The sequence below is a fragment of the Winogradskyella sp. MH6 genome, assembly GCF_022810765.1.
Taxonomy (GTDB): domain Bacteria; phylum Bacteroidota; class Bacteroidia; order Flavobacteriales; family Flavobacteriaceae; genus Winogradskyella.
In genome coordinates this window covers 1,441,786-1,672,471 of record NZ_CP094494.1, presented here as the reverse complement: position 1 = coordinate 1,672,471, position 230,686 = coordinate 1,441,786, and the positions used below count along the sequence as shown (strand labels likewise).

The 230,686-nt window shown below is 33.9% G+C and carries 217 protein-coding genes and 3 tRNA genes (2 of these 220 running past the window's edge); 105 read left to right on the top strand and 115 right to left on the bottom strand.

Annotated elements, in window-relative coordinates:
- The 3 genes from MST30_RS07530 to MST30_RS07520 all read right to left on the bottom strand — a co-directional run.
- A protein-coding gene (locus MST30_RS07530; protein ID WP_243473772.1) for a hypothetical protein crosses the window boundary here: on the bottom strand, positions 1–439 show its 5' portion. 38 nt of this gene lie to the left of the window's left edge; only the first 439 of its 477 coding nucleotides appear in the window; its start codon is at positions 437–439; the stop codon falls past the left edge of the window.
- Positions 440–532: 93 nt separating this feature from the next.
- Positions 533–2,332, bottom strand: coding sequence for a M56 family metallopeptidase (locus tag MST30_RS07525; RefSeq protein WP_243473771.1), 1,800 nt, complete (start codon positions 2,330–2,332; stop codon positions 533–535).
- A 2-nt stretch (positions 2,333–2,334) separates the two neighbouring features.
- Positions 2,335–2,694, bottom strand: a complete 360-nt coding sequence (locus MST30_RS07520) for a BlaI/MecI/CopY family transcriptional regulator (protein WP_243473770.1) — start codon at positions 2,692–2,694, stop codon at positions 2,335–2,337.
- Positions 2,695–2,819: 125 nt separating this feature from the next.
- Here MST30_RS07520 and MST30_RS07515 point away from each other — a divergent pair, with 125 nt between their 5' ends.
- Complete coding sequence (locus MST30_RS07515; protein WP_243473769.1) at positions 2,820–3,317, top strand: DUF456 domain-containing protein; 498 nt, start codon at positions 2,820–2,822, stop codon at positions 3,315–3,317.
- Positions 3,318–3,564: 247 nt separating this feature from the next.
- Here MST30_RS07515 and MST30_RS07510 read toward each other — a convergent pair whose 3' ends face one another.
- From MST30_RS07510 to MST30_RS07470, 9 genes are all read right to left on the bottom strand, one after another.
- Positions 3,565–4,233, bottom strand: coding sequence for a response regulator (locus MST30_RS07510; RefSeq protein WP_243473768.1), 669 nt, complete (start codon positions 4,231–4,233; stop codon positions 3,565–3,567).
- Between the two features lie 98 nt (positions 4,234–4,331).
- Positions 4,332–6,356 carry a tetratricopeptide repeat-containing sensor histidine kinase gene (locus MST30_RS07505; protein WP_243473767.1) on the bottom strand — a complete coding sequence of 675 codons (2,025 nt, stop codon included), beginning with the start codon at positions 6,354–6,356 and terminating at the stop codon, positions 4,332–4,334.
- A gap of 139 nt (positions 6,357–6,495) precedes the next feature.
- Positions 6,496–6,666 (bottom strand): hypothetical protein, encoded by a 171-nt coding sequence (locus tag MST30_RS07500; protein WP_243473766.1) that lies wholly within the window; start codon positions 6,664–6,666, stop codon positions 6,496–6,498.
- Positions 6,667–7,155: 489 nt separating this feature from the next.
- Positions 7,156–7,229 (bottom strand) — tRNA-Asp (locus MST30_RS07495).
- A 76-nt stretch (positions 7,230–7,305) separates the two neighbouring features.
- The gene (locus tag MST30_RS07490) at positions 7,306–8,235 is read right to left on the bottom strand and encodes a DUF58 domain-containing protein (RefSeq protein WP_243473765.1); all 930 of its coding nucleotides are present in this window, start codon (positions 8,233–8,235) and stop codon (positions 7,306–7,308) included.
- Between the two features lie 68 nt (positions 8,236–8,303).
- A complete protein-coding gene (trxA, locus tag MST30_RS07485; RefSeq protein ID WP_185787894.1) occupies positions 8,304–8,621 on the bottom strand; it encodes a thioredoxin in 318 nt (105 codons plus the stop codon).
- 114 nt (positions 8,622–8,735) lie between these two features.
- Entirely contained in the window at positions 8,736–13,121 is a 4,386-nt protein-coding gene (gene dnaE, locus MST30_RS07480) for a DNA polymerase III subunit alpha (RefSeq protein ID WP_243473764.1), read from the bottom strand.
- 164 nt (positions 13,122–13,285) lie between these two features.
- Positions 13,286–13,735, bottom strand: coding sequence for a ferritin-like domain-containing protein (locus tag MST30_RS07475; protein WP_243473763.1), 450 nt, complete (start codon positions 13,733–13,735; stop codon positions 13,286–13,288).
- Between the two features lie 195 nt (positions 13,736–13,930).
- Positions 13,931–15,187: a DUF6252 domain-containing protein gene (locus tag MST30_RS07470; RefSeq protein WP_243473762.1), complete on the bottom strand. Its 1,257-nt coding sequence runs from the start codon at positions 15,185–15,187 to the stop codon at positions 13,931–13,933.
- 214 nt (positions 15,188–15,401) lie between these two features.
- On the opposite strand from MST30_RS07470, the gene MST30_RS07465 reads away from it, so the two are divergent.
- The 6 genes from MST30_RS07465 (at position 15,402) to MST30_RS07440 (ending at position 20,362) form a co-directional block, all read left to right on the top strand.
- Positions 15,402–15,902 carry a 30S ribosomal protein S16 gene (locus MST30_RS07465; protein WP_243473761.1) on the top strand — a complete coding sequence of 167 codons (501 nt, stop codon included), beginning with the start codon at positions 15,402–15,404 and terminating at the stop codon, positions 15,900–15,902.
- A gap of 65 nt (positions 15,903–15,967) precedes the next feature.
- Positions 15,968–16,498, top strand: coding sequence for a ribosome maturation factor RimM (rimM, locus tag MST30_RS07460; protein WP_243473760.1), 531 nt, complete (start codon positions 15,968–15,970; stop codon positions 16,496–16,498).
- A gap of 77 nt (positions 16,499–16,575) precedes the next feature.
- Entirely contained in the window at positions 16,576–17,289 is a 714-nt protein-coding gene (locus MST30_RS07455; RefSeq protein WP_243473759.1) for a tRNA1(Val) (adenine(37)-N6)-methyltransferase, read from the top strand.
- Between the two features lie 111 nt (positions 17,290–17,400).
- Positions 17,401–18,579, top strand: coding sequence for an acyl-CoA dehydrogenase family protein (locus tag MST30_RS07450; RefSeq protein WP_243473758.1), 1,179 nt, complete (start codon positions 17,401–17,403; stop codon positions 18,577–18,579).
- A 109-nt stretch (positions 18,580–18,688) separates the two neighbouring features.
- On the top strand, positions 18,689–19,414 hold the full coding sequence (locus MST30_RS07445; protein ID WP_243473757.1) for an SGNH/GDSL hydrolase family protein: 726 nt from the start codon (positions 18,689–18,691) through the stop codon (positions 19,412–19,414).
- A gap of 51 nt (positions 19,415–19,465) precedes the next feature.
- Positions 19,466–20,362, top strand: coding sequence for a metallophosphoesterase family protein (locus MST30_RS07440; protein WP_243473756.1), 897 nt, complete (start codon positions 19,466–19,468; stop codon positions 20,360–20,362).
- A 2-nt stretch (positions 20,363–20,364) separates the two neighbouring features.
- Here the strand turns inward: MST30_RS07440 and MST30_RS07435 are convergent, their stop codons facing one another.
- The 7 genes from MST30_RS07435 to trmB form a co-directional block, all read right to left on the bottom strand.
- A complete protein-coding gene (locus MST30_RS07435; protein ID WP_243473755.1) occupies positions 20,365–20,700 on the bottom strand; it encodes a 2Fe-2S iron-sulfur cluster-binding family protein in 336 nt (111 codons plus the stop codon).
- Between the two features lie 8 nt (positions 20,701–20,708).
- Positions 20,709–21,761: an NAD(P)/FAD-dependent oxidoreductase gene (locus MST30_RS07430; RefSeq protein WP_243473754.1), complete on the bottom strand. Its 1,053-nt coding sequence runs from the start codon at positions 21,759–21,761 to the stop codon at positions 20,709–20,711.
- A 67-nt stretch (positions 21,762–21,828) separates the two neighbouring features.
- Positions 21,829–22,068, bottom strand: coding sequence for a NifU family protein (locus MST30_RS07425; protein WP_243473753.1), 240 nt, complete (start codon positions 22,066–22,068; stop codon positions 21,829–21,831).
- Positions 22,069–22,071: 3 nt separating this feature from the next.
- Complete coding sequence (locus MST30_RS07420; RefSeq protein ID WP_243473752.1) at positions 22,072–23,208, bottom strand: Mrp/NBP35 family ATP-binding protein; 1,137 nt, start codon at positions 23,206–23,208, stop codon at positions 22,072–22,074.
- Positions 23,209–23,400: 192 nt separating this feature from the next.
- Positions 23,401–23,730, bottom strand: coding sequence for an MGMT family protein (locus MST30_RS07415; protein ID WP_243473751.1), 330 nt, complete (start codon positions 23,728–23,730; stop codon positions 23,401–23,403).
- Positions 23,730–24,362 (bottom strand): LysE family transporter, encoded by a 633-nt coding sequence (locus tag MST30_RS07410; protein ID WP_243473750.1) that lies wholly within the window; start codon positions 24,360–24,362, stop codon positions 23,730–23,732. Before MST30_RS07410 ends, MST30_RS07415 begins: the two co-directional genes overlap by 1 nt.
- Before the next feature lie 3 nt (positions 24,363–24,365).
- On the bottom strand, positions 24,366–25,040 hold the full coding sequence (gene trmB, locus MST30_RS07405; RefSeq protein WP_243473749.1) for a tRNA (guanosine(46)-N7)-methyltransferase TrmB: 675 nt from the start codon (positions 25,038–25,040) through the stop codon (positions 24,366–24,368).
- A gap of 65 nt (positions 25,041–25,105) precedes the next feature.
- Between trmB and MST30_RS07400 the strand changes: the two genes are divergently transcribed.
- Positions 25,106–26,149 carry a glycosyltransferase gene (locus tag MST30_RS07400; protein WP_346346985.1) on the top strand — a complete coding sequence of 348 codons (1,044 nt, stop codon included), beginning with the start codon at positions 25,106–25,108 and terminating at the stop codon, positions 26,147–26,149.
- Here the strand turns inward: MST30_RS07400 and MST30_RS07395 are convergent.
- Complete coding sequence (locus MST30_RS07395) at positions 26,132–27,175, bottom strand: sensor histidine kinase (protein WP_243473747.1); 1,044 nt, start codon at positions 27,173–27,175, stop codon at positions 26,132–26,134. The two genes, MST30_RS07400 and MST30_RS07395, sit on opposite strands and share 18 nt — an antisense overlap.
- Positions 27,175–27,858: a response regulator transcription factor gene (locus MST30_RS07390; protein WP_243473746.1), complete on the bottom strand. Its 684-nt coding sequence runs from the start codon at positions 27,856–27,858 to the stop codon at positions 27,175–27,177. Before MST30_RS07390 ends, MST30_RS07395 begins: the two co-directional genes overlap by 1 nt.
- 230 nt (positions 27,859–28,088) lie before the next feature.
- Here MST30_RS07390 and MST30_RS07385 point away from each other — a divergent pair, with 230 nt between their 5' ends.
- Complete coding sequence (locus MST30_RS07385) at positions 28,089–30,521, top strand: T9SS type A sorting domain-containing protein (RefSeq protein WP_243473745.1); 2,433 nt, start codon at positions 28,089–28,091, stop codon at positions 30,519–30,521.
- Positions 30,522–30,593: 72 nt separating this feature from the next.
- On the top strand, positions 30,594–31,574 hold the full coding sequence (locus MST30_RS07380) for a LuxE/PaaK family acyltransferase (protein WP_243473744.1): 981 nt from the start codon (positions 30,594–30,596) through the stop codon (positions 31,572–31,574).
- Between the two features lie 105 nt (positions 31,575–31,679).
- Here the strand turns inward: MST30_RS07380 and tyrS are convergent, their stop codons facing one another.
- The gene (gene tyrS, locus MST30_RS07375) at positions 31,680–32,972 is read right to left on the bottom strand and encodes a tyrosine--tRNA ligase (RefSeq protein WP_243473743.1); all 1,293 of its coding nucleotides are present in this window, start codon (positions 32,970–32,972) and stop codon (positions 31,680–31,682) included.
- Between the two features lie 83 nt (positions 32,973–33,055).
- Here tyrS and MST30_RS07370 point away from each other — a divergent pair, with 83 nt between their 5' ends.
- Positions 33,056–34,078, top strand: coding sequence for an NAD-dependent epimerase/dehydratase family protein (locus tag MST30_RS07370; RefSeq protein ID WP_243473742.1), 1,023 nt, complete (start codon positions 33,056–33,058; stop codon positions 34,076–34,078).
- A gap of 1 nt (position 34,079) precedes the next feature.
- Here MST30_RS07370 and MST30_RS07365 read toward each other — a convergent pair whose 3' ends face one another.
- The 3 genes from MST30_RS07365 to MST30_RS07355 are packed head-to-tail and all read right to left on the bottom strand — an operon-like array spanning position 34,080 to position 36,600.
- Entirely contained in the window at positions 34,080–34,529 is a 450-nt protein-coding gene (locus tag MST30_RS07365) for a DUF4296 domain-containing protein (protein ID WP_243473741.1), read from the bottom strand.
- Complete coding sequence (locus MST30_RS07360) at positions 34,526–35,869, bottom strand: dihydroorotase (RefSeq protein WP_243473740.1); 1,344 nt, start codon at positions 35,867–35,869, stop codon at positions 34,526–34,528. Before MST30_RS07360 ends, MST30_RS07365 begins: the two co-directional genes overlap by 4 nt.
- A gap of 5 nt (positions 35,870–35,874) precedes the next feature.
- On the bottom strand, positions 35,875–36,600 hold the full coding sequence (locus tag MST30_RS07355; RefSeq protein ID WP_243473739.1) for a polyprenol monophosphomannose synthase: 726 nt from the start codon (positions 36,598–36,600) through the stop codon (positions 35,875–35,877).
- A gap of 139 nt (positions 36,601–36,739) precedes the next feature.
- On the opposite strand from MST30_RS07355, the gene MST30_RS07350 reads away from it, so the two are divergent.
- Entirely contained in the window at positions 36,740–37,390 is a 651-nt protein-coding gene (locus MST30_RS07350) for a DUF4271 domain-containing protein (RefSeq protein ID WP_243473738.1), read from the top strand.
- A gap of 17 nt (positions 37,391–37,407) precedes the next feature.
- On the top strand, positions 37,408–38,157 hold the full coding sequence (locus MST30_RS07345; RefSeq protein WP_243473737.1) for a uroporphyrinogen-III synthase: 750 nt from the start codon (positions 37,408–37,410) through the stop codon (positions 38,155–38,157).
- Between the two features lie 74 nt (positions 38,158–38,231).
- Here the strand turns inward: MST30_RS07345 and pckA are convergent, their stop codons facing one another.
- The gene (gene pckA / locus MST30_RS07340) at positions 38,232–39,848 is read right to left on the bottom strand and encodes a phosphoenolpyruvate carboxykinase (ATP) (protein WP_243473736.1); all 1,617 of its coding nucleotides are present in this window, start codon (positions 39,846–39,848) and stop codon (positions 38,232–38,234) included.
- A 64-nt stretch (positions 39,849–39,912) separates the two neighbouring features.
- A complete protein-coding gene (locus tag MST30_RS07335) occupies positions 39,913–40,302 on the bottom strand; it encodes a DUF423 domain-containing protein (RefSeq protein WP_243473735.1) in 390 nt (129 codons plus the stop codon).
- An 81-nt stretch (positions 40,303–40,383) separates the two neighbouring features.
- Here MST30_RS07335 and MST30_RS07330 point away from each other — a divergent pair, with 81 nt between their 5' ends.
- Positions 40,384–41,748 (top strand): saccharopine dehydrogenase family protein, encoded by a 1,365-nt coding sequence (locus MST30_RS07330; protein ID WP_243473734.1) that lies wholly within the window; start codon positions 40,384–40,386, stop codon positions 41,746–41,748.
- 50 nt (positions 41,749–41,798) lie between these two features.
- Entirely contained in the window at positions 41,799–42,269 is a 471-nt protein-coding gene (locus MST30_RS07325) for an Lrp/AsnC ligand binding domain-containing protein (RefSeq protein ID WP_243473733.1), read from the top strand.
- Between the two features lie 140 nt (positions 42,270–42,409).
- Here MST30_RS07325 and MST30_RS07320 read toward each other — a convergent pair whose 3' ends face one another.
- The 5 genes from MST30_RS07320 to MST30_RS07300 form a co-directional block, all read right to left on the bottom strand.
- A complete protein-coding gene (locus MST30_RS07320; RefSeq protein WP_243473732.1) occupies positions 42,410–43,126 on the bottom strand; it encodes a Bax inhibitor-1/YccA family protein in 717 nt (238 codons plus the stop codon).
- A 106-nt stretch (positions 43,127–43,232) separates the two neighbouring features.
- Positions 43,233–43,928 (bottom strand): zinc metallopeptidase, encoded by a 696-nt coding sequence (locus MST30_RS07315; RefSeq protein ID WP_243473731.1) that lies wholly within the window; start codon positions 43,926–43,928, stop codon positions 43,233–43,235.
- A 99-nt stretch (positions 43,929–44,027) separates the two neighbouring features.
- Complete coding sequence (gene ald, locus MST30_RS07310) at positions 44,028–45,128, bottom strand: alanine dehydrogenase (RefSeq protein WP_243473730.1); 1,101 nt, start codon at positions 45,126–45,128, stop codon at positions 44,028–44,030.
- Between the two features lie 334 nt (positions 45,129–45,462).
- Positions 45,463–45,822, bottom strand: a complete 360-nt coding sequence (locus tag MST30_RS07305; RefSeq protein ID WP_243473729.1) for a hypothetical protein — start codon at positions 45,820–45,822, stop codon at positions 45,463–45,465.
- A gap of 120 nt (positions 45,823–45,942) precedes the next feature.
- The gene (locus tag MST30_RS07300; protein WP_243473728.1) at positions 45,943–49,011 is read right to left on the bottom strand and encodes a leucine--tRNA ligase; all 3,069 of its coding nucleotides are present in this window, start codon (positions 49,009–49,011) and stop codon (positions 45,943–45,945) included.
- A gap of 121 nt (positions 49,012–49,132) precedes the next feature.
- On the opposite strand from MST30_RS07300, the gene MST30_RS07295 reads away from it, so the two are divergent.
- The 7 genes from MST30_RS07295 (at position 49,133) to MST30_RS07265 (ending at position 54,076) form a co-directional block, all read left to right on the top strand.
- Positions 49,133–50,011 (top strand): cell division protein FtsX, encoded by an 879-nt coding sequence (locus tag MST30_RS07295; protein WP_243473727.1) that lies wholly within the window; start codon positions 49,133–49,135, stop codon positions 50,009–50,011.
- Positions 50,012–50,024: 13 nt separating this feature from the next.
- Positions 50,025–51,038 (top strand): TlpA family protein disulfide reductase, encoded by a 1,014-nt coding sequence (locus MST30_RS07290; RefSeq protein ID WP_243473726.1) that lies wholly within the window; start codon positions 50,025–50,027, stop codon positions 51,036–51,038.
- A gap of 49 nt (positions 51,039–51,087) precedes the next feature.
- Positions 51,088–51,447 (top strand): hypothetical protein, encoded by a 360-nt coding sequence (locus MST30_RS07285; protein WP_243473725.1) that lies wholly within the window; start codon positions 51,088–51,090, stop codon positions 51,445–51,447.
- Complete coding sequence (locus MST30_RS07280; protein WP_243473724.1) at positions 51,447–51,710, top strand: DUF3098 domain-containing protein; 264 nt, start codon at positions 51,447–51,449, stop codon at positions 51,708–51,710. Before MST30_RS07285 ends, MST30_RS07280 begins: the two co-directional genes overlap by 1 nt.
- Before the next feature lie 52 nt (positions 51,711–51,762).
- The gene (locus MST30_RS07275) at positions 51,763–52,557 is read left to right on the top strand and encodes an undecaprenyl-diphosphate phosphatase (RefSeq protein WP_243473723.1); all 795 of its coding nucleotides are present in this window, start codon (positions 51,763–51,765) and stop codon (positions 52,555–52,557) included.
- Complete coding sequence (gene truB, locus MST30_RS07270) at positions 52,554–53,261, top strand: tRNA pseudouridine(55) synthase TruB (RefSeq protein ID WP_243473722.1); 708 nt, start codon at positions 52,554–52,556, stop codon at positions 53,259–53,261. The genes MST30_RS07275 and truB overlap by 4 nt, the downstream gene beginning before the upstream one ends.
- Before the next feature lie 83 nt (positions 53,262–53,344).
- Entirely contained in the window at positions 53,345–54,076 is a 732-nt protein-coding gene (locus MST30_RS07265; RefSeq protein WP_243473721.1) for an energy transducer TonB family protein, read from the top strand.
- A gap of 7 nt (positions 54,077–54,083) precedes the next feature.
- On the opposite strand, the gene MST30_RS07260 is transcribed toward MST30_RS07265, so the two are convergent.
- Positions 54,084–54,701, bottom strand: coding sequence for a thioredoxin family protein (locus MST30_RS07260; protein WP_243473720.1), 618 nt, complete (start codon positions 54,699–54,701; stop codon positions 54,084–54,086).
- Between the two features lie 142 nt (positions 54,702–54,843).
- Here MST30_RS07260 and MST30_RS07255 point away from each other — a divergent pair, with 142 nt between their 5' ends.
- From MST30_RS07255 to MST30_RS07245, 3 genes are read left to right on the top strand one after another with little or no spacing between them, the layout of a single operon-like run.
- Complete coding sequence (locus tag MST30_RS07255) at positions 54,844–55,407, top strand: DNA-3-methyladenine glycosylase I (protein ID WP_243473719.1); 564 nt, start codon at positions 54,844–54,846, stop codon at positions 55,405–55,407.
- Position 55,408: 1 nt separating this feature from the next.
- Positions 55,409–55,987, top strand: coding sequence for a hypothetical protein (locus MST30_RS07250; RefSeq protein ID WP_243473718.1), 579 nt, complete (start codon positions 55,409–55,411; stop codon positions 55,985–55,987).
- Positions 55,974–56,657, top strand: coding sequence for a DUF2490 domain-containing protein (locus MST30_RS07245; protein WP_243473717.1), 684 nt, complete (start codon positions 55,974–55,976; stop codon positions 56,655–56,657). The genes MST30_RS07250 and MST30_RS07245 overlap by 14 nt, the downstream gene beginning before the upstream one ends.
- Here the strand turns inward: MST30_RS07245 and aat are convergent.
- The 3 genes from aat to MST30_RS07230 form a co-directional block, all read right to left on the bottom strand.
- Positions 56,654–57,277, bottom strand: a complete 624-nt coding sequence (gene aat / locus MST30_RS07240) for a leucyl/phenylalanyl-tRNA--protein transferase (protein WP_243473716.1) — start codon at positions 57,275–57,277, stop codon at positions 56,654–56,656. The genes MST30_RS07245 and aat overlap by 4 nt on opposite strands.
- A gap of 262 nt (positions 57,278–57,539) precedes the next feature.
- Positions 57,540–57,917: a DUF3127 domain-containing protein gene (locus MST30_RS07235; protein ID WP_243473715.1), complete on the bottom strand. Its 378-nt coding sequence runs from the start codon at positions 57,915–57,917 to the stop codon at positions 57,540–57,542.
- Between the two features lie 43 nt (positions 57,918–57,960).
- Complete coding sequence (locus MST30_RS07230) at positions 57,961–58,830, bottom strand: flavin reductase family protein (protein WP_243473714.1); 870 nt, start codon at positions 58,828–58,830, stop codon at positions 57,961–57,963.
- A 123-nt stretch (positions 58,831–58,953) separates the two neighbouring features.
- Between MST30_RS07230 and MST30_RS07225 the strand changes: the two genes are divergently transcribed.
- Together MST30_RS07225 and MST30_RS07220 are read left to right on the top strand one after the other, a co-directional pair.
- A complete protein-coding gene (locus tag MST30_RS07225) occupies positions 58,954–60,114 on the top strand; it encodes a sensor histidine kinase (protein ID WP_243473713.1) in 1,161 nt (386 codons plus the stop codon).
- A gap of 81 nt (positions 60,115–60,195) precedes the next feature.
- A complete protein-coding gene (locus tag MST30_RS07220; RefSeq protein WP_243473712.1) occupies positions 60,196–60,552 on the top strand; it encodes a hypothetical protein in 357 nt (118 codons plus the stop codon).
- Here MST30_RS07220 and MST30_RS07215 read toward each other — a convergent pair whose 3' ends face one another.
- Both MST30_RS07215 and greA read right to left on the bottom strand, forming a co-directional pair.
- Positions 60,553–60,942: an HIT family protein gene (locus MST30_RS07215; protein ID WP_243473711.1), complete on the bottom strand. Its 390-nt coding sequence runs from the start codon at positions 60,940–60,942 to the stop codon at positions 60,553–60,555.
- Positions 60,943–61,045: 103 nt separating this feature from the next.
- Entirely contained in the window at positions 61,046–61,519 is a 474-nt protein-coding gene (greA, locus tag MST30_RS07210) for a transcription elongation factor GreA (RefSeq protein WP_243473710.1), read from the bottom strand.
- Positions 61,520–61,656: 137 nt separating this feature from the next.
- On the opposite strand from greA, the gene MST30_RS07205 reads away from it, so the two are divergent.
- Positions 61,657–62,094: a hypothetical protein gene (locus tag MST30_RS07205; protein ID WP_243473709.1), complete on the top strand. Its 438-nt coding sequence runs from the start codon at positions 61,657–61,659 to the stop codon at positions 62,092–62,094.
- Between the two features lie 71 nt (positions 62,095–62,165).
- Here the strand turns inward: MST30_RS07205 and MST30_RS07200 are convergent, their stop codons facing one another.
- The 8 genes from MST30_RS07200 to MST30_RS07165 all read right to left on the bottom strand — a co-directional run bounded on the left by MST30_RS07200 (position 62,166) and on the right by MST30_RS07165 (position 69,439).
- Complete coding sequence (locus tag MST30_RS07200) at positions 62,166–64,400, bottom strand: TonB-dependent receptor (protein ID WP_243473708.1); 2,235 nt, start codon at positions 64,398–64,400, stop codon at positions 62,166–62,168.
- 317 nt (positions 64,401–64,717) lie between these two features.
- Positions 64,718–65,122 (bottom strand): alternative ribosome rescue aminoacyl-tRNA hydrolase ArfB, encoded by a 405-nt coding sequence (gene arfB / locus MST30_RS07195; protein WP_243473707.1) that lies wholly within the window; start codon positions 65,120–65,122, stop codon positions 64,718–64,720.
- Between the two features lie 2 nt (positions 65,123–65,124).
- Positions 65,125–66,681 carry a DUF4301 family protein gene (locus MST30_RS07190; RefSeq protein WP_243473706.1) on the bottom strand — a complete coding sequence of 519 codons (1,557 nt, stop codon included), beginning with the start codon at positions 66,679–66,681 and terminating at the stop codon, positions 65,125–65,127.
- Positions 66,678–67,247, bottom strand: coding sequence for an ATP/GTP-binding protein (locus tag MST30_RS07185; RefSeq protein WP_243473705.1), 570 nt, complete (start codon positions 67,245–67,247; stop codon positions 66,678–66,680). Before MST30_RS07185 ends, MST30_RS07190 begins: the two co-directional genes overlap by 4 nt.
- On the bottom strand, positions 67,208–67,840 hold the full coding sequence (gene pnuC, locus MST30_RS07180; RefSeq protein WP_243473704.1) for a nicotinamide riboside transporter PnuC: 633 nt from the start codon (positions 67,838–67,840) through the stop codon (positions 67,208–67,210). The genes MST30_RS07185 and pnuC overlap by 40 nt, the downstream gene beginning before the upstream one ends.
- Positions 67,824–68,084 carry a thiamine-binding protein gene (locus MST30_RS07175; RefSeq protein ID WP_243473703.1) on the bottom strand — a complete coding sequence of 87 codons (261 nt, stop codon included), beginning with the start codon at positions 68,082–68,084 and terminating at the stop codon, positions 67,824–67,826. Before MST30_RS07175 ends, pnuC begins: the two co-directional genes overlap by 17 nt.
- A 2-nt stretch (positions 68,085–68,086) precedes the next feature.
- Positions 68,087–68,809: a phosphoglycerol geranylgeranyltransferase gene (locus tag MST30_RS07170; RefSeq protein ID WP_243473702.1), complete on the bottom strand. Its 723-nt coding sequence runs from the start codon at positions 68,807–68,809 to the stop codon at positions 68,087–68,089.
- Between the two features lie 3 nt (positions 68,810–68,812).
- Positions 68,813–69,439 carry a 4'-phosphopantetheinyl transferase family protein gene (locus tag MST30_RS07165; protein ID WP_243473701.1) on the bottom strand — a complete coding sequence of 209 codons (627 nt, stop codon included), beginning with the start codon at positions 69,437–69,439 and terminating at the stop codon, positions 68,813–68,815.
- Between the two features lie 127 nt (positions 69,440–69,566).
- Here MST30_RS07165 and ahcY point away from each other — a divergent pair, with 127 nt between their 5' ends.
- Positions 69,567–70,883 (top strand): adenosylhomocysteinase, encoded by a 1,317-nt coding sequence (ahcY, locus tag MST30_RS07160; protein ID WP_243473700.1) that lies wholly within the window; start codon positions 69,567–69,569, stop codon positions 70,881–70,883.
- A gap of 127 nt (positions 70,884–71,010) precedes the next feature.
- On the opposite strand, the gene MST30_RS07155 is transcribed toward ahcY, so the two are convergent.
- From MST30_RS07155 to MST30_RS07145, 3 genes are all read right to left on the bottom strand, one after another.
- Positions 71,011–71,781, bottom strand: a complete 771-nt coding sequence (locus MST30_RS07155; protein ID WP_243473699.1) for a hypothetical protein — start codon at positions 71,779–71,781, stop codon at positions 71,011–71,013.
- Between the two features lie 93 nt (positions 71,782–71,874).
- A complete protein-coding gene (locus tag MST30_RS07150; RefSeq protein WP_243473698.1) occupies positions 71,875–73,962 on the bottom strand; it encodes a S46 family peptidase in 2,088 nt (695 codons plus the stop codon).
- A 56-nt stretch (positions 73,963–74,018) separates the two neighbouring features.
- The gene (locus tag MST30_RS07145) at positions 74,019–74,798 is read right to left on the bottom strand and encodes a hypothetical protein (RefSeq protein WP_243473697.1); all 780 of its coding nucleotides are present in this window, start codon (positions 74,796–74,798) and stop codon (positions 74,019–74,021) included.
- Between the two features lie 43 nt (positions 74,799–74,841).
- On the opposite strand from MST30_RS07145, the gene MST30_RS07140 reads away from it, so the two are divergent.
- The 4 genes from MST30_RS07140 (at position 74,842) to MST30_RS07125 (ending at position 77,869) form a co-directional block, all read left to right on the top strand.
- Positions 74,842–75,990 carry a methionine aminotransferase gene (locus tag MST30_RS07140; protein WP_243473696.1) on the top strand — a complete coding sequence of 383 codons (1,149 nt, stop codon included), beginning with the start codon at positions 74,842–74,844 and terminating at the stop codon, positions 75,988–75,990.
- 73 nt (positions 75,991–76,063) lie between these two features.
- Positions 76,064–76,588 (top strand): hypothetical protein, encoded by a 525-nt coding sequence (locus MST30_RS07135; RefSeq protein WP_243473695.1) that lies wholly within the window; start codon positions 76,064–76,066, stop codon positions 76,586–76,588.
- Positions 76,589–76,600: 12 nt separating this feature from the next.
- A complete protein-coding gene (locus tag MST30_RS07130; RefSeq protein ID WP_243473694.1) occupies positions 76,601–77,089 on the top strand; it encodes a hypothetical protein in 489 nt (162 codons plus the stop codon).
- Positions 77,090–77,869 carry an amidohydrolase gene (locus MST30_RS07125; RefSeq protein WP_243473693.1) on the top strand — a complete coding sequence of 260 codons (780 nt, stop codon included), beginning with the start codon at positions 77,090–77,092 and terminating at the stop codon, positions 77,867–77,869.
- On the opposite strand, the gene MST30_RS07120 is transcribed toward MST30_RS07125, so the two are convergent.
- Positions 77,853–79,469, bottom strand: a complete 1,617-nt coding sequence (locus MST30_RS07120; RefSeq protein ID WP_243473692.1) for an Ig-like domain-containing domain — start codon at positions 79,467–79,469, stop codon at positions 77,853–77,855. The genes MST30_RS07125 and MST30_RS07120 overlap by 17 nt on opposite strands.
- Before the next feature lie 56 nt (positions 79,470–79,525).
- Positions 79,526–80,206, bottom strand: coding sequence for a ComF family protein (locus MST30_RS07115; RefSeq protein WP_243473691.1), 681 nt, complete (start codon positions 80,204–80,206; stop codon positions 79,526–79,528).
- A 62-nt stretch (positions 80,207–80,268) separates the two neighbouring features.
- Between MST30_RS07115 and MST30_RS07110 the strand changes: the two genes are divergently transcribed.
- Positions 80,269–81,156 (top strand): DUF8428 domain-containing protein, encoded by an 888-nt coding sequence (locus MST30_RS07110; protein WP_243473690.1) that lies wholly within the window; start codon positions 80,269–80,271, stop codon positions 81,154–81,156.
- 62 nt (positions 81,157–81,218) lie between these two features.
- Positions 81,219–82,763, top strand: coding sequence for a glycine--tRNA ligase (locus tag MST30_RS07105; protein ID WP_243473689.1), 1,545 nt, complete (start codon positions 81,219–81,221; stop codon positions 82,761–82,763).
- 58 nt (positions 82,764–82,821) lie between these two features.
- Here MST30_RS07105 and MST30_RS07100 read toward each other — a convergent pair whose 3' ends face one another.
- Positions 82,822–83,856 carry a flavin-containing monooxygenase gene (locus MST30_RS07100; RefSeq protein ID WP_243473688.1) on the bottom strand — a complete coding sequence of 345 codons (1,035 nt, stop codon included), beginning with the start codon at positions 83,854–83,856 and terminating at the stop codon, positions 82,822–82,824.
- A gap of 60 nt (positions 83,857–83,916) precedes the next feature.
- Positions 83,917–87,345 carry a DUF8818 domain-containing protein gene (locus MST30_RS07095; RefSeq protein ID WP_243473687.1) on the bottom strand — a complete coding sequence of 1,143 codons (3,429 nt, stop codon included), beginning with the start codon at positions 87,343–87,345 and terminating at the stop codon, positions 83,917–83,919.
- 134 nt (positions 87,346–87,479) lie between these two features.
- On the opposite strand from MST30_RS07095, the gene MST30_RS07090 reads away from it, so the two are divergent.
- The 8 genes from MST30_RS07090 to MST30_RS07055 all read left to right on the top strand — a co-directional run bounded on the left by MST30_RS07090 (position 87,480) and on the right by MST30_RS07055 (position 97,034).
- On the top strand, positions 87,480–88,241 hold the full coding sequence (locus tag MST30_RS07090; protein WP_243473686.1) for an exodeoxyribonuclease III: 762 nt from the start codon (positions 87,480–87,482) through the stop codon (positions 88,239–88,241).
- A gap of 23 nt (positions 88,242–88,264) precedes the next feature.
- Positions 88,265–89,224, top strand: coding sequence for an OmpA family protein (locus MST30_RS07085; protein WP_243473685.1), 960 nt, complete (start codon positions 88,265–88,267; stop codon positions 89,222–89,224).
- Positions 89,225–89,251: 27 nt separating this feature from the next.
- The gene (locus MST30_RS07080; RefSeq protein ID WP_243473684.1) at positions 89,252–89,635 is read left to right on the top strand and encodes a hypothetical protein; all 384 of its coding nucleotides are present in this window, start codon (positions 89,252–89,254) and stop codon (positions 89,633–89,635) included.
- A 145-nt stretch (positions 89,636–89,780) separates the two neighbouring features.
- A complete protein-coding gene (locus MST30_RS07075) occupies positions 89,781–90,818 on the top strand; it encodes an aldo/keto reductase (RefSeq protein WP_243473683.1) in 1,038 nt (345 codons plus the stop codon).
- A 182-nt stretch (positions 90,819–91,000) separates the two neighbouring features.
- A complete protein-coding gene (locus MST30_RS07070; RefSeq protein ID WP_243473682.1) occupies positions 91,001–93,406 on the top strand; it encodes an efflux RND transporter permease subunit in 2,406 nt (801 codons plus the stop codon).
- Positions 93,407–93,440: 34 nt separating this feature from the next.
- Positions 93,441–94,874, top strand: coding sequence for an asparagine--tRNA ligase (gene asnS / locus MST30_RS07065; RefSeq protein WP_243473681.1), 1,434 nt, complete (start codon positions 93,441–93,443; stop codon positions 94,872–94,874).
- Between the two features lie 75 nt (positions 94,875–94,949).
- Positions 94,950–96,413, top strand: coding sequence for an RNA polymerase factor sigma-54 (gene rpoN / locus MST30_RS07060; protein WP_243473680.1), 1,464 nt, complete (start codon positions 94,950–94,952; stop codon positions 96,411–96,413).
- A gap of 12 nt (positions 96,414–96,425) precedes the next feature.
- Complete coding sequence (locus tag MST30_RS07055; protein ID WP_243473679.1) at positions 96,426–97,034, top strand: hypothetical protein; 609 nt, start codon at positions 96,426–96,428, stop codon at positions 97,032–97,034.
- On the opposite strand, the gene MST30_RS07050 is transcribed toward MST30_RS07055, so the two are convergent.
- The 8 genes from MST30_RS07050 to MST30_RS07015 all read right to left on the bottom strand — a co-directional run bounded on the left by MST30_RS07050 (position 97,029) and on the right by MST30_RS07015 (position 102,213).
- Positions 97,029–97,727 (bottom strand): porin family protein, encoded by a 699-nt coding sequence (locus MST30_RS07050; protein ID WP_243473678.1) that lies wholly within the window; start codon positions 97,725–97,727, stop codon positions 97,029–97,031. The genes MST30_RS07055 and MST30_RS07050 overlap by 6 nt on opposite strands.
- Before the next feature lie 89 nt (positions 97,728–97,816).
- Complete coding sequence (locus MST30_RS07045) at positions 97,817–98,278, bottom strand: ExbD/TolR family protein (RefSeq protein ID WP_243473677.1); 462 nt, start codon at positions 98,276–98,278, stop codon at positions 97,817–97,819.
- A 12-nt stretch (positions 98,279–98,290) separates the two neighbouring features.
- Positions 98,291–98,932, bottom strand: a complete 642-nt coding sequence (locus MST30_RS07040; RefSeq protein WP_243473676.1) for an ExbD/TolR family protein — start codon at positions 98,930–98,932, stop codon at positions 98,291–98,293.
- 6 nt (positions 98,933–98,938) lie between these two features.
- A complete protein-coding gene (locus MST30_RS07035; protein ID WP_243473675.1) occupies positions 98,939–99,394 on the bottom strand; it encodes a hypothetical protein in 456 nt (151 codons plus the stop codon).
- A 15-nt stretch (positions 99,395–99,409) separates the two neighbouring features.
- Positions 99,410–100,180, bottom strand: coding sequence for a MotA/TolQ/ExbB proton channel family protein (locus tag MST30_RS07030; RefSeq protein ID WP_243473674.1), 771 nt, complete (start codon positions 100,178–100,180; stop codon positions 99,410–99,412).
- A 75-nt stretch (positions 100,181–100,255) separates the two neighbouring features.
- Positions 100,256–100,343: transfer RNA gene (locus tag MST30_RS07025), tRNA-Ser, on the bottom strand.
- 75 nt (positions 100,344–100,418) lie between these two features.
- Entirely contained in the window at positions 100,419–101,444 is a 1,026-nt protein-coding gene (locus tag MST30_RS07020; protein WP_243473673.1) for an asparaginase, read from the bottom strand.
- Between the two features lies 1 nt (position 101,445).
- Positions 101,446–102,213 carry a TatD family hydrolase gene (locus MST30_RS07015; protein WP_243473672.1) on the bottom strand — a complete coding sequence of 256 codons (768 nt, stop codon included), beginning with the start codon at positions 102,211–102,213 and terminating at the stop codon, positions 101,446–101,448.
- A gap of 48 nt (positions 102,214–102,261) precedes the next feature.
- On the opposite strand from MST30_RS07015, the gene MST30_RS07010 reads away from it, so the two are divergent.
- Positions 102,262–102,714, top strand: coding sequence for a retropepsin-like aspartic protease (locus MST30_RS07010; RefSeq protein ID WP_243473671.1), 453 nt, complete (start codon positions 102,262–102,264; stop codon positions 102,712–102,714).
- 48 nt (positions 102,715–102,762) lie between these two features.
- Positions 102,763–103,386, top strand: a complete 624-nt coding sequence (locus tag MST30_RS07005) for a response regulator transcription factor (RefSeq protein ID WP_243473670.1) — start codon at positions 102,763–102,765, stop codon at positions 103,384–103,386.
- 512 nt (positions 103,387–103,898) lie between these two features.
- Here the strand turns inward: MST30_RS07005 and odhB are convergent.
- Together odhB and MST30_RS06995 are read right to left on the bottom strand one after the other, a co-directional pair.
- Complete coding sequence (gene odhB / locus MST30_RS07000; RefSeq protein WP_243473669.1) at positions 103,899–105,116, bottom strand: 2-oxoglutarate dehydrogenase complex dihydrolipoyllysine-residue succinyltransferase; 1,218 nt, start codon at positions 105,114–105,116, stop codon at positions 103,899–103,901.
- 32 nt (positions 105,117–105,148) lie between these two features.
- A complete protein-coding gene (locus tag MST30_RS06995; protein ID WP_243473668.1) occupies positions 105,149–107,917 on the bottom strand; it encodes a 2-oxoglutarate dehydrogenase E1 component in 2,769 nt (922 codons plus the stop codon).
- Between the two features lie 180 nt (positions 107,918–108,097).
- Between MST30_RS06995 and MST30_RS06990 the strand changes: the two genes are divergently transcribed.
- Positions 108,098–108,574, top strand: coding sequence for an alpha-ketoglutarate decarboxylase (locus MST30_RS06990; RefSeq protein WP_243473667.1), 477 nt, complete (start codon positions 108,098–108,100; stop codon positions 108,572–108,574).
- Positions 108,575–108,611: 37 nt separating this feature from the next.
- Here the strand turns inward: MST30_RS06990 and MST30_RS06985 are convergent, their stop codons facing one another.
- Complete coding sequence (locus tag MST30_RS06985; RefSeq protein WP_243473666.1) at positions 108,612–108,965, bottom strand: hypothetical protein; 354 nt, start codon at positions 108,963–108,965, stop codon at positions 108,612–108,614.
- Entirely contained in the window at positions 108,965–109,939 is a 975-nt protein-coding gene (locus MST30_RS06980; RefSeq protein ID WP_243473665.1) for a polyprenyl synthetase family protein, read from the bottom strand. The genes MST30_RS06985 and MST30_RS06980 overlap by 1 nt, the downstream gene beginning before the upstream one ends.
- A gap of 120 nt (positions 109,940–110,059) precedes the next feature.
- On the opposite strand from MST30_RS06980, the gene MST30_RS06975 reads away from it, so the two are divergent.
- The 8 genes from MST30_RS06975 (at position 110,060) to MST30_RS06940 (ending at position 121,062) form a co-directional block, all read left to right on the top strand.
- Complete coding sequence (locus tag MST30_RS06975; RefSeq protein ID WP_243473664.1) at positions 110,060–110,668, top strand: TetR/AcrR family transcriptional regulator; 609 nt, start codon at positions 110,060–110,062, stop codon at positions 110,666–110,668.
- A 6-nt stretch (positions 110,669–110,674) separates the two neighbouring features.
- Positions 110,675–112,021 (top strand): TolC family protein, encoded by a 1,347-nt coding sequence (locus tag MST30_RS06970; protein ID WP_243473663.1) that lies wholly within the window; start codon positions 110,675–110,677, stop codon positions 112,019–112,021.
- Positions 112,022–112,041: 20 nt separating this feature from the next.
- A complete protein-coding gene (locus MST30_RS06965) occupies positions 112,042–113,232 on the top strand; it encodes an efflux RND transporter periplasmic adaptor subunit (protein WP_243473662.1) in 1,191 nt (396 codons plus the stop codon).
- Positions 113,222–116,758 (top strand): efflux RND transporter permease subunit, encoded by a 3,537-nt coding sequence (locus MST30_RS06960; protein WP_243473661.1) that lies wholly within the window; start codon positions 113,222–113,224, stop codon positions 116,756–116,758. The genes MST30_RS06965 and MST30_RS06960 overlap by 11 nt, the downstream gene beginning before the upstream one ends.
- A 173-nt stretch (positions 116,759–116,931) precedes the next feature.
- Positions 116,932–118,686, top strand: a complete 1,755-nt coding sequence (gene aspS / locus MST30_RS06955; RefSeq protein ID WP_243473660.1) for an aspartate--tRNA ligase — start codon at positions 116,932–116,934, stop codon at positions 118,684–118,686.
- A 45-nt stretch (positions 118,687–118,731) separates the two neighbouring features.
- The gene (locus MST30_RS06950) at positions 118,732–120,513 is read left to right on the top strand and encodes a chloride channel protein (RefSeq protein WP_243473659.1); all 1,782 of its coding nucleotides are present in this window, start codon (positions 118,732–118,734) and stop codon (positions 120,511–120,513) included.
- Positions 120,514–120,523: 10 nt separating this feature from the next.
- Positions 120,524–120,769, top strand: coding sequence for a hypothetical protein (locus MST30_RS06945; RefSeq protein ID WP_243473658.1), 246 nt, complete (start codon positions 120,524–120,526; stop codon positions 120,767–120,769).
- A 101-nt stretch (positions 120,770–120,870) separates the two neighbouring features.
- Entirely contained in the window at positions 120,871–121,062 is a 192-nt protein-coding gene (locus MST30_RS06940; RefSeq protein WP_275949857.1) for a cold-shock protein, read from the top strand.
- A gap of 57 nt (positions 121,063–121,119) precedes the next feature.
- Here MST30_RS06940 and MST30_RS06935 read toward each other — a convergent pair whose 3' ends face one another.
- The gene (locus tag MST30_RS06935) at positions 121,120–121,572 is read right to left on the bottom strand and encodes a protease complex subunit PrcB family protein (protein ID WP_243473657.1); all 453 of its coding nucleotides are present in this window, start codon (positions 121,570–121,572) and stop codon (positions 121,120–121,122) included.
- 12 nt (positions 121,573–121,584) lie between these two features.
- Positions 121,585–122,034: a nucleoside deaminase gene (locus MST30_RS06930; RefSeq protein WP_243473656.1), complete on the bottom strand. Its 450-nt coding sequence runs from the start codon at positions 122,032–122,034 to the stop codon at positions 121,585–121,587.
- A gap of 40 nt (positions 122,035–122,074) precedes the next feature.
- On the opposite strand from MST30_RS06930, the gene MST30_RS06925 reads away from it, so the two are divergent.
- On the top strand, positions 122,075–123,844 hold the full coding sequence (locus MST30_RS06925) for a 1-deoxy-D-xylulose-5-phosphate synthase (protein ID WP_243473655.1): 1,770 nt from the start codon (positions 122,075–122,077) through the stop codon (positions 123,842–123,844).
- Here MST30_RS06925 and MST30_RS06920 read toward each other — a convergent pair.
- Entirely contained in the window at positions 123,818–123,988 is a 171-nt protein-coding gene (locus MST30_RS06920; protein ID WP_243473654.1) for a hypothetical protein, read from the bottom strand. The genes MST30_RS06925 and MST30_RS06920 overlap by 27 nt on opposite strands.
- Positions 123,989–124,069: 81 nt before the next feature.
- The gene (locus MST30_RS06915; protein ID WP_243473653.1) at positions 124,070–125,410 is read right to left on the bottom strand and encodes a deoxyguanosinetriphosphate triphosphohydrolase; all 1,341 of its coding nucleotides are present in this window, start codon (positions 125,408–125,410) and stop codon (positions 124,070–124,072) included.
- Between the two features lie 247 nt (positions 125,411–125,657).
- Between MST30_RS06915 and MST30_RS06910 the strand changes: the two genes are divergently transcribed.
- Both MST30_RS06910 and MST30_RS06905 read left to right on the top strand, forming a co-directional pair.
- Positions 125,658–126,935 carry a beta-helix domain-containing protein gene (locus tag MST30_RS06910; protein ID WP_243473652.1) on the top strand — a complete coding sequence of 426 codons (1,278 nt, stop codon included), beginning with the start codon at positions 125,658–125,660 and terminating at the stop codon, positions 126,933–126,935.
- 69 nt (positions 126,936–127,004) lie between these two features.
- The gene (locus MST30_RS06905) at positions 127,005–129,848 is read left to right on the top strand and encodes a TonB-dependent receptor (protein ID WP_243473651.1); all 2,844 of its coding nucleotides are present in this window, start codon (positions 127,005–127,007) and stop codon (positions 129,846–129,848) included.
- A gap of 78 nt (positions 129,849–129,926) precedes the next feature.
- On the opposite strand, the gene MST30_RS06900 is transcribed toward MST30_RS06905, so the two are convergent.
- Positions 129,927–130,283 carry a toxin-antitoxin system YwqK family antitoxin gene (locus MST30_RS06900; protein ID WP_243473650.1) on the bottom strand — a complete coding sequence of 119 codons (357 nt, stop codon included), beginning with the start codon at positions 130,281–130,283 and terminating at the stop codon, positions 129,927–129,929.
- 287 nt (positions 130,284–130,570) lie between these two features.
- On the opposite strand from MST30_RS06900, the gene MST30_RS06895 reads away from it, so the two are divergent.
- Both MST30_RS06895 and MST30_RS06890 read left to right on the top strand, forming a co-directional pair.
- Positions 130,571–132,844, top strand: a complete 2,274-nt coding sequence (locus MST30_RS06895; protein WP_243473649.1) for an inorganic phosphate transporter — start codon at positions 130,571–130,573, stop codon at positions 132,842–132,844.
- Between the two features lie 145 nt (positions 132,845–132,989).
- Positions 132,990–133,841, top strand: a complete 852-nt coding sequence (locus MST30_RS06890; RefSeq protein WP_243473648.1) for an OmpA/MotB family protein — start codon at positions 132,990–132,992, stop codon at positions 133,839–133,841.
- Positions 133,842–133,929: 88 nt separating this feature from the next.
- Here MST30_RS06890 and MST30_RS06885 read toward each other — a convergent pair whose 3' ends face one another.
- Positions 133,930–134,499: a DUF3109 family protein gene (locus MST30_RS06885; RefSeq protein ID WP_243473647.1), complete on the bottom strand. Its 570-nt coding sequence runs from the start codon at positions 134,497–134,499 to the stop codon at positions 133,930–133,932.
- A gap of 89 nt (positions 134,500–134,588) precedes the next feature.
- Here MST30_RS06885 and MST30_RS06880 point away from each other — a divergent pair, with 89 nt between their 5' ends.
- From MST30_RS06880 to MST30_RS06870, 3 genes are read left to right on the top strand one after another with little or no spacing between them, the layout of a single operon-like run.
- Entirely contained in the window at positions 134,589–135,170 is a 582-nt protein-coding gene (locus tag MST30_RS06880) for a MarC family protein (RefSeq protein ID WP_243473646.1), read from the top strand.
- A gap of 11 nt (positions 135,171–135,181) precedes the next feature.
- Positions 135,182–135,385, top strand: coding sequence for a hypothetical protein (locus MST30_RS06875; protein WP_243473645.1), 204 nt, complete (start codon positions 135,182–135,184; stop codon positions 135,383–135,385).
- A complete protein-coding gene (locus MST30_RS06870) occupies positions 135,382–135,993 on the top strand; it encodes an FAD-dependent oxidoreductase (protein ID WP_243473644.1) in 612 nt (203 codons plus the stop codon). Before MST30_RS06875 ends, MST30_RS06870 begins: the two co-directional genes overlap by 4 nt.
- Here MST30_RS06870 and MST30_RS06865 read toward each other — a convergent pair.
- The 6 genes from MST30_RS06865 to MST30_RS06840 form a co-directional block, all read right to left on the bottom strand.
- Positions 135,983–137,590: a S41 family peptidase gene (locus MST30_RS06865; RefSeq protein ID WP_243473643.1), complete on the bottom strand. Its 1,608-nt coding sequence runs from the start codon at positions 137,588–137,590 to the stop codon at positions 135,983–135,985. The genes MST30_RS06870 and MST30_RS06865 overlap by 11 nt on opposite strands.
- Before the next feature lie 23 nt (positions 137,591–137,613).
- Positions 137,614–138,042, bottom strand: coding sequence for a deoxycytidylate deaminase (locus MST30_RS06860; RefSeq protein ID WP_243473642.1), 429 nt, complete (start codon positions 138,040–138,042; stop codon positions 137,614–137,616).
- A 91-nt stretch (positions 138,043–138,133) separates the two neighbouring features.
- Positions 138,134–138,724 carry a HupE/UreJ family protein gene (locus tag MST30_RS06855; protein ID WP_243473641.1) on the bottom strand — a complete coding sequence of 197 codons (591 nt, stop codon included), beginning with the start codon at positions 138,722–138,724 and terminating at the stop codon, positions 138,134–138,136.
- A 111-nt stretch (positions 138,725–138,835) separates the two neighbouring features.
- Complete coding sequence (locus MST30_RS06850; protein WP_243473640.1) at positions 138,836–140,224, bottom strand: tetratricopeptide repeat protein; 1,389 nt, start codon at positions 140,222–140,224, stop codon at positions 138,836–138,838.
- A 105-nt stretch (positions 140,225–140,329) separates the two neighbouring features.
- Positions 140,330–141,451, bottom strand: a complete 1,122-nt coding sequence (locus tag MST30_RS06845; protein ID WP_243473639.1) for an aspartyl protease family protein — start codon at positions 141,449–141,451, stop codon at positions 140,330–140,332.
- A 101-nt stretch (positions 141,452–141,552) separates the two neighbouring features.
- A tRNA-Leu gene (locus MST30_RS06840) sits at positions 141,553–141,634 on the bottom strand.
- A 158-nt stretch (positions 141,635–141,792) separates the two neighbouring features.
- Here MST30_RS06840 and MST30_RS06835 point away from each other — a divergent pair.
- The 18 genes from MST30_RS06835 to MST30_RS06750 all read left to right on the top strand — a co-directional run bounded on the left by MST30_RS06835 (position 141,793) and on the right by MST30_RS06750 (position 156,706).
- Positions 141,793–142,734, top strand: a complete 942-nt coding sequence (locus MST30_RS06835; RefSeq protein WP_243473638.1) for a ribose-phosphate pyrophosphokinase — start codon at positions 141,793–141,795, stop codon at positions 142,732–142,734.
- A gap of 178 nt (positions 142,735–142,912) precedes the next feature.
- Positions 142,913–143,557, top strand: coding sequence for a 50S ribosomal protein L25/general stress protein Ctc (locus MST30_RS06830; protein WP_243473637.1), 645 nt, complete (start codon positions 142,913–142,915; stop codon positions 143,555–143,557).
- A gap of 74 nt (positions 143,558–143,631) precedes the next feature.
- Entirely contained in the window at positions 143,632–144,264 is a 633-nt protein-coding gene (pth, locus tag MST30_RS06825) for an aminoacyl-tRNA hydrolase (RefSeq protein ID WP_243473636.1), read from the top strand.
- 50 nt (positions 144,265–144,314) lie between these two features.
- The gene (locus MST30_RS06820; protein ID WP_346346984.1) at positions 144,315–145,217 is read left to right on the top strand and encodes a bifunctional riboflavin kinase/FAD synthetase; all 903 of its coding nucleotides are present in this window, start codon (positions 144,315–144,317) and stop codon (positions 145,215–145,217) included.
- The gene (locus MST30_RS06815; RefSeq protein ID WP_243473635.1) at positions 145,210–146,517 is read left to right on the top strand and encodes an HTTM domain-containing protein; all 1,308 of its coding nucleotides are present in this window, start codon (positions 145,210–145,212) and stop codon (positions 146,515–146,517) included. The genes MST30_RS06820 and MST30_RS06815 overlap by 8 nt, the downstream gene beginning before the upstream one ends.
- Before the next feature lie 79 nt (positions 146,518–146,596).
- Positions 146,597–147,868, top strand: coding sequence for a serine--tRNA ligase (gene serS / locus MST30_RS06810; RefSeq protein WP_243473634.1), 1,272 nt, complete (start codon positions 146,597–146,599; stop codon positions 147,866–147,868).
- Between the two features lie 376 nt (positions 147,869–148,244).
- A complete protein-coding gene (locus MST30_RS06805) occupies positions 148,245–150,032 on the top strand; it encodes a tetratricopeptide repeat protein (protein ID WP_243473633.1) in 1,788 nt (595 codons plus the stop codon).
- Positions 150,033–150,108: 76 nt separating this feature from the next.
- Entirely contained in the window at positions 150,109–150,432 is a 324-nt protein-coding gene (locus tag MST30_RS06800; RefSeq protein ID WP_243473632.1) for a DUF4286 family protein, read from the top strand.
- Between the two features lie 7 nt (positions 150,433–150,439).
- Positions 150,440–150,640, top strand: coding sequence for a hypothetical protein (locus MST30_RS06795; RefSeq protein WP_243473631.1), 201 nt, complete (start codon positions 150,440–150,442; stop codon positions 150,638–150,640).
- Between the two features lie 3 nt (positions 150,641–150,643).
- Positions 150,644–151,432: a 16S rRNA (adenine(1518)-N(6)/adenine(1519)-N(6))-dimethyltransferase RsmA gene (gene rsmA / locus MST30_RS06790; RefSeq protein WP_243473630.1), complete on the top strand. Its 789-nt coding sequence runs from the start codon at positions 150,644–150,646 to the stop codon at positions 151,430–151,432.
- Between the two features lie 56 nt (positions 151,433–151,488).
- Positions 151,489–152,862 carry a magnesium transporter gene (mgtE, locus tag MST30_RS06785; RefSeq protein ID WP_243473629.1) on the top strand — a complete coding sequence of 458 codons (1,374 nt, stop codon included), beginning with the start codon at positions 151,489–151,491 and terminating at the stop codon, positions 152,860–152,862.
- 27 nt (positions 152,863–152,889) lie between these two features.
- Positions 152,890–153,255: a cupin domain-containing protein gene (locus MST30_RS06780; protein WP_243473628.1), complete on the top strand. Its 366-nt coding sequence runs from the start codon at positions 152,890–152,892 to the stop codon at positions 153,253–153,255.
- Between the two features lie 82 nt (positions 153,256–153,337).
- Positions 153,338–154,276 carry a 2-hydroxyacid dehydrogenase gene (locus MST30_RS06775; protein ID WP_243473627.1) on the top strand — a complete coding sequence of 313 codons (939 nt, stop codon included), beginning with the start codon at positions 153,338–153,340 and terminating at the stop codon, positions 154,274–154,276.
- Positions 154,277–154,285: 9 nt separating this feature from the next.
- Complete coding sequence (locus MST30_RS06770) at positions 154,286–154,696, top strand: response regulator transcription factor (protein WP_243473626.1); 411 nt, start codon at positions 154,286–154,288, stop codon at positions 154,694–154,696.
- Positions 154,697–154,798: 102 nt separating this feature from the next.
- Positions 154,799–155,305: a DUF4199 domain-containing protein gene (locus MST30_RS06765; RefSeq protein WP_243473625.1), complete on the top strand. Its 507-nt coding sequence runs from the start codon at positions 154,799–154,801 to the stop codon at positions 155,303–155,305.
- A 20-nt stretch (positions 155,306–155,325) separates the two neighbouring features.
- The gene (locus MST30_RS06760; RefSeq protein ID WP_243473624.1) at positions 155,326–155,784 is read left to right on the top strand and encodes a DUF1801 domain-containing protein; all 459 of its coding nucleotides are present in this window, start codon (positions 155,326–155,328) and stop codon (positions 155,782–155,784) included.
- A 1-nt stretch (position 155,785) separates the two neighbouring features.
- Positions 155,786–156,172 (top strand): VOC family protein, encoded by a 387-nt coding sequence (locus MST30_RS06755; protein ID WP_243473623.1) that lies wholly within the window; start codon positions 155,786–155,788, stop codon positions 156,170–156,172.
- A 57-nt stretch (positions 156,173–156,229) separates the two neighbouring features.
- A complete protein-coding gene (locus MST30_RS06750; RefSeq protein ID WP_243473622.1) occupies positions 156,230–156,706 on the top strand; it encodes a hypothetical protein in 477 nt (158 codons plus the stop codon).
- Between the two features lie 37 nt (positions 156,707–156,743).
- On the opposite strand, the gene MST30_RS06745 is transcribed toward MST30_RS06750, so the two are convergent.
- From MST30_RS06745 to MST30_RS06730, 4 genes are read right to left on the bottom strand one after another with little or no spacing between them, the layout of a single operon-like run.
- Positions 156,744–157,769: a carboxypeptidase-like regulatory domain-containing protein gene (locus MST30_RS06745; protein WP_243473621.1), complete on the bottom strand. Its 1,026-nt coding sequence runs from the start codon at positions 157,767–157,769 to the stop codon at positions 156,744–156,746.
- Positions 157,759–159,588, bottom strand: coding sequence for a lysophospholipid acyltransferase family protein (locus tag MST30_RS06740; RefSeq protein ID WP_243473620.1), 1,830 nt, complete (start codon positions 159,586–159,588; stop codon positions 157,759–157,761). The genes MST30_RS06745 and MST30_RS06740 overlap by 11 nt, the downstream gene beginning before the upstream one ends.
- 19 nt (positions 159,589–159,607) lie before the next feature.
- Positions 159,608–160,858, bottom strand: coding sequence for an aspartate kinase (locus MST30_RS06735; RefSeq protein WP_243473619.1), 1,251 nt, complete (start codon positions 160,856–160,858; stop codon positions 159,608–159,610).
- Entirely contained in the window at positions 160,845–161,333 is a 489-nt protein-coding gene (locus tag MST30_RS06730) for a GNAT family N-acetyltransferase (RefSeq protein WP_243473618.1), read from the bottom strand. The genes MST30_RS06735 and MST30_RS06730 overlap by 14 nt, the downstream gene beginning before the upstream one ends.
- Before the next feature lie 130 nt (positions 161,334–161,463).
- On the opposite strand from MST30_RS06730, the gene fbp reads away from it, so the two are divergent.
- Positions 161,464–162,471 carry a class 1 fructose-bisphosphatase gene (gene fbp, locus MST30_RS06725; protein WP_243473617.1) on the top strand — a complete coding sequence of 336 codons (1,008 nt, stop codon included), beginning with the start codon at positions 161,464–161,466 and terminating at the stop codon, positions 162,469–162,471.
- Positions 162,472–162,523: 52 nt separating this feature from the next.
- Here the strand turns inward: fbp and MST30_RS06720 are convergent, their stop codons facing one another.
- Positions 162,524–162,955 carry a tellurite resistance TerB family protein gene (locus MST30_RS06720; protein ID WP_243473616.1) on the bottom strand — a complete coding sequence of 144 codons (432 nt, stop codon included), beginning with the start codon at positions 162,953–162,955 and terminating at the stop codon, positions 162,524–162,526.
- Between the two features lie 183 nt (positions 162,956–163,138).
- On the opposite strand from MST30_RS06720, the gene MST30_RS06715 reads away from it, so the two are divergent.
- The 5 genes from MST30_RS06715 to MST30_RS06695 all read left to right on the top strand — a co-directional run bounded on the left by MST30_RS06715 (position 163,139) and on the right by MST30_RS06695 (position 170,336).
- Positions 163,139–163,777, top strand: coding sequence for a transglutaminase-like domain-containing protein (locus MST30_RS06715; protein WP_243473615.1), 639 nt, complete (start codon positions 163,139–163,141; stop codon positions 163,775–163,777).
- Between the two features lie 56 nt (positions 163,778–163,833).
- The gene (gene mfd / locus MST30_RS06710) at positions 163,834–167,172 is read left to right on the top strand and encodes a transcription-repair coupling factor (protein WP_243473614.1); all 3,339 of its coding nucleotides are present in this window, start codon (positions 163,834–163,836) and stop codon (positions 167,170–167,172) included.
- Between the two features lie 41 nt (positions 167,173–167,213).
- Entirely contained in the window at positions 167,214–168,515 is a 1,302-nt protein-coding gene (locus MST30_RS06705; protein ID WP_243473613.1) for a TlpA family protein disulfide reductase, read from the top strand.
- Between the two features lie 121 nt (positions 168,516–168,636).
- Positions 168,637–169,314, top strand: a complete 678-nt coding sequence (locus tag MST30_RS06700) for a carboxypeptidase-like regulatory domain-containing protein (protein ID WP_243473612.1) — start codon at positions 168,637–168,639, stop codon at positions 169,312–169,314.
- Positions 169,315–169,316: 2 nt separating this feature from the next.
- Complete coding sequence (locus MST30_RS06695; RefSeq protein WP_243473611.1) at positions 169,317–170,336, top strand: transglutaminase domain-containing protein; 1,020 nt, start codon at positions 169,317–169,319, stop codon at positions 170,334–170,336.
- 49 nt (positions 170,337–170,385) lie between these two features.
- On the opposite strand, the gene MST30_RS06690 is transcribed toward MST30_RS06695, so the two are convergent.
- On the bottom strand, positions 170,386–171,336 hold the full coding sequence (locus tag MST30_RS06690) for a nicotinic acid mononucleotide adenyltransferase (RefSeq protein WP_243473610.1): 951 nt from the start codon (positions 171,334–171,336) through the stop codon (positions 170,386–170,388).
- Positions 171,337–171,548: 212 nt separating this feature from the next.
- On the opposite strand from MST30_RS06690, the gene MST30_RS06685 reads away from it, so the two are divergent.
- Entirely contained in the window at positions 171,549–172,550 is a 1,002-nt protein-coding gene (locus MST30_RS06685; protein WP_243473609.1) for an NAD(P)H-dependent glycerol-3-phosphate dehydrogenase, read from the top strand.
- Positions 172,551–172,677: 127 nt separating this feature from the next.
- Here the strand turns inward: MST30_RS06685 and MST30_RS06680 are convergent, their stop codons facing one another.
- The 10 genes from MST30_RS06680 to MST30_RS06635 all read right to left on the bottom strand — a co-directional run bounded on the left by MST30_RS06680 (position 172,678) and on the right by MST30_RS06635 (position 182,643).
- Positions 172,678–173,073, bottom strand: a complete 396-nt coding sequence (locus tag MST30_RS06680) for a hypothetical protein (protein WP_243473608.1) — start codon at positions 173,071–173,073, stop codon at positions 172,678–172,680.
- Positions 173,074–173,090: 17 nt separating this feature from the next.
- Positions 173,091–173,681 (bottom strand): TetR/AcrR family transcriptional regulator, encoded by a 591-nt coding sequence (locus MST30_RS06675; RefSeq protein ID WP_243473607.1) that lies wholly within the window; start codon positions 173,679–173,681, stop codon positions 173,091–173,093.
- A gap of 18 nt (positions 173,682–173,699) precedes the next feature.
- The gene (locus MST30_RS06670; RefSeq protein ID WP_243473606.1) at positions 173,700–174,515 is read right to left on the bottom strand and encodes a universal stress protein; all 816 of its coding nucleotides are present in this window, start codon (positions 174,513–174,515) and stop codon (positions 173,700–173,702) included.
- Positions 174,516–174,570: 55 nt separating this feature from the next.
- A complete protein-coding gene (locus tag MST30_RS06665) occupies positions 174,571–174,855 on the bottom strand; it encodes a DUF3861 domain-containing protein (protein ID WP_243473605.1) in 285 nt (94 codons plus the stop codon).
- A gap of 9 nt (positions 174,856–174,864) precedes the next feature.
- Positions 174,865–176,277 carry an efflux transporter outer membrane subunit gene (locus MST30_RS06660; RefSeq protein WP_243473604.1) on the bottom strand — a complete coding sequence of 471 codons (1,413 nt, stop codon included), beginning with the start codon at positions 176,275–176,277 and terminating at the stop codon, positions 174,865–174,867.
- A gap of 4 nt (positions 176,278–176,281) precedes the next feature.
- Entirely contained in the window at positions 176,282–179,419 is a 3,138-nt protein-coding gene (locus MST30_RS06655) for an efflux RND transporter permease subunit (RefSeq protein WP_243473603.1), read from the bottom strand.
- 16 nt (positions 179,420–179,435) lie between these two features.
- Positions 179,436–180,566, bottom strand: a complete 1,131-nt coding sequence (locus MST30_RS06650; protein ID WP_243473602.1) for an efflux RND transporter periplasmic adaptor subunit — start codon at positions 180,564–180,566, stop codon at positions 179,436–179,438.
- A 16-nt stretch (positions 180,567–180,582) separates the two neighbouring features.
- The gene (locus MST30_RS06645; RefSeq protein ID WP_243473601.1) at positions 180,583–181,071 is read right to left on the bottom strand and encodes a GbsR/MarR family transcriptional regulator; all 489 of its coding nucleotides are present in this window, start codon (positions 181,069–181,071) and stop codon (positions 180,583–180,585) included.
- Between the two features lie 139 nt (positions 181,072–181,210).
- On the bottom strand, positions 181,211–182,230 hold the full coding sequence (gene pheS, locus MST30_RS06640; RefSeq protein ID WP_243473600.1) for a phenylalanine--tRNA ligase subunit alpha: 1,020 nt from the start codon (positions 182,228–182,230) through the stop codon (positions 181,211–181,213).
- 56 nt (positions 182,231–182,286) lie between these two features.
- Entirely contained in the window at positions 182,287–182,643 is a 357-nt protein-coding gene (locus MST30_RS06635) for a hypothetical protein (protein WP_243473599.1), read from the bottom strand.
- 112 nt (positions 182,644–182,755) lie between these two features.
- On the opposite strand from MST30_RS06635, the gene MST30_RS06630 reads away from it, so the two are divergent.
- The gene (locus MST30_RS06630) at positions 182,756–183,274 is read left to right on the top strand and encodes a CvpA family protein (RefSeq protein ID WP_243473598.1); all 519 of its coding nucleotides are present in this window, start codon (positions 182,756–182,758) and stop codon (positions 183,272–183,274) included.
- Positions 183,275–183,320: 46 nt separating this feature from the next.
- Here the strand turns inward: MST30_RS06630 and MST30_RS06625 are convergent, their stop codons facing one another.
- The 13 genes from MST30_RS06625 to MST30_RS06565 form a co-directional block, all read right to left on the bottom strand.
- The gene (locus tag MST30_RS06625; RefSeq protein WP_243473597.1) at positions 183,321–183,950 is read right to left on the bottom strand and encodes a carbonic anhydrase family protein; all 630 of its coding nucleotides are present in this window, start codon (positions 183,948–183,950) and stop codon (positions 183,321–183,323) included.
- Positions 183,951–183,989: 39 nt separating this feature from the next.
- The gene (locus MST30_RS06620; protein ID WP_243473596.1) at positions 183,990–185,567 is read right to left on the bottom strand and encodes a SulP family inorganic anion transporter; all 1,578 of its coding nucleotides are present in this window, start codon (positions 185,565–185,567) and stop codon (positions 183,990–183,992) included.
- 78 nt (positions 185,568–185,645) lie between these two features.
- Entirely contained in the window at positions 185,646–185,939 is a 294-nt protein-coding gene (locus tag MST30_RS06615; protein ID WP_243473595.1) for a hypothetical protein, read from the bottom strand.
- Between the two features lie 55 nt (positions 185,940–185,994).
- Positions 185,995–186,756, bottom strand: coding sequence for a tetratricopeptide repeat protein (locus MST30_RS06610; RefSeq protein ID WP_243473594.1), 762 nt, complete (start codon positions 186,754–186,756; stop codon positions 185,995–185,997).
- Between the two features lie 2 nt (positions 186,757–186,758).
- Positions 186,759–188,534 carry an aerotolerance protein BatD gene (locus MST30_RS06605; RefSeq protein ID WP_243473593.1) on the bottom strand — a complete coding sequence of 592 codons (1,776 nt, stop codon included), beginning with the start codon at positions 188,532–188,534 and terminating at the stop codon, positions 186,759–186,761.
- A 36-nt stretch (positions 188,535–188,570) separates the two neighbouring features.
- Positions 188,571–189,410 carry a TPR repeat aerotolerance protein BatC gene (locus tag MST30_RS06600; RefSeq protein WP_346346983.1) on the bottom strand — a complete coding sequence of 280 codons (840 nt, stop codon included), beginning with the start codon at positions 189,408–189,410 and terminating at the stop codon, positions 188,571–188,573.
- A gap of 59 nt (positions 189,411–189,469) precedes the next feature.
- On the bottom strand, positions 189,470–190,507 hold the full coding sequence (locus MST30_RS06595) for a vWA domain-containing protein (protein ID WP_243473592.1): 1,038 nt from the start codon (positions 190,505–190,507) through the stop codon (positions 189,470–189,472).
- Positions 190,500–191,504 carry a vWA domain-containing protein gene (locus tag MST30_RS06590; RefSeq protein WP_243473591.1) on the bottom strand — a complete coding sequence of 335 codons (1,005 nt, stop codon included), beginning with the start codon at positions 191,502–191,504 and terminating at the stop codon, positions 190,500–190,502. The genes MST30_RS06595 and MST30_RS06590 overlap by 8 nt, the downstream gene beginning before the upstream one ends.
- A complete protein-coding gene (locus MST30_RS06585) occupies positions 191,504–193,141 on the bottom strand; it encodes a hypothetical protein (RefSeq protein ID WP_243473590.1) in 1,638 nt (545 codons plus the stop codon). Before MST30_RS06585 ends, MST30_RS06590 begins: the two co-directional genes overlap by 1 nt.
- Before the next feature lie 64 nt (positions 193,142–193,205).
- Positions 193,206–194,072 (bottom strand): DUF58 domain-containing protein, encoded by an 867-nt coding sequence (locus MST30_RS06580; protein ID WP_243473589.1) that lies wholly within the window; start codon positions 194,070–194,072, stop codon positions 193,206–193,208.
- Positions 194,073–194,147: 75 nt separating this feature from the next.
- The gene (locus MST30_RS06575; RefSeq protein WP_243473588.1) at positions 194,148–195,149 is read right to left on the bottom strand and encodes an AAA family ATPase; all 1,002 of its coding nucleotides are present in this window, start codon (positions 195,147–195,149) and stop codon (positions 194,148–194,150) included.
- 148 nt (positions 195,150–195,297) lie between these two features.
- Positions 195,298–196,113: a DUF4382 domain-containing protein gene (locus MST30_RS06570; RefSeq protein WP_243473587.1), complete on the bottom strand. Its 816-nt coding sequence runs from the start codon at positions 196,111–196,113 to the stop codon at positions 195,298–195,300.
- Between the two features lie 108 nt (positions 196,114–196,221).
- Positions 196,222–196,782 carry a DUF4382 domain-containing protein gene (locus MST30_RS06565; protein ID WP_243473586.1) on the bottom strand — a complete coding sequence of 187 codons (561 nt, stop codon included), beginning with the start codon at positions 196,780–196,782 and terminating at the stop codon, positions 196,222–196,224.
- A 104-nt stretch (positions 196,783–196,886) separates the two neighbouring features.
- Here MST30_RS06565 and MST30_RS06560 point away from each other — a divergent pair, with 104 nt between their 5' ends.
- Genes MST30_RS06560 through MST30_RS06545 form a run of 4 tightly spaced genes read left to right on the top strand, consistent with a single transcriptional unit; the run spans position 196,887 to position 200,297 of the window.
- On the top strand, positions 196,887–197,750 hold the full coding sequence (locus tag MST30_RS06560) for an aldo/keto reductase (protein WP_243473585.1): 864 nt from the start codon (positions 196,887–196,889) through the stop codon (positions 197,748–197,750).
- 2 nt (positions 197,751–197,752) lie between these two features.
- A complete protein-coding gene (locus tag MST30_RS06555) occupies positions 197,753–198,502 on the top strand; it encodes an SDR family NAD(P)-dependent oxidoreductase (RefSeq protein WP_243473584.1) in 750 nt (249 codons plus the stop codon).
- A complete protein-coding gene (locus tag MST30_RS06550; protein WP_243473583.1) occupies positions 198,502–199,131 on the top strand; it encodes an HD domain-containing protein in 630 nt (209 codons plus the stop codon). Before MST30_RS06555 ends, MST30_RS06550 begins: the two co-directional genes overlap by 1 nt.
- Before the next feature lie 32 nt (positions 199,132–199,163).
- Positions 199,164–200,297: an ATP-binding protein gene (locus tag MST30_RS06545; RefSeq protein ID WP_243473582.1), complete on the top strand. Its 1,134-nt coding sequence runs from the start codon at positions 199,164–199,166 to the stop codon at positions 200,295–200,297.
- A 213-nt stretch (positions 200,298–200,510) separates the two neighbouring features.
- Here the strand turns inward: MST30_RS06545 and MST30_RS06540 are convergent, their stop codons facing one another.
- From MST30_RS06540 to amaB, 4 genes are all read right to left on the bottom strand, one after another.
- On the bottom strand, positions 200,511–200,885 hold the full coding sequence (locus tag MST30_RS06540) for a hypothetical protein (protein ID WP_243473581.1): 375 nt from the start codon (positions 200,883–200,885) through the stop codon (positions 200,511–200,513).
- 45 nt (positions 200,886–200,930) lie between these two features.
- On the bottom strand, positions 200,931–202,118 hold the full coding sequence (locus MST30_RS06535; RefSeq protein ID WP_243473580.1) for a DUF1501 domain-containing protein: 1,188 nt from the start codon (positions 202,116–202,118) through the stop codon (positions 200,931–200,933).
- A gap of 2 nt (positions 202,119–202,120) precedes the next feature.
- Positions 202,121–203,494, bottom strand: a complete 1,374-nt coding sequence (locus MST30_RS06530) for a DUF1800 domain-containing protein (RefSeq protein ID WP_243473579.1) — start codon at positions 203,492–203,494, stop codon at positions 202,121–202,123.
- A 132-nt stretch (positions 203,495–203,626) separates the two neighbouring features.
- A complete protein-coding gene (amaB, locus tag MST30_RS06525) occupies positions 203,627–205,180 on the bottom strand; it encodes an L-piperidine-6-carboxylate dehydrogenase (protein WP_243473578.1) in 1,554 nt (517 codons plus the stop codon).
- Between the two features lie 121 nt (positions 205,181–205,301).
- Here amaB and MST30_RS06520 point away from each other — a divergent pair, with 121 nt between their 5' ends.
- The 6 genes from MST30_RS06520 (at position 205,302) to MST30_RS06495 (ending at position 216,587) form a co-directional block, all read left to right on the top strand.
- Positions 205,302–206,381 carry an isoaspartyl peptidase/L-asparaginase family protein gene (locus tag MST30_RS06520; RefSeq protein WP_243473577.1) on the top strand — a complete coding sequence of 360 codons (1,080 nt, stop codon included), beginning with the start codon at positions 205,302–205,304 and terminating at the stop codon, positions 206,379–206,381.
- Positions 206,382–206,504: 123 nt separating this feature from the next.
- Positions 206,505–212,093 (top strand): alpha-2-macroglobulin family protein, encoded by a 5,589-nt coding sequence (locus tag MST30_RS06515; RefSeq protein ID WP_243473576.1) that lies wholly within the window; start codon positions 206,505–206,507, stop codon positions 212,091–212,093.
- Positions 212,094–212,422: 329 nt separating this feature from the next.
- Complete coding sequence (locus MST30_RS06510) at positions 212,423–213,274, top strand: SH3 domain-containing protein (protein WP_243473575.1); 852 nt, start codon at positions 212,423–212,425, stop codon at positions 213,272–213,274.
- Positions 213,275–213,363: 89 nt separating this feature from the next.
- Positions 213,364–213,678, top strand: coding sequence for an antibiotic biosynthesis monooxygenase family protein (locus tag MST30_RS06505; RefSeq protein WP_243473574.1), 315 nt, complete (start codon positions 213,364–213,366; stop codon positions 213,676–213,678).
- A gap of 80 nt (positions 213,679–213,758) precedes the next feature.
- Positions 213,759–216,107: a penicillin-binding protein 1C gene (gene pbpC, locus MST30_RS06500; RefSeq protein WP_243473573.1), complete on the top strand. Its 2,349-nt coding sequence runs from the start codon at positions 213,759–213,761 to the stop codon at positions 216,105–216,107.
- A 51-nt stretch (positions 216,108–216,158) separates the two neighbouring features.
- Positions 216,159–216,587, top strand: coding sequence for a hypothetical protein (locus MST30_RS06495; RefSeq protein ID WP_243473572.1), 429 nt, complete (start codon positions 216,159–216,161; stop codon positions 216,585–216,587).
- Positions 216,588–216,620: 33 nt separating this feature from the next.
- Here the strand turns inward: MST30_RS06495 and MST30_RS06490 are convergent, their stop codons facing one another.
- Entirely contained in the window at positions 216,621–217,457 is an 837-nt protein-coding gene (locus tag MST30_RS06490) for a T9SS type A sorting domain-containing protein (RefSeq protein ID WP_243473571.1), read from the bottom strand.
- Positions 217,458–217,519: 62 nt separating this feature from the next.
- Positions 217,520–218,602 carry an endonuclease/exonuclease/phosphatase family protein gene (locus tag MST30_RS06485; protein ID WP_243473570.1) on the bottom strand — a complete coding sequence of 361 codons (1,083 nt, stop codon included), beginning with the start codon at positions 218,600–218,602 and terminating at the stop codon, positions 217,520–217,522.
- Positions 218,603–218,809: 207 nt separating this feature from the next.
- Between MST30_RS06485 and MST30_RS06480 the strand changes: the two genes are divergently transcribed.
- The 3 genes from MST30_RS06480 to MST30_RS06470 all read left to right on the top strand — a co-directional run bounded on the left by MST30_RS06480 (position 218,810) and on the right by MST30_RS06470 (position 223,392).
- On the top strand, positions 218,810–221,530 hold the full coding sequence (locus MST30_RS06480; RefSeq protein ID WP_441372799.1) for a carboxypeptidase regulatory-like domain-containing protein: 2,721 nt from the start codon (positions 218,810–218,812) through the stop codon (positions 221,528–221,530).
- 28 nt (positions 221,531–221,558) lie between these two features.
- A complete protein-coding gene (locus MST30_RS06475) occupies positions 221,559–222,962 on the top strand; it encodes a DUF5689 domain-containing protein (RefSeq protein WP_243473568.1) in 1,404 nt (467 codons plus the stop codon).
- A 64-nt stretch (positions 222,963–223,026) separates the two neighbouring features.
- The gene (locus MST30_RS06470; protein WP_243473567.1) at positions 223,027–223,392 is read left to right on the top strand and encodes a hypothetical protein; all 366 of its coding nucleotides are present in this window, start codon (positions 223,027–223,029) and stop codon (positions 223,390–223,392) included.
- 55 nt (positions 223,393–223,447) lie between these two features.
- Here MST30_RS06470 and MST30_RS06465 read toward each other — a convergent pair whose 3' ends face one another.
- Positions 223,448–223,966, bottom strand: coding sequence for a cation transporter (locus tag MST30_RS06465; RefSeq protein WP_243473566.1), 519 nt, complete (start codon positions 223,964–223,966; stop codon positions 223,448–223,450).
- A gap of 95 nt (positions 223,967–224,061) precedes the next feature.
- On the opposite strand from MST30_RS06465, the gene MST30_RS06460 reads away from it, so the two are divergent.
- A complete protein-coding gene (locus MST30_RS06460) occupies positions 224,062–224,940 on the top strand; it encodes a DMT family transporter (protein ID WP_243473565.1) in 879 nt (292 codons plus the stop codon).
- A gap of 52 nt (positions 224,941–224,992) precedes the next feature.
- On the opposite strand, the gene MST30_RS06455 is transcribed toward MST30_RS06460, so the two are convergent.
- Complete coding sequence (locus MST30_RS06455) at positions 224,993–227,074, bottom strand: M16 family metallopeptidase (protein WP_243473564.1); 2,082 nt, start codon at positions 227,072–227,074, stop codon at positions 224,993–224,995.
- A 19-nt stretch (positions 227,075–227,093) separates the two neighbouring features.
- On the bottom strand, positions 227,094–228,413 hold the full coding sequence (locus MST30_RS06450) for a M16 family metallopeptidase (RefSeq protein ID WP_243473563.1): 1,320 nt from the start codon (positions 228,411–228,413) through the stop codon (positions 227,094–227,096).
- Between the two features lie 290 nt (positions 228,414–228,703).
- On the opposite strand from MST30_RS06450, the gene rplU reads away from it, so the two are divergent.
- From rplU to MST30_RS06435, 3 genes are all read left to right on the top strand, one after another.
- Positions 228,704–229,342, top strand: a complete 639-nt coding sequence (gene rplU, locus MST30_RS06445; RefSeq protein WP_243473562.1) for a 50S ribosomal protein L21 — start codon at positions 228,704–228,706, stop codon at positions 229,340–229,342.
- Positions 229,343–229,384: 42 nt separating this feature from the next.
- Positions 229,385–229,645, top strand: a complete 261-nt coding sequence (gene rpmA / locus MST30_RS06440) for a 50S ribosomal protein L27 (RefSeq protein ID WP_243473561.1) — start codon at positions 229,385–229,387, stop codon at positions 229,643–229,645.
- A 140-nt stretch (positions 229,646–229,785) separates the two neighbouring features.
- Positions 229,786–230,686: the 5' portion of a tetratricopeptide repeat protein gene (locus tag MST30_RS06435; protein ID WP_243473560.1), read on the top strand. The gene runs 674 nt beyond the window's last position; the window shows 901 of its 1,575 coding nt (coding positions 1–901); it begins with the start codon at positions 229,786–229,788; the stop codon falls past the right edge of the window.

Here is a 230,686-nt window from a genome sequence, read left to right as displayed (position 1 = left end):
TCGTAACCTGTTGTCCTCTTTTTATAGCAGGAAATATTTTGGGCACACCTTTTATACTCTGACGCAACAAACTATCAATATCTGGAATTTGAGATTCGGTTTCTGGTTTTAAGGTGATATCTTCTATTTGTAAAAGTCCTTTGTTGTCTATGATTAATTTTAACCTTATGGTATCATAAACATCTTCTGTAACCACAATATTCTGTCTTGCTAAATAATCATTTACATACTGTAATAATGTATTTTGGAAACAAACTCTACTATCTTCTTTAGTTGTCATAGCCTCACAACTATTGAAGGTTGGATACGTGTCTACATCGTTCCAATTGAAGGTTTGTAATTCTTCTTCTAGTAAATCTTCTGAATTTACTTTTTTCTTCTCAAAATAGTCGCAAGCGGTTAACAGAAAAATCAATAAAAAACAAGCTAGTCGGTTCATTAGCACATTTCTAATAGCGAAATGTACAATAATTTTAGGATTTACACTTCTAACTATTAAATATGAGGTTAATTATAGCTTAAGTAAGTGCTTTTATTCATTCAAAGTTATTGGTAATGAAAATGCTACAGCGATAGCTTTCCCTTTTTGACGACCTGGTATAAATTGTGGCAATAAGCTTAAAACACGAATTGCTTCTTCTTCTAAAACTTTACTAGCTGCTCTAGCTTGAATTCTAGTTACATTGCCATCTGTGTCTATTAAGAAGCGAGTATAAATGCGTTTATTATATAGTCCTGTATTCTTTTCTACATCTTTATTGAAATGTTTTTTAACATGAGCATTTACAAACTCAGAGAAACATTGCTTTTTTTCTTCTTTTGAAATTAAATTTTCACACTCTTTGTGTGAAGGAGTTATGTCTACAACACTAAAAGGTACCTCAACTAATTCAGTTTCACTTTCTGTTTTATGTAATGGTGAATCAATGACAGATGTAGACTTACCGTCAGTAACAATTAATTTATAGTACGACTTATCTTTATTTAATCTATTCATTAAATCATCAAAACGTTTTTGTTCTTTTTTGGTTTTGTTTGACATATCCTCAACAAATAATTTCAATGTTCCATTTCCTGTATAAGATTCCCATTTCCTTTTGGCTTCATCAGTTTTTTTCCATTCTAAATAGCCCTGATAACTTTTATGTGGTAAATCATACATTTTTTTATACAGTTCTCTACTTTCATCTGACAACTCATTACTTTCCGATTTTTTGTCTTTCATTATTTTAACCATGTATCGCATAAATGCACTCATCTTTAAGTAATCTTCTCTAGACTCTATATAGTCATTTGATTTTCCGTCACCAAAACCTACGTATTTTGAAATTTCATAGAACTTTATTCCTTTCTTTTCCATTTCAAGAATCTTATTATAATAGATTTTCAGAAGCTCTTTATCTGTTAATTCTTGAATCATTTCTGTTTCAGCATCAGATTTTTCTTGTGCTTTAACCTCAGTTGAGGTATAAACCAACATTGCAAATATTACAGGAAGTAAAAGCGCATACTTAAACAAACTCTTTTGACTGGATTTTGATTTTTGTAACATAATAATTCGTTTTTTGATTAATGATTTTTTGAAAAATGTATTGGTAAAAGACAGCGTATTAGTGTCTAATATTTGATGTAACAAACTTTGGTAATAATTGGACTTACCTTGATGTTTCACAGCTTTAGCATCTGCAATAAATTCGTGCAATTCTTTGACTCTATTTTGGTATATGTATACCAATGGACTAAACCAGAAGAGAATTCTTAAAACTTCAAAAAACAACAGATCTAAACTATGCTTTTCTCTCACATGTACTAACTCATGCTCGTATATGGTATCTCTTTCGGAATTTGGAATATTAGCTCCTAAAAAAACAGTATTAAAAAATGAGAATGCCGCTGAACTTTTAAGAAGATTAACAATGAGTATGTTGCCTTTCCAACGTTTAGGATTATTGTTTTTTATAAGATAGAGTTTTACAATTTTGATTGCAAAAACTAGTGTTGCTAATGCCATACCTATATATAAAACAATTTGCCATACAGGTAATTGTGAGCTAGTAATAGCTACATCGTTTATATGCTCTATGACTTGATGGTTTGACGTAGTGTTTGAAGCATCTCCAATAAAGACTTCCGGTAATCTTATTACGGTTTCTTGGGTTGTAACTTTCCTTAATTCTGGAAGTTTTACAAACGGTAATACTATAGAGGAAACCGATGTAAGCAATAGATATATTCTGTTATAATTAAAAAAAGTTTCACGTCTTAAAAACAGATCATACACTAACAGAAATAGTGTTTGAAACAATACTATTTGTAGGATGGTGTATAACATAACTACTTGTCTTTGTTAATTTCGTTTAGTAAACTCTCTATGTCATTAATATCTACATCATTCTTTTTTACGAAAAAAGACACCATACTCTTAAAAGAGCCTTGAAAATAGTTGTCTAGCAACTTATTTATAGACTGATTACTGTAAGCTTCTTTTGCAACTATTGGAAAGTAGGTATGCCCTTTTCCTTCCTTTTCATAATCTACAAAACCTTTAGACTCTAGAATCCTAACAATTGTAGACACTGTATTATAGGCTGGTTTTGGCTCTGGCAGTATCTCAATTACCGACTTTACATTGGCTTTTTTTAATTGCCAGAGGGCTTGCATTATTTCTTCTTCTGCTTTAGTTAACTGTTTCATTTAACTAAGTTTTTAGTTGAACATTGAAGCAAATATAACTAAATATTTAGTTTAAACTAATTTTTTAGTTAAAATGTAACTAAACCTAATATTTTACGTCCTATAACCGAACACAACTATTTAACATGGAAATTTTTCTAATTATACTTGGTATTCTATTGATGATTTTAGGTATATTGGGTAGCTTTTTGCCAATATTACCTGGCCCTCTTACAAGTTGGGTTGGACTGTTAGTACTTCATTTTACTGAAGGTGTACAGCTAAGCAATACATTTTTAATTGTTACACTAGTCGTGGCTATTATAATTTATGTTCTAGACTATATAATTCCTGCAATAGGTACAAAACGTTTTGGAGGTAGTAAAGAAGGTATGATTGGTACGACACTAGGTTTAGTCATTGGACTTATAACACCAATTCCTTTTGGCATTATCATTGGGCCATTTATTGGTGCTTTGGTTGGCGAAATGATTCATCGTAACGACATCAACAAAGCAATGAAAGCAGCATTTGGTTCTTTCTTAGGATTTATAGCTTCAACGTTCTTAAAGTTTATTGTTGCTATAATATACTTAGGCCTTTTTATAACCAAACTATTAGAACATAATGCGAGCTGGTTTTAAAAAAAGCAAGAAAAAAACCTAGTCGTTAGAAGTACAACTAGGTTTAATTTTCTTGCTATTAACTCAACAATTACTTAATGAGGGATTAATTAATTCTTGTTGACCTGTGGTAAATGTAAAATAACATATTTGTTTTTTGATGTGGTAAAACCATAGACTTATTACGGAAAAACCGTAATACCTAACAATAACAAGGGTTACAGGCTTATTTTATAACTGAGGAATACACCAATTATTTTAAAATTTCTTACAAATACCCCTTTTCTCTGGCTTCAGAAAGTAATGTTTCGTCCTTACCATCATCAACTGAAAACAATAATTTGAGTTGTTTTTTTCGTTTTTCTATAGCGCTAGTAGACAGCGGAATATATTCGCTCAGACTTTTGGTTTTTATACCTTGAGATAAAAGATGTAAAATTTTTCTATTAATATCATCTACATAAATTTCGCTGGTAATTGTCTTTTTCACATAGTTACTTACAGTACTGCTATAATAAGGCGGATATTTAAGAATTTGCTGAAAAGCATCTGCCAATTCCATAGAAGTTAAATCACTTTTTATGAGAAAACCGTCTGGATTTATTTCTTTGATAATATTATGAATTCTAAACGATTCATTAAACATGGTAAGAATAATAATTTTAGCATCCGGAAGCACTCTTTTAGCTAATAAAGCCAAATCTTCACCCGATGCATATCTACCGTCCTCAGAAGGTGGTAAACTAATATCAAAAAAGCATACATCATATGGTGTACCTTTAGCCGCTCGGTTTATCATTAATTGCGCCGTATCACAATTATTGGCTGTATCAATAAGTAGGGTTTGGTCTTCTTCCTTTGTGGCCATTAACACATTTTGGTAACCCTCAATAATTATTGGGTGATCATCTACCATTAAGATGTTAATATGTTTCATCTGGTTGTCTCTAGTTTTTAATAAGACAGATGCAATTCATTAGTATAAAGTTTATCTAACTTCAAACTTTTATACTAATTCATGTTCATGTCGATTGGTTATTCATAGGGAATCTTAACATTAACTGTTGTACCATTTCCAGATTGAGAGGTAAAGGTGATTTTTCCGTTAATGTCCTCAACACGAGACATCATGTTCTTTAAACCAATACCTTTTTTGCTTTTCGATGTATCGAAGCCCTCTCCATCATCAATGATGTCTAGGCAAATTACATCTTTTTCTAAAGAAATACTAATTTTTATAGCTTTAGCATTGGCATGCTTGTAAATGTTTTGCATGGATTCCTGAATGATTCTGTAGATATTAATTTTTGTTTTATTAGATACAGAATCCCAACTGATATCATCGGTATAATTAAATTCGTATGTTAGTCCATAAGCCTTAGTTTGATTTTCAATAAGCTCTGAAACAATATCCATAAATCCAGAACCTGAAACAAAATCTGTATTTAACTCATGTGAAATCTTGCGTATATCTTCTTCTATAATTTTTAGCTGACCAATGTAGTTAGCTCTGGTCATCATAGCGTCTTTACCATCTTTAAAGTTAATACTATCTAGGCTAAGACGTGTCCCAAACAAACGCCCCAGCACACCATCATGTAACTCTTCTGATATTCGCTTTTTCTCTAGTGTCCTAGCTTCATCAACTTTATCTTGCTGACTTAACATTAAGTTATAAATGTCCTCATTGGCCTTTTGCTGAACTTGAATGAGTTTGAGTTTTCTGTTTTTAGCTCTTTGTGATATGAATAAATAAACTAAAATTGCTGTAAGCAATAATCCAGCAGATAAAATAAGCAGATAAAGATTTTCTCTTGAGATTTGTTTGTTTTCAGCTTCGAGTTGGTCGGTTTCGTATTCTATTCTTGCGAATTTATTTCTAACAGCTCTTTCTACTTTTAAAAGACTATCACTTAACTTAATATGCTCTTTCAGATAATTTTTACTTTCTTCTCCCTTAGTAAGATCTGACAATAAAAACATTGATTCTAAGTACAGTTCGTTTATAGGAATATCTTTAGATATCTTATAACTCTGTTTTGCATAGTTTAAAGCTGAATTAAACTCATTATTAGCTTTATAAAATTTTGCAAGATCAATAGATGCGGCAAGTTTTGTATAAGAATCATCTATACTATCGGCAATTTTTAATGCTTTATGAAAATCTTTTTCTAGTGATTTATAATCGTAATTCCCTTTTAAAAATTTTGTAAAAGTGTAATTATTCAATATTAGAGCATAGAATGTAATGTCATTTTCTTTTAATTCTTTATTTTGAAGTAATTCACCAAAAATCTCTAACGACCTATCTAATTCCCCTTTTTCACGATAGGCAAAAGCTAAATTATTTAACGTTTGTAAAGCTTTTGACTCACCATCATCAATAGTTTTAGTTACATCAAATGCTTGGTTATGATAATCAATAGATTGTTCATAATTTTCGAGCTTTAAAGAGACAAGTCCCAATAGATTATACGCATAGTATTTATCTAAATTTTGAGATTCATATTCTTCTAAACTATTAATTATTTTAAGTGCCTCTATTGCATTTTGCTCACTCCCCAAGTAATCTTTTTCATCATCTTGGATTGTTGCTAAAGCTGTCAATACTGCGGCTTTCTCATTTAAAACATTTAATGCATCATAATATTTTAAAGCCTGCAAATAATAGCTATAAGATTCTGAAGTATTATCTGCTATCTGATAATAATAAAAGCCTAAATTACTACTAGATCTGGCTATTGCAGATGAGTCATTAAGTTTTTGGGCAAATGACAAGTTTTTTAAAGTAGAGTCTCTAAACAAATCATACTCACCAGTCATTAAGTATATGAAAGAGAGGTTTCTCTCACTCTTTAAAAGTGTTGAATCAATTTTTGTTTTTAAGGAAAGTTCAACTGCCCTTTTTGCAAAATTTATTCGTTTTTCTTTTGATAAGGATGATTTTGTTGAATTTTCTCTGAGAAGAATAATAGAGTCTAATAATTCATGCTTCTCTTGACTATAAACTGCCGAAGAGATTAAAATGATAAATAGTAAACAAAATATTTTAACTTTCAAAAGCGCTATTTTATACGCTCAAAGTTATGATTTTTTTGAGAAGTATTTATCTATAATTTAATTATCAAAATCTTACAACAAGTTTAGCCTACAACTTGTTAGATGTTGTAGGCTAAACTAATTTTGTATCATATAATATCTATCCTTGAGAAGGTAGTTTTAATTCTTTTTTACCGTGAGCCAATAAATCAATTTTTGTTGGTTGGCTAATATTACTATTTTCATCAGTTTCAACCTTGTCAGATTGTACACCAGACACAGTTAGTAAAGCAATGGCAACTAAAGCTAAAGTAATTTTTAGGGTTTTCATAAGTATCAATTTAGGGTTAAATAGTCAATATTAAATTTTGTAACAACTATTGTTACGTTGAGGGAGGGGAATGGATAATTAACTATTAAAGGTTAAAACCTTAAATTGTACTAAAAATAAAACGAGGGACGTTTTAGTAAATGTCTAATGGATTATTAAATTTCTTGAAAGTTTGATTTGAGGGCTTGCAAGAGCTAACAAATATACAAGGATTTACTTCATAAACAAAAAAATTACCGATAAAGTGATTAAAAATGTCGTTTAAAAACATGTTTTTGTTCAAAACGTGTTAAAAAACTCATTTAACTAGGATAAGAATATATGTGCTAAAACAAAAAAGCATCCCGATTTTCTATTAAGAAAAAAGGAAAGCCTTTCATTGGTAAATATCCAAATAAACTTGGATTTCTACTACGTCTCAGAAATTAATCTGAGCACAACACAACGTCTTTTATACTAAAAAAGCTTCCTATTACCAGAAGCTTTTTGCGGTCTGGACGGGACTCGAACCCGCGACCCCCTGCGTGACAGGCAGATATTCTAACCAACTGAACTACCAGACCGTTGCATAATTGCGAGGGCAAATATACACTGTCTTTTTAATTCCGCAAACAAAAAATAAAAAAATATTTATTCCTTTTAAACAAATTTTTGACGCTCAATCATATAAGTGGTTAATATCTGATCAAAACCTTTCCTTATATCAGCCTCTACATACTTAATTCTGTATTGACCACATTTTAATTTCAAAGATTTGAAATAAGTATTTACGGCCTTTTTGTAATTATCTTTAATGTTGTCTGGGTATAAATTGATATACTCTCCTGTTTCAACATCAATAAACCGTTTAGGTCTATTATCAAATTCAAACGTTAATTCTTTCTCCTTATCAAATACATGAAACAATACGACTTCATGTTTGTTATGCTTAAGGTGACGAAGCGCTTCAAACAACTTTTCGTCGTCTTCTGAAGTTTGAAACATATCTGTAAACACAAAAATTAATGATCGTCTGTGAATTTTTTCTGCAATTTGATGTAAATACGTGTATGTCTCCGTGCTTTTTGAATCTGGTTTTGATACTACAGCTTCACTGAGTTTACTTAGCAACATTTGATGATGTCGCTCACTTCCTTTTTCTGGAGCATAAAAATCGTAAGTATCACTATAGATACTTAACCCGACAGCATCGCGCTGTTTTTTTAATATGTGCATTAAAGACGCGCAAGCTAAAGCCGAAAAAGCAGATTTGTTAAGGTTATCTATTGTTGTACTAGCAGATTCTGGATAATGCATAGAGGTACTGTTATCCAAGATGAGATGACATCTTAAATTGGTTTCTTCATCGTAGCGTTTAGTGTACAATCGGTCTGTTTTAGCATACAGTTTCCAGTCGATGTGCTTGGTGCTTTCGCCTTGATTGTAAATCTTATGTTCTGCAAACTCTGCCGAAAAGCCATGAAAAGGGCTTTTGTGCATCCCAGCAATAAAGCCTTCAACAACTTGCTTTGCTAAAAGTTCTAGGTTTTTAAAACCACCTGCTTTATTAAGTTCTAACTGTAAATCCATCAATTACCGAAACTAAAAAAGGTTTGCCGTATAGACAAACCTTTTATCATTTCTTTTAGAAGTCTATTTTATAAAAGTGCGTCGATTGCTTCTGCATAAGCATTTTTAGGAGCTACACCTACTTGACGACCTACTACTTCACCATTTTGAAATACTAAAACCGTAGGTATGTTTCTTACACCATACTTAGCCGCAAACTCTTGGTTAGCGTCTACATCAACCTTACCAACTACAGCTTTACCTTCGTACTCAGAAGAGATTTCGTCAATGATTGGCCCAACCATACGACATGGTCCACACCAAGCTGCCCAAAAATCTACCATTACTGGTTTATCACTTTTTAATACTGTTTCTTCAAACGTTGCATCTGTTATTTCTAATGCCATAATATCTATTATTAATTAAGTTCTACTTTGTTTACGCAAAATTAGTCAAAAATTCTGCCAAACCTTACAATGGGTGTATTTGTTTTGGTTATGACTTTATTGTTTTGGATTATGCTAATTCAATTTATACTTTACATCTAAACCTTTTAACTCATTGAGTAACTCTTGAGAAATTTTCACTTTCTGCTTTCTGCTTGGCATACTTAGCTTTAATTTTTCGGAATTATCATAGACCAAAAAATTTAAGTTTTTATTCCCTTCATGCATTCGTATTAAATCTTGCAATTGCGTAATAGTGTCTTTTTCTAAATCGTGAATATTAAGCTGAATAGATAATTTCTTAGCATAAGTATCCATTACATCGTGTAACAATTGGAAATTATTAAATTGAATTCTAGGATCTCCTTTTTGACCTGTTTCTCTATTCATCCAACCTTCCCGAACAAAAGCACGTACGTACACAAAGGAATTTACCACAAAAAAGTGCCTGAACTTTAAGTAATCTTCTCCAAAAATCCTAAACTCGTAACTGTCTGTATAATCTTCAATTGTAAATAACGCCCAGCCTTTTCCTTGTTTACTAACACGATGTTGCACATCTGTTACAACTCCACCAAAAGTAATTTCTCTATTAACAACTGAGTGCAAATCATTAAACACTGAAATGGTTCCATTACAAAAATTCTTCATTTCTATTTTGAAATCATCTAGTGGATGACCAGAAATATAAATACCAACCACTTCCTTTTCTCTGGAAAGTTTCTCCATCGTTCCCCAATCTTCACAAGGTGGTACTTGAGGTTCTGCAATTTCAACACCACTGGCTTCACCAAACAAACTTACTTGGGCAGAATTTTCATTCTCCTGATGTTTTGCACCATATTTCATTGCCTTTTCTAAAAAGGTAATACCATCACCATCGTGCGCGAAATATTGAGCGCGATGGGTATCTTCAAAACAATCAAACCCTCCAGCATAAGCTAAACCTTCAAATGATTTTTTGTTGGCTGCTCTTAAATCTACACGCTTTGCCAAATCGAAAATTGACTTGTAATTACCACCTTCTTTTCTGTTTTCTACAATGGTTTTCACGGCTCCATGACCAACACCTTTTATAGCTCCCATTCCGAAACGAACCGCATTATCCTGATTTACAGAAAACTTGTAATAACTTTCGTTTACACTAGGTCCCAAAACAGGAAGTCGCATACGCTTACACTCTTCCATAAAGAAGGTTACCGACTTAATATCGTTCATATTATTGGACAGTACAGCTGCCATATATTCTGCTGGATAATGTGCTTTTAAATAAGCCGTTTGATAAGCAATCCACGCATAACAAGTGGAATGCGATTTATTGAAAGCATAACTCGCAAAAGCTTCCCAATCTTTCCAGATTTTTTCAAGCTTGGTTTTATCCATACCTTTTGCAGCTGCTTGCTCAATAAATTTTGGCTTCATTTTATCCAATACTGCCTTTTGCTTTTTACCCATGGCCTTACGTAAGACATCAGCTTCACCTTTGGTAAAATCAGCCAATTTTTGCGACAATAACATTACTTGCTCTTGATAAACCGTAATTCCGTATGTTTCGGCTAAGTATTCTTCTGTTTCAGGTAAATCATACACAATTTCTTCATCTCCATGCTTACGACGAATAAAACTCGGAATATATTCCATTGGACCTGGACGATACAAAGCATTCATAGCAATAAGGTCATCAAAAACCGTTGGTTTTAAATGCTTCATGTGCTTCTGCATTCCTGGTGATTCATATTGAAAAATCCCAACAGTTTCACCTCTTTGGAATAATGCATAGGTTTCTTCGTCATCTAATGGAAAATTCTCTGGATCGAGCTCAATACCGTGCTTTGCCTTTACAATCTTAACCGTATCTTTAATTAAGGTTAAGGTCTTCAAACCCAAGAAATCCATCTTGAGTAACCCAGCACTTTCTACAACCGAGTTGTCAAACTGCGTGACATATAAATCTGAATCTTTTGCTACCGAAACCGGAACATAATTGGTAATGTCACCTGGCGTAATGATTACGCCACAAGCATGAATACCAGTATTTCTTACAGAGCCCTCCAAGATTCTTGCTTGGTTTACCGTTTCTGCTTGTAAATCTGAACCATCTGAAATATTAAGTAGTTGATTTACTTTCTCTAATTCTTCAGCTCTAAACTTGCTTGCTAATTCTTTTTCGCTCTTACCAAATATCTTTCCGAGTTTGGACATATTCGGAATTAACTTCGCAATATGGTCTGCTTCATTTAATGGCAAATCTAACACTCTAGCTGTGTCTCTAATTGAAGATTTAGCAGCCATTGTACCGTAAGTGATAATCTGCGCCACCTGATTGGCACCATATTTATCAATAACATACTGCATTACACGACCACGACCTTCATCATCAAAATCGATATCGATATCTGGCATACTCACACGGTCAGGATTTAAGAAACGCTCAAAAAGTAAATCGTACTTTATTGGATCTATATTGGTAATCCATAAACAGTACGCTACTACCGAACCTGCTGCCGAACCACGACCAGGACCAACGGATACATCCATTTTTCTAGCTTCTCGAATAAAATCCTCTACAATAAGGAAGTAACCAGGATAACCTGTATTTTCGATAACACTCAACTCAAAATCGAGACGTTCTTCAATTTCTGGTGTAATCTCTCCGTAGCGCTTTTTGGCACCTTCGTATGTTAAGTGTCTTAAATAGGCATTTTCTCCTCGCTTACCATTATCTACTTCATCCTCTTCATGTTTAAACTCATCTGGAATATCAAAAGCAGGTAATAATACATCACGAGCCAATTCAAACGGTTCAATTTTATCAACTACCTCTTGAATATTTACTATTGCTTCAGGAATATCTCTAAAGAGCGCTTTCATCTCTTCAGTTGACTTGAAGTAGTATTCCTGATTTGGTAATCCGTAACGATAACCACGACCACGACCTATTGGTGTGGCTTGTTTTTCACCATCTTTTACACACAACAAAATATCGTGTGCATTCGCATTTTCTTGCTCAACATAATAGGTATTATTTGTAGCAATTAGCTTTACGTCGTGCTTTTGAGCAAATTGAACAAGTACTTGATTGACACGATTCTCATCTTCCTGATTGTGACGCATCAATTCGATGTACAAATTATCACCAAAGGTGTCTTTCCACCAGATTAATGCTTCTTCGGCTTGATTTTCACCAATATTCAACACCTTACTTGGTACTTCGCCATAAAGGTTTCCTGTTAAACAAATTAGGTCCTCTTTGTATTGCTCTATTAGTTTTTTGTCAATTCTTGGCACATAGTAAAAGCCATCTGTAAATGCAGCAGAAGATAGCTTTGCCAAATTATGATAGCCATTTTTGTTTTTAGCCAAAAGCACAATTTGATATCCGTTATCTTTTCGGGTTTTATCGGTATGATCTTCACAAACAAAAAACTCACAACCAATAATAGGTTTTATTAGTTTTCCTTTCTTTTCTTCACCATTCTCTTCGGCTTCTTTATGCTTAGCTTTCACACCCTTATTGTGTGCTGATACTGCACTTACAAAGTGAAACGCTCCCATCATATTACCATGATCTGTTAAGGCAACGGCTGGCATATCTTCTTTAGCAGCTGCTGCAACCAAATCTCCAATACTGATGGTAGATTGTAAAATTGAAAACTGAGAGTGGTTATGCAAATGCACAAACTCTGCATCAGCCAATTTTGCAATAGCCTCTTTGTTAGTTTGTGTGGGTGTGTCTTGAGATTGCTCTTTTTGAAGCCTTGCATTTATCTTAGCACTCTCGCGTTTAAGATTAAGATGTTTTAGTCCAATTAACTGAATTGGTTGCGGATTGGCTTCAGAAAATTTCTCAAAATAATCTGGTTGAACATCTAACTGTTCTTTTGTATATTCTTTTCTTCTGACTAATTCTAAAAAACAACGTGTTGTAGCTTCAACATCGGCAGTTGCGTTATGGGCTTCGGCAAATGGCTGGTTAAATAAAAACTCGTGTAATTCTGTTAATGTTGGAAGCTTAAACTTTCCTCCTCTACCACCAGGAATTTTACATAACTCGGCCGTATGCTCTGTACAGGTATCTAATACTGGTAATTCTTGTAATTGGTTTGCGACATTCCCTCTTACAAATTCGGCACCCATAATGTTAAGATCGAACCCAACATTCTGACCAACCACAAATTTAGTTTTCTCTAAAACAGCATTAAATTTTTCTAAAACTTCGGCAAGAGAGATACCTTGTTCTGCCGCTAATTCTGTAGAAATACCATGAATTTTCTCAGCATCGTAAGGTATATTAAAACCATCTGGCTTAACCAAATAATCTTGATGATCTATACAATTACCCATCGCATCATGCAACTGCCATGCTATCTGAATACACCTTGGCCAGTTATCTGTATCTGTGATTGGTGCATCCCAACGCTTTGGTAAACCTGTGGTTTCAGTATCGAAGATTAAGTACATAAATTACCTGTTTTAGACCTTGAAAAAGAGTATGAATTTGTCGTAAAAATAGCCCTTAAAATTACATAGAATTTCGACTTATTTGAAGGTAAGTTGTTAAGAGTTTTAAACATAAAAAAAGCCACGCAAAAGCGTGGCTTCATCTTAACCTAACCTAGAAGTAATTATGACAACACTTCTTCATATAATTTCACAGAACTAATTGCTGCTTCAATCGAATTTCTTTGCTCTCGCAACAATTCAATTAACCTTGATGGAAAATTATTATTACTTAATAATTCATTATACTCATCTAAACTAGCTTTCTCTCCTCTTAAAGCCTCTTCTAGAATCGTTTCTTCGCTGTTTGAAGAGAAGGTTGCTCTTAAACTCATCCAATTTCTATGCATTGTTCCTTTAAAACTTCCTGAATCTTCTGGGATTTCGCCATAAGTGATGATTTCTGTTCTCAATTGGCGCGCAAATTTTGAACGTTGCTCTGCCATGTTTTTAAAGAAGTTTTTCACACTCACATTATCCACTTCTGAAATTGCGTTGATGTAGCCTTTCTCTGCATCGTAATTTTTTACTAAAAGTTCATTTAACTTGTCTGAAATTTCTTTGTCGTACTTCATAATATCTTTATTCATTTTTTAATTTCAATAAGTTCTTTATAGATGTGTATTGTTTCACATCTGCCTTTATAGTATAACATTCATATACCTTGAAGTCAAGTAATTTAACACCATTTAATAGTCTTTAACAGCCTTTAACAAAAAAGCGCTATTTGAAAATTTCAAATAGCGCTTTTGTATAATTCAGTGCTTTTATTAAACCTGAAGATAATCTGGCACTCCATCACCATCAGCATCATCATTAGTTGGGTCTCCATCCATATTAGCATCTTCGTTAATGGTTAATATACCATCACCATCATCGTCAGTATCTAAATAATCTGCGTCACCATCTCCATCTGTATCTGTTGGGTTACCATCAACATCTAATTGCAATTCAACCGAGGTTGGAACATTATCACCATCATCATCAGCATCTAAATAATTTGCAATACCATCACCATCTGTGTCGTCATTTGTCAAATCACCATCTCCATTGAAATCTTCAAATACATTTGGCACTCCATCACCATCATCATCACCACAATCTAAACTATCTATTTCAGCTTGTATTGACCCATCTTCATCACCACAAAAATCAATCTGTTCTTGGAGATATACTTGATATTGCGCACATTTCTCGTCAAAATTACCAATAGTCGCAGTGTTGTATTGCACTTCTGCCTCATTTCTGTTATTAGTAGCAATTTCACAACTTATTTGACAGCTACCTAAATCATCTATCATTTGCTGAATTGAACCATCTATGTCACCGCAATAATTGCGTTGAGTCATTAAAGCTTGTGTGTAAGCATTACATGCCGCCTCAAAACCTGAACTACTTACAAACCCATCACCTCCAACTTGCTGAGCTTCAGTATACGCTGCTTCTGCTGTAGCAACATCCATTTCTGTATCTACACATGTAATTGGATCTGCAGGAATTGAACCTGAAATTAATGGCACTCTATAAAACACACCTCCGTAGATAGGACCTGTTTGCCCTGTAACAGGATCAACACCTTCTTCACCAGTTAACCCAGTAAAATTAACCGACTGAAGTCCAGATGAGTTAAAAGCAGTAAACCTAAATGTACCTGTGAATCTATTATTTTCTATCTCATTTAAACGCATTTCGCCATATTCAGGATAAACAGAAACACTTGGATCTGGTCTGTTGTTGGTTGAAAAAACCGTGCCATCAGCTGTTGTAAAACGTGCCTCAATTGTATTAACATCCCCAAAAACATAAACACCTACAGCAACTGTAGGTATTATTAATTCTAAGGTTTCAATATTGTTGGTACCATAAAGTGTTAAAAAACCATTTTCATCAATACTTGCAGAATAGGCTTTTGCTCGCCAAGACGCTCCATCTAAAGAACCTTGAAAAGCAGGAGAGTTAAATTCAACTTCATCACCACAGCTAAATACTGATATTAAGATAAGGGATAAGACTATTAATTTTTTCATTATTAAGCGGAAATTAATCGTTGTTTCAAATATAACGAAACAAGAATCCCAAAAGTATAATATTTTTTTATACTAGACTTACTCCTAGACTGCACTTTTGTTTAAAGTAGCAATCTTTTAGTTAAAATGGCTAAAAGGCTTTAAAATCAAAAAAATGTATTATCTTTGCGCCCTCATTAATAACAGAGGTCGAGAACCTCATTAATTAATTATTATGCCTGTAAAAATTAGATTACAAAGACACGGTAAAAAAGGAAAGCCTTTTTACTGGATCGTAGCAGCGGATTCTCGCGCTAAAAGAGATGGTAAATACTTAGAAAAATTAGGTGCTTACAATCCAAACACAAACCCTGCAACTATTGAGCTTGACGTAGATGGAGCTGTAAAGTGGTTAGAAAATGGTGCACAACCAACTGACACTGCTAAAGCAATTTTATCTTACAAAGGTGCTTTATTAAAGAAGCATTTAGCAGGTGGTGTAAAAAAAGGTGCTTTAACTGAAGAGCAAGCAGAAGCTAAATTCAACGCTTGGTTAGAAGAAAAAGCAGCAAAAGTACAAGCTAAAGCTGATGGCTTATCTAAAGCAGATGCCGATGCTAAAGCAAAAGCTCTTGAAGCAGAAAAAGCTGTAAACGAAGCTCGTATCGCAGCAAATGCTCCTGTAGTTGAAGAAGAAGTTGCTGAAGAAACAACCGCTTCTAACGAAGAAGAATAAAAAATTTATTTTTATACTTTTAAACCCTGACATTTATCGTCAGGGTTTTTTATTTGATATAGCTCATGAAAAAAGAAGATTGTTTTTACCTAGGGAAAATTGTAAAAAAGTACAGCTATAAAGGCGAACTTTTAGTCAAATTAGACACGGACGAACCAGAACTTTATGAAAATATAGATGCTGTTTTTATGGATCTTAGAGGCAATTTAGTTCCATTTTTTATTGAATCTTCTCAGCTACATAAATCTGATTTACTTAGACTAAAATTTGAAGACGTAGATACCGAAGCAGATGCTGATGCTTTAATAAAATCTGAACTATACTTACCCTTAGATTTACTACCAAAATTAGAAGGCGACAAATTTTATTATCATGAGGTTATTGGCTTCACCATTAAAGACAAAAACTTTGGAGAAGTTGGAGTCATCAAAGCCATTAACGACAGCACAGCCCAAGCACTCTTTGAAATCGATAGAAATGGTGTTGAAATTTTAATACCTATGAATGATGAGTTTATCGTTAAAGTTGATAAACCCAACAAAACGATTGAGGTTGAAACTCCTGAAGGACTAATAGAACTTTATCTTGAAGAATAAATTATCGTTCTGAGCAAAGCGAAAAATCTTATACTAAGATTGCCACGTCCTTCGTCCTCGCAATGACACTTGACTATATGGAAAAGCCTTTTAAATTCAAACAGTTTACGGTAAAACAAGATTGTTGTGCTATGAAAATTGGCACAGATGGCGTTTTACTTGGTGCTTGGACGTCTGTAAAAAACAATCCTTTCAGCATTTTAGATGTTGGTGCTGGCACAGGAATTTTGAGTCTTATGATGGCTCAAAGAAGTTATGCTGAACAAATTGAAGCTATCGAAATAGATGATGATGCCTACGAGCAATGTGCTGAGAATTTTGAAAGCTCACCATGGAACGACCGTTTGTTTTGCTATCACGCTTCACTTTTGGAGTTTGTTGAGGAAGTTGAAGATGCCTTCGATTTAATTATTTGTAATCCTCCGTTCTATTCTGAAGATTATAAAACAGACAATAAGTCTAGAGACTTAGCGCGTTTTAATGATGCTATGCCTTTTAAGCACATTATTTATGGTGTGGCACATTTGCTTGCTGAAGATGGGATTTTTTCAATCATTATTCCTAAAAAAGAAGAAAGCGAGTTTATTGAATTAGCTTCTACAATTGGACTTCATCCACAACGTATTCTTCATGTTAAAGGAAACCCAGATTCTGATATAAAGCGAAGCTTAATCGAATTTAGCTATTCTAAAAAAGACGTTGAAATTTCAGAGTTAATTATAGAAACTAGCCGTCATAATTATACTGAAGACTACATTAATCTCACCAAAGATTTTTATTTGAAAATGTAACGCTTCTATTGGGCAATGATATCGATTTCGTTACTTTTGTGAAACTTTTAAAATAACAGCTTCTATTTTGATAAATCTTCAAAATTAGAAGTTATAAATACCATAATCAGAATGAAACCAGATTTATTTGAAGCTCCTGACTATTACAACTTAGACGAATTACTTTCAGAAGAACATAAACTTGTACGTGATGCAGCCAGAGAATGGGTAAAACGTGATGTTTCCCCAATTATTGAAGAAGCAGCTCAAAAAGCAGAATTTCCAACCTCAATTATTGGTGGTTTGGCTGAAATTGGCGCTTTTGGACCATACATTCCTGAAGAATATGGTGGTGCTGGTTTAGACCAAATTTCTTATGGTCTTATCATGCAAGAAATAGAACGTGGAGATTCTGGAGTACGTAGTACAGCATCTGTACAATCGTCTTTAGTAATGTATCCTATCTGGAAATATGGTAATGAAGAGCAACGTCAAAAATACTTACCAAAATTAGCCTCTGGTGAATGGATGGGTTGTTTTGGTCTTACTGAACCAGACCATGGTAGTAATCCTGGTGGAATGGTTACGAATTTTAAGGATATGGGAGACCATTATCTTTTAAATGGTGCTAAAATGTGGATTTCAAATGCACCTTTTGCACAAGTTGCAGTTGTGTGGGCAAAGAATGAAGAAGGTCGTATCCATGGACTAATTGTAGAACGTGGTATGGAAGGTTTCTCTACACCAGAAACGCATAACAAATGGTCGCTTAGAGCCTCTGCTACCGGAGAATTAATTTTTGACAACGTTAAAGTTCCGAAAGAAAATCTATTACCTAACAAATCTGGGTTAGGCGCACCACTTGGTTGTTTAGATTCTGCTCGTTATGGTATTGCTTGGGGAGCGATTGGAGCAGCAATGGACTGCTACGATACTGCTTTAAGATATAGTAAGGAACGTATTCAGTTTGGAAAGCCAATCGGACAGTTTCAATTACAACAGAAGAAATTAGCCGAAATGATTACTGAAATCACTAAAGCACAATTATTAACTTGGAGACTTGGTGTTTTACGTAATGATGGTAAAGCAACCTCAGCACAGATTTCTATGGCTAAACGTAATAATGTGGACATGGCAATAAACATCGCTCGTGAAGCTAGACAAATGCTTGGCGGCATGGGAATTACTGGCGAGTACAGCATTATGCGCCACTCAATGAACTTAGAAAGTGTGATTACTTACGAGGGCACACATGACATTCACTTATTAATTACAGGTTTAGATATTACAGGCTTAAATGCTTTTAAGTAAAAATGTTATTCATTATATAATAAAAAAATGCTTCTCAAAATTTGGGAGGCATTTTTGTTTTAAACACAATCTAAAACCTGAGTGTATTTAATTCCGTATATTAAATACCATGAAGCAACTAACAACAACACTCATTATTTTCATTTTGCTCTCTTGTGCAAAAAACGATGATTACGAATACATTTTCAACACTTCCGATGATAATCCGATAGGTGAAATTAATGATAGTATCATTTCAATTCTAAGTTTAGGAGATAGCTATACCATTGGACAAAGTGTTTGTGAAACTTGTCGGTTTCCTGAACAATTAAAAGATAGTCTCATTATTTCAGTTGACTCTCAAGATTTTGATTTAAAAGTTATAGCTCAGACAGGTTGGACAACCACTAATCTTGTAAATGCTATAAATAGTGAAAACATAGACAGTAATTACGACTTGGTTACGTTACTTATTGGTGTGAACAATCAATATCAACATAAGGAATTTTCATTATACGAATCAGAATTTCCTCAGTTAGTCCAGATGGCAATTAATGCCGTAAATGGGGACAAAGATAAACTTATAGTAATCTCTATTCCAGATTATGCCTATACTCCTTTCGGTCAACAAGACTTTTATTTTGATACTATTTCTGCCGAAATAGACCAGTATAATACTTATGCCGAAAATTATTGCAATTCCCAAGATATAACCTATGTCTATATTACCGATATTACAAGACTTGGTGTAGAACAACCTGAGCTAGTTGCATCAGATGGCTTGCATCCTTCCGAATTGGCCTACTCAAAATTTGTTGAGCGTATATTGCCACATGCCTTAGAAAAAATTGATTGAGTTTATCCTCATTATTTGATTTCTGCTTATTTTAGTTGAAAATGTTTCTGAATGTCTTCAAAAACCAGATTAGATAGGGCTTATAAGAATGCTCCAATCATTTCGTTTGATGATACGAGTAAGTTTATCCTCTTTAGCGATTGTCATAGAGGTGACAATAGTTTTGCAGACGATTTTGCTAATAATAGAAACATTTACTTTCATGCTCTAAAGCATTATTACAATGAAGGTTTTAGCTATTGCGAACTTGGTGATGGTGACGAATTATGGGAAAACTTATCTTTTGATTCTATCCTAAATGCTCACAAGAATGTCTATATGCTCATGAAGCAATTTCATGAAGAAAACAGACTGCATATGATTTGGGGAAATCACGATATGGTTTATCGCGACCCTAAATATGTAGAAAAAACGCTTTCTACTTATTTTGATCCCAAAGTGGGTGAAGATGTTGAACTGTTTTGCGATATTAAATATCATGAAGGTATTATTCTAAAACATGAAGAAACCAATCAGGAACTATTTTTAACTCATGGCCATCAAGCGGATTGGTGGAATTACTTATTTTGGAGATGGAGTCGTTTTATGGTTCGTATTTTATGGAAACCCTTAAATGTTATGGGTATTGCAGACCCAACAAGTCCTGCCAAAAACTATAAAGAACTCATTAAAGTAGAACGTAGAACTAAAAAATGGATTACTGAAAACAATAATTTAATTACAATAGTAGGTCACACGCACAGACCACGTTTTCCAGAGCCTGGCGAAATTGCTTTTTTTAATGACGGTAGTTGTGTTCACCCAAGAAGTATTACAGGTATTGAAATTGAAGATGGAAAAATCTCACTTATCAAGTGGCAAATTGTGACTACCGAAGATGGCACTCTAAAAATAGATCGCTTTTTACTTGAAGGACCTACTCCTTTAATTGAATATAAAACCGAATAAATTTAGCTCTCAGGTGCCAACTCTATTTCTAAACCTTCCAATTCTGGAGTAATAGGAATTTGACAACCTAATCGAGAATTATCTTTTACATAAAACGCTTCAGACAACATCGCTTCTTCATCATCTTGCATTTCTGGCAATTCTGTATCACTTAACACATAGCATTGGCACGATGCGCACATGGCCATCCCACCACAAACACCAATAGTCCCTTCTGGAGCAAGTTCATAAGAACGAACCACTTCCATAAGATTCATAGCCATATCAGTTGGTGCTTCAATCTTATGGGTTACACCATCACGATCAATGATTGTTATATTAACGTCTTGATTTTCCAAATGATTTTTTATTCTATTGCTTTAACAACTGCTTTTGGTGCTTCCTTTCGCGTACCATCAAAACCATCTACACCTGCTACCGTTGTATATTTTAACACATAACGTTTGCCTGGATTTATGATTTGATATGCTGCCTGGCACATCAAGGTAGCTTCATGAAAACCACAAAGAATTAATTTTAGTTTACCAGGATAGGTATTAACATCTCCTATGGCAAAAATTCCAGGAATATTTGTTTGATAATCTAACGCGTTATTCACTTTTATGGCGTTTTTTTCAATCTCTAATCCCCAATTAGCAATAGGCCCTAATTTAGGAGATAAACCAAATAACGGTACAAAATGGTCACATTCTTTTTTGAAAACTTTAGCTTCTTGCTTTACCGTAACGCTTTCTATTTTTCCTTCACCTTCAAGTCCAACAACTTCAGCAGGAGTAATTAAATTAATCTTACCTGCAGATTTTAATTCTTGTACTTTTTCAACAGAGTCTAAATGTCCTCTAAACTCATTTCTTCTATGAATTAATGTTACTTCGGAAGCTACATCACTTAAAAATATACTCCAATCTAATGCAGAATCTCCACCACCAGCTATGACCACTCTTTTATTACGGTACATTTCTGGCTCTTTAATCATATATTCCACACCTTTATCTTCGTAGTCAGAAATATTATCTATTAGTGGTTTTCTAGGCTCAAAACTACCTAAACCACCTGCAATAGCTACTACTGGTGCTTTATGTTTTGTTCCTTTATTTGTCGTTACAATAAAAGAACCATCTTCTTGCTTCTCAATGGTATCAGCGCGCTCACCCAATGTAAACCCAGGTTCAAATTGCTTGCATTGTTCCATTAATTTATTGGTTAAATCACCTGCTAATATCTCTGGATAAGCCGGAATATCGTAAATGGGTTTTTTGGGATAAATTTCTGAACATTGACCACCAGGCTGTGGAAGCGCATCAATAAGATGACATTTTAATTTTAATAAACCTGCTTCAAAAACTGTAAAAAGGCCTGTTGGTCCAGCACCAATAATGAGTATATCTGTTGTAATCATGTTGTTAAGAATTGGAGACAAATGTAATAAGGTAGTATGACCTAAAATGTGACAAATGTCACACTAATTATTCTACATTAATAACGCGTTCTATTTGTGGAGCATATTTTTTTATGGTCATCTCAACACCTGATTTTAAGGTCATTTGATTAACGCTACAAGATGTACAGGCACCTGTTAATTGAACTTTTACCAACTTATCATCATCTATAGATAATAAATTGATATCACCACCATCACTTTGTAGAAAAGGGCGAATTTCATCCAATGCCTTTTCTACATTTAATTTTAGTTCTTCTGAGCTCATCTACTATTTCTTTACTGCAGAACATCCTGCCATTGTTGTTATTTTTATTGCCTCAGTTGCTGGTAGATTTTCGTTTCTATTAACAACTTCTTGCACTACATTTCTTGTTATCTCTTCAAAAGCCTCTTCAATTTGTGTTGCTGTCTGTAGAGCTGCTGGTCTGCCAATATCACCTGCTTCACGAATACTTTGAACCAAAGGCACTTCACCTAAAAACGGAACTTCTAAATCTTCTGCCAAATTCTTAGCTCCTTCTTGTCCAAAAATATAGTATTTATTTTCTGGTAACTCAGCAGGTGTAAAATACGCCATATTCTCTATAATACCCAATACTGGCACATTGATACTGTCTTGCTGAAACATAGCGACACCTTTTTTAGCATCTGCCAGAGCAACATTTTGAGGTGTACTTACCACTACAGACCCTGTAATTGGCATTGCTTGCATAAGACTAAGATGAATATCTCCTGTCCCTGGAGGCAGGTCTAATAACAAGAAGTCTAATTCGCCCCAAGCTGCATCAAATATCATTTGATTTAATGCTTTTGAAGCCATAGGACCTCTCCAAATCACGGCTTGGTCTGGTTTTGTAAAGAATCCTATAGACAATACTTTAACTCCATAATTTTCTATAGGTTTCATTTTAGATTTACCATCTACATTAACTGATAATGGTCTTTCGTTAGCCACGTCGAACATAATTGGGATTGAAGGCCCATAAATATCAGCGTCTAAAATACCCACTTTAAAACCCATTTTAGCTAACGTAACAGCTAAGTTTGCTGTTACTGTAGATTTACCTACACCTCCTTTACCAGAGGCTACTGCCACAATATTTTGAATTCCAGGAATCGGTTTCCCTTTAATTTCATTAACGACTGGTTTAGAAGGAGCCTCAACCTTAACGTTTACTTTTATTTTTGCTTTTTCGTAAACTTTCTTGTGAATTGTTTGTAGAATATCTACTTCTGTTTTCTTCTTCGCTTGAAGACTTGGATTTTTAATCGTTATATCTACTATAACCTCATCAGCAAATGTTACAACGTTAGTTACTGCACCACTATCTACCATATTTTCTCCTTCACCAGGAGCTGTTATGGTTTTTAAGGCTTCTAATATATCTTTCTTATTAAGTTTCACGTTTTTATCTAGATTTAATCTAAATGCAAAGATATACATTAATAAAGGAAGAATAAAGCAAGTCGTTAGAAGTTATTTATGCTTTGATTGATAGAATAAATAGACTGATTTTTACTAAAAACAATCAGATAAGGTATTTTGAAATAGCTAACAAAAACTGTTGTTTGTAAGTTTGGAATAACCAAAAATAAACTACAATTCCTTTGAAGGATCCCAAAACAAAGCTTCAAAATTTTGAATTTGATTATCTACAACCTCAACACCTTCGTTTTCGAGCAATTGTTGCATAAGGTTTGTACCTTCAAAATGATGCTTACCGGTTAATAGTCCTTTTCTATTAACCACGCGATGTGCTGGCACATCTTTCTCGCTTGAATTATTCATAGCATAACCAACAATACGAGCGCTTTTTGTTGCACCTAAATACTTAGCGATTGCGCCATAGCTCGTAACTCTTCCTGATGGAATTAGCCTTGCCACTTCATAAACCTTTTCAAAAAAACCAAGAGTTTCTGGTTTCATTACAACTCTTTTAAGATATTGATTAGCGTAACCAAAGCAACCAATCCTGTAATGATTCCTATACTGTAGTTCATACTTTTTTGAGAAGTAAACTTCTTGTCTTTTATCTTATCAAAAAAGAAAATATAGAAATACAACATTACAAATGTTCCCATAGCAGCGCCTGTTACGTAGGTTACTATGCTTGTTTTTTCAAAATTCATCCAACCAAAAGACGACAAGGTAATTGTCATATAGGCTTGATATGGAATTGGAAACACATTGAGGGCAGACAAAAGCATACCATGAAAAAAGCGGCTTTGCTTACTCATAACATCTGCTTCTTCTACATTGGTTTCTTTCTGATTTCTTGCTATAACCAAAAAGTAAATGGTTATCAGTACAAAAATCACAAAAGCAACACGCTGAAGTATTTCTACAATGTCTGGTCTGTTTGATAAATAACGTGCAAAAATAGCGGCCAAATACGTCTGAATAAATACTACTAAACAAACGCCTGATGAGAAGGTAATACCACGACCTGGACCTTCTTTTAAACTAATTTTAGCGGCTGTCATATTAAGCAAACCTGGTGGAATTACACCTACCAATGCTACAAAAAGTCCGAGAAAGAAAACAACTGTAATGCTCAAATTTTAGTTGATTTTGAATCTAATATACGTAATTGCTTTGTCTTTTTCTAAATACTGATTTTCATAGAAGGTTTGTATTTGGGTAACTTCCTCTGGGCTTCCTTCTAATTTATAGACATTATGGTTGGCATATAACACCTCGTAACCCAAGCCATGCAATAATCCAAGCGTATAACCATGCATAAACTCACTATCGGTTTTAAGATGCATTAATCCTTCTGGCTTTAGAATCTTTTTATAACGCTCTAGAAACTGAAAATTGGTTAATCTATGCTTGGTCCTTTTATACTTTATTTGCGGATCTGGGAATGTAATCCAAATTTCATCGACTTCATTGGCATCAAATACGTACTCTATGAGTTCTATTTGTGTTCTTACAAAGGCTGCATTATCTATGTCTTCTTCAATTGCAGTTTTTGCTCCTCTCCAAAATCTGGCACCTTTTATATCTATTCCTACAAAATTTTTATTTGGGTAGCGCTTCGCCAACCCAACGGTGTATTCACCTTTACCACAACCTAGTTCTAATACTAAAGGATTTTCGTTTTTAAAAACTTTTTCTCTCCATTTGCCTTTTAGACTATAATTACCACTTGTAAGTTCGTCTCTGGTTGGCTGAAACACATTATCAAAGGTTTCGTTTTCTTTAAATCTTTTGAGTTTATTTTTACTTCCCACGTTTTACTGCTTATTAATAATTTGGTAAAATTAAGGAAACATTTTAAGGTTTATCTTTGCTTTTGATGAAAAGGATTTTAGTTGCTCCATTAAATTGGGGTTTAGGACATGCCACACGAAGCATTCCTATTATAAATGCTTTAATAGCAAATAATTTTGAACCTGTCATTGCGAGTGATGGCGAGGCTCTTAAACTATTAAAAAAAGAGTTTCCTCAGCTTCAAGCGCTTGAGCTACCTTCGTACAACATTACATATTCTAAAAAAGCCAATAGTTTTAAACTAAAGCTTATTAAAGATTCCCCAAGTCTATTAAAAACAATAAATAGAGAAAAAAAGGTTACTGAAAGCCTTATAAAGTCTGAAAATATTTCAGGAATTATTTCTGATAATAGATTTGGAGTTAGAGATAAAAACATTCCTTCTGCATTTGTTACGCATCAATTGCGTGTGCTGAGCGGAAGTACAACTTGGTTGAGCTCTAAATTTCATCAAAAAATCATTAATAAATTTGATGAATGTTGGGTACCAGACCATAGAGATGCTAAGAACTTAAGCGGTGATTTAGGGCATATTGAAGGGTATGAATCTTCTATTAAATATTTGGGTCCGCTGAGTAGGTTTGAAAAACAAGATCTGAATAAAAAGTACGACCTTCTAGTTGTTCTATCTGGCCCTGAACCTCAACGTTCATTTTTAGAAGTAAAATTACTTGATGAACTACAATCCTATGATGGTAAAATTTGTTTTGTAAAAGGCCTTATTGAAAACGAACAACGCAAAACACAGATTAACCATATTACAACCTATAACTTTATGGCAAGCAAAGAGCTTGAAAAGGCTCTTAATGAAAGTGATCTTATCTTAAGCAGATCTGGCTATACCTCTATAATGGATTATGCAAAGCTTGAAAAAAAAGCCTTTTTAATACCTACACCAGGACAATTTGAACAAGAATATTTGGCAAAGAAATTTGAGGAAGAACTTGTAGCGCCTAGTTGCAAACAAAAAGACTTTAAAATTGAAATGCTAAATGAGATTGAAAATTATTCAGGATTTGAGGACTTGCAATACGACCTTAACTACAAGAAATTATTCAACCTTTTCTAACGTAAACGAAAACTCACTACCCACACCCAATTCACTTTCTACATACATTTTTTCCTCGTGAGCTTCTATGATATGTTTTACTATAGATAGCCCAAGACCTGAGCCACCTTCTTTTCTTGAGCCACTTTTATCAACTCTGTAGAATCGCTCAAATAAACGAGGCAAGTTCTCCTTTTTTATACCTTCACCATTATCAGTTACTCTTATAATGGCTTTATTCTTTATGAGATTTTCTATACTTACTTCTGTCGTTCCTTTCTCCCTACCATATTTTATAGAATTAACTATCAAATTAGTGAGTACTTGCTGTATTCTTTCAACATCTGCATACACCATAATAGGCTCTGGATATTCCATATCAAAAGTAAGTGTAATTCGCTTTTTTGCAGCCTTCATTTCAAAAAGCTCAAATACATTCTGAACAAGCTTTACAATATCAAACTTCTCTTTGTTTAGACTAAGATCACCTACTTCGAGCTTGGTAATCATGTCTAAATCCTTAATGATATAGGTTAAACGTTCTACACCTTTACTAGCTCTTTGTAGATATTTTTTTCTAATTTTTTCGTCTTCAATTCCACCATCCAAAAGTGTATCTATATATCCTTGAACCGTAAACAAAGGTGTTTTTAGCTCGTGCGAAACATTGCCTATAAATTCCTTTCTGTACTCTTCTCTGACTTTAAGGGTTTCTATTTCTATTTTCTTATCTCTGGCGTATTTATCAATCTCTTTGGTTAATGTACCCATATCTGTTGTTATAGGTTGCTGCCTAAGACTTGTTGACTCTAAAAGCGTTAAATCATCATATATTTTCTTAACTCTTTTATAGATAAAACGTTCAACCCTATATTGGATAATTACAAAACATAATGAAAAGCAAATGAGAGGAAAAAAAACAACCTGCCAATTAAATGTGTGATAGTAATACAAAAAAACACTCACTAGGAGTGTTGTAAAAATTGTAACATACAACGATGTTCTAAAAGCGAACTTATATGTTTTTTTTATGTTTTTTTTCTGCATTAGTCTACAAACTTGTACCCAACGCCTTTTACGGTTTTAAAAGATTTGTCACCTATCTTTTCGCGAAGTTTTCTAATATGTACATCTATCGTTCTCCCTCCAACAACAACTTCATTACCCCAAACTTTGTCTAAAATTTCTTCGCGTTTAAAAACTTTACCAGGCTTAGTTGCCAACAAAGATAATAATTCAAACTCTTTTCTTGGCAGAATAATTTCTTCACCGTTCTTGGTAATTTTATATTCTTCTCTATTAATTACTAAATCACCAATCTTTAGAGATTCGTTTGGATTATCTGTATCCTTTAGTCTTCTTAGTAACGCTTTTACCTTACTAACTAATACCTTTGGCTTTATAGGTTTTGTGATATAGTCATCAGCTCCTGCATCAAAACCTGCAACCTGCGAATAATCTTCACCTCTAGCAGTTAAAAAGGTAATAATGGTATTGTTGAGTTTTGAGTCTTGACGTATACGCTCACAAGCTTCTATACCATCCATCTCGGGCATCATAACATCTAGTATGATTAGATGTGGCTTGTGTTTCTTAGCTTTTTCAATAGCTTCTACACCGTTTTCTCCTGTTATAACTTGATAACCTTCTGCAGATAAGTTATAACCAACTATTTCTAAGATATCTGGCTCGTCATCAACCAATAGTATCTTAATGTCCTTTTTTTTCACTGTTAAGATAATTTTAAGCTTGCGTAAAGATAAAACATATCTCATTAAGTAACCCTTCTATGAAAATTGATAACAATTCTCTAACATTGAAAATCAACACCGTGATTACAAAACAATTACTAAAACCTAGATGTTAACTTATTGTAAAAAAGCATGTTGTTGATAAAAACATCCTCCAAAACTCAGTATTTGTTAGTATATTTACAATCTAATTTTTTTAAAAATCAATTATGAAAAAACTTTACTTTTTATTCTTTACCTTAATTGGGTTGATGTCTTATGCTCAGACACCAATAATTACAGCAATTGTTGATGGCGATTGTTCTGGCGGTAATCCAAAATTACTAGAGATATATGCTAGCGGAACTGTTGACTTTTCTCTTTACAGCTTAGAAAACCAAACTAACGCTAATACAACTTGGGGAAATGCTCAAGATTTGAGTGCATTAGGTACTGTAACAAATAGCTTTGTATATATTACCACATCAGGAAGTGAGACTGCTATAGGTACTGATTTCCCTTCTATCACATTTACAAACCCTAATGTATTAGCTTCTAACACTATGAATGTTAATGGCGATGATCGCGTAAGAATTATATTAACAGCTGACAGTACAGTAATTGACCAATTTGGTGTTGAAGCTACTGATGGTACAGGTACTACATGGGAGTATGCGGATTCTTACGCAAAAAGAAATAACAATACAGGTCCTGATGGCGGTTTTAATGAAGCTAACTGGACATTTGGTGGAGTTTCTTCTCTTGACACATTAGGTGTTTGCCAAAGTGGACTTGATACTTTTGAAACATTAATTGGAGGTATTGGCACTTATACATCTACTGGTGGTTCATGTGGTGTATCATTATCTTCTGCGGTTTACAACTGTATGACAAATACTGCTGGTGATAACAATGATGGTGTTACTATTGACATTCCTTACACTGGATCAGACGCAGGTATTACATCTGTAACTTCAAACACTGCTACCGTAAGTGGTAATAATCCATCTACTACAGCAGATGGTACTATAACACTTTCTGGTTTATCAGAAGGTGATGCTTGGGATGTAACATTAAATGGTGGTGATTGTGATGGTACAACTATTTCTGGAACTGTTCCTGCCGCTCAATGTGACCCAACACCTAACACTTGTTTTGATTTAAGTGCTGGTCCTGATTTATTTGAGTTAGTTACAGTTCAAACAAACTCTGATATGGATGAATGGACAGAAACTAGTGGAACATATTCTATGAATGGTTACTGTGGTGGTGGCTGTACTGAACAAGTTGAGACTTGGTTAATTTTTGGTCCTTTAGATATGACTGGAGTTACAGATTTAGTTCTAGAATTTGATGCTTCTGAAAGTTTTGGTACAACAGATTTAAACATCAACTACACTAGCGCTTATTCTGGATGTCCTTCAGGCACTAGTTGGTCTACTGCTCAAACATTAACTGATGCAGGATTCTACAGTGTAGACATGTCTGCGGCATCAGGCACAGATGTTTACATCGGAATTGAATATAATGATGATGGTGTTGACGGCTATTCTAGCTGGTCAATTTCTAATGTTACATTAGGAGCTTTTGGTTCTTGCCCTACGCTTGGTACTGTAGTTCCTTCTGATTGTGCTGTTTGTGATGTTACATTACAATCTGAATCTTTTGTATGTGCTACAAACACAGCTGGAAACGATAATGATGCTGTAACAATAAATATTCCTTACACAGGTTCTGATGCTACTATTACTTCTGTAACAACAACTTCTGCAGGAACTGTTGGTGGTGATAATCCTGCGTTAACAGCTGATGGAACTATTACAATTACAGGTCTAAGTGAAGGTGATGCTTGGGACTTAACTATCAATGGTGGTGATTGTGATGCAACAACAATTTCAGGAACAGTTGCTTCAGCAGCTTGTGACCCTGTATTTTTACTAATAAATGAAATAAATGCTGATCCTGATTCTACAAATGGTGATGCTAATGGTGATGGCACAGTAAATACCTCTGAAGATGAATTTGTTGAAATTTATAATAGTGGTACTACTAGTATAGATTTATCGGACTATACAATTTCAGATGCAGTGAGCGTTAGACATACATTCCCTAGCGGAACAGTATTAGCTCCTAACAGCTTTATAACTGTATTCGGTGGTGGTACACCAACAGGAATTGATGGCATAGTCCAAACGGCTTCTTCTGGAGGTTTAGGTCTTAACAATGGTGGTGATTCTGTAATCATTGCAAATAATAGTGCTTTGGTTCTTGTACAAGAAGATTATGGTGCAGCAGGAAACAATCAATCAATTGCTCGTAGTCCTGATTTTACAGGTGCATTTGTAGATCACAGTACTATTGTTTCTAATCCAGTTTTATACTCACCTGGTGCAAGAAATGATGGACAACCACTTTCTACTGACAATTTTGAAACAGTTGAATTCTCTATCTACCCTAACCCAACAAATACTGGTAAGGTAACAATTACATCATCTAATAGTGATGTTATGAATGTACAAGTATTTGATATTCTTGGTAAGCAGGTTAAAAATGAAACTTTAACTAATAACACACTTAATGTATCTAACTTAAATACTGGTGTGTATATCTTAAAGATCACTCAAAACAATGCAACAACAACTAAGAAATTAGTTATTAAATAATCATTGTTTTTTACATAAAGAAAGCGCAGCTAAGATTTAGCTGCGCTTTTTTATTTTCAATACTTTTGCAAAATGATTTCAAAAGACGACATTTTTAATATTAAAACCCATGCCGAGTTTGAGGCACTAGCACTTGATGTCTTTAGATTTCAGTTTGAAAACAACCGCGTTTATAGATCTTTTTGCGACTTGCTTTATAAGCATCCATCTGATATAAAATGTCTAACAGAAATTCCTTTTTTACCAATTCAGTTTTTTAAAACACGAGAAGTTTTAAGTTCTCTAAATAAAGTTGAAAAAATCTTTACCAGCTCTGGTACAACAGGAAGTACAACAAGCAAACATTTTGTAACAGACCTAAGCATTTATGAAGAAAGTTACTTAAAAGGCTTTCAACATTTTTATGGTAATATTGAAGATTATGCGGTATTGGCTTTATTGCCTTCTTATTTAGAGCGAGAGGGCTCTTCACTTATTTATATGGTAGATGATTTAATACAAAAATCTGATCATCCTGAAAGTGGGTTTTACCTCAACAATCTTCAAGACCTTACTGAAACTCTAAAAAGCCTTGAAGCTCAAAATCAAAAAACACTTTTAATTGGTGTTTCTTTTGCATTATTAGATTTAGTAGAGCAATTTCAATTTAGCTTAAAACATACCATAGTTATGGAAACTGGTGGCATGAAAGGCAGAAGAAAAGAAATTATACGACAAGAACTTCACGATAGGCTCAAAAAAGGATTTGGTGTTAACCAAATACATAGTGAGTATGGCATGACAGAACTTCTGAGTCAGGCATATTCTAAAGGTAGTGGCATTTTTGAATGTCCTCCTTGGATGAAAATTATTACTAGGGATACAGAAGATGCTTTAACATTATTACAGCAAAACAAGACAGGAGGCATTAATATTATTGACTTAACCAATATGAATTCTTGTGCATTTATTGCCACTCAAGATTTGGGCAAAACTTCTGAAAATGGGCAATTTGAAATTATAGGAAGATTCGACAACTCCGATATTAGAGGTTGTAATTTAATGGCCTTGTAAGGTTTCTGCAACTATTACGACTAAACAATTGCTATCGAAAAGAGAGATTTTCAATAGTTGATTGATTGGTTAGAAGTGCCCAAAAGAAATTTTGGGCACTTTTTGTTATTCAACCTTTATGATATAGGTGTTTTTCTTTCCTTTATTAAGTATAATGTAGGTGTCGTTTATTAAGTCTTCAGAAGACAACTGGTAATCTTCTTTTACTTTTTCTTTGTTAACTGAAATAGAATTTTCTTTTAAAGCGCGTCTTGCTTCACCATTAGAATTCAAGAAATTAGTTTTTGCTGCCAAAGCACCAATCATATCTATACCTTCATTAAACTCTGCTCTTGAAACAAAAGCTTGTGGTACTCCTTCAAAAACATCTAAAAATGTAGCTTCATCTAAAGTTTTAATATCTTCTTTAAATGTCTTACTGAATAGAATATTTGAGGCTTTTGCAGCATTTTCAAAATCCTCTTTAGAATGTACCATAATGGTAATTTCTTCTGCTAATTTCTTTTGTAACGCTCTTAAATGTGGTGCTTCTGCATGTGTTTTTACTAAATCAGAGATTTCTTCTTCTGTTAAAAACGTAAAGATTTTAATATACTTTTCTGCATCATCATCGCTAGAATTTAACCAATATTGGTAAAATTTGTATGGAGACGTTCTTTTAGCATCTAACCAAATATTACCACCTTCGGTTTTACCAAATTTAGTACCATCTGCCTTGGTAATTAACGGACAGGTTAAAGCATAACCTTTACCACCACCAATACGACGAATTAATTCTGTACCTGTGGTAATATTTCCCCATTGATCACTTCCTCCCATTTGTATAGAACAGTTATTTTCTCTATATAAATGCAAAAAGTCATACCCTTGTACTAATTGATATGTAAACTCCGTAAACGACATTCCTTCTTTAGCCTCTGAGCTTAAACGCTTTTTTACAGAATCTTTAGCCATCATGTAGTTAACCGTAATGTGCTTACCTACATCTCGTATAAACTCTAAAAATGAAAACTCTTTCATCCAGTCGTAGTTGTTTACTAAAACGGCTGAATTAGCTTCATCACTATCAAAATCTAAAAATCTTGACAATTGATTTTTTATAGCTTCTTGATTATGGCGTAGTGTTTTTTCGTCTAACAAATTTCGTTCTGCTGATTTTCCTGAAGGATCGCCAATCATTCCTGTTGCACCACCTACCAAAGCATAAGGTTTGTGACCTGCCAACTGAAAATGACGTAACATCATAACACCAACTAAATGACCAATATGCAGAGAATCTGCCGTAGGATCTATACCTACATAAGCACTTTGCATACCTTCTAACAAATGTTCTTCTACTCCTGGCATGCTTTGGTGCAACATACCTCTCCATGTTAATTCTTCAACAAAATTCTTCATTCTTAAACTTGTGTAATTTAATGTTAGCAAAGATATGTTTCCACATTAAAAGACAAAAGACAATTTTAACGTAATTTAGCCTTATGATTTTAGTTACAGGAGGAACAGGATTAGTAGGCTCACATTTACTTTATAAGTTGGTTTCTAACGGAGAAAATGTACGTGCTATTTACAGACGAGAAAAAACCTTGAGACGTGTTACACACGTATTTAGCTATTTTTCTAATAATGCTGAAAACCTTTTTAACAAAATAGATTGGGTAGAAGCAAATCTTAATGATATCCCAAAACTACAAACGGCTTTTGATGGAGTAACTCATGTTTATCATTGTGCTGCTTTTGTCTCTTTTGAACCCGACAAATATCATCTATTGCGTAGAGTTAACATTAAAGGCAGTGCAAATATTGTTAATCTATGTATTAGCCACTCAGTAAAAAAACTATGTTACGTAAGTTCTATAGCTGCTATTGGGCATCATGCAGATTCTTCTAAACTCATTACCGAACAAACTGAATGGAATCCTGAAGATGACAATAGTGTTTATGCTATTACCAAATATGGTGCAGAACTTGAGATTTGGCGTGGCACACAAGAAGGTCTTGATGCTGTTATTGTAAATCCTGGAATCATTCTTGGAGCTGGCTATTGGAAAGGTGGAAGTAGCGGTAATTTATTCAGAAAAATATATGAAGGTATGAAATACTACGTGAATGGAGTTGTTGGATATGTTGATGTATTTGACGTGGTTGATACGATGATTTCTTTGATGAAAAGTAGCATTACAAACGAAAATTACATTCTAGTTTCTGAAAATCTAAGCTTTAAGGACTTTCAAAACAAAGTGGCAAACGCATTAAAAGTAAATCCTCCCAAAAAAGAAGCCAAACCATGGCTTCTTAATATCGCTTGGCGTGCTGATTGGTTGAAGCATAAATTAACAGGTTCTCGAAGAAGTTTTACAAAGCATACAGCAAAATCTGCTACTAGTATTACTATGTACGACAATTCTAAAATAAAAAATGCAATAGACTTTGAGTTTAAACCTATAAATCAATCAATAGATGAAATTTGTGAATTGTATTTAAAAGATTTGAAGCAGAGATAAATTAATTACTCACTTCTTTTTTTAGAGCTTTTTTAATAGAGTCTCTTCTTTTTTCGTTTATTCTACTTATAGAGTCTCGTCTTCGTTTGGCCTCTTTACCAGCCTTTTTCTCTAAATCCTCAAAAGTTTTCTTATCTATCTCTAACCTAGCCTTTACCTTCTCTACCATCGTTTTATATAAGTCTGGGTCAAAGGCATAATAAGCATTGCTCTGGGCAAATTGGGCACTATCTATTTGGTGCTTGTTTAAAATATAAGACTCTGGTACAATACCTTTGTCTTCTAATAGTTTTCTGTTAACGCCTTTAGCTGCGTTAATTATGTACATATCATAAAGGACACTCTCCATCTTATCTTTAGAAATAAGATTATCTGGCTTAGGCGGCCTATCTTTCTTTTCACAAGAAAATACCAAAACAAACAAAGCTAATATGCAAAAGAGCTGTTTCATCTATTAAAAGTTAGTCGTTTTGCAGCTTTAACGTTTAATACTTTAAAATTGTTGTAAACCAACTGACCATTTAAAATCGTATGTGTTACTCTACTTTTAAAGGTGTTGCCTTCAAAAGGTGACCAACCACATTTGTATAAAATATTTCCTTTATTAACCGTCCAAGGACTATTGACATCTACTATAACTAGATCTGCATAGTAGCCTTCTCTAATATAGCCTCGCTTCTCAACATCAAAAAGAATAGCAGGATTATGACATGCTTTTTCTACGATTTTTTCGATAGAAATTTTTCCTTGATGATGCATTTCTAACAATGCCACTAAAGCATGTTGCACCAATGGCCCACCTGATGGAGCACTTGTGTAAGGATTACTTTTTTCTTCGAGAGTATGTGGTGCGTGGTCTGTTGCTATAACATCAATTCTGTCGTCAAGTAATGCTTTAAGCAACTGTTCTCTATCTTTAGCTGTTTTTACAGCAGGATTCCATTTAATATGGCTTCCTTTTTTAGCATAATCTTCATCTGAAAACCATAAGTGGTGTATACAAACCTCTGCTGTAATCTTCTTATCTTTTAATGGAATTTTGTTTGAGAACAGACTCGTTTCTTTTCCTGTTGATAAATGAAACACATGTAATCTTGCTCCTGTCTTTTTTGCCAGCTCAATAGCTCTAGACGACGATAGGTAACAAGCTTCTTCACTTCTTATAATTGGATGCTTTTCCATTGGAATATCATCTCCATACTCCGCTTTATATTTTGCCAGATTTTCTCGTATCGTAGCTTCATCTTCACAATGCACTGAGATAACCATATCTGTACTAGAAAATATTTTCTCTATAACTTTTGGGTCATCTACCAACATGTTTCCGGTAGAAGAACCTAGAAATAGTTTCAATCCTGCAACTGTTTTAGGGTCTACTTTTAATATTTCGTCTAGATTATCATTAGTACCTCCAAACATAAACGAATAATTAGCATACGAAGTCTCTGCTGCGATAGCAAATTTTTCTTCCAACTTTTCTACTGTTGTAGTTTGAGGATTGGTATTTGGCATTTCTATAAATGATGTAATACCACCTGCCAAAGCTGCTTTAGATTCTGTTTCTATATTGGCCTTGTGTGTTAAGCCTGGTTCTCTAAAATGCACCTGATCATCGATCATACCTGGTAACACGTAATTGCCTTCTGCATCAATAACAGTGATATCTGCCGACTTAACACTGATAGAGTCGTCTATTTCTTTTATAAAATCGTCTTCTATAAGTATATCTCCTTCAACGATTTTTCCTTCGTTGACAATTTTAGCATTTTTTATGAGGGTTTGTCTTTTCATCTTTTCTAAGACTTGATAAATAAGCTTTTCAATTTCATACTAATAACTCCAAAAATAGCTTCAGAAATAATACTTCCGCTCATTTTTGATTTGCCTTTAATTCTATCTTTAAAAATAACAGGAATTTCAACAATTTTAAAGCCTTTTTTATAGGCTTTAAATTTCATTTCAATCTGAAAAGCATATCCCACAAATTTCACTTTGTTTAAATTAATGGATTCTAAAACTTTTCTTTTGTAACAAATAAATCCTGCGGTAGAATCCTTTACTCTCATTCCTGTTATCAATCTCACGTAGCGAGAGGCTCCATAAGAAAGCAATATTCTAGATAGTGGCCAGTTTACTACCGTAATTCCTTTAACGTACCTAGAGCCAACTGCCACATCTGCATCATTTACCGAGCAAGCATTATACAACTTTATTAAGTCATTTGGATTATGTGAGAAATCGGCATCCATTTCAAAAATAAAGTCGTAAGAATTACCCAAAGCCCATGTAAAACCTGCTATATAAGCTGCTCCTAAACCATTTTTTTTGTCGCGTTGCAACAAATGTAGCTGATTAGAATACTCGTTTTGCAACAATTTTACCTTATCTGCAGTACCATCTGGTGAATTATCATCTACCACTAATACATGAAACAACTTGTCTTGCGAAAATACAGCTCTAAGAATAGTTTCTATATTTTCAGTCTCATTATATGTCGGGATTATAACAAGTGCGTCAGACATGCAAATACTTTTAAAAAACTAGATTTTTTCTTTTTGATAGAATTTTGACAAATGTAAAGTTTTTAGGGGATTAAAAACTGTTATAGCTTTATTAAGATTTTAATTATGTTAAGCCTTATTTTCTTTATAATTTAGCAATATGAGGGATTATATTACTCACGAGTGGTTTACAGTGCTTACTGTTTTTGGGATTTTTGCTATAACAATGGCCAAATACCTAAACACACTGCGCTTTGGTGATTTTATATCTATAATAGGAAATTCTAAATACCTTAAAATCTATAGTAAAGACCAAAAGTTTATTGATCCTTTTGATGGTCTTTTATTTCTTAACTTGGTGTTTTCTGGAAGTATCTTTTTATTTTTCTGTTATTCCACGTTTGTTTCTCCACTAGCTTTTGAGTTAATTTCATTTCTAAAATTATTACTTGCAGTTGCAACAGTAGTAATCATTAAAACATTACTAGAACGCCTCATTGCAAGTCTTTTTGAAATTGACAGTATTATTGATGCATATTTGTTTCAAAAGATGACGTTTCTTAATTATTCTGGTTTGGTGTTAGTCTTTTCTAACTTGTTGCTACTGTACACAGGCACAAACCCTAAAATTATAATAATTACATCTTTTATTGTGATTTTTTTAATAAATCTCATTGGGTTTGCGACTTCATTCAGAAACTATCAAAAAATAATAAATCCCAATTTTTTCTATTTTTTATTGTATCTTTGCGCTCTCGAAATTGCGCCTTATGTGCTTTTATATAAGGTGATTAGCGAGTATAACATTTAAAATAAAGGAGTTTACATATGAAAGTGAAGACGATTTTAGTATCGCAACCAGAACCTAAAATAGAGAATTCTCCGTACTTTGACTTACAGGAAAAGCAAAAAGTTAAAGTTGACTTCAGACCTTTTATACATGTAGAAGGTGTTTCAGCAAAAGAAATCAGACAACAAAAAATAGATCTTAGCAAGTTTACTGCTATTATACTTACTAGTAGAAATTCTGTAGATCACTTCTTTAGAGTTGCAGATGAAATGCGCTTTAAAGTGCCTGATACTATGAAATACTTTTGCCAGTCTGAAGCTGTTGCCTATTATTTGCAAAAATATGTGGTTTACAGAAAACGTAAAATCTATGTTGGTAAACGTACATTTGAAGACTTAACACCTTTAATTAAAAAGTATAAGGACGAAGCATTTTTATTGCCTACTACAGATAAGGTAAAACCTATTATTCCTGATACTTTAGATAGCCTTGGAGTGAATTGGAAACAAGCTACATTTTACAAAACTGTAATTAGTGATTTATCTGATTTAGCTAACGTGTACTATGATATCTTAGTATTCTTTAGCCCTTCAGGTATTGAATCTTTATTCCATAATTTCCCTGATTTTAAACAAAATGACACGCGTATTGCTGTGTTTGGTAATACAACAATAAAAGCTGTAAAGGAAAAAGGACTACGTGTAGATATCGCTGCACCAACTCCTGAGACACCATCTATGACAATGGCATTACAGAAATATATTGACAGTGTTAATAAAGGAAAATAATCTTATTTAAAACTTTAATATAAAAAAAGCGATTCTAAATTTAGGATCGCTTTTTTATTTATTTATGGTTCATCTTAAAGTGCATAGCGCTGTGGACCACCTCTTCTAATTTCTTCAGAAGCATACGATTCAAACTTCTTAAAGTTATCCCTAAAGGCATTAGCTAATTTAAATGCCATTTTGTAATAAGCTTCATCATCGTTCCATGTTGTTCTAGGACTTAACACCTCTGTTGGAACTCCAGGACATTGTCTTGGCTGAGCTACTCCAAATACAGAATGAATATGGTAATGGTCATAATCATAAAGTCCTAAATCTCCATTTAATGCTGCGTTAATCATAGCACGTGTATACTTTAATTTCATACGTGTACCTACTCCGTAAGGGCCTCCTGTCCAACCTGTATTTACCAACCAAACATTAACACCTGCTTCTTTCATTTTCTTGCTAAGCATATCCGCATATTCTGTTGGATGTAATGGCATAAATGGTGCCCCAAAACAAGCAGAAAACGAAGGCTGTGGTTCTACTACACCAGCTTCAGTACCTGCTACTTTTGCCGTATAACCAGAGATGAAATGGTAAGCAGCCTGCGCAGGAGTTAACTTTGAAATTGGAGGCAATACACCAAAGGCATCTGCTGTTAAAAAGAAAATATTTTTAGGGTTTTCACCAATTGACGGTGTTTTAATGTTTTCAATATGATAAATAGGGTAACTTACTCTAGTATTTTGGGTAATTGATGTATCAGCAAAATCTACATTGCCTTTTTCATCCATAATTACGTTTTCTAGAATAGCGCCTTTTTTGATGGCTCCATATATTTCTGGTTCTTGCTCTTGAGAAAGATTGATAACTTTTGCATAGCAACCACCTTCAAAATTAAAAACAGTATTTTCACTAGTCCAACCATGCTCGTCATCACCAATTAAACTACGGTTAGCATCTGTAGATAATGTTGTCTTGCCTGTACCAGATAATCCAAAGAAAATTGCTGTATCACCATCTTTCCCAACATTAGCACTACAGTGCATTGGTAATGTATTTTTGAAAACAGGTAATTCAAAATTTAAAGCAGAAAAAATACCTTTTTTAATTTCTCCTGTATAACCAGTTCCGCCAACTATAGCAGTCTTTTTTGTGAAATTTAAAATCGCAAAGTTATGCTGACGTGTACCATCTACCTCAGCATCTGCCATAAAACCAGGAGCGTTGATTACAGTCCACTCAGGTGAAAAGTCTTTTAACTCCTCTTCTGTTGGACGTAAAAACATATTGTATGCAAACAAATTACTCCATGGATATTCGTTTATAACACGAATATTGGTTTTGTAATTTGGGTCTGCACACGCATAGCTATCTCTAACATAAATCTCTTTGTTAGATAGGTAATTTGTGATTTTGTCGTAAAGTTTATCAAACTTATCACTATCAAAAGGAATGTTGATATTTCCCCACCAAACTTTGTCTTTTGTAATATCGTCTTTAACGATAAATCTATCCATAGGAGAACGTCCTGTAAACTCACCTGTATTAACAGCAAGTGCACCTGACGATGCTTCAACTCCTTGACCTTTGTTTATGGTCTCATCATGTAGTTGATCTGGAGTCATTTGATAGTGGATTTTGGCATCTTTAATGCCATAGTTTTCTAACGAAATCGTTTTCGTTGAAGGAGTATGGTTTACCATAATTTTTGTGTTGTTTAGGCTGCAAAATTATAACTTTATTTTAAAAAGACATACCTAAACTACATTAATCGACCTTATTTCTCATAATACCGATTAATACCATGACCCAAGACAAGATTAACAATAAACCTCCTATTGGTGTAATCATTGCAATAGTCTTAAAATCAAAACTTGAGAGTTCATTTGTTGCCAAACCATATATAGAGCCAGAAAAGAATAAAACACCAACTATTACAAGATAAAAAACAATCTTCTTTGTCTTTAAATTCACAAAATTGGTTCCTCCTAAAATGAGAAGAAAAAAGGCATGATAAATTTGATAGCGCACTCCTGTTTCAAACGTATTTACGGCATCAGCATCAACCAGTTTTTCTAAGCCATGCGCTCCAAAAGCACCTAAAACTATTCCTAAGATTCCTAAAATTGTTCCTGCTACTAATATTCTTTTGTTCATAAGTAAAGTGTGTTTTTGGTTTCTTTTGCTTAGTGTATTTATTACTTTCGTGCATTACAAAATTAGTCATATAAAGCCATTATGCGAAAGATTTTAATTATTGGTGCAGGAAAATCTTCATCATACCTTATAAAATATTTATTAGACAAATCTCAGTCTGAGAACCTTCAGATTACTATAGGAGATCTTAATGTTGAAAATGCCAAAAAGCTAGTCAGCGACCATAATGATGTAAACATCATCCACTTAGATGTTTTTGATTCAAACTCAAGAAGTGAAGCAGTTAAAAATGCAGACATTGTTATTTCTATGTTGCCTGCTCGTTTTCATATCGAAGTCGCTAGAGATTGTGTTACTTATAAAAAACACATGGTAACTGCATCTTATGTAAGTAAAGAAATGGAAGCCTTGGATGAGGATGCAAAAGCCAATAATCTCGTTTTTATGAACGAAATAGGTGTGGATCCTGGTATAGACCATATGAGTGCCATGCAAGTTATTGATCGTATTAGAGATAATGGTGGTAAAATGATCTTGTTTGAGTCATTTACTGGTGGTTTAGTTGCTCCTGAAAGTGATGACAACCTTTGGAACTATAAATTTACATGGAACCCAAGAAATGTGGTTGTTGCGGGACAAGGCGGAGCCGCTAAATTTTTACAGGAAAAGCAGTTTAAATATATTCCTTATGACAGATTATTTAGACGCACAGAGTTTTTAGACATAGATGATTATGGTCGTTTTGAAGCTTATGCCAACAGAGATTCTTTAAAATATCAACATGTTTATGGCTTAGACCATGTACGTACCTTATATCGTGGCACTATGAGACGTGTTGGTTTTAGTAGAGCTTGGAATGTTTTTGTGCAATTAGGAATGACAGACGATAGCTATACTATAGATGATAGTATAAATATGAGTTACCGCGATTTTGTAAATGCTTTTTTACCATACAGTCCAACGGATTCGGTTGAACTTAAATTTAGACACGCACTTAAAATTGACCAAGATGATATTGTTTGGGATAAGTTTTTAGAGCTTGATATTTTTAACCCTAAGAAAATGGTAGAATTAGATAAGGCTACTCCTGCTCAAATTCTACAGAAAATCCTAATGGATAGCTGGACACTAGACCATGAAGATAAAGACATGATAGTCATGTATCACAAGTTTGGATATGAAATCAATGGAGAAAAGCGTCAAATTGATTCTACAATGGTTGTGGTTGGTGAAGACCAAACTTACACTGCCATGTCTAAAACAGTTGGTCTGCCGGTTGCAATGGCAACTTTAGATATCTTAAACGGTAAGATAAAAACACCTGGTGTACAAATTCCGATTTCTAAAGAAGTTTACACTCCTATTTTAGAAGGATTAAAATCTTATGGCATTGAATTTAAAGAAAAGAAAGTGCCATATTTAGGGTATAATCCTCTTAATCTATAAAATTTATAATCCTTTTCTTATTTTTAACTTTCGATTTAAAAGAAGAAATCATGAAAGTTAACGATAAAGGTATTTATATAGATGGTATTGACAAGAAGATTCTAAGAGCTTTAATGGAAGATGCCAGAACACCTGTTTTAGAAATTGCCAGAAATGTTGGTATTTCTGGTGCAGCCATACATCAGCGTCTTAAAAAACTTGAAAAATCTGGGTTATTAGCAGGTTCTAAGTTTATTATCAATCCAAAAGTTTTAGGCTATACCACAATGGCTTTTGTTGGTGTGTATTTAGATAAAGCCGTAAGTAATCCTGAGGCTGTAAAACAACTTCAACGCGTACCAGAAGTAATCGAATGCCATTACACTACAGGCGAATGGAGTATCTTCATAAAAATCCTATCTAAAGACAACGAACATTTAATGCACTTACTTAATACAGAAATACAAGGTATTAAAGGTGTCTCCAGAACCGAAACATTTATTTCGTTACAACAGCAGATTAACAGACAGATTAAGATTTAAAAAAACACCTTTTATCATTCCTGCAAAGACTGGAATCTAATTTTACCTCAGATGCTGAAACAAGTTCAGCATGACAAAGATTGATACCAAACAAAAAAGCCCTGATTTCTCAGGGCTTTCTTCTTTTATTAAATTTGAAATTAATCTCTAGACATAAAAATTCTTAAAATATACCAGAACAATAACATTAACGCTGCAAATAAGCCTAAAGCTGCTGGCACGTACTGATCTACAGAATACTTGTTAACCATATTTGATGTTTGATATAAAATAGAGCCTCCTGCTAATAAACACATTCCTACAGAGAACCATAAACCAAGGTTAAAACCAAAGATTGTTCCAGCAATGATTAAACCTATAGCTATAAAAAAGCCTATGGTTAAGCCTGTTTTCAAAAATGAAAAATCCGTTTTTGTTAGCAATACCGCAGCAGAAAGGCCTGTAAACAATGCTAACGTAACTATAGCTGCCTGATTAAGAATCTCTGACCCAGAATCCATATAATATGCAGCGATGTAAATCATTGGCACGAAGATTAAAGCTTCAAAAAAGATATAGATACCGTAAGCCAGATACTGCATATTCCGGTCTGTAGTTTTAAGCGCCATACCTTCAGCATAATTAGTTGCTAACATAAAGCCACCTAACAACAATAACCATTTATAACCTTGAGTCATTGACATCATAAACTCAACTATTGCATCACTTTGTAACAACAAGTATTCAAAAAGAATAAAAGCTAAGACTCCACCTGCTACATGAGCATAAGTCTTTTTATAAAAAGCTGCACGTTCTACTTCAGACAAGCTACTTACCATTACACGTTCTGGTAATTGATTTGGCATTTGGTTTTCCATAATTGATTGGTATTTGTTTATCGCAATGTAAGTATTTATTTACTAAGACTATAGAAAAAAAGCCCTGATTTCTCAGAGCTTTTCATTGATCTATTGTTTGATTTTTTTAATCTCTACCTCCAAACACCTGTAGTGCCCAATATAATAATGAGGCTAAAGCACCAATGGCAGCTACCAAATAGGTTCTTGCTGCCCATTTTAGAGCATCCTCAGAACCTTTGTATTCTTCTGGTGTCACTATATTCTTAGCTTTTAACCAAGCTAATGCTCTATTACTGGCATCATACTCAACTGGTAATGTGATAAAGCTAAACAAGGTTGCAAAGCCCATAAATACCAAACCTGCAACAGCAATCCAATACCCTAATCCAACACCTGCCGCTGCACCTAAGATTAAACCACCGATAACTAACCATTGAGACATACCAGAGGTTACACTAACTATTGGCACTAAAGCAGAACGCATACCTAACGCACTATAAGCTTGTGCGTGTTGTACCGCGTGACCACACTCGTGAGCTGCTACTGCTGCAGCTGCAGCATTTCGCTGATTATAGACTGCCTCACTTAGATTTACCGTTTTATTTTTTGGATTATAGTGGTCTGTTAATTGACCTGGTGTAGAAATTACCTCAACATCATAAATGCCATTATCTGCCAACATCTTCTCAGCTATCTCACGCCCACTCATTCCATTGCGCAATTGCACTTTGGAATACTTAGCAAATTTACGTTTAAGTTGATTACTAACTAACCAGCTTACCAAAGCAATGGCACCAATTAGCACATAATATCCCATCATTCCATTCATAGTTTTTAATTTTAGTTTATGTAAATGTACTAAATGGAATGCAAAAAATAAGCCAAATTTGAGTTAAGAAATTTTGTCAGTTTTTCAGTTTTACATCGCGTCAACAGACCAATTGAAAGCTTCTGCAATCTCTTCGTAAATAATTTTGCCGTTGGCTATATTGATTCCTTTTCTCAGCGATTGATCCTTGGCACAAGCTACTTCCCAACCTTGATTAGCCAATCTAAGCACATAAGGCAAAGTCACATTAGTTAGTGCTAAAGTCGATGTGTAAGGTACAGCACCTGGCATATTTGCTACACAGTAATGTACAACGTCGTCTATGATATAAGTAGGATCCTCGTGAGTTGTTGGTTTTGTAGTCTCCACACAACCTCCTTGATCTACAGCAACATCCACTATTACGGTTCCTGGTCGCATTTCTTTAAGCATATCTCTGGTGATTAAGTTTGGTGCTTTTGCTCCTTTTAATAATACACCACCAACTATTAAATCGTGATCCTTAATTCTTTTCCTAATGTTGAATTCGCTAGAAAATTCCGTTACCACATGGTTTGGCATTACATCATTAACATATCGTAATTGCTTCATATTAATATCCATAATAGTAACATGAGCACCTAAACCTGCAGCCATTTTAGCAGCTTGTATACCAACAGTACCAGCACCAAGTACTAATACTCGTCCTGGTGGCACACCTGGCACTCCACCTAATAAGACTCCACGTCCTTTAATTGGTTTTTCTAAATATTTTGCACCTTGTTGAATAGCCATACGACCTGCCACTTCAGACATTGGTGTCAATAATGGTAATGACCCATCTTCCTCTTCAACTGTTTCATAAGCAATACAAACCGCTTGACTTTTTAACATTGCTTTTGTTAAAGGCTCACTAGATGCAAAATGGAAATAGGTAAACACCACGTGATGTGGTTTAATTAAATCATATTCAACGGCAATGGGTTCCTTTACCTTTACAATCATTTCGGCTGAATCATAAACTTCAGCTATGGTGTCGAGAATGATAGCACCAACTTCCTTGTAGTCTTCATCAAAAAAGCCGCTGCCTAATCCAGCACTTTTTTGCACATAAACCGTGTGGTTGTTTTTTGTAAGTTCATAAACTCCTGCAGGTGTCACACCAACACGGTTTTCATTGTTCTTGATTTCTTTTGGGACTCCGATTTTCATATGTTGCTGTATTATGGTTAATAGCACCATGAAATACATTCAAAAAATCCATGTGACCAAATATTATAGTGAAATGGAACATATTTTTACGGAATTATGATTTTGAAGATTTTATTTTGAAATATTCGAAATAAACTGCTGTTTTTCAGAACAATACTACAATAGATGAAGTTATGTTTTTTTCGATGAAGGGGAAATCACAATGTCACATCGAGTGTTTTATGAGGAATGAGCAAAATGTATCGAGATGTTTTAAAAATAGTTCTCGATAGTTCTGCTGAGCTTGTCGAAGTGCAAAATCGCTTATGGCGATTTCACTCGAACTGACAACAACTTAATCAACGGCTAGAGTCACCTTTTCAACTTTTTGATTATTAAAAACAATCAGTAGATATTCTTTTTGTGAAGAAAAGAAGCTTGGTGGATCACCAATATTGTAAATAAAAGCATCTTTTGATGAATTGGATTTCGAATCTGGTTGACCTAAAATTTCGAAAACTTCGCTTTTAGGTTTACCTATTAAGAATTGAGATTCAATAAGATCATCCACCATTTTGTAGCGTGTTGTATAATTGGACTTCCAGTTCTCTATTGTGAAACGTTCTTCAAATTGAAAAATAAGAGACGTACTTATAATAAAGGCTAAAAAGAAAATCAAACCAATGGTATTTTTTCTATCTAGCCTTAATTTCATAGTAATATTATTAAATTGAGAACTGTGTTTTCCACATTGTTCCGGATAAATCCCTAAGCTATTTGTCAGAACACATGAGCTGACAACTAATTATGAGATTCCTGCTTTCGCAGGAATTTGTTACCCAACAATATTCACAATCTTACCTGGCACCACAATCACTTTTTTGGGAGTGCGACCTTGTAACTGTTCTTGTGTTTTTTCGTTTGCTAGTACTGTTTTTTCAATCTCATCCTTGCTCATATCTAATGGTAATTCTAATGTGAAACGCATTTTTCCATTAAACGAAATCGGATAATTTTTAGAACTCTCTACTAAATGCTTTTCTTCAAATTTTGGGAAAGGTGCTGTTGAAATAGACTCATTATGTCCTAATTGTTCCCATAATTCTTCAGCAATGTGTGGCGCATAAGGTGAAATTAAAACCAATAATGGTTCTAAGATTTCTTTACTTGTACACTTTTGTGCTGTTAACTCGTTTACAGCAATCATAAAGGTAGATACAGACGTATTAAACGAAAAATTCTCGATGTCTTCCTCAACCTTTTTAATGGTTTTATGAAGTGTTTTTAAGTTATCCTTTGTTGGCTCAGCATTAGTCACTTTAGACCCATTGTCGTCGTTATACAACTTCCAAAGTTTTTTAAGGAAACCGTGTACACCTGTAATACCTGCTGTATTCCAAGGTTTGTATTGTTCTAATGGCCCAAGGAACATTTCGTAAAGACGTAAACTATCTGCACCATAATCTTCTACAATATCATCTGGATTAACGACATTGAATTTTGATTTTGACATTTTTTCGACATCTCGAAAAACCTTAAAATTATCTTTATTTAATATTACTTCTGCATTATTGTACTCACTTCTCCAATCTCTAAATTCCTCAACATTCAATTCATCTGTATATTTATAAGATGTTCCTTCTTTAATGATTTTCAACAACTGTATATCAACATGATATGGATTGATAGTTAAAGTTATGTCTCCATCAAATCCTAACTCTTCAAACTTATTAAGTAATGGTTCAATTTTATTAGCTTTAATAAAAATTGGAAATTTCTTAAATTGTTTATTAAATATTTCTTCTAAATATTCAAATGATACAAATGTGTTTGAAAATGTATCCTGAAGCTTATTAATTATTTCATTTCTCTCTTCTAAATCCTTAATATTTAATATAATCTCATCTGAAATTTCACTATTATTCTCCTCTCCATATGATAAAATAAAATCAGTAATTTTACAAACAAAAGCACTCGTCCCCAAAATCATCCCTTGGTTAATCAGCTTTTTAAATGGTTCATCAACACCAACAAACCCTCTGTCGTACAAAAACTTTACCCAAAAACGTGAGTATAATAAGTGACCTGTAGCGTGCTCGCTACCACCAATGTATAAATCTACATTCTCCCAGTACTTAAGCGCATCTTCAGTAGCAAAGGCTTCGCCTCTTTTTGCTTGCTCTTCCATATAACGGAAGAAATACCAAGAGCTCCCTGCCCAACCTGGCATGGTGTTGAGTTCTAGTGGGTAAATGCCTTTAGATTCTGAAACAAGTTCAGAATGACAAACTGTATTTGTATTGGTGTCCCAAGCCCAAACGTCTGCACGACCTAATGGTGGTTCGCCTTCTTCGGTTGGTAAGTATTTTTCAACTTCTGGTAAGGTTAATGGCAAATGCTTTTCGTCTATCATTTGCGGCATACCATCCTTGTAATACACTGGGAATGGTTCGCCCCAATAACGTTGACGAGAAAAAACTGCATCACGCAAACGGTAATTGGTTTTTCCTTCGCCTTGACCGATTTGTTCTAATTCGTAAATAGCGCGTTTGGTAGCTTTCTTATAGTTCATTCCATCAAGGAAATCGCTATTGGCAATTTTAACGTTATCCTTAGACGCAAAGGCTTCTTCAGAAATATCAACTCCTTCAAAAATATTTGGAATCGGAATATTAAAGTGCTTCGCAAAGTCATAATCACGTTGGTCTCCACAAGGCACAGCCATAACTGCTCCTGTGCCGTAGCTTGCCAATACGTAATCTCCTATCCAAATCGGAATTGGTTCTTTGGTAAATGGATGCTCGGCATAAGCACCTGTAAACACACCCGAAATAGTTTTTACATCAGCCATTCGGTCGCGCTCACTACGCTTTGCAGTGGCTTCTATGTAGGCTTCCACCTCAGCTTTTTGTTCTGCTGTGGTGATTTGCGACACAAGCTCATGCTCTGGTGCTAACGTCATAAATGACACACCGAAAATGGTATCTGGTCTTGTTGTGAAGACTTCAATAGTTGCATCATAATCTTTTACATTGAAAGTTACTGAAGCACCAACCGATTTACCAATCCAGTTTTTTTGGATGTCTTTAAGTGCATCTGTCCAATCAATCGTATCTAAACCTTGAAGCAAACGTTCTGCATAAGCCGAAATACGCATACTCCATTGAGTCATTTTTTTACGAATTACAGGATGACCTCCTCGTTCTGAAACTCCATTTACAATTTCGTCATTGGCTAGAACGGTTCCTAAAGCAGGGCACCAATTCACTTCGGTTTCTGCTAAATAGGTCAATCTGTATTTTAAAAGAATATCTTGTTTTTCAGTCTCTGAAAAAGCATTCCATTCTTCAGCAGTAAACGGATTAATATCATCATCGCAAGCTGCATTTACATTGGTATTTCCTTCAGAAGCAAACATTTTGATTAAAGTATCAATATGTTCTGCTTTGTTGCTATCGTAATTGTACCACGATTCAAATAACTGAATGAAAATCCACTGTGTCCATTTGTAATATTCTGGATTACTTGTGCGTACTTCTCTACTCCAATCGAACGAAAAACCAATTTGGTCTAACTGACGACGATAGGTTTTAATATTCGCCTCTGTTGTTACCGCAGGATGCTGACCTGTTTGTATTGCATACTGTTCTGCTGGTAATCCAAACGAATCGTAGCCTTGTGGATGCAACACATTAAAACCTTTATGACGCTTGTAACGTGCATAAATATCACTAGCGATGTAGCCTAGCGGATGTCCAACATGCAAACCAGCTCCACTTGGGTAAGGGAACATATCTAATACGTAGTATTTTGGTTTGTCGCTGTTGTTAGACGCTTTAAAGGTTTCGTTTTTTGCCCAGTAGTCTTGCCACTTTTTCTCTATGTCGTTGAAGTTGTATTTCATCTTCCTGTTTTCCTTGAAATAAGGTGCAAATTTAGTGGTATTACAACACAATTAAAAACTAAACGTTGTATTACTCTACATAAGTTTTCTTTTTTATTTTTACATCATTAATCCGCACTATATGGCATCATCTTTTGACAAGTATCAAAAACGAAAATTAATTTCCTCATATATCTCTGTAGTTATCAGTATTGCATTGGTTTTGTTTCTATTAGGCTGTCTTGGTCTTTTGGTTATTAATTCTAAAAAAGTGGCTGATCATTTTAAGGAGCAAGTGGTAATGACAATTTATTTGAACGATACCGCAAAAGAGGTTGAAGTCAATCAGTTAAAGAAAAGTTTAGCTATGGCAGAATATTCTAAAGAAGCTACCTATGTATCCAAGGAAGAAGCTGCCGAAATGATGAAAGCTGAAACAGGTGAAGATTTTATGGATTTTGTAGGTTATAATCCGTTGAAAAATTCGATTGATGTATACTTAAAAGCTGATTTTGTGACGACAGAAAAGCTAAGTGAAATTTCTGAAACCCTTTCAACAAAATCGTTTATTGAAGAAATAAGATACGATAATGATCTCGTAGAACTGATGAACGATAACGTTAAGAAGATTAGTTTTTGGGTACTTATTATTAGTGGGTTATTTACGCTTATTGCTGTATTATTAATCAATAGCTCTATCCGATTGGCTGTATACTCAAAGCGATTTATTATTAAAACTATGCAAATGGTTGGTGCAACAAAAAGCTTTATCCGCAGACCGTTTGTTTGGAAAAGCGTTCAACTTGGCATCGTTGGTGCTATAGTGGCTTTAGCAGGTATGGCTGTTGTTTTATATTATTTAGACCAATATTTCCCAGAGTTAGAATTGCTTAGAAATACTGTTATGATTGCAGGTCTTTTTGTTGGTGTTTTTGTGTTGGGTGTAATCATCACTTGGATTAGTACCTTTATTGCCACACAACGCTTCTTAAATTTAAAAACGGACCAGTTGTATTATTAACAAAGCGCACTTTATGAAGTTTAATTTTCTTCATTTTATTGTCTTACTCTTGTTAATTCAGTCTTGTAGCTACCAAAAAAACACCAATAGTATTTCTATAGATGTTTTAGGCGAAGTTCGACCAGACAGCATTCAACTTTTAAACTATAACCACTCCGAAGCTATTACCTTAAAGGGAAGTGATACTCCTTTTCAGTTTAAGCAAACGCAACCTGTAAATGATGCGTTTAAGATTAACATATATAAAGATGGAAATGTACTGTCTAAAAAAGTTTTTCTTGATGGTAATGACATTAGTATAACAGGTAAATTAACTTCAGATGAGTTTATAATTGATACGGTTTTAAATTCTGATGTGTACTATAAGCAGATCGCGTTTTATTCAACCATAGATAGCCTGAAAGCTTCAACAATAAATGACAGTATCATCAACTCCATTTTACTAAAACAAATTGAAGCCAATATTAATCATCCGCTTTCTTTTGAAATTAGCGAGTATTACATTGAAAAGAACAAAAACCACAAATCTAAACTTCAGCCTTTGAAATTGATATTAGACCAACAGTCTAAGGATTTAAAAACTCATGCGCTTAGTGTGCATAGAGCTTTAAACGATTTACTGAAAGAAGAACATTTAGATTTGTCGCAGTTTCAATTTTATGATAAAAAAGGCTCCATTTCTAAAGTAGATTTAAGTCATAATGGAGATTATTTGGTGGATTTTTGGTTTGTGCAATGTCCTCCTTGTGTGAGAGATCATAAAAAAATTGCCAAGCACCTAGACACCTTAAAAGATAATAACACAACATTGGTTGGTATTTCTATTGACACTGTAGAAGAAAAATGGTTAGATTACTTAGACACCAACAATTACAACTGGCAAAATTACAGAGAGCTTAGAGAGGATAACGATTTGGTAGACGCTATGAACGTTTGGGAATTTCCCACTTATATTCTTATCGATAATAAAGGAACGGTTAAAACCAAATTCTACTCGTTTGAAGAGATCGCAAACTATTTTAAATAGATAATATTTTTTTGTAATCTTTCGTTATAGAACACAAAACCACCTTACCATGAATGCGTCTGCAAGAAGTACCATTATTAGTCTTTTCTTAATTATTTCTATTCTTTTTTTGTTTTTTAAATCTTGCGTTATTCATAATCCTAAACCTGATGAGTGTGAGGTTGTAAGTGCCAAAGTTGTTTCAATACGAGAAGGATCTACTTTTGATATTCAATTCAAAACCGATACCGATAACGTCTATTACATCAATCGTGGATTAGAGCAAGGTTTAAATTTAGATAGTCTTAACGCTAAAGTTTTAAATAAAACCGTTACTTTGCATCTACCAATATTAACATTTGGTCCATCTACACATATAGCACAGCTGGCTGTAGACAATAATATTATATTTACAGAATTTGAAAACTGATGGGAGAAAAGAAACGCAAAGAACAATCTAAAGCAGAGTTTATTTTTGGAAAAAAGAACTACAAGTTTATGCTAATCGGCTTGGCATGTATTGTTGTTGGGTTTATCCTTATGTCTGGCGGAGGTAGCGATGATCCTAATGTTTGGAATCCTGATGTGTTTAGTTGGAGACGTATTCGTTTGGCACCAACTTTAGTTCTTATTGGTTTTGGGTTTCAGGTATATGCCATTCTTTTGAATCCTAACAAGGACTTTAAAAAATAAAATTCTACTTTAATTTTAACAATCAGCATATCAATTTTGATACATTTGCCGTATGGAAATTATTGATGCTATTATCTTAGGGATTGTACAAGGGCTTACAGAGTTTTTACCTGTATCCTCCAGTGGTCATTTAGAATTAGGAAAAGCCATTCTTGGCGATAATTCTTTACCAAAAGAAAGTCTATTATTTACAGTTGTACTTCACTTTGCTACAGCATTAAGTACCATTGTTATTTTTAGAAAAGATATCCTTGATATTATAAAAGGTATTTTAAAGTTTGAATGGAATGAAGACTTACAATTTCTAAGCAAAATTGTAATCTCTATGATACCTGCCGTAATTGTCGGTTTGCTTTTTGAAGAACAACTTGAAGCGCTTTTTAATGGTAATATCTTACTTGTTGGTATTATGCTTATTATTACGGCAATTCTTTTATTCCTTGCAGACAGAGCCAAAGACACTAACAAAAGTGTAACTTTTAGTAATGCCTTTGTTATTGGTATTTCTCAAGCTATTGCTATGCTACCTGGTATTTCTCGATCTGGAGCTACGATTTCTACATCGGTACTTTTGGGTAATGACAAAACCAAGGCTGCTCGTTTTTCATTTTTAATGGTAGTGCCTTTAATTTTTGGGAAAATTGCTAAGGATATTTTAGGAGGAGAAATAACTTATGACAGTGCCAATTTCACAACACTAGGAATTGGTTTTATTGCTGCTTTTGTAGCAGGATTATTTGCTTGCAAATGGATGATTGCTTTGGTAAAACAAAGTAAACTCACCTATTTTTCTATCTACTGCATCATCGTTGGTCTTATTGCTATAATCTGGTCATTTGCATCATGAAAACTTTAGAAGACTACAAAGAAGGTCAGGTTTTATTGATTGACAAACCACTAACCTGGACCTCGTTTCAAGCCGTAAACAAACTACGTTGGGCAATTAGAAAAGCGTATTCGATTAAGAAAATAAAGGTTGGACACGCTGGTACTTTAGATCCGCTTGCCACAGGTCTATTAGTGATTTGCACTGGTAAAATGACCAAACAGATTAACACCTTTCAAGGTCAGGAAAAAGAATATACAGGTACTTTTGTTGTTGGTAGCACAACTCCATCCTACGATTTAGAAACCGAAATTGATGCTACCTTTCCGATAGATCATATTTCGGAAGACTTAATTCACCGAACAACCAAACAATTTATTGGTAAAATAGAGCAATTTCCACCTGTGTTTTCAGCGATAAAAAAAGATGGTAAACGCTTGTACGAATTTGCCAGAGCAGGTGAAGCTGTAGAAATTAAGTCGAGAAAAATTGAAATTTCTGAATTTGAGATTACTGAAATAAATGCACTTGAAAATTCAATAGAGCTCAATTTTAGAGTCGTGTGTAGTAAAGGAACTTACATTCGTTCGCTTGCTCACGACTTTGGAAACGCCTTGAATTCTGGAGCACATTTATCGGTTTTAAGACGCACACGTATTGGTGATTTTGAGGTTAAAAATGCACTCAGCCCAGAAGATTTTATTGCCTCACTTCCTTTAAAATAAGGATTTAACAAGGGTTTAGTATTGTGATTTAAACTTTTTCGTAGTTATATTCGTATATCTAAACACTAGATTAATCTTATTTTTTGAAGTATTTAGAACAATATAAAGCAGGTATTATCACATTTCTTCTCACAGGAACTGTGGTGTTAGCTATGTTCAGTTTTCAACTAAAACAGAACAGCAAACTCATAACTGAAAACTTTTACGAGCTTGAACCTGAACCAGAAATTATAAAAGAAGAGCAAGAACTCCTTGATGTTCTCGACGGTAAATCCACCAATAAAGCGTTTAACGAAGACCAGGAGTACAAAGAAATGATGCGCAATTTTAAAACCATAAGCGCTAATGATTTTGAACGCACAACCAAAGCTTTAGAGGAAGCTAAAACGAGTGATATTGTAGAAGAAAGTAATATCACAAAATCGTATGCCAACAGTAATGCTTATGCTTTAAATTCTGAGGAAACAGAATCTTACAAAAAACTTCAGGAAGAATTAAACAAACGTCTAGAAAATAAAAAAATAGCAGACGAACACGCTAAAACTAAAAGCACACTCACCTATTCTCTTGTGGGCAGAATCATGCAAGACTACGACATTCCACGCTATTTGTGCGAAACAGGTGGAAAGATAATTGTAAATATTGTCGTAAATGGGAACGGCAAAGTAACTGATGCCACTATAAATGGCTCTTCAAACTCTAACAATGAATGTTTAATCAATCGTGCGTTAGAATATGCTAAAGACGTTCAGTTTGATGCCTCCAATAAAACCAAACAAATTGGTACAATTACATTTTCTTTCAGAGGAAAGTAAAAAAGTATTAATACAATAGATTCACCAAATCCTCAACTGTAGATTGTCCTTTATCCTTATTATACCAAAGTTGTAAATCTTCTTTAAACTCTGGTGTTAATTTACCGTGAAGCGTTTTATAAACATCAACCATTTCTGTCGCAACAGATGGTCTAGGCCCAAAAGTATCTACAACTTCATCTGTTTCATTATCAATCATAATGAGCTTTGGTATTGCCTTACCTCCATTGGTTAAAAACTGATTCATTAAACTTTCATTCTCATCTCTCAGAACAACCTTCAATTCAATAGTGTCATTTTGCTCTGCAACTTTATTAATAACAGGTACTATATGCGCAGCATCTCCACACCAACTTTCTGTTATAACTAGCCAAGTCACTTTTTTAGAATATACCGATATCTTTTCTAAAGCATCATCAGACAGTTTTACCGTTTTATCCCAACGCTTCATACGTCTGTCATTCATTTTTGTATACTCTACCAATGCTTCAGTTTTTTCATTACCTGTTGTTGACTGTTGCTCAACAAGAGATGTAACTAAAGTTCGGTATTCATCGTAGCTCATTGCTTTATTTAAACTTTCTTTGATGATATCTGTAGTCATTATGTTTTCTAAAATTTCCATCGTGGTAAAACTAATTGGTTTGTAAGAATGTGATGTTATTATTTTAATTTTTTTGGTTTTCAGTTTACAAAAATAGTACGGATTGCATATTAATTATGTGACACTTGTTACCTTAGTAGCATAAAACTCTAAACCTTACAAAATGACAAAGCACAGATGCGGTTGGTGTGTTGGAGATCCTCTTTACGAAGCCTACCATGACCAAGAATGGGGAGTTCCTGTATATGATGATGACACACTTTTTGAATTCTTAATTCTTGAAACCTTTCAGGCTGGATTGAGTTGGATTACAGTTCTGCGCAAGCGCGAAAACTTTAGAGAAGCTTTTGATAATTTTGACTACCAAAAGATTGCAAAGTATAAGCAAGCTAAGATTGAAACTCTACTAAAAAATGAAGGCATCATTAGAAATAAATTAAAAGTAAACGCAACAGTTACCAACGCTCAAGCTTTTATGAAAATACAGGATGAGTTTGGTAGTTTTTCAAAATATATTTGGGATTTTGTAGATGGTAAACCTATAAAAAATAGTATACAAAATTATAAAGAAGCACCTGGCAATACAGAACTTAGCGACCAAATAAGTAAGGATCTCAAAAAACGAGGATTTAAATTTGTTGGTACCACGGTAATCTATGCACACATGCAAGCTACAGGCATGGTAAACGACCATGAAGTATCTTGTTTTAGATATAACGAAGTTTAAAATGAAAACAAAAATACTCCTCGTTTTAATATTTATATGTCAATTCGTTTTTAGCCAAATCAAAAATGAAAAGGAGGAACGTATAACTGAATCAGAATTTCCAGAAGCCGCTATTGCAGTTGTAAATAACCTACCAGATGATTGTAAACGTTTGAAATTCTACAAAGAAACTGATGGTGAAAAACAAAGTTTCGAAGTGAAATTTAAATATAATAGAAAACGCTATAGTCTAGAGTTTTCTGAAGATGGAGTTATTGAAGATTTGGAAGTCCTCACCAAATTCAAAACTATAAATGAAGAAAAAAAATCTAAAATTGAAGATTATTTTAAGTCTCGCTTCAACAAATACAAACTTATAAAAGTGCAAAAACAATTTGTCTATCATGAAAAATTAGACGCTTTGAGTTTTGCTAACGACATATTAAATAACACCTCAACTGAAGCACCAAACTTTGAAATTATCGCCGAAGTTAAAACGAACAAAAAACGAGATATTAGAGAGTTTACCTTTGATGAATCTGGCACATTTGTAAACTTCAGAATTTTAAACCCAACCTCTTACGAGCATGTCTTATACTAAAACCCTCTTAGTTTTATTGGCATGTTTCGCAAGCCTAAACACCTTGTTTTCTCAATCTGATTTTGAAGGTTTAGGTGAAACGAGTTTTGCTGTAAACACAAATATCAACAGTAATTACAAGGTTAATTTTGCTGTTCGCTCTCGTTATTATTTATATCAAAAAGACGATTTTAATTTTGAAAATAGACAACTCGATTTTGTTCATTTTTCAACCTTAAACCTAGATTACAATCATTCCGTTAGTTTAGGTGTACAATACAGAATAAGAGAGTCTATCGACGGTGGTAGCAACGAGCTACGTTTAACCCAACAATTTAACTACACAAAAAAACGGGAAGCGATACGCTTTGGACATCGCGTACGTTTTGAACAACGGATTTTAGAAGATTTAACCATATTAAGATCACGATATCGTTTTGCTTTGGATTTTCCTCTTAATGGTGAAAAATTAGATATTGGCGAGACTTATATTGTTGGCTCAATAGAAGCTCTTTTAAGCAATAGCAAAAATGAAAAACCAGAAATAGATCATAGAACAACAGCTCATATAGGCTGGTTAGTATCAAAATCGCTTAAGCTTCAATTAGGTATGGAATATAGGTTTGAAGCCTATAACCTTAATACTGAACAAAAGCTATTTCTCCTAACTTCTGGTATTCTAAAGATTTAGAGGAATTTTAAAAATTCAGTTCTAGGTATGTGCTTAGCACCAAGACTTTCGAGATGTTTGGTATGCACTTGGCAGTCTATTACATTGTAATTAGAATTTTTCACAAATGTTATAAACCCAACTTTACTGGCATTGCTAACTTTGGTAAACATACTCTCACCACAAAACACCTTGTTGCCCAAACCTACTCCATAGAGCCCACCAACGAGCTCATTATCCTGCCATACTTCAACAGATTTTGCATAACCTAATTGGTATAATTTTATGTATGCTTCTTCCATTAGGCTCGTAATCCAAGTACCATCTTGCCCATCACGTTTTGCCTTGGCACATTGCTCAATAACCGATTTAAAATCTTTATTGACAGTCACCTTAAAATCATTTTTCCTTAAAATCTGTTTCATACTCTTTGAAACCTTTAAATCTTTTGGAAATAAAACAAACCTTGGATCTGGTGACCACCAAAGTAAAGGTTCATCATCTTCGAACCATGGAAAAATTCCGTTAGAATAAGCATGAATTAAGCGTTCTGAAGACAAGTCTCCACCAATGGCCAACAAACCATCAAACGAAGCTTCAGACACATCTGGAAACGCTATTTTATCCGTTAAAAAGTGCATTATTTAAGCTTTTAAGCGATTTTTACTGTTAAATAAAGGGCTTGGTTTTGATAGTATAAGAATTTTATTGATATTTGACCTTGATCTTTATTAAATAAATTTTTTGTTCATCATTGCTTTTTTTTAAGTTTGTTTGTGAAGATCAAAACCTAAAACCACAATACTAAGTCCCAATTAACCATTGGGACTTTTTTATTAAAAATAAAAAAGACTTGTTTAAAATCTAAACAAGTCTCTTCAATTTTATAGAATCTTTCTTTAACTAGAAAGGTAAATCGTCGTGATCGTCTTCGTTTAAATCACTCACAGGCTCAAAAGCCTCTGTAGGTGGTACTGGTGGCATATCTCCACTTGGCGCGCCAGCCTGTAAAGTTTCAATTCTCCATCCTTGGATAGAGTTAAAATATTTAGTTTCCCCTTGTGGATTTACCCACTCACGTCCTCTTAAGTTGATATTAACTTTAACCTGCTGACCTACCTGATAGTTATTTAATAAATCCGTTTTGTCTTGAACAAACTCAATCATAATATGTTGCGGATATTGCTCTTCTGTTGTTACTACAACTTCTCTTTTTCTAAACCCATTACTTCCAAAAGTTTGAGTCTCTCCAATCACCTTAATACGTCCTTGTACTTCCATTTTTGTTTAATCTAATTTTATTTTCCTTCTATATTAATTGAATTTACGAAAGTAATAACTTCCATGCACTTTCTACATCTCCGTAGCTTAAATAATTTCTCGCCAGCTTATGTTTTTCTCTATGAGTTGCGGTTTTTAAGTTAGGGTAGCGCTCACTAATATCATTTAGAAATTGTTCAACCTCATCTTTAGTTGGCAACTTATCAACGTTAGCCAGCATTCCTAAATTATTCCCAGTTAATATCATACTATCCCTAACTTGTTCCGGCAAATTATCAACACCAATTCCCATTGTTTGTAGCGGCTTCGGGATTTCAAAGAAACCACTTTTAGCTCTGCTGTAATAACTACCTCCTGCTCTGGCTACTAAATCTAACGCTTCTTGATTTATGGTATTATCGTCGTTCATCACTTCTTCAGAAATATGAAGTTTTACAACCTCGCAAATCACCAAATTTCCTGCTCCTCCTTCTGTTCCTAATTTTACAACCTCATTAACCTTACATTCCATTTGAATTGGAGATTCTGCAACTCTAAATGGTTTAACTTCATCTGAAGGCAACATGGTTAAACCCGCTTTTTCAAACTCATTAACACCTTTAGGATACTCTGTACTACTTAATGACATTTGGTGCACAATATCGTAATTCACCACATTAATCACTACTTCGTTAACCGCTTCAACATTTTCTAAGGTATGCTTAGTTGTATTATCTCTAACACGTCTTGCAGGAGAAAAAATTAAAATTGGAGGATTAGCACTAAACACATTAAAGAAACTAAATGGCGACAAATTAGGGTTGCCATCTTTATCTATAGTACTCGCAAAAGCTATAGGTCTTGGTGCCACTGCACTTAGCAAATAACCATGTAATCTCCCTGTTGAAAGGTCTTTTGGATTGTATGAAATCATGTAGCTTACTGATTTTCAACAAAGATAATTATATTGCTGTGTCAATGAAAATGTTTTACCGTTGTATCTAAACAATATTATTAACAGTTTTACATTATATTTAAAAAGAAATTGCAATAACTAATGACCTTTAGCTCAAACCGAAATCTTATCCGTTGGATTATTATTTTCTCTTCTTTCATTATTGTATCTCTCATTCTTTGGAATACGTATTCCTTCTTTCAAAAATTTAAGGCTGAAGAACGTGTAAAAATTAAAACCTGGTCTGTTGCACAAAACAATTTTTTGAGAAGTATAGATGATTTAACTGCTGATGTGGACCCTGTAACTACACACGTACTTACAGAAACAACAACCAGTACTCCAATGCTGATTATAGACAAAAGAGGAGATGTAAATAATCATATAAATCTTGATGAAGAAAAACTTAAAGACACAACCTATATTAACTATCTTATAAAGAAATTTTCAAGTGAAAATGAACCTATAGAAGTCGTATATAAAGGAGAAGTTTTTCAAACTATTTATTATGGTAATTCACCGCTTCTCAAAAAAATAGGATACTATCCTTTGGCTTTACTTCTAATTATTCTGCTATTTGCAGCCGTTGTTTACTTCTTTTACCGAAGCACCAAAACAGCCGAACAGAATAAACTATGGACAGGTATGGCCAAAGAAACAGCACATCAAATAGGTACTCCATTGTCTTCTTTAGTAGGTTGGACCGAAATTTTGAAAACCGAAAATGTAAATCCAGAATATATTGCCGAAATTGAAAAGGACATAGACCGTCTGCAAACAATCACAGATCGTTTCAGTAAAATTGGTTCTGCCCCAACTTTAGAAACTTTAGATCTAGTTGAAGTTACAAAATCGTCTTACGAGTATTTAAAATCGAGATCTTCAAAACTTATCAATTTTGAGATTGAACATCCTGATACCGAAATCCCTGTAAAAATTAATGCGCAATTATACAGTTGGACGATTGAAAATCTAGTAAAAAATGCCATTGATGCCATGAAAGGCAAAGGGGATTTAAAACTCAATATCTCTCAAACCGAAAAACAGGTATTTGTAAATATTACAGATACTGGTAAAGGCATACCCAAACAAGTATTCTCTAAAATTTTTGAACCTGGTTACACCACTAAAAAAAGGGGGTGGGGACTTGGCTTATCTTTAGCCAAACGTATCATTGAAGATTATCATAACGGAAAAATAAAAGTCGTTGAGTCTGAAATCGATAAAGGCACAACCATACAAATTACCTTAAAAACCATTTAAGCCAAAAAAGAATAATTGAACAATACCTTTCACTTAAACAACTCATAATAAAGAATTTAAAAAAATATTATACATTTGAGTATGGGTTCATCAAAATACTTTACGTTAAAAGAAGCCAGACTGAGCAATAATTGCCCAGAATGTTACTCTAATGATGGTTTGGAAATTACCTTTAAGCAAAAGTTGACCGAAAATGTCTTTTACAAAGCCATAACTTCGGAAACTTCCCATCATATGCACTGTTACAATTGTAATACTACAATTTTTCCGGTGCGTTGGACAGATAACATAGAACGTGTTGTGAAATATCAGCAACGTGCTGTAAAACCCAGACCAAAATCTATAAAGCTAAAGCCATTAGCCTGGATATTCATCGTTTTTGATGTACTTCTTGTAACTGTGATAATCTTATTTGTAACCGGAGTAATTTCCTTTTAATTATAAATGCGAAGCTATTTTTTGAGCTATCGCTTCAAACTCTTCTGAAGTCAATTTTTCTTTATGCGTAAAACGTGCGTTTTCCATAGTGTGAAGCGGTATTAAATGCACATGTACGTGAGGTACTTCTAAGCCAATTACAGACATGCCAACACGTTGGCAGGGAATTACCTTTTCTATGGCTAAAGCTACACGTCTCGAAAACTGCATTAATCCCATGTATGTTTCCTCATCTAGGTCAAAAATTTTATCAACCTCCTTTTTAGGTATGCAAAGCGTATGGCCTTTAGAATTAGGATTAATATCTAAAAACGCAAAAAACTCGTCGGTTTCTGCAACTTTGTATGACGGAATCTCACCATTAATAATTTTTGTAAAAAGTGTAGCCATTGGTAGGGTTTTTCAATACTCTATAAATATAAAAAGATTCCTTGATTAAGGAATCTTTTATATGTCTTAATAATTGTAGGATTTCTGCTTTCGCAGAAATTTGTTATCTAGATATCTCTAAAATATCAAACTTCAATATACCATTTGGCACCTGAATTTCTGCTATATCACCAACAGACTTACCCAACAAGCCTTTACCTATTGGTGAGTTTACAGAAATTTTACCTGAAGTCAAATCTGCTTCACTCTCAGCTACCAAAGTATAGGTCATCTCCATACCGTTGGTTTGGTTTTTTATCTTCACTTTAGATAAAGCTAACACTTTAGAAGTATCTAGTTGAGACTCATCAATAACACGAGCATTGGCTAAAGTTTCTTCCATCTTAGAAATTTTCATCTCAAGCATGCCTTGCGCTTCTTTAGCTGCATCGTACTCAGCATTTTCACTTAAATCACCTTTATCTCTTGCTTCTGCAATGGCCTGAGACGCCTTTGGACGCTCAATGTCTTTAAGTTGATTTAACTCTTCTCTTAACTTTTTTAATCCTTCTGCTGTATAATAAGATACTTTACTCATAATTCATTCGTTTTAATAAAAGATGCTGAAGTAAATTCAGCATAAAAAAAATCTCGCGTCAACGAGATTACTTTGCAAATATATAAAATATTTAGCGTAAAGCTTAAATAATTGTAAATTGAGCCTCAAAAATTAAGATGAAAAAACTGATTATAATCCTCTCATTCATAGCTATATCGTGCGGTAGCGACGATAACATTAACAGCAATTGTAACTTCTTATTTGATGCAGGTGTAAATCTGACGGTTAATACAAACTTGCCGCAGTTTAATCAACTTCAATTTAATACTAATGCAGTATATGTTGCTAACCAAGGGAATAACGGTATTTGGTTATATCGCTTAAACTCTTCTACGCTTTATGCATGGGATGCTGCAGATCCAAGTCATGCACCTGGCGCCTGCTCTACCTTAACAGACTCTGGTACTGGAGATGTTGTTGTATGTGGTTGCGATGATGCCAACCAATATAGTTTATCTACAGGTATTGGATTGAATGGAAATACACAATCTTGCACCTTGCAACCCTATAGAGTTGATGATTTGGGTAATGGTCAATATTTGGTTTCTAATTAATAAGAATTTCTTCACATAAAAAACCCTGTAAACATTAGCTTACAGGGTTTTATTTTATTGTTTAGAATTGTTTAAAAATTCAAAGTCATACCAACCAAGAAGTTGGTTGTAGCTTGTGGATAAAAACCAGCGCCTTCAATAGTTGTTACTACACTAGGATCTGACCACGTATCATCATAAGTGTAATAGTAACCATTAGAAATATACTTTACATTAAATATATTGTTTACCAATCCTGTGAACACGATAGAATCAAAAATAGGTTGAGAATCCTCAGTGCCTCGGAATGATAATTTATAACTAACATTAAAATCGTTAATAAAGTAGCTATCTAGCTTAGAAGCATCAGCTTCAGTATTACTCATGTATTGGTCACCGACATATTTGCTTAATAAAGCCATTTGTAAATCTTGTACTGGCTGAAACACAATTGCATTTGCTGCTACAAGTTCTGGTGAAAACGAGATATCAGTTTTTCCCAAGTTTTGTAATTCACCATCAAAATCTATGATAGTTTCTTTGTTCTTGTTAGAGCTCAGCGTTACATTAGGTTGTAAGGTTAATTTTGGTGTTACCGGAATTATAGCTTCTAACTCTAAACCTAAACGATAACTCTCACCACTATTGGTACGTATTGGGTTACCAACATCATCTAACTGACCAGACAACACCAACTGCTCATTATACAACATGTAGTAAGCATTGGCATTTAACGTAAAGTTTCCGTTTTTGTGTCTCCAACCTAACTCAAAATCGTTAAGCTGCTCTGGCTCAATATCGTTATTACTTTCAAAATCGGTACGGTTTGGTTCTCTGTTCGCTCTCGCATAAGAGAAATAAAGGCTGTTACCTGCATTTAAATCATAGGTTATACCTGCTTTTGGATTAAAGAATGTGAAATCTTTATTAACTTCAAAATCTACTAAATCAGATGTGTTTCCGAAGGTTTTATAGGTTACGTTTCTAACCTGTAAATCTCCGTAAAGGCTTACTTTATCATTTAGCTTATAGTTAGCTTTAGAGAAAACGGATAAATCATTTTTTAAACTATTTCCATCGTAATAACGGTCTCTAATTTCACTTTGGCTCGCAAATTCTGCCCAAATAATTTCACCAAAATGATCTCCATCGTAATGACTAAAAGAACCACCAAAAATTAAATCGATATTAGCGTCTTTATAGTTTGCAGTGGCATTTACAACATAAAAATCGTTATCTAACCAACGACGACGAATAAGGTCCGTAGTGTTGACCACTTCACCATTAAAGTCTAATTCTTCTAAACCATAATCTGCGAAATCTTCATCTTCTTTGTACTGCTCAAAATACCCACGACCATTGGTATAGTTTAAGCCAATAGTTGTAGACCAGTTATTGTTATAACGTTGATTCCAGTGTAATTGATAATGATCTTGACTGTAATTATCTACCTCGTTATCATAAAATTTGATATTTCCTTCATCGTCTCCGTACATTCCTGCTGTGTTGTAGGTTCTGTCATTCTCTAGCAAGTCTAGATCTTCTAAACCATTCCAAGATTGGTATGTTACTTCTTTACCACCAAATACAACCGCTTTTATTAAAGTATTGTCATCTACGTAAGCTCCTTGTAAGAAATAAGATTTTAAGTCTGCCGAAGCTCGGTCGATGTAACCATCTGAAACAATATTAGACAAACGACCAGCAATTTCAATATGATCGTTTAACAATCCTGTGCTAAATTTTACTGTATGCTTTCTGGTATTATAACTACCAAAAGAATTTGAAATTTCGCCATAAGCATCCTTTGCAACAGCATCTGTAAGCACATTGATACTTGCACCAAAAGCACCAGAACCATTGGTAGATGTACCAACACCACGTTGTAGCTGTAAACTTTCTACAGAAGATGCTATATCTCCTAAATTAACCCAAAATGTTCCTAAAGATTCTGCATCATTATAAGGTATACCATTAATAGTTACATTAGTAGATTGCGGACTTACACCTCTTACCCTAATACCTGTATAACCTACACCTGCACCTGCATCTGTTGTGGTAACTACAGATGGCAAAAAGTTCAATAATATTGGAATATCTTGCCCTAAATTACGTTTTGCAATCTCTTCTTTAGTGACATTAGAATGTGTAATCGGCGCTTTTTCCTTTACACGAACTGCTTTTACTAAAACTTCATCTAGTTTTTCTGTTTTAGTACTGTCTTGCTGTTTTTCTTGTCCATAAGCTGAACAAAGGCTTAAAATAAAAATGAAAAGTGATAATCTCTGTCGTTTTGTTTTTAAGAGATTGTTGAATAAGTTTTTCATTACGACTATAAATTTATAATCGAATAAAAAGAGGTAATTATTCTTTGTTAATAATTGATTTTGTGATGATACCATACTGAAACAAGTTCAGTATGACAAGTCATCTTAAATTCCTAAACAGCATTACCTGTTCTAGGTTCAATGGGTATGATCTCAGCCACTTATTGGCACCCCTTTTTTGAGAACGCTGCAAAGATATGTCACATTTAAAGATTAGCAAATGAAAAACTGCAATAATTAAACTTCTCGATACTATTCTTCATACTTCAGAATCACTCGAAATACTTCAGAATCACTCGAAGTGACGCACTATTCAGTTAGTCGATTTTTGGAGGTTTTCTGTTTGCCTTTTTTTCAGCGTTTTTGCGTTTGGTATCGAGGCGCTTTCGTTTTACCGTTTTAGGTACTTTGGTGGGTTTACGCTCCTTTTCTTCTTTTAATCCTTCAACAATAAGATCTAAAAACTTTTGAGTAACTAAAGCTTTGTTTCTAAACTGGCTTCGGGTTTCGCTAGAATCTAAGATTAAAACACCTTGTTTGTTCAACCTATTCTGAAAATACTCAGCCAAGCGTGTTTTTTCGTCGTCTGTAAATTGTTCTGAAGCTTCGAGATTAAAGTAGAGCACTACTTTTGAAGCTACTTTGTTGACATTCTGTCCACCACTACCTGAGCTTCTGACAGCTTTATAAGTTAATTCAGATTTTAAGGCTTCAACATCCACAACTAGTCTATTTGGTGTGGTGCTTTTAGTAAGTCATTTACTGTTTTTACTGGGTTGAATGTAATGATTGGCACCTCAACAAAAATAGTGTTCCAATGTGCCATACTACCATTCCAAAGTCCAGGTAATTCTAATGCTTTCAGATCTTTTCCTAGTTTGGTTTTTGCTGTAATAAATGCTGCATTATGGTCCACAAAATCTTCTAAATCAAACTTTTCTCCTTTGTAGTTTTTTACACCACAAACCAAATCAACAGGATTAAAGTGTGTTGCATTGGTTAGAATGTCCTTCTGACCTTTATTCTTTAGATTTATTTGCGCAGACTCTACAATTTGCAAAGACAGATTACCATAGATATCTCTTACCCAAAAAGGACCACCTCCTGGTTCACCTTCATTTTTTACCATACCGCAAATTCGGATAGGTCTATTCAATTTTTCTTTCAGGTATTCAATCTTGTATTTATCTAAATATTTTTTGTATTCACCAGAAATTTTAACACACATTTCATTGGTTAAAAAGGTTTCAACCATTTCAAACTCTTTATCTGAAATACTTTCTTGATCCAACACTCTAAGACATTCAAATGACTTGGTTTGAAGTTTCAATAAAATTCCTGCAAGCACCTTTTTATACTTTGCAACTTCTTCTTTGTATTGTTTTACAACCACATTATCTATATTCTTTATGAATATAACGTCAGAATCTAATGTGTTTAAGTTTTTTAATAATGCACCATGGCCAGATGGTCTAAAGAGCAACGTGTCATCATCGTTTCTAAAAGGTATGTCCTTTGGAGTAACTGCTATAGTATCTGTGGATTCTTGTTGGTAAGAAAATGAAATATTGAATGATACTCCTGTGTTTTCCTCAACATATTCTTCAATACGTCTAAACTCTTCTGTGAATTTATCTCTGTAATTCTCTGAAATTGTAAAATGAAGCTCCGCTTTCTTATCATTTGAAGCATACAATGCTGCTTCGTACAAATGCTCTTCAAACGCTGTTGAAATATAGCCGTTTTTGTACTTGTGGAATGGAAGTAACCCTTTTGGGGAATTACCAAAATTAAGTTCGTCTTCACCAAGCATAATTTGCACAAAGTGGACTGCCTTGTCTTGTGTAGATAAAGTTTTGAAATCAATTCCTTTTTCATGTAAGCGTTCTAAAACTTGCTCATAAAATGGAAATTTCTCTAAACCAACCAGAAAAAAAGCTAAATCCTTTGAATCATTCTTATTGATAAAAGAGTTTAATGATTCTTTTTGAGGGTTGTAGTCCTTTAAAAACTTAAATAAAAACTTAAACATTCTAGTTGCTGCACCAGAAGCAGGAACAAATTTTAGAAGTGATAAGCCTTTTTTATTACTATCAAAATGTGTAATGGCTTCTTCTTTCTGTTGTTCAGATAAATCTAGAATACCATCACCAATCGTAGCAGCTGCCGCAATATTTGTAAATGGAATTCCGGTTTTAAATAATTCTATTTGAGACTCTACTTGGTTTACGGTTAATCCTTTAGCCTCTATTTGTTTAATGTCGTTTTTTGTAAAACTCATTTTTTATTTTTAAGTAGGTTATCAATATGTTCAACTGCTTTTTTTAAGCGCTCTTCTTTATTTCCTTTTAACAGAACATATGGTCTGTCGTATTTAATTAAAGCGTTTTCAAATGCTTTAAACATTCGTTCTCTTTCATTGGGTTTATCTCTTAAATCGTCTTTTTCCCAAGGCGTGTCAATATAGGTCAAAAAATAGAGGTCATACGAATTTTTTAGAGCATGTGCTTCTAAAATCGGGTCACATGTACCAGAGTAGTATGCTTCGCTATACACCTTAGTTTCAAGTATATCTGTATCGCAAATGAGCACTGAATCTGTTTTTTTAGCCAAGTCATTTTCTAATTTCATTTGGCCAATGGCTATTGGCAATAAATCGTGAGGCTCACAGGTTTTTCTTTCGTTATTCCATTTATTTTGAAGATACTCTCGTGCATATTCTGGCACCCAAACCGAATTGTAATGTCTGGCCAATTGTCTAGAAAGTGTTGTTTTTCCTGTAGATTCTGGACCAAATAACACAACTTTTATGCAGTTGCTTGGTTGCTGTTTAAGCTTTTCTTCCATGCAATATATCCTTGAATTGCTAATACTGTAAAGATAAGATATTGCAATGATAACATCCCTAAACCTCTATATGCATAAAGCGGAATTGTTATAATGTCTCCTATTATCCACAATGTCCAATTCTCTAATTTTTTATTAGCCATATACCACATGGCCGTAAAAAATATACCAGAGGTGACAACATCTATATAATTTGGAACTTGCATATCGTAATCATAAGCCTTATAAACAGCATAAGTGACAATCATAGTCACTAAGAAGAAAATTACACCTATAATTTTTTCTTTGGAATTAGTACGAGAAATCGGCACAACAGGTTTGTCTTCTCTTTTTCTAGCCCAATTCCACCATCCATAAATACTCATAATTGAATAGTAAAAGTTCATCATCATATCTCCGTAATATTCATTTACATTAAGAATATATACGGTAATAACTGTACAGATTAGACCTGTTGGATATACCAGTATATTAGCTTTTTTTGCATAGTATACACTAAGAACACCAAAAACAAAAGCTACAGCTTCTAATACTATTTGATTGGTTGGTGTGTTTTGATAAGCATCAAGAAAAAAATCAAAAATGTGGTTCATAATTGCTTCTATTAGTTTTTACAACTTTCATGGTGAGTACACTAATATCCGTATTTTCAAAAGATGTTTCAATAGCTTCAGTCAGAAAAGACATTAGTTCATTAATCTCACCAAAAATCTGAGTACTTAAAGGGTTTTCCAAAACTTTGAATTTTGAAGCTCTTAACACCTTGATAAAATCTATGATATGAGCTTCATAATCGTCTTGTAATGGTGATAAGGTTAAGTCTACTGATATTTGCATGATTATGATTTTAGTTGTTCAAAAAAATGTTGATTATTCTCAAAGGCAGTGCCAATGACCACAAGATTGGCTCCTGCTTCATACGCTGCTTCTAATTGTGCTTTAGATCTAATACCACCTCCAACAATAAGAGGTATGTTTAATTCCTGTTTTACTGCAGAAATAATTTCAGGCTCTATAGGATGCGTTGCTCCGCTGCCAGCTTCAAGGTAGATTAATTGCATACCTAAAAATGCTCCTGCTTTAGCTGTATCAGCAATATGTTGCTTATTCGTTCTACTTAAGGGTTTGGTATTGCTTACACGTTCTACGGCAGTTTGCTTTCCGTTTTCAATAAGAATATATCCTGTTGGAAGTACTTCCAGTTGCGTTTTGACTAATTTAGAAACCGCTTCAACATGTTTACCAATGAGGTAATCCGGATTTCGACCTGAGATTAATGACAAAAACAGAATACCATCAGCCTTATCCGTAATTTGAGTTACATCTCCTGGAAACAAAATTATAGGTAACTCTGTATGATGTTTGATAGCTTTTACCAAAACTTCTGTAACACCTTCATCCACTTCACTGCCTCCAACAAAAATGTGAGTTGCTATAGATTGATTGATTTTTGCTACAATACCTTCAATAGTGTCAAGTTGTGTTTTATCTGGATCGATTAAAACCGCCAGTAACCTTTTAGCTTCTGCTATAGAAGTTTTTATGTGAGAATAGATGGTCATAGATTAAGGAACAACGTATGCACATGTAAAGCCTTCAAACTCTAAAAACGCAGTATTGTATCTGTATTTTCTGCCTTTATAATCTATCCAAGCAATGGTTTCGCCATCATCGAACGTGAATGGAATCACTAAAAAATGTTCTTTAAATAACATGCCAGGTGTTGCAAAAAGCTTATACAACGATTCTTTAATTCCCCAAATTACAGTAAGTTTATTGATGTAGTCGTCAGCAGATTTGTCGAGATAATTAAACTCATAGTCCACGAACTTATGCGCAATAACTGCAATTTTATCGCGCTGCATTTCAATATCTATACCGACTTCCTTATCACTAACAATAACACCAGAGAACGTAAAACTGTGTGTTATAGAAATATGGTTACCATCTTTAAGGTGCGGTTTTCCGTTATCATCATAAAATAAATCCTGGTCTGTGTAACCAAACTCACGAAGCAAATGTCTGACGCTTAAAAATCCACGTTGGTGCAATTCACTTTTCATGCCTAAAACACGATCCAAGCTTTGAGGTTTTAAGTCTAAAGATTCAAATAGCTCATCATAAGATTCTTCAATCTTCCAGATTTTAACAGTAGTTTGTGAATTTACACTAATGGATTTATAGAGTGGCATTTAATATTCTAAAAGCTATTGATTATCTTTGCATCGCCTAAGGCCGATTTAGCATTTGTTTGTGGACGAATTTAACCAATTCAAGGCTAAACCCAAAGGCAAACAATTTAAAAAAGAAAGAAAAGAAATGAGTACAAAAACAGTTGCTTACGTACCAAATAAGGTAAAAGACATGTCGCTTGCGGCTTGGGGAAGAAAAGAAATTGAATTAGCCGAAGCAGAAATGCCAGGTTTAATGAGCTTACGTGAAGAATATAAAAACGAACAACCTTTAAAAGGTGCACGTATTGCTGGTTGTTTACACATGACCATTCAAACTGCAGTTTTAATTGAAACATTACAAGCTTTAGGTGCAGAAGTAACTTGGAGTAGCTGTAACATTTTCTCTACGCAAGATCAAGCTGCTGCTGCAATTGCTGAAGCTGGAACAGCTGTTTATGCTTGGAAAGATATGACTGAAGAAGAGTTTGACTGGTGTATCGAGCAAACTTTATTTTTCGGAGAAGATCGTAAGCCATTAAACATGATTCTTGATGATGGTGGAGATTTAACGAATATGGTTTTGGATAAATACCCAGAATTAGCTTCTGGCATTAAAGGTTTATCTGAAGAAACTACAACTGGTGTACACCGTTTATACGAGCGTGTTAAAAACGGTACATTACCAATGCCTGCTATTAACGTAAACGACTCGGTAACAAAATCTAAATTTGATAACAAATACGGTTGTCGCGAAAGTGCTGTAGATGCTATACGTCGTGCAACAGATGTGATGTTAGCTGGTAAGCGCGTTGTAGTTTGTGGTTACGGAGATGTTGGTAAAGGTACAGCTGCCTCTTTTAAAGGTGCTGGAAGTATCGTAACAGTAACAGAGATTGATCCAATTTGTGCGCTACAAGCTGCAATGGACGGTTTTGAAGTTAAAAAATTAGAAACTGTAGTTGGTAATGCAGATATCGTAATTACTACAACTGGAAACAAAGACATTGTACGTGCAGAGCACTTTAAAGCAATGAAAGATAAAACCATAGTATGTAACATTGGTCATTTTGATAACGAAATACAAATGGCTTGGTTAAATGAAAACTACGGTAATACTAAAAACACGATCAAACCACAAGTAGATAAATATACTATAGATGGTAATGATATTATTGTTTTAGCAGAAGGACGTTTAGTAAACTTAGGTTGTGCAACTGGTCACCCAAGTTTTGTAATGAGTAACTCTTTTACAAACCAAACCTTAGCACAAATAGAGCTTTGGAATCATTCTGATAAGTATGAAAACGAAGTATATATGCTACCAAAACATTTAGATGAAAAAGTAGCTGCATTACACTTAGAAAAAATTGGTGTTGAGCTTACTGAGTTAAAACCAGATCAAGCTAAATATATTGGTGTAGAAGTTGAAGGTCCTTTTAAACCTGAGCATTATAGATATTAATATCGGCTTGTCATGCTGAACTTGTTTCAGCATCTCATATAAAACCAAATCCCAAACAGAAATGTTTGGGATTTTTTATTCGTCACTTCGAGTGATTTCTGAGGCACGAGCAAATTGTATCGAGAAGTTAAAAACCAGTAACCAGCAATCTTCTTGCGCCTTTAATGCCACACTTTTGATATTTATGATAAGCTTGCGCAGCTCCTTCAGCTATTTGAGCATCTGACTCACCTAAAATCCATCCATCAATAGAAGCTTTAAGTGTATAAGCCTCTGGTGCCATCAATCCTGTCGTCCACACCAATGGATTCACTTTGGTTTTTTCGAAATAGGTTTTATAATAAGATTTGCTAGCACATGCTAATACTATAGCGTCACGTTTAGCTTTGTTGATAGGTGAAAAATTGCCTTCAACATTAAAATCCATCAGTCCATCATGACCAACATAAGCCAATAGTTCTGAGCCTCCACCAAAATTAAGTTTGCTTGAGTTATAGGTTATTGAAAAGCTGTTTCTGCCAGCAGTTGCTTCAATATAATCTATTGTGGTTTGCTTAATGTGTTTTCCATCATAAGCATCTGCTAGTAAGAAAGTATTGGATGATTTATGTTTGAATAATAATCGTTCTAAAATTTTTGAATTATCGCTTTTTATAGATTTAACAAAAGTCCAATCTTTAGAGTTTTTAAAATAAGTTTTAACTCCGTAAAGCGCTCCCCAATACAAATTATTTTTTGGGCCTTGACCATTTCCTAATTTGCTTGGTACCGGAACAATACCTTGGTTATCATTATCACACAAGGCTACAAATACATGAATTGTCTTTACAGAATCTTCATCAGATTTTGAAAAAGCAAGACATATAATTACTGATAAAAGAAGTAGTAGTTTTTTCATTTATGTATAACGTCTTTTTATTTAGAAATATTTCATAAAAAAACCTCACAAACATTGGTGATTGTGAGGTTCAATTTTATAAATAATATATTACTACTTCTTAGGATGCACCAAAGTCATCTCATCAATTAAGTGTTTTGCACCAGCATATTTATCGACTATGAAAAGTACATAGCGTAAATCTACCATTATGTTTCGGCAGATTTCTGGATCGTAGTTCATATCGCTCATTGTCCCTTCCCAAACACGGTCAAAATTTAAACCTACCAAGTTTCCTTCAGCATCAATAGCTGGACTACCAGAGTTTCCACCAGTTGTGTGGTTTGTTCCTAAAAAGCACACTGGCACTTTTCCGTTTTTATCAGCATAAGGACCATAATCCTTTGTATTATATAGGTCTAAAAGTTTCTGTGGCACATCAAACTCATAATCACCTGGTACATACTTTTCCACCACACCTTCTAAATAAGTTACAGGACTGTAGTACACAGCATCTCTTGGTGAATACCCTCTAACCTGACCATAAGTAACACGCAACGTACTATTTGCATCAGGGAAATAACGCTCGTTTGGTAAGGCTTTCATTAAGGCTGTCATATACTCAGTTTGTAACGCTGAAATGGCTTCATTTTTTTGTTGAAATTCTGCATCAATCGTATTAAAAAACTCATCAATAATAGGTTTCGCATAAGCATAAGCCGCATCATCATTTAAGTTTTTAATCACAGTTTCAGCATCACCTTCTAATAATTTTAAAGCTGAATCTAAATCCGTAAATGCCGTTTTATTATAGATTGAAGCATCAACTGGTTTTCCATATAATGGCATTACATTTAAGTACACACCCTTATCTACATTGGCATCAAAGTTTTTCAGAATACCTTCAATACGGCCTTTTAAACTTGCTTTGGCACGTTCTAAACTTTCAGGATTTGCTAACAGCGCTTGTTCAACCTGATACGCTCTGAAGGTCATTTGCATCAATTCACTTGTTACTAAAAAGACTTCAACAAAATTTCTTCGTTTAATATTTATTGGACCAAATTCTTTGTAAAGCTTATCAAACTCAGGTAAAATATGACCATACTTTGCTTCTAGTCCCTTTTCCTTTAATGCTTTTTTAAAAGTTGCTTCAAATTCACGACGTTTTGCAACAGCATCACTTTTTTCGATTCCTAAGTTTTCTCCAATCCATTTTTTCCAGGCATTCGCAATTCTCGCTTGTTTAGACGCATACTTAATACGCACCTCATCGCTGGCTTTCATATTGGCATCAATCACTTTTAAAGCCGCTTCTCTAATTTCGATATTTGTTGGATTGAATTCCTTAGTGATATGCTCAATGGCTACAGCTGGTAAATACTCATTGGTACGACCAGGAAAGCCGAAAACCATTGTAAAATCACCTTCTTCAACACCATCTAACGACACAGGTAAATAATGCTTTGGCTTGTAAGGCACATTGTCTTTGCTGTATTTTGCTGGTCTGTTATTCTTATCAGCATAAATTCTGAACATAGAAAAATCGCCTGTATGTCTTGGAAACACCCAGTTATCTGTATCGCTACCAAACTTACCTATGCTGCTTGGTGGCGCACCAACCAATCTTATGTCTTCAAAACGTTCAGTTACAAATAAGAAATATTGATTGCCTTCGTAAAACGACTTTGTTTTAACGTCTTGCCAATTTTCTTTTGACCAAGATGCCATTGCAGCATTGCTGTTTCTGGTGATTAAGGATTGCTTTTCCTTTTCGGACATAGTATCGTTTACACCATTTAAAACCGTATCTGTAACATCGTGAATGCTTACTATAAACTCAATAAACAAACCTTCATTTGGCAGTTCCTCTTCGAGCGACATTGCCCAAAATCCATTTTTTATGTAATCGTTTTCTAAAGACGAATGCGACTGAATCTGGCTAAATCCACAGTGATGATTGGTAAGCACCAAACCTTTGTCTGAAATCACTTCGCTGGTACAACCACCATTAAAATGACCAATAGCGTCCTTAAGACTAGAATTGTTAACATCGTAAATGTCTTTGGCAGTTAATTTACTACCAAGGCTTTGCATTTCGTCTTCATTCATTCCTTCTAAAAGTGAGGGAATCCACATGCCACCTTGTTGAGCAGACACCTGAAAAACAACAAAAAAACAGAGTAATTTTATTAATCGCATAGTATATATTTTATTGATTTTGTAAAGATAGAAAGAATGTTAAAACCAATTCCCAACTAGATGTTAAGCCTTTCATTTAATATCCATTTTTTAAGCAGACTCGCATTTGTTGTAATCTCAGCAAAAACATAGATGTTAGAACTAAAGCAAGGCGAAGTTTCCGCTAACTCAATAACTACTTGGTCTACACAATAGCTCGAATGTAAAAAATAAGGCACCTTATCTTTTAGCAACACATAACCAACGTGATTATCCAAACCCACAAAGTAAAGTCCGTCTTTGTAAACCAAATTCAGCTTCTGATTAAGCTCTTCAAAAGTTAGATTTGAAAAGACTTTAAGCGCATTTCTAGGCTGCAACAGTTTTGCCTCATCCAATCCTGCTGCTTGCGCCATTCTATAACGATTTAAGTTAAAACCAAAATGTTTCAAGGTTGTAGACACAAAATAACCACAAGCTATTTCGCCATTTTTTGGTATGTTGGTATATCCATTAAAATCCCATTCTGTTCCGTACCAATGCGGCACAATATCATTTAATAATTTAGAATAAATATACCTCGAAACCGAGTCTAAAGCTTTGTTCGGATTACTGTGATATAAATTTTTAAAGTAAGCTTTGTCTATTGAAATTTGCTGAAGAATTGAAGCATAATTCCCTTTAGGTTTAAAATTAAGTTTCAATTTTGAAGAGTCCATTTTAACATCATCAACAGGCTCAATAACTTCAACAATTTCTGGTTGAATCTCTGTTTGAAAAACCTCAATTTTATTGTCTCTTTTCTGCTGACAATTGAGAAGTGTTAAAAAAGCAAGTAAAGCGGTTAATTTAGACATAAAAGCAAAACGAAATACTTTAAGATTTAGTATCTTTCAGTCTATGCAACACCAATCTAAACTACCCAATGTAGGCACTACCATTTTTACCGTAATGAGTGCTTTGGCCAACGAATACAAAGCCCTAAACCTATCGCAAGGTTTCCCAAATTATCCTAGTCCGCAACTATTAAACGATCTGGTTACCAATGCTATGAACAGTGGCTACAACCAGTACGCACCAATGGCTGGTAATCTAGATTTGCGATTAGCTATTGCGAATAAATTTCAACAACTTTACAATACAAGTTACCATCCAGATACCGAAATTACGGTTACTGCTGGAGCAACTCAGGCTATCTACACTATTATTTCAGCTTTTGTAAAACCAAATGACGAAGTTCTAATTTTTAAACCTGCTTACGATTGTTACCAACCTGCAATTGAAGTTAATGGCGGAAAGACAATTCCAATTCAATTATCTGCGCCAGATTATCGTATGAATTGGGACGAAGTGGCTTCAAAAATTTCGTCTAAAACCAAGATGATAATCGTTAACACACCTCATAATCCTAGTGGTACAATTTGGTCTGAAGACGACATGCTCCAACTTGAAAAATTAACCAAAGATACCAACATCATCGTTTTGAGTGATGAAGTGTATGAGCATATTGTTTTTGATGACAAACAGCATCATAGTGCCTGCAAGTTTCCGGATTTAAAATCACGAAGCTTTATTACAGCTTCCTTCGGAAAAACATTTCATAATACAGGTTGGAAAATTGGGTATTGCTGTGCACCTGAATCCTTAATGAACGAGTTTAGAAAAGTGCATCAATTCAATGTGTTTTCCGTGAATCATCCAATGCAAAAAGGCATTGCAGATTATATGGCTGATACCGAAACTTATCTTGGTTTGAATAATTTCTTTCAGCAAAAACGTGATTTATTTTTGAATTTAATCACAGAATCTCGTTTTAAATTTTCACCATCAAAAGGCACGTATTTTCAGGTCTTGGATTATTCAGAAATTACTAATGAACATGATGTAGATTTTGCAAAACATCTAACAAAAGAATTCAAAATTGCGAGTATTCCTCTTTCTGTTTTTAATGAAAATAGCAAAGATGACAAGGTGCTTCGGTTTTGTTTTGCCAAGACTGACGAGACTTTAATAAAAGCTTCAGAAATTTTATGTAAAATACAATGTTAAACCTATCATAAACACCGTGACTTTTGGCTATTCTTAGTGTCTTTATAGTAAGTTAAACATAAAAACATGAAATATGAAATTCATTAATATCTTATATTTATGGCTATTGATTCTCTTCGTGTCTTGTGGAGGTTACGAGCAAATCATAACAGAAGATGGTAGCGTATACGAAGTAAAAGGCAATAAAATAAAGTCTAACGGTGACAATATTACTGAAACCCTTAGTTATGACGAAAGAGAGAAGATAAAAGCATTAGTTGACAAAAAAAGACAATCAGAAAAAGAAGCAGAAAAGCTTAAAAAAGAACTTGAAGAAAAAAAGGAACGCCAAGAAGAAATTGAAAAAGAGGCTCAAGAAAAACAAAAGGTATTAGAAGACAAAAAAGAAGCCTTAGAAGATAAGCTAAAAGCTAAAAAAGAGTCAAGAGAAAATTATATAGAACTAAAAAAGAAATACGATAAAGAGTATAAAAAATATAAGAAACTAAAACGTAAAGGTGAACTTTCCCCTAACGATATTAAGGATTGGGAAGAAAAACTCAACAAATTAAAAAGTGAGGTTGAAGAAGCCAAATCCAAATTAAAAAAATTTGATTAACTCCAAGAACAAATGAAAAATTACATTATACTACTATTATTAGCATTTTATTTAACTGGTTTTTCACAAGAAGTAAAGAAAGGTGAAAAAACATATGAAGTAAAAAAGGAAAAAATATTCTTGAATGGTGAAGATGTTACTGCCACCTTAAGCACTGAAGAAAAAGAAGTTATTTTTAAAGAAGCTTCGGTAATTTCTGAAAAACTAAAACAGGCTGAAAAAGCTGAAAAAGAAGCCAAAAAACTAGAAAAAGAGAAGAGAAAAGCTGAAAAATCGCAAAAAAAGGCCGAAAAAGCACAAAAGAAAGCTGAGAAGGCATTAAAGAAAAAGGAGAAGCTTCAAAAGAATTATAAAAAGGCACAAGACAATCTTAAAAAAGCCCAAAAGAAGTACGAAAAATTAAAAAAGAAAGGTAAATTGTCTCCTGTTGATGAAGGTAAGTGGTTAGATAAAATTGAAAAGCTTACCGAAAAAGTAGATAAAGCCAAAGGAAAATTATAAATGACAAACAACACACTTAACCTTGCATTAGTACAAACCACTTTAGCTTGGGAAAACCCAAAAGCTAACAGAACACATTTAGAAGATAAGGTCAGCTCCATTACAGCTGACCTTATTGTTTTACCAGAAATGTTTAGTTCTGGTTTTACCATGAATGCGTCTGAAGTTGCTGAAACCATGGATGGCGAAACTATAGCTTGGTTAAAAGCATTATCTAAAACTAAAAATGCAGCAATAGTAGGTAGCTTGGTCATTACCGAAAACAATAATTACTATAATCGCTTAGTCTTTGTTGACCCAAACGGAACGTTAGCCACTTACGACAAGCGACATACCTTTACCTTAGCTGGTGAGCATAAAGTGTACACTGCTGGCTCAGAAAAAACAATTATCGATTATAAAGGGTTTAAGATTTGCCCTTTGGTGTGCTACGATTTACGTTTCCCAGTTTGGGCAAGAAATACTAAAGATTATGATGTAATCATCTACGTGGCTAATTGGCCAAAAGTGCGTATTGCAGCTTGGGATGCCCTTCTTAAAGCGCGCGCTATAGAGAACATGAGTTACTGTATTGGTGTAAACCGAGTTGGTTTAGATGGCAATAATTATGAATATTCTGGTCATTCAGCAGCTTATGATGTTTTAGGACATCGTATGGATAGCATACCTGAAAGCACAGAAACTGTTGAAGTCGTAACTCTTGAAAAATCTCATATTACCAAATACAGAGAAAGACTTGGATTCTTAAAAGACAGAGATAACTTTAGTCTAAAAGTGTAAACTCATAAATAAAATCGAAGCTTGCCCTTACTTCTTCGAGCTGAGAGGAAGGCATATAACTTACACGTTCTGGTTGTATACCTAATAGGTAATTTCCTGTATCATATTCACCATTCTCATTGGCGTCGTAAATCACTCTAATATCATATAACTTAGGCACCACGTTAGTAAAATCTACTACTGGAGATTCGGTTGTATAACGCTCATATTCCACTTCTCCTTTGTTATTCACCATCTGTACAATTAGCGGAAATTTGGCATTTATTAATTTAACTCTAACATTCCCATACTCAGACTTCATTTTAGAATTAATAGCATCAACTATTGTATCCTTATTAATATTACCGTAGAAATCTGTAAATGTGCCTGGTAACATTTTAATAGAATACTTCTGACCTTCCTCTTTTTTGAACGGTACCTTAAATTGATTTAAAATAGAATCGTATTCTGTCTCAAAACTTACTGCAATAGAGTCTTTGTCTATTAGGCTTATTTTGGAGACATCTATCTTTTCTATTGGTGTAGTTGCTTCTAGAGTAAAATGCTTATCGTAATTTAAACTTCGTGGCGAAACTATTTTGGTGCTTAATGTATCGGCATCAAGACTTCTAAAACGATGCTTAAAGGTGTCTATATATTTCTCATTAGTTACTACAAAGAATGTTGTGTCTATTTCAAACTTTGGCTTGTACCAATAGTAAAGCGTATCCGTAACTTTATCTTTTGTAATTCTTGTAGTGTAACCTTCTGGTGTGTCTCCTAAAACCTTTATACGCATATTCTCGTAACTTCCCTCATACGGAAACATAATTCTGGTTTCACCTTCTTGCTTTGGTCTCTCAGCTTTAAAATTAACCTTCTCTTTAAATAAAGTCAGCTTATGTTCTGCATCTGTTGGCACAGTAATAAAATCTTCATAAAATCCTATTTTATCATTCTTTTGATCGAAGGTGTAATTACTATTTTTATCTTTTAATGCAATCAATTTATAAGTACCAGCTTTTATATTATCTATGCTAAAGGTGGTAACACTATCTAGAGTATTGGTAATATATCTTGGCTTTTCTTTATAAACTATAGAATCTGAATATGTAGAATCTACTTCATACAACATCACAGAAATAAAAGTTTCAGATTTCTTAAGAAGTGCATCTTCAACATAGCCTTTTACAGAAAGTGAATCTATCATTTCACCTGTAGAAAACACATAACGATAGTATGGATAAGGATTCTCTTCGTTATTATCTACAATACTTTCTCCAAAATTAAATGCATACGTTGTATTGGGCTGTAATGTGTCTTTTATTTTTATTGAAATGTACTTACTGGCTCCACCCATAGGATAAACTATAGGATCTGTATCCATTGGTGGCGAAATAATAAGTTGCTTTCTTAAATCCTTTATTTTAACATACTCGTTAAAAGTGATTATTATTTCATCACCTTTAAAATTGGTTGAGAAGTTCTTAGGACTTTCACTAGTTATTACAGGTGGTTCAATATCCTTCTCACCTCCAGAAGGAGACCCACGATTAGCACAACTAACAATGATTAATGCTATAAATACAATGCCTAAAATTCGTGTGAGATATGAACGCATTTAATGAGAATAATTTTGCACAAAGAAACAATTTTTAAACCATAGTAACGAAAAAATCAATCGGCAATTGCCATGGTAGCAAGACTTAACTTAATATTATCAATTTTTAACAATTCGGTGGCACAGGCTTCTACAGTTGCTCCTGTGGTAATAATATCATCAACTAGCAAAATATGCTTTCCTTTTAATGACGAATTATCACTGATTGCAAAAACAGCACCATCATCATTCCATCTAGATAGTCTGCCTTTAAACACTTTTGTTTTTGTTGACTTGGTTTTAATAAGAACCCTATCATTATAGCCCGCGTTTAAAGCTTCTGCTATTGCTTTTCCAAATTGTTCTACCTGATTATAACCTCGTTGCCGCAACTTAGTTTTGTAAAGCGGTACAGGCACTACAACATCTATTTGATTATAAGCCTCAACAGTTTTTAGTTCTGCCCCAAGCCACTTACCAAAAAAGCCGCTTATATTTTGATGTCCTCTATATTTTAAATTGTGAAGTAGTTGTTGAACGACACCTTTTTTTGAAAAGTGAAGAAGTGCTGTTGCCTCCTCTAGTTTTACACGCCCATAAACTACATTTTTAACGTTATCTGCATTTTCAAAATGAAAATTTGTTATAGGTAAATCATGTCTGCATTTCGTACAAATAACTAATTCATTATCTGTCAAAACATTATTACACGCTTCACAGACTTGAGGAAAGAATAAGTTCAACAAATTTTTTACCATTTAATCGAATAAAATAAAAATGCACTTCAATATACTCTAATTTCGCCTCAACTAAGAAATTAATGATGATAGTTAACCCTCAATTATTTAACTACAGATTAATTATAAGTTCTTTATTAGTCGTTTTAACTGTTTTAGGAGTCTATAGTTTTACCAATTATAAATCCATTAAATCCTACGAAGAATTCCTAAAACAAGAAAAAGTTTTGATAGAAAAAGAGCTATCAGAAATTTTAACAAGTTATGACGAACTAAGCCAAGATTATGATCTTATGTCTTCGCAGCTCCAAGAAGCAAAACTAGAAACTAAAATTGCTTTAGATTCTTTAAGATTATTAAAAAGTGACTTATCAATAATCACAAAGTTTAAGGACCAGCTTTCAGTTATAAAAACTAAGAGCAAAGTATTACTGGCTACTGTAGATTCTCTTAACTCTGCTAATTTAAAATTGCAGAAAGAGAAACGCTACGCTATGAATACCATTAAGAACAACAACCTTACCATCAATGCTCTAGAAGAAGTCAATGACTCTCTTAACGAAACCATTGACAATGCAGCTCTTTTGAGAGCCAATTATGTTAGCGTTGAAGCTTTTAAAATTAACAACTCCAAAAAGAAATCTACACTAAGAGCCAAACGTGTTAACGCCATGGATATCTGTATAGCACTGAATGAAAATCCGTTAACCGAAAAAGGCAATAAAGAGATTTACATTCAGATTGTAAGTCCAGGTAACAATGTTATTGCAGACAAAGGTGAAGTATTCTTCAGTAGTTCTTCGTTAATTTACAGTAAAAAAGAAGTTGTAAATTTTGACAATAAAAATTTAAATATTTGTACTACCGTTGCTACTTACAAAGATGACAGACCTCTAAAAAAGGGAACTTATTTTGTAAACGTTTTTCATGAAAACAGAAAACTAGGAAGTACCAGTATAGAATTAAAATAGATCAATCTCATTATTTTTTAAAAACCGCTCAATTAATTTGAGCGGTTTTTTATTTTTGTGCCATGGCAAACGACGACAAATTCAAAAAGGTAATCTCTCACGCTAAGGAGTATGGTTACGTATTTCAGAGCAGCGAAATCTATGATGGTTTAAGTGCTGTATACGATTATGCACAAAACGGTGCAGAATTAAAGAAAAATATTAGAGACTATTGGTGGAAAGCCATGGTACAAATGCACGATAATATTGTAGGTATAGATGCTGCAATTTTTATGCACCCAACCACATGGAAAGCTTCTGGACACGTTGATGCATTTAACGACCCTTTAATTGACAATAAAGACTCTAAGAAACGTTATAGAGCAGATGTTTTAGTAGAAGATTATTGTGCTAAAATTGAAGCCAAAATAGATAAGGAAGTTAAAAAGGCCGAAAAACGTTTTGGTGATGCTTTTAATAAAGAAGAATTTGTATCTACTAATGGTCGTGTACTTGGTTACCAAGAAAAAATAGATACGATCCTTAAGCGTTTAGGTCAGTCTTTAGAAAAAGAAGATTTAGCAGATGTTAAAGCCTTAATTGAAGAATTAGAAATTGCCGATCCATTAACAGGAAGTCGTAACTGGACTGACGTTAAGCAATTCAACCTTATGTTTGGTACTAAGCTAGGAGCTTCTGCAGATACTGCTATGGATTTATATCTTAGACCTGAAACAGCACAAGGTATTTTTGTAAACTTCCTAAATGTTCAGAAAACTGGACGACTAAAAATTCCTTTTGGAATTGCACAAACAGGTAAAGCCTTTAGAAATGAAATTGTTGCAAGACAGTTTATCTTTAGAATGCGCGAGTTTGAACAAATGGAAATGCAATACTTTATCAAACCTGGCACACAAAAAGAATGGTTTGACTATTGGAAAGAAACGCGTTTAAAATGGCATAAGTCCTTAGGAATGGGAGACGAAAATTATCGCTTCCATGACCATGAGAAATTAGCACACTACGCAGATGCTGCTACAGATATTGAGTTTAATTTTCCATTTGGTTTTAAAGAGTTGGAAGGTATTCACTCGCGTACAGATTTCGATTTAAAACAACACGAAGAATACTCTGGTAAAAAGCTGCAATACTTCGATCATGAAGATAATGAAAGCTACACACCATATGTATTAGAAACTTCAATAGGTTTAGATCGCATGTTCTTAGCCGTTTTCTCTAATAGTCTACAAGACGAAACCTTAGAAGACGGAAGCGAAAGAACAGTACTAAAACTTCCTGCGGTATTAGCACCAACTAAAGCTGCTATTCTACCTCTAGTAAGAAAAGATGAAGGGTTGACCAAAATGGCAAAAGACATTGTTGACGATCTTAAATGGGATTTCAATGTGGTTTATGATGAGAAAGATGCTGTAGGTAGACGTTACAGAAGACAAGACGCTGCTGGCACACCGTTTTGTATTACGGTAGATGGCGAAAGTTTAGAAGACAATACGGTAACTATTCGTCATAGAGATACTATGGAACAAAAACGTGTTAAGGTTGAAGAATTACGTGACATCATCAAAAAAGAAGTTGATGTTAAGGAATGGTTGATGAAGATGAAATAATTCTAACACATTCTCAAAATACAAAAAGCCCGAAATATTAAAGTTTCGGGCTTTTTTATTACACTATTTTCTGCGCCAAATATTTTGCGTCTTTTTTAATGCCACCCAAGGTAGCAGATCCACGTGTGTGCAACCAAGGTAAACCAATAAAATAAAGTCCTTTTGTAGTACTAATACCTCTATAATGTTTTGGATAGCCATCTTTAGTCAGTTCAATATTATTTATCCATTTAAAATTGGGTTTATAACCTGTCGCCCAAATAATGTTTTTAATATTGTTTAATGACTGCTTTGTTGTTTTTACAGTATTTTGGCTAGCATCAACAGTGTAACCAACGGTTTTCACATTATTTCTATCTAAAATATCTTGCACATCTGTACCTATAATTGGCTGTTTAGAACTGCTTATTCTTTTACCTATCCAAGAATCTTTACTAAAGCTTAAAAAACCTGTTATGGTAAACCACCACCAAAGTGTTTTACCTAGAATTTCTTGAGGCAACGTTCTTATATCTGTATTACCAGAAAAATAGGTGGTGTTTTCTGTGTTTTTTGAAATTTCATCTAAAATTTGAAACCCACTATCTCCTCCACCAACAACTAAGGTTTCACCATTCTGAAGTTGATCTGGATTCTTGTAATAATTACTATGAATTTGAAAAATATCCTCAGATATATTATTATGAAATTTTGGTGTATATGGTATATGAAAAGGTCCTGTGGCTATAATAACTTCTTTACATTTTACATCTCCTTTACTTGTTTTTACAACAAAGCCATCATCTGATTTTTCAATACTTTCTGCCAATGTATTTAACTGAACAGGAAAATCAAATTTCGCTGCATAAGTCTTAAAATAGTTGGCCACTTCATACTTATCTGGATAATGTCCTTTTGGAGCAGGAAAAGGCATACCTTCAAGATGATTAAACTCGGTAGGAGTAAATAATTTTAAAGAATTCCAGCGATTAAGCCAAGATGCTCCAATTTCATTTTCTTTATCAATGATTAAAAAATCCTTATCGTTTTTCTTTAAATGATAAGCCATAGATAATCCTGCTTGTGCAGCACCTATTATTATAAAATCCTTCATTAATTGTAGTTGATGTTATGTGAGGAGTATACTGCTTTTAATACTTTTACACAAATAGAATTAGAAATAAGCCTTCAACTGAATAGTTCCTGTATGAATGGTTTTTGCTGTTTCAGTTTTACGACCAAAATAATTGAGGTTTAAATCTAAAAACTTAGTCAGCTTTTTTTGCGCCAACAAACTCCAAGTGAAGTTTTTTCCTGGCTGTAAACCTTCTAGCATTTGGTATGCTACAGGTGTGTTAGGATTACCATCATATTCATTTTGAAACATATTGAACTCACCTGTTAATGCAATTTTTGCAGCTTTATTATAAGTAAAAGAAAACCCATAATTATTCTGTGATAATGCCTCTAAACTTCCAATAGTATTTTCTTTTGAGGTGTATTGATAGAAGACATCAAACTGCGCATTTTCACTAAATAAATAGGATAATTTAGGTTGAAAACGCTCTTCTTCAATCAGATAATTTCTGTTGACAAAGTTTTCACTAAGACTTTCATCTGTTCCAAAACTTGCCTGCGCATTTGCCAACCAATTAGTGGCAAATTTGTGGTTAAAATTAAACTGATGATTTGTGAGTTTATTTTCATGAAACCCTATAGACAGCAGACTTCTACTTGTATTGGTTAAAAACGTATAAGATGTGGTATAGTGCTGTTTTCCTCTGTTGTAAAACAATACGTTTCTCACACTATTATTTAACGCTAATTGGTTGTCTTCATCAGCCTCAAAAGGATTTAAATTAAAATTATTGCCTTCTCTTCTAATCTTCCTATCAATTAGATAAGATGTTTGATTGTAAAAATGCGAAAAGAACTTTTTTGTTTTATCCTCTGAACCGCTCCATTGCATCGGGTTTATGGTCAACGTTTGACTCAATCTATTTTGATGCGTCCGTACAAAAACCTGGTTTGGCAATAATACGCGTATGTAATTGCCTTGGTCTGTAAATTGTGCTATTTCAAACTCATTGAGTTCTTGTATGCCGTTCTCGTTGTAATCAATCCATGTGTAAGCTCCTTGTCCTGCTTCTACCTCTACATAAGTAAAATCTTGCTGTGGCAACGTACCTGAATTGGTTTCAAAACTTGTGTTCCAAAGCACAAGATTATTAAACAATTTTTGGTTGTAGTTTAATCTGCTGTTTAAACTCTGTTCGTCTTCTGATGTGTCGTCTTCAGCCTTCAAACTTCTATAGTTCACAAAGAGTTGTAGATTGGTATTTTTATTTTGAATTAATCGTGATTTGAGATAATAGGTACTTGAAGCATTTACACGCTCTAGATTATTATTCCGTAAACTATCATTAAAACGTTTTATATAGCCAACCTCAGCATAGACTTTAGTACTATCACCTATTCCAACAAAGGCTTCGTATGCTGAAAATCGCTGACTTAATGGCGTTAATGAATCGGTAGCAATAACGGTTTGCTCATTGTCTTCTGTAGCAAATTTTGCACCAATCCATTTGTTATTTTTGGCATATACCACACGATTATAAGATCTTAAAAAGGTGGAACGATTAATGGTACTTTTGCTATTGAGAAAACTTGAATTTGTAAAAATCCTAAAGCTACCCAAACGCAGGTCTGCCATAAGATTATGACGACTTCCATTAAAATTGTTGGCGTAATCTAAATATTCAAAATTATAGGATGCCAATCCTTTTTTAGCATGTGATAATTGTAATCCTGAAGTGAGCAAAAGTTGGTTCCCTAAAATAAAATTTCCTTGATCGTCTCTGTTATCTTCAAGGTTCCAATCACGATTAAATTCTGCTCTGTACAAACGCTGAATGGTTCTAAAATTCTCTTGAATAAAATCAGCATCAACTAATGCAGACAAATTCCAAAGGCTATCGTGTTTAATTAACTTTTGATTCACTTTAAATTTCCCAGCAAAACCATCATTGTCATCATCATCTAAACTCGAAAATAAATTGATGTCATTTTTACTTCCTGCCAATTCAAAAAACAGATCTGTTTTTTCTGTAGGTTGGTAGCGACCATTGAGTACTGCAATTTGCAAGCGTTCTGGCGCTACGAGTTGGGTAACAGGCTCGTAATTTCCTTGCGGAACACCACCAATTGGCGCAACGTATTCAAAAATATTGCTCACAGCATTATCGTTACTTAGTATATAATTCCCTTGATTTGCACCAACCAAGGTAAACCGAACTCGAAACAACTGGTCTTCTGGATTTTGAGAAAAGACAAAAATTTCCTCACCACTTACGATCTCTTTTCGGTAGAGAATTCTGTTTTCAGAAAACGATTCTTCCGTCGCTGAAGGCGCCACCATCAAATCCGTATCATCACCTGCATTTGCTAAAATTTCCGTTTGTTCTGTCGATAGATTTTGCTGCAACGGCTGATTTTTGGCATCACTTTCAGAATATACAGAGACGTTTAATTGTAATTTTTCGGTTTGAAAAGTACTACCACCAAACACTGTAAACCGCGAATAATTTCGCTCACTAAACTGGTAATCTACTGTAATACGCATTTCGGAAGTAATCGGATAGGTTGAGTTGAAAATAATCTCGCCAGCATTATAATCAATGATGTAATCATTATTTTCGCCGCGCTCTATAGGTACACCATTAACATAAACGGTCTCGCTGCCAGAAACAATAAGCACAAACAACTCATTATTTGGCCCTCGTAATTTGTAAGGTCCTTGATTGCCTTCTTGAGCCGTAAATTGTGTTGTTGTAAACTGACCTCGTACGAGTGCTCCTGAAGCAAAAACCGAAGTCTTATCACTCAAGTTAGCATTAACCATCAAACCTTGCACACGCTTAGAAAAGTTAGCATAATAACTTTTGGTGTCCACTAGGTCTATATCACCTGCTCTAATGTTCCAGTTATCACTAAAAAGTTCTATAAATACTTGATCAAACTCATCTAATCGCTGGGAATATCCACTTTCTTGCAACGGAATATTAGCATCTTGTATTGAAGCTCTGAGTGACACCTTATCGCTCAATTTACCAGAAATCTGCAGGTCAAGCTCGCTATTTAGTACCGAATTTTGATTGTTTCCAATCGTTACACCTCTTGAAATACTACCTGAAGTGGTTAAACCATCAAAAGGTGTAAAAACGTTTCGGTTTGAGGAGTTTTCTAACTTATACAAAGTTTCTATTCCAGCGACCGAACGATCTACAATAACATCATCATCTAATTGCTTATATACTTTTGTTATAAAATTTGGGTAGCGTAAATATTCAATATCAATTGAGTCTATTTCAACCTGTTGATTAAACTTCAAAATAGATTTTGAAAAATCAACTTTATAAAGTGTAGAATCAAGAACAACGCCTTGCTTAGTTTTCACAACAAACTTTGATGGATTTATACTTACAGAATCTATGAGAATTGAATCTGCTACAGCAACGCGTTTTTTCTTATAATTACTCGATTTTTCTTGAGTAAAACCCAAAAAAGAAATCAATAATGTAATAAGAAATAGCGCTTTTTTCATCTAAAATAATAACTGCCTAACGTTTGAAATATTTTATCGTTAAAAGCAGTATAAATTTATAGTGTAAAAGTACTCTATTATTTATTTTAGCAGAATACCGATAAATTTATCAAAAATCAGGAATTTAAAAACAAATGAAAATAGCTTCGTACAATGTTAATGGCATAAGAGCTGCCATAAATAAAGGTTTTATAGATTGGTTACAAGCCACAAATCCAGACGTAATTTGTTTACAGGAAATTAAAGCCATGGAAGACCAACTCGACTTAGATCTCTTTACAAATGCAGGCTATGAATATAATTACTGGTTTAGCGCTCAAAAAAAAGGCTATAGTGGTGTTGCCATTCTTTGCAAAAAAGAACCAAACCATATTGAGTTTGGTACTGGTATAGAGTCTATGGACTTTGAAGGTAGAAACCTTAGAGTAGATTACGATGCCGTTTCTGTAATGAGCATGTACTTACCTTCTGGCACTAACGATGCAAGGTTATCGCACAAGTTTGAGTATATGGATTTAATTCATAATTATTTAAACGAGTTACAAAACGAAAAACCAAATCTTGTGGTTTGTGGAGATTATAATATTTGCCATGAGCCTATAGATATTCATAACCCGAAAATGAAAGGTGTTTCTGGTTATTTACCTGAAGAACGTGAATGGTTAGGTAATTTTATTGACAGCGGATTTATTGATAGTTTTAGACATCTACATCCAGAAAAACAAGAATTCTCATGGTGGAGTTACAGAGCCAATGCCAGAGCCAATAACAAAGGTTGGAGATTAGACTATGCTATGGTGAGCGAGCCTTTACAAGAAAAAATAAAACGAAGCGTTATACTCACTGAAGCTGTGCATAGCGACCATTGCCCAATTTTATTAGAATTAGATTTATAACCATATTTTATTCAATTTTAAACATGATTAAACAACTTTCATTAATAGCACTTTTACTTCTCACAATGACGTCTTGTGTGTCTAAAAAAATATACACAGAACTTGAAGATAAATACGCTAATCTTAAAAAAGAAAACAGAGCCTTATCTGATGAAGTGGAAACACTTTCTGTAGACAAAAACAAATTAACCAACGATTTAAACAGCTTACAAGCAGCTTATGACGATGCTGTAAAAGAAAGGGATCAATTACGTTCAGATTATGCTGCTACAAAAACTAACCTAGATAATTTAAAAGCGTCCTACGATGCATTAGAAAAAAATAGCTCTGCTGAAATTGCAAAAAATGCTAAAAAAAACAGAGAGCTTTTAGCGCAATTAGAAGCTAAAGAACAAGCCCTTGCTGCCGAAAATGAGCGTTTAGAAAAACTAAAAAAAGAACTTGAAAGCAGATCGCAACGTGTTGCAGAATTAGAGAGTGTAATTGCTGCAAAAGATGCTAACATGCGTGCTTTAAAAGATGCTATTTCTAAAGCCTTAACTAACTTTGAAGGCAAAGGTCTTACGGTAGAGCAACGCGATGGTAAAGTTTATGTGTCTATGGAAAATAAGTTACTTTTTGAATCTGGAAGTTGGTATGTTGGTGCACAAGGGAAGCAAGCTGTAAAACAATTAGCAAGCGTTTTAGCAGACAATCCAGATATTGCCATTTTAATTGAAGGTCATACAGACAACGTACCTTACAAGGGCAATGCACAATTAAGTGGCAACTGGGATTTATCGACTAAGCGTGCGACAGCAATTGTAAATATTCTTAGAGAGAATAATGCTATTAACCCTGAAAATTTAACAGCAGCAGGTCGCGGAGAATATGCACCAGTAGCCTCTAACGACAGTGCGGAAGGCAGAGCTAAAAACCGCAGAATAGAAGTAATCTTAACTCCAAAACTTGATGAGATTTCAAAACTGTTGAATGAGATTTAATTGCTGTACGTGAGTTGAGAAACCGATATGAATTGGAAATGGATTTTTGAAAAAGGAATGTTTTGGGTTTTAATCCTAACATTTTTTATTGGAAATTATTTCAGTGGACTTGAATTACGTGGAGTGAACAAAACTGGAGGCTGGACTTTTGACCAATCAAATCACTGGATTATAAACGGGTTTGTAGTTTTTGCTTCTTGGCTGTTTTTTTTTACTGGTTACGGAATTATAGCTTTGACGAGAAGAAAAACGGACTTAAATTTATCTATTGCCCACTTAGTAATTTTCATTCTGACTTTGATAATTGGAATCGTAAAGGATCTATTTGGAATCGAAATTTTAATAATCAGTTTGATTTCAATTATTGTCTTTGGACTTAATATCTACCGGACTATTAAAACAAAACCTTAACATAGATTTAGACCTTTCGTGTTTTTACAACATGAAAGGTCTTCTTATTTTTGTAGTAGCATTGTCATTGCGAGCAAAGCGTGGCAATCTTTATAAAAACTGAAAAGATTAATTTAAAAAATTCCTGTCTTCACAGGAAATTAATATGAAATACACAACCTTACCAAACACAGATATAAAAGTTAGTAAAATATGTTTAGGCACCATGACATGGGGAAATCAAAACACTCAAGACGAAGGTTTTGCTCAAATGGACATGGCCTTAGACAAAGGTGTTAACTTTTTTGATGTCGCCGAATTATATCCTGTACCAGCAGAAGCAAAAACTTATGCAGAAACAGAACGCATTATTGGTAATTGGTTTGCTAAAACAAGAAACAGAGATAAGGTTGTTTTAGCCACTAAAATTGCTGGTCCTGGTGACTATACAGCTCACATAAGAACTACTGGTTTTAGTAAACAAGCCTTAAATGAAGCGGTAGATAATAGTCTAAAACGCTTACAAACGGATTATATAGATCTATACCAACTACACTGGCCAGAACGCCAAACCAATACTTTTGGTATTAGAGACTACAAGCACAACCCAAATGATAAGTGGGAAGACAATTTTAATGACGTATTAAACACTTTAGATGATATAATTAAATCCGGAAAAATTAGGCATATAGGATTGTCTAATGAGAAAGCTTGGGGAACCATGCGTTACTTGGAAGAATCCAAATACAATAATTTGCCCAAAATGATTACTATTCAAAATGCTTACTCTTTATTGAATAGAACTTTTGAAAGTGAATTGGCCGAAGTCTCTCATAGAGAAGATATTGGTCTTTTAGCGTATTCTCCTATGGCTTTTGGTGTTTTATCTGGAAAATACATCAAAGGTTTAGATAATGAAAACTCACGTTTAAACTTATTCCCAAGGTTTGCAAGATATAGTAGTGCACAATGTGCAGAAGCCACAAAACTTTACTTAAAAATAGCTGAAGATCATGGAATGACTCTAGCACAAATGTCTCTAGCATTTGTTAATCAGAGACCATTTGTAACTAGCAATATTATTGGAGCTACAAGCACAAAACAGCTTGAAGAAAATATCGACAGTATCAATATTAATCTGTCTGATGATGTGTTAAAAGCTATTGATGAAGTTCATGCAAGTATGCCAAATCCTGCGACTTAATTTTCAAATAACATAAAGTCTTAAGTCCTTCAAAAACTAGAAGGACTTAAGACTTTCATTTCTATTTATTTGAACTATTATATTAGTGTTAATTCCTTAGCTAATCCTTAGGTTTTTTCTACCTTTGCGGCTCGTTTCAAATCAAGGTATTATTTGCAACTTAAAGACGCAGAAAATCACACATGTTTAAACTATTGACTACAGGATTTTGGGAAGGTGTTGCGAGGATTATTCTTCGTAATAAAATCTTCATTCTTATTGCTATTATAGTAGCAACTGTGTTCTTGAGCATGCAATGGAAACATATGCGCTTTACATATACCGAAGCTAATATGTTGCCTGATGACCATGAAGTTAACCTAACTTACAACGATTTTTTAGAAGTTTTTGGAGAAGAGGGTAATCTCATTGTTTTAGGAGTAAAAGACTCTAGTGTATTTACGGTTAAACAGTTTAATGCATGGAACAACCTTGCAGAGTCCTTTAAACCTTATGACGAAGTTGAAACCGTTCTGTCTATAAAAGACCTTCAAAAGCTTGTTAAAAACACCGAAAAAAAACAGTTTGATTTAGTCCCTTTTATAAAGGACTCTATTTCTAGCTTAAAACAAATAGATCAACTTCAAGAAGACCTTTTTAAGAAATATCCTTTTTACGATAACTTTTTATTTAATGCAAAAACCAAAACATTACGTACTGCAATATATCTAAAGAAAGACATCGTTAATACGTCCGCCAGAAAGGACTTTATTATAGATGTTCTTGAAAAACAAATAAACGACTTTAAGGAGGCAACAAATCTAGAGGTTAGAGTATCTGGCATGCCTTACATCAGAACACTCAACTCACAAAATATTGTTGACGAAATACCAATTTTTATTGGTGCTGCTTTGTTTGTAACGTCATTTATTTTCTTTTTATTCTTTAGGTCTTTTAGAGCTACATTTATCTCACTTATAGTAGTATGTATTGGTGTAATGTGGACCTTTGGAATACTCGGCTTATTGGGCTATGAAATTACAGTACTAACAGCTCTAATTCCACCATTAATTATTGTTATTGGGATACCAAACTGTATCTTCTTAATTAATAAGTATCAGCATGAAGTTAGGTCGCATGGTAACAAGGTGAAATCTTTACAGCGCGTTATCACTAAAGTTGGTAATGCTACCTTAATGACTAATGTTACTACCGCTTCTGGTTTTGCAACGTTTATCTTAACTGAAAGCAAGCTGCTAAAGGAATTTGGTATAGTAGCATCGCTGAGTATTCTGGCTATTTTCATTCTCTGTTTGCTCATTATACCTATAATGTACACGTTTTTGCCATATCCAAAAGAGCGTCATTTAGAACATTTAAACAAACGTTGGATTAGTGGCTTTGTAGATTGGATGGAACGTATGGTGAAGCATAGAAGAATTACTATTTATGCAACAGCATTCGTGCTTATTATGGCGAGTATGATAGGTATCAATCAAATGAAAATATCTGGTAGTTTGATTGAAGACATGCCAAAAGACAAGCAATTTTTCAAGGATATTCGCTTTTTTGAAGAAGAGTTTAACGGCATTATGCCTTTAGAGATAATGGTGGACACCAAGCGTAAAAAGGGAGTTATGAAATTGTCTACCTTAAAACGTATTAATGAGTTAGAAGAACTTATTGAAGAAACACCAGAACTTTCTAAACCAATTTCTGTAGTGAGTTTAGTGAAGTATAGCAAACAGGCTTACTTTAACGGCAATCCAAAATATTACCAGTTACCCACAAGTCAAGAAAATAGTTTTATTCTGTCTTATGCAAAAAATTCATCTTCAGATGTAGATTTACTTAAGAATTTTGTAGACAGCACTGGGCAATATGCTCGCATTACTACCTTTATGAAAGATATTGGTACGGACAAAATGGAACGTATTCAAGAAAATCTTCAGAATAAAATAGATAAGGTTTTTCCTAAAGAACGTTACGAAGTTACTATGACAGGTAAAGCTCTTGTGTTTCAAAAGGGCACTAAGTATTTGGTAAGAAACCTTGTTATTTCGTTAACACTTGCAATATTCTTAATTTCATTGTTTATGGCATATCTGTTTCGTTCGTTTAGAATGATTATTGTATCACTTATCCCTAACCTCTTGCCATTGTTAGTTACTGCTGGTTTAATGGGTTATTTAGGGGTTCCTATAAAACCCTCAACAATATTAGTTTTTAGTATTGCTTTTGGTATTTCTGTAGATGATACCATTCACTTCTTAGCCAAATACAGACAAGAATTACAAGCTAACCATTGGAAGATTAGAAAATCGGTTTATGCCGCTTTAAGAGAAACTGGTGTAAGTATGTTTTACACATCTATTGTACTATTCTTTGGTTTCTCTGTATTTACCATATCGAGTTTTGGCGGTACTGTAGCATTAGGAGCATTGGTTTCAATCACTTTATTGTTCGCCATGTTATCTAACTTGTTATTATTACCTTCATTATTATTATCATTAGAACGTAATATTGCCAATAAGGAAGTATTACGTAAACCAACAATAGATATTATACCTTCGGAAGACGATAACGAAGACACTATAAAAAACGATTAGAAGAATTATCTTTGCATTTTCAAAATACATTAAAATGACAACAAAAACAGTAGCAGAATTATTATCTCAAGATATCACTTTACAAGATGTTACCGTAAAGGGATGGGTAAGAACGTTTAGAGCCAACAGATTTATTGCTTTAAATGATGGTTCTACCATAAATAATATTCAATGTGTTGTAGATTTTGAAAATTTTGATGAAGCCTTATTAAAGCGCATCACAACTGGTGCTGCTATTCATATAAAAGGTGAACTGGTAGAAAGCCAAGGAAAAGGCCAATCGGTAGAAATACAGGTAAAAGAACTTGAAGTTTTAGGAGATTCGGATCCTGAAACCTATCCTATTCAGCCAAAAAAACACACCTTCGAGTTTTTAAGAGAAAACGCTCACTTACGTACAAGAACTAATACGTTTAGTGCTGTAATGCGTTTGAGATCGTCATTGTCATTTGCTATTCATAAGTATTTTAACGAGAATGGCTTTTACTATATGCATACTCCTATAATCACTGGAAGTGATGCTGAAGGTGCTGGTGAAATGTTTAGAGTAAGTACTCTTGATCCTAAAAATCCACCTTTAACAGAAGATGGCGATGTAAATTATAAAGAAGATTTTTTCGGGAAAGAAACTAACCTAACCGTTTCTGGACAACTAGAAGCTGAAACTTTCGCAATGTCTTTAGGTAAGGTGTATACGTTTGGGCCAACCTTTAGAGCTGAAAATTCAAACACCTCTCGCCACTTAGCTGAATTCTGGATGATAGAACCAGAAGTGGCTTTTATGGACTTGGCTGGCAACATGGATTTAGCTGAAGATTTCTTAAAATCTGTTTTAGGCTATGTGCTAGAAAACAACAAAGAAGACTTAGAATTTTTAGATAAGCGTTTACAAGATGCTGAAAAGACACTACCTCAGGCAGAGCGTAGCCCAATGAACTTACTAGACAAGATTAAGTTTGTTGTAGAAAACAACTTTAAACGTGTAAGCTATACAGAAGCTATAGATATCCTAAGAAACAGTAAGCCAAATAAGAAAAAGAAATTCAAATATATCATTGAAGAATGGGGAGCAGACTTGCAGTCTGAGCATGAACGTTATTTAGTTGAAAAACACTTTAAATGTCCTGTAATCTTATTCGATTATCCTGCTAACATTAAAGCATTCTACATGCGCTTAAATGAGGATGGAAAAACCGTAAGAGCTATGGATATACTTTTCCCTGGTATTGGTGAAATGGTAGGTGGATCTCAACGTGAAGAACGTTTAGAGGTTCTTAAAGAAAAAATGAAAGCACTAGATATCCCAGAAGAAGAATTATGGTGGTACTTAGATCTTAGAAAATATGGTACAGCTGTTCATTCTGGTTTTGGTCTTGGATTTGAAAGACTCGTCATGTTTGCAACAGGAATGGGTAATATTCGAGACGTTATTCCGTATCCAAGAACACCTCAAAACGCAGAGTTCTAAAATTATTATTAAACCTGTAAGGTATAAGTTACCTCACAGGTTTTTTTCTTACTTTTATATTCAACAGAAATTTCAATGTCCCTAAAACAGTATTTACAGTTTAAGCTTTCTCAAAAGCTTTCTCCACAGCAAATTCAACTTATGAAGTTGATACAGCTTCCTACACAAGCTTTTGAACAACGCTTAAAGCAAGAGCTTGAAGAAAACCCTGCTTTAGATACTGGAAAAGATGAACCTACAGACGATAATTTTGATGAGTTTGACAACTCTGTAGACGACTATAATGACAACGATACTATTGATGCTGACGATATAAATGTTGATGAATATTTAAGCGATGATGAAATTCCTGACTATCGTACACAGGCGAATAATTATAGTTCTGATGACGAAGAAAAAAACGTACCGTACGCTGCAGGAACATCCTTTACGCAACATTTAATTAATCAGCTTAACACCTTCAGACTTTCTGAGCAAGAAGAAGAAATTGCTTACTTCTTAGTAGGTAGTGTAGATGAAAGTGGTTATATAAGACGTTCGTTATCTGACATCACAGATGATTTAGCTTTTACTCAAAATGTATACACATCTGAAGAAGAGGTTGAAAAGGTTCTTAAAATTGTTCAGCAGCTAGATCCAGCTGGTGTTGGTGCTCGTAATTTGCAAGAATGTTTAAGCATTCAACTGAACAGAAAAGAGCAAAATCCAGATGTAGAGTTAGCCAGTAAGATTATAGATAAAGCTTTTGAGCAGTTTACTAAGAAGCATTATAAGAAATTGATGCAAAAGTTTAGTATTGATGAAGAGCAACTCAAAGATGCTATTGAAGAAGTTGAACGCCTTAATCCTAAACCTGGTGGTTCTTATGCTGGTAACAACAAAATCGTTGAGCATATTGTCCCAGATTTTGCTATTAAAATAGTTGACGGTGAGTTAGAATTGACCCTAAACGGAAGAAATGCACCAGAGCTTCATGTATCTAGAGAGTATAGCAATATGCTTAAAGGTTATAAAGACACTAAGGAGAAATCTAAAGCACAAAAAGACGCTGTACTCTTTATAAAACAAAAGTTAGATGCCGCGAAGTGGTTTATAGAAGCTGTAAGACAACGTCAGCAGACACTTTTTGTTACCATGAGTGCCATTATGCATTATCAAAAAGAATACTTTCTTACAGGCGATGAACGTAAGCTAAGACCAATGATCTTAAAAGATATTGCTGATGAAATTGAAATGGATGTTTCAACAATTTCGAGAGTAGCAAACAGCAAATATGTAGACACTCCTTACGGTACCAAATTGATAAAGGAATTTTTCTCTGAATCGATGACCAACGACCAAGGTGAAGAAGTTTCTACAAGAGAAATAAAAAAGATTTTAGAAACGGTAATTGAAGAAGAAAACAAAAAGAAACCTCTAACTGACGAAGCCCTATCTAAAATTTTAAAAGAAAAAGGCTATCCTATCGCCAGACGTACAGTTGCTAAATACAGAGAGCAATTAGACATTCCTGTTGCAAGATTGAGAAAAGAACTATAATTTAATTTCTGGATGAAAAATTTTCTTTTAAAGAGCATATCTTTTGTTTTTCATCCTTTGATTATGCCTTTACTTGGTGTGATGTTTTATTTTCACAAAACACCTCGTTATATCCCAAAACCTATACAGAATGCTAAAATTTTCTCTATAGTTATACTTACTATAATACTGCCTGTCTTGTTATTTTTTCTACTTAAAACTATAAACAAGGTAGATACTATTTATTTAAAAAGTACGAGAGAACGCTTGATCCCTCTACTTATTAACTGTGTAATTATAACCCTAATACTAATAAGAGTATTAACACCAAATGAAATTGTTGAGTTATATTATTTCTTTTTAGGAATATTATGCTCTACGCTAGCTTGTTTTATAATGGCAGTTTTTAAGATTAAAGCAAGTATACATATGATTGCAGCTTCTGGTTTCTTTATGTTTGCAGTAGCTATAGGTCTTCATTATAAGATAAATATTAATGGAACAATAGCTTTAATGATGATTATCTTAGGCGCTATTGCAACATCTCGCCTACATCTTAAGGCACATACCAACCAAGAGCTTCTAATTGGTCTAATAACAGGGTTATTTCCACAAATTCTATTTATGAAATACTGGTTATAAAATGTAAAACATTAAACCAATCTTAAAAGAGCTTATGTCTAGAATTTCCCCATCTAACTTTGCAGAATCTTTAAAAATAGGATTTAGACCATAATAAACATGAACATTCCACGTGCTATAACCTGCACTTAAGGTTAATCCATACTGTAGTTTATTAAAGTTATCAATATTAGAAAGCTTCTCGCTGCCTTGATCACTTTTAAATTTTGTTGAATTATAAAAAAGATATCCTAATTTAAATCCTGGATATATTCTTAAGAAATTATAATTGGTCGGACTAGATTTTCTCCATCGAAATTCAAAAGGTACTTCTAATAGATAGGTTGTAAATTTATTCTTTGAAACATTGATTCCACTTTCATCTATCACATTAAATGAAACCAGATTATTTGTTTCGCTAATGGCTATATTCTGATTATAGGAATTTGTAGACAACCCCAAACCTATACCTAAAGCAACTGTTCGCTTTTCATTAATAGGCATATCTCTAATGAAACCAAAATGAAACCCAGAGGAAAACCCACTCTGACTAACATCACCTGGTTTTTGGTTAAGAAGGTTATAAGTCACTGAAATATAAAACTGATCTTCGCGATAGTTCTTATACAATTCAGATTTTTCTTTATCTTCTGTATTTTGTGAAAAGCCGATGAAGCTTGTAATAAACAAAACAACTAAAAAGGTATTCTTCATAAAGATAAAACTACAAAATCTTTATACGATATAAAACAAAAACGTCCTGATTACTCAGGACGTTTTATATATAAAAATTAAGACTATTTTTATTCAGCTCTAGCGTTAGCAATATACATTACTTTTAATGTATTTGCTTTTCTAAGCTCTTGCTTAATATCAGAAACTAAACCTGCATGTGTGTCTTTATCAACTTTAAGACCTACAACAAACTTTGGTTGTAGTTCTTCGGTTAACTCACGCTGAGCTTCTAATACACTAGATTGAACCTCTTCTACCTTAATGATTTTGTCATTAAATTGTATTACTGGCTCTGTACCCAATTGTTTGAATTGAGCACTAGGTTTACCTGCATATATAAAAGCGGTTCTATCTTTCTTAAGCTTCTCTACCTGATCTGCGCTTGGCAATCTATTCTCTATCATTAGAGAACTATCACGCATTACAGTTGCTACCATGAAAAAGAAAAGTAACATAAATACAATATCTGGTAAAGATGCCGTTGAAATCGCTGGCAAATCTCCTTGTTTTCCTTTTTTAAACTTTGACATAATTGTTACTTTTTAACTTTTATCTGGTTCTGCTTCAGACAATTTCATAGGGAATAATTTTTTAACAGCTTCTATTCGGCCATTCAAAATTGTATCCTTACTAAATTGGTTCTTTTCTTTCTCTTCTAACATCGCTTGATAAACTTTTTCAGTTCCTCGGTATTCTTTTAAGTTACCGAACAAACGTTTAGCTTCTCTCTCTCTTAAGAAATTATAGGCCGCTACAAGTTCGTTTTGCACGTCTATATATTTCTCGTACGATGTTTCTCTGTCGTGTTTCATAGATATAATTGCCTTATCAGGATGGTCAGACGATGATTCGTCTCTCTTTCCTTTACAGTAATCACATCGTTCACCTGCTGCATTGGTTCCTCCACCATTATCCAAAAACTCTATAGCTGCTTGTCTTAAATCCTTTAATTCCATTTGCTTTTCTTCTACTAGCAATTGGTTATTTCTGTTTATAAGAACAGTAAATAGGTTTTTTTGTTTAATAATAGGTGGCTCAACCTCAGTGTCGTCAATAGGTGGCAAACTTCTTAACAAACCCTTATCTTTTTCTATAGTAGTTGTTACCAAGAAGAAGATGAGTAGTAAGAAGGCAATGTCAGCCATTGAACCTGCATTAACTTCTGGTGCTGCTCTTTTTGCCATACCTTATTATTTACTTAATGTTTTTTTAACTCCTGAGAATATCATTGCAACTGCAGCAATAACAATTAGTACGTAAAAAGCGATAAGACCTCCACCTACTAACTTAGACTCGCTCTCTGTAGCCATTACATCTCCAGATTTATACAACCCTTTAAGGAATGATTCGTCTGGACCTACTGATATCACGTAAGATATGATTAATACCGCTGCAAAAGCACCTACTCCTATTAACGTATTTTTTAGTCCTGCTGTATTTGTGAAAAGATTTTTTATTACAAAAACCACCACAAAAGCTAAAACTAAAATCAGAATTATATAAGCGATATAAGCCATAGGGTCTACTAACCCAGCTTTTTCGCCTGTTTTAATTGCGTCGTCACCTGCAGCAATGATTCTAACAAGGGAAACAATCCCAGCCAGACTCAATAATGCGGCAACTATTTTTAATATTTTATGTAACATAGTTTATATGATCTTTTATTTTTTGTGTCTTACTAATAAGTCCATCAATGTAATTGATGCATCTTCCATGTCATTTACAATACTGTCAATCTTAGCGATGATGTAGTTGTAAAAGATTTGAAGAATAATAGCCACAATAAGACCAAATACTGTTGTTAAAAGTGCTACTTTAATACCACCTGCTACTAAAGATGGTTGCATATCACCTGCCGCTTCAATTTTATCAAAGGCCTGAATCATACCGATTACCGTACCCATGAAACCAAGCATTGGTGCTAATGCTATAAATAAAGAAATCCAAGACACATTCTTTTCTAACTGACCCATTTGTACACCACCATAAGCTACTACAGCTTTTTCAGCAGCATCGATATCTTCGTCAGCTCTATCTAAACCTTGATAGAATATAGAGGCAACTGGTCCTTTTGTGTTTCTACAAACTTCTTTAGCAGCTTCTATACCACCAGACGCAAGTGCATCTTCTACATTTTGAGTTAATTTTTTAGTGTTTGTAGTTGAAAGGTTTAAAAAGATAATTCTCTCAATAGCGATTGCTAAACCAAGAATTAAACATAATAATACAATACCCATAAAGCCTGGGCCACCTTCAATAAAACGCTTTTTTAATTCTTGATGGAAACTCAAATCTTCACCTGCTGTTTCGCCAGCATCTTGAGTTACTGTAGTGATAGTTGCTGTTGTAGTTGCTAATGTTGTTGCATTGGCATTAACAGTTCCGATAGCCATTAAACATGTTATGGCAAGAATAGAAAATAATCTTTTCATTGTTCTTAATCTTAATTTTATTAGTTAAAGTGTTAAAGATAAAAAAAATAATGTAACAATCGCCTAAAATCTGTGCAGAGAGGAAGGGATTCGAACCCTCGATACCCTTTTGGAGTATACACACTTTCCAGGCGTGCGCCTTCGACCACTCGGCCACCTCTCTGTAAATTTTATCAAAAAATTACGGTGTGCCAAATAACAAAAAAAACTTCAAACACTAAAATTTGTATCGTTAATTTTAGGTCATTTCGCCACGTAAGGACGTTTCAAATGTTTTTTTGAATTCTGAGTGAGGTATATTCTCTCCTAGAAGGTACATTAATTTAGTAATGGCAGCTTCTATAGTAATGTCTTTTCCAGAAATGACACCTATGGTTTTTAGTTTAGAACTGGTTTCATACTGTCCCATATTAACACTTCCTCCTGCACATTGCGACACATTAATAATATGGAGACCTCTTGATATTGCTTTTTTTAATAAATCTACAAACCAATCTTCGGTTGTTGCATTGCCTGCGCCATAGGTTTCTAGTATTAATCCTTCAAGTGTTTCACAATTTAGCATTGTTTCAACTAACACCTCAGAGATACCTGGAAACAATTTTAAAACACCAACATTAGTATTCATCTTTTTGCGAACTATTAATTGATCTTTTGATACTGTTCGCCATAAATACTCCTTATTAACATTAAGGTGTACACCAGACTCTGCCAAATTAGGATAATTAAAGGATTCAAAGGCTTCAAAATGCTCCGCATTTATTTTAGTTGTTCTATTGCCTCTGTATAATTTGTATTCAAAATAAAGACCTACTTCTCTTATAACAGGTAAGCCATCTTGTTGTAACGATGCCATCTGAATAGATGTGATTAAATTCTCCTTAGCATCTGTTCTTAAATCTCCTATTGGTAATTGAGATCCTGTAAAAATGACTGGCTTTGTTAAATTCTCTAGCATAAAACTTAATGCAGAAGCTGAATAACTCATAGTATCACTACCATGCAACACTACAAAACCATCAAAAGTTAGATAATTAACCTCTATAATTTGAGCTATATCTGCCCAATATTTAGGGCTCATGTTAGAAGAATCTATAGGCTCCTCAAAAGAAATGGTTTCGATATTACAATCTAAAAGACGAATCTCTGGAATACGCGTTAAAATACTATCAAAATCAAAGGCTCTTAACGCTCCTGTATCGGCATCTTTTATCATACCAATTGTTCCACCTGTATATATTAATAAGATATTGGGCTTTTGCATACTATATACCAAATACTTGTTTTGAATTTTCGGTTGTGATAGCCGCTATGTCTTCGACACTCATTCCGTAAAGTTCGGATAATTTTTCTAATACCTTAATAACATATAGACTTTCATTACGCTTACCACGATATGGTTTTGGCGCTAAGTAAGGTGAATCTGTCTCTAAAACAATGTGTTTTAAATCGATCTCATTTATAAACTGGTCTATTTTTCCATTCTTAAAAGTCACTACTCCACCTATACCTAACTTCATATTATACGATATGGCTTTATGTGCTTGCTCTAGCGTACCAGTAAAACAGTGAAAAATTCCAAAAAGATCGTCTGATTTTTCTTGTTCTAAAACTTCAAAAATCTCATCAAATGCTTCTCTACAGTGAATGACAATTGGCAACTTATATTTTTTTGCCAGATTGATTTGATATTTGAATGCTTCAATCTGAATATCTAATGTGGTCTTATCCCAATATAAATCAATTCCTATTTCACCAACTGCATAAAATTTTCGTTGTGACAACATGTCCTCTACATGCGCTAACTCATCTTTAAAATTTTCCTTTACATGTGTAGGGTGCAATCCCATCATTAAAAAAATATGCTCAGGAAAATCCTTTTCAAGTTGAAGCATTGCTTCGGTGTAGGTAGAGTCTATTGCAGGAATAAAAAAGCGTGAAACATTTTCATCCAAAGCACGCTGTATCATAGTTGCTCTATCTTCATCAAAAGCTTCGCTGTATAAATGCGTGTGTGTATCAGTAATAATCATTTGCCAAAAATAAACGTTTAGTATGTTATATTTACACAAAATTTTAAAATGGAAACGTTAAAAGACTTTCTTCTAAACAAAGGCTACTCCAAGATAAAACTCAAATTGACCAAGACTAATCATTTTGAAATTAAGGCTACTATTAATGGAGTTAAAGGACGATTTATTTTAGACACTGGCGCTTCCAGTAGCTGTGTTGGCTTTGAAGCCATAGAACGCTTTAACCTTAGAGTAAAGGATTCTGAAATTAAAGCCGTTGGTGCTGGAGCTTCTAACATGACGACTCAAATTTCTAAATCCAACAACTTAAAAATTGGAAAATGGAAAAAAAGTAGAGTAGCACTGATTCTTTTTAACCTTTCGCACGTTAACACTGGACTTGTTAATCATAATGCAGATCCTGTGGACGGCATTATTGGTGCAGATATTTTAAAGAAAGGAAAAGCGATAATCGATTACGAGAAGAAATACCTTTACTTAAAGCTAAAAGAAATTTCCTAACCAAAAGATTCTTTTTATATTTATCTCCCTTAGTTGATTAATAGCTCAATGAATCCCACCATTATAATAGCAGATGACCATCCTTTGGTGCTAAAAGGTCTTCAAGACTTTTTACACGAAAAAGAATATAATGTCCTTGCCAGTGCAAAAAATGGCAAAGAAGCTTTGGCATTGATAAAAGCTCATACACCTGATATTGCTATTCTAGATATTAAAATGCCTTTTTTTTCAGGTTTACAAATTGCTGAAAAATGTAAAAAGGCGAACCTCAAAACCAAAATAGTCCTCATTACTTTTGAAAAAGATGAGAAAATATATAACGAAGCTAAAGCTTTAGGTGTTTATGGTTATGTATTAAAAGAGTTTGCATTAGACGAAATTGAAAACTGTATTTCTTCAGTGACTGAAGACAAACCCTATTTTAGCCCAGAGCTTTTAGCTTACATAGAAGTTGATGAAGCACCTGAAGAGCTACAGCTTTTAACAAAGACAGAAACTAAAATCATTGGGCTGATAGCACAAAACAAAACTGGTGTTGAAATTGCCGACTTACTTTTTGTATCTACAAGAACTGTAGAAAAGCACAAAAGCAATATTATTAAGAAATTAAAATTGCAGAGCAAACAAAACAGTCTACTTATTTGGGCAAAAGAAAATTCTGATTATCTCTAGAATTTTTCAAAAAATACGTAAAGTTACGTATAGTATCGTATTATAATTATTCGGAATTTTACACTGTTATTAATTAAGGGTTAATAACGAGCTATTAATTAGTTCTTAGGGGATTATTTGAGCCTTGGAAGTCTTCCGAGGCTCTTTTTTTGGTAAAAAACTCAAAAAATACGTAAAGTTACGTATAGTATTGTATTATAATTATTTAGAATTTTACAGAGCTATTAATCAATGCCTCAGATTATATTCTCAAAAAGCTCTGGGCAGAAATAAACGTTCAGAGCTTTTTTAAAAAAGAAATATTATGGAAACAATGAAAGAAGACACTACAAAAAGGGATAAAATATTTATGATTCTATTAATTGTAAGTTCTGTTATAGTCATCTCAGCGAATATAGCTGTTAATTTTTTTAGTTAATTTTAGTTAGTTACTCTTTGTTAGTTAGGAGTAAAAAAAGCGTAATTAGTAATTAATTGCGCTTTTTTAGTTTATAAAAATCTTGATATGGCTTTTATAATTCCAAAGCCTTTTTAACATCATTATTCATTAATAATTCTGTTGGGTTCTCTAAAGCTTCTTTAACTGCTACTAAGAAACCTACAGATTCTCTGCCATCAATAATTCTATGATCGTAAGATAAAGCGACGTACATCATTGGATGAATTTCAACCTTACCGTCTACAGCAATTGGACGCTGAATAATATTATGCATACCCAAAATACCACTCTGCGGAGGATTTATAATTGGTGTAGATAACATACTACCAAATACACCGCCATTAGAAATAGTAAAGGTACCACCTGTCATTTCATCTACAGTAATTTGACCATCTCTAGCTCTTAGTGCCAAACGTTTTACTTCTGCTTCAACACCTCTAAAAGTTAGGTTTTCTGCATTTCTTATTACTGGCACCATCAATCCTTTTGGTCCAGAAACAGCAATACTTACATCAACAAAATCGTAAGAAATCATTTCTTTTCCATCTATCATAGAATTCACAGCTGGATATTCTTGTAAAGCTCTTACTACAGCTAATGTAAAGAAACTCATAAAACCAAGACCTACTCCGTGCTTAGCTTTAAACTCTTCTTTATATTGTTTACGTAATTCAAAAATTGGAGTCATGTTAACTTCGTTAAAAGTCGTTAACATGGCTGTTGTATTCTTAGCTTCAACCAAACGCTCTGCTACTTTACGACGCAACATAGACATTTTGCTACGAGATGTTCCTCTGTTTCCTCCTGTTGGCGTTCCCATAGATGGCACTGCATTTACAGCATCATCTTTTGTAATACGACCATCTTTACCAGTTCCGCTTATAGTACTAGCATCTAGCCCTCTTTCTTCTATTATCTTTTTAGCAGCAGGACTTGGAGTACCTGTTGCATAGGTTTTAGATTCTGTAGCAACTGGTTTTACCTCTTCCTTAGGAGCTTCTTCCTTCTTTTCTTCTTTTGTAGAAGCAGGACTTTCACTACCTTCTGGCTTCTCTGCACTGGTATCTATTAAACATACAACTTGCCCAACAGCAACAGCATCGCCTTCTTCAGCTTTTAAGGTAATGGTACCACTGGCTTCAGCTGGCAATTCTAATGTTGCCTTGTCACTATCAACCTCAGCTATAGCTTGGTCTTTTTCTACATAATCTCCATCTTCTACTAACCATTCTGCAATTTCTACCTCAGTAATTGATTCGCCTGGTGAAGGCACTTTCATTTCTAAAATCATGCGTTATTGTATTTAACCCTTTTTTGGTTTAATTATTTTTTACTTCTTATTTGGTTATTCTTGCTTTTATCAAAAACATAATCGATAACTTCTTGATGTCTTGTTTTAGAACGCACCGAACTCCCTGCTGCAGGTGCACCATACGGCCTTCTACTTGCTGCACGCCATGTTCTTGCTTCATCTAAATGCATCATCATATGACTGTAAGCTCCCATATTTCGTGGTTCTTCTTGTGCCCATACGACATCTTCTGCATTCTTATATTTACCAACTATGTTTCTAATTTCATCTATTGGTAATGGAAATAATTGCTCTATTCTTACCAAAGCAACATTTTCTCTACCCAACTTTTCTTGTTCTTCTAGAAGATCATAATAGAATTTACCTGTTACAAACACTAACGTTTTAACTTTATCTACACTAGCACTTGCATCATCTATTACCGTCTGGAAATTTCCGTTTGCAAACTCATCTACAGTAGATACTACTTTAGGATGACGTAATAAACTTTTTGGTGTAAACACAATTAATGGCTTTCTGTAATTAGCCTTCATTTGCTTACGTAACAAATGAAACATATTGGCTGGTGTTGTACAATCTGCCACAAACATATTGTCTTTTGCACACAACTGTAAATAACGCTCCATGCGACCAGAAGAGTGTTCTGCACCCTGCCCTTCGTAACCGTGAGGTAACAGCATTACCAATCCGTTAGAGGTTTTCCATTTATCTTCACCAGAAGAAATATATTGGTCTAACATAATTTGTGCTCCATTACTAAAGTCGCCAAACTGTGCTTCCCAAATGGTTAATGTATTAGGACTTGCCATGGCATAACCATAATCAAAACCTACAACACCATACTCTGATAATAATGAGTTATAGATATTGAATTGCCCTTGGTTGTCTGATACATTTTTTAGTAAGATAATTTCTTCTTCACTATCCTCTACTTTAACAACAGCATGTCTGTGCGAGAAGGTACCACGCTCAACATCTTGACCAGAAATTCTAACATTAAAGCCTTCTGATAACAATGAACCATAAGCCAAATGCTCTGCCATTGCCCAATCTAGTCTATCTTCATCAAACATCGTTTGACGCGATTCTACTAAACGCTGAATCTTTCTGATAAACTTTTTATCTTCTGGTAAATTAGAAATAACCTTAGTAATATCTGTAAGAAGCTCCTTTGAAACCTTTGTATCAATAGGCTTCATCATTTCCTCTTCATCTACACGCTCAAAATCTTTCCATTGCTCGTGCATAAATGGAGAAATAACAGTCTTTTCTACTTTACGAGAATCTTCAAGTTTTTCTTCTAATTTATCCTTGTAATCTTTTTCAATTTTTGAAACATGGTCTTTATCTATTACACCTTCAGCAATTAATCGCTCTGCATAGATATCTCTTGGATTTTTGTGCTTTGCAATTGCTTTGTATAACAATGGTTGTGTAAACTTAGGCTCATCACCTTCGTTATGACCATATTTTCTGTAACCTAATAAGTCTATAAATACATCGCGCTTAAATTTCATTCTAAAATGAAGTGCAAATAATGTTGCGTGTACCACAGACTCTGCGTCATCCGCATTAACATGAAGTACTGGTGACAAGGTAACTTTACCTACATCTGTACAATAGGTACTAGAACGTGCATCTAAATAATTTGTAGTAAAACCTATCTGGTTGTTTACTACAATATGTACTGTTCCGTTTGTTTTGTAACCATCTAATTGCGCCATTTGCACAACTTCGTACACAAGGCCTTGTCCAGCAATAGCAGCATCACCATGTACTACAATTGGTAATACTTGCGAAGCATCTTCAATTTCTGGTTTGTCTTGTTTGGCTCTAGATATACCTTCTACAACTGCACCTACAGTTTCAAGATGCGAAGGGTTTGGAGCAATACTTAGGTTTATCTTTTTACCAGAGTCGGTTTCGCGATCACTCGTCCAACCTAAGTGGTATTTTACATCACCATCAAAAATCTGTTCTTCATAATCTTTACCATCAAATTCGCTAAAGATATCTTTTGCAGATTTACCAAATATGTTTGTAAGCGTACTTAAACGGCCACGATGTGCCATACCCATAACAAACTCTTTAACTCCATACTCAGCTGCTGTTTCTATCATAGCATCTAAAGCAGGAATAAGAGATTCGTTTCCTTCTAAAGAAAATCGTTTTTGACCAACATATTTAGTATGTAAGAAATTTTCAAAAGAAACAGCTTCATTTAATTTTCTTAGAATGTTCTTCTTCTGATCTGGAGAAAACTTAGGATGATTATCATTAACATTCAGTTTTTCTTGAATCCACTGAATTTCCTCTGGTTTCCTTATATACATATATTCTACACCAATAGAATCACAATAAATGCTCTCTAGGTGATCTATAATACTCTGTAGTGTCGAAGTACCAATACCTATGATTTCACCAGCAGAAAAAACAGTATTTAAATCATCTTTAGAAAGACCAAAATTTTCAATTTCTAAAGTTGGAGCGTATTTTCTTCTAGCTCTAACTGGGTTTGTTTTTGTAAACAAATGCCCTCTATTTCTATAACCATCAATAAGTTTTACAACCTGAAATTCTTTTTGAAGATGTTCAGGAATTTGAGCAGACACACCTTCTACTATTTCACCATCCATTCCATAATTTTCAGAGCCGAAATCGTACCCTTGAAAAAAGGCACGCCAACTCGGTTCTATGGCATCTGGATTTTTAAGATATTGGTCGTATAAGTCAGCAAAATATGCTGTATGTGCTGCGTTGAGAAAGGAATATTTATCCATTATTTTTACGAGACGTTGTCGTTTCAACAAAATTTCTTCAAAAATACAACTTTTAGTAGATATACTAACCGTTTTATTATATTTATAACAAATAAGGATACAAGAATTATTAAGATGATAAAATTTAGATTAAAGACTTCCATAAAAATAATTTTAAGCAGTGTTCTTATATGTTTTTTTATGGTTTCTTCAAATGCTCAGAGTACTACTGATGGAGATAATTTTTGGAGAAACGTTCAATTTGGTGGTGGTGTTGGATTAAACTTTGGAGATGGTTTTTTTAGCGGAGCTATTGCTCCTAATGCTTTATATAATTTTAATCCGTATGTCTCTACTGGTATTGGGCTCAATTTTCAATATAGCTCGCAGCGCGATGTATTTAAATCTACCGTTGTTGGCGGCAGTGTAATTGGCTTATTTAATCCTTATAGAGAGTTACAAATTTCTACTGAATTTGAACAACTTTATGTAAACCGAGATTTTGATGAACAGTTTGTAAGTAATGTAGATGACAGCTATTGGTATCCTGCATTATTTTTGGGTATTGGTTACCGAAGCGGCAATGTAACTTTTGGTATAAGGTATGATGTGCTTTATGATGAAGATAAGAGCATACAAAACCAAGCTTGGATGCCTTTTGTTAGGTTTTGGTTTTAGAAACAAAGTCCAACCTAGGCTTATCAAAGGAAAGGATTTAGGATGAACCCCTATTTTTATACCAAACCTTTTGCCACTCTCTTTGAAGAATTAAAAAAGTAACATCTTCAGATAATTTAACCATATCATCACTATCAAGTGATTTAATTTTTTGCTCAGATACATCTACCTGATAAAGCAAATTAAGATAGTCTGAAAATTTGTGCTGTATAAGATGAAAAATAGTGTCTTGTAGAACCAATTTTAAGCTAGTTGGCAATGTCTCCTCATTAAATTGTATATCTACATTTGCAAAAAGTAAATCTTTATTAAGCTGAACAATTAGTTTTTTGTACAACTTTAATGCATTTGCCTCGGCAATTAGGTCTTTAAAGTTTACAGGCAATGCCATTACACACGTCTATTCATTAATTGTTCACCAAACAATTGGAGTATTTGTTTCTTATCTTCAGAAATATTTAGTTTTTCTAATACACTAAACGCTTTTTTAGTATAATCTTTAACAGCTAATTGCGTGGCGTCAGCCGCACCTGAAGCATTAAAAAGTGCTTTTACTTTTTCGACCTTATCTTCATTAGTAATTGAAGTGTTAGACATTAACTCTAATAAATTATACTTCTCTATATCACTACCAAGTTCTAGTGTTTTAAGGTATAAATAGGTTTTTTTGTTTTCTAAAATATCTCCTCCTACTTGCTTACCAAAGGTTTCAGGATTACCAAAAGCATCTAAATAATCATCTTGAAGCTGAAAAGCAATACCTAGGTAACGTCCAAAATCATAAATACCATCCTGATCTTGTTCTAAGGCTTCAGCTACGATGGCTCCCATTTTCATGGCTGCACCAACTAAAACTGCTGTCTTATACTCTATCATTTTAAGATATTGAGGTATTGTAACGTCGTTTCGTGTTTCAAAATCAATATCGTATTGTTGACCTTCACAAACCTCCAAAGCTGTTTTGCTAAACAACTTTGCTAAAGATTGAAAGATTTTTGGCTCATAGTTTTCAAACAGTTGATAGGCTAAAATCAACATAGCATCACCAGATAATATTCCTGTATTAAGATCCCATTTTTCGTGTACTGTTTTCTTACCACGCCTTAATGGAGCATCATCCATAATATCATCGTGTACCAGCGAAAAATTATGAAAAACCTCAACAGAAAGTGCTGCATTCATGGCTAATGCTGCCTTGTCCCCAAAAATATCAGCCGCCATTATAGTTAGTACTGGTCGAAGACGCTTTCCACCTAACTTTAATATATAATTTACAGGCTCGTAGAGATTTACCGGTTCTCTTTCAATAGCAAAATCCTCTAAATACTTTATAAAGGACTTTTGGTAAGCTTCAATGTTTTGCATAAGACAAAAATAATGCTTTCGGCAAATTTAAAGCTAAGATTACCAATGTTAAATAATTATTAAAACGCAGGAAACTTTTTTTGTTTTTAAAGTTTCCTGTTGTAGATTTGCGCCTTAATTATGAAACACAAAATTTTAAAAACAGCTGTTGATATGTTCTTAAACTATGGGTTTAAGAGCGTAACTATGGATGATATTGCTAACGAAATGGGCATATCAAAGAAAACCATCTATGTGCATTTTCCAAACAAAACCAAATTGGTAGAAGCTACAACATTATATATGTTTGAAACCATTTCTTGTGGTATTGATCATATATGTGCATTAGAAAAAAATCCCATTGAGGAGGTTTTTGATGTGAAAAAATTTGTGATGGAACATCTGAAAAACGAAAAGTCCTCTCCACAATACCAGTTACAAAAATATTATCCTAAAATTTTTGCCTCGTTGAAATCTAAACAGTTTGAAGTGATGCAAGGTTGTGTGATAGAAAACTTAAATAGAGGTATTAAACTTGGTCTATACAGAGACAACATTAACGTTAATTTTATTTCAAGAATTTACTTCAACTGTATGGTAACTCTTAAAGACCAGGAACTATTTCCTTTAAAAGCTTTTTCTATGAACACTTTAATGGAATATTATTTAGAATATCATCTTAGAGGTATTTGTACTTCAAAAGGATTAGAAAAATTAAACAAAATCTTAGAAATCAATCAAAATCAATAATACCCAATGCGAAAAACACTCATATTAATTACATGTTTATTTGCAAGTGCCATAGGTGTTTCTCAAGAGCAACCTACAAGTTTTACTTTACAAGAAGCTATCGATTATGCACTAGAGAACAATAGACAAGCAAAAAATGCGGCTAGAGATATTGAAGCTGCTAAAAAACAAAAATGGGAAACCACTGCAACAGGCTTACCTCAACTGAGCGCAAATGCGAGTTATCAAAACAATTTAAAACAACAAGTGTCTTTAGTACCTGCTGAATTTTTTGGAGGACAGGAAGGCGATTTTGCTGAAGTAGTTTTTGGCACCAAGCAAAATGTTAATGCAACAGCAACACTAAACCAGTTAATATTTGACGGATCTTATTTAGTTGGCCTTCAATCTGCTAAGGTGTTTTTAGAAATTTCAAAAAATGCTAAAGAGAAAACAGATTTAGAGGTAAGAAAAAATGTGATTAATGCTTACGGCAACGTACTACTTTCCGAAGAAAGCGTACTTATTTTAGAAAAAAACATTGAAGTTTTAGAGAAGAATCTTAACGAAACTACCAAAATCTATGAAAATGGATTAGAAGAAGAGGAAAGCGTTGAGCAATTGCAAATAACACTGTCAAACCTAAAAAGCAATCTCAACAATTCCATTCGTCTTAGAGGTATTGCTTACCAAATGTTCAACATTACATTGGGTATAGACTATGCTGCTAAAATAACGCTGACTGAGAATTTAGAACAACTCACCCAAAAGAATATTTCTTTAGAAACTTTAGAATTTGAGAATGATATAACAGCAAATATTGATTATAAAATTGCAGAAAACGACAAAAAGTCTAAAGAACTTTTACTAAAATTAGAAAAAACCAGAGCACTACCAACGCTTAGCGCATATCTTAATGGTGGCTATTTAGGGTTTAGTGATGAGTTTACATTTTTAGACAAAGAACAAAGTTGGGCTGGTTTCTCTGCATTTGGTTTTAACCTCGATATCCCAATTTTTAGTTCTGGTAAAAGAAGCGCTGCAACTCAACGTGCAAAAATTAATCTTGAAAAATCACAAGATGACCTTACCGAAACAGAACAACGTCTAAAATTACAGATTGAAACAGCAAAAAGTAATTACCAATTTGCTATTGAAGACTATCAAAACAAGCAAGAAAATCTAAAACTCGCAGAGCGTATAGAAAACAAAAATCAAACGAAGTTTTTTGAAGGTATTGGTTCTAGTTTTGAGTTACGCCAAGCACAAACGCAGCTCTATACTGCTCAGCAAGAATTATTACAAGCCATGCTAGACGTTATTAATACCAAAGCAGAGTTAGAAACAGCACTAAACACCATTTCACCAAAATAATCAATCAAAAGAAACGAATTATGAAAAAAATATATTCCATACTATTATTATCGATTCTTTTAGCCTCATGCGGAGAGCAAAAAAAGAATTCTGTAGAAAAAGTTCTAGAAAGCGATAACCTAGAAACCATAAGAAAAAAACGTGGTGAGTTAGTTAACGAGCAAGATGCCATTAACGAAAAAATAAAGTTATTGGATGAAAAAATCGCGACTTTAGATACTGTACAACACGTTCCTTTAATTACTACAATCACTGCCAAAACCGAAGAGTTTAAGCATATTTTAGAACTTCAAGGAAACGTCACCACAAAAGATCTTTTGGTTATTACACCAGAGTATAATGGTATTCTAACTAACGTATATGTAAAGGAAGGGCAACAAGTTAGTAAAGGACAAACACTAGCAAAAATTGATGATGGTGGCTTAAGTCAACAGCTAGCACAATTAAAAATCCAGGCTGATTTAGCAAAGACAACTTACGAACGTCAAAAGCGTCTTTGGGATCAAAATATAGGTAGTGAAATTCAGTATTTACAAGCTAAGTCTACTTACGAATCTCAACAAGAAGCGGTGAATCAAATGCAACAGCAAATTGCAAAAACTGTAGTAAAAGCTCCTTTTTCTGGAACTATTGATGATGTTATTACTGAGCAAGGAAGTGTAGTTGCCGCTGGTGCATCTCCATTAATGCGTATTGTAAATCTTAATAATATGTATATCGAAACTGAAGTTCCAGAGCGATACGTTACTGATGTTGTAAAAAATAAAGATGTTATTGTTGAACTTCCTGTTCTAAACAAAAAAATCGACACTAAAATTCGTCAAGCAGGTGATGTTATAAATCCAGCAAACAGAACCTTTAAAGTTGAAATTGAAGTACCTAATAAAGACAAATCTATAAAGCCAAACCTTACAGCTAAGTTAAAGATTAACGATTATACTAATAAAGAAGCCATTCTTATTCCTCAAAGTGTAATTTCAGAAAATGCTGAAGGTGAGCAATACGTTTATGTGGTTACAAACAAAAACGAAAAAGGTATTGGCAATGCCAAACGTGTCATTATTGAAACAGGAAAAACTCAAGGAGATGTTATAGAAATTCTAAACGGCTTAGAAACCGGAGCAGAAATTATTAAAGAAGGTGCGCGTAGTGTTAGAGACGGACAATCTGTGGAAGTAATCAACTATAAAGAAGAAGGTAATGGCAAATAAAAAGAAGAAAAATACAGATAAGGAATTTGGCTTATCGTCGTGGGCAATCAACAACAAAACCACGATGAATGTCTTAATTTTGGTTTTCTTCTATGTTGGTATAACTGCATTTTTCAGTATGCCAAGAGAAAATTTTCCTGAGGTTAACGAAACCAAAATCTACATTAGCACATTATTCCCAGGAAATACTGCTGAGGATATTGAAAAACTTATCACAGATCCACTAGAAGACGAACTAAAAACCGTGAGTAATGTCGTTGAAATTACCTCAACGTCTCAAGAAGATTACTCTATGGTTATTGTGGAGTTTGATGAGGGACTAACCGTAGAACAGGCAAAACAAAAGGTAAAGGATGAAGTTGATACCGAAACCGCTAGTGAAGATTGGCCAACGTTTAACGGAGCCAAAGTAGAACCAGATGTTTTTGAATTAAGCCTTTCTGAAGAAATGCCTATTCTAAACATTAATATTTCTGGTGATTACCCAATTGAAAAACTTAAAGATTATGCTGAATATCTTCAAGATGAAATTGAAGATTTACAAGAAATCAAAAAAGCTGATATTAGAGGTGCGCAAGAAAAAGAAGTTGAAGTTGCTGTAGATATCTATAAAATGATGGCAGCAAAAGTTACCTTCAGCGATATTATTGGAGCCATTTCCAACGGAAACTTAACACAATCTGCTGGCAACCTAAAGGCTAGCGGACAACGTCGTACCATTAGAGTTATTGGTGAAATTGAAGACCCATCTGAGCTAGAGAATTTTGTTGTAAAATCTGAAAACGGTAATGCTATTTACCTTAAAGATGTGGCTTCAGTGTCTTTTAAAGAAGAGGACAAAACCACTTTTGCTAGAAAATCAGGAGAGCCTGTTGTGATGCTCGATGTTAAGAAACGTGCAGGAAAAAACATGGTGGCTGCTGCTGAGCAAATTCAAGTAATCGTTCAAGATGCTATTGATAATGTGTTTCCTCAAGATTTAGAAGTTTCTATAACTAATGATCAATCTTCGGTTACCATTGGTCAGGTTGATGACTTGGTAAACAACATCATTTTTGGTGTGATTCTCGTTGTAACGGTATTGATGTTCTTCTTAGGATTTAAGAATGCACTATTCGTTGGTTTTGCAATACCAATGTCTATGTTTATGTCGCTTATGATTCTGAACCTTATTGGCTATAGTTTAAATACTATGGTACTTTTTGGACTTATCATGGGTCTTGGTATGTTGGTAGATAACGGTATTGTAGTTGTTGAAAACGTCTATCGATTGATGGATGAAGAAGGCATGAGTCGAAAAAAGGCTGCTAAAAAAGGTATTGGTGAGATTGCATTTCCAATTATTATTTCAACTTTAACTACTGTTGCAGCATTTGTTCCTCTCGGTTTATGGCCGGGAATTATGGGTGAATTCATGAAGATTTTACCTATAACATTGTCAATTGTTTTAGGCTCTTCACTATTTGTTGCAATCTTCTTTAACTCTGTTTTAGTTTCACGCTACATGACTATTGAAGATAAAGACATGCCTTTAAAGCAGATTATTAAAATTACCGTCATTGTAGCAGTTATTGGTGTACTCATTCTTTTGTTTGGTGGAGCTTACAGAGGTTTAGGAACCATCATGATTTTCACAGCCATAATGCTCTGGGCTTATCGTCTATTTATTAGAAACTGGGCTAATAGCTTCCAAAATAAAGCCTTAGTTAAATTAGAAAGCTGGTATGAAGGGCAATTGCGTTGGGCACTTTCAAAAAGGAAGCCTTACCTTCTTAGTATCGGTACATTCTTATTACTTATAGCTGCATTTATAGCGTTTGGAATCTCATTAGGAACACAACGTACAAAAGTTGAATTTTTTCCTGACAATAAACCAAATCAAATTATTGTCTACATCGAATATCCTGAAGGAACTGCAATTGAGAAAACCAATGCAATTACAAAGCAGATTGAAAAGCGTGTATATGACGTTGTTAACGACAGTCATTACATGGATGGAGACAGAAACTTCTTGGTAGAAAGTGCTGTATCTCAAGTTGGTGAAGGTGCCGGAAACCCTCAAACCGATGGTGGATCTGCTGCAGAAATGCCTCATAAAGCCAAGATTACTGCCTCAATGCGCGAGTACAAATACCGTCGTGGTGAAGATAGTGAGATCCTACGCCAAAAAGTACAGGAAGCTTTGGTTGGTATTTATCCAGGAGTTCTGATTTCAGTTGAAAAAGATGCCAACGGACCACCTGCTGGTTCACCTATCAATATTGAAATTGAAGGTAGCGATTATGATGAACTTATTGTAACCGCAGAGCAAATGCGTGAGTTTATTAACTCTAAAAATATTGCTGGTATTGATGAGCTTAAAATCGATGTCAACAAGGATAAACCTTCAATGATTGTTGAAGTTGATAGAGAAAAAGCTGGTGAACTTGGTGTTAGTGCTAAGCAAATAGGTGACCAATTACGTAATTCAATTTTTGGTGCTAAAGCTGGTATTTACAAAGAAGATGGTGACGATTTTGATATCTATGTAAGATTCAACAAAGACAATAGATATAATACAAGTGCACTTTTTAATCAGAATATTACGTTTAGAGATAACACTGGTCAGATTAAAGAAATACCGCTATCTGCTGTCGCTAAACACAAAAATAATTCTGGGTTCAGTGCCATAAAACACAAAGATACTAAGCGTGTGGTTACAGTATATTCTGCCTTAGCACCTGGTCATACAGATGCAGGGGCTATTGTAAATCAGATTCAAAATGAAATGAAGAGCTTTAAGGGTCTTCCAGAAGGTATCAAAATTGATTACACAGGGCAGATTGAAGAGCAGAACAAGCAAATGGCGTTCTTAATGGGTGCATTTTTTACTGGTTTGGCATTGATATTCTTCATATTGATTTTCCAATTTAATTCCATTTCTAAACCAGCAATTATTATGCTTGCTATTTTCTTGAGTTTTATCGGAGTGTTTGGAGGTATAGTGTTATCAGGAAGCGCCTTTGTTATTATGATGACGATGGTTGGTATTATTTCACTTGCCGGAATTGTGGTAAATAATGGTGTGGTATTATTAGATTATGCTCAACTTCTTATCGATAGAAAGAAAAACCAACTCGATCTAGATGAAGACCAATATCTAACTAAAGAACACTTATACGAAAGCATTGTTAAAGCTGGTAAAGCACGTCTTAGACCTGTACTATTAACGGCAATTACAACTATATTAGGTTTAATTCCACTGGCAATAGGACTCAACATTAACTTCTTTACGTTAGCTTCAGATTTTGATGCTAACATTTATATGGGAGGTGATAACGTAGTATTCTGGGGACCTTTGGCTTGGACAGTAATTTATGGTCTCTTAATCGCTACATTCCTAACACTCATTGTAGTACCAATCTTATTCTATCTAAGTGTTAGATTAAAAATGTGGATGCATAAAGACCGAGTAGCGAGCACAGAAACTGAAACAGATTTACAAGAGCCATTCAATATGGATAAAAGAGTAGAAGGTCAACAATAAAGTTTTCTATTCAGAAAAAAACAACCTTTATTTCACTGAGAAGGTTTGATTAATAGCAGAAAAAGTCTCAACAATTGTTGGGGCTTTTTTATTTTTTAATCATTTAACTTCATTAAATTTGCATCCGCATTCACCCTAGCATTTCGCAAAGGTGAAGATTATAAAATTTAGATATGTACAGAAGTCATAATTGTGGTGAATTAAGAGCCACAGATAGCAATGCAAAAGTTACCCTTTCAGGATGGGTTCAAGGAGTTAGAGATAAAGGATTTATGGTGTATGTCGATTTAAGAGATCGATATGGTATTACACAACTCTATTTTGATGAGGAGCGTACACCAAAGGACATCTTAGACAGCGCTCAAAAATTAGGTAGAGAGTTTGTAGTACAAGTGAAAGGAACTGTTGTAGAGCGTGCTTCTAAAAACCCAAATATTCCAACTGGTGATATTGAAGTTTTAGTTTCTGAATTAAATGTTTTAAACACCTCTTTAGTACCACCTTTTACTATTGAAGACAAAACCGATGGTGGTGATGACCTACGAATGAAATATCGTTACTTAGATATTCGTCGTAATCCTGTGAAGAATAGTTTAATCTTCAGACATAAAGTTGCTCAAGCTGTTAGAAATTATCTTTCTAATGACGGTTTTATTGAAGTTGAAACTCCATACTTAATAAAGTCTACACCAGAAGGTGCTCGTGATTTTGTGGTACCTTCTCGCATGAACGAAGGTCAATTTTACGCATTGCCACAGTCACCTCAAACTTTTAAGCAATTGCTTATGGTTGGTGGCATGGACAAATATTTTCAGATTGTAAAATGTTTTAGAGACGAAGATCTTCGTGCCGACCGTCAGCCAGAGTTCACACAAATAGACTGTGAAATGGCATTTGTTGAGCAAGAAGATATTTTAAATACGTTTGAAGGCTTAACTCGTCACTTATTAAAAGAAGTAAACGGTGTTGAAGTCGACAAGTTCCCAAGAATGCTGTACGATGACGCTATGCGTTTGTACGGAAATGACAAACCAGACATTAGATTTGGGATGGAATTTGGCGAATTAAATGACGTTGCAAAACATAAAGATTTCAACGTATTCAATTCTGCTGAGTTGGTAGTTGGTATCGCAGTTCCTGGCGGAAATGCATATACCAGAAAAGAAATAGATAAACTTATTGATTGGGTAAAGCGCCCTCAAGTTGGTGCTTTAGGAATGGTGTATTGCCGTTGTAATGAAGATGGCACTTTCAAATCTTCTGTAGATAAGTTTTATGATCAAGACGATTTAGCAAAATGGGCAGAAGTGACTGGAGCAAAAGCTGGTGATTTAATCTGTGTGCTTTCAGGAAATACTAATAAAGTTAGAGCGCAATTAAGTGCTTTACGTATGGAATTAGCAGAACGTTTAGGCTTACGTAAACCAGACGAATTCGCACCACTTTGGGTTATGGATTTCCCACTTTTAGAATGGGATGAAGATACTGAGCGCTACCACGCAATGCACCATCCATTCACGTCTCCAAAACCAGGTCAATTAGAATTATTAGATTCTAAACCAGGAGAAGTAAAGGCTAATGCTTACGATTTAGTATTAAATGGTAACGAAATTGGTGGTGGTTCTATTCGTATTCACGATAAAGCCACACAAGCTATTATGCTAAAACACCTAGGTTTTTCTGAAGAAGAAGCTAGAGCACAATTTGGTTTCTTAATGGATGCCTTTGAATATGGCGCACCACCTCATGGTGGTATTGCATTTGGTTTAGACCGATTGGTGGCTATTTTAGGTGGTCAAGAAACCATTAGAGATTTCATCGCCTTCCCTAAAAACAATTCTGGTAGAGATGTAATGATAGATGCACCTGCACCTATCGATAACGAACAATTGCAGGAACTCCATTTAAAATTGAATTTAAAATCATAAATATTAAATCCTGCTTCTTGCAGGATTTTTTGTTAGATTTAAACTATGCCAACTAAGTCCAACTTATTAAAACGATTACTCATTTGGAGATATAAACATGTCTCCGAAAAAAACTTTGTCTTTTTACTAAGTCTCATCATTGGTTTGTTAGCTGGACTCATTTCGGTTTTCATAAAAAACATCACTTTTGCTATTGAAGCTATTTTTGAAAAAGGAGTTATTCTTTCAGAAAATAGTATCTATTTTATTTTACCAATTGTGGGTTTGTTTTTGGTGTATTTGTTTGTAAAGTATATTTCAAAAAAACCTAGCGAGCATGCCATACCTTCTATTCTATTTGCCCTATCAAAAAGAGATGGTATCATTGATAAGAAGAAAATTTATTATCCATTAATCACAGCTCCACTAACCGTAGGTTTTGGTGGTTCGGTTGGTTTGTTAGGACCTGCAATTGCTTCGGCATCTGCATTAAGTTCTAACTTTAGTCGCTTATTACATATTGATAGAAAAACCAGAAGTTTATTAATTGCCTGTGCTGCTGCAGGCGCTATTGCATCTATTTTTAAGTCACCTATTGCTGCAATTATTTTTGCAATTGAAGTATTTAGTTTAGACTTAACTTTTGCTTCGTTATTACCTTTGTTAATCGCATCTGTTTCTTCGGTAATAACCTCGTATTTCTTTCTAGGAGATAGTGTCTTATTTGAGTTTAGCGTTTCAGACAAATTTGCCATAAAAGACACATTGTTTTATATCCTTTTAGGCATTGGCACTGGAGTTGCTTCTATCTATTTTTCTAAAATTTATTTTGGAGTTACATCAATATTCAACCGATTAAAGTCCGCAAGACAAAAACTAATTATTGGTGGATTAGCCATTGGAGTAATGCTCTTTTTTATTCCACCACTTTATGGTGAAGGTTTTGGTTTTATAAATAACCTTTTGCTCGGTAATGACATTGAAGCATTAGGCAAAACACCTTTTGATGATCACCTAGACAATATCTGGATTGTAATTGCCCTTCTTTTTGGAATTACCATTTTTAAAGCCATTGCCATGACTACCACCTTTGCAGCAGGTGGAACTGGCGGAATTATTATCCCTACATTAGTAATGGGAAGTGCTTTAGGAAATGTGGTTGCAAAAGTGATTAATCATTGCGGCTTAGGTTTTAACGTGTCTGAAGCTAACTTCACCTTAATTGGCATGGCAGGTCTTATCGCAGGTGTGCTGCATGCTCCATTAACTGCTATTTTCTTAATTGCCGAAATCACCGGAGGCTATCAACTCTTTGTACCTTTAATGATAACTGCTTCTATGTCTTTTATCATCAATAAAAATGGTTTAGACCATACTATTTACACCAAAGAATTATTAGAAAAAGGTGCGCTTCTCACTCAAAACAAAGACAAAAGCGTTCTTACCTTAATGAAGCTCGATTCTGTTATTGAGCAAAATTTTGTAGAATTACACCCAGACATGACACTTGGAGATATGTTGAAAAATGGAGTTTCAAAATCTAACCGAAACCTATTTCCTGTTACAGATAGCGAACGGAATTTTATCGGTATCATTCTATTGGATAATATTAGGTCTGTAATGTTCGATCAGTCACTTTATAACTCTACAACTGTTGAAACTTTTATGCAAAAACCGCCAGAAATCATTTATTACGAAGAGGACTCTATGGAGAAAGTAATGAAAAAATTTCAGCAATCTAGAGCTTGGAATTTACCAGTCGTAAAAGACAATAAATATTTCGGTTTTGTTTCAAAGTCTAAACTTTTAACAGCGTATCGTAACGAATTGATTAATTTTACATCTTAGAATATAATTGATGAAACCTATTCATATTATAACACTTATTGCATTTATTACCTCTGTAGGAAGTATCGTTTGTGGACTAGTTTTAGATACAAATTACACCGAAAAGCTCATTGGGTTTGGTGTATTGGGTTTATTTTTCGTCGTATTTCCTTTATTCTCTTACTACAGATGGAAAGGAAAAGATGCTAAAGACTATATGCTTACCAAGGAAAATCTTGAAAAGATGCTCGAAAATCAAAGGGAAAACAAGTACTGATATAAGTTATTAATTTTCAATATTTTAAAATAAAACGATTTATTAACCTTACGTGTTAGTTAATACATTACATTTGTGTTTTAATTTTTTATTTATTTATAATGACTGGAACAGTTAAATTTTTCAATGATTCAAAAGGATTTGGATTCATTACCAACGACGAAACGGGAAAAGACATTTTCGTTCACGTATCAAACCTTAATGGCGTAGAGTTACGCGAAGGTGACAATGTAGAGTACACAGAAGAAGAAGGCAGAAAAGGAATGGTTGCTGCTAATGTAAGCGTTCTTTAAGAGATATACTTTATTTTTAGTTCAACGCTCAACCTTTCCTTTGGTTGGGCGTTTTTTTTATTCAAAAACTATTGGTAATTCGCCCTTAGGTACTTTAACAATATAATAAGGTTGTGTCATAACAGAAGTAGCTATGCCATCTGGAGATTTCCGTAACACCTCAACCAAAAACTTATCCTTAGTTTCTTGAATAACCAGGTTTAGGCTATGTCCACCTGAATTCTTTACCTCATCAAAAACAGCAATTACAGTATACTCAGAAAAGTCAATATCTGTTTCAGAAAAACTATCAGAAACCTTATTGACTGCATTCATTTTATTAAGCAAGTCTTTCCATTCTTTAGGAGATGTAATAATTAAATTCTGTTTCTCTATACCTTCTGAACCAGAACCATACAGATTACCCTTTCCTATAAGAACAATAGCTTCTTTTGTCATTTTTGCTTTATTTTCTGAGGACTTACAGTTTAATGCAAACAGTAAGATTACGATTCCTAATAACTTATGCATTTTTCTTTGTGTTTAATTCAAATTACGTTTTTCAATAAAAAATCGCTTCATTAATTCTGAAGCCTCATCTGCTAAAACTCCACCAACCACTTTTGTTTTGGGATGCAGTTTGGTTCCCATAGCTGTAAAACCTCGTTGCTCATCTGAAGCGCCGTAGACTATTTTTGCAATTTGGCTCCAGTATAATGCTCCTGCACACATTTGGCAAGGCTCTAACGTCACATACAAGGTGCATTTGGTTAAGTATTTTCCACCTAAAAAATTAGCTGCAGCTGTTATAGCTTGCATTTCAGCATGCGCAGTAACATCATTTAAAAGTTCTGTAAGATTATGCGTTCTAGCAATTATACGGTCTTCCACAACAATTACTGCTCCAACAGGAATTTCGCCTTTTTCATAAGCAACCTCAGCTTCCTGAAGCGCTTTTTTCATAAAATAAGTATCGTCAAATGGCTGTATCATTGTTGTAAAAATACAAATTCAAATGGTACATTTGTATTTAATGAAAAACCTTTTAAAACATATAAACCTACCCGAAGATTTACGTCAACTTAAAGCTGAAGATTTACCTCAAGTAGCTAAAGAACTGCGTGAATTTATCATCAATATTGTTGCAACAAAAGAAGGGCATCTTGGTGCCAGTTTAGGTGTTATAGAATTGACCATTGCACTACATTACATCTTTAACACACCAGAAGATTTATTGATTTGGGATGTTGGTCACCAAGCCTATGGTCACAAAATTTTAACTGGAAGAAAAGATAGTTTCGAAACCAACAGACAACTAAAAGGAATTAGTGGTTTCCCAAAACGTAGTGAAAGTATTTACGATACTTTTGGTGTAGGACACTCTTCTACTTCAATTTCGGCAGCATTAGGAATGGCAATTGCTTCTCAATTAAAAGGTGAAGACAAACATCATATTGCTGTTATTGGAGATGCTTCAATTGCCAGCGGAATGGCCTTTGAAGGTCTTAACCACGCTGGAGTTACAGATGCTAATTTATTGGTAATTCTTAACGATAATGCTATTGGCATCGATCCAAGCGTTGGCGCATTAAAACAGTATTTAACCAATGTAAAAAAAGGGACTCAAAAGCAAGATAACATTTTTGAAGCCTTAAATTTTAATTATTCTGGTCCAATAGATGGTCATGATTTACCCTCATTAATTTTTGAACTTAAACGTTTAAAAACAGTAAAAGGCCCAAAGTTTTTACATGTAATTACCACCAAAGGTAAAGGGCTAAAACAAGCCGAGGAAGACCAAGTTAAATACCATGCACCAGGAAAATTCAATGCTTCAACAGGTGAACTTATTTCTAAATCGAGTGTTAGTGAGCCACCAAAATATCAAGATGTTTTTGGTGAAACCATTGTAGAACTTGCCAAGAACAACGAAAAAATTATTGGCATTACGCCAGCTATGCCAACTGGAAGCTCTTTAAAATACATGATGGATATTTTTCCTAATCGTGCGTTTGATGTTGGTATTGCCGAACAACATGCCGTAACTCTGGCTGCTGGTATGGCTACACAAGGATTAATTCCGTTTTGTAACATCTACTCTACCTTTTTACAACGTGCCTACGACCAGATTATTCATGATGTGGCTTTGCAAAACTTGCCTGTTATCTTTTGTTTGGATAGAGCTGGCTTGGTGGGAGAAGATGGAGCAACACATCACGGTGTTTTTGATTTGGCTTACCTTAACTGTATTCCTAACTTAGTAATTTTTGCGCCAAGAGATGCTATAGCGTTACGCAACATAATGTATACTGTTCAATTAGGAATAGATTTTCCAATTGCCATAAGATATCCTCGTGGCAGAGGTCATCTTTTAGATTGGAAAAAACCGTTTGAAAAAATTGAAATAGGAAAAGGCGAATGCCTTAAACAAGGTACAGATTTAGCCATTTTATCAATTGGTACTATGTCAAAAAATATTGAAGATGCTATTATAGATTTGGACGTTTCGCATTACGACATGCAATATGTAAAACCACTTGATGAAGGGTTATTACACGAAATTTTTAAAACACACAAAATCATTGTCACTATAGAAGACGGAACTATTGTAGGAGGTTTTGGAAGTTCAATTTTAGCCTTTGCTAATTCGCATAACTATAAGCAACACATTGAAGTTTTAGGTATTGCAGATGAATTTATTGAGCAAGGCACAATACTGCAACTGCAGCAATTACAAGAACTAGATTCTGCTTCGATTACAAAGAAAATTGAAGATTTACTCACTATCCTCCACGATAGCTAAATCAGTATTACCTTCAATTTGTTCAATTAGAACAGTGTCTTTTTTTACAGGTTGATCTTGAACGTTAGAAATATCATCTAGCATTAATAGGCAAGTCAGTACTACTACAAAAATGACTAAGCCTCCGAGTATATTATTTCTCATAAGTAGGTTTTTTGGGGCTAATTATGCAATAAATTAAAATAATATATCGTTAAAAACCAAATTTATTCGATGAAATGCATTTTATAAAATATTCCCTTTCAGCTTTTTATGTAATAACATAGCGTTAGTATCTGAAAGTTTCGAAATAAATAAGCACACAGAAAGCAAATTGTCGTATAAGGATTCATTTGATAAACTTACCGTTTCTGGCAAAAGATTCTGTAATAATTTATCATAATTCGACAAGCTATCGTTGTATACATTTAAGGCTAAATTCCCGTAGGCATTGAGCAGCTGATTTAATATTTCGTATCCTGCAATCTCTTTATTTATCACCTCTTTTGATCGGTAGACTTTCTTGATACTTAAATTAATGATATCGGTTATTTGAGCCTTGTACTGACTAACATCTAGAAGTGCCGTTTCAAATTTCCCTTCTAGGATGTCAGCTTCATTTTTCATAAATATTGAAGCAGCTTCATCGATTAGAGTGCTAATAGCCAATGCTCTCAAATAGCTAACTCTGTCTTCAGTAGTTTGTAAAGCATTATAATTTTTGGTTATGATTCTACCCTTTACAAGTTTTATCAAGTACTCTAATGCATAATCTTCTTCGATTAATCCGAGATTTATTCCATCTTCAAAATCTATAATCGTATAGCAAATATCATCGGCTGCCTCTACTAAATAGGCTAGAGGATGTCTGTTGTAGCTCAAGTCCGTTTCACTTCTCTTAATTAAGCCTAAATCTGAAGCAACAGCCGAAAACATCTCTTTTTCACTTTGAAAAAAGCCATATTTTTTATCAACTATATGGTTGGTAGGCTTTTTTGGTAAAGACTCTTTAGGATATTTCATAAAGGCACCAAGTGTGGCATAGCTTAACCGCAATCCACCTATTCTACCAGCTCTGCTCTCGGTTAAAATTTTAAAGCCATTAGCATTACCTTCAAAATCGCATAAATCTTGATATTCTTTATCAGTTAATTCAGATTTAAATTGTGCTCCATTACCATTTTTAAAATATGCTCCTATCGCTTTTTCTCCAGAATGACCAAAAGGTGGATTACCAATATCGTGTGCTAAAGCAGCAGCCGCTACAATAGCCCCAAAATCATTGATATTATAGCCATGTACATTTTCTAAATGTGGATGTTTCTCTAACAAAAGCTTTCCAACTTGCCTGCCTAAAGAACGCCCAACCACACTAACCTCTAGGCTATGTGTTAATCTGGTATGAACAAAATCTGTTTTAGATAGCGGTACAACCTGTGTTTTATCTTGTAGACTTCTAAACTCTGAAGAAAATATAATACGGTCATAATCAACCTCAAAACCAACACGAGTTTCGTCTTGTTCTTTTCTTAACCGTTTATTCTCATCACCAAAGCGTCTTAAAGACAATAATTGCTCCCAGTTCATATCTTAAAATTAAAGATGCAAGATAAATAAATTGATAAAGAATCATTTAGAAAAACTGTTTTCAATTATCATATTTTACAATGTTAAGAAATTGTATCCTTAACGCTAATTCGCTTAATATTAAACTAACCTTTAACTAACTTTTTGGTCACAAAACTTTAATCATTGAGTAACCTCTTCAAGGGAATATCACGTTTTCTTTGCATCACAATAAAAACTAAAAATTGTTTATTAAAAATTCAACTCAATGAAAAAATTACTTTTAATCGCGTTAGTAACTTCTACACTAGTATTTACTAGTTGTTTTAAAGATGATGATGCTCCTTTAATTGTAGAGACATCTACGACAATAATAAATGAAAATCCAGGTGGTGGTTCAACTGACGACTGTCCTGTTGTAACTGTAACTGGTGAAATAACTGATGGTGATGTTTGGACCAATGACAACATTTACCAATTAAACCAAAAGGTTGTTGTACCTGCTGGAGCAACTTTAACTATCAATCCTGGAACTATCATTAAAGGTTCTTCAGGAACTGGTTCTTTAGCTTCTGCTTTAATTGTAGCAAGAGGTGGTACTCTTAACGCTAACGGTACAGCTTCTGAGCCAATTATCTTCACATCTACACAAGATAACATTACTTGCGGTCAAACTGCTGGTACTAATTTAGATGAAAACGACAGAGGTCTTTGGGGAGGTTTAATCGTATTAGGTAATGCACCTTGTTCATTCTCTGGAGATATCGTTGAAGCTCAAATTGAAGGTATTCCTGCAGATGATACTTTTGGTCTTTATGGTGGTACAGATGAAAACGATAGTTCTGGTAGCATGAGATATATTTCTATTCGTCATGGTGGTGCTTTAATTGGTGAAGGTAACGAAATCAACGGTCTTACTTTAGGTGGTGTTGGTGCTGGTACAATTATAGACAATATTGAGGTTGTTGGTAATGTTGATGACGGTGTAGAATTCTTTGGAGGTACTGTTGATGCATCTAACATTTTAGTATGGGCTCAAGGTGATGACGCTATAGATATTGACCAAGCTTACGCTGGAACAGTTGACAATGTAGTTGTTGTTTTAGGTGATATTTCTGATCACGCTTTCGAAATTGACGGTCCTGAAGGAACAGGTTCTGGATCATTCACTTTAAGAAATGCAACAATCATTGGTAATACTGTAACTGCAAACGGTGAGTATGCTGATTACAGAAGTAACGCACAAGGTCATACAGAAAATGTTTATGCATATGGTTTTAAAGCTGAATCTGACGTTGAATTAGATAACGATGGTGTTGCAACAAACTATAACAATGGTATCTTAACATTTGGTGCTTGGGAAATAGTATTACCTGAAGGTGTAACAGATGTTACTAGCATTTTTGCTAACAAAGCAGAAACAGTTACTGTATCTGGCTTTGGATCTACTGCTACTGCAGTTACAGAAGGTGCACAAACAGTTGGTGCTACTACTTCTAACCTTAGCTGGACCTATGCTAATGCAGAAGGTGGTTTAGGATTCTAATAAACACTTTTAATTCATATAAATAAATCCAATGTCTACCAGGTAGGCATTGGATATATACAATATTACATGAAACATATAATAAAAGTTTTAGCTCTTTTTATTTTCATTTCAGCGACATCTACAGCATTCTCACAAGGAAAAGTAGCCGGAACAGTAATCGATGGTGAATTTAATGAACCAATGGCTTTTGCTAACATTTTAGTTAAAGGTACCTCAAAAGGTGTTACTACAGATTTTGATGGAAAGTTTGAAATGGAGCTAGAAGAAGGTACTTACACATTGGTTTTCTCCTTTGTTGGGTATGCAACTAAAGAAATTTCAGATGTTGTCATAAAAAACGGCGAGGTATTTACCTTAGATGTTTTGATGGAAACTAATTCTTTAGACACAGTTGTAATTACTACAACTACAAAAAGAAACACAGAAAGTGCTGTTTTAAATTTACAAAAAAAATCAGCAGTTGTAATGGATGGTTTGTCTTCTCAGGCTATTAAAAGTACTGGAGCAAGTAATGTTGCTGCTGCTGTAAAAAGTGTTCCTGGTGTTTCTATACAAGGTGATAAATATGTATTTGTACGTGGTCTTGGTGATCGCTATACAAAGTCTATCTTAAATGGTATTGATATCCCAGGTTTAGATCCAGACCGTAACACAATTCAAATGGATTTATTTCCAACAAATATTCTTGACAATGTTATTGTTTTAAAGTCTGCATCTGCTGAATATCCAGCAGACTTTACTGGTGGTATTGTAGATATAGTTACAAAAGATTTTCCAAGTAAGGCTGAATATTCAATTTCATTGGGAGGTGGTTACAACCCAGACATGCATTTCAATAATTCATATTTAACATCAGGAGGTAGTGATACTGACTGGTTAGGTTATGATGATGGTATGCGAAATGTACCTGTTAACAGATATCAATTTGAGGAAGGAGTACTAGGTAATGGTATTAATACTACAACACTTACAACACTTACAAATAGTTTTGAAAAAGAACTAGCAGCTAAGCAAGAAACTAGTGGTATGAACTACGACTTTGGTTTTACCTTGGGCAATCAATACAACATTGGTGATGATAAATTAGGTTACCAAGCATCATTCTCTTATAAAAACGAAACAACGTTTTATAAAAACAGATTTGATGGTGCATACATAAAAAACCCACAAGACACATCAGACAATGAGTTAATTGCTGCTCTAGATTCTAAAGGTTCTGAAGGTATTAACAATGTGATTTTAAATGGTATGTTAGGTTTAGCTTATAAAACGGATAAATCTAAGTTTAAGGTAAATTTACTTCATGTACAAAATGGTGAGTCTACTGCAGGTTTCTTTAACCAGGTAATATCTCAGGACGGTACTGGAGGTGGATTAGAACCACTAACAAAAAACTCTATTACCTATACAGAGCGATCAATTACCAACTTATTTCTTACGGGTAAGCACAGGTTAAATAGCATTACAGACGATAAGCCTTTTAACTTTGAATGGAAATTATCTCCTACCTTCTCTAAGGTAATGGATAAAAACCATAGAATTACGCCATTTCAGCAAGCTGATAATGGTAATTCATTCTTAAGTCCTTCTGCTTCAACATTACCTATTCAGTTATGGAGAAACTTACTTGAAGAGTCTTGGGCTGGTAAAGCAGATTTTGACAAAACTGTAGAGTTATTTGGTCGCCAAGCTAAAATAAAATTTGGAGGTGCATTCACGTATAAGTTTAGAGATTTTAGTATTGATGACTTTACCTTTAACATTCGTGGAGATCAATCTTATATTGCAAGCGGTAATGCAGATAATTTGTTAGCTACTGAAAACCTTTGGACACCAGAAACAGATGCTGGTACTTATGTTGTCTATACAGACAACTTTAACCCAAGAGATGCTTATGAAGGTGAGCAACAAATTGGAGCTACTTATTTTTCAACTGAATTTAATATCACTGAAAAATTAAAAACAGTAGTTGGTTTAAGAACTGAGTTCTTTAGCTCATTCTACACTGGTGAAGATGCTGATAATGTATTTGATAGAGAATTAATCTTAGATGAATTTGATTTATTCCCATCAGCTAATGTTATTTATGCAGTTAACGATAAAACTAATTTAAGAGCATCATACTCTCGCACTACAGCAAGACCTTCTTTTAAAGAAGCTTCTGTAGCACAAATCTTCGATCCAATTACAAGTAGATTGTTTATTGGTGATATTAACTTAGTACCAACATATATCAACAACTTTGATATACGTTATGAGTTTTTTGGTGAAGAAGGACAAATGTTTGCTATAAGTGGTTTCTACAAAGACTTTACAGACGTAATTGAGCAAACATTCTTTGTCTCTGCTCCAACACAGCTTACTGTTGGTAACTTAGGTGACGCTGTTGTTTATGGTGCAGAATTTGAAGCAAGACAACGATTAGGATTTATTTCTGAAGGTTTAAACAATCTTAAACTAACAGCCAATTTCTCTTTAATTAAATCTGAGTTAACCATGTCTGATGACGAGTATAACGGTAGAGTTGCTTCAGCCAGAGATGGAGAATCAATTGACAGAAAAAGAGATATGCAAGGACAAGCTCCTTATTTAATTAATGTTGGTTTAAATTACGACAATAGTGATATTGGTTTAAGAACCGGATTATTCTACAACGTACAAGGTGAAACTTTAGAAGTTGTTGGTATTCGTGAAGTTCCAGATGTTTATACTCAGCCTTTTAACAGTTTAAACTTTACGTTAAACAAATCTTTTGGCGAGAATCAACGTTCATCTATAGACCTTAAAGTATCTAATATACTTGGTGACGAAAGATTAAGTGAATATGAGTCTTTTGGTGCAAGCAATCAAATTTTTTCATTGAGAGAGCCTGGTACTGAAATATCTTTAGGTTACACACTTAAGTTCTAAGGCAAACATTAAATTGTCCATAAATAAAAAAGGCGTTCTAAATTTAGAACGCCTTTTTTATTTAAGTATCGACAACTACTAGTTGTTAATGGCAACTTTGGTTTTGTTATCCCATTGGTTAACACTTACAATTTTAGAATCGATAAAATCTACTTCTTTTAAAGATTCTCCTTGCCAGAAAAACCATTTTCCAACTTTTTTACCGTTATCATAGTTTCCTAATGCTACTTTATTACCTTCAGCATCGTAGCTTTTCCATTCACCATGAATATTGCCATCTGCATTAAACACACCTGTTTGACTTATTTCACCATTATCATGATAATACGTAACGTAAGTTAAGTCGCCTTTCTTCTCTAACTTTGGTTCTTTACTGTCTTGAGCATAAGAGAATGCTACACTAAGCATCATAAGAACAATTACTAAATTTCTCATATTCATTTGGGCTTTAATTAATGATTACATCACAAACATAACATTTAATTTACATTTAAACAACCATTACGTAACATTAAATTAACATTAGAAATATAAATAATTGATTTTTAGTATTTTATACCTTAACAAAACATCATCATTCGATAACATTTAATTAAGTTCCCATGTTTACTGCAAAAACATTTCTTTATTTTTTTAAACCCTAAAGCATATCATAACATTTTGGTAACATAACGTTGAAATTAAAAGAGGAAATTTGCGTACAATTATAGTTACTCTTTTAAATGGAAAACCTTTATATCTATATGCTAGCTGCATTAGCATTCTTAGCTGTTGCAGACTTAGTTGTTGGTGTAAGTAATGATGCTGTAAATTTTTTAAATTCTGCTATTGGCTCTAAAGCCGTTTCTTTCAAAACCATAATGATTGTTGCCAGTCTTGGTGTTGCTATAGGAGCAATGACGTCTAGTGGTATGATGGAAGTGGCAAGAAAAGGCATCTTTAACCCTGGCGAGTTTATGTTTAACGAAATCATGGTCATTTTTATGGCTGTGATGTTAACTGATATTCTACTGTTAGATTTCTTCAACACGCTTGGTTTACCTACTTCTACTACGGTTTCAATTGTATTTGAATTATTAGGTGCTTCGGTTGCTGTGGCTTTAATCAAAATTTATGCAGATAATTCTCAATCCATAATAGACTTAGGTAATTATATTAACAATGAAAAAGCCATTGAAATTATACTTGGTATTCTGTTATCAGTAGTTGTTGCTTTTACCATTGGTGCCATTATTCAATATGTATCGCGCTTACTATTGTCTTTTAAATTTGAAGAAAAACCAGATTGGTATAGTGCAATTTTTAGTGGTTTTGCAGTTACCTCAATTATGTACTTTATCATAGTAAAAGGTTTAAAGAATGCTGCTTTCATGCCTTCAAGTGTCAAAGAATTTTTAAATACAAACCCTTTTACTTTTATAGGCTTAAGCTTTTTAGCTTTTACTATACTTTCAATTTTGGCCATTAAATTATTTAATGCCAAGATTTATACCATCATCATCATTATTGGAACTTTTGCACTAGCTGTTGCTTTCGCAGGAAATGATTTAGTTAACTTTATAGGTGTACCGATTGCTGCATATAACTCTTATGAGGCATGGTCAATCAGTGGTGCCGAACCTACAAATTACGTAATGACTGCTTTAGGTGAACCTGTGCAAACCGAACCTTACCTATTACTTATTGCAGGACTTATTATGGTACTTACTCTTTGGTTTTCTAGCAAAGCTAAAGCTGTAGTAAAAACTTCGGTTGACTTGTCAAGACAGGACGATGTTAAAGAGCGTTTTGAGCCTAATTATATGTCTAGAAATATTGTAAGGCTTACTATTGGACTTAATGAGAGCGTGAATAGAATTCTACCTAATTCGTATAAAAAATGGTCTGAAAAACAGTTCTTAAAACCAACAGTTGTGGTAAAAGAGCAAGACAAACCTGCTTTTGATTTGGTTAGAGCCGCTGTTAATTTAATGGTAGCATCTGTTCTTATTTCTATTGCCACATCTATGAAGTTACCACTTTCTACTACCTACGTTACTTTTATGGTAGCTATGGGAACCTCTTTAGCAGACAGAGCTTGGGGAAGTGAAAGTGCGGTATATAGAGTTGCCGGAGTACTTAATGTAATTGGAGGCTGGTTCTTTACGGCCTTTAGTGCTTTTGTTGCAGCAGCAATAATGGCTTTTATTTTATATTTTGGTGGTGGGTATGCCTTAGCCGGACTATTGGTACTAGCTATTGTTTTACTAATTAGAAGTTATTTAGCTCACCGCAAAAGTTCTAAAATAATGCGTGAAGAGGATCAGCTAGAAAAAGCCGAGAGTAGTTCTACACAAGGTGTTATTCACGAAAGCGCTTCAAATATTGCCAATGTTATAAAGCGTGGAAACAGAATTTATACCTCAGCCATTAACGGTTTAGCTGTACAAGATTTAAAACTCTTAAAGAAGAATAGAAGACAAATTGACAAATTATCAACTGAAATTGATGATCTTAAGGACAATATTTTCTATTTTATCAGAAATCTAGATGAACCTAGTGTTGCTGCTAGTAATTTCTATATTAATATACTTGGGCATTTACAAGACATAACCCAATCTTTAGACTATATTTCTAAAGCAAGCCATAAACACGTTAACAATAATCACAAAAAGTTAAAGTTTAGCCAGATAAAAGAACTTAAGGATTTAGACACAAAACTAGAGACATTATTTGCAACAACACAAACTGCATTTGAGTCTAGATCTTTTGAGCAAATTGGTGCTGTCCTAGAAAGAAAAACTGAGATCTTTAATTTAGTCAAAGACAAAATACAAAAGCAGGTAGAACGTACAAGAAGCGAAGAATCAAGTCCTAAAAACACAACGCTATATTTTAGTTTATTACTAGAAACTAAAGACCTATTGACCGCTATGATGAATCTCTTAGAGGAGTACTATCAATCGCATGACAGCTCTGTTAAACCTGCTAAACTGATTTCTGACCAAGAAGAATAAATAACACTTCATAAACATAAAAAAGCCTTAGAAAATCTAAGGCTTTTTTATTGTCTATTCTTAAATTTTATTACACTTCAACATCCAAAAAACGTGTTTGGTCGTATATGTATTTGTATTAGATAACCATATTTAAATCAAAAACATGAAAAAAATTTCAATGCTTTTAGTAGCAACAATTCTGTTAAGCTCTTGTGTTTCTAAAAAGAAATATTTGGCCCTTGAGCAAGAAAATGGCGAGATTAAAAGCCAACTAACCAAAACCCAAGTAGAGAAAGAAGATCTAGAAAACAAATTTGCAAAAATTCAAGAACGTGTTGATAGATACAATGATAAAATCAACTCACTAAGTGAAGATGTAGAAGGTCTTAAAATAGAAAACGACATAAAGCTAGATGTCAATAAAGATGGCACTGTTATGTCTAATGAAAGTAAACGCAAAATGCTTGCTACGTTAGAAAATGTCGATCCAGCAAAGCTAGCCGAAGCAAAGACTTTAAAAGATTCAATGAATTTAGCCATTCAATACAATCTTGAAAAAACAATGAACAGCTCAGATTTAAATGAAGATGAAGATATTGCTGTAAACATTAATGAAACTGTAGTAATGATTTCTATCTCAGACAAAATGTTATTTAATTCTGGAAGCTACAGAATAAGCAATAAAGCGGATCACATTTTACAAAAGCTAGCAGATGTTATTAATTCTGAAGAAAGTATTGATGTTATGGTAGAAGGGCACACAGATTCTAGAAGCATTAATACAGAAAAAATACAAGACAACTGGGACTTAAGTGTATTAAGAGCCACTTCGGTAGTTAGAAAATTACAAAACAAGTACAAAGTAGACCCAGCAAAACTTATAGCCTCTGGTCGTAGTAGTTACCAACCTTTAGTAGATAACGATACTAGAGAAAACCGATCTAAAAATCGTAGAACACGCATTATACTAATGCCTAACATTGATAAGTTCTTTGCTTTAATGGAAGCAAATTAATTAATCCATTTTTTAGAAATAAAAAAGCACTCTCCCGTACAGTTCGGCATTGAGTGCTTTTTATTTTATGTTTATATTTGATACTAGACTACTTAAAATTCTTCACTGCAGTTTTTTCCAATTCGGCATACCAATCTTCACCAAATTTTCTAATCAAAGCTTCCTTTACAAATTTATAGATAGGTACTTGTAATTCTTTGCCTAAAGTACAGGCATCATCGCATATTTCCCATTTTTCGTAGTTAACTGCAGAAAATTCAGAATAGTCCTTAACTCTAATTGGATAAAGATGACACGACACAGGTTTTTTCCAGCTTATTTCTCCTTGGTTGTAAGCCTCTTCAATACCACATAATGCGGTATTTTTGTTATCAAAAATAACGTAAGCACACTCAGCACCATTAATAAGCGGAGTTTCTAATTCGCCATAAGACGTTTTTACCCAAGCACCTTGAGCATCAAGAACCTCAACACCTTCCTTGCGCAAAAAAGGCCTTACTTTTGGATAGATATCATCTAAAATTTTGATTTCTTCTTCATCTAAAGGTGCGCCTGCATCACCATCTATACAACATGCGCCTTTGCATGCCGAGAGATTACACACAAAATCCTTTTCTATAATATCTTCTGAAACTATGGTTTTTCCTAACTGAAACATGCCACAAAAATAAATAAACTTTACCGTTATTTATATTGTTAATCCACAATAAAATAAGACCTTTGCGGCGAATTTTAAAAACGGGAGCTATGCAGTTAGAAATTAAACAAATATTTACTGCTTTTATGGTTTTATTTGCTGTAATTGATATTGTAGGGAATATTCCAATCATTATCGATTTACGCAAAAAAGTTGGTCATATACAGAGTGAAAAAGCATCATTAATTGCTGGTATAATTATGATTGTTTTTCTTTTTGTGGGTAAAAGTTTATTAAACCTCATTGGCATTGATGTTAATTCATTTGCTGTAGCCGGTGCATTTGTCATCTTCTTTATTGCATTAGAAATGATATTAGGTATAACACTATACAAAGATGATGAAAGTAGTGCCGTAACAGCATCAGTCTTTCCTTTAGCTTTCCCTTTAATCGCCGGACCAGGAAGCTTAACAACCTTGTTATCTTTACGGGCAGAATTTGAAATTGAAAACATTATCGTTGCCGTAATCTGTAATGTTATTGTAATTTATGCTGTTCTTAAAACCTCTGCAAAAATTGAAAGAATTATAGGTAAAAATGGCATTAACATAATTAGAAAAGTTTTTGGTGTAATTTTGTTAGCGATAGCCGTAAAATTATTTGCACATAACATTAAAATGCTATTAGCTTAAACTTTTTTAACATGAAAATTTTTATCTGGGTACTAACCATTATTGCTGTAGGTCTTATAATTTTTAACGCCACAAAATTGAACTTTGATGCATTATTAACTGGCGAAAGCCAAACAGCAGTTATAACAATTGTTGCAGCACTTTGTGCTATTTTTTTATTACAAATTCTTAGAATCTCTAAAAAAATTGAAACTTTAAGCAAAAAAAGAAAATGAGTTTTGATGTACTAATCATTGGTGCTGGTGCAGCTGGTTTATCTTGTGCTTTAGTTTTAGGTTCTGCAAAAGATAAGCCTTTTGCAAAAGACAAAAAGATTGGTATTATAGCACATCAAAAAACCTCTCATCTTCAAACAGCATTGTTTAATAATGTCCTTGGACTTAAACCCGGTACTTTGGGAGAGGACATTTTAAAGGACGGTACGCAACAGCTTAAAGACTTATATCCTCACGTTACCCAAATAGATAACGAGAAGGTAACTCGCATAGAGAAAAACACAGATGGCTTTAGGGTTACCACTAATAAAAATGAATACTCATCTAAGGTTGTAGTAATAGCTGTTGGCTACACTAATCTTTTTACTATAAAAGGGTTAGAAAATTATATTGAACCTCATCCTAGAGCTGCCAAAGAAAAAGACAGAATCTGGTTAAAAAACACAGATCATTTAGTAGAAGATAATTTATACGTTGCTGGTACTTTAGCTGGCTGGAGAAGTCAATTTGCTATGGCCTCTGGAAGTGGTGCTCATGTAGCCACAGATATTCTTACACTTTGGAATAGTGGCAAACACACCAAAGTACACGATAAAGTTATTGTTTAAAACTTGGGTATTCGTTGCTAAGAAGAATCACTTCTTGCACCATGATATCTTCCTTGTTTAGGACTTCTTCAAAGGAATTATCATCAAATAACTGTCTGGCTAGGGTTGCTTTTATAAGACGTCTTATTTCATCATTATAAGCCACAAAAGTAATATTTGTACCTTCCTTTTGATTTACGTAATCTTGAAAGCGAACAACGATATCATCACTCACCTCAAAATTATTTATAAAATCATATTTTGTGACATCTTGATAAATACTTCTGTCTTTATCTAACTCTTCAAAAACAAAGTAACCAAAATGACCTCTGCGTCTTAGATAGTTAATCGTTTCGTTATCAAAAGAACGGTCTACAGGCACAAAAACATCAGGTATAATTCCACCACCACCATACACTACCTTTCCTTTTGGCGTTGTGAATTTTAGCGAATCATCAACTTCAATATTATCTTCGTCTGCTAACTCACCTGTTCTTAAACGTTTATAGTAATCATTGTAATAAGCATTATTGTCTCCGTTGGTATATGGTCTCTGAATGGAACGTCCTGTTGGTGTGTAATACCTAGAAACGGTTAAACGCACAGCACTACCATCACCTAGTGCCATTTCACGTTGTACCAAACCTTTACCGTACGATCGTCTTCCAACTATAATCCCTTTGTCATTATCTTGTAACGCACCTGCAATAACCTCACTTGCTGAGGCTGAATTTTCATTGATGAGAATATAGATTTCACCATCTTCAAAATCACCTCTTCTTGTGGCATAGGTACGCTCTTCTCGTCCCTTTTTATCTCTTGTAAACAAAATGAGTTTATCGTCCTCTAAAAACTCATCTGCAATTTGCTCTGCAATACCAAGAAAACCTCCTGGATTATCTCGTAAATCTAAAGCTAGTTTTGTAGCACCTTGATCTTGCAGATCTTCTAAAGCCGTCTTAAATTCTTTGAAACTCGTCTCTGCAAAGCGATTCATTTTTATGTAGCCTAACTCATCGGTTAACATATAAGCGGCATCAACACTTTTAATCGGAATTGATTTACGCTTAACTTCAAACTCTAAAATCTCATCTTCGCTTTTTCTGTATACTGTGAGCTTAACTTTGGTGTTTTTGTCTCCTTTTAATTTTTTTGAAATGTACTCGTTAGTAATATTTCTGCCATAAATTGTATCTCCATCTGCTAACAAAATACGATCTCCACTCATTATACCAGCACTTTCACTAGGACCATCTTCAGTTGGTTTTATAACAGCAATAGTATCTTTGTAAGGATAGTAATTGATACCAATACCAACAAAATCACCTTTCATGTTTTCAGTGATTCTTTCTAGGTCTTCCTTTGGGATATATGTTGAATGCGGATCTAGATTGTCTAAAATCCCGTTAACCGTAACATCTACAATGCTGTCGGTATTCACATCATCTACATATTCGTAATCTATATAATCTATTAAGCGATTGAGTTTATCCTTTTTACTATTGGTCGTAAAAAGGTTATCTGAAGTATCTGTAAAGTTTAACTTTCCGCCAATGACAACACCTGCAGCAATAGCTACACCAACAATAAGTGGTATGTATTTATTCTTTGTTGCCATATTATTTCCCTTTTATGGGAATCTTAGTTTAACTCTTCTATTAACTCCAACTCTATTCCAGCTTTTTTCAAAAATTCTATACCAGAATCATCTTTATATGACTGAGAATAGACAACTCTTACAATACCTGCTTGATGTATTAACTTGCTACACTCCTTACAGGGCGATAATGTAATATACAAAGTTGCTCCTTTGCATGATTGTGTAGAAGAAGCTACCTTTAAAATAGCATTGGCCTCGGCGTGAAGCACATACCATTTTGTGTAGCCTTCATCATCTTCGCAATAATTCTCAAAACCTGTTGGTGTGCCATTATAACCGTCTGAAATAATCATTCGGTCTTTTACAATAAGTGCGCCAACCTGCTTACGTTTGCAATGCGAAAGTTTTCCCCATTCTTGAGCAATACGCAAATAAGCTTTATCGTAACGTAATTGTTTTTTGTTTGACATTAAGTGTTTTATACAATGTAAGTAACGAATATAATAGGATAGAATTGTATAAGCAATTACGCTGTCGTTAAAGTTTTACAAAACTTTAGCATTACCACAAGTAGTCGTTACGAATTAGCATTTCAAAAACTAATCCTATTACAATTGCTGAAAGTACCATAATCCAATCGCGACGCGAAAATCTAAATAGAGTTTGAAACAAAAACCCAAGGAACAAGACCACAAAAACAATGATAACCTGTGCTATTTCAATTCCTAGTGCGAATTCTAGAAGAAGCTCTACTTTGTTTTCAGATTGACCAGCAAACATTTTAAACTCTCTGGCAAAGCCTAAACCGTGTATTAGACCAAAAAATAATGTAGCAAAAAAGAGCAAGCCTATTTTTTTGCCTTTATCTTTTTTACCTGCTGTAAAGACATTGTAAACCGCTGCAATTAATATGGTTATAGGTATTAAGAACTCAACCAGTCCTCCATCTACAGAAACAACACCATAAGCAGCTAAAACCAATGACAAGGTATGTCCTAAAGTAAACATGGAAACCAGAAGTAAAACACGTTTCCAATCTTTAAAGATATAAGGTACTGCTAGTACCATTAAAAAAAGGACATGATCGTAACCATTTAAATCCAGTACGTGATTAATGCCGTATTGCACATTAAACCAAAAGTTCTCTAACATAGTTTAAATTTATTTAATTTGGGACAGACCAAAGTTACAATTAATATTGATAAAAAGCCTAAAGAATAACTTTAGGCTTTTTATACTAAATCTCAAAGAAATCTTTTCTTATTAATCAATAGTCGGCACTTTTATAGACCTATTAATCCAACATCCTATTTTTAGCGTTTTACCAGCCAAACCACTAAGGAATATATCTTCTTTGGTTGGCGCCTTAGCTAAGTAACTATTTACATATTTTTGCGCAAGGTCATTTAAGGTTGGATCTACTCTAGAAGCTTTTTGAGCTTCCTCTGCCGCTAGCCAAAAAACCGCTCTTTGTTCAAAACTATCTTTACCGCAATTTTTATCCTTAGCACTATCATCATACATAAGCGCTATTAATAGGTGTGGTTTCCCGTTTGAAGGATTTAACTTTAGTGCCTCTGATAAATAATTTCGTGCTTTAGAGTACTGTCTTTTTTCTTTAAGAATAGCACCAATTCTAAATAAAATATTGGCTTTATTATACGGTCTTGTTTCTAACTCACCTGCTTTTTCCAAATATTCAAGAGCTTCATTATCTTTTCCTTTTTTAAATAAGAGTGTAGCAATATATACTTTAGTATCCGCAGATGGCGCCACTTTATCATATTGCTTAACTAACGTTTCATATAGGTCATCACCTGTACAATCTTTATGGTACATTCTACTCACGGAACGCTTTAACCAAATAGAATCGTTTTGATGTGTTTCAAAATCCTTGGTGTAAAGAGGTATTAAATTCTTGCAGGTAGCTCTTTTATCTACGATAACATTCATATTATTCTGAATAAGCGTATAGTTTTTAAGATAGCTTTCGTAAGCTCTTTTCTTATTTTCTTCACTACCAGTAAGCCTTGATCCATTATCAATTTTCGCTACCAAGGCATTTAATTTTTCAGAATAATTCTGAATTTCTACTTCTATTTTTTCACTAACATCATCATAGTTATCAAACAACTCTGCTGAAGATTTTTTTCCAGCATCAAATAACTCTACCATCAAAGAAAAATAGGTGTACAAACTTTTGGGATGTGTAAAGGTTTCTTTATCTGCATTAAAAGCAGCATCAAAACAACTAAATAGTTCTAAGGACGTTTTACTTAATTCATCTTTAAAATCGTATTGTAATTGACAGGCTTTTGCATTAAATTCACCTTGCGGAGTATCACTTTTAAAATGCTCATTTCTCAGAATCCATAAATCTAACATAGCATTTACAAAACTCAATTGAACCTCGCCTTTTGAGTTTTCAATTTTGTGTTTAAGGATTTTCTCACCATCAGCATATATGGCTAAATTTAAATCAGGACAATTCTTTTTCACAAACAACCATGGCTCGTATGCAGCATCATATTTTTTGGCTTTAGTAGGTTCGTGAAAAATGGAAAGTTTGGTCTTACATTCTAATTCGGTTTGAGCATTAATGCCAAAGCTCAATAGCAAAACCACAGAAAAAGTGAGGGTTTTTAGTTTCATAATGTAGTTGATTTATAGTTGGTTATTCAACTAAATAACCACAAAAAACGTACCAAATCTACATGAGGTGAAAAGCCTAAGATTAATGTTTTGAGGATAGTGTTACTACTTATTTTTTAAGCTCTCGCTTTTTGAAAGCGTTACTTTTACACCACTTTTTAATTCTATGGTGAATGGCTCTCCTGACTTTGTTAATTGACGTTGGTACTGATCTAAAGTGCAAAAGTCTGTAAATTGCTGCTCGTTATATCGTAATATCTCATCCCCTTGTCTAACACCCAAATTCCAAATTGCACTTCCTTTTACTATGCTCATAATTCTCATCGCACCTTTATGAAAAGAAACATAACAAGGATAGTTATCATATGCCTCTTTTATCTGAGAAGATGATACATAGAGTCGATTCTTTTTTAAGCTTAGAAAAAGTGATAAACCCTCCCATAGATTGTTTCCAATTTTTGAAGACTTTTGGTTATTGTAATAAATAACAGGGGATATTTTTACATTTTTAGATGAACTTTCAGGAAACTGAAACACCTTTGGTTTAGTGGTAGCAAACAAACCATTAACATCATAATTACCAGTGTAAATTTCTGCTTGTGGAAAATCATCAATGTTGGTCAAATTATAATCCTTTTGAGATATGTTAGATGATTTACCTGCACCTGTATCTAGTAAAAATTCAAAGCGATTGCCTTTGCGCTGCATATAAACATAGGGATGGTTATCAGTAAAATTAAAATCCAATTCATGCATTGAATCAAGATCGTCTGGCATATAATCTGATGGATACATGACCAATAATTTCTGCTTAAAATCAATCTTCCAATTGAGTTCTTTAATAATATCTATACCAAGAATACCATCAATATTATGACAAGAAAAGATATCATTCCTTGCCGTATTTAAAATGCGATGTCCTGTAATTTTTCTGCTACCAATATTAATAGTGCCACTTTTATAAAATCTCATTTTACTACGCAGACCACTCGAAGACACTACATTGAGTGTTTTGTTGGTCTTTTTTAATTCATTATTCGCCCAGTCATAGGCTACCGAATATTCAGCACCAGTGTCTAAAGCAAACTGTTTTTCTACACCATTAAATGAAACTGGAATTATGACTAAACCCAAATCGTTTCGAAAGGGAATAGTATCCTGAAACTTTTGCCCAACAACAAGCTGAGTGAGTGAAAAAAAAGCAAAAATTAAAAATTGTACTTTCAAAGTTTGAAAAGGTTTTATAGGCCAATATAATAAACTAGACTATTTTTGACATTCTTCTCAGAAAAGAAAACTTCTAACGTATTTAAACATTAGAAGTTTTGTACTCAAGGTGGGAATCGAACCCACACTTCCGAAGAAACTGGATTTTGAATCCAGCGCGTCTACCAATTCCGCCACTTGAGCAAATTAGTTTCAATAAATATTGGGAGGCAAAAATATAAAATATTTTTCGGCAACCAACTAAAAATAGTAGGTTTTATACTTTTAGTGAGTGAATAATTTTTCTAACTTTGAACGCATTAAATAATCCAACTAACAACCCTTTTTAATTACTTTCTAAAATGCCTAATAATATCACAGAAGCCAAGATTTTCACTTGTTCACAAAGCAAAGATTTAGCAGAAGAAATTGCAGCTGCCTACGGAGTTGAATTAGGTAATGTTATTACTTCTACTTATAGTGATGGTGAATTTCAACCATCATACGAAGAATCTATTAGAGGTACACGTATTTTTATCATTGGCTCTACACATCCCGGACCAGAAAATTTAATGGAAATGTTATTGATGATTGATGCTGCCAAACGTGCTTCTGCAAGACATATTACAGCCGTGATGCCTTATTTTGGTTGGGCAAGACAAGATAGAAAGGATAAACCAAGGGTACCAATAGCTGCAAAATTAGTGGCTAAAATGCTGGAGGCTGCTGGTGCAACGCGTATTATTACCATGGATTTGCACGCAGACCAAATACAAGGATTCTTTGAAAAACCTGTAGACCATTTATTTGCATCTACAATCTTTTTACCATACTTAAAAAGTTTAAACCTAGACAATCTAACCATTGCTTCCCCAGACATGGGAGGTTCTAAACGTGCTTATGCATACTCTAAAGCTTTAAAAAGTGACGTAGTAATTTGTTATAAACAACGTGCTAAAGCCAATGTTATCTCACACATGGAGCTCATTGGTGATGTTACTGGTAAAAACGTAGTTTTAGTAGATGATATGGTTGATACAGCTGGTACGCTTACTAAAGCTGCAGATCTTATGATGGAACGTGGAGCTAAAAGTGTTAGAGCTATTTGTACACATCCTATTTTATCTGGTAGTGCATACGAGCGATTAGAAAATTCTAAACTTGAAGAATTAATTGTTACCAATTCTATTCCTCTAAAACAAGAAAGCAAAAAACTTAGAGTTTTAAGTTGCGCCAATTTGTTTGCTGGTGTAATGTATAATGTACATCACAACAAGTCAATTAGTAATAAGTTTGTGATGTAGAGCTGGTAACTTTACATACATTTTTACCTAGTCTTATCAAAATAAATAAAGCGTTTTCTCTATTAAAGTATTATTACTTCAAAAAATAGTGCAAAAAGACTAGTATTTCTCTATTATATGTTTAAATTTGCAGCCCTCAAAATGAGGAAATTAAATATTTAATAATTAAACTTTTAAAATGAAATCAATTACAATTAATGGATCTCAAAGAGAAAGCGTAGGCAAATCGTCAACAAAAGCCTTACGTAATGCTGGTCAGGTTCCTTGCGTATTATACGGAGCGGAAGCTAAGCCAGTGCATTTCTTTGCACCAGAGTTGGCATTCTCAAAACTTGTATATACCGCAAATGCGCATACAGTTGTGATTACCTTAGATAATGGTGACAGTTTTAACGCTGTAATGCAAGACATTCAGTTTCACCCAGTAACCGACAAAATTCTTCACATAGATTTTTATGAAATCTATGAAGATAGAGAAATCACTATGGAAATTCCTGTTAAAACCGTTGGAACTTCTAGAGGTGTTCTTAATGGTGGTAACTTAAGAGTACCTTACCGTAAGTTAAGAGTTAAAGCTATACCTTCAAAGCTTCCTGATTTTATCGAGGTAGATATTACTCCATTAAAAATCGGAACTAAGCTTTACATAAAAGAGCTGACTAACGAAGATTATAAATTTATGCACCCAGACAACATCGTTGTTTGCCAAGTAAGACGTAGTAGATTGTCTGTTGCAGGTGCTGACGATGATGAAGATGAAACTGAAGAAGGAGAAACTGCAGAAGGTGCAGCTGAAACTCCAGCAGCAGAAGCTCAAGAATAGTTCAAAAACTTTTCAAATATTTAAAAAGCATTCTTTTACAGAATGCTTTTTTATTTTTACACAAATTAAACAGAATGTGGAAACACTTAAAAAAGTGGTTTGGTTTTGGTAACACCATTAACGAAAATGAAGAAGACCTTATGAAAAAATTCTTAATTGTTGGACTGGGCAATATTGGTGAAAAATACCATAACACTAGGCACAATATTGGCTTTAAAATTTTAGATTATTTAGCTGAAAAAGAAGAAGCTACTTTTGAAACCGTAAAACTTGGAGATGTAACAACCATAAAAGTTAAAGGGAGGACATTAATTCTTCTTAAACCAAGCACTTATATGAACCTTAGTGGTAAAGCTATAAAGTATTGGTTAGAAAAAGAAAAAATACCACTAAACAACTTATTGGTTATTACTGACGATCTCAACTTACCTTTTGGCACACTTAGACTAAAAACAAAAGGCAGTGATGGAGGACACAATGGTTTAAAAGACACTCAAGACAAGCTGCAAACCACAAAGTACAATCGTTTTAGATTTGGAATTAGCGATGCCTTTAGCAAAGGAAGACAAGTTGATTATGTCCTTGGAGAATGGAATGAAGAAGAAAACTCTAAACTCGAAGAACGTCTAAAAATTTCGGCAGAATTAGTTAAGTCCTTCGCTCTAGCTGGAGTTAACAACACCATGAATCAATTTAATGGGAAATAGCTTTACTACATTATTAATTTTCTAACTTTGATAATTATACAAGAATTGCTTTGAAGTCTGAAAAAATCTTAACTATAGGTACGTTTGACGGAGTCCATATTGGGCATCAAAAAATACTAAAACGCGTTGTTGCTCTTGCTCAAGAAGAGGATCTTGTTCCTACGGTATTAACATTGTTTCCGCATCCTCGTATGGTACTTCAAAAAGATAATAGCATAAAACTTCTCAACACCATTGATGAGCGTATTCAGCTTCTTAAGAATTTAGGAATTGAAGAGGTTATTGTGAAAGAATTTACAAAAGAATTCGCTAACCTTTCTGCCAAAGACTATGTAGAACACATTCTTGTAGATGAGCTTAATACCAAGCAAATTGTTATTGGCTACGATCATCATTTTGGTAAAAACCGAAGTGCCAATATTGATGACTTAAAAGTCTTTGCTGAAGCGTTTAACTTTAAAGTTGAAGAAATCACTGCTCAAGAAATTGAGGATGTTACTGTAAGCTCTACCAAAATTAGGAATGCTTTAAATAATGGACATATTGAAGTTGCTAATTCGTATTTAGGCTATAATTATTTCATTTCTGGTGATGTTGTAAAAGGAAAAGGTATAGGAAGAACTTTAGACTACCCTACAGCAAATATAGATATCAAAGAATCCTACAAATTAATACCTAGAGATGGTGTTTATGTTGTTAAATCTGAAATAGAAGGTTTAACAATTTATGGTATGATGAATATTGGCACTAACCCAACAGTAGATGGAAAAACGAGATCTATAGAAGTTCACTTCTTTGATTTTGATAAAGATATTTATGGAGAAACTTTAAGAATTGAGTTTTTACATTGGTTACGAAGCGAACAGAAATTCAAAAATCTTGAAGCTCTAAAAAAACAGCTCAGCAAAGATATGACAGATGCTTTAGAGCATATAAAATTACTCAATGCATAAGTTTTTGTATAAACATATCGATAATTCCGGCCTTATTGTCTTTAGGATTATCTTTGGTTTACTCTGTTTTTTAGAATCTTTTGGAGCTATTTTTTTTGGTTGGGTAAAACGCACTCTTATCGATCCTCAATTCACCTTCTCGTTCATTGGTTTTGAGTGGTTACAACCTTTACCTGGTAATTGGATGTATGCCTACTATATTATAATGGGAATTTTTGGGCTACTCATTATGGTTGGATACAAGTACCGTTTTAGCATGTTCATGTTTGCCATAATGTGGACAGCAACCTACCTAATGCAAAAGTCTTCATACAACAACCATTATTACTTTCTCTTTATTTTGAGTTTTTTAATGGTTTTGATGCCAGCAAACAGATATGCTTCTGTAGATGTAAAATTAAACCCTTCATTAAAGCGAATTTCAATGCCTGCATGGTGCAAATGGGTGTTTGTCATACAACTGTTTATACTCTACACCTACGCAACTATTGCTAAGTTATATCCAGATTGGTTAGATACAACGTTCATTAGAATATTAATGGAAGGCAAAGCAGATTATCCCATAATTGGTGGTTTACTACAAAAAGAGTGGCTTCATTATTTTTTGGCGTATGGAGGTCTTCTATTTGATGGTTTAATTATTCCTGCTTTATTATTTAAACCAACACGAAAATTTGCCTTTTTTATTTCAATATTCTTTCATCTATTTAACTCCATTGTATTACAAGTTGGCATTTTCCCTTATTTGGCCATAGCGTTTAGCCTCTTCTTTTTTGAACCTAAAACCATTAGAAATATTTTTCTCAAAAAGAAAGAACTCTATAGCACAAATGAAGTTATAATACCAAAGTACAGTAATGTATTCATTACCGTTTTTATCACTTATTTTCTTGTTCATATAGCCTTACCACTTCGCCATCATTATTTTGAAGATGATGTACTCTGGACAGAAGAAGGCCATCGCCTATCTTGGCGAATGATGCTGCGTGCTAAAAGTGGCACTGCTAGTTACAGAGTAATAGATGAGGCCACTAATAAGCAGATTCCTATTAAGCTCAGTGATTATCTCACAAAAAAGCAACAAAGGGGAGCAAGCACTAAACCAGATATTATTTGGCAATTTGCACAACACTTAAAAGAAGATTTTGCTAAAAAAGGAAAGTCTGTTAAAGTCTATGTTAGAGCTTATGTTAGCATAAATGGTAAGCAACCTAAACCACTTATAGACCCAAAAGTAGACCTCGCAAACGAAGAATGGCACCATTTTAAACACCACGACTGGATATTGCCTTCAAAATAGTTTTTATCTGCTTAAATTCTTATTACTTTTGTTGCCCTATTTTATACGCTTTAAAGCGTAAATTCAAATTTTTTTAGATATGTTACAAGTTGCTTTTATTAGAGAGAATAAAGAGGCTGTTATTAACGGTTTAGCAAAACGAAATATCGATGCTACCGAGATGATTAATGGTGTTATTGCTTTAGATGAAGACCGAAGAAATCTTCAGACACAATTAGATAACTCAAAAGCTGAATCTAATTCCCTATCAAAAGAGATTGGTAACTTATTTAAATCTGGTGAAGTACAAAAAGCCAATGTTTTAAAAGAAAAAACAACTCAGTTAAAAGAGACGGTTAAAACCTTGGAGCAAGAGCTCAATGAAAAAGCAGATGCGCTTAATGAGTTATTGTACAAAATTCCTAATGTACCTAACGAAATTGTTCCTGCCGGAAACACTGATGAAGACAATGAAGAAGTGTATCGCGAAGGTGATATCCCAACATTATTTGAAGGTGCTTTACCACATTGGGAAATTGCAAAAAAGTACGATATCATAGATTTTGAATTAGGTAACAAAATCACTGGTGCTGGTTTTCCTGTGTATAAAGGAAAAGGTGCAAAATTACAACGTGCACTTATCACTTATTTCTTAGATAAAAATACCGAAGCAGGTTATACCGAAATGCAAGTACCTCACTTAGTAAATGAGGCTTCTGGTTTTGGCACAGGTCAATTACCAGACAAAGAGGGTCAGATGTATCATGTTACTGATGATAATTTATATTTAATTCCAACTGCAGAAGTTCCTGCAACAAACATCTTTAGAGACACTATTCAAGACGAAGATGATTTACCTAAAGCAATAACAGGTTACACGCCTTGTTTTAGAAGAGAAGCAGGTAGCTATGGAGCACACGTAAGAGGATTAAATCGTCTACATCAATTTGACAAAGTAGAAATCCTTAGAGTTGAGCATCCAGACAAATCTTACGAAGCTTTAGACAGCATGGTAGAACACGTAAAAGGTATTTTGAAAGAACTTAAACTACCATACAGAATATTACGTTTGTGTGGTGGAGATTTAGGCTTTACTTCTGCTCTGACTTATGATTTTGAAGTGTTTTCTACAGCACAAGATCGCTGGTTAGAAATTTCTTCAGTTTCAAATTTTGAAACCTTTCAAGCCAATCGTTTAAAATTGCGCTTTAAGAACAACGAAGGTAAAAACGAATTATGCCATACTTTAAACGGTAGTTCTTTAGCATTACCAAGAGTATTAGCCGGAATTTTAGAAAACTACCAAACCGAAGATGGCATTAAAATTCCTGACGTATTAGTACCATACACTGGGTTTGATATGATTTCATAGATAATTTTCGTCAAAAAATTCGGACTCATTTGTTAAAAAAATGCGTATTTAATCGATTTTTCGTGTATTTCTTCGCTTTTTTTATTTATTTTTATCAAGTTAGCAATCCAAATCAAGGATTAGCCTATTTATGAAAAATGTAAAACGTATTGTACTACTCGTTGCACTAGTTGTTATGGTAAGCAAGGTTTTTTTCTAACTATAAAGTATTGAAAACACCACGACAAAGTAATTGAATCATATTTAAACAAATAATGGTTAATAGCGCATTTATTTTGCTGGTCAAAATGCCTAAACACTACGTTTAGGCATTTTTTTATCATAACATTTACAATAACTAGATATTGCATTTGTTATATTTACAAAAACACTTTTTGTGAAGAACTGTCTGCTTTTAATATTACTTGTTTTTACACTTACTTTTGCCAATGCACAAAACAGTGAAGTGCTTGCTGACAGCTATTATAAAAAAGGTGAGTTTAACAAAGCTCTCGTTATCTACGAAAACCTCAATAAAGAGAAACCATACAATTACAATTACCTGTTCAAACTCATTGATACGCATCAGCAATTAGAACAGTTCGATGCTGCTGAAAACATCTTAATTCAGCGTTTGGAGAAACGAAAAAATCCTACTCTTGTTGTGGAATTAGGTTATAACTATCAACTTAAAGACAGTTTAGTTAAAGCAAAAAACTTATACAAAGAAGCAATAGATTACTTAGACGAAAAACCAAACTACGTCTATAGTGTTGCCAGAAAATTTGAAGACCACTCGCTTTTAGACGAAGCCATACAAGTGTATGACAAAGGCAAGATTTTAATGCCAGAAAAAAATTATAGTATCCAATTAGCTCGAATTTATGGTGATCAAGGCAATATCGAAAAAATGTTTGAAAACTACATCGAATATATAGCCTACAGACCAAACTACATCAACAATATAAAAAGAGCCGTAAGTGATTTTATATCCGAAAACAAGGATAACGAAAACAATGTTTACTTAAGGCGATTATTGCTAAAGAAAATTCAGCAAGAGCCAAATCCTTATTGGTATGAACTTTTAAGCTGGCTATATGTACAAGAGAAAGCCTATAACAAATCCTTTATTCAAGAAAAGGCATTGTATAAACGTAATCCTGAAAGCTTAGACCGAATAATTGAACTGGCTGTAACTGCGTTAGGCGACAATGATAGTGAGACCTCAAAGGACATTTTTAATTACGTTTTAGAAACCACTCAAGATGCTACTACAGCACTAACAGCACATCAATATATCCTTGAAATTGATACCCAAAACGCAACGTCTAAAAAAGAGTTAGATGTTATCGATAAAGCCTATAATGAACTGTTTGACCAATTTGGAAAGTCTGAATTAACCTTACCTCTGCAACTAGCTTACGGTGAGTTTTTAGCCTTTCATCTAAAGGATACTGAAAGCGCAACATCTTTTTTACGAAAAAGTATGAAACTGAATATTTCAGAATTTCAAGAAGCTAAGGTAAAGTTGCTTTTGGCTGATATTTTAGTCTTACAAGAACGTTTTAATGAGGCGTTAATCTTTTACTCTCAAATTCAGTTAAGTCTTAAAAACAGTACCATTTCGCAAGAAGCAAGGTTTAAAGTAGCAAAAACGAGTTACTACAAAGGCGATTTTGATTGGGCAGAATCGCAACTCAAAATTTTAAAATCATCAACCTCACAACTTATCGCCAACGACGCTCTGGATCTAAAACTTTTAATCTCAGATAACAAGTGGGAAGACAGCACACAAACCGCATTAAAGTACTATGCCAAAGCCGACTTGTATTCATTTCAGAATAAAACAGATGAAGCTATTTCGCTTTTAGACAAAATTTTAGAAGAACATAAAGGTGAAAGTATCATAGACCAAGCTTTATTTCAACAAGCCAAATTGTTTGAAAAGAAAAAGCAATACAACAAGGCGGAAGCCAACTATCTAAAAATTATCGCAGACTATAGAGAAGATATCTTAGCGGACGATGCACACTATTATTTGGCAGAATTATACAATACACATTTAGCCAAACCTGAAGAAGCTAAGCAGCTTTACGAAAAAATAATCTTCGATTTTGAAGACAGTATTTACTTTATCGAATCCCGAAAAAAGTTTAGGATGCTGAGAGGTGATAGTATAAACTAGATGACAAGCTAAGATTAATAGTTATTAGTTTCAATTCCCTAACTTTGCAACTAATTCCTAATCTCTTTTTCTTATCATGATCATATACAACGTCACAGTAAACATAGATGAATCCGTTCACGATGAATGGTTAGCCTGGATAAGAGAACATATTCCGCAAGTTTTAGCTACAGGGAAATTTGTAGATGCCAAACTCACTAGAGTATTGGTAAAAGAAGACATGGGAGGCATAACCTATTCTGTGCAATATAAGGCACACTCCAGAGAAGCTTTAGATGCGTATTATGCAGAAGATGCTGAGCGACTAAGAGGTGATGGTTTAAAGCGGTTTGCTGACAAAATGTTGGCATTTAGAACCGAATTAGAAGTCATAGATGAATACTCTGTAAATTTCAATTAAGTCAATAATGGCACTCAATCAGAAAATATACAACAACAGAAAAACCTTAAGAATTATAAGTGTTTTTATGATGTTTTTAGGTGTAGTTATTGCTTATTTTTGTTACGATTCCGAACCTTGGGAGACCATTGGTGGCTTTTTATGTGGCGCAGGATTCGCTTTTTTTATAATTTTTGTTTCCCTTAAAGAACCCAAAAACCAGTCTTAATCAGTGTCAAATCAAGATCAAGTTAGAGCAAAAAAACATTTAGGACAACATTTTCTAAGAGATGAAAATATTGCCAAAAAAATTGCAGACACCTTAACACTGCAAGGCTATAAAGACGTGTTAGAAATTGGTCCTGGAATGGGTGTATTGACTAAATATCTTCTCAAAAAAGATATTAAAACTCACGTTATAGAGATTGATACAGAATCTGTTGAGTATCTTAAAAACAACTACCTCAACCTTTCAGATAGAATCTACGAAAAGGACTTTTTAAAATACGATTTAACTGAAATTTTTAAGGATCAAGCTTTTGCTATCATTGGTAATTTTCCATACAACATATCGTCTCAAATAGTTTTTAAAACCTTGGAAATGCGTTATCAAATACCAGAATTTTCAGGTATGTTTCAAAAGGAAGTTGCACAGCGCATTTGTTCTAAAGAAGGTTCTAAAATCTATGGTATTCTTTCTGTTTTAACCCAAGCATTTTATGATGCTGAATATTTATTTACAGTGCCACCTTCAGTATTTAATCCGCCACCAAAGGTAGATTCTGGTGTGCTATTACTAAAACGAAAAGAAAATTTTACATTGCCTTGTGATGAAGCTTTATTCTTTAAAGTTGTGAAAACAGGTTTTCAGCAACGCAGAAAAACATTGCGAAATAGTTTAAAAACCTTCAATCTTTCCGATAATTTAAAAGCAAATACTATCTTTGGGCAGCGACCAGAGCAATTAAGTGTTTCACAATTTATTGAGCTGACTTCGCTTATTGAAAATGACCAAAATTAATTTTGCTGTCATTTCGATTGATTTTAAAATGAAATCAAAAAAATTAAAACCATCACGTGGAAGAAACTCAAGACAACATACAATTTCAACTTACAGATGAGCTTATTGAAAAAGTAGAAGTCCTTGTCGAAGACAAAAACGACAAAGAACTCAAATTGCTTTTAAATGAGTTTCACTACGCTGATATTGCAGAAATTCTTGATGAGCTAGATCTCGATGATGCGCTTTATGTCATAAAACTTCTTGATTCTGAAACCACATCTGATGTTTTAATGGAACTCGATGAGGACAATCGTGAGAAGGTTTTAAAAAATCTATCGGCTAAAGAAATCGCCGAAGAAATTGAAGAGCTAGATACCGATGATGCAGCAGATATTATTGCGGAACTTCCCGAAGAGCGACAAGAAGCTGTAATCTCTCAGATTGAAGATGAAGAACACAAAGCAGAAATCAAAGAGCTTTTGGCTTATGATGATGATACTGCTGGTGGTTTAATGGCAAAAGAGCTTGTTAAAGTTTACGAAACCTGGACTGTTGCTGGTTGTTTACGTCGCATAAGAGGACAAGCCAAGGAGGTTACTCGCGTACACTCTATTTATGTAGTCAATAAAGAAGAAAAGTTGATTGGTCGCTTATCACTTAAAGATTTAATTGTTGCAAAGAGTGATCAGAAAATTGCAGACATAGCTAAGGACAATGTAGATTATGTTAACGTAAAAGATGATGCTGAAGATGTAGCAAGAGTTATGGCTAAATACGATTTGGAGGCCATTCCTGTGGTTGATGATAACCAAACACTTTTGGGTAGAATTACCATTGATGATATCGTTGATGTCTTAAAAGAAGAAGCAGACAAAGATTACCAATTAGCAGCAGGTATTACGCAAGATGTAGATTCTGATGACAGTATTTTTGATCTCACCAAAGCACGTTTACCTTGGTTATTTTTAGGCTTAGTTGGTGGTGTTGGAGCTTATGTAATTATGCATTTTTTTGAAAGTGGATTGCCTGAGGAGTTTAAGATTTTATTTTTATTCGCACCTCTTATAGCAGCAATGGCTGGTAATGTTGGTGTACAATCTAGTGCTATCATTGTACAAGGTTTAGCAAATGACGATGTCAAAGGAAGTATCAACAAAAGACTAATTAAAGAAATGCTTTTAGCAGCACTTAACGGTGTAATTTTATCTGTTTTTCTTTTTGGTTTTGTAGCTATTTTCCAAGGAGATACTTTATTTGCTTTAGCAATCTCAATATCATTAATTGCTGTTATTATTGTTGCAGGTCTCGTTGGTACATTTATTCCTTTATTTTTAGACAAGAGAGGTATTGATCCTGCTATTGCTACAGGACCTTTCATTACTACGAGCAATGATATTTTTGGAATAATTATTTATTTAATGATTTCAAAATTAATTCTTGGTATCTAATTGTAACTGCTTTCGTAACTTTACTACATGAAAGCAATAAACATCAAAGAAAAATTTTCAAAATTCGATAAAAACTGGCATCCTCATCAGATAGCTATAGTTGACGACATGCAAGTAATTCTGGCTAAATTAAAAGGCGAGTTTGTTTGGCATAGTCATGAAGATGAAGACGAGTTATTTCAAGTCATTAAAGGGACACTATACATGCAATATAGAGACCGCACAGAAGTCGTTAAAGAAGGCGAATTAATTGTTGTACCAAAAGGTGTAGAACATAACCCTTATACAAAAAACGATGAAGAGGTACATGTATTACTTTTTGAAAAACTAAGTACAGCACATACTGGAAACATAAAACACGAAAAGACGCAAACGCATTATCCGAAAATATAAGTTTTTTTTGAGTTAAGACACTGAAATTAATTTTGTATCTCAACAATAAAAAAAATTCTGAAACAAATTCAGAATAACAACTATGAAGATTCTCCATTTAGACAAAAACCATCCTTTACTCTTAAATCAACTGAACGATTTAGGGTTTGCCAATCACGAAGATTATACCACATCCAAATCAGAAATTGAAGCTAAAATTGAAACCTATGATGGCATTATTATAAGAAGTCGGTTTACCATTGACCAACAATTTTTAAATGCAGCTACAAATCTTAAATTCATAGGTCGTGTTGGAGCTGGCATAGAGAATATTGACTGTGAATACGCTCAAGCAAAGGGTGTGTATTTAATTTCTGCACCAGAAGGTAACAGAAATGCCGTTGGCGAGCATGCATTAGGGATGCTCTTATCGCTTTTTAATAAATTGAACAAAGCTGATCGCGAAGTAAGACAAGGCAAATGGCTAAGAGAAGCCAACAGAGGTATAGAGCTCGATGGCAAAACAGTTGGCTTAATCGGTTATGGTAATATGGGCAAAGCCTTTGCTAAAAAGCTAAGAGGTTTTGATGTTGACGTGCTTTGTTATGACATAAAAGATAATGTTGGAGATGAGAATTGCAGACAAGTCTCGTTAGAAGAACTTCAGACAAAAGCGGATGTCATAAGCCTACATACACCCCAAACTGAATTAACTATAAACATGGTAAATTCAGAATTCATCAATAAATTCAAGAAGCCGTTTTGGCTTATCAATACAGCTCGTGGTAAAAGTGTTGTAACAGCTGATTTAGTTAACGCTTTAGAAACTGGTAAAATACTAGGTGCTGGATTAGATGTTTTAGAATACGAAAAATCGTCTTTTGAAAACCTCTTTACATCTAGCAAAATGCCAGCAGCTTTTGAATATCTTATTAATGCAGAAAATGTACTCCTAACACCTCATGTAGCAGGTTGGACGGTTGAGAGCAATATTAAACTTGCACAAACCATCGTAGATAAAATTAAAGCAAAATTTTGCTAATTTTAAAACATGAAGAAAACCATTCTTGTTTTTGGATTGTTGATTTTAGCAATTTTATTACTATTTCAGTTTAGTAAATATACTTTAACCACAGGAAATATTAGTATTGAAGTTGTGGTCTCAGTTATTGCACTAACTTTCTTCTTCATTGGTATTTATATCAATAAAAAATCACTTCATAAGAGCGCATCAAATTCAACTGAAATTGATGAAAACAAAATAACAGAATTAGAAATTACTACAAGAGAATACGAGGTTCTTAAATTTATTTCTGACGGTTTATCTAATAAAGAAATTGGTGAAAAACTCTTTCTCTCAGAAAGTACCATTAAAACGCATGTTTCAAATTTATTATTAAAACTTAATGCTAAACGTAGAACGCAAGCCATCCAAATTGCAAAATCACTTAAAATTATTTAAAAATATCTACTTTTAGACTTTAGTACTACTGCTTTGGTACTTTAGTATGAGTCTCAAAATCAACTCTCAAACTACTTTTGCTGTAAACTAAAATTATAAAACATGAAAAATACAGTACTTAAATTTGGCGGCTACGGATTAATACTTGGAGCCGTTATTTTTGGATTAGCACTAACCTTTGGTGGTGGCTTAAGTTACACTACTCAAGAAATTATTGGTTATGGCTCAATGGTCGCTTCCTTATCATTTGTTTATTTTGGAATCAAACATTTTAGAGATCAAGTTAATGATGGAAAAGTAACTTTTGGCAAAGCGCTTTTAATTGGTGTTTTAATATCTGCTTTTGTTGGTCTTGGTGTTGGAATAGTTGATTATTTGTATACAACCGTTATCAATCCAGATTTTGCAGAAGACTATTTAGCAAAAACTTTGAAAAGCTACGAAACGTTATACTCTGGCCAAGAACTTGAAAACAAAAAAACTGAATTAACTACCCAAATGAAAAACTATGGTGGCTCAGGCTTTATGGCCGCCATTATGTTTTTTACCGTACTTGTAATAGGATTTATCATATCTTTAATTTCAGGATTAATCCTTCAAAGAAAATAACTACTAAATCAATCTATAAAATGCAATACGACGCAACATCACCAGAAGATTATATAAGTCAGGTACCAGAAGAACGGCAAGACACTCTCAAAAAACTTCGTAAGGTTATAAAAGATAACTTACCTAAAGGTTTTGAAGAAGGCATGCAATACAAAATGATTGGATACTACGTACCACACTCAGTTTATCCTGATGGTTACCATTGTGATCCTAATACACCACTACCTTTTATGAGTTTTGCTTCGCAAAAAAACTCTATAAACTTATATCATATGGGCATTTATGCTAAGAAAGAATTACTTGATTGGTTTGTTGGTGAATATCCTAAACATTGCAAACGCAAATTAGATATGGGCAAAAGTTGTATTAGATTTAAAAAAATGGATGAGATACCCTTTGAGCTCATTGGTGAACTTACTAAAAAGATGAGTAGTGAAGAATGGATAGATATTTATGAATCAGCCTTAAAGAAAAAATAAAATGAAAAAACGAGTAACAGGAATTGGTGGATTATTTTTCAAAACAAAAGATCCGCAAGCCTCAAAAGATTGGTATAAAAAACACTTAGGTTTTAACACTGATGCTTATGGTTGTACGTTTTGGTGGAAAGACAAAGAAGGTAACGATTGTTCTACACAATGGAGTCCGTTTGCTGAAGACACAAAATATTTTGAGCCTTCTAAGAAAGACTTTATGTTTAACTATAGAGTTGAAAATTTAAAAGAATTATTAGTGACTTTAAAGCAAGAAGGTGTCACAATAGTTGGAGAAATGGAAGAATACGACTACGGAAAGTTTGGTTGGATATTAGATAATGACGGCAACAAAATAGAACTTTGGGAGCCAGTAGATCAAGCATTTAAATAATTCTGTAACGATTTGGCATATTCTTCTACATATAATTACCACTAAAAACCATTAACAATGACAGAAGAAAACAAACATTTAAAAGACAAAGCAAAAGAGGCTGTAGACCAAACCGAGGAAACGGTTAATGAAACTACAGAAGCTGCATCTGAAAAAGCAAAGGACTTTAAAGAAAGTGCTTCTGAAGCTTTTGATTCTGCAAAAGAAAAGGCTAGCGAACTTGCTGACGATGCTAAAGAAATGTATGGTAAAGCTAAAGATAAAGCAACTGAGTTTATTAACGAGGATGCTAAAGAAATCTACAGCAATGCAAAAGAAAAGGCAGCGGAATTTGCTGAAGATGCCAAAGAAACTTATCAGGAAGCTAAGGTTAAAGCTAAAGAGTTTGCAAATGAGGCTAGTGAGAAAATAAGTGAATTTGCCGACGAGGCAGAGGAAAAACTAGAAGACTTAGCAGAAGATGCAAAAGAAACCTATAACGAAGCTAAAGAAAAAACTAAAGGCTTTTTTAGTAAGTTATTTGGTAAGAAGTAATTATAGAATCCTTTAAATTTTTTAAACTCAGAATTATTTAGCTCTGAGTTTCTTTTTTTGTGTTTAATCCATAATCAAGAGGCAACGTATCTCCCATACGTTGGCTTCCCATGGCACCGTTAAAATAAACACCTTTTATTGCTGAATAATTGCCATAAGCGTCTAAAAAAAAGCTATCAACATATACGTTTATATCACTCTGTTCCTTTCTGTCGTATAAAATTGATACTTTTTGCTTTAGTGAAACTTCTTTAAGACCAGAACTGTCTTTCTCCTCAATTTTAAAGTACTTATACTCATCTACTTTAAACCCTTTGTTGTAAATCTCGTAGCCTTCTTTTTTTAGACTTTTATGAAACAACGATCTCATAAAATGCTGTACAGAACCTTCATATACTTTTTCTCGTGCTCTCTTTGTTCTTTTTTTATCTGCTTTTTCTAGGTTCTTATAATATGATGTGCCAGCATAAGCCACTCTATCTAAAGCAAAATCTTGTTGTTTTAAATTTACATATCGGTAGATAGCTTCAAAGTCTATCATATCAAAAGATATCTCGTACTGAAGCACTTTATTTTTTATGATAATAGGTACATCCGCATTGGCATATAAAGTCTTTCTTTTTTTATCATATCGTAATACGATGTCTTTTTCATTCAAAATTTTGCAAGATTTACCATATTTTGAACTTCCTAAAAATTCTTTTCTAAATAATCGAAGTTTTTGTTTTCTGGTTAAACCATCATCAAAATCTATAAACACCTCATCAAGACTTACATCTGTGGGTTTTAGTTTTATTGTAATATCGTTTTTGGCTCTATAATCTTCTATAATTACTTTTTCGTAGCCTAAATAAGAAATCACAAGAGATGATTGTATAGCATCGGAATAACTTATGGAAAACTTACCTTCACCATCGGTAGTAGTTCCAATGGTAGTATTATCAAAATAAACAGCAACAGTTTCTAAAGGTTTGCTAGTGGAGGCATCTAAAATAATACCTGTAAGTGTTTGTGAAAAACAGATGGTTGGAAGTAGTAGAAAGCATAATAATCTACTTATCATTACTGTCCATAAATTTACGTTCTAACTCTGCCTGAAACTCTTCCATAACAGGTCTTACCGTACTTTCTGGTAAATCTGCAATCTTAATATACATTAATCCATCTACAGCATTATTGAATAATGGATCTACATTAAATGCTACAATTTTGGCATTCTGTTTAATGTACTTTTTTAATAAAACGGGTAGACGTAGTGCTCCTGGTTCTACTTCATCAATCAGCTTGTCGAGTTTGTTTAAATCGGCTTCCGCTTCATCAAAAACAAATTCTTTATCAGCATCTTTTAGCTTTACCTTAAATTCTTTTTTAGGATGCACATATTGCGCCACATAAGGGTCGTAGTAATGCGATTTCATAAACTCAATCATCAAACTCTTAGAGAAGTTTGAAAATTGATTACTAATACTTACACCACCTATCAGATACTTGTGTTCAGGAAAACGTAATGTGGTGTGCACAATGCCTTTCCAGAGCAAAAACAATGGCATTGGCTTTTGTTGGTATTCTTTAATAATGAAAGCGCGACCCATTTCAATAGATTGGCTCATCATTTTGTATAGCTCTGGCTCAAAGCGGAATAAATCCTGAAGATAGAACCCATCGATACCATAACGCTCAAAAATTTCAGAACCTAATCCCATTCTATAGGCACCAGCAACTATGTTTTTATCGCTATCCCACAAAAACATATGATGGTAATAGGCATCAAACTGATCTAAATCGGTAGCTTCATTTGTACCTTCTCCAACTTCTCTAAAGGTAATCTCTCTCAACCTTCCTAGTTCGCTTAAGATATTTGGCATGTCATTGGCAGAAGCTAAAAACACTTCATAATTTTTGCTTACCAACAATCTACAATCTTTTTCTCTTAGGTTTTCCACCTCAGTAACCATCAATTCTGTATCGATTGGAGTTATAATACGCTTAGGTGGTTTAGGTACTTTTACTGTTGACTTAATATTGTCTAAAATCTTAGGCTTATCTTCAAAAGTTTTAGAAAGCATATAGGTTTTTCTTCTTAAGAAATCTGTAAAATCCTCTAGTGTTTCATGCTCTTTTTGGTCATTGACGGAAATTGGTCTACCTATTCTTACTTTAATAGTTCTCCGTTTCTGAGTCAATAATTCCGAAGGTAATTTGGCTGTTCTTAGTGTATCGCTAATTTTTGAAAGCCTATAAAATAATCTGCTGTTTTTAGCATGAAAATAAATTGGAACGACTGGTACTTCAGCTTTCTTTATCAATTTCATAGCCGCTTCCTCCCATGGTCTATCTACCACCAACTTGCCGTCTCTGTAAGTTGACACTTCACCTGCAGGAAAAACACCTAATGGGTGCCCTTCTTTTAAATGTAAAATAGCATTTTTAAAACCTGTGATACTGCTCTTAGCATCCTTTCGATCTTCAAAAGGATTAACAGGCATTACATAAGGTTTTAAAGGTTCTATTCGATGCAAAAGAAAATTGGCTATAATTTTAAAATCATCGCGTTGCTCAAGCATCAGTTTTAAAAGTAAAATACCATCTATTCCACCGAGAGGATGGTTTGAAATCGTAATATAAGCTCCATCCTTTGGTAAACGTTTTAAATCTTCTTCTGGAATTTCAAATTTTATCTGAAAGTCATCTAACAGCGCATTTAAGAAATCTAATTCAGATAGGTGCTTATTACGCTTGTATATCTTATTTATCGTAGAGATTTTAAGTACTTTCATGAGTAGCCAACCAAAGAAAGTTCCTAAGAAACCATACTTATCAGCGTTAATAGCCTTTGCGACTTCCTTTGCAGTTACTAAACCCATATCAGATGATTTCCTCATTAAACAAATGTAGTAAATGTTATTTAGTTACAATTTGAACTGTTTCTCGTGTTAGTTGCTTAAGCAACACGGTTTTATCTTTTTCGAGCTCATTTATAGCCTCTTCATTATAGTGTCTAACTGTATAAAGACTAACGTCATCATAACATGTTACGTTAAATTTAGCTTTTAAATGTTGCAACAATTTATCACGATTATTGTAAATATTATCAATACATACCGAAAAACTTATCGCTGAATTCTGAATAACATCTACTTTCATCTTGTAAAGATGCAATAAACTAAATATTTCACTAATATTTTCTTCAACGATATACGAAAAGTCTAATGACGATAATGAAATTAAAATCTGATTTTTCTTAACGATAAAACAAGGCACTTCTGGCTCTATCGCTTTTCCTTTACTTACACAAGTACCTTCTGTTTTTGGGTTTACAAATGATTTTACATACAACGGAATTTCCTTTTGCTGTAATGGCTGCAAGGTCTTTGGATGAATAACAGATGCACCATAAAATGCCAACTCTATTGCTTCTCTGTACGAAATTTGGTTGAGTAGCTGAGCATTTTCAAAATAACGTGGATCTGCATTTAATACACCTGGAACATCTTTCCAAATGGTAACACTATTAGCATTGAGGCAATATGCAAAAATAGCTGCAGTGTAATCACTTCCTTCTCGTCCTAAAGTTGTTGTAAAATTATTAGAATCACTACCCAAAAAACCTTGTGTAATATTAAGAACTGACTTATTAAATTTTGAAGAAATATACTCTTGCGTTAAGTCCCAATTTACGTTAGCTCGTCTATAGTAGTTATCTGTCTTTATATACTCTCTAACATCTAACCAATTATTTTTTAAACCTATCTCATTTAAGTAATAACTAATTATTGTTGTAGATATTAACTCACCAAAACCGATAGTTTGGTCATATACGTAATTGTAATCTGGTGACTTATTACTTTTAAAAAACATATTCAATTCATCAAAAAGTGATTTTACAGCAGTAAATACTTCATGACGTTCGTTATCGAATAAATCTAACAGAATCTCATTGTGGTATTTAATAACATCGTGAATAGAGCTTTGTAACTCTCCTTTATTCTCAAAATAATTTTTGATAACAACTTCCATTGCATTGGTTGTTTTTCCCATTGCAGAGACAACAACTAATGTATTGTCATAACCTGTTTCTTTTAAAACAGAGGCTAAATTTTTTACACCATCCGCATCCTTTACCGAAGCACCACCAAATTTATAAACGCGCATCACAATTTTTTAAATAGTTTTCTATAGCTTTTTCATCTAAATGAACCACATCCCAATCTCTCATTACATTTGCTCCTTTGTTTTGATAAAAGGTTATTGCTGGCTCGTTCCAATCTAACACCTCCCAACTAATACGTTTTACTCCTAGAGATTTCCCATATGCCACAACTGTATCTAAAAGTTGCGTTCCTAAGTTTTTTCCTCTTTGCGATTGACTTACAATTAAATCTTCTAAATGTAAGGCCTCGCCTTTCCATGTAGAATATCTTGTGTAAACCAAGGCCATGCCTTCAACTTTATTGTTAACCTCTATTACAAAACAGGTAAACTTTGGGTTATCACCAAATCCATCACACTCTAACATTTCTTGGGTTACCTCTACAGCATCTGGTTCCTTTTCAAATACTGCCAATTCATTAATGAGCTCTAATACTCTTGGCATATCCGCTTTTGTTGCAAGTCTTGGTTGGTTCATTCTTTACTTTATAAAAAAGAACTCAAATATAATCTAAACTGAGTTTAGATAACAATTTATTTAAATCACGAAAACGTTATAGTTTGTTAAAAAATGCGATATTTGTTGCAGTTAACCAATATAAAGCTTCATGTCTCAACGCAAACAAACCCTTGGTGAATTTATAATTGAAAACCAAGCATCCTTTAAATATACATCAGGAGAACTTTCTCGTCTTATTAATTCTATTAGACTTGCTGCCAAGGTAGTTAATCATGAAGTTAACAAAGCTGGTTTAGTTGATATTCTTGGAGCTGCTGGAGACACCAATGTACAAGGAGAAGATCAGCAGAAGTTAGATGTATATGCTAATACCAAGTTTATACAAACTATGACCAAAAGAAACATTGTTTGTGGTATTGCCAGTGAAGAAGAAGATGACTTTATAGCTATAAATAGCCAAGATGAAAACCACCAAAATAAATATGTGGTTTTGATAGATCCTTTAGACGGTTCTTCAAACATTGATGTTAATGTTTCTGTAGGAACTATTTTTTCTATTTACAGGCGTGTAACTCCTGTAGGAACACCTGTTACCATTGAAGATTTTCTTCAAAAAGGAAATCAACAAGTTGCTGCTGGTTACATTATTTATGGTACGTCTACCATGCTGGTATACACTACTGGACATGGTGTTAATGGATTTACTTTAAATCCAGCAATTGGATCATTTTACTTATCACATCCAGACATGAAGTTCCCAGAAGATGGAAGAATCTATTCTGTTAATGAAGGTAACTATATTCATTTTCCAAAAGGCATAAAAGACTATATAAAATATTGCCAGATGGAAGAAGGAGACAGACCTTACACGAGTCGCTACATAGGGTCTTTGGTTTCAGACTTTCATAGAAACATGATTAAAGGTGGTATTTACATGTATCCTAAAAGCTCTAAAGCAAGTAACGGTAAACTCAGATTGTTATACGAATGTAATCCTATGGCTTTTTTAGCAGAACAAGCTAATGGTAAGGCAAGTGATGGTTTTAATAGAATTTTAGACATTAAGCCAACCGAATTACATCAGCGTGTACCATTTATTTGTGGTAGTAAAAACATGGTTGAAAAAGCTGAAGAATTTATGCGAAATGCTGAATAACAAAATAAAAAAAGCGAACATTTCTGTTCGCTTTTTTTATTGAATCTTTTGGTTATTTATTCATGTTTTTCATTTCATCAATAAAAGTATCCAAGTCTACTTTTTCGTAAGCTAAAGCTAAAGCTTTATCTGCAATATACTTTACGTTTTGAGCATGAAAACCTAAGCCTACACATATCTTTTCTAGTAACCAATGTTGGTTAGGACCTTCAATATCATCTACCCAAACCATACGAGCCAAATCATATAAACGCTCTAAACGCATATCATAAGATGTTGGTGGATTAATTGGGTGAGATTTGTAATCTTTAAGTATTTCTTTATACTCAATCTCTGTAATATCTAGTCGTGTCGCTAATCGGTCTAAAAACGCTTTTTCAGCATCGCTAATAACACCATCACTCATGGCAACTCTTACTATAGCTGCAAAATGATCTTCATTACGCTTTTTAAAACCACTATCGAATAAATCTGAAAATGACATAGTTTATGTTTTTAATGGGCACAAATATAGTCTAAACCTTAAGGTTTTAAAATGAAAATTTAAAGATTTTTCAATTGTTATAGATTGAGAATTGACGTTATATATTTTTCATAAAATCCCATATCCTTTATTTGTTTAAGATTTAAAATAATAAGTTTGTTACATATTGATTCCTATTCTAATATGAACACTAAATATCTAGAAGAAACCTATTACTACGATTATAATAGTCCTCAAATTCAGGATTTAATTAAAGAGGCGTGTCTTTTGAATTCAAATCAGGAAAAAATTGAAAATCTCTATCTAAAGGTTAGAGACAGTTGGCGCTACAGTCCTTTTGAAATCGGACTTACTGAAGAACATTATAAAGCCAGTACTATTGCCAAAAAACAACAAGCACATTGTATAGATAAAGCCATACTTCTTATTGCTGGTTTGCGCGCATTGGATATTCCTGCAAGGTTGAGGCTAGCTAAAGTTTCTAATCATATTGCAACAGAACGTTTAGAAGCAAAATTGGGCACCAACGAACTTGCACCTCATGGTTTGGTAGACGTATTTCTCAATGGACAATGGAAAAAATGCTCACCTGCTTTTAACAAGGAACTTTGCAAAATGTATAATGTTGATGTGTTAGATTTTGATGGCACAGAAGATTCTGTATTGCAAGAATATAACAAAGACAGTGATAAATTTATGACCTACTTAGAGGATTATGGTCATTTTGAAGATGTACCTCTAGACTATATCAAATCTATTTTCAAAGACAATTATCCTGAATTGTATAAAACTTATTTGGGAGCAAAGAATATTCAATTTTAGAGCAATTAATCAAAACATACTTATATTTGCCCTTTTACTAAATAAGGGAAAATCTAGTGAGCAAAACTCTAATCTCGCAAACCTTTTCACAGACTTTGCAACTGCAAAATCTGCAGAATTCTATTGCCCAAACTCAAAATAAGACACACCTAAAAGGCCTTGTAGGCTCATCTTTTTCTATTGTTGTTTCTGAAGTTTTTAAGTCGGCTGAAAAACCATTTTTACTCATATTTGATGACAAGGAAGAAGCTGCCTATTATCTCAACGATTTAGAACAACTCATCAATGATAAGGATGTTTTATTCTATCCTGGCAGTTATAGAAGACCATACCAAATAGAGGAAACCAACAATGCCAATGTACTTTTAAGAGCAGAAGTGCTTAATCGCATCAATTCTCGCAAAAAGCCGTGTATTATTGTCACTTATCCTGATGCGCTTTTTGAAAAGGTGGTTACCAAAAAAGAACTAGAAAAAAACACCTTAAAGATTGCTGTAGGTAATGAATTGAGTATCGATTTTGTAAACGAAGTTCTTTTTGAATACAAATTTAAACGTGTAGATTTTGTTACAGAACCAGGCGAATTTTCTGTAAGAGGCGGAATCATCGATGTCTTTTCATTTTCGCATGATGAGCCTTACAGAATTGAATTTTTTGGAGATGAAGTAGATAGTATTAGAACTTTTGATGTAGAAACACAACTCTCTACCGAGCGTATTAAAAAAGTAAGCATCATTCCAAATGTTGCTAACAAGCAGATTGCAGAGCAACGTGAAAGCTTTTTAAAATATATTTCTAGCAAGACGGTTTTATTTGCTAAAAACCCTTCATTTATTTTCTCAAGAATTGATGAGTTTTTTGGAAAGGCTGAAGAGGCCTTCAAAAATTTATCTAAAGAGATTAAGCACGCAGTTCCTGAAGAATTGTTTTGTAATTCAGAATTACTAAAACGACAATTTTTAGACTATAACTTGGTTGAGTTTGGTTCATCTCAAGTACTTAGCAGTGATGTTATCTCTTTCAACACCAAACCACAACCGTCTTTTAATAAGCAATTCAATATTTTAATTGAAGATTTAAACGACAATCATGCTAACGGTATTACCAGTTACATAGCCTGTGTGAGCGAACAGCAAGCCAAGCGTTTTCACGATATTTTTGATGATGCCGAACAAGAAGAAATTCATTATAAAACAGTCGTATTATCACTTTATCAAGGTTTTATAGATAGCGACAATAAAATTGCAGTTTATACAGACCATCAGATTTTTGATCGTTATCATAAGTTCCACCTAAAAAACGGTTACGCCAAAAAGCAAGCTATTACGCTTAAGGAGCTCACCAACTTAGAAGTCGGAGATTATGTTACGCACATAGACCATGGTATTGGAAGATTTGGAGGACTTCAAAAAATAGATGTAGAAGGTAAAAAACAAGAGGCTATAAAATTGGTTTATGGAGAGCGCGATGTACTATATTTAAGTATACATTCTTTACATAAAATTACCAAGTTTAATGGTAAAGACGGTAAACCCCCTAAAGTTTACAAACTAGGAAGTAAAGCCTGGAAAGCACTTAAGCAAAAGACTAAATCTCGTGTTAAGGAAATAGCCTTTAATCTTATTAAACTTTACGCCAAACGTAAGTTAAAGAAAGGCTTTCAGTACGCTCCAGATAGTCATATGCAGTTGGAGTTAGAAGCCTCATTTATTTATGAAGATACTCCAGACCAAGTTTCATCTACAGCAGATATAAAGGCAGACATGGAAAGCGAAAGACCAATGGATCGCTTAGTTTGTGGCGATGTTGGTTTTGGTAAAACTGAAGTTGCTATAAGAGCTGCTTTTAAAGCAGTAGATAATGGTAAACAAGTTGCAGTTTTAGTACCTACAACTATATTAGCTTATCAACATTACCGAACGTTTAAAGAACGTTTAAAAGATTTTCCGGTTACGGTAGATTATGTGAACCGTTTTAGAACTGCCAAGGAAAAACGAGAAACTTTAGAAAGCCTTGAAAAAGGTGGTGTAGACATTATAATTGGTACGCACCAACTCGCTAATAAAACCGTAAAATTTAAAGATTTAGGACTGCTCATTGTAGACGAAGAGCAAAAATTTGGAGTCGCTGTAAAGGAAAAACTGAAGACCATTAAAGAAAATGTTGATGTCCTCACACTAACAGCAACACCTATTCCGCGTACGTTGCAATTTAGTTTAATGGCTGCCAGAGATTTATCGGTCATTACAACTCCACCTCCAAATCGATATCCTATAGAAAGTCACGTTATTCGTTTTAGCGAAGAAACGATTAGAGATGCTGTGAGTTACGAGATTCAACGTGGTGGACAGGTGTTCTTTATTCATAATCGCATAGAGAATATTAAGGAAGTTGCAGGCATGATTCAACGTTTGGTACCAGATGCTAAAATTGCCATTGGTCACGGTCAGTTAGATGGTAAAAAGCTAGAACAGTTAATGCTAGCGTTTATGAATGGTGAATTTGATGTTTTAGTAAGTACTACTATCGTAGAAAGTGGTTTAGATGTCCCTAATGCCAATACTATTTTTATTAATAACGCTAATAATTTTGGACTAAGTGATTTGCACCAAATGCGAGGTCGCGTTGGCCGTGGTAACAAAAAGGCATTCTGTTATTTTATAACACCAGAGTATTCTGCTATGACTACCGATGCGCGTAAACGTATACAAGCATTAGAACAATTTACCGAGCTTGGTAGCGGCTTTAATATTGCTATGAAGGATTTAGAAATTCGTGGAGCCGGAGATTTGCTTGGTGGTGAGCAAAGTGGTTTTATAAATGATATCGGTTTTGACACTTATCAAAAAATATTAAATGAAGCTATTGAAGAGCTTAAAGAGTCAGAATTTGCAGACTTATACAAAGATGATAGCAAGCCTAAGCAATATGTAAAAGACATTACCATAGATACGGATTTTGAATTGCTATTTCCAGATGATTACGTTAACAATATTACAGAACGTCTAAATCTGTACACCAAACTCAACGAGATAAAAACTGAAGAAGAACTTCAGAAATTTGAATCTGAAATTATAGACCGTTTTGGTGAATTGCCAACACAAGTTCAAGATTTGTTTGATAGTGTTCGTTTAAAATGGATTGCTACTAAAATGGGACTTGAAAAAGTGATTATGAAAAAAGGAAAACTTATCGGTTACTTTATTCAAGATCAGCAAAGTAAATTTTATCAGAGTAACGATTTTAGTAGCGTTTTACGGTTTGTACAAATGAATGCTTCAAAATGTAAAATGAAAGAAAAACAAACCCGAAATGGTTTGAGATTATTAATTACTTTTGAGAGGATCAATAACGTTTCAACAGCGCTAAAGGCATTGCAGCCTATTATGGCTTAATTATTGAAGTTGTTTTGTGCATCGAAATTTTAAAACTGAATATGAAAAAACTAGCAACCGTTTTATTAATACTTCCGCTTTTAGCTATAGGTCAAAGTGTAAAAGGTACCTTTTCGCCTGCCAAAGATTTTACACATGCCTTTTTATACGAGGCTACACCACAAGGTGCTAATTATGTAAATCATGGTGAGTTAAATACCGAAGGAAAGTTTGAAATTAAAATAGATTCCAGTGCTGCTCCAGGCATTTATAAAATCGTATATGCCATTCCACCAGAAGAAAACAACTTTGATTTTATTTACGACGGAAAAGAGACTGTAGCTTTCAAATTTAGTCAAGAAAATGGTGTAGAATTTACAGAATCCGAAGAAAACAAACTTTGGGCATCATACTTAAAAAGTATGGATATGGTTAACCAAACCATTGCCAATTATTACGAAAGGGATGGAAAAGACAAAGAAGGTTTTAAAGCTGTTTTTAAAGTTTTAAAAGACACTCAAACATCATACGAAGCTTTAGCCATAGGACGATTAGCTTCAGCATTTATTATGGCTAATAGACCTTATATTCCAACGGAATATGAAGATCTAAACACCTACTCCAAAAATGTAAAAAAGCACTACTTCAGTCAAATAGACTTTAGTAACTACATATTACAAAGTTCAACGTTTTTGGTAGATCGTGTACTATCTTATATTTTTAATTTGGTAGAAAATCCTACTAACGACACTTACAAATCTTTGATAGACGATGTAGCTAATGCTATAAACAATAAAGATTTGGTTATTAAAACATACCTCCTAGATCTTTTATGGCAACGTTTTGCTTCTGAGGAAAATAATACAGTTGCTAATTACATTACAGATAAGTACTTATTAGATTTAGCAAATCAAACAGGTAATATAGTGTTAGCCGAAACAATAAGCTCTTATAAAAACACGTCTATTGGTACAAAAGCACCAAATTTTGAAATTGCTTCATCACAAAACACCACAAGTCTCCACGATCTTAAAGGTTCTGAATACTATTTACTTATCTTTTGGAGCAGTACTTGTGGACATTGCCTTAATGAACTCCCAAAAGTAAAAGAATTAGTAGCTAATAACGATAATCTAAAAGTTGTTGCTTTTGGCTTAGAAGAAGAACCTTCTAAATGGACTGAGGAAATTAAAAACTATCCCGATTTTGTACACACTATAGGATTAGGCAAATGGGAAAACCCAATTGTAAAAACCTATGGCATTGCAGCTACACCAATGTACTTTTTGTTGAGCAGCGACAAGATTATTATAGCAAAGCCTTATGCTTTTGAGGATCTGGAGGTGGTTTTAAAGGATTTATAATCATAACTCATTACTCATTCATTTAGCTAGTTCACTTTTTATAACGGACTGTTAACTCAATATAAATTTTTTCTTTTCTAATTAAAGGATAGGTTTGAAGCGTAACTTTAAAACTATTCTCATGAAAAATGAATTAAATCTATCCATAAGTGAGCCTTGTCATGAAAATTTCAAAAATTTCCAAAAAACAGAAAAAGGTGGATTTTGTGCAACTTGTACTAAAGAAGTCATAGATTTTACACAAATGACATCAGAAGACATCTCTAATTATTTTAAAAACAAAATGACTGCTGATACTTGTGGAAGATTTACCAAAAGTCAACTTAACACTACTATTCAACCAAAAAAGAAAACTAAATTTTTCAATTTTTTAAGTGGTATTACTGTGGTTTGTCTCTCATTGTTTTCCTTTAAAACAGAAGCCCAAAACACAACTAACTCTAGTATGGATAATGACAATACAAAAAATGAAGATGCATCCAAAGAGAATCTTATTTCAGTAAAAGGCACTGTATTATCATCTGATGATGGGCTACCTCTACCTGGTGCCAATGTAATCTTAGAAGGCTCTGCAATAGGAACACAAACTAATTTTGATGGATATTTTGAATTTCCTCAAAAACTAAAAAAGGGGGATGTTTTAATCTTTAGCTATGTTGGTCTAGATACCAAAAAAATTACAATTACAGAAAAAAGCAATCTCAATATAGAATTAGAAGTAAATATGGATTCTTGTGAAATAGTACTTATGGGTAAAGTTGCCGTAAAAGAAGTTTACAAATCAAAAAAGAGAGAGTAGCAATGAAAAAATGGCTTTTTTTATGCTTCATCGTTATCCAGAACTTATGCACTGCCCAAAAAAGGGACTTTGACACTATAGACTTTACTAAAGCAAATAACATTGTAAAACTAAATTACGGTCACAGCCTAGAAAATTTACCATTACTTGCCTATGAGCTAACATCAAAACTAGATACTGATGTTGAAAAATTTAGAGCTATCTATTTATGGGTTTGCCAAAACATAAAAGTTGATGCTAATCAAGGTAATAGAGTTTTAAGCAAGAGAGAACGTCTTAAATATGACAGTATCTCCTTCAAAGCATGGAATAATAAATACCTAAAAAACAACACATTTAAACGGTTAATAAAACAAAAAAAGGCTGTATGTACCGGTTTTGCTTACCTCATAAAAGAGCTTTGCTTTTTGGTAAACATAGATTGCGAAATAGTCAATGGTTTTGCAAGAACAGCAACAACAAATACAGAATCTTTAGAACTGGCTAATCATTCTTGGAATGCTGTAAACTTAAATAACAAATGGTACTTGGTAGATGCTATTTGGGCATGTGGTTATATTGAAAATGGTAGATTTATAAAAGATTATAACGACGGTTATTTTTTAGCTGATCCTGTTTTGTTTGCAAAAAGTCATTATCCGTTAAAAAAAGAATGGTTACTCAATGATGAGCTTGAGCATTCAGAATTTTATGCTTCACCGATAATCTATGGCGAAACATTTAAACACAATATTATTCCTGAGTATCCAAAAGAGCTAATAACTGAAGTTGAAAAAAATGAAAGTATCAAATTTCAGTTTAAAGAATTAAAAGACTGTGATATCAATAAAATCAAACTAGTCCAGTACATTAGTGAAAACGAGCACAACTTAAAAATTGAAGACATTGAAAATAATAATGATACTATCACCTTTACTTCAAAATTAAAACACAAAGGCTGGTATGATATTCATCTTAAACTCAATAATGATATTGTCGCTACTTACACCTTTAAGGTTCATTCAAAAGAAAACGCTCAGTAAAGCAAGTACTTTATCTGAGCGTTTTTGAAACTAAATAACCAACCAAAATTTAGCTTCCTATTCTTGTGTTTTCTCTAGGGTTATCAACCTTAGGTGTTTTTTGTTTACGCTTTTTAGGCATTTCTTCTTTCTTTGTAATATTGCCTTGCGTATCAGAACTTCTATAATACGCTATATATCCTCTACCTTCAAACTCATATACTGTTCCAGAATTTGGATGATATAGCTCTATAGTTCCATCATTAATAACGCTCAATTCAAAGAATTCATTGTCGAAGAAATCATAATCTAATGTTAATGTTTTTAGGTACATATTTCCAGACACATCACCTACGCCATACACACCTGTATAATCCCAATGGATATTATCTGGATTATAGATATTTACATCCTGAGAACTTCTAAACGTAGCATCATTTCCGCCAGATAAAAACTGTAAGTAGTTCTCATTATCAAATTCATTTATAGCTCCATAGTTGCTTGTATAAACTTTTTCCCAAGCTTCATACTCTTGCAAGAAATAATGAATGTTATCATAGAATACAAAATCGTAATCAAACGTAGATCTCTGATAGCCATCTAAAAAGTAGGAGGTATCATTATATGGGTTATACAATTCTATTGTGTTGTTGTCTATTTGATACACATCAAAACTATCATACCCATCAATTACATGGTTAACATCTAATATCATGTCATATGCATCATAGTTTCCTATTTGTACACCAAAACCATTGCCTTGACTACCAAAATCCACTAAATTATTATTAGCAAAAAGGCGACCATTATCAAAAGTTAAGGTAAATGCAATTTGCAAAAATGGTGTTTCTCCATAGCCTTGAGTTGCATTAATATCTACATACCATAAATCGTAAGACTGCAATAATTGATTTAAAGAAATTGTAGGCCCATTATCGTTAATATGTAACTCTTCCGTATAACACGATGTAAGGAGCGTAGCACTAAGTGCAAATCCGAAAAGTAATTTTAATGTCTTCATAATTCAACGGTTTTAAGGGTTACTGTTGATATAATTTCAAAACCTGTGCCAAAAATCTAAATTCAATTTTTGTATTTGTCACGCTGAGCCTGTCGAAGCGATTTAAAACCATAACAATAATAAAGACTTCGACAAGCTCAGTCTGACATACAATTCGTTAAGGAAATCACTTAATTTATGTATTTTTGAAATACAAAATCGACATATATTCTATGAGTGAATCTAAAAAATATGCAGTATTTGGTGCAGGAAGTTGGGCAACAGCCATTGTAAAAATGCTTTGCGAAAACTTAGATGAAGTAGGTTGGTACATGCGTAGCGTTTACACCAAAGAACACATATTAAAAGAACAGCATAACCCTAGTTATTTAAGCTCTGTAGAGTTTCATACAGAGCAGTTAAAACTAAGTAATGATATTAATGAAATTGCAAATTGGGCAGATGTCCTCATTTTCGCAATTCCATCAGCTTTTATGCATTCTGAGTTAGAAAAACTCACTTCAGATATCAGTGATAAAATTATTGTTTCTGCGGTAAAAGGCATCATCCCAGAATCTGGATTGTTGGTTGGCGAGCATTTTCACGATATTTATAATATTCCTTTTGAAAATATTGCTGTAATTGCTGGTCCTTGCCACGCTGAGGAGGTTGCTTTAGAGCGTTTATCATATCTTACAATTTCTTGTGCAGATGCTGTTAAAGCAAAAGCTATTGCTAAAAATCTATCTAGCGATTATATAAAAACCAAAATTAGCGACGATATTATTGGTGTAGAATATGCTGTAATGTTGAAAAACATTTACGCTATTGCTGCAGGAATTGCTCATGGATTGGGTTATGGAGATAACTTCCAAAGCGTTTTGATGAGTAACTCTATTCGTGAAATGAAGCGTTTTATTAAGAAAATGCACAAAATGAAACGCAACATTAATAACTCTGCGTATTTAGGTGATTTACTGGTAACTGGTTATTCTGTTTTCTCTAGAAATAGAATGTTTGGTAATATGATTGGCAAAGGCTACACCGTAAAATCTGCACAAATGGAAATGAATATGGTTGCTGAAGGCTATTATGCTACCAAAAGCGCTTTTGAATTAAACAAGAAGAACAATAAGAAAACACGTTTACCAATCATCAATGCAGTTTACGAAGTACTTTACGAAAGTAAAAATCCTAAAAAGGTATTTCAGAAACTGACTGAGAAGTTAGATTAACAAATTGCATTGTCATTCCGCACTTGATGCGGAATCTAATTTTTATATGAGATCCTGAATCAAGTTCAGGATGACAAATCATTATGTTAACAGCAATTAAATAAGAGATTCCTGCCTTCACAGGAATTTATTTCACCAACACACCCTTCAACTGCATTAAAGGAATAGTTTGAAGTGCCTTTTCGTTAATGGTGTTTTTTCTGAATAAATACGTTTTATCAAACATTTGGTTGCCTTCAAAATAAGTCACCTTAAATGAGTTGTTAAGCTCTAAAACTTTTTCCTGTAAAAACTCAATTTTGGCATAACTACGTGCTGGTAATTTTGCTAAGGTATGACGCATTGGAGGCGTCATCTTTTTATCGTTATAGCCTTGTGAAACAATAAGGACAGTATCTAAATCTTTATCTGAGTTATTGATGATATAAGCATTCCAATCTAGAGTTTTATACTCTAAATGTTGTTCTTGTACTACAGCTACGTATACGTCTTTTACCTCTGGAATAGTGATGTCTTTTTTCATGTTGCAAAAATAGCAAACTATTCAAAATATGTATTCTTGTATCCAGAAACCGAAATACCTCTTAAGCTATACACCACAAAGTGATTAAGTAATTCTTCGTTAGTGTATTCTTCCACAAGATTACTGTTTCTATAAGCAACTTCTTCAAAGCGTTTAAAGTAAAGCCCACAAAACAATTGTAAATTAACTTCGGTTTTTACAATCCCTTCCTGCTTAGCTTTCAATAGTAGATTATATATTGTATCGTTTACAATTTCGTTCCTAAAGTTCTCAAAAATATCATTGGCCTTGGGATAGTACTTTTTCAGCCCAAAAATAAAAGAAGGTTTAAAGTGCTTTAGTCTAGTAAAGGCTTTCTCATAAATTTTTATGATTTGGGTTATAGCATCATCTTCCGTTTCTAAAATAGCATGTACCTCTTTTTTAAAATCATCAATTAAAAAAGCAACACTCTCTACAACCAAATGCTCTTTACTCCTAAAGTACTTGTAAATTGTTTTTTTTGAAATACCAACTGATGTCGCTAGTTCGTCTAAGGTGTAACGTTTACTCCCAAACTTTGTAAAACTGTCAATGGCAGTTTTTATCAATTCGCATTTATCTATCATTACTTGTGTGATTATATACTATTCTACTGCTATAGATAATAATGGAATATTCATACCCGAAGCCATAACTCTGGTTTTACTTTTATGAACTATGGATTCCCAAAATCCATATTTTTTAGGAATCATTACTAATAAATCAGCACTTGAGGCTTTGATTTCTTTTTCAATTTCTTCGATTACGGCATTAGACTTTACATTTTTGTATATGTGTGTAACAGGTTCTAATTCGTTATCAATGTGTTTTAGCGCATCGCCTTTAGTTAATAACTCGTTTATCTTATTTTCCACATGAAATATAGTGACCTTAGATTGTAATAGCATAGCAATCTGTCTAAGTCTTGCTAATGATTTTAGCGGTATCGCTTCCATTAAATCACATGCAAAAAGTACATTTTTAATTTCAGAAAATTTAGCGTTTAATGGCACGGCAAGCACAGGAAATTTTCTCATACTAATCAACGTTGTGGTTGGGTTTCCTAATAAGTTTTGTTCCATAGATTTTGGAGACATGCCCATAACCAATAAACGAGAATCATTCTCTTCCATAAGATGTTCTATCTCTTGCTCTAAATCAACATACTTACATTCGTACTCAACATCAATATCAAATGCCTTAGATAGGTTTAGTGCTTGGTCCTTTAATTTGTCACTATTCTTCTTAATTAAGCCATCCATAGATTTTACAGTTAACCTAGAGTTGGCAGCATGCACAGGTAGCCTAAAGGCATTAAATAATATCAATTTTGAATTGAATACTTGAGCAAGTGAAGCTGCATATAGTACAGCATTGTTAGATCGTTCTGAAAAATTAGTGGCAACTAAGATAGGTCTCATAATTTTGTGTCGATTTTCTTTGTTTTGAAAGTGAATAACTAACAAAACGATTATTCTACATGGCTTTAAGCTTTTTCATGAAATCCGAAAAATGGGGAAAGAAATCTTTGAAAAGTTCATGCTTTCTGTTTATTAATAAGACTTCACTAAACAATTTTAACCCAACTGCAAACTCTTTATTTGTGTTTTCATCAAAGATATTTTTCTGCTTAATTTTTTCTAAAATGCTTAAAATATCATCATGATTTTCAAATTCAAACTGTAAATTTCCAGTTGGGTTTGGGTTATCTTTTAACGTAATTTCGTCTAAAGTCAACCTGTATTTATTATTCTTTTTCACTTTTAAATTTTATTTCCAGCCACCACCTAAAGCTTCATAAAGGTTGATAACGCTTAACATTTGTTGTAGTTTGTTATCAATTAAATTAAGTTCTGCACTTAGCGCGCTTTGTCTAGCCGTTAATAGATCTAAGTAATTGGCATATCCGTTTTTCAATAATTCTTCCGAATTACTTTCAGCATTTCTTAATGCTTCAACTTCATTTTGGCGGTATTCAAATTTCTCTGTTTCTGCCTCATAATCGTAAAGTGCATTAGATACTTCGTTTCCTGCTGTTAAAAGCGTGTTTTTAAAGGCTAATAAAGCTTGTTCCTGCTGTGCTTTGGCAACTTCGTGCTGCGTTTTAATACGTCTTTGATTAAAAATAGGCTGAGTTAATCCGCCAACTAATGTTGCAAATAGTGAATTAGCATTAAGTAATTGATCTAGCTCAAGACTTTGAAAACCAGAATTAGCCGTTAAAGTCAAAGATGGATAAAAATTACTTCGTGCTACATTGGTTAACTCAAAAGCGTTGATTAAACCATATTCTGAAGCAATAACATCTGGTCTGTTACTTAATAAAGTAGCAGGTACACCAACTTTTATATCGGAATCAAAGTTTTGGTTTTCTAAAGAACCTCGTTGAATAGGCTGAGATGATCTTCCTAATAGAAGGTTTAAAGCATTTTCAGTTTTAAAAATTGTAGCTTTTATATCCACTAAAAGCGCTTTTGCATTATTGTATTGTGCAATATTTTGGTCTACCGCAACTTGATTTGCTTGTCCGGCGTCTTTTAGCGCTTTAATAGTTACAACACTGCTGTCTGCTGCAGCTACTGTTTGCTCTGTCACTTTTAACTGCGCATCTAAAGCTAGCAGTTGATAATATGTAGTTGCAATGCTAGATACTAACTGCGTTTTTACTGCTTTGTGTGCAGCAACACTTTGTAAATAAGTGGCTTCGCTAGCACGTTTATTACTTCTAATTTTTCCCCAAATATCAGCTTCCCAAGATAGACTTCCTGATAATTCATACTGATCTAAAGATGAAAATAAAGATCCAAACTGACTGTTTCCAGACAATTCTTGATGTGTCATCTGCGCAGTAGCGCTAACCGTTGGTAAATAACCTGCTTTACCTTGTTTTAAGTAAGCTTCGGTTACTAGAATTTGCTGAATTGCAGTTCTAATATCTAAGTTATTTTGAAGACCTTCATTAATATACTGCTGTAAATAGCTATCAGAAAATAAATCTTTCCAAGATATATCTGCCATAGACAAACTGTCTGCTGGCAAATTATCTGTTCTAAATAAATGGTCTGTTTCTTCTAATTCTGGTCGCGTATAATCTTTAGCTACAAAGCAACTTTGCATTGTTATCGCAACTACAATAAGTAAAAATGGTTTACTTAATTTTTTATATGTTGAATGTGATATCATAATTTTAGTTCTCGATAGTTTTTGTTTTTGGTTGACCTGAAACTTTCTCTTGCAACCATTGGAATAAGATGAATAGAATAGGGATTACAAAAATTCCTAAAATGGTTCCAATTAACATTCCCCCAGCAGCACCAGTACCAATAGATCTGTTACCAGCAGCACCAACACCGTTTGCTAACACCAATGGCATTAATCCTAAGATAAAGGCAAAAGATGTCATTAAAATTGGTCGTAACCTGGCTTTTGCACCATGTATAGCTGCGTCTACTAAATCTTCACCACTACGTCTACGTTGTAGCGCAAACTCTACAATTAAGATGGCGTTTTTGGCTAATAAACCAACCAGCATTATTAAGGCTATTTGGAAATAAATGTTATTCTGTAAGCCTAACATTTTGGTTGAGAAAAAGGCTCCAAACACACCTAGCGGTAAAGAGAATATTACGGCTAATGGTAGTAAGTAACTTTCATATTGCGCAGCTAGTAAGAAGAAAACAAACACAATTACTAATATGAAAATAATAACAGTTTGATTACCTGCATTTACCTCTTCTCTAGATAATCCTGAGTAAGCTACATCGTAGTTGTTAGGTAAGTTTTTAATTTCTTCGTTAACAACTGCAAGTGCATCACCTGTACTAAAACCTGGGTTTGCTGCACCACTAATTTTTGACGAATTATATAAGTTGAAACGCGTTACAGATTGCGGACCATATACACGTTTTAAATCTACAAACTGTGTAATTGGTGCCATCTCACCACTTCCTGTTTTTATGTATAATTCATTTAAAGAACTTGCATCTGTTCTGTCTTCTGGTAAGGCCTGTACGTAAACTCTATATTGCTTACCAAATCTAGCAAAATCAGCTGCGTAAATTCCACCTATATAACCTTGTAAAGTAGAGAATATACTACTTACAGATACTCCATATTTTTTAGATAAAGGCACATCAATCTCTAGTTCATATTGTGGATATTTTGTATTGAATGACGATTGCCCATATTGAATTTCTGGATGCTTCATTAAACTACCAATAAACTGTTGCGTTGTGGCATCTAAGTCTTCAAAACTACCACCAGATTTATCCATTAAATTTACTTCAAAACCACCTGAAAGTCCAAAACCAGGTATACTTGGTGGCGCAAAGAAAATGATATTGGCATCAGGTATAGTGGCTGCAACACCAAATAGTTTTCCTATAATAGCTTCAGAAGATGTATCATCCGTTTCACGTTGACTCCAGTCTTCTAACATCACAAAACCTAATCCGTAGTTTGTACCTGCACCACTAATTAAACTTCTACCGTTAATTACTGTTACACCTTTAACACCAGGTATTTGTTTGGCTTTTGCATACAACTCTTGAGTTACAACATTTGTTCTATCCATAGACGCACCAGCAGGTAACTCTACATTCATAAATATTACACCACGATCTTCATCTGGTACAAAACCAGTTGGTGTACTATTTGCTGCCCACCAAATTCCTATACCAGATAAGATTAGTAAAGCACCTGTTATCCATTTGTTTTTATATAAAAAGCTTAATGATTTACCGTAACGTTCTGTTGTTGCATTGAAACCAGCATTAAACTTGTCGTAAAATTTCTGTAAAAAGCTTTTATTTTTATGCTCTTCGTCGTCATCATGACTTTTTAAGAATAAAGCACATAATGCAGGACTTAATGTTAAAGCGTTTACTGCCGAAATTAATATGGCAACAATTAACGTCACACCAAACTGCTCATAAAATACACCTGTTGGTCCTTGTATAAACGTTACCGGAATAAATACCGCAGCCATTACCAATGTAATAGAAATGATGGCTCCAGAGATTTCGTGCATAGCATCTAATGTTGCTGTTTTTGCACTTTTTGCTCCTTCATCTATCTTAGCATGTACAGCTTCTACAACAACAATAGCATCATCTACCACAATACCAATGGCTAATACTAATGCAAATAAGGTTAAAAGGTTGACCGAATAACCAAAAAGGTTTAAGAAGAAAAACGTACCTACAATTGCTACAGGTACAGCTATAGCTGGTATTAATGTAGAACGGAAATCTTGAAGGAAAATAAACACTACTAAGAATACTAATAAGAACGCTTCTATAAGTGTATTTTTCACCTTGTTCATAGATGCTGTTAAGAAATTATTGGTATCGTAATTAATTTCATAAGCAATACCATCTGGGAAATCTGCTGAAAGTCTTGTTAGCTCAGATTTTATTGTTTTAATAATTTCTTGTGCATTAGATCCAGCAGTTTGATAAATACCCATATTTACACTTGGGTAACCTTCGGTAAAACCGTAAGAATCGTATCCTTGGGCATCAAGCTCAATTTGTGCAACATCTTTTAATCTAAGATATTCGCCATTATCCAAAGCTTTTATAATAATGTCTTCGTATTGTTTTTCAGTCTTAAAACGTCCACTATACTTAATGTTATAAGAAAACGCTTGACCATCATTCTGCCCTAAAGAACCAGCAGAAGCCTCTAAACTTTGCTCTCTTAAAGCTGCTGTAACTTCAGAAGGCACTAAATTGTACGCGGCAAGTTTTTCTGGTTTTAACCAAATTCGCATAGCGTAATCTTGGTTAGAAAATACACTTACATTACCAACACCATTAATTCTTTGTAATGCTGGTATAACATTGATTTTTAAATAATTTTGAACATAAGTTGAACTATAATCTTCGTTAGAAGAATATACAGACAAGAACATCAAGGCAGATGTTTGCTGTTTTTGTGTAGTTACACCTGTTTGTATTACCTCTTGTGGCAATAATGGATTGGCTCTAGCTACACGGTTTTGAACGTTTACAGCTGCAATATCTGGGTCCATTTCTTGACTAAAGAAAACTGTAATATTAGCAGCTCCATTATTATCTGCTGAAGAGGTCATATAAGTCATTCCCTCAACACCGTTAATTTGTTCTTCAATAGGAATGATTACACTTTCTAAAATGGTTTCTGCACTTGCACCAGGATAAGTTGCATTAACTTGAATAGTTGGTGGTGCAATGTCTGGGTATTGTTCTACAGGTAAAGCAGAATACCCTAAAACACCCAAAATAACTATGATGATGGAAATTACGGTAGATAATACCGGTCTTTCTATAAATGTCTTTAACATAATTTTTTTCTAAATATTATTGAAATAAAGGTTTTAAGGGTTTAACAATACTGTCAAACGCTACTTTTTGAGGTTGTAAAGGTGTTCCGTTTTTAATTTTACCAATACCTTTTACAACTACTAAATCACCTTTCTTTACACCAGATTCTACAATAAGAAATAAATCGTTTTTATCCTTAATTGAAATTAAAGATGATTTTGCTGTATTGTCATCACCAACGGTATACACATACGTTTGTCCTTGTTGCTCAAACGAAGCTGATTGAGGAACAACAACAGCATTTTCATAGGTTTTAGGTATTTTTATTGTTCCGCTATTTCCGTTAGTTAACAATCTGTTTGGGTTGTCAAAAACAGCTCTAAAACTTACTGTACCAGTGTTAGCGTCTATTTGACCTGTAACGGTTTCAATAGTTCCTTTTTGGTCATAAACTTGACCGTTAGCTAATAGTAATTCAACCTTTGGAAAATTGCTGATTTTTTCTTGAAGTGTCGTGCCTTCTGTATCTTGTAAGAAGTCTAAATATTCTGTTTCATTCATAGAAAAATAAGCAAATACTCTTTCTATACTAGCAACAGTAGTTAAAGGATTTACGCTAGTTGCACTTACTAAAGATCCTTCTCTGTAAGGAATTGCGCCTACGTAACCATCTACTGGGCTTTTTACGGTTGCGTAACCAATATTAGCAACAACACTATTGTAAGCACTTTTTGCTTGTGCTAAATTTGCTTTTGCTGTTTCTAACTGTACTTCGCTAATAATGTTTTTTTCTACTAAAGGTTTTAATTTATCAACCTCTACTTGCGCTACATTAACACTAGCTTTTGCTGCTTCTGCATCTTGACTTAAAGATTCTGTTTCTAATTTAAAAAGTGTTTGTCCTTTGCTTACTTTTTGACCTTCGTCTACTAAAACTTTATTGATGTAACCAGACACTTTTGCTCTTACTTCACTATTAATAGTGCCTTCTATGGTAGTTGGGTAAGTGTTATATGTTGTCACCTTTTTTTGAGGTACAGTAGTTACTGCCAATGGCATTGCTTGTTGCTGTTGCGATTGTTGCTGCGGTTTCTCTTGCTTACAGCTTGTGCTAACTAATGCTACAATACTTAACGCGGTTATGATATGTATTTTATATTGTTTCATGTTTTGAAAAAATTGATTAATGATCATTATTAATTAGGGATTCTTTTAGTTTGGTTATTGAGGAAATCGCTCCACTTAAAAACTCAATAGAGCTATCGTGATAGCCAAATTCAAATTGATGCTCTTGGTCTAAAATGGTGTTTACATCTACTTTGTACGCTTTTATTTCTTCGTGAAGTTCTTTTTCGCTTTTCCACTCTTTCAGCATATTATCTATACTTTGAAGCATGGTGTCTACATTAACTATAAAGTATTTTTTTCGGTCGCCTGGTTTTGTAAAATATTCTAGTTTTTTTAGATCTTGAAGATGATTTAAGTGTGTAGAAATTGTGCTTTTACTCGCACAAAGGTTGGTTACTAAATCTTCAAACGTAGTTCCTTGCTTACCAGTTAAAATGATGAACGAAAAAATTCTAGCAGCCACAGGTGCTATTTGCTCTTTTTTTTCTAAAAAGATACCTAGTTTTTCAACTAATGCGAGTTTTCTTTTTTCTAGGTTTTCCATTGTAATTTAATTTTATGATGCAAAAATATGATTGGTTCGGAACAAACCGAACTAAACGAAGTTAAATTATTGTTAAATAAAAAAGCCGATAGTATTTTTAGTGCTATCGGCTATAATAAGTTATGATTTGTGTGTCTTTTTATAGAGCAGATTTGAATTGTTCTAAGAATCGAACATCATTTTCACTTAATAATCTAATGTCACTGATTTGGTTCAGTAGCATCGCAATTCTATCAATTCCCATACCAAAGGCAAATCCTGAATATTCTTTAGAATAGATACCACAGTTTTCTAAAACATTAGGGTCTACCATACCACAGCCCATAATCTCTAGCCAACCTGTTCCTTTGGTGATTTTATAATCTGTTTCGGTTTCTAATCCCCAATATACGTCTACTTCAGCACTTGGCTCTGTAAATGGGAAGTAGGATGGACGTAAACGAATTTTAGACTTTCCGAACATCTCTGTTGTAAAGTATTGAAGCGTTTGTTTTAAATCAGCAAAGCTTACATCTTTATCAATATATAAACCTTCTACTTGGTGAAAAAAGCAATGTGAACGTGCAGAAATAGCTTCATTACGATATACACGACCAGGTGAAATAGTACGGATAGGTGGTTTATTGTTTTCCATATAACGTACCTGCACAGAACTTGTATGTGTTCTTAATAAAATATCAGGATCTGTTTGAATAAAAAACGTATCCTGCATATCGCGTGCTGGGTGATATTCTGGTAAGTTTAGTGCCGTAAAGTTATGCCAATCGTCTTCAATTTCTGGACCTTCACTGACATTGAAACCTATACGAGAAAAAATATCAATAATTTGATTTTTCACGATAGATATTGGATGACGAGCACCAATGGCAATTGGTTCTCCTGGACGAGACAAGTCACCGTAAATACCCTTATCTTCTTCTTGACTTTCAAGAATTTGCTTTAAATCATTAACCTTATCTTCGGCCGTTTTCTTTAACTGATTTATGGTTTGTCCAAATTCCTTTTTCTGCTCGTTTGCTACATTTTTAAATTCAGCAAAGTATTGCTTTAAAAGTCCTTTAGATCCTAAGTATTTTATTCGGAATGCTTCTATCTCATCCTTAGATTGTGCAGAAAATGCTTCAGCTTCCGCTATTAGTTCTTTTAACTTATCTATCATAATTAGCTGAATTTAATCCAGTATTTTTATTTGTTGGAGTGCAAATTTAAAAAATATCAATCGATATACTCTGTTTCAACAAAATAGTTGACAATAGCTTCTTTCATCAGTACACTTTGCTCACCTGCTTTAAGAAATGGCAATTGTTCTTTTACTTTATAATGAGGCCAGCCATCATCGTCTACAAAATCAAATTCGTAAAATCCATAAGGCGTCAATAGCTTACAGATGGCTATATGCATTAAGTCTAACTTATGGTCTTTTTTGTATTCCCGATGTATTTGTCCTAGCTCTTGCACACCTATAAGATAAATAATAGAATCTAAGTCAAGCGTATCACCATCGGCAAATTGCTTAGATAGCTTTTCTACTACTAAATCCCATCGCTCTTTTAATTGTTCGTCTCGTGCCATAAATCACCACTCTATTTTGAAGCTTCAAAGTTAATAAACTAAAAGCTCTGATTAATCGTTATTAGTTTAAAATGGCAAAAATTCATGTACTTTTGTTTAAACCGCTTTCTCTATGAGTATTATTGATATTGTTTTAGCTGCCCTTTTACTATTTGGATTTATTAGAGGGCTTTTTAAAGGACTTTTTGTTGAAATCGCATCTCTTGTTGCTTTAGTCCTAGGTATATATGGTGCGATTCATTTTAGTTATTTTGCCGCTGATTTGCTTGAATCTAAAGTGGATTGGAGTGAAAAAACCATCAATATTGTTGCTTTTGCTGTTACCTTTGTAATTATTGTTTTGGCCATTAGCCTAGCTGGAAAAGCCTTAACAAAACTTGCTGATTTTGCTGCTTTGGGACTTTTAAATAAGCTTTTGGGAGGTGTATTTGGCGCTCTTAAAATAGGACTAATACTTAGTATAATCCTTATTGTTTTTGGTAAATTAAATAACACCTTACCTTTTATGGAAAAAGAAGACTTGGAAAAAAGTGTACTTTACGAACCTGTAAAGTCTCTAGCTCCAATGATTTTTCCTAATCTCATTAAAAGTGAATCAGAGCAGGAAGCTAGCAATGAGGAAGAAGCATAAAAAAAGCCACTAAACGTGGCTCTTCTATTTAGATTTTATGAAAGGTTTAAGAATAAAATTCAACTTCACCTGTACTTATATCGTACATACCTCCAACAATTTTTATTTCCCCATTTTTTTCCATCTCATTTAAAATAACACTTTGATTTTTTATGTTTTCCAAAGTCATTTCAACATTCTTTTTAGAAACGGCATCTACAAATTCTAAATTGGAAGAATTACGCTCAGATTTATCTGTTGGTTCTTCTACTGCATATACTGCTGGTTCAATTTTGTTTATAAGCGCAGTTAAGTTACCCATTCTTGCATGATCACAAGCACCTTTAATAGCACCACAACTTGTATGACCCAAAACTACTATAAGTTTTGTACCTGCAAGCTTACATGCAAATTCCATGCTTCCTAAAATATCTTGGTTTACAAAATTGCCAGCGATTCTTACACTAAAAATATCCCCTAATCCTTGGTCAAAAACCAATTCAGCTGATACTCTAGAATCTATACAGCTTAAAATAGTTGCAAATGGGAATTGTCCTTCTGCTGTATCATTGACTTGCTCTAGTAGGTTTCTATTTGCTTTTAAATTTTTTTGAAATCTTATATTTCCCTCTTTGAGATATTGAAGCGCTTTTTCAGGCGTCATTGTCGCTTGAGTTTCTCTTGTATGTGCTTTCATTTGTTCAATTTTATGCGCTTCTTTTATTGAAGCATTATTTTATTTCTTCTTTTTAGTTTTAAAAAATGATACAAAACTATCTGGATTTTCAACTATTCCTCGTTCTGAAAACAATTTAATATTAATATTTCTCTCTTTGGCCTTAAAAGCAAAGTCTTCGAGAATTTCTATAATATCATTATCCAAATACTTAGTATTTCTAACATCTAATTCTAAAGTAGAATCGTGCGGTACACGATCTAATTCTTTTAGAATTGCACCTTTGTTAAAGAAGGTAACTTCTTCAGCCAAGGTCATTTTAATTTTACCATCATCAATATCTTCTCCTTCTTTATGTAAAAAATGGGAGTTTTTGTAACTTCTGTAAAGTACAATAAATATACCTATAGCTAGACCTAAACCTATCCCTTTTAAAAGATCTAAAAATACAATTCCTAAAACAGTTACAATAAATGGCACAAACTGCATCCATCCTCCATCATACATAGCTTTAAATGTTGATGGTTTTGCCAATTTATAACCAACAATAAATAAAATAGCTGCTAATACAGATAATGGTATGTAATTCAATATACGAGGTATAACAATTACTGAAATTAACAGTAAGAATCCATGAATAATGGCACTTGCTTTAGTTTTTCCACCAGATTGAATATTTGCCGAACTACGTACAATTACCTGCGTAATAGGCAACCCTCCAACTAATCCTGATACTATATTACCTGTACCTTGGGCCAAAAGTTCTCTATTGGTTGGTGTGACACGTTTATGAGGGTCTAATTTATCGGTTGCCTCAACACACAATAACGTCTCTAAAGATGCCACTAGCGCGATAGTAAACCCAGTGATGATAACATCCATTTGTGTTATAACACTAAAGTTTGGGAAGCTAAACTGATTAATAAATGAATCAAACCCATCAGGGACTGGAACACTCACTAAATGTGTGGTCTCTATAGCTAGTGTTTCGTTAGCCTTGGTTAATAAATAAAAAATAATACCTACTACTACTGCTACAAGCGGCCCTTGAATAATTTCAAAGATCTTTCCTTTTTTAACAAGAACATTACTCCACAACAATAAAATAATCAAACTAATTATTCCTATTACTGTAGAACCAATTGTAATATTATCTACTGCAGAAAGAATTGCAGAAAATGTGTTTTCACCAGATGGTTCTATAAAACTGTCCGCTCCTTCTGGCTCTATATCATATCCGAAAAAGTGAGGGATTTGTTTTAGAATAATGATTATTCCAATTCCTGTTAACATTCCTTTAATCACTGAAGAAGGGAAATAGTATCCTATGATTCCTAGCCTGAGTATTCCAAAAACAATTTGAATTACACCACCTAGAACAACAGCAACTAGAAAGTTTTCCCAACCTCCAAGCGCAGTTATTGCAGTTAACACAATTGCTGCTAGTCCTGCTGCAGGACCACTTACACCAATTTCAGACCCACTCAAAAACCCTACAACAATACCTCCTACAATTCCCGCAATTAAACCCGAAAACAATGGTGCTCCACTAGCTAAAGCTATACCTAAACAGAGAGGCAACGCTACAAAAAACACCACAACACTTGCAGGTAAGTCACTTTTTAATGATTTAAACATATGATATATTATTAATGCTTAGAGAAATCTCTAAGTCTTCTTATAGATTTAATTTTGAAACTCTTTGATTGACTAATTTTAAGCAAGATGTTTCTCGGGAGGAGGTGAAATTAAATTTAAGTGAGGTTTATGGTACTTGTTACTTGTGTACCATATGAGTTCTACTATAGAAGTATCTAATGAGAAGTCTTCTAATTCTTCTATATTTTGATCAAAAAGAAGCTTTATATCCTCTTGCTCTTCTTCTTCATTCATTCCAAAAAATGAAGAAATGTCTGCTGAATCATCGCAGGATACAATTATGGTTGGTGCACTTATTATTAACGTGAAGAGTATCACAAAACATAGTGCTATAGTTCTTTTTAAAATCATACTTTATGCTATGAGCAAATATAACATTTACAAGATATGATTTTGTTAACACTTTTTAAAAGGTCTTTATGATTTTTATGTCTTTGGAAGGAATCCAGCCTGTAGAATTGTCTGATAGCTGAATTTTTTTCCAATCTTCATAGCTATCTATAACTTGTACTTTGGTGCCTTCATGAAGTCTAAAAACTTCTTCAGATGTTTTGTTAGCTTCAGATTTCACTTTAGATTCTTGTGCAAATACAATGGCAGGATTGTCTTTTTTATCCAAATTTTCCTTTTGAAATGCCATAGCAACAGAAAAACAACCAAAAAACAAGCCGATTACACTTATTACAAACGCTATCCTTTTTTTTGAGGTTGTATAAGAAAAGTGATATGATAAAAATAAAACTACAAAAAGAATAACACTTGCTATAGCCATTTTTGCCCATACGTCTGTACTAAATGTATTGACAACACTATTAATTATTCTGGTAAACCCAACTTTTGGAACAGTCTCTACAGCATCGATGGTCATGTTTTGAGCGTATCCTACCAAATTATTTTTAATGTCTTTATCTTCTGGATTTAGCAACAGTGCTTTTTCGTAATAATAAATACTTGGTGCAATATTATTAAGCTTATAATTGGCGTTTCCTAAGTTAAAATACAACTCTGCAGAATGTTGGCCAGAATCTAAGATAGCCTCGTACTTATCAATAGCTTCGGCATATTTACCATCATTATACAACGCATTGGCTTCATCAAAAAGCTGGTTGTTTTGAGAAAAACCAAAACAACTCAGAAAACAAACTAATAGAATTATAATCACTCTCATGGCTATCGTATTTGTTTATCTATTAATGAAATTGTCTCAGCTGCTTTATCATAATCATTCTGCATAGTAACGTTGGTTATTGGTGTATATCTAGCCAATTCGCAACTTTCTAAAATTGAAATAAACTCTGTAACAACATTAGGCTCTACTTTCTTTTGAGTGAGCAGTGCTTCAATCTTTTCTTTATTAAAATCACTGGTTTCAATATTTAATTTAGCCTTTAAATAATTATGAAGTGCGCGCTCTAAAGACTCATAAAATGCTTCTTTTTGCCCTAAGTTTTTCTTGGCTTCACTTAAGTACTTTTTAGCCAAACGGTCTGCTTTTCTTATGCGAGTTCCCACAACATCTGCATCGCGTTTATCTTTTGCTCTTCTAATAAATATTGCTAATGGAATTGCTAAAAAAGGCAATAGTAACAAACACCAAAAACTAGTTGACTTAAAAAAACCTTTGCTAGACATAGACTCCCAATTAGAGGTCGTTTTTATAAATGCAAATGCATTAGTATTAGGCTTTATCGTTTGTTTTGTGTTATTGGCTTCTGTGTTTTCAGAATTATTAACAGAAGCTGTTGGTCCTTCTACAACATCTATTACTATCTCATCTGATGTGATGCGTTTATAACTTTCTGTTTTAAGATCGAAATAAGAAAATGATATTGATGGCACAGGATATTTGCCACGATATTGTGGTACAATGGTATAGGTATCTGAAATACTTCCTTGCATACCACTTAATCCTGTTCTTACATTTTCTTTATGCTCTGGTTCATACACCTCTAATGAGCTTGGTGTGGTTAGCTTAGGAAGTTCAAATAATTTAAGATTTCCATTTCCTGTAACTTCAATCTGTGCTTGTAGAGACTCTGTAGCGTTTAACTGAGTTTTTGAAGTCGTAACATTAAAATTAAAATCACCTACTGCTCCTTTAAAATCTGATGGTTTGCCGTTTTCTGGTAATGGTTTTACATCAATTGTTCTGCTACCTGCAGTTACCGTTTTTGGCACTTGGGTCATTATTTGCTGACCAAAGATGTTGGCTCTTCCTGTTGGCACTTCAACTGTAACATCTAAAACTAGAGGCTCTAACTTTAATTTTCCTGTTTTTTGAGGATACAAAACTGTTTTTCTTAAAACTACATAACGGTAATCTTCGCCCTTGTATTCTCCTCTTAGAATATTGAGTCCTTTTATTTCTATATTCTGACTCCAAAAATCATTATATCTAGGTGTTTGTTTTTCTCTCCAATTGCTACTAATACCAACATCTCTAGACACGTAAAGCTTATAAACTACTGTTGTTGGCTCATTTAAATACGGATTACTATTTGATACTTCAGCCACTAAATGAATTTTATCTGAAGCTATGTCTGATGCATCTGGCTGACCGTTAGGCTTATCTACAGCATCAGTTACAGTAACTGTTACGGGAAACGTTTTGTAAACCTCTCCATCAATCTCTATTGTAGCTTGCTTTATGGTGAATTTACCTTTCTTTTTTGGTGCTAGGAAGTAGCTATAAGTTTTTTGATACGTCTTTTTACCGTTTGCATTGTAATTCATCAAAGAGGTATTTGGGCCACCTACAACCGTAAAATCATCAAAATTTGGTGGAACAAAATTGTCTCCGTCTTTGTTCATCTCAAAATCTATGCGCAAACGCTCATTTACACCAAGTTTTTGTTTACTGACTTTAGCCTCAAACTTTACTTGAGCATAAGTAATGCTTGAAACAAGCAGAAATAATACTATTGATATATTTTTGATGATTTTCATTTTTACGGCAACAATGATATGCAACTCTTAGTTAAACTACCAATCTTTTTCGGTTCTTACTTTAGCTCCTTTTTGCTTTTCGGCATTCATTTTTTGCTGAACCTTTTGTTCTTGATTTTGCATAGCCTCAAGAATATTCTTCATTTGCTGTGGAGACATCTGACCTGGTTTTGGTTTAGATTTTTGGTTTGGATCTTTTTTATCTTTATCCCCTTTACCATCATCCTTTTTGTCATCTTGAGGTTTGCCTTTATCGTCCTCTTCTTTATCTCCTTCCTTTTTATCTTTGTCTCCTTCGTCTTTATTATCCTTATTGTCCTTGTTTTCGTCTTCCTTCTTTTCCTCCTTTTCTTTATCTTTTTCTTCTTCTTTGTTTTCGTCTTTTTTATTGTCTTCTCCGCCTCCGTCTTTTTGTTGCTCAGCACATTCTTTAGCTAAGGCAAAGTTGTATCTGGTTTCTTCGTCGGTTGGATTACTTCTTAAGGCGTTTTTAAAAGCTTCCATTGCTTCTTTGCACTTTTCTTCTTTCATTAAGAGATTACCAATATTATGATATGCTCTATGCTTTTCGTCTTTAGTTTGTGCATTTTTTGCAGCTTCTTGTGTTCTAAATAAAGCTTCGTTAAAGTCCCCTTTTTTATAATATGTAGTGGCAAGGTTGTAAGCTCCTACTGCTTTGTTTGGAGCATTAGAAATGGCTCTTCTATATTCCATTTCTGCTTGAATGAAGTCGTCGTCTTGTGCCAATTCATTAGCCTTGTAAACTAAATTGGTGGCTTTCTGTTCTTTTTTTAACTGCTCCTTGTTTTGTTCTTGAGAAAACCCCAAAAAGCTCATTAATGTAACAATTGCTAGTATGTAAATTTTCATCTTCATAATTCTACTTTAAAAGTAACAAACCCACTAATTATATGCCGTTAAAGAAATTTTAAAAGTTAAAAATTCTCATTAAACAAATTCAATTTCTTTAACCAAGCTGTTTTTCTTTCCAAAAAGAAGATCTCAATAAATAGTAAAAAGATACCTAAGCCTAAAAACCATTGAAACTGGTCTTTAAAGTCTGCTATTTGTTTAGACTCAAATTCTTTTTTATCCATGTTATCTAATACATCCTTTATAGTTTCAACAACTTCAGTTGTATTACTTCCATTTATATAAACACCATCTGTTTCTTCAGCTATTTTTCTTAAAGTACTTTCGTCTAGCCTGGTGATAACTGTTTCTCCATTATTGTCTTTTTTATAATTGAGCACAACACCATTTCTCTTAATTGGGATTGGCCCTCCTTTAGCATCACCAACACCAACCGTTAAAATTCTTATACCTTCTTCACTAGCTTCTTCTGCAATATCAATGGCTTCTCCACCATGATCTTCACCATCTGAAATAATAATTAAAACACGGTTAGTTTGTTCGTCGTCATCATAATATGTTTTTGCTAATTGAATAGCTTCGTGAATGGCTGTTCCTTGTGAGGACAACATATCAGTATTCATATTTTGTAAGAACATTTTTGCCGAAGCATAATCTGTGGTTATTGGCAACTGCGGAAATGCTTTGCCTGCATAAGCAATGATACCAACTCTGTCGCTTGCTAAACTGTTTATAATCTGAGTTACGAGCTGTTTTGATTTTTCTAAACGGTTTGGTGCAATATCTTCGGCCAGCATACTTTTTGAAACGTCTACCGCAAATACAATATCAACACCTTGGCTACGTACAGTTTCTAATTTAGTTCCAATTTTTGGGTTCACCAATGCCAAGGACAAACAAGCAAATGCCAAACACAGTACGCTAACCTTTAATATACTTTTAAAAAGAGATTGGTTAGGACTTAAACGGCTAAGTAAGTGATTGTCTGCAAATTTCTTTTGCGCAGAACGTCTCCATACTTGTAATAACACAAATAGTAAAATAATTACTGGAATAGCCAGTAAGGTCCAAAACCATATTTTTTCGTCTAGTCTAAACAAAGCTTCTAAAAATTGTGTTTCTTAAAATTATCTCTATCAACAAAAACAAACCTGCTAAAAGCACCAGTGGTCTGTACTTTTCGTCATAGTTATAATATTTCTTTTCTTCTATTTCAGTTTTTTCGAGCTTATTGATTTCTTTATAAATCTCAGCCAATTTTTTATTGTTGGTTGCTCTAAAATATTGACCACCTGTAGCATCGGCAATTTCTTTAAGTAATGTCTCGTCAATTTCTACTTGTTGACGACCATATCTAAAGGTTCCGTTAGGGTTTATAGAGACTGGTGATAATGCCATTCCGTTAGTTCCTAAACCAATGGTGTAAACTTTAATACCATATTCTACTGCCAATTCACTAGCAATTTTAGGATCTATAAATCCTGAATTATTCACACCGTCGGTAAGCAAAATAATTACTTTACTTTTTGCTCTACTATCTTTTAATCTATTTACAGATGTTGCCAAGCCCATACCAATGGCAGTTCCACCTTCTATAATGGTGTTGTACTTTATATCTCTAAGTGAGCGTTGTACTATAGACTTATCTGTAGTAATTGGAGTTTTTGTGTAAGCTTCGCCAGCATATTCCACCAAACCAATTCTATCATTTGGTCGACCATCTATAAAATCTGCTGCAACTTCTTTTAAGGCTTCGAGACGGTTAGGGCGCAAATCTTTTGCCAACATACTAGCTGAAACATCTATCGCCATTACAATATCTATACCTTTGGTGGTCTTGGTTTTTGTAGATACGTCAACCGTTCTTGGTCTTGCTAGTGCAGTAATCAATAATGCCAAAGCCAACATTCTTAATACAAATAATACATGTCTGAATCTTGACCAAAACGACGATGTAGTTTTAAAGCCTTGAACAGTAGATATTTTTAGCTCGGCTGATTGCTTATTGTGCTTAAACATATACCAAGCTATTGCTATTGGTAAAAGCAATAGAAACCAAAATAACTCTTTATTTAAAAACTCTATATTCTCAAACATTAATTCTGTGATTCTTGTTCTGCATTAGCTTGTTCGTCAGACTTCATCTCTATTGAATTCATAATTCTTTCTGCAATGTCTACGGCATAGCTATCTTCTTTTCCCCAAACTAATGTTACATGTGCAATCATACCTTCTTTGGTAGCAAAACTAAATATGGCATACTCTCCTTCAAAAGTTTCATCTGAGCCTTTAATTGGAAAATCAGCTGTACCATGAGTTTTGCTTCCTTCTACATTATTTGGTGTTATAAATTGATCGTCTTTAGTTATTATATTTTGAACATTTTTGGTCTCCCATTCTTCTATAATCTTCTCTATAGACTGCACCACTCTTCTCTGAATATCTTCTTGTCCTTGTTCACCACTATCCACCTCATCTGTGATAATTTTAATATCCAGATGTTCTGCGTCATCAAAAACAAAAATTCTTTGTTTAATCTTGTCTTTTGATTCATCTGAAAGTGTATCTTGAATGCGTTTTAAAACCTCTGGTGTTTCTATGTAAACTGGTGGATATCCATAAGCACTTTTAGTCCATTCTCCTTCTAAAAGTTCTTTACTTTCATCTCGTAATATGGTATCGTTTACATATTTAAAACCATACTTCAACCCAAAGCCTACATATGTTGCAACAAGCAATAACACTAAACTGGCAACTGTGATAATAACCTTAGTGCGTTTCTTTTTGCGCTCTTGAGCTTCTTTGTATTGTTGATCTAATAGTTTTTCTTCTTCGGTTGGTTCTGGTAGAACGGCTTTAACACTTTCTATTTCTTTTTCAATGGTAGCTCTATCCATTTCAATAAGCGCTGTGTCTGGTGCGGACTTAGCAAATTTTACTAAATCGGCACGCTTTAAAATGGTTTCGAGGTTATGAAGTGTTTCTTTTGAAAATGGGAATTGATTACCTTCTTTTAAAAGTTGAAGTCTGTTAATCAACTCATCTGTTGTACTCTCAAGAGAGCGCTCATATACTTTTTCGTCTAAATATTTTCTGATAATCATTGTCAGTTCAGAATAATATTCTTTGACTTCTGAACGTATTAAATATTGACTATTATCTAATTTTTTTAAAGCTAATTTTGCTCTGTCATAAGGTGGCAACAAGGCGATTTCTTCTTCCTCTGTTAGCGGTTTTTCTCTCCAAACAAACCACCACAACAAAAAGCCAATTAAAGCTAAGGCTGCCATAACTACCAATAACCAAATCCACCAATTACTACTGCTTTTCTCAACTTCTATAATTGGTTTAATGTCGTATAACTTCTGCTTTGTAGTATCAACTTCAACTGTGCCAACATCTACCCGAAGCGAATCTGTGTAGAATGGTTTTTCTCCAATAATTATTTTTTGTCTTGGTATGGTATACGATCCAGAATCGAAATGTGTAAGCTTGTAAATTCTTGATAGTTTGAATTTTGAATCCTTTTTAGTAGTATCAATTTCTAAAGCCTCAACAGCTTCAAGCGGTGTAAATGTTTGCCCTTCAGGAAAAACAACTAATGCAGTTGAATCTGCTTCAACTTTTATTTTATAATTGATTTGCTCTCCTATTCTGATTTTAGTCGTATCAACCTCTGTTGTAACTTGACTGAAAGAGATGAAAGATAATAGAAAAGAGATGAGAGATAGCACTACTCTTTGTCTACTTATCCTAAGAACATTATGTAATTTTTTACTTTTCACGTCTAACTTAAATCTATCCTCTTCGTTTAAAATACCCTAATAATTTTTTTACGTAGCTTTCATCTACTCTACAATCTATGCTGCCAGCACCAGACTTAGTAAAACTATCTTTAAAATAATCTACTTTTTCTCTGTAAAATTTACCGTAATTCAGTCTTACATTTTTAGATGCTGTGTTCACCAAAAGTAACTCTCCTGTTTCTTCGTCTTCCATTTGCACCATCCCGATATTTGGTATGGTTTCTTCGTGCTTATCGTAAACTCTTATACCTGTAATATCGTGTCTACCTGCTGCAATCTTTAGTGTTTGTTTGTAATCGTCTGCTATAAAATCTGAAAGCACAAAAACTATGGCTTTTTTCTTCATTACGTTAGACAAAAATTTGAATGCTTCGGCTACATTGGTTTTTTTACTTTTTGGCTGAAATTCTAACAACTCTCTGATAATTCTTAATACGTGAGAGCGTCCTTTTTTTGGTGGAATGTAGAGTTCTATTTCGTCTGAAAATAAAATCAAACCTATTTTATCATTGTTCTGCGTTGCTGAAAAAGCTAATGTTGCTGCAATCTCGGTAACAATCTCATCTTTAAATTGATTTTTTGTTCCGAAGAATTTACTACCAGACACGTCTGCCATGAGCATCATGGTTAGTTCGCGTTCTTCTTCAAAAACCTTTACATACGGTTCATTGTAACGTGCTGTAACATTCCAATCTATATTTCTAACATCATCACCAAATTGATACTGGCGAACTTCAGAAAAGGTCATACCACGTCCTTTGAAGGTAGAGTGGTACTCGCCTCCAAAAATATGATCAGACAAGCGACGTGTCTTAATCTCTATTTTTCTTACTTTTTTAAGAAGTTCTTTGGTATCCATTTTTTCAATTTTCGATTGAAGATTGTTGATTTGCGATTTTAGAAATCATCATTCGTCATTCTTAAATCTAAAATCTTAAGGCACTTCTATCTCATTAACAATCTTGTTAATGATGTCTTCTGAAGTTACATTTTCTGCTTCGGCTTCGTAAGTAATTCCTATTCTGTGACGTAACACATCGTGCACTACAGCTCTTACATCTTCTGGAATCACATAACCTCTTCGCTTTATAAATGCATAACATTTTGCTGCAGTTGCTAAATTGATACTACCACGAGGAGAGGCACCAAAAGAGATTAAAGGTTTTATATCCTCAAGTCTGTACTTTTCAGGATAACGTGTTGCGAAGATGATATCTAGAATATATTTTTCAATCTTCTCGTCCATATAAACTTCTCTAACTGCTTCTTGGGCACTTAAGATTTGTTTGATGGAAACTACTGGGTTTACTTTATCAAAAGAACCTTTAAGGTTCGCTCTAACGATAAGTTGCTCTTCGTCTAGCTTTGGATAATCAATTACTGTTTTCAGCATAAAACGATCTACCTGAGCTTCTGGTAACGGATATGTTCCTTCTTGCTCAACTGGGTTTTGAGTTGCCATTACTAAAAATGGTTTATCTAAAGTAAACGTCTCATCACCAATAGTTACCTGTTTTTCTTGCATAGCCTCTAACAAGGCAGATTGTACTTTAGCAGGCGCTCTGTTAATCTCATCCGCTAATACAAAATTTGCAAAGATTGGTCCTTTTTTAATAGAGAAATCATTCTCTTTTATATTGTAAATTAAAGTACCTACTACATCTGCTGGTAATAAATCTGGCGTAAACTGTATTCTACTAAAACTTGCATCAATAGCCTTAGATAAGGTATTTATGGCTAATGTTTTTGCTAAACCAGGAACACCCTCTAAAAGAATATGTCCTTGACCTAGTAGACCAATTAACAAGCGTTCTACCATATGTTTTTGACCAACAATAACCTTATTCATTTCTAGGGTTAGTAAGTCTACAAATGCACTTTCTTTTTCAATCTTTTCATTAATTGACTTAATGTCAACTGTACTCGTTTCTTCCATATTTAATTAGTTTAAGGGCAAACTATTTTAGTGATTTATTCAGAGATGCAAAGTGTTAAAATTATTCGGTAGTTGCTGTTAACAATTGGTTAAAAAAAAGCGCGATATCGTAACAATATCGCGCTTTTATGTTTTAATAAGTTGCTATCTACTCTAAAATTATGGTATTTAAATTAGTGGCTTGACCAACTATTACCTCTACATTATCTATAACAACAGGGTTAAGCATGGTGTCATCATCTGGAGTAACAGTAACGGTATAAATACCACTTGGTAAACCAAGAATTTCAAAATTACCTGAGGCATCTACAAAAGTTGAAGCCGTAATAATACCGTTTGTTGCCTCTACTTCTACTGGTATATCATTTGGTGAGACACTTCCATATATACTACCAGAGTTTATTTCTAAGCTTGCTCTTAAAACGGGTTTTAAGTTAATATTACCCGAGTTTCCGGCCATTACAATAGATTCATCTACATCAAAATCTAGAATAAAATCATAATTAAATCCATTAATTATTTCTTGATTGACCATAATTTTTAGACCTGATTGTTGAGCACTAGGTGTATTTAATGGCCTAGGCTCTGTTTCTCCTTCTAAAACCACACTGTTCTCATCTCCAAGAATTAAACGAATTTGTTTGATTGTACCTTCTTCAATCTCCTCGTTATCTACTAGCTGCAGACTAACACCTCCTGTCAGTTCAAGTAAATCATATATACCTGGTGAAATAACTCCTACCGATTGCCAGCCGTTTACATCATCATCTTCATTAAAATCATTACTATCATACTTTACCTTAACGTCAATTACCTCAACATACACATGCTCATAATCACCTGCATCATCTACTAATTTTACAGAAAGTGTAGGTGAAGCAGTGTTGTTTGAATCATCAGAATTGTTACAGGAAAATGCAAATAGCACTAAGAATATAGCGATTAGTTGCTTTAAAATTTTCATAATTTGTGTTTTGGTTACTAAAGTATGTACGTTCAAACCACATGTTTAGATGTTAAATATACAAAGGCTTTTAGATAAATGAGATAAGATTACAACATCTACTAGGTGCTAATTAATATTCAATTGTCGTATTGCCGTATACAATTTTGGAGTTAAAACCATCATATTTTCATCTTCATCATATGAAATCGACTTATCTAAATCCATATCCACGACCATATCATATCGTCTTTTAGAATTGAGCTGTGTTTCAATTAAGTTTGAGGGCTTTCCATTTCCTAAATTCAAACTATGTAGCACATGGTTAATATCCATAAAATTGTTATCACTTAGCACCAATCTGATTTCATAAACATAGGTAGCTTCAATTTCAAAATCATCAACCAACAAAAGTTTATTATCCTCTTCAAGATCCGACACATTAAAAACTCCTTGATTGATTGTATTTAAACTCACCCATGAGCTCGTGATATTGGGATTTTCACCTGTTCTAATCTGAACATCTTGAATATCTAAATATACCTTACTTGAAGACTGGTTAGAACTTTTAAGCTTTACCGTAATCTGTGTTGTACCATCATCAGTTTTTATATCATCTTTTGTACAACTCGTAATAGTTATCGCTAATAAAAGGAAAAATAATCGTTTAATAAAACGCAACTGTTTCATGATTTGGGTATGGAATAATTAATGCCCAAGGATACTCTTAATCTGTATGTTTTCAGTATTTTTATACACCAATTGCAAAAAAATCTATATAACCTGAAAAAAAAGTGAACTATTCTCGATTAATTGCAGGTACAATGACCTGGGGAAGTTGGGGCAAACAACTCTCAAAAAAAGAAATGGCAGACTTAATGCACCATTGCCTTTCTAACAACATTACAACTTTTGATCATGCTGATATTTATGGTGGCTACACCACAGAAGCTGATTTTGGAAAAGCATTTACCGACTCTGGTATTAACCGTGAAAATATTCAGTTAATCTCAAAATGTGGTATTCAATATTTATCAGAAAACAGAAATAATAAGGTTAAACATTACGATTACTCTAAAGAGTATATCATTTGGTCCGTTGAAGAATCTTTAAAAAATCTTGAAACAGACTATTTAGACTTACTCTTGCTACATAGACCTAGTCCTTTAATGGTTGCTGAAGAAATAGCAGAAGCTATTACCATCTTAAAAAAAGATGGAAAAATTAGAGATTTTGGTGTTTCTAATTTTACACCATCTCAAATGGAAATGATTGGCTTACGAATGGATATTGACGTTAACCAAATTGAATTTTCGCTTACACAACATTCTTCAATGCACGATGGCACATTAGATTATTTAAAGACATGTGGTATTAAGCCTATGGCTTGGTCTCCATTAGGCTTAGTTTTTAAAGAAGATAACGAACAAACCAGACGTATTCACAAGCAACTTGGTGAATTGATGGATAAATACAATGCCACTGAAGACCAGCTATTATTAGCGTGGATTATGAGACATCCTGCTGGCATTCATCCTGTAGTTGGCACAACCAATAAAACAAGACTAAAGCAAGCCGTTGAAGCCTCTAAAATTAATCTAGAAGTAGAAGATTGGTTTTTAATATTAGTAGCAAGCCAAGGTAATAAAGTCCCTTAATTATGAAAAAAACAGCATTAATAACAGGTGCCACAAGTGGTATTGGTAGAGCTACTGCTCATGAATTTGCAAAACATGGTATTAACTTAGTGCTATGTGGGCGCAGACAACAACGATTAGATAGTATCGAAAAAGCCTTATCTAAACAAACGGATGTCCATACCTTAAATTTTGACGTGCGCGATAAGGAAAAAACGTTTGAAGCTATTGCTTCGTTACCTCCAAAATTTCAAAATATTGATATCTTAATTAACAACGCTGGAAACGCTCACGGATTAGATCCAATACAAGATGGCAGTCTTGACGATTGGGATGCCATGATGGATATTAACGTAAAAGGCTTGCTATATGTTAGCAAAGCCATAATTCCCGGAATGACAGAGCGTCAATCAGGACACATCATCAACATTGGCTCATCAGCAGGAAAAGAAGTTTATCCAAATGGCAATGTATACTGCGGTAGCAAACATGCAGTCTTGGCAATAACAGAAGGTATGCGTATAGATCTTAATCCTTTCGGAATAAAAGTTTCTGCAGTAAATCCTGGTTTAGTAGAAACCGAATTTTCACAAGTACGATTTAAAGGAGGAAGCCAAGCTGATAATGTTTATAAAGGCTACAAAGCTTTACAGCCTGAAGATGTGGCAGAAGTCATTTACTTTGCTGTATCCAGACCTGCCCATGTAAACATTGCTGATGTCTTAATGTTTTGTACTGCACAAGCGAGCTCTACCATTGTGAAGAAAGACTAATGAAATCAGATATTAAATCTCAATGGTTTAGTTTAGCCTCTCAATACACTAAAGATGATTTTTTAATAAATTCTCTTTGGTTAGAGATTTCGAAACATTACTCTGAAAAGAATAGGTATTATCATACGCTTACACATGTTCAAAATATGCTCCTCCAAGCAAAAAGCTTTGAAGATAAAATTGTAGATTTTGACGCTTTACTTTTTGCCATTTGGTATCATGACATTATTTATAAATCAACAAAAAAAGACAACGAAGAAAAAAGTGCACTTTTTGCCAATAAAAGTCTAAAATCACTAAATTTTGAAGGAAATCGACTTAAAAACATTCAAAACTTAATACTTTCTACAAAAAAGCATTTTCTTATTTTAGATAAAAATATAGACAATGCTTATCTTCTAGATTTTGATTTATCTATTCTTGGAGCAGATTGGGAAATCTATAAAGAATATACAACTCAAATTAGAAGAGAGTATATGATTTATCCGGATTTTATGTATAAACCAGGAAGAAAAAAAGTGCTTCAACATTTTTTAGAACGAGAAACGTTATATTTCACAGAAGCTTATCAGGTTACTCATGAAAATCGTGCTAGAGAAAATCTAAAAAAAGAATTAGAACTACTATAAATATTGAGATTCCTGCTTTCTCAGGAAATGTTATGATTAACAAACGCCTACTCATAAAAAATCTACTGGCTCACAACGATGAGAATAGTTTTTATGACAAAAAGCGAAAAGTTGATATTAGCCACAAAGAAGGAAAAGCAAAATTTTTAAAGCACATTTGCGCGCTTTCCAACAGCAATCCTAAAAACAACTCTTACATAGTTATTGGTGTTGAAGATGAAGACAACAAAATTGTAGGCACCGATTTTTTTGATGATAGTAAAATTCAGAATCTCATCAACGCCTACCTCACCAATCCGCCAATAGTACAATACGAGAACATTCCCTTTCCACATTTACCAGACGACAAAGTTGTTGGCTTAGTAACCATTAGACCAATTGATAAAATTACTTCGTTAAGAAAGAATATCTGGAAATATTACGGAGGCTCAGTGTTTTTTAGAGATGGTAGCATGAGTATGCCAAAAGTGTTTGATATTGAAATTAAAGATGTTAACTCTAAGATTGTTGCTGCTATTGAAAACCACGCACAAAACAACATTGAGCTAACACTAAATGGTGTATTCGATTTTATGAATAAGCGCCAGGATTTTAATCCACAATACAAAGTCTTTAAGGAGTATTTTGTCCTTTGTTGGTCTGGACAAAAAAAGCATGTTAAGGACGAAGTTTTTTATTCTAGAGTAGATATAGAAATGATTAACGAACAGGTGCGTTTATTCTATTCAGCTTTAGATGAAGTTGCTATTTTTTATAATGAAGATTCTTTTAAAATTGTAGAATACGTAAGACTAGGGCTTCAAAAATCTTATAAATATTATAAGCTCGAAGAAAAGATTATTCATTTCGATAATAACGCCAATTATTCCATTGAAGCTAATTTAATTTTTGAACCTCCTCAATTTGACAAAAAGGTTCTATATCATATCTATAATACGAATAACACAATACTCGAAAAACTCGAAAAAGGTGTTACCATTGCAAGCCATCAAATTCCAGATTTAAATAATTTAGCAGCGAGTTATTTAATTTGCTATCTCAACGGATTTGAAGATGCATTACCAAAACTAGAATATGCAAAACCCTACATTAAAAATTATAGTTTAGACCTATACCAGTCTTATAAAGAAACCATTAGAATTTTGAGAAAGGTGAAGTACAATTAATTTTAGTCGGATTTTTATATTATTTTATCCTTATTTTCTGCATCTCGTCGAATCTCAATCAAAGTAAATGCAGATTATACATTTTTTTCTACCATTCATCAAAAATTTAGAAAACAAAAAGATATAATACGCATCTTTGATATGCTATTAATCAATTATATAACCTTGTTTCGGTAGGCTTTTAAAGCTAAATCTGAGACAAGGTTTATTGTTTTAATTTGGTATTAATTGAAATTCTAAAACCTGTGTAATAACATGGCAGTCATCTTCTGTTCTTTCAACCAAGATTGGATTTGATGTCAAAGTTTGGTAATTATTAGATGTTACCTCAATAATATAAGAGCCTTCTCGCTCACCAGCACCTAAAAAATAATCTGAATCTTCAATCCTTAAAAGTTGTTCTTCGTACGCTCCATCCTTTGCTGTAACTGTTATACCTTCGGTTAGTATGGTTTGGGTATTAACATCTTTTATGGTAACATTTAGCCCAAAAATATAAACATCAGTACAGTTTTGTGGATTCGTATCATCAGAACTGCAAGAAATTACCATAGTTAACACTAGTAATAAAACTATTTTCTTCATCATTTTTTGCTTTTCTTTTAAAGTTACAAAAAAATGATAGTTTATATTTTAGATAAAGCTAAGTTTCTTAAAATTTTGATTTAAAACAACCTCATCATTAGCATTCAACCATTTGCTCAAGATAGTAGCATAAACAGTTCTAAAATCAATTTCATATTTTAAATCTCCGTTGCTATCTAAGTCTTTAAGGCTAGCCAGATTATTATAGAAACCTGCTTGCTTAAGATTTTTGCCTATAACAAAAACGTTGTTAGCAGCACCATGATCAGTACCATTTGCAGCGTTCTGTTTTACACGTCTACCGAATTCTGAAAACGTTAAAATCAAGGAGTCTTTAAAGGTTCCGTTTTGCTTTAAATCCTTCACAAAGGATGAAATACTTTCTGCATACTGAGATAATAACCTAGCTTGCTTATCTTGTTGATTGGCATGCGTGTCAAATCCACCAAGAGAAGTATAAAACACCTTTGTATCTATATTAGAGTTGATAAACTGTGCAACATTTTTCAATTGTTTAGCAAGCGCATTTTTTGGATAGTCTTGTTGAGATAATTTCACTTTCGTATTTTCATAAATGTACTTTGCCGAAGACTTTGCCTCTATCATAGTTTGATAGAGGTAGCCTAAATTATGTTCATTTAAATGTGCATCATTGTAATGATTATGTACACTCTCAAAAAATGGATCCTTAGCAGTTCTGTATAAAACTTTGTAATCGTTAGTTGCAATACCGTTAAAATGCTCACCCTTCATTGCTAAACTTAACTGTTCATCCATCTCAATGGCATTATAGGGTTTATTACCATACATATCCATATAACGACCCAACCAACCACTTTGCAAATATTGATTTGAATCACTTGCTGTTTGCCAAATGTCCATAGATCTAAAATGAGAACGTACAGGATTTGGGTAACCTACATTATTTAAAATTGAAAGCTCACCATTATCAAATAATGAGCGTAAAGGCGCTAAACTTGAATGAAATCCTAAATCATCCGTCATTTTAATAATGTCTTTAGTAATCGCCAAACGTGGTCTGGAGTTGTAATAAATATCATTGTTATATGGAATTATGGTATTTAAGCCATCATTTCCACCCGCAAGTTGAACAACCACCAATCTCTTATAACCCAAACGTGTAGCATCAACAGACTCAAACGCTTTGAGGAAACTTGGCACAAACAACAAACTACTCGCCAATGCAGAATCTTTTAAAAATTTTCGTCTATCCATAACTAACACATTTGATATTCTGGTAAGGACATTAGTTGAATGCAATAATCGCGCTTTGAAGCCTTGCTTAAAGTTTTCAAATATTCAGCAGTACCTTTATTTATTTGTCCTTGAATAAGGACTTCTGAAAGATTTTTAGTCTCAATAGTCTTGAAGTTTTTTAAAAAAGCATCCCAATCTGGCAAGGTTTTAAAAGGCAACTTATCTTTACTTCGTTTAAAGTATTCCTCCCGGAATTTATCGTTGAAGTCTCCATATTCTTTTAATGAAATGAGTGCATTATTCAGAAGAACTGAAGGCAATTTTAAACGTATCATAATTGTATTGGCATCAATCCATGCTTTATCACCTTTCCAACCTGCAACATTAGGTGGATCTAACAACATTTGCCCCAATAATCTTTGAATTACCAATAAGTCCTTATCTCTTTCAAATTTAACAGGAACCGTGTTTGCAATACCCACTAAAAATTCAATCGGTGACTTTATTTTACTACCAATATTTTCTTCAGCATAAAACCAATCAGACATAAATACAAAACGCATGAGATTTTCAATATTATAATCTTTAAAAAACACATTAGTCATAGCTTCGATATGCGTTTTGTTTGGCTTTGGATTTACAAAATAACGATACACCTTGCTACAGATAAACCGAGCACATTGTTTATTAGAAAGTATTTCATCTATAATATCATCTCCATCAAAACGAGCTGTCTTACCCAAAAAGGTTTTAAATCCATAATCGTGTTGAAGCTTTCTGAAAATAAATTCACCTTTAAAGTTATGACTATAACCCGTAAATGCTCTTGCACTTTCCTTAACATCCTTTTCTGTATAATGACCTTCTCCCAAGGTAAACAACTCCATCAACTCTCTAGCAAAATTTTCATTAGGTTTTCGTTTTCTATTTTGCTTACCATTTAGATATTTTAGCATTGCAACTTCTTTAGAAATTGCCTTTGTAAATTCTCTAAAATCACCTAGCGCATAATAACGAAGTGTGTTGTTATATTTCTGCATATGCAGTGGATGCCTATCTCTACATACAAAGTGATTGGCCCAAAACAAGGTCATTCGTTCTCGCAACAATTCGTTAGGAAAAATCAAGCGTTTTACCCATGCATAATTGAGTTCTAAAATCCTTTTTTGACTTTTTTCTTGAATCCCCTTTGCCAAAGACGGAAACTTTTTAAGGTCATTTGGGTCAACACCTTCGAGATAAGAAAAGTCTAATTCAATTGGTGTGATACTTTGGGAATCTTCAAAAAGTGCATTGACAACTTGCTTTCTATCTTTAGTAAAACCATTGTAATTTGTTGGATACCAGCCAAAACCAGCACGCCAATACAAATGTTGAAGTTCCTTTTGTGTCATATCCCTTAGACTATGGTTTATGGTTATGGTTTAACGAAAACAAGAATCATTCCGAAGTATTTATATAATTTAAATAAAAAAACCCGTTCCTAGATTAGAAACGGGTTTTTGGAATTCAAATTATGTTATTATCTATAAATCAAACCTAATACCTTGTGCTAAAGGTAATTGGTCTGAATAGTTTACCGTATTGGTTTGTCTACGCATGTACACTTTCCAAGCATCAGATCCTGATTCACGTCCGCCACCAGTTTCTTTCTCACCGCCAAATGCGCCTCCAATTTCAGCACCAGAAGTACCAATATTTACGTTGGCAATACCACAATCACTTCCTGCAAAGGATAAGAATTTTTCTGCTTCTTTCATTTCGTTAGTCATGATTGCAGAAGATAATCCTTGCGCAACTCCGTTTTGCATGTCAATTGCATTTTCTACATCGCCAGAATATTTCATTAAATATAAAATTGGTGCAAAAGTTTCGGTTTGTACAATTTCAAAATCATTTTCAGCTTCAATAATTGCTGGTTTTACATAACAACCAGACTCGTATCCTTCACCTTCTAAAACGCCACCTTCAACTAGTACATTTCCGCCTTCAGCTTTAGCTTTTTCTATAGCAGATAAATACGTGTTTACAGAATCTGTATCGATTAATGGTCCAATGTGGTTTTTCTCGTCTAATGGGTTACCAATAGTTAATTGCTTGTAGGCACCAACTATGGCGTCTCTTACTTTATCGTAAACAGATTCGTGTATAATTAAACGACGTGTACTTGTACAACGTTGTCCGCAAGTACCAACAGCACCAAATACTGCACCAGGCACCACGACTTTTAAATCTGCAGTTGGTGTAATAATTATAGCGTTGTTTCCTCCTAATTCTAATAGAGATTTACCAAAACGCTCGGCTACTGTTTTACCAACAATACGTCCCATACGTGTAGATCCTGTTGCAGAGATTAACGGAATTCTATGATCTGTTGTCATAAATTCTCCTACTTTGTAATCTCCGTTTATGATACAAGAAATACCTTCTGGTAAATTATTTTCTTTTAATACCTCAGCAATTATATTTTGACATGCTACTGCACAAAGTGGTGCTTTTTCTGAAGCTTTCCAAACACAAACATCACCACAAACCCATGCTAAAGCTGTGTTCCAAGACCAAACTGCAACTGGAAAGTTAAATGCTGAAATAATCCCAACAATACCTAAAGAGTGCCACTGCTCTCTCATAACGTGACCTGGTCTTTCCGAAGGAATGGTTTGCCCGTTTAACTGTCTTGATAAACCTACTGCAAAATCGCAGATATCTATCATTTCTTGTACTTCTCCGTAACCTTCTTGTAAAGATTTACCCATTTCGTAAGATACTAGCTTACCTAATGGTTCTTTTAATTCTCTTAAACGATTACCAAACTGTCTTACTATTTCACCTCTTTGCGGTGCTGGCATTGCTCTAAACTCTAAAAAGGCATCTTGAGCTGTTTTTATAACTTTATCGTAGTCTTCTCTTGTTGTAGTAGAAACTTTACCAATTAACTGTCCATCTGTTGGAGAGTAAGATGAAATTAAGTCTCCACTTCCAAAACCGTTAGAGCCTGTAGAAGTTCCATCGTTAACATCTTTAACACCTAATTGTTTTAAAGCTTCTTTTATTCCGAAATCGGTAGCAATTGCTTCCATTTATGTCTAAATTTTATGAATTATTAAATTTTTATGCGAAGTTACTAATAAAAAGTCAGTTTGCCTTGAGTCTTGGCGTTTAAAAAACGTAACTTTAATGCACTTAAAATTAGTTGTTTCTATGAATAGATTTTTATGCGCTTTAGTCATTTTACTTTTATGTTTTTCCTGTGGGGAATTAGTACCTAATCCAGATGAAAATCCAAACAATATTACCAGAGATTCTTCTGAAAAAATAGAAGAAAAGAAACAAGAATTTGCCATTGTAATTCATGGTGGAGCTGGTACTATTTTAAGAAAAAACATGTCTCCTGAAAAGGAAGCCGAATACAAAGCTAAATTAGAAGAAGCCATAAGAACTGGTTATGAAATTCTGAAAAACGGAGGAAGCAGTCTCGATGCAGTTGAAAAAACTATAAATGTTATGGAAGATTCTCCGCTTTTCAACGCAGGAAAAGGTGCTGTTTTCACCAATGCCGAAACCAATGAACTCGATGCTTCTATAATGGATGGAAAAACCTTAAATGCTGGTGCTTCTGCCGGAACGACAACTGTAAAAAATCCTATAAATTTAGCTAGAGCTGTTATGCAGAAATCCGAACACGTCATGCTTTCAGGAAAAGGTGCTGAAACATTTGCTGAAGAACAAGGTCTAGAAATCGTTGCACCAGAATATTTCTATACCGAAAACAGATTTCAATCTTTGAAAAACATCAAAGACAAAGAAAAAACTGAACTAGACCATGATGCTAAAACTGCATTCTACGATCCCGTGATTAAAGATTCAAAATTTGGAACGGTTGGTTGTGTAGCTCTAGATAAAAATGGAAATTTGGCAGCAGGAACATCCACAGGTGGTATGACTAATAAACGTTATGGTAGAATAGGTGATGCACCAATTATTGGCTCTGGTACTTATGCTAATAATGCAACTTGTGCTGTATCTAGTACTGGTTGGGGAGAATATTTCATAAGGGCTCAAGTTGCTCATGATATTTCTGCTTTAATGGAGTACAAAGGCTTATCCCTAAAAGAAGCTACACAATTGGTTATACAAGAAAAAGTACCTAACCTTGGTGGTAATGGAGGCGTTGTAGCGGTTGATAAAAACGGTAACATGGTTATGGAGTTTAATACTGCTGGGATGTATCGTGCAAGCATGACTGATGATGGAGAACTAACCATTAAAATTTACGAATAATAAACTTTGTGTTTTTTTTAACATTTACTCAAAGACTAAATCATAAAAAATCAGCGTAATTATTTAACAAGAATGCACCTACCCTTCTTTTTACTGAAGTTTTATTTAATACCATCATCAACTATGCGCATCAAAAAGCACCTCGCCTTCCTAGCTTTAATCCTAATCGTTTTTTCCTGTAAAAAGAAGCCTGTCGAAACCGATAACATTTTCAAATTTCGCGATTACATCAGCTACACAACTTCTGGTCGTGTATCTATAGTTGACCCAATAAAAATTAATTTAGCTGAAGAAGTTGGTGGCTGGGAAACAGAGCAAAACATTGATGCGAAAATTGTAAAAACACATCCTTATGTTGAAGGATCTCTTAAAGCTCTAAATAAGCATACTCTTGTATTTACACCTGACGAAAACTTAGAGCCAGACACCGAATACACGGTAACGGTAAATTTAGCTGACATCTATAAAAACATCCCAAAAGATTTTGAATACTACACTTTTCAGTTCAAAACCATAAGACCTAGTTTCAATCTTAACACCAACAATCTGCAATCGTATAGCAAAGAATGGCAATATGTTTTAGGAACATTACAATCAGCTGATGTTATTACCCTAGAGGATGCTAAAAAATTGGTAGAAGCTTCTCAAAACAAAAAAGACCTCAATATTGTATGGTTAGAAAGCAACGACACATCTCGTTATTTTGAATTTAAAATAGATAGTATCAAGCGCGAGATTGAAGACAGTAAAGTCCTTGTCTCTTGGGATGGCAAAGCAATTAAAGCAGATAACAAAGGGGAAAATTACCTCAACATTCCTGGTAAAAACAACTTTACTATTATAGAAACTAATGTGATTCAAAATCCTGAGCAATATCTTACCATCAACTTTTCAGACCCAATACAAAAGCAACAGAATTTTGCTGGTTTGGTAACACTTCAAAATGTAAAGAATCCAAAATATATCGTCGATGGCAATGTATTAAAAGTATATCCAGACACTAAATTGGTTGGCGATATTAGAGTTGATGTGTTTACAGGAATTAAAAATACAGATGGCTTCAAACTCAAAAATCAGTATACCCAAACCTTAACGTTTGAAGAATTGAAACCTCAAGTGCGCTTAGTGAGTAGTGGTTCTATTCTTCCGAATTCAAAAGACTTAAAATTTAATTTTGAAGCGGTTAATTTGAGTAAAGTCGATGTACGAATCATCAAACTTTTTGAAGATAATGTGCTTCAGTTTTTACAAGACAATAACCTCAATAGTGATAATAGTTACGCGATTAGAAATGTTGGTCGTCGCATTGCCAAAGAGACCATAACACTTATTCAAAATCCATCTCAAAATACAGGAAAATGGAAAGCCTACAGTATCGATTTATCTAAATATTTACAAGCAGATGCTGGTGCCATTTACCGTGTCGAAATCGACTTCAAAAAAGACTATTCTTTATATGATTGTTCGTCAAATGTTGAAACTTCAGATGTTGATGAAGACGATTACTACGATGAGTATTACGACGACTATTATGAGGATGATGTTTATGCTTCCGAAGACATTTCCGAAGAAGAGCAGGACTTAAGAGAAGAGCGTTATTGGGACAATCTTATTTATAGTTATAAGAACAGAAACTACAACTATCGAGACAGAAATAATCCGTGTACAGAATCGTATTTTAATTATGGTAATAAAGGCATTGCTGCCAACCTAATTGGCTCTAACCTTGGTGTTATTGCTAAGCAAGGCAACGACAATACCTACTTTTTTGCGGTGACCAATATTTTGGACACCAACCCAGAACGTGGCACAAAAATCACATTATACAACTATCAACAACAGCCTTTAGCCGATGGCATAACAAATCAAGATGGTATTGTGGAAATTGACGCCAAAAAACGTGCAGCTTTTGCGGTTGCTGAAAAAGGCAACAATGTAAGCTATGTAAAATTGTTTGATGGCAACTCGCTGTCGCTAAGTAAATTCGATGTGTCTGGAAGTAGATTGCAACGAGGCCTTAAAGGTTATATTTATGGCGAACGTGGTGTTTGGCGACCTGGCGACAGTCTGTTTTTAACTTTTATGCTTAATGACAAAGCTAACAAATTACCAAAGCGTCATCCTGTAAAATTAGAAATCACAGACCCAGTTGGTAAGCTGGTATATCGCAAAGTTTCGGTAGATAACATCAATAATTTCTACGATTTTAAAGTACCGACTTCGACAGATTATAAAACCGGAAATTACAATGCTAAAGTCTCGGTTGGAGGTGCCAGTTTTACTAAAAGTTTAAAGATTGAAACGGTAAAACCAAACCGTTTAAAAATTAAAATAGATTTTGAAGACAAGGTGTTGACGAACAACAAACCGCTTCAAGGCGACTTGAACGTGGCTTGGTTACACGGTGCACCTGCAAAGAACTTAAAAGCTGAAATTAAAGCGAAATTCACAACAAAATATACCAGTTTTGATGGTTATAAGAATTATGAATTCAACGACCCAACACGCAATTTCAGTACGGAAGAAACTAATGTATTTGAAGGGAATCTTGATGCTGAAGGCAATGCAAAAGTCAATTCAACATTAAATATTGGAAAAAATGCACCTGGAATGTTAAACGCACAATTCCTAGTTCGTGCTTTTGAAAATGGTGGCGATTTTTCACTCGATGCATTTACGGTTCCTTATGCACCTTACGAGAGTTTTGTTGGTTTGCGTTCGCCTGAAGGCAATCGTTATGGTTCTTTCTTTACAGATGAAAATCACACGTTTGATATCGCTACAGTTGATGCCAATGGAAAACCTATTCAACGCAAAAAACTAGAAGTAAAAATCTATAAAGTTCAATGGCGTTGGTGGTGGAATTCCTCTTACGACAACCTATCAAGCTACGTGTCCAGCAATTACCACAGACCAATGCAGCAGTATGAAATTGATACAGATGCCTCAGGTAAAGCAAGCTTCAAAATCAATATTCCTGAAAAAGATCGTGGACGTTACCTCATCAGAATTGTAGACCCAGTAAGTGGTCACGCTACTGGTCGTACGGCTTACTTCTATAAAAATTGGTGGTCTAACTCGCCATCTGGCGACAAGGATGCGGCTAAAATGTTAGTCTTTTCAACCGACAAGGACAACTATAATGTTGGCGAAACGGCAAAATTAACCTTTCCATCTGGTAGTGAAGGCAGAGCGTTAATCAGCATAGAAAATGGTACTGAAGTTTTAAAACACCAATGGGTAAAAACGCAACCTGGCGAAACCACAGTAGATATTCCTGTAACGCCAGAAATGGCACCAAACGTATTTATCAATATTTCGTTGCTGCAGCCTCACGCTATAACATCTAACGATTTACCGATTCGTTTGTATGGTGTTATTCCTATGATGGTAGAAAATCCTGCTACCAAATTAGAGCCACAAATTAAGATGCCAGATGTTATAAGACCTGAGCAATCTTACGAGATAAAAGTGTCTGAAAAGAACAACAAACCAATGACTTACACTATTGCTGTTGTTGAAGAAGGTTTACTCGATTTAACTAGATTTAAAACACCAAATGCTTGGGATAGTTTCTACGCTCGCGAAGCGTTGGGTGTAAAAACTTGGGATGTTTTTGACGATGTTATTGGCGCGTATTCTGGTAGCATAGACCAAGTGTTTGCCATTGGTGGTGATGGTTCTGCAGCTAAAGGCAAGAACAAAAAAGCCAACCGTTTTAAACCTGTGGTAACGTATTTAGGTCCTTTCCTTTTAGATGCAGGAAAAACACAAACGCACCAACTAAAAATGCCAAATTATATTGGTTCTGTGCGCACAATGGTTGTGGCAGGAAACAATAACAAAGAAGCCTACGGAAGTGCTGAAAAATCTGTTCAAGTTAAAAAGCCTTTGATGGTTTTGGCGACCTTACCACGCAAATTGAGTCCTGGCGAAAAAGTAACGCTTCCGGTTACTGTTTTTGCGATGGAAAACAAAGTAAAGAACGTCAACCTATCCTTAAAATTAAGTAATGGCATTACGGTAAAAGGTCAGCAAACACAATCGCTTCAATTTGATAGACCAGATGAAAAAATGGTGTATTTTGAATTGGATGTTTCCAAAGCAAAAGGTATCAATACGATTGAAGTTATCGCTTCAGGAAATGGCGAAAAATCGAACTATAAAGTAGAGATTGATGTTGAAAATCCTAACCCAATGACCTCTCGTGTTATTGATAAGGAATTGGCTGCCAATGGCAACCAAACCATTGATTTTTCAACCTTTGGCGAACCAGGCACCAACTATGCAACAGTAGAATTTTCAACCTTGCCACCAATGGATTTCTCTAAGCGTATGGCATATCTCATTCGTTATCCTTATGGCTGTGTTGAGCAAACCACGTCTAGTGTATTTCCGCAGTTGTACTTAGCGGATATTTTCGACCTAACGGACAAAAAGAAAAAAGAAGTTCAGCAAAATATTGAAAATGGTATTCGTCGTTTGGGCACATTCCAAAATCCTGATGGTGGACTTGGTTATTGGAGAGGAGAGCGCACAGCAAGTGATTGGGGAACGAGTTACGCAGGACATTTTATGATTGAAGCCGAAAAGAAAGGCTTTGTTTTACCATTGAGTTTTAAGAGCAACTGGATTGCGTATCAACGCCAAGCGGCTCGTAACTGGCGACCAAGTTACAGACATTACCATAGTGACTTAACGCAAGCTTACAGATTGTACACGTTGGCATTGGCAGGAAGTCCTGATTTAGCAAGTATGAACAGATTACGTGAGTTTGATGAAATTTCTAATGATGCTAAATGGCGATTGGCTGCGGCTTATGCTTTGGCAGGGCAAAAGGAAGCAAGCCAAGCCATAGCAAAAACAGCAAATATTGATTTTCAACCTATCAATTCTGATAATTACACTTATGGTTCGTTACACAGAAATAGAGCAATGGCTTTGGAAGCTATGCTGCTTACCAACGATTCTAAAAAAGTAGAATTGGCAAAAAGCATTGCAAAATCGTTGTCTAGTGACAAATGGATGAGTACGCAAACCACAGCCTACAGCTTATTGGCGATGGGTAAACTTATTGTTGAAAATGGTGGAAAAGATTTAAAACTAAGCTATTCCATAAACGGAAAATCGGAAACTATCGATACTAAAAATGGCATTGCACAACGCAGTATTCCTGTGAACGATGGCGCAAATCAGATAACAGTGAATAACAACAGAGACAATGTGGTCTATGTCAGAATTTTAAATTCAGGTAAACTAAAATTAGGCGAAGAACTGCCAGTGCAACGTGGTTTTTCAATTTCAACAGTCTATAAAGATTTACAAGGCAACATAATTGATGTTCGCAAATTACAGCAAGGTCAGGATTTTGTGGCAACGGTAAGCATTTCTAACCTCACGAGTGATTATGTAAATGATGTAGCGCTGACACAGATTTTCCCATCAGGTTGGGATATTGTCAATACGCGCTTTACAGATTTTGGCGACACAACAGTAAGCCAAGCCAGATATACAGATATCAGAGATGATCGCGTCAACTTCTTCTTTGATATGGACAGAAGTGGCACACGTGGCACAAAGACCTTTACAGTAATGCTCAACGCTTCGTATTTAGGCACCTATTATTTACCAGGTGCACAAGCCGAAGCAATGTACGACAATGATGATTATTTAGTACGCAACAAAGGGCAATGGGTTACCGTTGAGAAGTAACACATTCCTGCAAAAGCAGGAATTTCATAAAAGTAACGTCTGTTCGAGTGATTCTGACCAAAAGTCAGAATTGTATCGAGAACAAATAGAAGTGAAAAAAGTTTCTTTTTCTCGATACTAATTTCAACCTATAAATAGCTTGAAATTCACTCGAAATGACGAAACTTTAAAAGACTAAATTAATTTAAAATAAATTCTGAATCAACACTTCGACAAGCTCAGTGTGATAGTTCAGAATGAAATAAACAAAGCTAAACTACTTGTCGTCCGGAAGACAAGAATCCAAAGAGAACAAACCGCTAAAATGTTCAATTTAAAACTTAGAAAAAATGAAAAATTTAAAAATGATTTTAGCGATTGGATTTGTATTCAACATCCTAGTAGTAACAGCGCAACAAAACGCTTATGTATCGGCAGAAAGCGGATTGTCTCTGAGAGATCAGCCTGATGTTAGCGGCAAAATGCTAACAAAATTAGCCTATGGTGAAGCCATTGGTGTGTTAGAAAAAACCAATAAACAATTGGTTGTACTCGATGCTGGCGAAAAAGTAAGTGGTGAATGGGTTAAGGTAGAAACCAGAAATCATATTGGTTATGTGTTTGACGGATATTTATCATCAGAAAAAATTGCCAAAACCATTCGCTTGAAATTAAAAGATTTAAACGTTGAAATTAAAAATTTAGCAACGAGTGATTATAAACGTTCACACGATTTAAATAATAGTGAAATGGCAACCATCAATGTTGACGCAGACGCAACACCAGAAGGTAAAAACATTGTACTAGTAGATAGCGACTATAAGCACGTAAGCTTGTTTCAACGCTATGAAAATAGCTTCTCGTTTATGAGTGCAGATTCAAAATGCAACACTAACGAGTGGACACAATTTGACACTGAATGGAAGCCATTAAAGCAATTGAATTCTAATACTTATGAGACTTTGACATACACTGAAAAGGACTGGATTACTTTTATTGAAACAGCAACTAAAGATTTAAAAGATGATGTGGTAGATAAGTGTGGTGAAGATTGGTTGAATTATGTAAAGACCATTGATAACGTTAAAGACTTTCCTGTGAGTGTGTCGACAAATCGTGTATTTATCAAAATGATTTTAACCGATTTTGAAGATAATGTAACAGAAAAAATCATTGAGTTTGAAATGCCTAAAAGCTCTTGAAATATAAATTTGTCAATTTGAGTGCAGTCGAATAATTCCAAAATTTTATGAAGTTTTGACTGCGCTCAACCTGACAAAATTAAATACAAATGAAGAACAAAATTCCCTACTACGCAGTCATATTCACATCAACTCAAACCGATGACATTGAAGGCTACTCTGAAATGGCTGAGAAAATGGAAACTTTAGCTAGACAACAAGAAGGTTTTATTGGAATTGAAAGTGCTCGTAACACCGTTGGCATAACTGTCAGTTACTGGAAAAGTTTAGAGGCCATAAAAAACTGGAAAGCCAACACAGAGCATTTACTCGCCCAACAAAAAGGTCGCGAGCAATGGTATAATTGGTACAATGTAAAAATTTGTAAAGTCGAACGTGAGTACGAATACGAGAAAAACATTTAACCCTTGTCATACTGAACTATTTTCATGATCTCATCCTTAAATACACTTCGACTGTGCTCAGTCTGACAGAATACGAATTAATGAAAATCATAAACTACATAAAGCGCCACAAAATAAAGTCAGCAATTCTAGCTGTACTTCTTGTAGTTTATTATTTCTCTTTACCAAAAGAACTCTTTAAAGATCCAACAGCTACCGTAATCACCAGCAATAACAATGAATTGTTAGGTGCCAAAATTGCCGACGATGGTCAATGGCGATTTCCTGAAACCGATAGTGTGCCTGAGAAATTTAAAACCTGTCTTCTACTTTTTGAAGACGAATATTTCTATAAGCATCCTGGTTTCAATCCAATTTCAATTTTTAAAGCTTTACAGGAAAATATAAGCTCTGGTTCCGTAAAACGTGGCGGAAGCACACTCACGCAGCAAGTGATTCGCTTATCTCGAAAAGGACAGAGCAGAACCTATCTCGAAAAACTGAAAGAGCTTATTCTAGCAACACGATTAGAATTCAGACATTCTAAAGACGACATTTTAAAGCTGTATGCAAGTCACGCACCATTTGGTGGCAATGTTGTTGGCATCGATGCTGCGGCTTGGCGCTATTTCAATAGAGAAGCATCTAATTTATCTTGGGCAGAAAGCGCAACCCTTGCGGTTTTACCCAATGCACCAAGTCTTATTTATCCAGGAAAAAATCAACAACGATTACTTGACAAACGCAATCGTTTATTAAAGAAGTTGTTAGACAATGGCACTATTGACGAGCTCACTTACGAGCTTTCCATCGCTGAAACTTTACCACAAAAACCGTATCCTTTGCCTCAAATTGCACCGCATTTGTTGCAGAAAGTTGCCAAACATAATAAAGGTAAGCGACTAAAAACGACAGTTGATATTGCCTTGCAAACACAAGCTAACCATATTGTCAAGCAACATTACAATAGCTTGAAACAAAATGAGATTTATAATATTTCGGTACTGGTTTTAGACGTTAAAACCAGAAAGGTCTTGACTTATATTGGCAATTCACCAACAGATAATGCACATCAGAAAAGTGTAGATATTATTGACAAACCCAGAAGCACAGGCAGTATTTTAAAACCATTTTTGTATGCTGCTATGCTCGATGCTGGCGATTTATTACCACATACTTTGGTCGCTGATGTTCCCACACAATTTGGCAGTTACCAACCTGAAAATTATGACAAGTCTTATGATGGTGCAGTACACGCCAATGAAGCTCTGTCACGCTCATTGAATGTGCCTGCTGTACGAATGCTTCAAGATTTTGGTTTAGATCGTTTTTATCATTATTTGAAGCAATTAAAATTGAAGGATTTAAGATACAATGCCAATCATTATGGCTTGTCCTTAGCACTAGGTGGCGCCGAAAGTAACCTTTGGGATTTATGTAAAAGTTATGCTGCAATGGCCTCGACCTTAAATCATTTTAATGACAATTCCAGTGAATATTATAACAACGAATTTGTAGAACCTATTTACAATTTTGAATCTGAAATCGACTTCGGAAAACTGGCTTCTGAAAAATCGGTTTTTGATGCTGCATCCATCTATCTCACGTTCGAAAGTATGAAACAAGTCAATAGACCTGAAAGTGATGAGAGTTGGGAATTTTACGATTCGTCTCAAGACATTGCCTGGAAAACTGGCACCAGTTTTGGGTTTAGAGATGCTTGGGCTATTGGCACCACCAAAGATTATGTGGTTGGTGTTTGGGTTGGTAATGCTGATGGTGAAGGTCGTCCTGGTTTGGTTGGTGTACAAACGGCTGCACCAATTTTGTTTGATGTTTTTGATATTCTACCAAAAAGTGAGTGGTTTACGAAGCCTTATGATGAAATGATTGAAGTGAGCATTTGCAGGAAAAGTGGCTACCAAGCTTCAACTGTTTGTGATGATGTGGAATCTAGATTTATTCAAAATGCTGGACAAAAAACCGCACCTTGTCCGTTTCATAAGTTGATACATTTGGATGCTTCTGAGCAGTTTCAGGTAAATTCTTCTTGTGAGGATATTTCAAACTTAAAAACAACATCTTGGTTTGTTTTACCGCCTCTTCAGGAATATTATTTCAAAACTAAAAATCCGTTTTACAAATCCTTACCACCTTTTAGAAATGATTGTGTAGAAACTTCAGCAGTACGCATGGAGTTTATTTATCCTAATCAGCAAAACACTATTTTCTTACCCAAAGATTTTGATGGCAACACCAACGAATTAATCCTAAAAGTGGCACATTCTAAACCCGAACTTAAACTATTCTGGTACATAGATGATGTTTATGTTGGCCAAACCAAAGACATTCACGATATGGCCATTTTACCTCAACAAGGTGAACATACCATAACTGTGGTGGATGAATTGGGCAACGAAATAAAACATAAAATAACTGTGGCTAATTAAAATGTATTCTTATTAGTCAAATCCTTATTTTTGTAATCTAAAATTCTTAAGATGGAAACTATTCAATTTATACATTCGGGTTGGGCATATATTGTTTTATTGGTATTTGTTATTGCTACTTTTAATGCGTTAATAAAGTTTTTTGGCAATAAAGAATATGGAGCAATAGATTTTAGATTAGCGTTGTTTACCTTAATTACAATGCATATTCAATTACTACTCGGTATTATTTTATGGTTTACCAAAGGCTATTTTGATGAAATGTCTGTTGGAGAAGTAATGAAAAATGGTGCTGTTAGAAAACTAGCTGTAGAACATCCTACTTTAATGATTATCGCTGTTGCTTTGGTTACTATAGGTTATTCTAAGCACAAAAAGAAATTGGTTTCTAAACCTAAATTCAAATTACTTGCCATTTTTTATAGTATAGCTTTAGCTGCTGTACTTTATATGATTCCATGGAATCAGTGGTTTAATTAATAAAAAAGGCGCAAATTAAAATTTGTGCCTTTTTTATAACTTTTCAATTCTTTTAACTGTGCTTTTACCACTGACTGTTTCAACTTTCAACAGATAAAGTCCTTTACTGAAGTTAGATAGGTTTATTATGCTTTCTTTTCCTTCACAAAGAAGTTTCCCTGTTACACTGTAAATCCTTACCTTTTCAATACTATCTGAATTTAGTAACTTAACATTAATGATATCATTTGTTGGATTCGGATAAACACTTATTAACTCATCTTGTTTTTCAGGCAAAGAAAGTCTTGGGCTACCCGTTACCTGCATCACTAAATGAATTTCAGGCGGAGGAAAAAGATTTGCAATATCGTTTGGAATGTCATAACCACAACTAGTAGATTGATAATAACTTGGTGCTGTCTGACCATTTGAATTACTTCCTATTATTATTCGATTAAGATTGCCTGGTATACTTATATTTTGTGCACTCACAGCGAATACTAAAAAATTATCAGTAACAAGCGCATTAAGAGGTACATGCTTTAAAGTTCCATTATCAGCGTTGGAAACTGGAACACTAACCCTTGTCACCTCCATTAAGCTTCCTTCTGGAAAGGTATCTGTTTGATAAATAACAACATCAACTACATAATTATCATCCTCATTATTAACACTATATACACCAAAATCTACTGATACAACATTAAACTGGTCATATCCTAAGGTATTGATATCAAAAGCTCTAATATAATTATTATCAGTTATTTGTTCTGCAGAGCATATTACTGTACCCTGTTGTATAGTATTATCAAGTGTTTGTGCTAATGTAATTGTCTGACAAAAACCTAGTTGATTAACTAATACTATAGAGAGGAGAATTAGTTTCTTCATAAGGATAAATTAACTTTTTCAAGTTTATTCTTTTGAACCAAAAAATGAAACCTTAATTATTATTAATTCTTAGTTGACTCCCCTTCGTCCTTTACTTCTTTGACCAAATAAACATATACTGGAAAGTGGTCACTAAAACCATCTGTAAAACTTCCATCTGCAAAACTTCTAAAAGGATAACCTTTATAGCGTCCATGCTTATTAGTTAAGTAATTCTTATTAAATATTCCTGACTTGTAATATCTAAAGGACTCATAGTCTTTTTCTAAAAATGGTTGTGTCAATAATATCTGATCGAACAAACTCCAAGCATCTCTATAGCCTGTTGTTCCTAAACCTTGCTTTTTAAATTGGTCTTCAAAAGGATTATAAATTCCTTTAAAGCCTACTTTTTTCTTCTTAGACTCTGCTTTTAATGCTTCTTTTAAACTTGCATTATTTGGGTTATCATTTAAGTCACCCATTGTGATAATCTTCGCATAGGGATCAATGGACTGAAGAGAATCAATTATACGTTTATTCAAATTTGCAGCAGCTACACGTTTTGGTCTACTTCTGGCTTCACCACCTCTTCTAGATGGCCAGTGATTAACTATAATATGAATTAACTCACCATCTAATTTTCCGCTAACCAACAATTGGTCTCTTGTATAAACACGCTCTCTTGTATCATCATCATAAATCTTTAATTCAAAACTACTTGTATCAGTAGGCTTAAAAAGTGCTTTTTGATATAACAACGCAACGTCTATTCCTCTAGCATCTGGCGAATCAAAATGTACAATTCCGTAGTCTTTATCTAATAATTGTGGATCATTTACCAAATCTACCAATACCTGTCTGTTTTCTACCTCAGAAACACCTATCACGGCTGGCGAATTATTAGTATCTTCTTTACCTATATCAGCTACAACCTTTGCCATATTTTTTACTTTCGCTAGGTAAACTTCAGATCTATTAGCTTCGTGCATTTCCATTATTGGACTTGCCTCGTCATATTTTAGAGGATCATTAATGGTATCAAATAAGTTTTCGAGATTGTAAAATGCTACTGTATGAATTTTATATTTCTTCTTCTCTTGCGCATTTACATTGACAAATACTAATGTTAATAAAAATAAAATACTGAGTTTTAATGTTTTCATTTAATGTATGTTATGTTATCATTAATTACTTTGCAATTCTTGGGCCAAAAGTATATATTTATTATAAAAGATGTACATTTGCAGGCCTTAAATAACTTTTATTTAATGTAAGAAATATTATTAACTCTAAAATCAATTATGAAAAAAAGTCTAATTATTTTATTGTTTGGATTGTTTTCTTCTTTTGCATTGATGGCACAAAACACAATGATTAAAGGTAGTGTGAAGGATGCAACTTCGTTAGAACCAATTCCAGATGTAACAATAACAATTGAAGAAACCCAGCAGTCTACACTTACAGATGGTTTGGGTGAATTTACTTTTTCTAGCAATGTTCCTTTAGGCGAACAAGTATTAAGAATATCAAAACCTGGATATGTTACCAAACGTTACCCAATCATTGTAAATGAAGGGCAAACAGTTAACATTACAGACATGACTTTGGAAGTTGACTTAGCTAGTAGTGAGGATTTATTTACAATCACATTATCTGATGATGAATTGAATGATGACACTAGTGGAGCAGACAACATTTCGGGATTACTTGCCTCTTCTATGGATATTTTTCAAAGAACTGCAGCTTTTGAATTTAGCTCTTCATTCTTTAGAGTAAGAGGTCTAGACTCCGACAATGGTTCTGTTTTAATTAACGGAATTGAAATGAACAAAGTATACAACGGAAGACCTCAATGGAGTAACTGGGGAGGTTTAAATGATGTTGTAAGAAATCAGGTTTTAACTTCTGGTTTAACACCTTCTGAATACAATTTTGGTGGAGTTTTAGGTACGACAAATATTATTGCCAGAGCTTCTAGTTACAGAAAAGGTGGTAGAGTAACTTATTCTTCATCTAATAGAAGTTATACAAATAGAGTAATGGCTAGTTATGCATCTGGGTTATTAGATGGTGGTTGGTCTTATGCTTTTATGGCAAGTAGAAGATGGGGAAATGAAGGTTACCAAGACGCTACTTTATATGATGCTAATTCTTTCTTTGCTACTGTAGAGAAAAAATTTAATGACAAACACAGTCTTAACTTTACAAGTATATACGCACCAAATAGAAGAGGTAAATCATCCCCTAATACTCAAGAGGTTTATGACTTAAAAGGCATAAAGTACAATGAATATTGGGGCTATTTAGATGGTGATAAGAAAAACTCTCGTATTAAAGAGACGGAAGAGCCTATCTTAATGCTTAACCATTATTGGGACATTAATAGCAGAACTTCTCTTAATACAAACGTGGCTTATCAATGGGGAAAATTAGGAAACAGTCGTTTAGATTTTCCTGGTGGTGCAAACCCAAGCCCTGCTTATTATCAAAAGTTACCTAGTTATTTCTTAGCTGACAGTGATGGTCCAGATTACGAAAACGCATATATCGCTGAGCAAGAATTTATAAACAACGGTCAAATAGACTGGAACAGAATTATTGATGCTAACCTTACAAATAACATAGACGGTAGTTATGCTGCTTATGCATTATACGAAGATCGTTCGGATGATTCTCAAGTAACAGTAAACACTATTTTAAACACAGAACTTACCGATAATATTGTTTTAAATGCTTCGGTAAACTATAAGAGTTTAAAGTCAGAAAACTTTGCTGAAATTATCGATTTATTAGGAAGTAATACAGGTGTTTTAAATGTAGATTCTTTTGATGGTTTCCAATTTGACATGAACAATCCAGACCAAGTTGCTTTTGAAGGAGATAAATATAGATACAATTATAACTTGTATGCAGACATCATTTCTGGTTATGCGCAAGGTGTTTTTAAATACAATAAAGTAGACTTTTATTTAGCTGGTAGTGTTACAAAAACAGATTACTACAGAGATGGTCTTTACAGAAATGAAGCAAATGCTAATAATTCTTATGGAAAAGGAGGCGAAGTAGATTTTACAGGTTTTGGTGCTAAAGCAGGTTTTACATATAAAATTTCTGGTAAGCACTTAATAGATGTTAACGGAGGGTATATTACTAGAGCACCTTCTTTAAGAAACACTTATTCTAACGCAAGAGCAAATCATGATGTTGTTGGTGTAGTTAATGGAGTTAATATTACAGGTCAAGATATTACCGAAGAAAAGATAACATCCTTTGACGCTAGTTATATCTTTAGATCTCCAATAGTTAATGCTCGTCTAACAGGTTTTTATACTAAGACAGAAGACGCTAATGAAATTTCTTTCTACTATGCAGATGGTATTGGTGGTTTCCTTGATGACCAAGGTAATGTACAAACAAACAACTTAGTTTCTGAGGTTTTACAAGGTGTTGATAAAAAACACATAGGAGCAGAACTTGGTATTGAAGCACAAGTAACACCAACAATAAAATTAAAAGGTGCTGCCTCTTATGGTCAATACACTTATGATAATAATCCTAATTTATACATCTCTGCAAACGACCAAGCTGCATTTTATGGAGAATCTAACTTAAAAGATTACAAAGTTGCTGGTGGTCCTCAAAAAGCCTATTCTATAGGGTTTGAATATAGAGATCCAGATTATTGGTGGTTTGGTGCAACTGCAAACTTCTTTGATGAAACTTACGTAGATGTAAGTCCTTTATTAAGAACTTCTAGTTTCTATACAGAGCCAACAGACGGATTACCAATGAACGATTATAATCCTGAAATTGCAAGAGAGCTTTTAAAACAAGAAGAGTTTGGTAACTACATGGTAGTTAATCTTATTGGAGGTAAGTCATGGAAAATTAATGATTATTTTATAGGTTTCTTTGCAAGTGTAGGGAACATATTAGATAAACAATATAGAACTGGTGGATTTGAGCAAGGTCGTAACGCTAATTACAGAGAGTTACTTGAAGACAACTCAAATCCTAAGCGTCGTTTTGGACCTAAATACTGGTATGGACGTGGCGCAAATTACTTTTTAAATGTATATTTTAGATTCTAAAAAAACTATGAAAAATAAATTTCAAATTATGAAAACAACTAAATTATTAACACTCTTACTTGCCATCTTTGCAAGTATCTCAATTACATCTTGTGTTGAAGATGACGATTACAGTATTCCTAACAGCTTAGGAAATGAAGAAAACGCTGGTTTAGTACAAATCATGGCTGATTTGAATGCAGGTACTTTAACTGAAATTTCAATAGCAGATTTAAAAGCACTTTACCAAGCATACGAAGATGGGCAAAGTGGTTTTGATTACGACCACTTCATTCAAATTCCTGACAACTTAGTTGTTAAAGGTTATGTAACTTCTTCTGATGCTACTGGTAACTTTTACAAAGAATTTTATATGCAAGATGCACCTGAAAATCCAACAGCTGCAATTGGTGTTCTCTTAAATCAAGTTGACTCATACAACCAATTTAATATTGGGCGTGAGGTATATGTAAAACTTAAGGACATGTATGTTGGTTACAATTCTAACGAAGTTATCTCTGTAGGTGGTAAGCCAGATGGTGATCAAGTAGGTCAATTTACTGCAAACCAAATACCAACTAAGATTTTTAGATCTGAAGTAACAGAAACTATTGTTCCTTTACAGGTTAATCTTTCTGAAATAAACGAAGGACATGTAGGATTTTTTGTAACTGCAACAGACGTTCAATTCCCAGAGAATTTAGAAGGTAGTACTTATGGAGACCCAACTGAAGATTTTGATACCAGAAGAACGCTTCAAGCTTGTGAAGGATTTGGTTATTCTAACTTCTTGGTAGAGACTAGTTCTTTTGCTAATTTCTATAACACTCCATTACCAACTCAAGGAGGAACTATTTCTGCAGTAGTTTTAAAATCTTATGGTGGAGATGATTTAGTTCTATTAATCAATGAGCTTAGTGATGTTGAGTTTAGCAATGCACGTTGTATGCCATTAGATATCAATGATTTTACTGTTGTTTTTGAAGATGGTTTTGATGGTGGATTAAGCCAATGGACAACTTTTAACGTTACAGGTGCGCAAGTATGGGGAACAACTAACTTTGGAAACCCAGCACCAAGTGCTTACATGAATGGTTATTCTGGTGGTGCTCAAGAAAATGAAGATTGGTTAATTTCTGAAGCTATAGATTTATCTGCTGTTACTAACACTTTCTTTTTCTTTGAAACTGATAAGCGTTACGACGGAAACGATTTAGAAGTATATATGTCTACAGATTATTCTGGTGGTGACCCTAACTCTAATGGTACTTGGACAATGTTAGATGCAACTATGGATCCTAATGCTAATAGCTGGAATACCTGGACAAACTCTGGTAGTATTGATGTTTCTAGTGCTGATGGACAAATGTTATACATTGCATTTAAATACACTTCTACTTCATCTGCAGCTGCAACTTTTGAATTAGACAACGTTACTGTATTAGGTTTATAATAAACTTATAACAACTATATTTACAAAACCTGCTTAATAGTAGGTTTTGTTTTTTAAACACACTATGCTAGACAACTATTATATAGCCATTTTAAACTACTACAAAAAGCGATTAGGTAAACGTAGCTTAACGATAGCACTATTTTATATAAATGTATTAGAGCTTTCAATACTGATGGCTTTAGGTACTTTCTTTATGGCCTTTGCTACACAGATGAAGATAAACTCTATCTCATCAAACAAATTTTGGATATTATTTAGCTTAGCTTCACTTTTTATTATGTTTAAAAACTGGATGCGCTATAACGGAAAAAAAAGAAATATACTGAATGCTAAATCTAGGTCAAAGACCCCTTCAATTTATTTGTTATGGTTATTGCCTATAGGTTGTATTGTACTTGCTTTTGTGTTTTTACAAGTATTAGCTTAAAACAAAAACGCTATCCTTAAAAGGACAGCGTTTTTTTATTTGTAGTAAAAAACTACTATTCAGTTTTGTTTTCTTCTTTTTTACAGCATGGCTTTTTACAGTCTTCTTTACAAGCTTTCTTTTCTGCTTCTGTTTTGTCAGCACAGCATGCTTTATTACAATCTTCTTTACATTTTTTTGCCTCACCACCAAAGCCATCTACAACCTTCATGTCTTTTACTTTGTATACATCACTAACTTTAGCAACTGCCTCCTCTAAAGATTTTGGTGTTACTTTAGCCTCATCATACTCAACCATTGCTAAACGTTTGTCAAAATCTACTTTTGCAGATTTTACACCATCCATTTTAGCCATTTTCTTTTCAATAGTTTTTGCACATCCTACTGCACAGGTCATACCTTCAATTCCAAATTCTACTTTAGCATAAGTTGCATTAGGGTCTAAAGTACTGGCAACTTCTTTAGCACCTACCTCAACATCTACAGTTTTCACTTCTGGCTCAGCTTTGTCTTTACAAGACGTTAAAGCTAAAAGCAGTGCAGAAGCAACGATTATATTCTTAAATTTTTTCATAAGTAATAACTCTTAAATTTTGGATAAATCTAATAAATATTGATGTTTCTTGCGAAAGAATTAACGATTTTTGTGAGTCTTAAGGAAATTTTTGCATGAAAAACCCTAACATAAAATGGATTTACCTCCTCATCCTTTCCGTTATTTGGGGAAGTTCATTTATTCTTATTAAAAAATCGTTATTAGGGCTTACCCCTTTTCAACTAGGCGCTTTAAGAACTATTTTTACAGGAGTAATTTTATTATTGGCAGGGTTTTATCATTTAAAACATGTCCCAAAATCTAAATGGAAGTGGCTTCTTTTGTCTGGTTTGCTAGGCTCTTTCTTTCCTGCTTTCCTCTTTGCTATTGCAGAAACTGAAATTGATAGTGCTGTTGCTTCAATCTTAAATTCGTTAGTGCCCTTAAATACAATAATCCTTGGCTTTGCTGTTTTTAAAATTGTATCTACAAAACGACAAATTATAGGTGTAATTGTCGGATTTATAGGTACTGCCATTTTAATTTTAAAAGGTTCTGAACTTAACCCAAATCAAAATTATCTGTATGCTGGTTTTGTTATTGCTTCTACACTTATGTATGCTGCAAACGTCAATATTATAAAACGCTATCTACAAGATGTAAAGCCTTTAGCTATTGCTGCAGGTAACTATGCTTTTATTATAATACCAGCATTAATTGTATTACTGTTTTCTGGATTTTTTACTTCAGAACGATTAAACCATCCTGATTTGGTTAAGTCATTAGGTTTTGTAGCCATTCTTTCTGTTTTTGGCACAGCCATAGCTAAAGTAGTTTTTAATAAGCTCGTACAAATATCTACTCCTGTTTTTGCGTCTTCTGTAACTTATATTATTCCTGTAACCGCATTAATTTGGGGAATTTTGGATGGTGAATCTTTTAGTCTTATTCAAGGGTTGGCAGCGCTTCTAATCTTAGTTGGAGTCTATTTATCACATAAACGTAAAGCATAAAAAAACCGAAGCTTTCACTTCGGTTTTTAAACTTATATGAGTTCTATTGATTTTAATTAAAATCTTCTGCTGTTACTCCTTCGTTTATTTTTACTTCTGTAGTCTCAAAAGTAAACGCTTGTGGACCTGCAGTAACTTTCATAGTATACGGCATCATTACACCATCTACTTCTTTGTAGTTAGAGTAATCTACAACTGTTGTTATAGACTGTCCTTGAGCCTCAGTCGTAGATTCTGTTCTTATTAAGTAACCTGTTTCTACATCGTAATATCTGTAAGACGTTGTATCGTCCTTAGTTTCTTTTATTTTGTATGCGTCTTTTCCTTCAACCATTGTAATGCTTTCTAACTCTATAGTTGAAGATTCCATATACAATTCCTCAAAAAGACCCTTATTAGACTTTCTAGAAGATAGTTCTTTATCTTCCATAGGTATCTTTCTTCCTTGTTGTTCCATGTAACCATTAGTTCCATCGAAGTTTTGTTTCATTAAGGTTCCCATACCTTCTGCAACAACTTCCATTTTAAATTTGTTTGGTGCCATTTGCTTCGTAGTAGCAATAGGCTTAAATGGCGCCCCTGGAATAGTCATCTCTGCTTTGACCAAAGTAGTATTAACCTTTCTAAGGTTTTCTTCACCTCCAATGGCCTTAACATAGTTTTTAATAACAGTCTCTGCTGTTAAACCTTCTGGTAATGGCTTAGAAAAAACTGGTTTTTCTGTAGCATTTGCATAAGCATCGTAATACTTAATAGGAATTCCTGTTTTTTCAAGATTTTCTATCACATCACTTCCTTTACCAACAACCACTATACGTGCATTTTCTGGTCTAAAGTGTTTGTTAGCTACACGCATAACATCTTCTTTAGTAACAGCGTTAATCTTAGCTAAATACGTAGAATAAAAGTCTTCTGGTAAATTGTTTAATTTGATATTTAAAGCATAGTTTGCAATAGTTCTCGGGCTTTCTAAATCTAGAATAAAATCACCAACATATTTAGCTTTAGCATTTTCTAAATCTTTGGTTTCTACTGGTTCCGTTTTAATTCTATTAATTTCCTTTAGTGTTTCTACAACTGCGCTATCTGTTACCATATTTCTAACTGCTGCACCAGCTGTAAAACGAGACGCACCATATCTACTTGGACTTATACTTGTACGAGCTCCGTAAGTATAACCGTGCTCTTCACGAAGATTCATATTTAAATAACTACCAAAACCACCACCTAAAATTTTATTTGCGATTAAAACTGCATGGTAATCTTCGTCATTCATTTTAAAATCTACATTGTTTGTCAAAGAAATATTAGACTGTACAGCATTTGGCATATCCACAAAATTAATTTGTGTGTATTGTGCATTTTGCATTGGTGCTGGTATTGTAGTTTCTACTCCTGCAGATTTTTCCCACTTACCAAAATAGTCTTTTATTTTTCGTTTAACATCACCCATTTCAACATCTCCAACTATAACTAAATAGGCATTGTTAGGATTAAAGTATTTTTCATAAAATGCTAAAACATCACCAAACTCAATATTGTTTACTGTTTCTTCTGTAACAAACTCTCCGTAAGGATGCTTTACACCATAAGACAACGCAGAACCAACTCTACTTGCTACGGCATCAACACTCTTTTTGTCTGATTTAAGACTTTCGATAAGCTTCTCTTTTTCCTTCTCAAATTCCTCTTTAGTTAATAATGGGTTTATTGCCGCATCTGCCATTAACTCAATTATTCTATCAGAATATTTTGAAAGTGAGCTTGCATAGGCACTTTGAGAACCAAAACTTAATCTAGCTCCTAAAAAATCGATTTCATCATTAAATTCATCTTTAGGTATTGTAGTGGTTCCGTTTCCTAACATAGCACCTAGAATACTAGATACACCAGCTTTATTTCCTTCGGCAATTGGTTTGTTATCAATTCTTAAAGAGATAGAAACTCTTGGTAATTTATGGTTCTCTACTACTAAAACTTCGATACCGTTTTTTAACTTAAATTCACCTGGTTTTTCTAACGTAATCTTTGGAGAAGGACCTGGTTTTGGTTGTTTAGATCTATCTATTTGCGCATTTACCGCACCTACTGCCATTAAAAACAATACAACAAATGCTGATATTTTAGTTTTCATATTACTATTCATTTTTATTTTATTGATCATCTTTCTTTGGTAAGTACTCTAAGATTATGCGTTGATTAGGGTTTAAATACTTCTTAGCAACGTCTCTCATTTCTTCTCTTGTAATAGAGCGATAGATGTCTATTTCATTGTTGATTAAATTTACATTTTCATATAGCATATAATATCTCGCTAAAGAGTTAGCAATTCCTTCTATACTAGAATTTGAATTTACAAATTGGTTCTCAAACTGATTTTGAAGTTTTTCATAATCGCGCTCAGAGATTAACTCTTCTTGGATTTTTACAATTTCCTCATCCATCTCAGTAATTAATGTATCTAAAGACACATCTCCCAATGGTAGAGCAAATAATGCATAGATACCATAATCCTCTTGGCTAATATTAACAGCCTGAACAGCTAAGGCCTGCTTTTGCTCATCTACCATTTTCTTGTACAAAACAGAGCTTTTCCCTCCACTTAAGTAGCTAGAGATCATATCTAAAACATAGGCATCTCTACTTTTAAAAGATGGTGTTCTATAAGCAGCTATTACTGCAGGTATTTGAATATTTGGATCGTAAGTCTTATCTCTCATAGACTCAGTAATAGGCGCTTCTTTTGGAAGATCTCTTTTAATTTCCTCACCTCTTGGAATTGGTCCAAAATAATCCTGAATCATTTTCTTAACCTGTGGCTTATCAATATCACCAGCAACAACTAACACAGCATTATTTGGTACATAGAATTTTTTATTGAATGCCTGAAATTCTTCTAAAGTTGCAGCATCTAAGTGATCCATAGAACCAATTGTAGCCCATCTGTAAGGGTGTACCTTAAACATGCGCTTCTTAACCTCAGCCAACAAGTTACCATAAGGTTGGTTATCTACACGAAGGCGTTTTTCTTCTTTAACAACTTCGTTTTGAGTATCAACACCTATTTGATTAATTACTGGATGCATTAATCTTTCAGACTCCATCCATAATCCTAACTCTACACTGTTAGAAGGAAATACTTCGTAATAGTATGTTCTGTCATCTGTAGTATTTGCATTGTTGCTACCACCGTTTGATGTTACAATATTAAACCATTCCCCACGAGGGATGTTTTCAGTTCCTTCAAATAATAAATGCTCAAAAAAGTGAGCAAAACCTGTACGCTCAGGGTTTTCATCTTTTGCACCTACATGATACATTACAGATACTGTGACTACAGGAGCTGAATTATCCTGATGCAAGATAACGTGCATTCCATTGTCTAAATCGTACTCCTCAAATTCCACCTGCTGTGCATTGGCAAAAGAACCAACAAACAACAAGAGCGCTAGAGTAAATAAGCTTTTTCTCATTATTAATAAGTGTTTAAATTTTAAATTGTTTAAGTGTTTGTCTTAGCATAATGTGCATTGTTACACAAAACCACACAAAAATAAGGAATCATTAGACTTTATTAACATAATAAAATGTGAAAACTGTTTTTCATGTAGTATCCTAATTTAAAAACATATATGTATTTAAGTTGAAAAGTATGCGAAAAGCCTTAAAACGTTTGTAGATTAGGAATTTAGGAGTATATTTGCATCCGCTTTCTGAGAAAAGCACATTTTTTTAATAAACAAATTAATAAAAACGTTACGCTATGTACGCAATTGTAGAGATAGCAGGGCAGCAATTTAAAGTTGCGAAAGACCAAAAAGTTTTTGTTAACCGTTTATCTACTGAAGAAGGTAAAAAAGTTGATTTTGACAATGTACTTCTTATAGGTGATGGTGACAATATTACTTTAGGCGCCCCAGCTATAGACGGAGCACAAGTAAGTGCAAAAGTCTTAAAGCACCTTAAAGGTGACAAAGTAATAGTTTTCAAAAAGAAAAGACGTAAAGGTTACCGTGTAAAAAATGGTCACAGACAAGCCTTAACAGAAATCGTTATTGAAAGCATTACTGCTTCTGGAGCTAAGAAAGCTGCTCCAAAGAAGGAAACTAAAAAAGCTGAACCAAAAGCCGAAAAGGCAGCTCCAAAAGCAACTGGTAAAGCTGATGATTTAAAGAAAATTGAAGGTGTTGGTCCAAAAATCGCTTCTACTTTAGCAGAAGCTGGTTTAGCAACTTTTGCTGATATAGCAAAATCTACACCTGAAGCAATTTCTGAAATCATTTCAGATGTTCGTGGTAACCATGTTACTGACACTTGGCCAGCACAAGCTAAATTAGCTGCTGAAGGTAAGTGGGACGAGCTTAAAAAATGGCAAGACGAATTAGATGGTGGTAAAGCATAATTGCAAAATCACTTAAGTTTAACAATATAAAACCTTAAGACAATGGCTCATAAAAAAGGAGTTGGTAGTTCTAAAAACGGTAGAGAATCAGAATCGAAACGCTTAGGTGTTAAGATTTTTGGTGGTCAAGCTGCTGTTGCTGGGAACATTATCGTAAGACAAAGAGGTAACACGCATCACCCAGGTGAAAACGTATACCAAGGAAAAGACCACACTTTACACGCTAAAGTTGATGGTATCGTAACATTTACTAAGAAAAAAGACAATAAGTCTTATGTTTCTATAGCACCATTTGAGGCTTAAGAAATTATTTTCTTTTTAAAATATAAAAGCGACTAGAATATTCTAGTCGTTTTTTTTATTAGTAACATTTTCATCATACAAACTATAGATTTAAATAACATGTATCACCTTACTTTACGAGTTATAAATTATAGTTTACATTGTTTATCATTAACCATATTAAAATCTCCTTTCTCTTTGTACTTATTTACTCTCTTAATGCCCAAGAGATAAACACAACCAAAGAAACAGAGCTTTTTTCTCTAAAAGCTGAATTAAAAAATGCTATTACAGAGAATGATTCAATAAATATTGGCTTAACGAATATTAAACTCGCTGATTTTTTCAATAGCATTTCCCTCTTTAAGGAAGCTACTCACTATTATCAAGAATACTTAGGGCTTCACCTTCCAAAGGATTCTAGTTTTGTAAAGGTTCAGAATCAACTAGCATTAATCAATTTAGAACTTAAACAATACCGTTTAGCTGAACAACATGCTTTACAGGCACTTAGCACTTCAGAACATATAAATTACAAAAAAGGCGAAGCGACTTCAAATGCTCTGCTGGGAAGTGTATCCGAAAAACGTAGCAATTATAATGAAGCTTTAAAGTTTCAAGAAAAGAGTTTATCACTTTTTAGTCTATTAAAGGATAGTACTGGCATTGCCATTACAAACGAAAACATTGGCAGTATTTATGAAGATTTGGAGCAATACCAAAAAGCCTTGAACTATTTTAATATTGCCAATCGCTTTGCTAAAAACAGCCCTTGGGATTTAAAAATTAATATCCTTAATAATATTGGTGATATTAACAGAAAAACTAAAAAATACAATGATGCTATACGTTTTACTGAGCAAGCATTAGAGTCTGCAAAATCAGCAAACAACCAATCACAATTAGTAAGTGCTCTCAAAGATTTGTCTAGAACATATGCCGATATGGGTAACTTTGAAGAAGCTTATAAATACCTTAACAACCAATACATTGCCAACGAGGAAGAGCTTATTCAAAACAATAATGAAATCGTAAGTGCTTTACAAATTCTGCACGATGTAA

Coding starts and splice junctions, on each gene's coding strand:
- MST30_RS07525 (WP_243473771.1), bottom strand. CDS start 2,332: ATGTTATACACCATCCTACAAATAGTATTGTTTCAAACACTATTTCTG.
- MST30_RS07520 (WP_243473770.1), bottom strand. CDS start 2,694: ATGAAACAGTTAACTAAAGCAGAAGAAGAAATAATGCAAGCCCTCTGG.
- MST30_RS07515 (WP_243473769.1), top strand. CDS start 2,820: ATGGAAATTTTTCTAATTATACTTGGTATTCTATTGATGATTTTAGGT.
- MST30_RS07510 (WP_243473768.1), bottom strand. CDS start 4,233: ATGAAACATATTAACATCTTAATGGTAGATGATCACCCAATAATTATT.
- MST30_RS07500 (WP_243473766.1), bottom strand. CDS start 6,666: ATGAAAACCCTAAAAATTACTTTAGCTTTAGTTGCCATTGCTTTACTA.
- MST30_RS07490 (WP_243473765.1), bottom strand. CDS start 8,235: ATGGATTTACAGTTAGAACTTAATAAAGCAGGTGGTTTTAAAAACCTA.
- trxA (WP_185787894.1), bottom strand. CDS start 8,621: ATGGCATTAGAAATAACAGATGCAACGTTTGAAGAAACAGTATTAAAA.
- dnaE (WP_243473764.1), bottom strand. CDS start 13,121: ATGTACTTAATCTTCGATACTGAAACCACAGGTTTACCAAAGCGTTGG.
- MST30_RS07475 (WP_243473763.1), bottom strand. CDS start 13,735: ATGAAGTACGACAAAGAAATTTCAGACAAGTTAAATGAACTTTTAGTA.
- MST30_RS07470 (WP_243473762.1), bottom strand. CDS start 15,187: ATGAAAAAATTAATAGTCTTATCCCTTATCTTAATATCAGTATTTAGC.
- MST30_RS07465 (WP_243473761.1), top strand. CDS start 15,402: ATGCCTGTAAAAATTAGATTACAAAGACACGGTAAAAAAGGAAAGCCT.
- rimM (WP_243473760.1), top strand. CDS start 15,968: ATGAAAAAAGAAGATTGTTTTTACCTAGGGAAAATTGTAAAAAAGTAC.
- MST30_RS07455 (WP_243473759.1), top strand. CDS start 16,576: ATGGAAAAGCCTTTTAAATTCAAACAGTTTACGGTAAAACAAGATTGT.
- MST30_RS07450 (WP_243473758.1), top strand. CDS start 17,401: ATGAAACCAGATTTATTTGAAGCTCCTGACTATTACAACTTAGACGAA.
- MST30_RS07445 (WP_243473757.1), top strand. CDS start 18,689: ATGAAGCAACTAACAACAACACTCATTATTTTCATTTTGCTCTCTTGT.
- MST30_RS07440 (WP_243473756.1), top strand. CDS start 19,466: ATGTCTTCAAAAACCAGATTAGATAGGGCTTATAAGAATGCTCCAATC.
- MST30_RS07430 (WP_243473754.1), bottom strand. CDS start 21,761: ATGATTACAACAGATATACTCATTATTGGTGCTGGACCAACAGGCCTT.
- MST30_RS07425 (WP_243473753.1), bottom strand. CDS start 22,068: ATGAGCTCAGAAGAACTAAAATTAAATGTAGAAAAGGCATTGGATGAA.
- MST30_RS07415 (WP_243473751.1), bottom strand. CDS start 23,730: ATGAAACCAGAAACTCTTGGTTTTTTTGAAAAGGTTTATGAAGTGGCA.
- MST30_RS07400 (WP_346346985.1), top strand. CDS start 25,106: ATGAAAAGGATTTTAGTTGCTCCATTAAATTGGGGTTTAGGACATGCC.
- MST30_RS07395 (WP_243473747.1), bottom strand. CDS start 27,175: ATGCAGAAAAAAAACATAAAAAAAACATATAAGTTCGCTTTTAGAACA.
- MST30_RS07385 (WP_243473745.1), top strand. CDS start 28,089: ATGAAAAAACTTTACTTTTTATTCTTTACCTTAATTGGGTTGATGTCT.
- MST30_RS07380 (WP_243473744.1), top strand. CDS start 30,594: ATGATTTCAAAAGACGACATTTTTAATATTAAAACCCATGCCGAGTTT.
- tyrS (WP_243473743.1), bottom strand. CDS start 32,972: ATGAAGAATTTTGTTGAAGAATTAACATGGAGAGGTATGTTGCACCAA.
- MST30_RS07370 (WP_243473742.1), top strand. CDS start 33,056: ATGATTTTAGTTACAGGAGGAACAGGATTAGTAGGCTCACATTTACTT.
- MST30_RS07365 (WP_243473741.1), bottom strand. CDS start 34,529: ATGAAACAGCTCTTTTGCATATTAGCTTTGTTTGTTTTGGTATTTTCT.
- MST30_RS07360 (WP_243473740.1), bottom strand. CDS start 35,869: ATGAAAAGACAAACCCTCATAAAAAATGCTAAAATTGTCAACGAAGGA.
- MST30_RS07355 (WP_243473739.1), bottom strand. CDS start 36,600: ATGTCTGACGCACTTGTTATAATCCCGACATATAATGAGACTGAAAAT.
- MST30_RS07350 (WP_243473738.1), top strand. CDS start 36,740: ATGAGGGATTATATTACTCACGAGTGGTTTACAGTGCTTACTGTTTTT.
- MST30_RS07345 (WP_243473737.1), top strand. CDS start 37,408: ATGAAAGTGAAGACGATTTTAGTATCGCAACCAGAACCTAAAATAGAG.
- pckA (WP_243473736.1), bottom strand. CDS start 39,848: ATGGTAAACCATACTCCTTCAACGAAAACGATTTCGTTAGAAAACTAT.
- MST30_RS07335 (WP_243473735.1), bottom strand. CDS start 40,302: ATGAACAAAAGAATATTAGTAGCAGGAACAATTTTAGGAATCTTAGGA.
- MST30_RS07330 (WP_243473734.1), top strand. CDS start 40,384: ATGCGAAAGATTTTAATTATTGGTGCAGGAAAATCTTCATCATACCTT.
- MST30_RS07325 (WP_243473733.1), top strand. CDS start 41,799: ATGAAAGTTAACGATAAAGGTATTTATATAGATGGTATTGACAAGAAG.
- MST30_RS07320 (WP_243473732.1), bottom strand. CDS start 43,126: ATGGAAAACCAAATGCCAAATCAATTACCAGAACGTGTAATGGTAAGT.
- MST30_RS07315 (WP_243473731.1), bottom strand. CDS start 43,928: ATGATGGGATATTATGTGCTAATTGGTGCCATTGCTTTGGTAAGCTGG.
- ald (WP_243473730.1), bottom strand. CDS start 45,128: ATGAAAATCGGAGTCCCAAAAGAAATCAAGAACAATGAAAACCGTGTT.
- MST30_RS07305 (WP_243473729.1), bottom strand. CDS start 45,822: ATGAAATTAAGGCTAGATAGAAAAAATACCATTGGTTTGATTTTCTTT.
- MST30_RS07300 (WP_243473728.1), bottom strand. CDS start 49,011: ATGAAATACAACTTCAACGACATAGAGAAAAAGTGGCAAGACTACTGG.
- MST30_RS07295 (WP_243473727.1), top strand. CDS start 49,133: ATGGCATCATCTTTTGACAAGTATCAAAAACGAAAATTAATTTCCTCA.
- MST30_RS07290 (WP_243473726.1), top strand. CDS start 50,025: ATGAAGTTTAATTTTCTTCATTTTATTGTCTTACTCTTGTTAATTCAG.
- MST30_RS07285 (WP_243473725.1), top strand. CDS start 51,088: ATGAATGCGTCTGCAAGAAGTACCATTATTAGTCTTTTCTTAATTATT.
- MST30_RS07280 (WP_243473724.1), top strand. CDS start 51,447: ATGGGAGAAAAGAAACGCAAAGAACAATCTAAAGCAGAGTTTATTTTT.
- MST30_RS07275 (WP_243473723.1), top strand. CDS start 51,763: ATGGAAATTATTGATGCTATTATCTTAGGGATTGTACAAGGGCTTACA.
- truB (WP_243473722.1), top strand. CDS start 52,554: ATGAAAACTTTAGAAGACTACAAAGAAGGTCAGGTTTTATTGATTGAC.
- MST30_RS07260 (WP_243473720.1), bottom strand. CDS start 54,701: ATGGAAATTTTAGAAAACATAATGACTACAGATATCATCAAAGAAAGT.
- MST30_RS07255 (WP_243473719.1), top strand. CDS start 54,844: ATGACAAAGCACAGATGCGGTTGGTGTGTTGGAGATCCTCTTTACGAA.
- MST30_RS07250 (WP_243473718.1), top strand. CDS start 55,409: ATGAAAACAAAAATACTCCTCGTTTTAATATTTATATGTCAATTCGTT.
- MST30_RS07245 (WP_243473717.1), top strand. CDS start 55,974: ATGTCTTATACTAAAACCCTCTTAGTTTTATTGGCATGTTTCGCAAGC.
- aat (WP_243473716.1), bottom strand. CDS start 57,277: ATGCACTTTTTAACGGATAAAATAGCGTTTCCAGATGTGTCTGAAGCT.
- MST30_RS07235 (WP_243473715.1), bottom strand. CDS start 57,917: ATGGAAGTACAAGGACGTATTAAGGTGATTGGAGAGACTCAAACTTTT.
- MST30_RS07230 (WP_243473714.1), bottom strand. CDS start 58,830: ATGATTTCATACAATCCAAAAGACCTTTCAACAGGGAGATTACATGGT.
- MST30_RS07225 (WP_243473713.1), top strand. CDS start 58,954: ATGACCTTTAGCTCAAACCGAAATCTTATCCGTTGGATTATTATTTTC.
- MST30_RS07220 (WP_243473712.1), top strand. CDS start 60,196: ATGGGTTCATCAAAATACTTTACGTTAAAAGAAGCCAGACTGAGCAAT.
- MST30_RS07215 (WP_243473711.1), bottom strand. CDS start 60,942: ATGGCTACACTTTTTACAAAAATTATTAATGGTGAGATTCCGTCATAC.
- greA (WP_243473710.1), bottom strand. CDS start 61,519: ATGAGTAAAGTATCTTATTATACAGCAGAAGGATTAAAAAAGTTAAGA.
- MST30_RS07205 (WP_243473709.1), top strand. CDS start 61,657: ATGAAAAAACTGATTATAATCCTCTCATTCATAGCTATATCGTGCGGT.
- MST30_RS07200 (WP_243473708.1), bottom strand. CDS start 64,400: ATGAAAAACTTATTCAACAATCTCTTAAAAACAAAACGACAGAGATTA.
- MST30_RS07190 (WP_243473706.1), bottom strand. CDS start 66,681: ATGAGTTTTACAAAAAACGACATTAAACAAATAGAGGCTAAAGGATTA.
- MST30_RS07185 (WP_243473705.1), bottom strand. CDS start 67,247: ATGGAAGAAAAGCTTAAACAGCAACCAAGCAACTGCATAAAAGTTGTG.
- pnuC (WP_243473704.1), bottom strand. CDS start 67,840: ATGAACCACATTTTTGATTTTTTTCTTGATGCTTATCAAAACACACCA.
- MST30_RS07175 (WP_243473703.1), bottom strand. CDS start 68,084: ATGCAAATATCAGTAGACTTAACCTTATCACCATTACAAGACGATTAT.
- MST30_RS07170 (WP_243473702.1), bottom strand. CDS start 68,809: ATGACCATCTATTCTCACATAAAAACTTCTATAGCAGAAGCTAAAAGG.
- MST30_RS07165 (WP_243473701.1), bottom strand. CDS start 69,439: ATGCCACTCTATAAATCCATTAGTGTAAATTCACAAACTACTGTTAAA.
- ahcY (WP_243473700.1), top strand. CDS start 69,567: ATGAGTACAAAAACAGTTGCTTACGTACCAAATAAGGTAAAAGACATG.
- MST30_RS07155 (WP_243473699.1), bottom strand. CDS start 71,781: ATGAAAAAACTACTACTTCTTTTATCAGTAATTATATGTCTTGCTTTT.
- MST30_RS07150 (WP_243473698.1), bottom strand. CDS start 73,962: ATGCGATTAATAAAATTACTCTGTTTTTTTGTTGTTTTTCAGGTGTCT.
- MST30_RS07145 (WP_243473697.1), bottom strand. CDS start 74,798: ATGTCTAAATTAACCGCTTTACTTGCTTTTTTAACACTTCTCAATTGT.
- MST30_RS07140 (WP_243473696.1), top strand. CDS start 74,842: ATGCAACACCAATCTAAACTACCCAATGTAGGCACTACCATTTTTACC.
- MST30_RS07135 (WP_243473695.1), top strand. CDS start 76,064: ATGAAATTCATTAATATCTTATATTTATGGCTATTGATTCTCTTCGTG.
- MST30_RS07130 (WP_243473694.1), top strand. CDS start 76,601: ATGAAAAATTACATTATACTACTATTATTAGCATTTTATTTAACTGGT.
- MST30_RS07125 (WP_243473693.1), top strand. CDS start 77,090: ATGACAAACAACACACTTAACCTTGCATTAGTACAAACCACTTTAGCT.
- MST30_RS07120 (WP_243473692.1), bottom strand. CDS start 79,469: ATGCGTTCATATCTCACACGAATTTTAGGCATTGTATTTATAGCATTA.
- MST30_RS07115 (WP_243473691.1), bottom strand. CDS start 80,206: ATGGTAAAAAATTTGTTGAACTTATTCTTTCCTCAAGTCTGTGAAGCG.
- MST30_RS07110 (WP_243473690.1), top strand. CDS start 80,269: ATGATGATAGTTAACCCTCAATTATTTAACTACAGATTAATTATAAGT.
- MST30_RS07105 (WP_243473689.1), top strand. CDS start 81,219: ATGGCAAACGACGACAAATTCAAAAAGGTAATCTCTCACGCTAAGGAG.
- MST30_RS07100 (WP_243473688.1), bottom strand. CDS start 83,856: ATGAAGGATTTTATAATAATAGGTGCTGCACAAGCAGGATTATCTATG.
- MST30_RS07095 (WP_243473687.1), bottom strand. CDS start 87,345: ATGAAAAAAGCGCTATTTCTTATTACATTATTGATTTCTTTTTTGGGT.
- MST30_RS07090 (WP_243473686.1), top strand. CDS start 87,480: ATGAAAATAGCTTCGTACAATGTTAATGGCATAAGAGCTGCCATAAAT.
- MST30_RS07085 (WP_243473685.1), top strand. CDS start 88,265: ATGATTAAACAACTTTCATTAATAGCACTTTTACTTCTCACAATGACG.
- MST30_RS07080 (WP_243473684.1), top strand. CDS start 89,252: ATGAATTGGAAATGGATTTTTGAAAAAGGAATGTTTTGGGTTTTAATC.
- MST30_RS07075 (WP_243473683.1), top strand. CDS start 89,781: ATGAAATACACAACCTTACCAAACACAGATATAAAAGTTAGTAAAATA.
- MST30_RS07070 (WP_243473682.1), top strand. CDS start 91,001: ATGTTTAAACTATTGACTACAGGATTTTGGGAAGGTGTTGCGAGGATT.
- asnS (WP_243473681.1), top strand. CDS start 93,441: ATGACAACAAAAACAGTAGCAGAATTATTATCTCAAGATATCACTTTA.
- rpoN (WP_243473680.1), top strand. CDS start 94,950: ATGTCCCTAAAACAGTATTTACAGTTTAAGCTTTCTCAAAAGCTTTCT.
- MST30_RS07055 (WP_243473679.1), top strand. CDS start 96,426: ATGAAAAATTTTCTTTTAAAGAGCATATCTTTTGTTTTTCATCCTTTG.
- MST30_RS07050 (WP_243473678.1), bottom strand. CDS start 97,727: ATGAAGAATACCTTTTTAGTTGTTTTGTTTATTACAAGCTTCATCGGC.
- MST30_RS07045 (WP_243473677.1), bottom strand. CDS start 98,278: ATGTCAAAGTTTAAAAAAGGAAAACAAGGAGATTTGCCAGCGATTTCA.
- MST30_RS07040 (WP_243473676.1), bottom strand. CDS start 98,932: ATGGCAAAAAGAGCAGCACCAGAAGTTAATGCAGGTTCAATGGCTGAC.
- MST30_RS07035 (WP_243473675.1), bottom strand. CDS start 99,394: ATGTTACATAAAATATTAAAAATAGTTGCCGCATTATTGAGTCTGGCT.
- MST30_RS07030 (WP_243473674.1), bottom strand. CDS start 100,180: ATGAAAAGATTATTTTCTATTCTTGCCATAACATGTTTAATGGCTATC.
- MST30_RS07020 (WP_243473673.1), bottom strand. CDS start 101,444: ATGCAAAAGCCCAATATCTTATTAATATATACAGGTGGAACAATTGGT.
- MST30_RS07015 (WP_243473672.1), bottom strand. CDS start 102,213: ATGATTATTACTGATACACACACGCATTTATACAGCGAAGCTTTTGAT.
- MST30_RS07010 (WP_243473671.1), top strand. CDS start 102,262: ATGGAAACGTTAAAAGACTTTCTTCTAAACAAAGGCTACTCCAAGATA.
- MST30_RS07005 (WP_243473670.1), top strand. CDS start 102,763: ATGAATCCCACCATTATAATAGCAGATGACCATCCTTTGGTGCTAAAA.
- odhB (WP_243473669.1), bottom strand. CDS start 105,116: ATGATTTTAGAAATGAAAGTGCCTTCACCAGGCGAATCAATTACTGAG.
- MST30_RS06995 (WP_243473668.1), bottom strand. CDS start 107,917: ATGGATAAATATTCCTTTCTCAACGCAGCACATACAGCATATTTTGCT.
- MST30_RS06990 (WP_243473667.1), top strand. CDS start 108,098: ATGGTTTCTTCAAATGCTCAGAGTACTACTGATGGAGATAATTTTTGG.
- MST30_RS06985 (WP_243473666.1), bottom strand. CDS start 108,965: ATGGCATTGCCTGTAAACTTTAAAGACCTAATTGCCGAGGCAAATGCA.
- MST30_RS06980 (WP_243473665.1), bottom strand. CDS start 109,939: ATGCAAAACATTGAAGCTTACCAAAAGTCCTTTATAAAGTATTTAGAG.
- MST30_RS06975 (WP_243473664.1), top strand. CDS start 110,060: ATGAAACACAAAATTTTAAAAACAGCTGTTGATATGTTCTTAAACTAT.
- MST30_RS06970 (WP_243473663.1), top strand. CDS start 110,675: ATGCGAAAAACACTCATATTAATTACATGTTTATTTGCAAGTGCCATA.
- MST30_RS06965 (WP_243473662.1), top strand. CDS start 112,042: ATGAAAAAAATATATTCCATACTATTATTATCGATTCTTTTAGCCTCA.
- MST30_RS06960 (WP_243473661.1), top strand. CDS start 113,222: ATGGCAAATAAAAAGAAGAAAAATACAGATAAGGAATTTGGCTTATCG.
- aspS (WP_243473660.1), top strand. CDS start 116,932: ATGTACAGAAGTCATAATTGTGGTGAATTAAGAGCCACAGATAGCAAT.
- MST30_RS06950 (WP_243473659.1), top strand. CDS start 118,732: ATGCCAACTAAGTCCAACTTATTAAAACGATTACTCATTTGGAGATAT.
- MST30_RS06945 (WP_243473658.1), top strand. CDS start 120,524: ATGAAACCTATTCATATTATAACACTTATTGCATTTATTACCTCTGTA.
- MST30_RS06940 (WP_275949857.1), top strand. CDS start 120,871: ATGACTGGAACAGTTAAATTTTTCAATGATTCAAAAGGATTTGGATTC.
- MST30_RS06935 (WP_243473657.1), bottom strand. CDS start 121,572: ATGCATAAGTTATTAGGAATCGTAATCTTACTGTTTGCATTAAACTGT.
- MST30_RS06930 (WP_243473656.1), bottom strand. CDS start 122,034: ATGATACAGCCATTTGACGATACTTATTTTATGAAAAAAGCGCTTCAG.
- MST30_RS06925 (WP_243473655.1), top strand. CDS start 122,075: ATGAAAAACCTTTTAAAACATATAAACCTACCCGAAGATTTACGTCAA.
- MST30_RS06920 (WP_243473654.1), bottom strand. CDS start 123,988: ATGAGAAATAATATACTCGGAGGCTTAGTCATTTTTGTAGTAGTACTG.
- MST30_RS06915 (WP_243473653.1), bottom strand. CDS start 125,410: ATGAACTGGGAGCAATTATTGTCTTTAAGACGCTTTGGTGATGAGAAT.
- MST30_RS06910 (WP_243473652.1), top strand. CDS start 125,658: ATGAAAAAATTACTTTTAATCGCGTTAGTAACTTCTACACTAGTATTT.
- MST30_RS06905 (WP_243473651.1), top strand. CDS start 127,005: ATGAAACATATAATAAAAGTTTTAGCTCTTTTTATTTTCATTTCAGCG.
- MST30_RS06900 (WP_243473650.1), bottom strand. CDS start 130,283: ATGAGAAATTTAGTAATTGTTCTTATGATGCTTAGTGTAGCATTCTCT.
- MST30_RS06895 (WP_243473649.1), top strand. CDS start 130,571: ATGGAAAACCTTTATATCTATATGCTAGCTGCATTAGCATTCTTAGCT.
- MST30_RS06890 (WP_243473648.1), top strand. CDS start 132,990: ATGAAAAAAATTTCAATGCTTTTAGTAGCAACAATTCTGTTAAGCTCT.
- MST30_RS06885 (WP_243473647.1), bottom strand. CDS start 134,499: ATGTTTCAGTTAGGAAAAACCATAGTTTCAGAAGATATTATAGAAAAG.
- MST30_RS06880 (WP_243473646.1), top strand. CDS start 134,589: ATGCAGTTAGAAATTAAACAAATATTTACTGCTTTTATGGTTTTATTT.
- MST30_RS06875 (WP_243473645.1), top strand. CDS start 135,182: ATGAAAATTTTTATCTGGGTACTAACCATTATTGCTGTAGGTCTTATA.
- MST30_RS06870 (WP_243473644.1), top strand. CDS start 135,382: ATGAGTTTTGATGTACTAATCATTGGTGCTGGTGCAGCTGGTTTATCT.
- MST30_RS06865 (WP_243473643.1), bottom strand. CDS start 137,590: ATGGCAACAAAGAATAAATACATACCACTTATTGTTGGTGTAGCTATT.
- MST30_RS06860 (WP_243473642.1), bottom strand. CDS start 138,042: ATGTCAAACAAAAAACAATTACGTTACGATAAAGCTTATTTGCGTATT.
- MST30_RS06855 (WP_243473641.1), bottom strand. CDS start 138,724: ATGTTAGAGAACTTTTGGTTTAATGTGCAATACGGCATTAATCACGTA.
- MST30_RS06850 (WP_243473640.1), bottom strand. CDS start 140,224: ATGAAACTAAAAACCCTCACTTTTTCTGTGGTTTTGCTATTGAGCTTT.
- MST30_RS06835 (WP_243473638.1), top strand. CDS start 141,793: ATGCCTAATAATATCACAGAAGCCAAGATTTTCACTTGTTCACAAAGC.
- MST30_RS06830 (WP_243473637.1), top strand. CDS start 142,913: ATGAAATCAATTACAATTAATGGATCTCAAAGAGAAAGCGTAGGCAAA.
- pth (WP_243473636.1), top strand. CDS start 143,632: ATGTGGAAACACTTAAAAAAGTGGTTTGGTTTTGGTAACACCATTAAC.
- MST30_RS06815 (WP_243473635.1), top strand. CDS start 145,210: ATGCATAAGTTTTTGTATAAACATATCGATAATTCCGGCCTTATTGTC.
- serS (WP_243473634.1), top strand. CDS start 146,597: ATGTTACAAGTTGCTTTTATTAGAGAGAATAAAGAGGCTGTTATTAAC.
- MST30_RS06800 (WP_243473632.1), top strand. CDS start 150,109: ATGATCATATACAACGTCACAGTAAACATAGATGAATCCGTTCACGAT.
- MST30_RS06795 (WP_243473631.1), top strand. CDS start 150,440: ATGGCACTCAATCAGAAAATATACAACAACAGAAAAACCTTAAGAATT.
- MST30_RS06780 (WP_243473628.1), top strand. CDS start 152,890: ATGAAAGCAATAAACATCAAAGAAAAATTTTCAAAATTCGATAAAAAC.
- MST30_RS06775 (WP_243473627.1), top strand. CDS start 153,338: ATGAAGATTCTCCATTTAGACAAAAACCATCCTTTACTCTTAAATCAA.
- MST30_RS06770 (WP_243473626.1), top strand. CDS start 154,286: ATGAAGAAAACCATTCTTGTTTTTGGATTGTTGATTTTAGCAATTTTA.
- MST30_RS06765 (WP_243473625.1), top strand. CDS start 154,799: ATGAAAAATACAGTACTTAAATTTGGCGGCTACGGATTAATACTTGGA.
- MST30_RS06760 (WP_243473624.1), top strand. CDS start 155,326: ATGCAATACGACGCAACATCACCAGAAGATTATATAAGTCAGGTACCA.
- MST30_RS06755 (WP_243473623.1), top strand. CDS start 155,786: ATGAAAAAACGAGTAACAGGAATTGGTGGATTATTTTTCAAAACAAAA.
- MST30_RS06750 (WP_243473622.1), top strand. CDS start 156,230: ATGACAGAAGAAAACAAACATTTAAAAGACAAAGCAAAAGAGGCTGTA.
- MST30_RS06745 (WP_243473621.1), bottom strand. CDS start 157,769: ATGATAAGTAGATTATTATGCTTTCTACTACTTCCAACCATCTGTTTT.
- MST30_RS06740 (WP_243473620.1), bottom strand. CDS start 159,588: ATGAGGAAATCATCTGATATGGGTTTAGTAACTGCAAAGGAAGTCGCA.
- MST30_RS06735 (WP_243473619.1), bottom strand. CDS start 160,858: ATGCGCGTTTATAAATTTGGTGGTGCTTCGGTAAAGGATGCGGATGGT.
- MST30_RS06730 (WP_243473618.1), bottom strand. CDS start 161,333: ATGAACCAACCAAGACTTGCAACAAAAGCGGATATGCCAAGAGTATTA.
- fbp (WP_243473617.1), top strand. CDS start 161,464: ATGTCTCAACGCAAACAAACCCTTGGTGAATTTATAATTGAAAACCAA.
- MST30_RS06720 (WP_243473616.1), bottom strand. CDS start 162,955: ATGTCATTTTCAGATTTATTCGATAGTGGTTTTAAAAAGCGTAATGAA.
- MST30_RS06715 (WP_243473615.1), top strand. CDS start 163,139: ATGAACACTAAATATCTAGAAGAAACCTATTACTACGATTATAATAGT.
- MST30_RS06705 (WP_243473613.1), top strand. CDS start 167,214: ATGAAAAAACTAGCAACCGTTTTATTAATACTTCCGCTTTTAGCTATA.
- MST30_RS06700 (WP_243473612.1), top strand. CDS start 168,637: ATGAAAAATGAATTAAATCTATCCATAAGTGAGCCTTGTCATGAAAAT.
- MST30_RS06695 (WP_243473611.1), top strand. CDS start 169,317: ATGAAAAAATGGCTTTTTTTATGCTTCATCGTTATCCAGAACTTATGC.
- MST30_RS06690 (WP_243473610.1), bottom strand. CDS start 171,336: ATGAAGACATTAAAATTACTTTTCGGATTTGCACTTAGTGCTACGCTC.
- MST30_RS06685 (WP_243473609.1), top strand. CDS start 171,549: ATGAGTGAATCTAAAAAATATGCAGTATTTGGTGCAGGAAGTTGGGCA.
- MST30_RS06680 (WP_243473608.1), bottom strand. CDS start 173,073: ATGAAAAAAGACATCACTATTCCAGAGGTAAAAGACGTATACGTAGCT.
- MST30_RS06675 (WP_243473607.1), bottom strand. CDS start 173,681: ATGATAGATAAATGCGAATTGATAAAAACTGCCATTGACAGTTTTACA.
- MST30_RS06670 (WP_243473606.1), bottom strand. CDS start 174,515: ATGAGACCTATCTTAGTTGCCACTAATTTTTCAGAACGATCTAACAAT.
- MST30_RS06660 (WP_243473604.1), bottom strand. CDS start 176,277: ATGATATCACATTCAACATATAAAAAATTAAGTAAACCATTTTTACTT.
- MST30_RS06655 (WP_243473603.1), bottom strand. CDS start 179,419: ATGTTAAAGACATTTATAGAAAGACCGGTATTATCTACCGTAATTTCC.
- MST30_RS06650 (WP_243473602.1), bottom strand. CDS start 180,566: ATGAAACAATATAAAATACATATCATAACCGCGTTAAGTATTGTAGCA.
- MST30_RS06645 (WP_243473601.1), bottom strand. CDS start 181,071: ATGGAAAACCTAGAAAAAAGAAAACTCGCATTAGTTGAAAAACTAGGT.
- pheS (WP_243473600.1), bottom strand. CDS start 182,230: ATGATAGATAAGTTAAAAGAACTAATAGCGGAAGCTGAAGCATTTTCT.
- MST30_RS06635 (WP_243473599.1), bottom strand. CDS start 182,643: ATGGCACGAGACGAACAATTAAAAGAGCGATGGGATTTAGTAGTAGAA.
- MST30_RS06630 (WP_243473598.1), top strand. CDS start 182,756: ATGAGTATTATTGATATTGTTTTAGCTGCCCTTTTACTATTTGGATTT.
- MST30_RS06625 (WP_243473597.1), bottom strand. CDS start 183,950: ATGAAAGCACATACAAGAGAAACTCAAGCGACAATGACGCCTGAAAAA.
- MST30_RS06620 (WP_243473596.1), bottom strand. CDS start 185,567: ATGTTTAAATCATTAAAAAGTGACTTACCTGCAAGTGTTGTGGTGTTT.
- MST30_RS06615 (WP_243473595.1), bottom strand. CDS start 185,939: ATGATTTTAAAAAGAACTATAGCACTATGTTTTGTGATACTCTTCACG.
- MST30_RS06610 (WP_243473594.1), bottom strand. CDS start 186,756: ATGAGAGTGATTATAATTCTATTAGTTTGTTTTCTGAGTTGTTTTGGT.
- MST30_RS06605 (WP_243473593.1), bottom strand. CDS start 188,534: ATGAAAATCATCAAAAATATATCAATAGTATTATTTCTGCTTGTTTCA.
- MST30_RS06600 (WP_346346983.1), bottom strand. CDS start 189,410: ATGAAGATGAAAATTTACATACTAGCAATTGTTACATTAATGAGCTTT.
- MST30_RS06590 (WP_243473591.1), bottom strand. CDS start 191,504: ATGTTTGAGAATATAGAGTTTTTAAATAAAGAGTTATTTTGGTTTCTA.
- MST30_RS06580 (WP_243473589.1), bottom strand. CDS start 194,072: ATGGATACCAAAGAACTTCTTAAAAAAGTAAGAAAAATAGAGATTAAG.
- MST30_RS06575 (WP_243473588.1), bottom strand. CDS start 195,149: ATGGAAGAAACGAGTACAGTTGACATTAAGTCAATTAATGAAAAGATT.
- MST30_RS06570 (WP_243473587.1), bottom strand. CDS start 196,113: ATGAAAATTTTAAAGCAACTAATCGCTATATTCTTAGTGCTATTTGCA.
- MST30_RS06565 (WP_243473586.1), bottom strand. CDS start 196,782: ATGAAACAGTTGCGTTTTATTAAACGATTATTTTTCCTTTTATTAGCG.
- MST30_RS06555 (WP_243473584.1), top strand. CDS start 197,753: ATGAAAAAAACAGCATTAATAACAGGTGCCACAAGTGGTATTGGTAGA.
- MST30_RS06550 (WP_243473583.1), top strand. CDS start 198,502: ATGAAATCAGATATTAAATCTCAATGGTTTAGTTTAGCCTCTCAATAC.
- MST30_RS06545 (WP_243473582.1), top strand. CDS start 199,164: ATGATTAACAAACGCCTACTCATAAAAAATCTACTGGCTCACAACGAT.
- MST30_RS06540 (WP_243473581.1), bottom strand. CDS start 200,885: ATGATGAAGAAAATAGTTTTATTACTAGTGTTAACTATGGTAATTTCT.
- MST30_RS06535 (WP_243473580.1), bottom strand. CDS start 202,118: ATGGATAGACGAAAATTTTTAAAAGATTCTGCATTGGCGAGTAGTTTG.
- MST30_RS06530 (WP_243473579.1), bottom strand. CDS start 203,494: ATGACACAAAAGGAACTTCAACATTTGTATTGGCGTGCTGGTTTTGGC.
- amaB (WP_243473578.1), bottom strand. CDS start 205,180: ATGGAAGCAATTGCTACCGATTTCGGAATAAAAGAAGCTTTAAAACAA.
- MST30_RS06520 (WP_243473577.1), top strand. CDS start 205,302: ATGAATAGATTTTTATGCGCTTTAGTCATTTTACTTTTATGTTTTTCC.
- MST30_RS06515 (WP_243473576.1), top strand. CDS start 206,505: ATGCGCATCAAAAAGCACCTCGCCTTCCTAGCTTTAATCCTAATCGTT.
- MST30_RS06510 (WP_243473575.1), top strand. CDS start 212,423: ATGAAAAATTTAAAAATGATTTTAGCGATTGGATTTGTATTCAACATC.
- MST30_RS06505 (WP_243473574.1), top strand. CDS start 213,364: ATGAAGAACAAAATTCCCTACTACGCAGTCATATTCACATCAACTCAA.
- pbpC (WP_243473573.1), top strand. CDS start 213,759: ATGAAAATCATAAACTACATAAAGCGCCACAAAATAAAGTCAGCAATT.
- MST30_RS06495 (WP_243473572.1), top strand. CDS start 216,159: ATGGAAACTATTCAATTTATACATTCGGGTTGGGCATATATTGTTTTA.
- MST30_RS06490 (WP_243473571.1), bottom strand. CDS start 217,457: ATGAAGAAACTAATTCTCCTCTCTATAGTATTAGTTAATCAACTAGGT.
- MST30_RS06485 (WP_243473570.1), bottom strand. CDS start 218,602: ATGAAAACATTAAAACTCAGTATTTTATTTTTATTAACATTAGTATTT.
- MST30_RS06480 (WP_441372799.1), top strand. CDS start 218,810: ATGATTAAAGGTAGTGTGAAGGATGCAACTTCGTTAGAACCAATTCCA.
- MST30_RS06475 (WP_243473568.1), top strand. CDS start 221,559: ATGAAAACAACTAAATTATTAACACTCTTACTTGCCATCTTTGCAAGT.
- MST30_RS06470 (WP_243473567.1), top strand. CDS start 223,027: ATGCTAGACAACTATTATATAGCCATTTTAAACTACTACAAAAAGCGA.
- MST30_RS06465 (WP_243473566.1), bottom strand. CDS start 223,966: ATGAAAAAATTTAAGAATATAATCGTTGCTTCTGCACTGCTTTTAGCT.
- MST30_RS06460 (WP_243473565.1), top strand. CDS start 224,062: ATGAAAAACCCTAACATAAAATGGATTTACCTCCTCATCCTTTCCGTT.
- MST30_RS06455 (WP_243473564.1), bottom strand. CDS start 227,074: ATGAAAACTAAAATATCAGCATTTGTTGTATTGTTTTTAATGGCAGTA.
- MST30_RS06450 (WP_243473563.1), bottom strand. CDS start 228,413: ATGAGAAAAAGCTTATTTACTCTAGCGCTCTTGTTGTTTGTTGGTTCT.
- rplU (WP_243473562.1), top strand. CDS start 228,704: ATGTACGCAATTGTAGAGATAGCAGGGCAGCAATTTAAAGTTGCGAAA.
- rpmA (WP_243473561.1), top strand. CDS start 229,385: ATGGCTCATAAAAAAGGAGTTGGTAGTTCTAAAAACGGTAGAGAATCA.